The sequence below is a fragment of the Micromonospora sp. CA-240977 genome, from assembly GCF_050942285.1.
Classification (GTDB): Bacteria; Actinomycetota; Actinomycetes; order Mycobacteriales; family Micromonosporaceae; genus Micromonospora.
This window is the reverse complement of sequence record NZ_CP192055.1, coordinates 6,937,816-7,160,795: the sequence shown is the minus strand read 5'-3', so window position 1 is coordinate 7,160,795 and position 222,980 is coordinate 6,937,816. Positions and strand designations below refer to the sequence as shown.

The 222,980-nt window shown below is 72.4% G+C and carries 221 protein-coding genes, 1 tRNA gene, 2 pseudogenes and 2 riboswitches (2 of these 226 only partly in view); of the genes and pseudogenes, 139 read left to right on the top strand and 85 right to left on the bottom strand.

Annotated elements, in window-relative coordinates:
- From ACQPWW_RS32650 to ACQPWW_RS32640, 3 genes are all read right to left on the bottom strand, one after another.
- A protein-coding gene (locus ACQPWW_RS32650; RefSeq protein ID WP_433127649.1) for an ATP-binding protein crosses the window boundary here: on the bottom strand, window positions 1-248 show its start. 3,178 nt of this gene lie to the left of the window's left edge; 248 of the gene's 3,426 nt are visible here — the first part of the coding sequence; the start codon lies at window positions 246-248; the stop codon falls past the left edge of the window.
- A gap of 70 nt (window positions 249-318) precedes the next feature.
- Window positions 319-681 carry a hypothetical protein gene (locus ACQPWW_RS32645; protein WP_151488070.1) on the bottom strand — a complete coding sequence of 121 codons (363 nt, stop codon included), beginning with the start codon at window positions 679-681 and terminating at the stop codon, window positions 319-321.
- A gap of 13 nt (window positions 682-694) precedes the next feature.
- Window positions 695-1,009, bottom strand: coding sequence for a hypothetical protein (locus ACQPWW_RS32640; protein ID WP_074315118.1), 315 nt, complete (start codon window positions 1,007-1,009; stop codon window positions 695-697).
- Window positions 1,010-1,364: 355 nt separating this feature from the next.
- Here ACQPWW_RS32640 and folP point away from each other — a divergent pair, with 355 nt between their 5' ends.
- From folP to ACQPWW_RS32605, 7 genes are all read left to right on the top strand, one after another.
- Complete coding sequence (gene folP / locus ACQPWW_RS32635) at window positions 1,365-2,261, top strand: dihydropteroate synthase (RefSeq protein ID WP_433127648.1); 897 nt, start codon at window positions 1,365-1,367, stop codon at window positions 2,259-2,261.
- The gene (folB, locus tag ACQPWW_RS32630; RefSeq protein WP_433127647.1) at window positions 2,258-2,626 is read left to right on the top strand and encodes a dihydroneopterin aldolase; all 369 of its coding nucleotides are present in this window, start codon (window positions 2,258-2,260) and stop codon (window positions 2,624-2,626) included. The genes folP and folB overlap by 4 nt, the downstream gene beginning before the upstream one ends.
- Window positions 2,623-3,150, top strand: a complete 528-nt coding sequence (folK, locus tag ACQPWW_RS32625; RefSeq protein WP_433127646.1) for a 2-amino-4-hydroxy-6-hydroxymethyldihydropteridine diphosphokinase — start codon at window positions 2,623-2,625, stop codon at window positions 3,148-3,150. Before folB ends, folK begins: the two co-directional genes overlap by 4 nt.
- A 19-nt stretch (window positions 3,151-3,169) precedes the next feature.
- The gene (locus tag ACQPWW_RS32620) at window positions 3,170-3,709 is read left to right on the top strand and encodes a DUF3180 domain-containing protein (protein ID WP_433127645.1); all 540 of its coding nucleotides are present in this window, start codon (window positions 3,170-3,172) and stop codon (window positions 3,707-3,709) included.
- Window positions 3,710-3,828: 119 nt separating this feature from the next.
- Entirely contained in the window at window positions 3,829-5,061 is a 1,233-nt protein-coding gene (locus ACQPWW_RS32615) for an ABC transporter permease (protein ID WP_433134716.1), read from the top strand.
- Window positions 5,062-5,114: 53 nt separating this feature from the next.
- Entirely contained in the window at window positions 5,115-5,423 is a 309-nt protein-coding gene (locus ACQPWW_RS32610; RefSeq protein ID WP_433127644.1) for a hypothetical protein, read from the top strand.
- Window positions 5,424-5,488: 65 nt separating this feature from the next.
- Window positions 5,489-5,980 carry a hypothetical protein gene (locus tag ACQPWW_RS32605; protein ID WP_433127643.1) on the top strand — a complete coding sequence of 164 codons (492 nt, stop codon included), beginning with the start codon at window positions 5,489-5,491 and terminating at the stop codon, window positions 5,978-5,980.
- Between the two features lie 72 nt (window positions 5,981-6,052).
- Here ACQPWW_RS32605 and ACQPWW_RS32600 read toward each other — a convergent pair whose 3' ends face one another.
- Window positions 6,053-7,057 carry an ABC transporter ATP-binding protein gene (locus ACQPWW_RS32600; protein ID WP_433127642.1) on the bottom strand — a complete coding sequence of 335 codons (1,005 nt, stop codon included), beginning with the start codon at window positions 7,055-7,057 and terminating at the stop codon, window positions 6,053-6,055.
- Between the two features lie 2 nt (window positions 7,058-7,059).
- On the opposite strand from ACQPWW_RS32600, the gene ACQPWW_RS32595 reads away from it, so the two are divergent.
- The 4 genes from ACQPWW_RS32595 (at window position 7,060) to ACQPWW_RS32580 (ending at window position 11,636) form a co-directional block, all read left to right on the top strand.
- Entirely contained in the window at window positions 7,060-7,746 is a 687-nt protein-coding gene (locus tag ACQPWW_RS32595) for an ABC transporter permease (RefSeq protein WP_433127641.1), read from the top strand.
- Entirely contained in the window at window positions 7,743-8,483 is a 741-nt protein-coding gene (locus ACQPWW_RS32590) for an ABC transporter permease (RefSeq protein ID WP_433127640.1), read from the top strand. Before ACQPWW_RS32595 ends, ACQPWW_RS32590 begins: the two co-directional genes overlap by 4 nt.
- Before the next feature lie 201 nt (window positions 8,484-8,684).
- Window positions 8,685-9,689: a glycine betaine ABC transporter substrate-binding protein gene (locus ACQPWW_RS32585; RefSeq protein ID WP_433127639.1), complete on the top strand. Its 1,005-nt coding sequence runs from the start codon at window positions 8,685-8,687 to the stop codon at window positions 9,687-9,689.
- Window positions 9,690-9,797: 108 nt separating this feature from the next.
- The gene (locus ACQPWW_RS32580; protein WP_433127638.1) at window positions 9,798-11,636 is read left to right on the top strand and encodes a hypothetical protein; all 1,839 of its coding nucleotides are present in this window, start codon (window positions 9,798-9,800) and stop codon (window positions 11,634-11,636) included.
- A gap of 18 nt (window positions 11,637-11,654) precedes the next feature.
- Here ACQPWW_RS32580 and ACQPWW_RS32575 read toward each other — a convergent pair whose 3' ends face one another.
- From ACQPWW_RS32575 to ACQPWW_RS32565, 3 genes are all read right to left on the bottom strand, one after another.
- Window positions 11,655-12,842 carry an NADH-quinone oxidoreductase subunit D gene (locus ACQPWW_RS32575; RefSeq protein ID WP_433127637.1) on the bottom strand — a complete coding sequence of 396 codons (1,188 nt, stop codon included), beginning with the start codon at window positions 12,840-12,842 and terminating at the stop codon, window positions 11,655-11,657.
- Window positions 12,839-13,954: an SAM-dependent methyltransferase gene (locus tag ACQPWW_RS32570; RefSeq protein WP_433127636.1), complete on the bottom strand. Its 1,116-nt coding sequence runs from the start codon at window positions 13,952-13,954 to the stop codon at window positions 12,839-12,841. The genes ACQPWW_RS32575 and ACQPWW_RS32570 overlap by 4 nt, the downstream gene beginning before the upstream one ends.
- Window positions 13,955-14,027: 73 nt before the next feature.
- Window positions 14,028-14,939, bottom strand: coding sequence for an SDR family oxidoreductase (locus tag ACQPWW_RS32565; protein ID WP_433127635.1), 912 nt, complete (start codon window positions 14,937-14,939; stop codon window positions 14,028-14,030).
- 119 nt (window positions 14,940-15,058) lie between these two features.
- On the opposite strand from ACQPWW_RS32565, the gene ACQPWW_RS32560 reads away from it, so the two are divergent.
- The 7 genes from ACQPWW_RS32560 (at window position 15,059) to nadC (ending at window position 21,789) form a co-directional block, all read left to right on the top strand.
- Complete coding sequence (locus ACQPWW_RS32560) at window positions 15,059-15,634, top strand: TetR family transcriptional regulator (protein WP_433127634.1); 576 nt, start codon at window positions 15,059-15,061, stop codon at window positions 15,632-15,634.
- Between the two features lie 200 nt (window positions 15,635-15,834).
- Window positions 15,835-16,791 (top strand): Rossmann-like and DUF2520 domain-containing protein, encoded by a 957-nt coding sequence (locus tag ACQPWW_RS32555; protein ID WP_433127633.1) that lies wholly within the window; start codon window positions 15,835-15,837, stop codon window positions 16,789-16,791.
- Window positions 16,788-17,636 (top strand): pantoate--beta-alanine ligase, encoded by an 849-nt coding sequence (gene panC, locus ACQPWW_RS32550; protein ID WP_433127632.1) that lies wholly within the window; start codon window positions 16,788-16,790, stop codon window positions 17,634-17,636. The genes ACQPWW_RS32555 and panC overlap by 4 nt, the downstream gene beginning before the upstream one ends.
- A gap of 45 nt (window positions 17,637-17,681) precedes the next feature.
- Window positions 17,682-18,110, top strand: a complete 429-nt coding sequence (panD, locus tag ACQPWW_RS32545; protein WP_433127631.1) for an aspartate 1-decarboxylase — start codon at window positions 17,682-17,684, stop codon at window positions 18,108-18,110.
- A gap of 96 nt (window positions 18,111-18,206) precedes the next feature.
- Entirely contained in the window at window positions 18,207-19,103 is an 897-nt protein-coding gene (locus tag ACQPWW_RS32540; RefSeq protein WP_433127630.1) for a septum formation family protein, read from the top strand.
- 98 nt (window positions 19,104-19,201) lie between these two features.
- Complete coding sequence (locus tag ACQPWW_RS32535; protein WP_433127629.1) at window positions 19,202-20,896, top strand: L-aspartate oxidase; 1,695 nt, start codon at window positions 19,202-19,204, stop codon at window positions 20,894-20,896.
- Window positions 20,893-21,789, top strand: a complete 897-nt coding sequence (gene nadC / locus ACQPWW_RS32530; protein WP_433127628.1) for a carboxylating nicotinate-nucleotide diphosphorylase — start codon at window positions 20,893-20,895, stop codon at window positions 21,787-21,789. Before ACQPWW_RS32535 ends, nadC begins: the two co-directional genes overlap by 4 nt.
- 56 nt (window positions 21,790-21,845) lie before the next feature.
- Here nadC and ACQPWW_RS32525 read toward each other — a convergent pair whose 3' ends face one another.
- On the bottom strand, window positions 21,846-22,898 hold the full coding sequence (locus tag ACQPWW_RS32525; protein ID WP_433127627.1) for a hypothetical protein: 1,053 nt from the start codon (window positions 22,896-22,898) through the stop codon (window positions 21,846-21,848).
- Window positions 22,899-23,016: 118 nt separating this feature from the next.
- Between ACQPWW_RS32525 and ACQPWW_RS32520 the strand changes: the two genes are divergently transcribed.
- On the top strand, window positions 23,017-23,775 hold the full coding sequence (locus ACQPWW_RS32520) for a type III pantothenate kinase (RefSeq protein WP_355032644.1): 759 nt from the start codon (window positions 23,017-23,019) through the stop codon (window positions 23,773-23,775).
- A 41-nt stretch (window positions 23,776-23,816) separates the two neighbouring features.
- On the opposite strand, the gene ACQPWW_RS32515 is transcribed toward ACQPWW_RS32520, so the two are convergent.
- Window positions 23,817-24,557, bottom strand: a complete 741-nt coding sequence (locus ACQPWW_RS32515) for a class I SAM-dependent methyltransferase (protein WP_433127626.1) — start codon at window positions 24,555-24,557, stop codon at window positions 23,817-23,819.
- Between the two features lie 89 nt (window positions 24,558-24,646).
- Between ACQPWW_RS32515 and lysS the strand changes: the two genes are divergently transcribed.
- From lysS to ACQPWW_RS32500, 3 genes are all read left to right on the top strand, one after another.
- The gene (lysS, locus tag ACQPWW_RS32510) at window positions 24,647-26,155 is read left to right on the top strand and encodes a lysine--tRNA ligase (RefSeq protein WP_433127625.1); all 1,509 of its coding nucleotides are present in this window, start codon (window positions 24,647-24,649) and stop codon (window positions 26,153-26,155) included.
- Between the two features lie 111 nt (window positions 26,156-26,266).
- Complete coding sequence (locus ACQPWW_RS32505) at window positions 26,267-26,611, top strand: histone-like nucleoid-structuring protein Lsr2 (protein WP_110563841.1); 345 nt, start codon at window positions 26,267-26,269, stop codon at window positions 26,609-26,611.
- 509 nt (window positions 26,612-27,120) lie between these two features.
- On the top strand, window positions 27,121-29,664 hold the full coding sequence (locus tag ACQPWW_RS32500; protein ID WP_433127624.1) for an ATP-dependent Clp protease ATP-binding subunit: 2,544 nt from the start codon (window positions 27,121-27,123) through the stop codon (window positions 29,662-29,664).
- Window positions 29,665-30,376: 712 nt separating this feature from the next.
- Here ACQPWW_RS32500 and ACQPWW_RS32495 read toward each other — a convergent pair.
- The gene (locus tag ACQPWW_RS32495) at window positions 30,377-31,288 is read right to left on the bottom strand and encodes an A/G-specific adenine glycosylase (RefSeq protein WP_433127623.1); all 912 of its coding nucleotides are present in this window, start codon (window positions 31,286-31,288) and stop codon (window positions 30,377-30,379) included.
- Between the two features lie 96 nt (window positions 31,289-31,384).
- Between ACQPWW_RS32495 and ACQPWW_RS32490 the strand changes: the two genes are divergently transcribed.
- The 3 genes from ACQPWW_RS32490 to ACQPWW_RS32480 all read left to right on the top strand — a co-directional run bounded on the left by ACQPWW_RS32490 (window position 31,385) and on the right by ACQPWW_RS32480 (window position 33,322).
- Complete coding sequence (locus tag ACQPWW_RS32490; RefSeq protein WP_433127622.1) at window positions 31,385-31,900, top strand: glycine cleavage system protein R; 516 nt, start codon at window positions 31,385-31,387, stop codon at window positions 31,898-31,900.
- Window positions 31,897-32,481, top strand: coding sequence for a peptide deformylase (locus tag ACQPWW_RS32485; protein ID WP_433127621.1), 585 nt, complete (start codon window positions 31,897-31,899; stop codon window positions 32,479-32,481). The genes ACQPWW_RS32490 and ACQPWW_RS32485 overlap by 4 nt, the downstream gene beginning before the upstream one ends.
- 118 nt (window positions 32,482-32,599) lie before the next feature.
- Complete coding sequence (locus tag ACQPWW_RS32480) at window positions 32,600-33,322, top strand: hypothetical protein (RefSeq protein WP_433127620.1); 723 nt, start codon at window positions 32,600-32,602, stop codon at window positions 33,320-33,322.
- 6 nt (window positions 33,323-33,328) lie between these two features.
- Here ACQPWW_RS32480 and disA read toward each other — a convergent pair whose 3' ends face one another.
- From disA to ACQPWW_RS32460, 4 genes are all read right to left on the bottom strand, one after another.
- The gene (disA, locus tag ACQPWW_RS32475) at window positions 33,329-34,513 is read right to left on the bottom strand and encodes a DNA integrity scanning diadenylate cyclase DisA (RefSeq protein WP_433127619.1); all 1,185 of its coding nucleotides are present in this window, start codon (window positions 34,511-34,513) and stop codon (window positions 33,329-33,331) included.
- 132 nt (window positions 34,514-34,645) lie between these two features.
- Window positions 34,646-36,103 carry a DNA repair protein RadA gene (radA, locus tag ACQPWW_RS32470; RefSeq protein WP_433127618.1) on the bottom strand — a complete coding sequence of 486 codons (1,458 nt, stop codon included), beginning with the start codon at window positions 36,101-36,103 and terminating at the stop codon, window positions 34,646-34,648.
- A gap of 85 nt (window positions 36,104-36,188) precedes the next feature.
- On the bottom strand, window positions 36,189-37,004 hold the full coding sequence (locus tag ACQPWW_RS32465; protein WP_433127617.1) for a hypothetical protein: 816 nt from the start codon (window positions 37,002-37,004) through the stop codon (window positions 36,189-36,191).
- A 140-nt stretch (window positions 37,005-37,144) separates the two neighbouring features.
- Window positions 37,145-37,984, bottom strand: coding sequence for a UbiA family prenyltransferase (locus ACQPWW_RS32460; protein ID WP_433127616.1), 840 nt, complete (start codon window positions 37,982-37,984; stop codon window positions 37,145-37,147).
- Between the two features lie 46 nt (window positions 37,985-38,030).
- Between ACQPWW_RS32460 and ACQPWW_RS32455 the strand changes: the two genes are divergently transcribed.
- From ACQPWW_RS32455 to ACQPWW_RS32440, 4 genes are all read left to right on the top strand, one after another.
- A complete protein-coding gene (locus tag ACQPWW_RS32455; RefSeq protein ID WP_433127615.1) occupies window positions 38,031-38,801 on the top strand; it encodes a methyltransferase domain-containing protein in 771 nt (256 codons plus the stop codon).
- A 43-nt stretch (window positions 38,802-38,844) separates the two neighbouring features.
- Window positions 38,845-40,011, top strand: a complete 1,167-nt coding sequence (locus ACQPWW_RS32450; protein WP_433127614.1) for an acyl-CoA dehydrogenase family protein — start codon at window positions 38,845-38,847, stop codon at window positions 40,009-40,011.
- Window positions 40,012-40,105: 94 nt separating this feature from the next.
- Window positions 40,106-41,155 (top strand): type III polyketide synthase, encoded by a 1,050-nt coding sequence (locus ACQPWW_RS32445; protein WP_433127613.1) that lies wholly within the window; start codon window positions 40,106-40,108, stop codon window positions 41,153-41,155.
- 32 nt (window positions 41,156-41,187) lie between these two features.
- Complete coding sequence (locus ACQPWW_RS32440) at window positions 41,188-41,829, top strand: hypothetical protein (protein WP_433127612.1); 642 nt, start codon at window positions 41,188-41,190, stop codon at window positions 41,827-41,829.
- Between the two features lie 25 nt (window positions 41,830-41,854).
- Here the strand turns inward: ACQPWW_RS32440 and ACQPWW_RS32435 are convergent, their stop codons facing one another.
- Window positions 41,855-42,541: a hypothetical protein gene (locus ACQPWW_RS32435; protein WP_433127611.1), complete on the bottom strand. Its 687-nt coding sequence runs from the start codon at window positions 42,539-42,541 to the stop codon at window positions 41,855-41,857.
- 328 nt (window positions 42,542-42,869) lie between these two features.
- On the opposite strand from ACQPWW_RS32435, the gene ACQPWW_RS32430 reads away from it, so the two are divergent.
- The 4 genes from ACQPWW_RS32430 to ACQPWW_RS32415 are packed head-to-tail and all read left to right on the top strand — an operon-like array spanning window position 42,870 to window position 45,644.
- Window positions 42,870-43,355: a CarD family transcriptional regulator gene (locus tag ACQPWW_RS32430; protein ID WP_007073334.1), complete on the top strand. Its 486-nt coding sequence runs from the start codon at window positions 42,870-42,872 to the stop codon at window positions 43,353-43,355.
- A 55-nt stretch (window positions 43,356-43,410) separates the two neighbouring features.
- Entirely contained in the window at window positions 43,411-44,106 is a 696-nt protein-coding gene (gene ispD, locus ACQPWW_RS32425) for a 2-C-methyl-D-erythritol 4-phosphate cytidylyltransferase (RefSeq protein ID WP_433127610.1), read from the top strand.
- 13 nt (window positions 44,107-44,119) lie between these two features.
- Window positions 44,120-44,605: a 2-C-methyl-D-erythritol 2,4-cyclodiphosphate synthase gene (gene ispF, locus ACQPWW_RS32420; RefSeq protein ID WP_210780926.1), complete on the top strand. Its 486-nt coding sequence runs from the start codon at window positions 44,120-44,122 to the stop codon at window positions 44,603-44,605.
- A gap of 10 nt (window positions 44,606-44,615) precedes the next feature.
- Complete coding sequence (locus tag ACQPWW_RS32415; RefSeq protein WP_433127609.1) at window positions 44,616-45,644, top strand: tetratricopeptide repeat protein; 1,029 nt, start codon at window positions 44,616-44,618, stop codon at window positions 45,642-45,644.
- 15 nt (window positions 45,645-45,659) lie between these two features.
- On the opposite strand, the gene ACQPWW_RS32410 is transcribed toward ACQPWW_RS32415, so the two are convergent.
- The gene (locus ACQPWW_RS32410; protein ID WP_433127608.1) at window positions 45,660-46,826 is read right to left on the bottom strand and encodes a homogentisate 1,2-dioxygenase; all 1,167 of its coding nucleotides are present in this window, start codon (window positions 46,824-46,826) and stop codon (window positions 45,660-45,662) included.
- Between the two features lie 94 nt (window positions 46,827-46,920).
- On the opposite strand from ACQPWW_RS32410, the gene ACQPWW_RS32405 reads away from it, so the two are divergent.
- The 6 genes from ACQPWW_RS32405 (at window position 46,921) to ACQPWW_RS32380 (ending at window position 51,820) form a co-directional block, all read left to right on the top strand.
- Window positions 46,921-47,790 carry a hypothetical protein gene (locus ACQPWW_RS32405; RefSeq protein ID WP_433127607.1) on the top strand — a complete coding sequence of 290 codons (870 nt, stop codon included), beginning with the start codon at window positions 46,921-46,923 and terminating at the stop codon, window positions 47,788-47,790.
- A complete protein-coding gene (gene fahA, locus ACQPWW_RS32400) occupies window positions 47,787-48,983 on the top strand; it encodes a fumarylacetoacetase (RefSeq protein ID WP_433127606.1) in 1,197 nt (398 codons plus the stop codon). Before ACQPWW_RS32405 ends, fahA begins: the two co-directional genes overlap by 4 nt.
- 175 nt (window positions 48,984-49,158) lie before the next feature.
- Window positions 49,159-49,368 carry a DUF397 domain-containing protein gene (locus ACQPWW_RS32395; protein WP_433127605.1) on the top strand — a complete coding sequence of 70 codons (210 nt, stop codon included), beginning with the start codon at window positions 49,159-49,161 and terminating at the stop codon, window positions 49,366-49,368.
- A 143-nt stretch (window positions 49,369-49,511) separates the two neighbouring features.
- Window positions 49,512-49,991 (top strand): SRPBCC family protein, encoded by a 480-nt coding sequence (locus ACQPWW_RS32390; protein ID WP_433127604.1) that lies wholly within the window; start codon window positions 49,512-49,514, stop codon window positions 49,989-49,991.
- A 96-nt stretch (window positions 49,992-50,087) separates the two neighbouring features.
- On the top strand, window positions 50,088-51,344 hold the full coding sequence (locus ACQPWW_RS32385; RefSeq protein ID WP_433127603.1) for a PQQ-binding-like beta-propeller repeat protein: 1,257 nt from the start codon (window positions 50,088-50,090) through the stop codon (window positions 51,342-51,344).
- Window positions 51,345-51,445: 101 nt separating this feature from the next.
- Entirely contained in the window at window positions 51,446-51,820 is a 375-nt protein-coding gene (locus tag ACQPWW_RS32380) for an LPXTG cell wall anchor domain-containing protein (RefSeq protein ID WP_433127602.1), read from the top strand.
- A 31-nt stretch (window positions 51,821-51,851) separates the two neighbouring features.
- On the opposite strand, the gene ACQPWW_RS32375 is transcribed toward ACQPWW_RS32380, so the two are convergent.
- From ACQPWW_RS32375 to hppD, 6 genes are all read right to left on the bottom strand, one after another.
- The gene (locus ACQPWW_RS32375; RefSeq protein ID WP_433127601.1) at window positions 51,852-52,874 is read right to left on the bottom strand and encodes a hypothetical protein; all 1,023 of its coding nucleotides are present in this window, start codon (window positions 52,872-52,874) and stop codon (window positions 51,852-51,854) included.
- Between the two features lie 19 nt (window positions 52,875-52,893).
- A complete protein-coding gene (locus ACQPWW_RS32370; RefSeq protein WP_433127600.1) occupies window positions 52,894-53,448 on the bottom strand; it encodes a hypothetical protein in 555 nt (184 codons plus the stop codon).
- A 122-nt stretch (window positions 53,449-53,570) separates the two neighbouring features.
- Complete coding sequence (hisC, locus tag ACQPWW_RS32365) at window positions 53,571-54,674, bottom strand: histidinol-phosphate transaminase (RefSeq protein ID WP_433127599.1); 1,104 nt, start codon at window positions 54,672-54,674, stop codon at window positions 53,571-53,573.
- Window positions 54,671-55,663, bottom strand: a complete 993-nt coding sequence (locus tag ACQPWW_RS32360) for an RDD family protein (RefSeq protein ID WP_433127598.1) — start codon at window positions 55,661-55,663, stop codon at window positions 54,671-54,673. Before ACQPWW_RS32360 ends, hisC begins: the two co-directional genes overlap by 4 nt.
- Window positions 55,664-55,739: 76 nt before the next feature.
- A complete protein-coding gene (locus ACQPWW_RS32355; protein WP_433127597.1) occupies window positions 55,740-56,507 on the bottom strand; it encodes an RDD family protein in 768 nt (255 codons plus the stop codon).
- 11 nt (window positions 56,508-56,518) lie between these two features.
- Window positions 56,519-57,724 (bottom strand): 4-hydroxyphenylpyruvate dioxygenase, encoded by a 1,206-nt coding sequence (gene hppD, locus ACQPWW_RS32350; protein ID WP_433127596.1) that lies wholly within the window; start codon window positions 57,722-57,724, stop codon window positions 56,519-56,521.
- Between the two features lie 139 nt (window positions 57,725-57,863).
- Here hppD and ACQPWW_RS32345 point away from each other — a divergent pair, with 139 nt between their 5' ends.
- From ACQPWW_RS32345 to ACQPWW_RS32320, 6 genes are all read left to right on the top strand, one after another.
- The gene (locus ACQPWW_RS32345; RefSeq protein WP_433127595.1) at window positions 57,864-58,370 is read left to right on the top strand and encodes an Lrp/AsnC family transcriptional regulator; all 507 of its coding nucleotides are present in this window, start codon (window positions 57,864-57,866) and stop codon (window positions 58,368-58,370) included.
- Between the two features lie 105 nt (window positions 58,371-58,475).
- Window positions 58,476-59,885 (top strand): PQQ-binding-like beta-propeller repeat protein, encoded by a 1,410-nt coding sequence (locus ACQPWW_RS32340; RefSeq protein WP_433134714.1) that lies wholly within the window; start codon window positions 58,476-58,478, stop codon window positions 59,883-59,885.
- A gap of 114 nt (window positions 59,886-59,999) precedes the next feature.
- Window positions 60,000-61,667, top strand: coding sequence for a fumarate hydratase (locus ACQPWW_RS32335; protein WP_433127594.1), 1,668 nt, complete (start codon window positions 60,000-60,002; stop codon window positions 61,665-61,667).
- 264 nt (window positions 61,668-61,931) lie between these two features.
- The gene (locus ACQPWW_RS32330) at window positions 61,932-64,910 is read left to right on the top strand and encodes a BTAD domain-containing putative transcriptional regulator (RefSeq protein WP_433127593.1); all 2,979 of its coding nucleotides are present in this window, start codon (window positions 61,932-61,934) and stop codon (window positions 64,908-64,910) included.
- Between the two features lie 35 nt (window positions 64,911-64,945).
- Complete coding sequence (locus ACQPWW_RS32325; protein WP_433127592.1) at window positions 64,946-66,355, top strand: class II fumarate hydratase; 1,410 nt, start codon at window positions 64,946-64,948, stop codon at window positions 66,353-66,355.
- A gap of 444 nt (window positions 66,356-66,799) precedes the next feature.
- The gene (locus ACQPWW_RS32320) at window positions 66,800-67,384 is read left to right on the top strand and encodes a GNAT family N-acetyltransferase (protein WP_433127591.1); all 585 of its coding nucleotides are present in this window, start codon (window positions 66,800-66,802) and stop codon (window positions 67,382-67,384) included.
- Here ACQPWW_RS32320 and ACQPWW_RS32315 read toward each other — a convergent pair.
- A complete protein-coding gene (locus ACQPWW_RS32315; RefSeq protein ID WP_433127590.1) occupies window positions 67,351-67,896 on the bottom strand; it encodes a CGNR zinc finger domain-containing protein in 546 nt (181 codons plus the stop codon). The genes ACQPWW_RS32320 and ACQPWW_RS32315 overlap by 34 nt on opposite strands.
- 86 nt (window positions 67,897-67,982) lie before the next feature.
- On the opposite strand from ACQPWW_RS32315, the gene ACQPWW_RS32310 reads away from it, so the two are divergent.
- The gene (locus ACQPWW_RS32310) at window positions 67,983-68,948 is read left to right on the top strand and encodes an EamA family transporter (RefSeq protein WP_433127589.1); all 966 of its coding nucleotides are present in this window, start codon (window positions 67,983-67,985) and stop codon (window positions 68,946-68,948) included.
- Window positions 68,949-68,961: 13 nt separating this feature from the next.
- A complete protein-coding gene (locus ACQPWW_RS32305; protein ID WP_433134712.1) occupies window positions 68,962-69,675 on the top strand; it encodes an HAD family hydrolase in 714 nt (237 codons plus the stop codon).
- A 178-nt stretch (window positions 69,676-69,853) separates the two neighbouring features.
- Here ACQPWW_RS32305 and ACQPWW_RS32300 read toward each other — a convergent pair whose 3' ends face one another.
- Entirely contained in the window at window positions 69,854-70,456 is a 603-nt protein-coding gene (locus ACQPWW_RS32300; RefSeq protein ID WP_433127588.1) for an endonuclease domain-containing protein, read from the bottom strand.
- Between the two features lie 1,180 nt (window positions 70,457-71,636).
- A complete protein-coding gene (locus ACQPWW_RS32295; protein WP_433127587.1) occupies window positions 71,637-72,383 on the bottom strand; it encodes an IclR family transcriptional regulator in 747 nt (248 codons plus the stop codon).
- 63 nt (window positions 72,384-72,446) lie between these two features.
- On the opposite strand from ACQPWW_RS32295, the gene cysS reads away from it, so the two are divergent.
- Window positions 72,447-73,862: a cysteine--tRNA ligase gene (gene cysS / locus ACQPWW_RS32290; RefSeq protein WP_433127586.1), complete on the top strand. Its 1,416-nt coding sequence runs from the start codon at window positions 72,447-72,449 to the stop codon at window positions 73,860-73,862.
- Complete coding sequence (gene rlmB / locus ACQPWW_RS32285; RefSeq protein WP_433127585.1) at window positions 73,862-74,998, top strand: 23S rRNA (guanosine(2251)-2'-O)-methyltransferase RlmB; 1,137 nt, start codon at window positions 73,862-73,864, stop codon at window positions 74,996-74,998. Before cysS ends, rlmB begins: the two co-directional genes overlap by 1 nt.
- A 50-nt stretch (window positions 74,999-75,048) precedes the next feature.
- Here the strand turns inward: rlmB and ACQPWW_RS32280 are convergent, their stop codons facing one another.
- Together ACQPWW_RS32280 and ACQPWW_RS32275 are read right to left on the bottom strand one after the other, a co-directional pair.
- Window positions 75,049-75,630: a hypothetical protein gene (locus tag ACQPWW_RS32280; RefSeq protein WP_433127584.1), complete on the bottom strand. Its 582-nt coding sequence runs from the start codon at window positions 75,628-75,630 to the stop codon at window positions 75,049-75,051.
- A 168-nt stretch (window positions 75,631-75,798) separates the two neighbouring features.
- Window positions 75,799-76,890 (bottom strand): ABC transporter ATP-binding protein, encoded by a 1,092-nt coding sequence (locus tag ACQPWW_RS32275; protein WP_433127583.1) that lies wholly within the window; start codon window positions 76,888-76,890, stop codon window positions 75,799-75,801.
- 340 nt (window positions 76,891-77,230) lie between these two features.
- Between ACQPWW_RS32275 and ACQPWW_RS32270 the strand changes: the two genes are divergently transcribed.
- From ACQPWW_RS32270 to ACQPWW_RS32255, 4 genes are all read left to right on the top strand, one after another.
- Window positions 77,231-77,307, top strand: a tRNA-Thr gene (locus tag ACQPWW_RS32270).
- A 406-nt stretch (window positions 77,308-77,713) separates the two neighbouring features.
- Window positions 77,714-78,115: a helix-turn-helix domain-containing protein gene (locus ACQPWW_RS32265; protein WP_433127582.1), complete on the top strand. Its 402-nt coding sequence runs from the start codon at window positions 77,714-77,716 to the stop codon at window positions 78,113-78,115.
- A 35-nt stretch (window positions 78,116-78,150) separates the two neighbouring features.
- Entirely contained in the window at window positions 78,151-78,570 is a 420-nt protein-coding gene (locus ACQPWW_RS32260) for a VOC family protein (RefSeq protein WP_433127581.1), read from the top strand.
- Between the two features lie 51 nt (window positions 78,571-78,621).
- On the top strand, window positions 78,622-79,266 hold the full coding sequence (locus ACQPWW_RS32255; RefSeq protein WP_433127580.1) for a histidine phosphatase family protein: 645 nt from the start codon (window positions 78,622-78,624) through the stop codon (window positions 79,264-79,266).
- Here ACQPWW_RS32255 and ACQPWW_RS32250 read toward each other — a convergent pair.
- Window positions 79,254-79,799 (bottom strand): hypothetical protein, encoded by a 546-nt coding sequence (locus ACQPWW_RS32250; RefSeq protein ID WP_433127579.1) that lies wholly within the window; start codon window positions 79,797-79,799, stop codon window positions 79,254-79,256. The genes ACQPWW_RS32255 and ACQPWW_RS32250 overlap by 13 nt on opposite strands.
- A 505-nt stretch (window positions 79,800-80,304) precedes the next feature.
- On the opposite strand from ACQPWW_RS32250, the gene ACQPWW_RS32245 reads away from it, so the two are divergent.
- Together ACQPWW_RS32245 and ACQPWW_RS32240 are read left to right on the top strand one after the other, a co-directional pair.
- The gene (locus tag ACQPWW_RS32245; RefSeq protein ID WP_433127578.1) at window positions 80,305-81,069 is read left to right on the top strand and encodes an enoyl-CoA hydratase/isomerase family protein; all 765 of its coding nucleotides are present in this window, start codon (window positions 80,305-80,307) and stop codon (window positions 81,067-81,069) included.
- A 112-nt stretch (window positions 81,070-81,181) separates the two neighbouring features.
- On the top strand, window positions 81,182-82,732 hold the full coding sequence (locus tag ACQPWW_RS32240) for a protein kinase domain-containing protein (protein ID WP_433127577.1): 1,551 nt from the start codon (window positions 81,182-81,184) through the stop codon (window positions 82,730-82,732).
- A gap of 58 nt (window positions 82,733-82,790) precedes the next feature.
- On the opposite strand, the gene ACQPWW_RS32235 is transcribed toward ACQPWW_RS32240, so the two are convergent.
- The 4 genes from ACQPWW_RS32235 to ACQPWW_RS32220 form a co-directional block, all read right to left on the bottom strand.
- Window positions 82,791-83,234 carry an HNH endonuclease gene (locus ACQPWW_RS32235; protein WP_433127576.1) on the bottom strand — a complete coding sequence of 148 codons (444 nt, stop codon included), beginning with the start codon at window positions 83,232-83,234 and terminating at the stop codon, window positions 82,791-82,793.
- Window positions 83,235-83,447: 213 nt separating this feature from the next.
- Window positions 83,448-84,659, bottom strand: coding sequence for a hypothetical protein (locus tag ACQPWW_RS32230; RefSeq protein WP_433127575.1), 1,212 nt, complete (start codon window positions 84,657-84,659; stop codon window positions 83,448-83,450).
- A 67-nt stretch (window positions 84,660-84,726) separates the two neighbouring features.
- The gene (locus tag ACQPWW_RS32225; protein ID WP_433127574.1) at window positions 84,727-86,280 is read right to left on the bottom strand and encodes an FAD-dependent oxidoreductase; all 1,554 of its coding nucleotides are present in this window, start codon (window positions 86,278-86,280) and stop codon (window positions 84,727-84,729) included.
- Between the two features lie 30 nt (window positions 86,281-86,310).
- Window positions 86,311-86,793, bottom strand: coding sequence for an MSMEG_6728 family protein (locus tag ACQPWW_RS32220; RefSeq protein ID WP_433127573.1), 483 nt, complete (start codon window positions 86,791-86,793; stop codon window positions 86,311-86,313).
- Window positions 86,794-86,888: 95 nt separating this feature from the next.
- Between ACQPWW_RS32220 and ACQPWW_RS32215 the strand changes: the two genes are divergently transcribed.
- The 4 genes from ACQPWW_RS32215 to ACQPWW_RS32200 all read left to right on the top strand — a co-directional run bounded on the left by ACQPWW_RS32215 (window position 86,889) and on the right by ACQPWW_RS32200 (window position 93,711).
- Window positions 86,889-88,859 (top strand): NAD-binding protein, encoded by a 1,971-nt coding sequence (locus ACQPWW_RS32215; RefSeq protein WP_433127572.1) that lies wholly within the window; start codon window positions 86,889-86,891, stop codon window positions 88,857-88,859.
- Between the two features lie 113 nt (window positions 88,860-88,972).
- Entirely contained in the window at window positions 88,973-91,909 is a 2,937-nt protein-coding gene (locus ACQPWW_RS32210; protein WP_433127571.1) for a BTAD domain-containing putative transcriptional regulator, read from the top strand.
- Window positions 91,910-91,939: 30 nt separating this feature from the next.
- Window positions 91,940-92,929, top strand: coding sequence for an ATP-binding cassette domain-containing protein (locus ACQPWW_RS32205; protein ID WP_433127570.1), 990 nt, complete (start codon window positions 91,940-91,942; stop codon window positions 92,927-92,929).
- Window positions 92,926-93,711 carry an ABC transporter permease gene (locus ACQPWW_RS32200; protein ID WP_433127569.1) on the top strand — a complete coding sequence of 262 codons (786 nt, stop codon included), beginning with the start codon at window positions 92,926-92,928 and terminating at the stop codon, window positions 93,709-93,711. Before ACQPWW_RS32205 ends, ACQPWW_RS32200 begins: the two co-directional genes overlap by 4 nt.
- Before the next feature lie 27 nt (window positions 93,712-93,738).
- Here the strand turns inward: ACQPWW_RS32200 and ACQPWW_RS32195 are convergent, their stop codons facing one another.
- Window positions 93,739-94,977: an APC family permease gene (locus tag ACQPWW_RS32195; RefSeq protein WP_433127568.1), complete on the bottom strand. Its 1,239-nt coding sequence runs from the start codon at window positions 94,975-94,977 to the stop codon at window positions 93,739-93,741.
- A gap of 11 nt (window positions 94,978-94,988) precedes the next feature.
- Window positions 94,989-95,726, bottom strand: a complete 738-nt coding sequence (locus tag ACQPWW_RS32190; RefSeq protein WP_433134710.1) for a phosphatase PAP2 family protein — start codon at window positions 95,724-95,726, stop codon at window positions 94,989-94,991.
- A gap of 120 nt (window positions 95,727-95,846) precedes the next feature.
- On the opposite strand from ACQPWW_RS32190, the gene ACQPWW_RS32185 reads away from it, so the two are divergent.
- Complete coding sequence (locus ACQPWW_RS32185; protein WP_433127567.1) at window positions 95,847-97,070, top strand: DUF4032 domain-containing protein; 1,224 nt, start codon at window positions 95,847-95,849, stop codon at window positions 97,068-97,070.
- A 341-nt stretch (window positions 97,071-97,411) separates the two neighbouring features.
- On the opposite strand, the gene nagA is transcribed toward ACQPWW_RS32185, so the two are convergent.
- The 3 genes from nagA to ACQPWW_RS32170 all read right to left on the bottom strand — a co-directional run bounded on the left by nagA (window position 97,412) and on the right by ACQPWW_RS32170 (window position 100,463).
- Window positions 97,412-98,521, bottom strand: a complete 1,110-nt coding sequence (gene nagA, locus ACQPWW_RS32180; RefSeq protein ID WP_433127566.1) for an N-acetylglucosamine-6-phosphate deacetylase — start codon at window positions 98,519-98,521, stop codon at window positions 97,412-97,414.
- Window positions 98,518-99,471: an ROK family protein gene (locus tag ACQPWW_RS32175; protein WP_433134708.1), complete on the bottom strand. Its 954-nt coding sequence runs from the start codon at window positions 99,469-99,471 to the stop codon at window positions 98,518-98,520. The genes nagA and ACQPWW_RS32175 overlap by 4 nt, the downstream gene beginning before the upstream one ends.
- Before the next feature lie 62 nt (window positions 99,472-99,533).
- On the bottom strand, window positions 99,534-100,463 hold the full coding sequence (locus ACQPWW_RS32170; RefSeq protein WP_355027529.1) for an SIS domain-containing protein: 930 nt from the start codon (window positions 100,461-100,463) through the stop codon (window positions 99,534-99,536).
- A 200-nt stretch (window positions 100,464-100,663) separates the two neighbouring features.
- On the opposite strand from ACQPWW_RS32170, the gene ACQPWW_RS32165 reads away from it, so the two are divergent.
- From ACQPWW_RS32165 to ACQPWW_RS32075, 19 genes are all read left to right on the top strand, one after another.
- Entirely contained in the window at window positions 100,664-101,449 is a 786-nt protein-coding gene (locus ACQPWW_RS32165) for a DeoR/GlpR family DNA-binding transcription regulator (RefSeq protein WP_433127565.1), read from the top strand.
- 208 nt (window positions 101,450-101,657) lie between these two features.
- Entirely contained in the window at window positions 101,658-102,581 is a 924-nt protein-coding gene (locus ACQPWW_RS32160) for an ATP-binding cassette domain-containing protein (RefSeq protein ID WP_433134706.1), read from the top strand.
- Window positions 102,578-103,594 (top strand): ABC transporter permease subunit, encoded by a 1,017-nt coding sequence (locus ACQPWW_RS32155; RefSeq protein ID WP_433127564.1) that lies wholly within the window; start codon window positions 102,578-102,580, stop codon window positions 103,592-103,594. The genes ACQPWW_RS32160 and ACQPWW_RS32155 overlap by 4 nt, the downstream gene beginning before the upstream one ends.
- Window positions 103,595-103,706: 112 nt before the next feature.
- Entirely contained in the window at window positions 103,707-104,111 is a 405-nt protein-coding gene (locus ACQPWW_RS32150; protein WP_433127563.1) for a DUF3263 domain-containing protein, read from the top strand.
- A 180-nt stretch (window positions 104,112-104,291) separates the two neighbouring features.
- The gene (locus tag ACQPWW_RS32145) at window positions 104,292-104,939 is read left to right on the top strand and encodes a hypothetical protein (protein ID WP_433127562.1); all 648 of its coding nucleotides are present in this window, start codon (window positions 104,292-104,294) and stop codon (window positions 104,937-104,939) included.
- Complete coding sequence (locus ACQPWW_RS32140) at window positions 104,936-105,331, top strand: phage holin family protein (protein ID WP_433127561.1); 396 nt, start codon at window positions 104,936-104,938, stop codon at window positions 105,329-105,331. Before ACQPWW_RS32145 ends, ACQPWW_RS32140 begins: the two co-directional genes overlap by 4 nt.
- A 22-nt stretch (window positions 105,332-105,353) precedes the next feature.
- Window positions 105,354-105,953: a DUF3618 domain-containing protein gene (locus tag ACQPWW_RS32135; protein ID WP_433127560.1), complete on the top strand. Its 600-nt coding sequence runs from the start codon at window positions 105,354-105,356 to the stop codon at window positions 105,951-105,953.
- On the top strand, window positions 105,922-106,821 hold the full coding sequence (locus ACQPWW_RS32130; protein WP_433127559.1) for a hypothetical protein: 900 nt from the start codon (window positions 105,922-105,924) through the stop codon (window positions 106,819-106,821). The genes ACQPWW_RS32135 and ACQPWW_RS32130 overlap by 32 nt, the downstream gene beginning before the upstream one ends.
- A 140-nt stretch (window positions 106,822-106,961) precedes the next feature.
- A complete protein-coding gene (locus ACQPWW_RS32125) occupies window positions 106,962-107,471 on the top strand; it encodes a GNAT family N-acetyltransferase (protein ID WP_433127558.1) in 510 nt (169 codons plus the stop codon).
- 278 nt (window positions 107,472-107,749) lie between these two features.
- Window positions 107,750-108,163, top strand: a complete 414-nt coding sequence (locus ACQPWW_RS32120; protein ID WP_433127557.1) for a hypothetical protein — start codon at window positions 107,750-107,752, stop codon at window positions 108,161-108,163.
- Window positions 108,164-108,165: 2 nt separating this feature from the next.
- The gene (locus ACQPWW_RS32115; RefSeq protein WP_433127556.1) at window positions 108,166-109,368 is read left to right on the top strand and encodes an SRPBCC family protein; all 1,203 of its coding nucleotides are present in this window, start codon (window positions 108,166-108,168) and stop codon (window positions 109,366-109,368) included.
- Window positions 109,365-109,715 carry a gas vesicle protein GvpJ gene (gvpJ, locus tag ACQPWW_RS32110; protein ID WP_433127555.1) on the top strand — a complete coding sequence of 117 codons (351 nt, stop codon included), beginning with the start codon at window positions 109,365-109,367 and terminating at the stop codon, window positions 109,713-109,715. Before ACQPWW_RS32115 ends, gvpJ begins: the two co-directional genes overlap by 4 nt.
- A 1-nt stretch (window position 109,716) precedes the next feature.
- Complete coding sequence (locus ACQPWW_RS32105) at window positions 109,717-110,472, top strand: GvpL/GvpF family gas vesicle protein (protein ID WP_433127554.1); 756 nt, start codon at window positions 109,717-109,719, stop codon at window positions 110,470-110,472.
- Window positions 110,473-110,475: 3 nt separating this feature from the next.
- Window positions 110,476-110,793: a gas vesicle protein GvpG gene (locus ACQPWW_RS32100; RefSeq protein WP_433127553.1), complete on the top strand. Its 318-nt coding sequence runs from the start codon at window positions 110,476-110,478 to the stop codon at window positions 110,791-110,793.
- Complete coding sequence (locus tag ACQPWW_RS32095) at window positions 110,765-111,091, top strand: gas vesicle protein (protein ID WP_433127552.1); 327 nt, start codon at window positions 110,765-110,767, stop codon at window positions 111,089-111,091. The genes ACQPWW_RS32100 and ACQPWW_RS32095 overlap by 29 nt, the downstream gene beginning before the upstream one ends.
- Window position 111,092: 1 nt before the next feature.
- On the top strand, window positions 111,093-111,464 hold the full coding sequence (locus tag ACQPWW_RS32090) for a gas vesicle protein (RefSeq protein WP_433127551.1): 372 nt from the start codon (window positions 111,093-111,095) through the stop codon (window positions 111,462-111,464).
- The gene (locus ACQPWW_RS32085; protein ID WP_433127550.1) at window positions 111,448-112,275 is read left to right on the top strand and encodes a GvpL/GvpF family gas vesicle protein; all 828 of its coding nucleotides are present in this window, start codon (window positions 111,448-111,450) and stop codon (window positions 112,273-112,275) included. Before ACQPWW_RS32090 ends, ACQPWW_RS32085 begins: the two co-directional genes overlap by 17 nt.
- Window positions 112,272-112,484, top strand: a complete 213-nt coding sequence (locus ACQPWW_RS32080; protein ID WP_433127549.1) for a gas vesicle protein — start codon at window positions 112,272-112,274, stop codon at window positions 112,482-112,484. Before ACQPWW_RS32085 ends, ACQPWW_RS32080 begins: the two co-directional genes overlap by 4 nt.
- Entirely contained in the window at window positions 112,481-112,834 is a 354-nt protein-coding gene (locus ACQPWW_RS32075; RefSeq protein WP_433127548.1) for a gas vesicle protein K, read from the top strand. Before ACQPWW_RS32080 ends, ACQPWW_RS32075 begins: the two co-directional genes overlap by 4 nt.
- 59 nt (window positions 112,835-112,893) lie before the next feature.
- Here ACQPWW_RS32075 and ACQPWW_RS32070 read toward each other — a convergent pair whose 3' ends face one another.
- The 8 genes from ACQPWW_RS32070 to ACQPWW_RS32035 all read right to left on the bottom strand — a co-directional run bounded on the left by ACQPWW_RS32070 (window position 112,894) and on the right by ACQPWW_RS32035 (window position 122,109).
- Window positions 112,894-113,826 carry an SMP-30/gluconolactonase/LRE family protein gene (locus ACQPWW_RS32070; RefSeq protein WP_433127547.1) on the bottom strand — a complete coding sequence of 311 codons (933 nt, stop codon included), beginning with the start codon at window positions 113,824-113,826 and terminating at the stop codon, window positions 112,894-112,896.
- Between the two features lie 92 nt (window positions 113,827-113,918).
- Complete coding sequence (locus tag ACQPWW_RS32065; RefSeq protein WP_433127546.1) at window positions 113,919-116,144, bottom strand: AAA family ATPase; 2,226 nt, start codon at window positions 116,142-116,144, stop codon at window positions 113,919-113,921.
- Window positions 116,145-116,180: 36 nt separating this feature from the next.
- A complete protein-coding gene (locus tag ACQPWW_RS32060) occupies window positions 116,181-116,696 on the bottom strand; it encodes a hypothetical protein (protein WP_433127545.1) in 516 nt (171 codons plus the stop codon).
- A gap of 37 nt (window positions 116,697-116,733) precedes the next feature.
- Window positions 116,734-117,480, bottom strand: a complete 747-nt coding sequence (locus ACQPWW_RS32055; RefSeq protein ID WP_433127544.1) for a GTP-binding protein — start codon at window positions 117,478-117,480, stop codon at window positions 116,734-116,736.
- Window positions 117,458-117,946 carry a DUF742 domain-containing protein gene (locus ACQPWW_RS32050; protein WP_433127543.1) on the bottom strand — a complete coding sequence of 163 codons (489 nt, stop codon included), beginning with the start codon at window positions 117,944-117,946 and terminating at the stop codon, window positions 117,458-117,460. The genes ACQPWW_RS32055 and ACQPWW_RS32050 overlap by 23 nt, the downstream gene beginning before the upstream one ends.
- Window positions 117,943-118,416 (bottom strand): roadblock/LC7 domain-containing protein, encoded by a 474-nt coding sequence (locus ACQPWW_RS32045; RefSeq protein ID WP_355027544.1) that lies wholly within the window; start codon window positions 118,414-118,416, stop codon window positions 117,943-117,945. Before ACQPWW_RS32045 ends, ACQPWW_RS32050 begins: the two co-directional genes overlap by 4 nt.
- Window positions 118,413-120,944 (bottom strand): sensor histidine kinase, encoded by a 2,532-nt coding sequence (locus ACQPWW_RS32040; protein ID WP_433127542.1) that lies wholly within the window; start codon window positions 120,942-120,944, stop codon window positions 118,413-118,415. The genes ACQPWW_RS32045 and ACQPWW_RS32040 overlap by 4 nt, the downstream gene beginning before the upstream one ends.
- Window positions 120,931-122,109, bottom strand: coding sequence for a hypothetical protein (locus tag ACQPWW_RS32035; RefSeq protein WP_433127541.1), 1,179 nt, complete (start codon window positions 122,107-122,109; stop codon window positions 120,931-120,933). The genes ACQPWW_RS32040 and ACQPWW_RS32035 overlap by 14 nt, the downstream gene beginning before the upstream one ends.
- 374 nt (window positions 122,110-122,483) lie before the next feature.
- Between ACQPWW_RS32035 and ACQPWW_RS32030 the strand changes: the two genes are divergently transcribed.
- Both ACQPWW_RS32030 and ACQPWW_RS32025 read left to right on the top strand, forming a co-directional pair.
- Entirely contained in the window at window positions 122,484-125,348 is a 2,865-nt protein-coding gene (locus tag ACQPWW_RS32030; protein ID WP_433127540.1) for an alpha/beta fold hydrolase, read from the top strand.
- Window positions 125,348-126,214, top strand: a complete 867-nt coding sequence (locus ACQPWW_RS32025; RefSeq protein WP_433127539.1) for an ABC transporter permease — start codon at window positions 125,348-125,350, stop codon at window positions 126,212-126,214. The genes ACQPWW_RS32030 and ACQPWW_RS32025 overlap by 1 nt, the downstream gene beginning before the upstream one ends.
- A gap of 9 nt (window positions 126,215-126,223) precedes the next feature.
- Here ACQPWW_RS32025 and ACQPWW_RS32020 read toward each other — a convergent pair whose 3' ends face one another.
- Window positions 126,224-126,913, bottom strand: a complete 690-nt coding sequence (locus ACQPWW_RS32020; protein WP_433127538.1) for a DUF4232 domain-containing protein — start codon at window positions 126,911-126,913, stop codon at window positions 126,224-126,226.
- A gap of 514 nt (window positions 126,914-127,427) precedes the next feature.
- Here ACQPWW_RS32020 and ACQPWW_RS32015 point away from each other — a divergent pair.
- Window positions 127,428-127,883 (top strand): DoxX family protein, encoded by a 456-nt coding sequence (locus ACQPWW_RS32015; RefSeq protein ID WP_433127537.1) that lies wholly within the window; start codon window positions 127,428-127,430, stop codon window positions 127,881-127,883.
- Window positions 127,884-127,944: 61 nt separating this feature from the next.
- Here ACQPWW_RS32015 and ACQPWW_RS32010 read toward each other — a convergent pair whose 3' ends face one another.
- A complete protein-coding gene (locus ACQPWW_RS32010; protein WP_433127536.1) occupies window positions 127,945-128,247 on the bottom strand; it encodes an ArsR/SmtB family transcription factor in 303 nt (100 codons plus the stop codon).
- Window positions 128,248-128,338: 91 nt separating this feature from the next.
- Between ACQPWW_RS32010 and ACQPWW_RS32005 the strand changes: the two genes are divergently transcribed.
- From ACQPWW_RS32005 to ACQPWW_RS31995, 3 genes are all read left to right on the top strand, one after another.
- On the top strand, window positions 128,339-129,307 hold the full coding sequence (locus ACQPWW_RS32005; RefSeq protein WP_433127535.1) for a DMT family transporter: 969 nt from the start codon (window positions 128,339-128,341) through the stop codon (window positions 129,305-129,307).
- 67 nt (window positions 129,308-129,374) lie between these two features.
- Window positions 129,375-129,510: riboswitch (SAM riboswitch) on the top strand.
- 10 nt (window positions 129,511-129,520) lie between these two features.
- Window positions 129,521-130,807: a threonine synthase gene (thrC, locus tag ACQPWW_RS32000; RefSeq protein ID WP_433127534.1), complete on the top strand. Its 1,287-nt coding sequence runs from the start codon at window positions 129,521-129,523 to the stop codon at window positions 130,805-130,807.
- A 325-nt stretch (window positions 130,808-131,132) separates the two neighbouring features.
- A complete protein-coding gene (locus tag ACQPWW_RS31995) occupies window positions 131,133-132,152 on the top strand; it encodes a GNAT family N-acetyltransferase (protein ID WP_433127533.1) in 1,020 nt (339 codons plus the stop codon).
- Between the two features lie 9 nt (window positions 132,153-132,161).
- On the opposite strand, the gene ACQPWW_RS31990 is transcribed toward ACQPWW_RS31995, so the two are convergent.
- Entirely contained in the window at window positions 132,162-134,354 is a 2,193-nt protein-coding gene (locus ACQPWW_RS31990) for a hypothetical protein (protein ID WP_433127532.1), read from the bottom strand.
- 178 nt (window positions 134,355-134,532) lie between these two features.
- Here ACQPWW_RS31990 and paaN point away from each other — a divergent pair, with 178 nt between their 5' ends.
- Window positions 134,533-136,206, top strand: coding sequence for a phenylacetic acid degradation protein PaaN (gene paaN, locus ACQPWW_RS31985; RefSeq protein WP_433127531.1), 1,674 nt, complete (start codon window positions 134,533-134,535; stop codon window positions 136,204-136,206).
- Between the two features lie 172 nt (window positions 136,207-136,378).
- On the opposite strand, the gene ACQPWW_RS31980 is transcribed toward paaN, so the two are convergent.
- On the bottom strand, window positions 136,379-136,909 hold the full coding sequence (locus ACQPWW_RS31980; RefSeq protein WP_433127530.1) for an N-acetyltransferase family protein: 531 nt from the start codon (window positions 136,907-136,909) through the stop codon (window positions 136,379-136,381).
- Between the two features lie 314 nt (window positions 136,910-137,223).
- Here ACQPWW_RS31980 and ACQPWW_RS31975 point away from each other — a divergent pair, with 314 nt between their 5' ends.
- The 3 genes from ACQPWW_RS31975 (at window position 137,224) to groL (ending at window position 140,587) form a co-directional block, all read left to right on the top strand.
- Window positions 137,224-137,427, top strand: coding sequence for a cold-shock protein (locus ACQPWW_RS31975; RefSeq protein ID WP_107161326.1), 204 nt, complete (start codon window positions 137,224-137,226; stop codon window positions 137,425-137,427).
- Window positions 137,428-137,522: 95 nt separating this feature from the next.
- Entirely contained in the window at window positions 137,523-138,692 is a 1,170-nt protein-coding gene (locus ACQPWW_RS31970; protein ID WP_433127529.1) for a hypothetical protein, read from the top strand.
- A 272-nt stretch (window positions 138,693-138,964) separates the two neighbouring features.
- On the top strand, window positions 138,965-140,587 hold the full coding sequence (gene groL / locus ACQPWW_RS31965) for a chaperonin GroEL (protein WP_030490078.1): 1,623 nt from the start codon (window positions 138,965-138,967) through the stop codon (window positions 140,585-140,587).
- A 55-nt stretch (window positions 140,588-140,642) separates the two neighbouring features.
- Here groL and ACQPWW_RS31960 read toward each other — a convergent pair whose 3' ends face one another.
- The 3 genes from ACQPWW_RS31960 to ACQPWW_RS31950 all read right to left on the bottom strand — a co-directional run bounded on the left by ACQPWW_RS31960 (window position 140,643) and on the right by ACQPWW_RS31950 (window position 144,542).
- Window positions 140,643-140,891, bottom strand: a complete 249-nt coding sequence (locus tag ACQPWW_RS31960) for a hypothetical protein (protein ID WP_433127528.1) — start codon at window positions 140,889-140,891, stop codon at window positions 140,643-140,645.
- A gap of 77 nt (window positions 140,892-140,968) precedes the next feature.
- A complete protein-coding gene (locus ACQPWW_RS31955; RefSeq protein WP_433127527.1) occupies window positions 140,969-141,907 on the bottom strand; it encodes a GNAT family N-acetyltransferase in 939 nt (312 codons plus the stop codon).
- 40 nt (window positions 141,908-141,947) lie between these two features.
- Entirely contained in the window at window positions 141,948-144,542 is a 2,595-nt protein-coding gene (locus ACQPWW_RS31950; RefSeq protein WP_433127526.1) for a S8 family serine peptidase, read from the bottom strand.
- 228 nt (window positions 144,543-144,770) lie between these two features.
- Here ACQPWW_RS31950 and ACQPWW_RS31945 point away from each other — a divergent pair, with 228 nt between their 5' ends.
- Both ACQPWW_RS31945 and ACQPWW_RS31940 read left to right on the top strand, forming a co-directional pair.
- Window positions 144,771-146,588: a glycerol-3-phosphate dehydrogenase/oxidase gene (locus tag ACQPWW_RS31945; protein WP_433134704.1), complete on the top strand. Its 1,818-nt coding sequence runs from the start codon at window positions 144,771-144,773 to the stop codon at window positions 146,586-146,588.
- Window positions 146,589-146,676: 88 nt separating this feature from the next.
- Window positions 146,677-147,210, top strand: a complete 534-nt coding sequence (locus tag ACQPWW_RS31940; RefSeq protein WP_433127525.1) for a hypothetical protein — start codon at window positions 146,677-146,679, stop codon at window positions 147,208-147,210.
- A gap of 12 nt (window positions 147,211-147,222) precedes the next feature.
- Here ACQPWW_RS31940 and ACQPWW_RS31935 read toward each other — a convergent pair whose 3' ends face one another.
- Complete coding sequence (locus ACQPWW_RS31935; RefSeq protein ID WP_433127524.1) at window positions 147,223-148,623, bottom strand: FAD-binding oxidoreductase; 1,401 nt, start codon at window positions 148,621-148,623, stop codon at window positions 147,223-147,225.
- Window positions 148,624-148,691: 68 nt separating this feature from the next.
- Between ACQPWW_RS31935 and ACQPWW_RS31930 the strand changes: the two genes are divergently transcribed.
- Window positions 148,692-148,982, top strand: coding sequence for a DUF4031 domain-containing protein (locus ACQPWW_RS31930; protein ID WP_433127523.1), 291 nt, complete (start codon window positions 148,692-148,694; stop codon window positions 148,980-148,982).
- On the opposite strand, the gene ACQPWW_RS31925 is transcribed toward ACQPWW_RS31930, so the two are convergent.
- A complete protein-coding gene (locus ACQPWW_RS31925; protein WP_433127522.1) occupies window positions 148,948-149,610 on the bottom strand; it encodes an HD domain-containing protein in 663 nt (220 codons plus the stop codon). The genes ACQPWW_RS31930 and ACQPWW_RS31925 overlap by 35 nt on opposite strands.
- A 106-nt stretch (window positions 149,611-149,716) precedes the next feature.
- Here ACQPWW_RS31925 and ACQPWW_RS31920 point away from each other — a divergent pair, with 106 nt between their 5' ends.
- On the top strand, window positions 149,717-150,952 hold the full coding sequence (locus ACQPWW_RS31920; protein WP_433127521.1) for an FUSC family protein: 1,236 nt from the start codon (window positions 149,717-149,719) through the stop codon (window positions 150,950-150,952).
- Between the two features lie 15 nt (window positions 150,953-150,967).
- Here the strand turns inward: ACQPWW_RS31920 and ACQPWW_RS31915 are convergent, their stop codons facing one another.
- Window positions 150,968-152,236, bottom strand: coding sequence for an aminotransferase class V-fold PLP-dependent enzyme (locus ACQPWW_RS31915; protein ID WP_433127520.1), 1,269 nt, complete (start codon window positions 152,234-152,236; stop codon window positions 150,968-150,970).
- A 46-nt stretch (window positions 152,237-152,282) separates the two neighbouring features.
- Window positions 152,283-152,403: riboswitch (SAM riboswitch) on the bottom strand.
- 23 nt (window positions 152,404-152,426) lie between these two features.
- On the opposite strand from ACQPWW_RS31915, the gene ACQPWW_RS31910 reads away from it, so the two are divergent.
- Window positions 152,427-153,908: a PrsW family intramembrane metalloprotease gene (locus tag ACQPWW_RS31910; RefSeq protein WP_433127519.1), complete on the top strand. Its 1,482-nt coding sequence runs from the start codon at window positions 152,427-152,429 to the stop codon at window positions 153,906-153,908.
- Window positions 153,909-153,931: 23 nt separating this feature from the next.
- Here ACQPWW_RS31910 and ACQPWW_RS31905 read toward each other — a convergent pair whose 3' ends face one another.
- On the bottom strand, window positions 153,932-154,099 hold the full coding sequence (locus ACQPWW_RS31905) for a hypothetical protein (protein WP_433127518.1): 168 nt from the start codon (window positions 154,097-154,099) through the stop codon (window positions 153,932-153,934).
- A gap of 93 nt (window positions 154,100-154,192) precedes the next feature.
- Window positions 154,193-154,531, bottom strand: a complete 339-nt coding sequence (locus tag ACQPWW_RS31900) for a GroES family chaperonin (RefSeq protein ID WP_357808065.1) — start codon at window positions 154,529-154,531, stop codon at window positions 154,193-154,195.
- 106 nt (window positions 154,532-154,637) lie between these two features.
- Between ACQPWW_RS31900 and ACQPWW_RS31895 the strand changes: the two genes are divergently transcribed.
- The gene (locus ACQPWW_RS31895) at window positions 154,638-156,002 is read left to right on the top strand and encodes an AI-2E family transporter (protein WP_433127517.1); all 1,365 of its coding nucleotides are present in this window, start codon (window positions 154,638-154,640) and stop codon (window positions 156,000-156,002) included.
- 16 nt (window positions 156,003-156,018) lie between these two features.
- On the opposite strand, the pseudogene ACQPWW_RS31890 reads toward ACQPWW_RS31895, so the two are convergent.
- Window positions 156,019-158,220 (bottom strand): annotated as a pseudogene (locus ACQPWW_RS31890) (ATP-dependent DNA helicase); the annotation flags it as partial.
- 104 nt (window positions 158,221-158,324) lie between these two features.
- On the opposite strand from ACQPWW_RS31890, the gene ACQPWW_RS31885 reads away from it, so the two are divergent.
- On the top strand, window positions 158,325-158,831 hold the full coding sequence (locus ACQPWW_RS31885; RefSeq protein WP_357808056.1) for a DUF402 domain-containing protein: 507 nt from the start codon (window positions 158,325-158,327) through the stop codon (window positions 158,829-158,831).
- 14 nt (window positions 158,832-158,845) lie between these two features.
- Here ACQPWW_RS31885 and sigJ read toward each other — a convergent pair whose 3' ends face one another.
- Window positions 158,846-159,811 carry an RNA polymerase sigma factor SigJ gene (gene sigJ, locus ACQPWW_RS31880; RefSeq protein ID WP_433127516.1) on the bottom strand — a complete coding sequence of 322 codons (966 nt, stop codon included), beginning with the start codon at window positions 159,809-159,811 and terminating at the stop codon, window positions 158,846-158,848.
- 169 nt (window positions 159,812-159,980) lie between these two features.
- Here sigJ and ACQPWW_RS31875 point away from each other — a divergent pair, with 169 nt between their 5' ends.
- From ACQPWW_RS31875 to ACQPWW_RS31865, 3 genes are all read left to right on the top strand, one after another.
- Window positions 159,981-160,922: a PPK2 family polyphosphate kinase gene (locus ACQPWW_RS31875; RefSeq protein WP_433127515.1), complete on the top strand. Its 942-nt coding sequence runs from the start codon at window positions 159,981-159,983 to the stop codon at window positions 160,920-160,922.
- Window positions 160,923-161,051: 129 nt separating this feature from the next.
- Window positions 161,052-161,678, top strand: a complete 627-nt coding sequence (locus tag ACQPWW_RS31870; protein WP_053655020.1) for a DUF47 domain-containing protein — start codon at window positions 161,052-161,054, stop codon at window positions 161,676-161,678.
- 4 nt (window positions 161,679-161,682) lie between these two features.
- Window positions 161,683-162,690: an anion permease gene (locus ACQPWW_RS31865; RefSeq protein ID WP_433127514.1), complete on the top strand. Its 1,008-nt coding sequence runs from the start codon at window positions 161,683-161,685 to the stop codon at window positions 162,688-162,690.
- A gap of 51 nt (window positions 162,691-162,741) precedes the next feature.
- Here ACQPWW_RS31865 and ACQPWW_RS31860 read toward each other — a convergent pair whose 3' ends face one another.
- Window positions 162,742-163,710, bottom strand: coding sequence for a Gfo/Idh/MocA family protein (locus tag ACQPWW_RS31860; RefSeq protein ID WP_433127513.1), 969 nt, complete (start codon window positions 163,708-163,710; stop codon window positions 162,742-162,744).
- A gap of 107 nt (window positions 163,711-163,817) precedes the next feature.
- Here ACQPWW_RS31860 and ACQPWW_RS31855 point away from each other — a divergent pair, with 107 nt between their 5' ends.
- Entirely contained in the window at window positions 163,818-164,651 is an 834-nt protein-coding gene (locus ACQPWW_RS31855; RefSeq protein ID WP_433127512.1) for an NUDIX hydrolase, read from the top strand.
- Between the two features lie 91 nt (window positions 164,652-164,742).
- Here ACQPWW_RS31855 and pstB read toward each other — a convergent pair whose 3' ends face one another.
- The 7 genes from pstB to ACQPWW_RS31820 all read right to left on the bottom strand — a co-directional run bounded on the left by pstB (window position 164,743) and on the right by ACQPWW_RS31820 (window position 171,891).
- Window positions 164,743-165,519 (bottom strand): phosphate ABC transporter ATP-binding protein PstB, encoded by a 777-nt coding sequence (pstB, locus tag ACQPWW_RS31850; protein WP_099848932.1) that lies wholly within the window; start codon window positions 165,517-165,519, stop codon window positions 164,743-164,745.
- A gap of 17 nt (window positions 165,520-165,536) precedes the next feature.
- Complete coding sequence (pstA, locus tag ACQPWW_RS31845; RefSeq protein ID WP_433127511.1) at window positions 165,537-166,625, bottom strand: phosphate ABC transporter permease PstA; 1,089 nt, start codon at window positions 166,623-166,625, stop codon at window positions 165,537-165,539.
- A complete protein-coding gene (gene pstC, locus ACQPWW_RS31840; protein WP_433127510.1) occupies window positions 166,622-167,713 on the bottom strand; it encodes a phosphate ABC transporter permease subunit PstC in 1,092 nt (363 codons plus the stop codon). The genes pstA and pstC overlap by 4 nt, the downstream gene beginning before the upstream one ends.
- Window positions 167,714-167,751: 38 nt before the next feature.
- Window positions 167,752-168,858: a phosphate ABC transporter substrate-binding protein PstS gene (gene pstS, locus ACQPWW_RS31835; RefSeq protein ID WP_433127509.1), complete on the bottom strand. Its 1,107-nt coding sequence runs from the start codon at window positions 168,856-168,858 to the stop codon at window positions 167,752-167,754.
- Window positions 168,859-169,150: 292 nt separating this feature from the next.
- Window positions 169,151-170,077, bottom strand: a complete 927-nt coding sequence (gene mshD / locus ACQPWW_RS31830; RefSeq protein WP_433127508.1) for a mycothiol synthase — start codon at window positions 170,075-170,077, stop codon at window positions 169,151-169,153.
- A 61-nt stretch (window positions 170,078-170,138) separates the two neighbouring features.
- On the bottom strand, window positions 170,139-171,017 hold the full coding sequence (locus ACQPWW_RS31825) for a polysaccharide deacetylase family protein (protein ID WP_433127507.1): 879 nt from the start codon (window positions 171,015-171,017) through the stop codon (window positions 170,139-170,141).
- Window positions 171,018-171,171: 154 nt separating this feature from the next.
- Window positions 171,172-171,891: a winged helix-turn-helix transcriptional regulator gene (locus ACQPWW_RS31820; protein WP_181518701.1), complete on the bottom strand. Its 720-nt coding sequence runs from the start codon at window positions 171,889-171,891 to the stop codon at window positions 171,172-171,174.
- Between the two features lie 242 nt (window positions 171,892-172,133).
- On the opposite strand from ACQPWW_RS31820, the gene ACQPWW_RS31815 reads away from it, so the two are divergent.
- The 7 genes from ACQPWW_RS31815 (at window position 172,134) to ACQPWW_RS31785 (ending at window position 177,232) form a co-directional block, all read left to right on the top strand.
- The gene (locus ACQPWW_RS31815) at window positions 172,134-173,192 is read left to right on the top strand and encodes a hypothetical protein (protein ID WP_433127506.1); all 1,059 of its coding nucleotides are present in this window, start codon (window positions 172,134-172,136) and stop codon (window positions 173,190-173,192) included.
- Window positions 173,193-173,297: 105 nt separating this feature from the next.
- Window positions 173,298-174,086 carry an LmeA family phospholipid-binding protein gene (locus tag ACQPWW_RS31810; RefSeq protein ID WP_433127505.1) on the top strand — a complete coding sequence of 263 codons (789 nt, stop codon included), beginning with the start codon at window positions 173,298-173,300 and terminating at the stop codon, window positions 174,084-174,086.
- 93 nt (window positions 174,087-174,179) lie between these two features.
- Entirely contained in the window at window positions 174,180-174,257 is a 78-nt protein-coding gene (locus tag ACQPWW_RS31805) for an Ms5788A family Cys-rich leader peptide (protein WP_310503780.1), read from the top strand.
- A 206-nt stretch (window positions 174,258-174,463) separates the two neighbouring features.
- Window positions 174,464-175,312, top strand: a complete 849-nt coding sequence (locus tag ACQPWW_RS31800; RefSeq protein ID WP_357808000.1) for a sulfurtransferase — start codon at window positions 174,464-174,466, stop codon at window positions 175,310-175,312.
- A gap of 2 nt (window positions 175,313-175,314) precedes the next feature.
- On the top strand, window positions 175,315-175,635 hold the full coding sequence (locus ACQPWW_RS31795) for a DUF1416 domain-containing protein (protein ID WP_355027592.1): 321 nt from the start codon (window positions 175,315-175,317) through the stop codon (window positions 175,633-175,635).
- A gap of 197 nt (window positions 175,636-175,832) precedes the next feature.
- Window positions 175,833-176,309 carry a winged helix-turn-helix domain-containing protein gene (locus ACQPWW_RS31790; protein WP_433134702.1) on the top strand — a complete coding sequence of 159 codons (477 nt, stop codon included), beginning with the start codon at window positions 175,833-175,835 and terminating at the stop codon, window positions 176,307-176,309.
- A 59-nt stretch (window positions 176,310-176,368) separates the two neighbouring features.
- The gene (locus ACQPWW_RS31785) at window positions 176,369-177,232 is read left to right on the top strand and encodes a hypothetical protein (RefSeq protein WP_433127504.1); all 864 of its coding nucleotides are present in this window, start codon (window positions 176,369-176,371) and stop codon (window positions 177,230-177,232) included.
- Between the two features lie 72 nt (window positions 177,233-177,304).
- Here ACQPWW_RS31785 and ACQPWW_RS31780 read toward each other — a convergent pair whose 3' ends face one another.
- The 3 genes from ACQPWW_RS31780 to ACQPWW_RS31770 all read right to left on the bottom strand — a co-directional run bounded on the left by ACQPWW_RS31780 (window position 177,305) and on the right by ACQPWW_RS31770 (window position 180,189).
- On the bottom strand, window positions 177,305-179,359 hold the full coding sequence (locus ACQPWW_RS31780; RefSeq protein ID WP_433127503.1) for an amylo-alpha-1,6-glucosidase: 2,055 nt from the start codon (window positions 179,357-179,359) through the stop codon (window positions 177,305-177,307).
- Complete coding sequence (locus tag ACQPWW_RS31775; RefSeq protein ID WP_433127502.1) at window positions 179,356-179,736, bottom strand: SCP2 sterol-binding domain-containing protein; 381 nt, start codon at window positions 179,734-179,736, stop codon at window positions 179,356-179,358. The genes ACQPWW_RS31780 and ACQPWW_RS31775 overlap by 4 nt, the downstream gene beginning before the upstream one ends.
- 78 nt (window positions 179,737-179,814) lie before the next feature.
- Window positions 179,815-180,189, bottom strand: a complete 375-nt coding sequence (locus tag ACQPWW_RS31770; RefSeq protein WP_030490116.1) for a DsrE family protein — start codon at window positions 180,187-180,189, stop codon at window positions 179,815-179,817.
- 12 nt (window positions 180,190-180,201) lie between these two features.
- On the opposite strand from ACQPWW_RS31770, the gene mtfM reads away from it, so the two are divergent.
- Together mtfM and ACQPWW_RS31760 are read left to right on the top strand one after the other, a co-directional pair.
- On the top strand, window positions 180,202-180,306 hold the full coding sequence (gene mtfM / locus ACQPWW_RS31765) for a small membrane protein MtfM (RefSeq protein WP_030327764.1): 105 nt from the start codon (window positions 180,202-180,204) through the stop codon (window positions 180,304-180,306).
- Window positions 180,300-180,890 carry an FABP family protein gene (locus ACQPWW_RS31760; RefSeq protein ID WP_433127501.1) on the top strand — a complete coding sequence of 197 codons (591 nt, stop codon included), beginning with the start codon at window positions 180,300-180,302 and terminating at the stop codon, window positions 180,888-180,890. The genes mtfM and ACQPWW_RS31760 overlap by 7 nt, the downstream gene beginning before the upstream one ends.
- A 1-nt stretch (window position 180,891) precedes the next feature.
- Here ACQPWW_RS31760 and ACQPWW_RS31755 read toward each other — a convergent pair whose 3' ends face one another.
- Window positions 180,892-181,770 (bottom strand): aminotransferase class IV, encoded by an 879-nt coding sequence (locus ACQPWW_RS31755; protein ID WP_433127500.1) that lies wholly within the window; start codon window positions 181,768-181,770, stop codon window positions 180,892-180,894.
- Between the two features lie 66 nt (window positions 181,771-181,836).
- Between ACQPWW_RS31755 and ACQPWW_RS31750 the strand changes: the two genes are divergently transcribed.
- The 4 genes from ACQPWW_RS31750 to ACQPWW_RS31735 all read left to right on the top strand — a co-directional run bounded on the left by ACQPWW_RS31750 (window position 181,837) and on the right by ACQPWW_RS31735 (window position 185,282).
- Window positions 181,837-182,268, top strand: coding sequence for a Fur family transcriptional regulator (locus tag ACQPWW_RS31750; RefSeq protein WP_433127499.1), 432 nt, complete (start codon window positions 181,837-181,839; stop codon window positions 182,266-182,268).
- Window positions 182,265-183,377 (top strand): YgfZ/GcvT domain-containing protein, encoded by a 1,113-nt coding sequence (locus ACQPWW_RS31745; protein WP_433127498.1) that lies wholly within the window; start codon window positions 182,265-182,267, stop codon window positions 183,375-183,377. The genes ACQPWW_RS31750 and ACQPWW_RS31745 overlap by 4 nt, the downstream gene beginning before the upstream one ends.
- Before the next feature lie 23 nt (window positions 183,378-183,400).
- Complete coding sequence (locus ACQPWW_RS31740) at window positions 183,401-184,228, top strand: 3-keto-5-aminohexanoate cleavage protein (RefSeq protein ID WP_433127497.1); 828 nt, start codon at window positions 183,401-183,403, stop codon at window positions 184,226-184,228.
- A gap of 94 nt (window positions 184,229-184,322) precedes the next feature.
- Window positions 184,323-185,282 carry an asparaginase gene (locus ACQPWW_RS31735; protein ID WP_433127496.1) on the top strand — a complete coding sequence of 320 codons (960 nt, stop codon included), beginning with the start codon at window positions 184,323-184,325 and terminating at the stop codon, window positions 185,280-185,282.
- 217 nt (window positions 185,283-185,499) lie between these two features.
- Here ACQPWW_RS31735 and ACQPWW_RS31730 read toward each other — a convergent pair whose 3' ends face one another.
- Window positions 185,500-186,297 (bottom strand): alpha/beta fold hydrolase, encoded by a 798-nt coding sequence (locus tag ACQPWW_RS31730; RefSeq protein ID WP_433127495.1) that lies wholly within the window; start codon window positions 186,295-186,297, stop codon window positions 185,500-185,502.
- A gap of 112 nt (window positions 186,298-186,409) precedes the next feature.
- Here ACQPWW_RS31730 and ACQPWW_RS31725 point away from each other — a divergent pair, with 112 nt between their 5' ends.
- From ACQPWW_RS31725 to ACQPWW_RS31700, 6 genes are all read left to right on the top strand, one after another.
- The gene (locus ACQPWW_RS31725; RefSeq protein WP_433127494.1) at window positions 186,410-187,024 is read left to right on the top strand and encodes a helix-turn-helix domain-containing protein; all 615 of its coding nucleotides are present in this window, start codon (window positions 186,410-186,412) and stop codon (window positions 187,022-187,024) included.
- Window positions 187,021-187,719, top strand: a complete 699-nt coding sequence (locus ACQPWW_RS31720) for a hypothetical protein (RefSeq protein ID WP_433127493.1) — start codon at window positions 187,021-187,023, stop codon at window positions 187,717-187,719. Before ACQPWW_RS31725 ends, ACQPWW_RS31720 begins: the two co-directional genes overlap by 4 nt.
- Window positions 187,720-187,790: 71 nt before the next feature.
- Window positions 187,791-188,105 (top strand): DUF2516 family protein, encoded by a 315-nt coding sequence (locus tag ACQPWW_RS31715; protein WP_088950380.1) that lies wholly within the window; start codon window positions 187,791-187,793, stop codon window positions 188,103-188,105.
- Window positions 188,102-188,989: an alpha/beta fold hydrolase gene (locus ACQPWW_RS31710; RefSeq protein WP_433127492.1), complete on the top strand. Its 888-nt coding sequence runs from the start codon at window positions 188,102-188,104 to the stop codon at window positions 188,987-188,989. The genes ACQPWW_RS31715 and ACQPWW_RS31710 overlap by 4 nt, the downstream gene beginning before the upstream one ends.
- A gap of 11 nt (window positions 188,990-189,000) precedes the next feature.
- Entirely contained in the window at window positions 189,001-189,738 is a 738-nt protein-coding gene (locus ACQPWW_RS31705) for an alanyl-tRNA editing protein (protein WP_433127491.1), read from the top strand.
- 56 nt (window positions 189,739-189,794) lie between these two features.
- Window positions 189,795-190,709, top strand: a complete 915-nt coding sequence (locus ACQPWW_RS31700; RefSeq protein ID WP_433127490.1) for an SDR family oxidoreductase — start codon at window positions 189,795-189,797, stop codon at window positions 190,707-190,709.
- Here ACQPWW_RS31700 and ACQPWW_RS31695 read toward each other — a convergent pair.
- Window positions 190,700-191,668: a helix-turn-helix transcriptional regulator gene (locus ACQPWW_RS31695; RefSeq protein ID WP_433127489.1), complete on the bottom strand. Its 969-nt coding sequence runs from the start codon at window positions 191,666-191,668 to the stop codon at window positions 190,700-190,702. The two genes, ACQPWW_RS31700 and ACQPWW_RS31695, sit on opposite strands and share 10 nt — an antisense overlap.
- Window positions 191,669-191,731: 63 nt before the next feature.
- On the opposite strand from ACQPWW_RS31695, the gene ACQPWW_RS31690 reads away from it, so the two are divergent.
- The gene (locus ACQPWW_RS31690) at window positions 191,732-192,523 is read left to right on the top strand and encodes an EI24 domain-containing protein (RefSeq protein WP_433127488.1); all 792 of its coding nucleotides are present in this window, start codon (window positions 191,732-191,734) and stop codon (window positions 192,521-192,523) included.
- Between the two features lies 1 nt (window position 192,524).
- Window positions 192,525-193,040, top strand: coding sequence for an O-acetyl-ADP-ribose deacetylase (locus ACQPWW_RS31685; protein WP_433127487.1), 516 nt, complete (start codon window positions 192,525-192,527; stop codon window positions 193,038-193,040).
- 122 nt (window positions 193,041-193,162) lie between these two features.
- Here the strand turns inward: ACQPWW_RS31685 and ACQPWW_RS31680 are convergent, their stop codons facing one another.
- Both ACQPWW_RS31680 and ACQPWW_RS31675 read right to left on the bottom strand, forming a co-directional pair.
- Complete coding sequence (locus ACQPWW_RS31680; protein ID WP_433127486.1) at window positions 193,163-194,059, bottom strand: GNAT family N-acetyltransferase; 897 nt, start codon at window positions 194,057-194,059, stop codon at window positions 193,163-193,165.
- Between the two features lie 22 nt (window positions 194,060-194,081).
- Window positions 194,082-194,222, bottom strand: a pseudogene (locus tag ACQPWW_RS31675) (RidA family protein); the annotation flags it as partial.
- 167 nt (window positions 194,223-194,389) lie between these two features.
- Between ACQPWW_RS31675 and ACQPWW_RS31670 the strand changes: the two are divergent.
- Window positions 194,390-195,091 (top strand): hypothetical protein, encoded by a 702-nt coding sequence (locus ACQPWW_RS31670; RefSeq protein WP_433127485.1) that lies wholly within the window; start codon window positions 194,390-194,392, stop codon window positions 195,089-195,091.
- A gap of 74 nt (window positions 195,092-195,165) precedes the next feature.
- Here the strand turns inward: ACQPWW_RS31670 and ACQPWW_RS31665 are convergent, their stop codons facing one another.
- Together ACQPWW_RS31665 and ACQPWW_RS31660 are read right to left on the bottom strand one after the other, a co-directional pair.
- Window positions 195,166-196,173, bottom strand: a complete 1,008-nt coding sequence (locus ACQPWW_RS31665) for a LacI family DNA-binding transcriptional regulator (protein WP_433127484.1) — start codon at window positions 196,171-196,173, stop codon at window positions 195,166-195,168.
- A 334-nt stretch (window positions 196,174-196,507) separates the two neighbouring features.
- Window positions 196,508-197,266, bottom strand: a complete 759-nt coding sequence (locus tag ACQPWW_RS31660; protein ID WP_433127483.1) for a maleylpyruvate isomerase family mycothiol-dependent enzyme — start codon at window positions 197,264-197,266, stop codon at window positions 196,508-196,510.
- 150 nt (window positions 197,267-197,416) lie between these two features.
- On the opposite strand from ACQPWW_RS31660, the gene ACQPWW_RS31655 reads away from it, so the two are divergent.
- Entirely contained in the window at window positions 197,417-198,418 is a 1,002-nt protein-coding gene (locus ACQPWW_RS31655; protein ID WP_433127482.1) for a UDP-N-acetylmuramate dehydrogenase, read from the top strand.
- Here ACQPWW_RS31655 and ACQPWW_RS31650 read toward each other — a convergent pair.
- Together ACQPWW_RS31650 and ACQPWW_RS31645 are read right to left on the bottom strand one after the other, a co-directional pair.
- Complete coding sequence (locus ACQPWW_RS31650) at window positions 198,402-199,208, bottom strand: class I SAM-dependent methyltransferase (protein WP_433127481.1); 807 nt, start codon at window positions 199,206-199,208, stop codon at window positions 198,402-198,404. The genes ACQPWW_RS31655 and ACQPWW_RS31650 overlap by 17 nt on opposite strands.
- Before the next feature lie 21 nt (window positions 199,209-199,229).
- Window positions 199,230-199,997: an SDR family oxidoreductase gene (locus ACQPWW_RS31645; protein ID WP_433127480.1), complete on the bottom strand. Its 768-nt coding sequence runs from the start codon at window positions 199,995-199,997 to the stop codon at window positions 199,230-199,232.
- Window positions 199,998-200,202: 205 nt separating this feature from the next.
- Here ACQPWW_RS31645 and mshA point away from each other — a divergent pair, with 205 nt between their 5' ends.
- The 3 genes from mshA to ACQPWW_RS31630 all read left to right on the top strand — a co-directional run bounded on the left by mshA (window position 200,203) and on the right by ACQPWW_RS31630 (window position 203,579).
- Entirely contained in the window at window positions 200,203-201,567 is a 1,365-nt protein-coding gene (gene mshA / locus ACQPWW_RS31640; RefSeq protein ID WP_433127479.1) for a D-inositol-3-phosphate glycosyltransferase, read from the top strand.
- A gap of 57 nt (window positions 201,568-201,624) precedes the next feature.
- On the top strand, window positions 201,625-202,140 hold the full coding sequence (locus tag ACQPWW_RS31635) for a YbjN domain-containing protein (RefSeq protein WP_433127478.1): 516 nt from the start codon (window positions 201,625-201,627) through the stop codon (window positions 202,138-202,140).
- 740 nt (window positions 202,141-202,880) lie between these two features.
- Window positions 202,881-203,579, top strand: a complete 699-nt coding sequence (locus tag ACQPWW_RS31630; protein WP_433134700.1) for a hypothetical protein — start codon at window positions 202,881-202,883, stop codon at window positions 203,577-203,579.
- Window positions 203,580-203,951: 372 nt separating this feature from the next.
- On the opposite strand, the gene ACQPWW_RS31625 is transcribed toward ACQPWW_RS31630, so the two are convergent.
- Complete coding sequence (locus ACQPWW_RS31625) at window positions 203,952-205,226, bottom strand: MFS transporter (RefSeq protein WP_433127477.1); 1,275 nt, start codon at window positions 205,224-205,226, stop codon at window positions 203,952-203,954.
- Window positions 205,227-205,300: 74 nt separating this feature from the next.
- Window positions 205,301-206,578, bottom strand: a complete 1,278-nt coding sequence (locus tag ACQPWW_RS31620; protein ID WP_433127476.1) for an MDR family MFS transporter — start codon at window positions 206,576-206,578, stop codon at window positions 205,301-205,303.
- 152 nt (window positions 206,579-206,730) lie between these two features.
- On the opposite strand from ACQPWW_RS31620, the gene ACQPWW_RS31615 reads away from it, so the two are divergent.
- Window positions 206,731-207,498 carry a phosphoglyceromutase gene (locus tag ACQPWW_RS31615; protein WP_433127475.1) on the top strand — a complete coding sequence of 256 codons (768 nt, stop codon included), beginning with the start codon at window positions 206,731-206,733 and terminating at the stop codon, window positions 207,496-207,498.
- A gap of 49 nt (window positions 207,499-207,547) precedes the next feature.
- On the opposite strand, the gene phoU is transcribed toward ACQPWW_RS31615, so the two are convergent.
- The gene (gene phoU / locus ACQPWW_RS31610; protein WP_433127474.1) at window positions 207,548-208,201 is read right to left on the bottom strand and encodes a phosphate signaling complex protein PhoU; all 654 of its coding nucleotides are present in this window, start codon (window positions 208,199-208,201) and stop codon (window positions 207,548-207,550) included.
- 204 nt (window positions 208,202-208,405) lie between these two features.
- Between phoU and ACQPWW_RS31605 the strand changes: the two genes are divergently transcribed.
- On the top strand, window positions 208,406-209,689 hold the full coding sequence (locus tag ACQPWW_RS31605; RefSeq protein WP_433127473.1) for a sensor histidine kinase: 1,284 nt from the start codon (window positions 208,406-208,408) through the stop codon (window positions 209,687-209,689).
- A gap of 22 nt (window positions 209,690-209,711) precedes the next feature.
- Window positions 209,712-210,395 carry a response regulator transcription factor gene (locus ACQPWW_RS31600; protein ID WP_039906992.1) on the top strand — a complete coding sequence of 228 codons (684 nt, stop codon included), beginning with the start codon at window positions 209,712-209,714 and terminating at the stop codon, window positions 210,393-210,395.
- A gap of 61 nt (window positions 210,396-210,456) precedes the next feature.
- Here the strand turns inward: ACQPWW_RS31600 and ACQPWW_RS31595 are convergent, their stop codons facing one another.
- Entirely contained in the window at window positions 210,457-211,110 is a 654-nt protein-coding gene (locus tag ACQPWW_RS31595; RefSeq protein WP_433127472.1) for an NADPH-dependent F420 reductase, read from the bottom strand.
- Between the two features lie 895 nt (window positions 211,111-212,005).
- Here ACQPWW_RS31595 and ACQPWW_RS31590 point away from each other — a divergent pair.
- Window positions 212,006-212,584, top strand: coding sequence for a TetR/AcrR family transcriptional regulator (locus tag ACQPWW_RS31590; protein ID WP_433127471.1), 579 nt, complete (start codon window positions 212,006-212,008; stop codon window positions 212,582-212,584).
- Window positions 212,585-212,665: 81 nt separating this feature from the next.
- Here the strand turns inward: ACQPWW_RS31590 and ACQPWW_RS31585 are convergent, their stop codons facing one another.
- Window positions 212,666-213,463: a hypothetical protein gene (locus tag ACQPWW_RS31585; RefSeq protein WP_433134698.1), complete on the bottom strand. Its 798-nt coding sequence runs from the start codon at window positions 213,461-213,463 to the stop codon at window positions 212,666-212,668.
- 80 nt (window positions 213,464-213,543) lie between these two features.
- Here ACQPWW_RS31585 and ACQPWW_RS31580 point away from each other — a divergent pair, with 80 nt between their 5' ends.
- Window positions 213,544-214,488: a Ppx/GppA phosphatase family protein gene (locus ACQPWW_RS31580; RefSeq protein WP_433127470.1), complete on the top strand. Its 945-nt coding sequence runs from the start codon at window positions 213,544-213,546 to the stop codon at window positions 214,486-214,488.
- 75 nt (window positions 214,489-214,563) lie between these two features.
- Entirely contained in the window at window positions 214,564-215,370 is an 807-nt protein-coding gene (locus tag ACQPWW_RS31575; RefSeq protein ID WP_433127469.1) for a sugar phosphate isomerase/epimerase family protein, read from the top strand.
- A 31-nt stretch (window positions 215,371-215,401) separates the two neighbouring features.
- On the opposite strand, the gene ACQPWW_RS31570 is transcribed toward ACQPWW_RS31575, so the two are convergent.
- Window positions 215,402-215,989, bottom strand: coding sequence for a CGNR zinc finger domain-containing protein (locus ACQPWW_RS31570; RefSeq protein WP_355027638.1), 588 nt, complete (start codon window positions 215,987-215,989; stop codon window positions 215,402-215,404).
- A 138-nt stretch (window positions 215,990-216,127) separates the two neighbouring features.
- Here ACQPWW_RS31570 and ACQPWW_RS31565 point away from each other — a divergent pair, with 138 nt between their 5' ends.
- From ACQPWW_RS31565 to ACQPWW_RS31535, 7 genes are all read left to right on the top strand, one after another.
- A complete protein-coding gene (locus tag ACQPWW_RS31565) occupies window positions 216,128-217,048 on the top strand; it encodes a proline dehydrogenase family protein (protein WP_433127468.1) in 921 nt (306 codons plus the stop codon).
- A gap of 106 nt (window positions 217,049-217,154) precedes the next feature.
- Window positions 217,155-217,955, top strand: a complete 801-nt coding sequence (locus tag ACQPWW_RS31560; RefSeq protein WP_433127467.1) for an alpha/beta fold hydrolase — start codon at window positions 217,155-217,157, stop codon at window positions 217,953-217,955.
- On the top strand, window positions 217,948-218,523 hold the full coding sequence (locus ACQPWW_RS31555) for a TetR/AcrR family transcriptional regulator (RefSeq protein ID WP_433127466.1): 576 nt from the start codon (window positions 217,948-217,950) through the stop codon (window positions 218,521-218,523). The genes ACQPWW_RS31560 and ACQPWW_RS31555 overlap by 8 nt, the downstream gene beginning before the upstream one ends.
- Window positions 218,524-218,592: 69 nt before the next feature.
- Window positions 218,593-219,882 (top strand): hypothetical protein, encoded by a 1,290-nt coding sequence (locus ACQPWW_RS31550; RefSeq protein ID WP_433127465.1) that lies wholly within the window; start codon window positions 218,593-218,595, stop codon window positions 219,880-219,882.
- A 42-nt stretch (window positions 219,883-219,924) separates the two neighbouring features.
- Complete coding sequence (locus ACQPWW_RS31545; RefSeq protein ID WP_433127464.1) at window positions 219,925-221,316, top strand: efflux RND transporter periplasmic adaptor subunit; 1,392 nt, start codon at window positions 219,925-219,927, stop codon at window positions 221,314-221,316.
- Entirely contained in the window at window positions 221,313-222,209 is an 897-nt protein-coding gene (locus ACQPWW_RS31540; protein WP_433127463.1) for an ABC transporter ATP-binding protein, read from the top strand. Before ACQPWW_RS31545 ends, ACQPWW_RS31540 begins: the two co-directional genes overlap by 4 nt.
- Window positions 222,206-222,980, top strand: the 5' portion of a protein-coding gene (locus ACQPWW_RS31535) for an ABC transporter permease (RefSeq protein WP_433127462.1). Its footprint extends 410 nt past the window's final position; 775 of the gene's 1,185 nt are visible here — the first part of the coding sequence; its start codon is at window positions 222,206-222,208; the stop codon falls past the right edge of the window. The genes ACQPWW_RS31540 and ACQPWW_RS31535 overlap by 4 nt, the downstream gene beginning before the upstream one ends.

Here is a 222,980-nt window from a genome sequence, read left to right as displayed (position 1 = left end):
AGGAAGGGGGAGTCGATGTCGGCGTTCTCGCCGGCCGACACCGCGCTGGGCTCGGCGGGTGGTGTCCGGCGGGGGATCGGCCGGGGTGCCTGGAACACGCCCACCGCGCCATGGCCGGGCGACGTCACAAGCGCAGGATCGAGCGCCACCTCGTCCTCGTCGTCGCCGTAGTCGAACGATTGCGCACGGTGACCGGCCGGCACGGCCGGGTGGCCGGCCGGGGAGCCCGGCGTGGACGAGCGACTCATGCGACCGCCTTCGGGAATGGCGGCAGGCTCTCACCCGCGTCGTGTGACGAACCGATCGGCGTACGCCCGGTCATGCCAGCTCCTCCCGGATCCTGATCCGGCTGCCGACCAGGCGCGGATCGCGCTGCTCGACCGCCGGCTCCCGGGTGCGTCGCCAGTCGGTAAGCGCGGTGCGGATGACCACCCGCGCCGGCCGATCGGGGTCGACGTGCCGGAAGATGAACGACGTGGTCACGATGGCGAGCGCGATCTCCCAGGCCGGGAACAGCTCGACCGTGAACGTGAACAGCCAGTGGATGAACATGTAGAGGGGGACCAGCAGTATGAAGAGCCCGTACTGGGCGTAGGGCAGATGGACCGGAAGGGTGTAACCGGGCGGCCCGAGGTAGACCAGGCGGGCCCGGTAGATGTCGTCGTCGGTGCGTAGCCGCATCTGGTGAACGCGCCTATTCGAAGATCAGGTCGATCAGGTAATCGCCGACGAAGAAGAGTGTTGCCGCGCCGGCGATGAAGGCGAGCCCGACGATCGCGATCGCGGAGCTGGTCAGCACCTTGGAGATCTCGCCCCGGCTGGCTCGGCCGATGAAGATGACGCCCAGGACGGCGAGCAGGATCGGCGCGATCTTGCTGGCGAAGAAGGTGACCACACTGTTTGTGTCGATCCCCTTCGGTGCCGGCTCCGCGAGCGGAGTCGACGCCAGGGTGGAGAGCGCGTGGGCGACGCCGGACGACGCCGTCTCCATGAGCTCGAAGGCGATCACTGGAACCTCCCCATAGCGCGGCCGGCGGTGCCGCGGCGGTGCGATAGGCAAGCCTGGCGGGAAATCTGCTCCACAGGGCATGGCGTTCTTGACCCTGTGTTCGTTACTCACCACGGAGGGTGGCGAGGTTTGGGCGGATTTTCCCCGCTTCGGCCCTCCCTCCAAGCTTCGCCATCTCGATGCTGGCCAATTCCAAAGCGTACGGGCCGCCCCGGATTGCGACAAGCCGCGAAGGGACTGCCCGATGCTGCCCGGATGACCGATCGTACACCTGTTCTAACTAGCACGTCAGGGGTGGTCGGTTGAGCCGACCCGGGTCGGTTGGCGCCGCCGCCGTGACCGGTACCGTCTAGTCGTGACCGATCTGGTGCGGGCCTCGGGCCCGGTGGTGATGGGCGTCCTCAACGTCACACCGGACTCCTTCTCCGACGGCGGACGGTACGCCGACCTCGACTCGGCCGTCGGACACGGCGTCCGTCTGCGCGACGCCGGCGCACACCTGATCGACATCGGCGGTGAGTCGACCCGTCCCGGCGCCGAACGGATCGACGCCGCGACCGAGGTCGCCCGGGTGTTGCCGGTCATCCGCGAGCTGACGGCCGCCGGCGTGGCGGTCAGCATCGACACCAGTCGCGCCCGGGTGGCGGAGGCCGCCCTCTCCGCCGGGGCGGCGGTGGTCAACGACGTCTCCGGCGGGCTGGCCGACCCGGACATGTCCCGGGTGGTTCGCGACGCGCGCTGCCCCTGGGTGTTGATGCACTGGCGAGGCCACTCCCGCGGGATGCGCGAGCTGGCCAGCTACGGCGACGTGGTGGCTGACGTCCGGGCCGAGCTGGCCCAACGGATCGACGCGGCGCTGGCCGCCGGGGTGGACGCCGACCGCCTCATCGTCGACCCGGGACTCGGTTTCGCGAAGACCGCCGCGCACAACTGGGAACTCAGCGCCCGTCTGCCGGAGCTGTTGGACCTCGGCTGTCCGCTGCTCTTCGGGGCCAGCCGCAAGTCGTACCTCGGCGGCTTGCTCGCCGACCCGGACGGCACCCCGCGACCGACCGCCCAGCGGGAGGCGGCCACTGTCGCCACCAGCCTGCTGGCGGTCGCCGCGGGCGCCTGGGGCGTACGCGTCCACGACGTGCGGGCCACCGTCGACGCGCTGGCCGTCTGGGCCGCGACCGGCCGTCCGCGCCTGGTCGTGCCGTCGCACGCCCGGAAACAGACGCAACAGGATCACGAGCAGGAGGCGCGGCGATGACGTCAGACCGGATCCGGCTGACCGGCCTGCGGGCCCACGGCCGACACGGGGTGTACGACTTCGAACGCGAACAGGGGCAGGACTTCGTTGTCGACGCCGTCCTCGAGATGGACCTGGCGCCGGCGGCGGCCAGCGACGACGTCACCGACACCGTCCACTACGGCGAGTTGGCCGAACGGCTGGTCGCGGTGGTGACCGGCGAGCCGGTGAACCTGATCGAGACCCTCGCCGATCGACTCGTCGGGGTCTGCCTGGCCGACGAGCGGGTGCGCACCGCCACGATCACCGTGCACAAGCCGGAGGCCCCGGTGCCGCACACCTTCACCGACGTGGCCGTGACCATGACCCGGACGCGGGACCGGTGACCAGGGCGGTGCTGTCGCTCGGCAGCAACCTGGGCGACCGGCTGGGCCACCTGCGCACGGCCGTCGCGACGTTCGGCGACGCCGTACTGGTGCTCTCCGGGGTGTACGAGACTCCACCGTGGGGCGACGCCGACCAGCCCGCGTACCTGAACGCGGTGTTGCTCGCCCAGGACGCGACCGCCACCCCCCGCGACTGGCTGGAGCGGGCTCGCGACGCGGAGCGGGCGGCCGGCCGGGTCCGTGACCCGCGGCGGCGGTTCGGGCCGCGCACCCTCGACGTGGACGTGATCGCGGTCTGGGGCGACGACGACCAGCCGGTGCTCAGCGACGACGAGGAGCTGACCCTGCCGCACCCCCGGGCGCACCTGCGGGCCTTCGTGCTGCGGCCGTGGATCGACATCCAGCCGTACGGTCGGCTGCCCGGCCACGGCTGGCTGACCGACCTGCTCACCAGCGGGCCGGCGGCGGACGACGCGCTTCAACTGCGTCCCCGGCCGGAGTTGGCGTTAGAGTCGACGGCATGACCGAGCGGAGCCGGCCGGCATGACGCAGGCGAAGTCCCCAAAACCGGGCGGGTCGGGCCCGGATCGGTCCCGGATGGGTCCCACCCGGATTTCGACACTGGTCGTGGCCGCGCTGGCCGCGGCGGCGGTGGCCTGGCTGCTGATCAGCAGCCTCTACTACAGCGGCGTCCCCCGGCTGCCCTGGCTGCCGGTGGTGACGCTGGCCGGGCTCGCCGTGCTCGAGGGGTACGCCGCGATCAACACCCGGGGCCGGATCGAGCGCAAGCCCGGCCGGGACCCGGTCGACCCACTGCTTGTCGCCCGGCTCGTGGTGCTGGCCAAGGCGTCGGCGCTGGCCGCGGCCATCTTCGCCGGCTTCTACGCGGGGCTCACCGGCTGGCTCTTCATGGAGACCACCCGCGCGGCCCTCGACGATCGACCGGCCGCGGGCGGGGGTCTGCTCGCCTCGCTGGCTCTGGTCGGTGCCGCGCTGTGGCTGGAGCGCTCGTGCCGGGTGCCGGAACGACCTGACGACGAACGAGAGCAGGACCCACGGGAGAGCCGTCCCGGCCAGCGCTGAGCAGGGGGTTACGCCCGGCTCCGAGCGCGGGTACGGTGCCTGCGATCGGGGAGCAAGGGCCGCCCACGGTCCGTCCGCGCGCCGGACCGGGGACGGCTGGCCACTGGGGAGGCGGCGTGGTGGGTTACGAAGAAGCGGGCCGGGACCGCTCGGTCGAGCCCTCGTCCGGGCTGCCCGCCGCCGTTCTGGAGAACGTCTTCGACGACCCCACGCACGGTGAGCCCGGCCGGGACCGGATCGGCGTGCAGTTGGGCTGGGAGCTTGTGCTGCTGGCCGGGGTGGCGGCGGTGGGCTGGCTGCTCTGGCAGGAGGATCAGTCCGCCCTGCGCGCCGACAACCTGCGCACGTTGCTCGTCGACGCTGTCGGGTTGGGGTTGCTCGCCATGGCCGCCGGGTTGAGCCTGCGTACGGCGGCGCCGAACCTGGCCGTCGGGCCGGTCGCGGTCGCCGCCGCCCTGCACTACGCCGAGCAGGGTGATCGGGGCCTGCCGGCGTCGGTCGGCCCGGCCGTGGCGGTCGCCGCGCTGGGCGGGCTCGCGTTGGCGGTGACGGTGGTGGTGCTGCACGTGCCGGGCTGGGCTGCGAGCCTGGCCGGCGCGGCCGGTGTGGTGGTGTTCATCGAACGCCGCTCGGCGCCCGTGCTGGTGCAGGGCGACTACGACCCGGGGCGCAGCGCCGGCTACCTGTTCGCCGGCTTCGCGGCGGTGGCCGTCCTCGGTGGGCTGTTCGGCGCGATCCGGGCGATCCGCCGACTGGTCGGCCGGTACCGGCCGATCGCCGACCCGGCTCGGCGGCGGGGCGCGGTGGCCGCCGTGGTCACCGCTGTCGCGCTGGTCTGCTCCACCGTGTTTGCCGCCCTGGCCGGTGTCCTCATCGCCGCCAACGACTCCGGGTCGGGCACTGATCCCGGGTCGGTCGCGCCCACCTCGGGGCTGGACTGGACGGTCCTGGCGATCGGGGTGGCAATGCTCGCCGGCACCAGCGCGTACGGCCGTCGCGGCGGTGTGTTCGGCACGCTGCTGGCGGTCAGCCTGGTCACCGTCTTCCAGACGTACGCGCCGGAGCGTGGTTGGACGCTGAGCACCTGGGCGGTGGGTGGCGCCGTGCTCGGCGTCGGGTTGCTAGTCACCCGGCTGGTCGAGACGTTCGGTCGGCCCCGAGCGGGCAGCACCGACAAGCCCGAACCGGTCACCGACGGCACGATCAGCACGGGTTGGACCATGCCGCAGTCGCAGTCGGTGGACAACTGGCCGCCGACGCTGCCGACGCCGGCCGCGCCGCAACCGGTCGACCCGTGGCGGGATCCGCGTTGGGAGGACAGCCCGCGCCGGTGGGACGCCGACGAGCGGTGATCAGGGTGGCGTCCGCCGAGCCGGAGCTGATCTCGACCGTTAGGCTCGGCGACATGACCGACACACCTGCCGCCACCCCCGGCGGAACCTCGTTCGCCGAGCTTGACGCGTTGTCCACCGAGGAGCTGCGGGAGCGGGCGTTCGCCGTGGCCCGGGAGCGTCGCGACGTCAAGTTCTACTGGTCGGTGCTGCGGCACCTGCCGAACGCGGACGAGGCGACGGTGCTGGACGGCGCGCCGAACTCGATCGGCCCGACGATCGACGAGGCCAACGCGCTGTGGCGGGAGCTGACCGGGCACGGTTACGAGGAGGCGGCGCCGCTGCTGCGGGCCGCCTTCATCGACTACCTGCTGAAGCACTGAACCGCTCGGGGCAGCCCAGGTCCGCCCGAACGACAGGTTCGGGGCCTGGGCGGATGGCGTCGCTCATGCACCGTTCCGGTCGGGTCAGCCGCTACGGCACGGCCGCCGGCACCGGCGCGCTCGCCGTGTTGTTGCTTGTCGGGATCTGTGGCAGTCCGGCGTACACCGGTTGGGCCGCCGCCCAGACCGACCCGGAGTCGGCCGGTGCCTTCTACCTGCGCCTGCTCGCGTGGCCGGCCTGGCGGATCGACGCGGACGGGCAGCCCGGTGGCTTGTTCGCCGCCGACCTGCGGGCCGTGCTGCTTGTGGTCCTCGCGGTCGCGCTGCTCTACCTGTTGCCGGCCGCGCAGGTGGCCCGGGTGCCCGGCTCGGTCAGCCAGTTCCTCTCCGGCTGGGCCGCGTACGTGCTCGCCGGCGGGCTCGCCGCCGTGCTCGCGGCGCTGCTCAGCCCGGACCCGTCGATGCTGGGCGCCCTCCAGGACGCCAGCACCGGTGCCGGCTACGGCTTCCTCACCGGGTGGATCATCGGCACCGCCAGCCTCGGCGGTCGCGCCTGAGCCGGTCCGGCGCGGTCGCCCGGAGGCGGCCGGGACCGGGCCGCCGACTGCGGCAGCCCGGTCGCCGTCAGCTCAGTTCGCCGGTCGGCCCAGGTCGAGCAGGCGGTGTCGGCTGAGCGTGCCCACCGGTCGGCCGCCGTCGGTCACCACGAGCTGGTCCCGTCCCGAGGTGAGCAGCGCCGCCAGCGCGTCGTACGCGGTGCCGTCCAGCGCCACGGTGGGCAGGTCCGCGGCGGCGTCGCCGGGTACGGGCTCCAGTGACTCCCGGTCGAGTGGGGTCACCGCCAGCCGGCGGATGCCCCGGTCGGCTCCGACGAACTCGCGGACGAACGGGGTGGCGGGTGCGCCGAGCAGTGCGGCCGGGGTGTCGTACTGCTCCAGGTGCCCGCCCTCGGAGAGGACCGCGATCCGGTCGCCGAGCCGGACCGCCTCGTCCAGGTCGTGGGTGACAAGGACCGTCGTCTTGCGGACCTCGGCCTGAAGACGGAGGAACTCCTCCTGCAGGCGGGTCCGGACGATCGGGTCGACGGCCGAGAACGGCTCGTCCATCAGCAGCACCACCGGGTCGGCAGCGAGCGCGCGGGCCACCCCGACCCGTTGCCGCTGGCCACCGGAGAGCTCGTGCGGGTAGCGGGCGCCGAACTGGGCCGGGTCCAGACCGACCAGGTCGAGCAACTCGTCGACCCGGGCCCTGGTCTGGCGCTTGGGCCACCGGAGCAGGCCCGGCACGGTGGCCACGTTGGCCCGGACCGTCTGGTGTGGAAAGAGGCCGACGTTCTGGATCACGTACCCGATTCGGCGGCGCAGCCGCACCGGGTCGACGTCGGTGACGTCCTCGTCGCCGAGCGTGATCCGGCCGGAGGTCGGCTCGATCAGACGGTTGATCATGCGCAGTACCGTCGACTTACCGCAGCCGGACGGGCCGATCAGCACCACCAGCTCGCCGGCCCGGACGTCCAGGCTGAGTTCCCGGACGGCCTCGGTGCCGTTCGGGTAACGCTTATGGATGCCCTGTAGGGAGATCGACGCCGCGCGAGGGGATCGGGCCGCGCCGGCAGCCTCCGGGGTAACGTCCACGTATGTCCTTCCGCCTGAGCTACCGGGCCGACCCGGGTAACCCCTGGTTCTCCTGGCAGTACGTGCGGGACAACTCTGACACGATCCTCGCCGCCGTGCGCGAACACGCCTCCCTCACCGGGCGGGCGGTGCTGCTGGCGGTGTTGATCGCGCTTCCGTTGTCCGTGCTGGCGTACTGGTTCCGGCCGCTCGCCGGTCCGATCCTGGCCGTCAGCGGGGTCGTCTACACCATCCCGTCGTTGGCGCTCTTCGCGTTCATCGCGCCGTACCTGGGCACCGGGAGCACGACAGTGCTGGTCGGGCTGGTCCTCTACGCGCTGCTGTTGATAGTGCGCAACGTGGTGGCCGGTCTCAACCAGGTGCCTCCGGAGGTCGGCGAGGCCGCCGAGGGGATGGGGTACGGCCGGTGGGGACGGCTGTTCCGGATCGACCTGCCGCTGGCGCTTCCGGGCATCGTGACCGGCGTGCGGCTGGCGACCGTCTCGACTGTGGCGTTGGTCACCGTCGGTGTGCTGGTCGGGCATGGTGGCCTCGGGCAGTTGATCTTCGCGGGCTTCCAGAACAACCTCTACAAGGCCGAGATCATGACCGCCGCGCTGCTCTGCGTGGCGCTCGCGGTAGTGCTCGACCTCCTGCTCGTCCTGGTCGCCCGGCTGGTGACCCCCTGGTCCGCCCGGAGGGCACGGTGACCGTCGCGGCAAATCCGATCGGCCAGGCGATCACCTGGATCAACGACCCGCTGAACTGGACCAACCCGGGCGGCATGCTGGACCGGCTCGGTGAGCACCTGACCATCTCGGCCCTGGCGGTGGCGCTCGGCTGCCTGGTGGCCTGGCCGCTGGGGCTCTGGCTGGGGCACCTCGGCCGAGGCGGCGGCCTCGTGGTGGTGATCTCCAACGCCACCCTGGCCATCCCCACCCTGGCGCTGCTCACCATCCTGCCGGTGGTCTTCGCCAGCGGCTTCGGGCGGACGCCGGTCGTTGTGGCGCTGGCCGTCTTCGCCGTGCCGCCGCTGCTGGCCAACGCGTACACCGGGGTGCGACAGGTCGACCCGGAGGCCCGCGACGCGGCCCGGGGGATGGGCCTGTCCGGCGGGCAGTTGCTGCGCCGCGTCGAGCTGCCGCTCGCGGTGCCCTACCTGGCCGCCGGTTTCCGGACCGCCGCAGTCCAGGTGATCGCGACCGCCGCACTTGCCTCGTTCGTCAACGGCGGCGGCCTCGGTCAGATCATCCGAACCGGCTTCGGCATCGGTATCGCGGCCGGTGGTGGGCAGATCGTCGCCGGCGGCGTGCTGGTGGCCGGGCTCGCCCTGCTGGCCGAGGTGGTTCTCGGCGGAGTCGAGCGCCTGGTCACCCCCCGTCCGCTGCGGCGCGGACGGCAACGGACGGGTCGGCCCCGGCCCGCGGACGCCACCGGGAGCGCCTGACTCGTCCGGGTGAGCCCCGGGTCAAGCCGGCCACCGACGCCCTTCCGATCGGTGACGATGAGGTGACGAAGTCCATCCCAAGTTGTCGGTCGGTCGCGGAGCATGTTGGGTGGACATTCGCGGGCGGCCGACAGTCAGGATCGCCCGTCGGACACGCGGCCGGCCCGGGACGGGCCGCGCCGGGACACGGAAGGCGGGCACATGCGCGCACGTACACGGCTGGCGATCGGCGTAATCGGCGCCGTCGCCGGGGCAGCGCTCCTCACCGGCTGCGGTAAGGAGGGCTCGTCCGGCACCGACGCGCCGCAGCAGAGCGCCTCCGGCGCCGGATGCGCCCCGGTCGCCGGCCAGCAGCTCATCGCTCTGCAGGACGACAAGAAGCTCCAGAACTCCGACAACGTCATCCCCGCGGTGAACAGCAAGGCGGCCAACCCGCAGCTGATCGCGGCCTTGGACAAGGTCTCCGCGGCACTCGACACGCCGAAGTTGATCCAGCTCAACAAGGCCGTCAACGACGAGCGCAAGACCCCGAAGGTGGCGGCCGAGGAGTTCGCCTCGGCCAACAACCTCACCGCGGGCATCGCCAAGGGTCCGGGCGGCGACATCACGGTGGGCGCCGGCAACTTCGCCGAGAGCCAGATTCTGGGCGAGCTGTACCGGATCGCGCTCACCGCCGCCGGCTACCAGGTCAAGGTGCAGCAGATCGGCAACCGTGAGCTGTACGAGCCGGCGCTGCAGAAGGGCGAGATCCAGGTCGTCCCGGAGTACGCGGCGACAATGGCCGAGTTCCTCAACACCAAGGACAAGGGTGGCACTCCTCCGCCGGTCTCCTCGCCCGACATCAACGCCACGGTGACCGCGCTCAAGGCCCAGGGCGACAAGGTGGGCATCACCTTCGGCGCCCCGGCCGCCGCCCAGGACCAGAACGCGTTCGCCGTCACCCAGGCGTTCGCCGACAAGTACGGCGTGCGGACCCTCTCCGAGTTGGCCGCGAAGTGCTCCGGCAGCGCGACGGTGCTGGGTGGCCCGCCGGAGTGCGAGCAGCGTCCGTTCTGCAAGCCGGGTCTGGAGAAGACGTACGGGCTGTCGGTGGGCAAGTTCTCCTCGCTGGACCAGGGCGGGCCGCTGACCAAGAGCGGTCTGCGCGACGGCTCGATCAGCGTGGGCCTGATCTTCTCCTCGGACGGCGCGTTCGCCACCAGCTGAGCCCTCTCCGGGCGTGCTGAGGACGCCCCCGCCCCGACCGGGCGGGGGCGTCCGCGCGTCCCGGGACCCCGTTCCCTCCGGCGAACCTCGTCGGTAGGCTGCACATCCATGCCAGCCCCGGCCACCTCTGACGTCCGGCGTCAACCACCGCTGCTGACCGTGCTCTTCTGGGCGGGGGTCGCTCTCGCGCCGGTGGCGGCGCTGATCCTGCTGGTCGCCGACGGTAACGGCCCGCTGCGCTTCGCCGCGGTGCTGGCCATCGTCGCGGTGGTGCTGATCGGCCTCTCCATCGCGCTGCGGCCCGACGGCGAGGGTGCGCGTGCCGACGAACTGCTGGATGAGATCGAGGAGCTGCGCCGGGAGTTGCGTACCGAGATCGCGACCGCCACCCAGCGCGGCAGCCAGGCCCTCGACCAGGCGCACCGGGCACAGGAGGGGATCGCGGCGGTCCGTCGGCGGCTGGACGCCACCGGTGCCGCTCTCGCCGGCGCCGCTCCCGTCGGTGCCGCACCGGTCGCGGAGCCGCCGGGCCCCGGCCGGGCGCGGGTGCCGAGCGTCGAGCCGCCGGCGGAGTCCGCGCCGGTGGCCCGCAGCCGCGTCTCGGCGCCGGGTGACGCACCGCCGGGCCGGGCCCGAGTGGCCGGTCCGGAGGACGCGTCCCGGCGGGGCCGTTCCCCGCACCCGGACGACGACGAGCCGGCCTACCCGCGGGAGGCCGCCGAGCCGCGGGCGACCGCGAGAACGTACGGCGCGGCGCGGCCGGCCGACAACGCGTACGGCTCGGCCCGTCCCCGGGAGCACGACCGCCCCGAGCCGGCGCACCGGCCGGTCGGGGTGGTCCGGCACACCGAAACCGTGCACGTCACCACCCGGCACACAGTGGTGGACGGCGGGCCGGCCGAGCCGACCGGACGCTACGACGGCGAGTATCCGAGCCGGTGGACCGCGCCGGCGCAGGAGTGGACCCGGGGTGGCGGCGCGGACGAGCGTGCCCGCTCGGCTACCCGGCCGAGGGGCGAGCCGGGGGAGCGCCCCCGAGCCGGCTACGGCGACGACCGGCGCCCCGGCGACGACCGGGCCCGCCCCGGCGACGACCGCGCGTGGGGGGCGCAGCCCCCGACCGCTGCGGAGCCCGAGTGGAGCGGCGGCCGGGAGGCGTCGGGTTGGGGTGCCGACCGGAACGGGCCCGACGTTGACGGACCCGAGCCGGGCTGGACAGGTCGCCGCGACGAGCCGGAGTGGACCGATCCGCGCGACGCGTACGCCCAGCCCGACGAGCCTGGCCCGGCCGACAGGTCCCACCACGCGCCGGAGCGGTCGACCTCGGGTTCCTGGGACGGCCCGGACGATCGCGGTTGGTCGGACCAGCGCGATCGGGCGGGTGCTGTCGCTCCGCAGCCCGGTCCGGCGCTGCGGGCCGACGACACCGGCGAGTACTGGTCGCAGCTGCGGGCCGGGGACCGGTGGGCCGCCGTCCGCGACGACGAGAACGGTCGTGAGCTGCGGGTCGGTGAACGCCGGGCCGAGGTGCGCGCCGACGCCAGCGGCACCGAGTACCGGGTGGCCGACCGCTGGGCCGAGGTCCGCCATGAGGAACCCCGCCAGCACGAGCAACCGCGCCGCTACGAGGAGCCGCCGCCCCAGCAGGACGAGCCGCGCCGCTACGGGGAGCCGCGCCAGCAGGACGAGCCGGGCCGCTACGGGGAGCCGCGTCGGGGTGCGGAGCGCGAGTCGTACCGCCGGGCCGAGCCGGCGGACCGGCCGGCGCTGCCGGCGGGCGGCGTCCCGGTGCCCGACGAGTGGCGTCCGCCGCGCCCGCGCGGTCACCAGGCCGAACCCGCGCCGGAGCGGCCCGGTCGGCGCCGGGTCGACGAGCGCTACGGCTACCCGCCGCAGGACGACGCGCCGCGCGCCGGTGGCGCCCCGCCCGGCGACCGCTGGCGCTGACCGCTCAGCCGGCTCGCGTCACTTGTCGATGTCGCCGACCACGAAGAACATCGAACCGAGGATCGCGATCAGGTCCGGCACCAGGCAGCCGGGCAGCAGGGTGGCGAGCGCCTGCACGTTCGCGTACGAGGCGGTGCGCAGCTTCAACCGCCACGGCGTCTTCTCACCCCGGGACACCAGGTAGTAGCCGTTGATGCCGAGCGGGTTCTCCGTCCAGGCGTACGTGTGCCCCTCCGGCGCCTTGAGCACCTTCGGCAGTCGGGTGTTGATCGGCCCGGTCAGCTGGTCCACCCGGTCCAGGCACTGCTCGGCAAGGTCCAGCGACGCGTACACCTGGTCGAGCAGCACCTCGAAACGGGCGTGGCAGTCGCCGGCGGTCTTGGTGACCACCGGCACGTCCAACTCGTCGTAGGCCAGGTAGGGGTCGTCGCGGCGCAGGTCCAGGTCGAGCCCGGAGGCGCGGGCCACCGGACCGGACGCGCCGAACGCGGCGGCGTCGGCGGCGGAGAGCACCCCCACGCCCACGGTGCGGGCCAGGAAGATCTCGTTGCGCCGGATCAGGTGGTCCAGGTCGGGCAGCCGCCGGCGCACCTCGCCGATCGCCGCGCGGGCCCGACCGGTCCACCCGTACGGCACCTCTTCCTTGAGGCCGCCCACCCGGTTGAACATGTAGTGGATCCGGCCGCCGGAGACCTCCTCCATCACCGCCTGGATGGTCTCCCGTTCCCGGAAGGCGTAGAAGATCGGCGTGATCGCCCCGATCTCCAGCGGGTAGGAGCCGAGGAACATCAGGTGGTTGAGCACCCGGTTCAGCTCGGCGAGGGCCATCCGCAGCCAGGTGGCCCGCTCCGGCACCTCCATGCCCATCAGGCGTTCCACAGCGAGCACCACACCCAGCTCGTTGGAGAACGCCGAGAGCCAGTCGTGCCGGTTGGCCAGCACGATGATCTGCCGGTAGTCGCGCACCTCGAAGAGCTTCTCCGCGCCCCGGTGCATGTAGCCGACGATCGGTTCGCAGGAGACCACCCGCTCACCGTCGAGCACCAGCTTGAGCCGCAGCACACCGTGCGTCGAGGGGTGCTGCGGGCCGATGTTCAGCACCATGTCGGTGCCGAGCTGCTGGTCGCCGGTGCCGGCGACCAGGCCGGCCCCGGTGCCGACGGTCAGTTCACGGAGGTCCCCGGCGTCGGTGGTCATGCCCGTCATCGTGCCACGGCCGGGCCGAGCGGGATGCCGACCGGTTGGCGCAGCCACAGGTGCCCGCCGAGCCCGGCCGGGTCGGTCAGCTCGGCCACCGCCGACGCGGCGGCCAGCGCCCGCACGTACCCCGCCGGGTCGGTGCCGGCCATGCTCAGCGGCGGTCGGCCGCCGTCGGCCCCGAGCGCCCGCAGCGCCTCCCGCTGCGAGACCAGGGAGTACGCACACCGGGCGACCGCCGCGCCGGCGGAGGCGACCGAGTCCATGGCGACGTGGGCGGTGATGTCACTCGACCCGTCCGGCACCGGGGGCACCTGCCGCCCGGCCCGGTACCCGGTCAACGTCCCGTCGACGGGCCGGTCCGCCCTCAGGTGCCCGTAGTCGACAGCCACGGCCAGCCCTCGGTCGATCTTCCGGATCGCGGTGGCCCACGCCGCGTCCCTGGTCCGGCCGATCTCGGCCCGCTGGTGGCCGCTGCGCCGAGCCCCGCCGCCCGCCGCGGTGGAGGTCGGACCCGGGACACCGTCGGTGGCCGGCGAGCTGGGCGGCCACCACCTCGTGAGCCAGTCCCGATCAGCAGGGCTGACCTGCTCACCGATCGTCTCCGCGCCGGTCCCGGGGTCGACAAGCACGTACCGCCAGCCGTCGGTGGTGTGCACCCCCACGTCCAGTGGCACGTTGTCCAGCCACTCGGTGGCGATCAACAGTCCAGCGAGGTGCCCGGGGATCTCGGACACCCAGTTGATCTCTTCGGTCAGGTTTTCCGGGCGGGCGGCGTACTCGACGGCTGTGCAGCGCAGGCGTTTGGCGAGCGACGGATGGACCGCTGTCGACGACGGGTCGCCGCCCACCGCGGGCCCGGCGGTGTCCCCGGCCGCCACCAGGCGGAGCAGCGTGCGGAGCAACTCACCTCGACCAGCGCCCACGTCGACCACGTCGAGTCGGTCGGGGTGGCCGAGGGCCGCGTCGACCTGCGCGAGCAGGCGCAGCAGCGCGCCGGTGAACGCCGGGGAGGCGTGGACGCTGGTCCGGAAGTGGTCGGCCGGTCCGGTGCCGGCGACGAAGAAGCCGTCCGGCCCGTAGAGGGCCTGGCTCATCGCGTCGCGCCACAGGATCGACATCAGTGCGGCGCGGGTTCGGAAGGCGTCACCCGGCCGACAGTACGGCCACGCCGTGGCCAGCCGACCCGTGACGTCAGACCTGGAAGTAGTGCCCGTCGTCCAGGTCGGCGATCAGGCCGGGGTGCGTGGGGGTCCAGCCCAGCAGTTCGCGCGTGATCGCCGATGACGTCGGGTTGTCCAGCTGCGCGAACTGCCCGAGGAAGCCGAAGTAGTCGCTCGCCTCGGCGGAGCTGATGCTGCGGACCGGCAGGCCGAGGTTGCGGCCGATGGCGGTGGCGATCTGCCGGAAGGGGACTCCTTCGTCGGCGGCGCCGTGCAGGCGCGCACCGGCCGGGGCCTTTTCCAGGGCGAGCCGGAAGAGCTGGGCCGCGTCGAGCGTGTGCACGGCCGGCCACCGGTTGGCGCCCTCGCCGACGTACGCGGCGTAGCCGTTGCGCCGGGCCGCCGCCACGAGGACGGTGATGAAGCCGTTGCTGTCGAGTGAGCTGTGCACTGTGGGCGCGAGCCGGACGACGGAGCCGCGCACCCCGCGGGCGTCGAGGCCGGCCACGAAGTTCTCCGCGTCGATCCGGTAGCCGCCGCTGTCGAAGGTGTCGCGTTCGGTGCCGTGCCGGCCGACGATGCCGCCCATCACCAGCATGGCGGTGCCGCCCGTGCCGACCAGGGGCTTGCCGGAGCCGGCCAGGCCGTCGGCGAGTGCGGTGAGGGCGCCCAGGTCAGCCGAGGCGGCGCCGGCCAGGTCGCCGCTGATCATGAGGTCGTGCCGGAACGCCAGATGGATCACCCCGTCGGCGGCGGCCGCCGCGGCCCGGAGCACGTCGAGGTCGGTCAGGTCGCCGCGGTGTGCCTGAGCGCCGAGCTTTTCGATGGCGGCGGCGGACGTGTCGGAGCGGGCCAGGCCGACGACGTCGTGTCCGGCGGCGAGCAGTGCCGGTACGACGGCGGAGCCGACGTGGCCGGAGGCGCCGGTGACGAATACGCGCATTGTGGTTCCTTCCGAGGAAGCGATGTCATCTTGCGACATGACCGTAGCTCGTCATGTCGCAAGATGACATGGCTCGGCCGGAAATAATGTCGCCATGTGACATCAGATACCATCGGCGGATGGCCCGCTGGCAACCGGACGCGCGCGGCCGCCTGGCGGCGGCCGCCTTCGAGCTGTTCCGGGAGCGCGGCTTCGAACAGACCACTGTCGCCGACATCGCCGCCCGGGCCGGCCTGGACAAGCGCACCTTCTACCGACTCTTCGGCGACAAGCGGGAAGCGCTCTTCAGCGGCAGCGGGGAGCTGGAGGAGATCCTGGTCAAGGCGGTGGCCGAGACGGACGCGGCCCCCTTCGAGGCGGTCGTGGCCGGCTTCCGTCAGGTGGCTGTGGAAATCTTCGCCGACCGCCGCGAACTGGTCCGGATGCGCCAGTCCATCATCGAGAGCAGCCCCGAGTTGCAGGAGCGCGAGCTGCGCAAGACGGGCTCGCTGGTGGCCGCGGTCACCGCCGCCCTGCGGGCCAGAGGGCTCGGCGAGAGCACTGCCACGCTGGCCACCGAGTCCGGCGTCACGGTCTTCCGCGTCGCGTACGCGCGCTGGGTCGCAGCCGACGGCGACGCCTCGCTGGCCGACCTGATCGCCGAGGTGGCCGCCGAACTCCGCGCGATCACGTCGGCCCCGGGGGCCACGCCCTGACCCCCTTCGGCGCCGCACACCCGCGTCCCACACCGCCGCCGCCACGTGCTCGTCTGTAACGGCCCCGGGACGACCGGAGGCGGGCGTAGGGAACCCTTCCTTCGGTGGTGAACGTTTTCACACATGCTTGTCCTGGTTCGACGGGCCGGGCGCATACTTGCGATCGACCGGTACCCCTGCTCGAGGACTGGATCGTTGTCATGAGCGCACCGCTGCGCCCGCGTCCGGCCGACCTGACCGGGTCCGCCGCTCCCGGCATCCCCGCCACCTCCCGCCTGCTCACCGTCGGCGTTGTTGGCGCCGGTCGGGTCGGAGCCGTCCTGGGCGCCGCACTCGTCGCCGCCGGGCACCGCGTGGTCGCCGTCACCGGCGACTCCGGGGCGAGCCGGGCCCGCCTCGCCCTGCTGCTGCCCGAGGTGCCCCGCCGCCCGGCCGCCGCTGTCGCCCACGCCGCCGCCGACCTGCTGCTGATCGCGGTGCCGGACGACGCGTTGGCCGGCGTGGTGACCGACCTCGCCGACCGGGGTGCGCTGCGTCCCGGCCAGGTGGTCGCGCACACCTCCGGCGCACACGGCCTGACCGTGCTGACGCCGGCCGCCGCGGTCGGTGCCCGGCCGCTCGCCCTGCACCCCGCGATGACCTTCACCGGTACGCCGGACGACCTGGCCCGCCTGGCCGGCATCTCGTACGGGGTGACCGCCCCGGCGGAGCTGCGCCCGCTGGCTGCCCGGCTGGTCGCCGACCTGGGTGGCGTGCCCGAGTGGGTGGCCGAGTCGGACCGCCCGCTCTACCACGCCGCGCTGGCCCACGGTGCCAACCACCTGGTGACCCTCGTGAACGAGGCGACCGACCGTCTGCGCGACGCCGGCGTGGCCCGGCCGGAGAAGGTGCTCGCCCCGCTGCTGCGCGCCGCCCTGGAAAACGCGCTGCGGCTCGGTGACGACGCGTTGACCGGCCCGGTGTCCCGGGGCGACGCGGGCACCGTCCAGCGGCACCTGGCCCGGTTGGCCGCCACCGCGCCGGAATCCGTCCCCGCCTATCTCGCGTTGGCCCGGCGTACCGCCGACCGGGCGATCGCCGCCGGCCGGCTACGGCCGGTGGACGCGCAGTCGCTGCTCGGTGTGCTCGCCGACACCGCCCGGGAGGTGGCCGCATGACCCAGCTCGTACACTCGCGCGCCGAGCTGGCCGAGGCCCGGGCCGGGCTGAAGGGCACTGTCGGCGTGGTGATGACGATGGGCGCGCTGCACTCCGGGCACGAGACGTTGCTGCGGGCGGCCCGGAAACAGGCCGACCACGTGCTGGTGACGATCTTCGTGAACCCGTTGCAGTTCGGGCCGAACGAGGACTTCGACCGCTATCCGCGCACCCTCGACGCCGATCTGGAGGTGTGCCGGCGGGCTGGCGCGGATCTCGTCTTCGCCCCGTCGGTGGCGGACATGTACCCGGACGGCCAGCCCCGCGTACGCCTCGACCCGGGCCCGCTCGGCGCGGAGTTGGAGGGCGCGAGCCGCCCCGGCTTCTTCCACGGGGTGCTCACCGTGGTGCTGAAGCTGCTCCAGCTCACCCGGCCGGACCTGGCGTTCTTCGGCGAGAAGGACTACCAGCAGCTCACCCTGGTCCGGCGGATGACCCGGGACCTGGACGTGCCCGTCGAGGTGGTCGGCGTGCCGACCGTTCGGGAGCCGGACGGGTTGGCGCTGTCCAGCCGCAACCGCTACCTGAGCGAGTCGGAGCGGGCCGCGGCGCTGAGTCTGTCCGCCGCGTTGCGGGCCGGCGCGCGGGCCGCCGAGGACGGCCGGGACGCGGGCGCGGTGCTGACCGCCGCGCACGTCGCGTTCGGCGCCGGTACGCCGGGCGCCCGCCTCGACTACCTGGTGCTCACCGACCCCGAGTTGGAGCCGGGGCCGGTCGCCGGGCCGGCGCGGCTGGTGATCGCCGCGTGGGTGGGCGCCACCCGCCTGATCGACAACGCGGCGATCCACCTCGCCCCCCGCCCCTGACCGGACCGCACCACCCTTCACCACCTTCGTTGAAAGGCCACCCCGATGCTGCGGACCATGCTCAAGTCGAAGATCCACCGGGCCACGGTGACCCAGGCCGACCTGCACTACGTCGGTTCGGTGACGGTGGACGAGGACCTGCTCGACGCCGCCGACCTGCTCCCCGGCGAGCAGGTGGCGATCGTGGACATCACCAATGGCGCACGGCTGGAGACGTACGTTATTCCCGGCGTGCGGGGCAGCGGAGTGATCGGCATCAACGGTGCCGCCGCGCACCTGGTGCACCCCGGTGACCTGGTCATCCTGATCTCGTACGGCCAGATGGACGATGCCGAGGCCCGGTCGTACCGGCCGCGGGTGGTGCACGTGGACGCCGACAACCGGGTGATCGAGTTGGGTGCCGACCCGGCCGCTGTGGCACCCGGCACGGCCGGTCACCCGGTGCCCAGCCCGCTGGCCGTGTCCGGAGTCTGATCCCGCGCGAGGCGATTCCGGTCTGTCACCGGAAGGTCATTTCCGGTTACCCTTGGCGCGCTGGCGAAAGCCGGTCGGTGGCTGGGGGAGGCCGCTATGCGCAGTGCCAGGACGACCGTGTTCGCCGCTGCCGTGACGGCGGTGCTGCTGGTGGGCTGCGCCGGGTCCGGTGACCTGGACGGTGACCTGACCGACGACTGGGCGGCGCTGCCGACGCCGTCGGCGTTCACCCCGGCCGCCGGTGTCTGCCAGGCCGCCGACTTCACCGATGTGGTGACCCTGGCCGCCTACGAGCCGGTGGACTGCGCCGGCCCACATCGGCTGGAAACGGTGCATGTGGGGGCGTTTCCCGTCGAACGGGCGAGCGCGCCGGCGGGTGGCTCGGCGGAGTTGCGGGGCGCGTTCACCGAGTGCGACACCCGGGCGACCGGGTACGTGGGCGACGACTGGCGGGCCGGCCGGCTGCGGCTCTCGGTGGCGTTGCCCTCCGGGCCGGGCTGGGCGGCCGGTTCCCGGTGGTTCCGGTGCGATCTCACCGAGCTGACGACTGTCGAGGCCGCGGCCACCGTGGTGGTCCGGTCGGGCAGCCTGCGGGACGCGTTGAAGGGGCCGGCCGGGCTGCGGCTCGGTTGCCAGCAGACCCGCACCGCGGCCGGCGCGGGGGTGCAGACGCTGACCCCGGTGGCGTGCGCGCAACAGCACGACGCCGAGTTCGTCGGGGTGTGGCGCGCGCCGGACATGGCGTACCCGACCCGGGACGCCGACTGGGCGCCGCTGTACAACGGGTGCCGTGGCGTCCTGGGCCGGTACGTGGGCGTGCCGGACGACGTCCACCTGCGCTTTCGCAGCGGGTTGGTGGTCCGGCCCCCGGGTGCGGGGCGCTGGCGGGTCGGTGACCGGGGCGTCCGCTGCTACCTGTGGCTCAGCGACCGTACGGTGACCGCCTCGCTGAAGGGCGCGGGCCCGGCCGGCCTTCCGGTCCGGACGAAGTGACGACGGGCTGACGGCCGGCGCGGCGCGGACGGGGTAGCCCAAAACACTCGTCCCGCCCCCGCCGCCCCGAGCGAGGACGGTTCGGGTTGACTGGGGGGATGGACGTTCCGACAGTCGACCTGCCGGCCCTGCCCGCGTTGCTGGCCGCGCCCGCGCCCGGCTGGGTGGAGACCACCGACGTGATCGTTGTGGGTTCCGGGGTGGCCGGGTTGACCGCGGCGCTGCACCTGCGTGAGGCGGGCCTGCACGTCACGGTGGTCACCAAGGTCAACATCGACGACGGCTCGACGCGGTGGGCGCAGGGCGGCATCGCCGCCGTGCTCGACCCGACGGACACCCCGGCGGCGCACGCCCGCGACACCGAGATCGCCGGGGTCGGGCTCTGCGACCCGGCGGCGGTCCGGGTGCTCGTCGAGGAGGGCCCGACCCGGCTGCGGGAGCTGATGCGCATCGGCGCCGAGTTCGATCGCCACCCGGACGGCTCGTTGATGCTGACCCGCGAGGGCGGGCACCGGGCGGACCGGATCGTGCACGCCGGCGGTGACGCCACCGGCGCGGAGGTGCAGCGCGCGCTGCACGCCGCGGTGCAGCGCGACCCGTGGATCCGACTTGTCGAACACGCCCTGGTCCTGGACCTGCTGCGCGCGCCGGGCGACGGCCCGGACGGGCTCGGCCCGGCCTGCGGAATCACCCTGCACGTGTTGGGCGAGGGCAGCGAGGACGGCGTCGGCGCGCTGCTGGCCCGGGCGGTGGTGCTCGCCACCGGTGGCATGGGGCAGATCTTCGCGGCCACCACCAATCCGGCGGTCTCCACCGGCGACGGGGTGGCGCTGGCGATGCGGGCCGGCGCCGCGGTGACCGACGTGGAGTTCGTCCAGTTCCACCCGACCGCCCTGCTCGCCCCGCCCGGCGCGGGGGTGCCCGGTGCCGGGCACGCGCAGCAGCCGCTGGTCTCCGAGGCGCTGCGCGGCGAGGGCGCGTACCTGGTGGACGCCGACGGCAAGCGGTTCATGGTGGGCCAGCACGAGTTGGCCGAGCTGGCACCCCGGGACGTGGTGGCCAAGGGCATCCACCGGGTGTTGCTGGCCACCGGCGCGGACCACGTCTTCCTCGACGCTCGGCACCTGGGTGGGGACTTCCTGGCCGGCCGGTTCCCCACCATCGTGGCGTCCTGCCTGGCGATCGGGGTGGACCCGGCGACGGACCTGATCCCGGTGTCGCCGGCCGCCCACTACGCCTCCGGCGGTGTCCGCACCGACCTGCGCGGTCGCACCTCGATCCCCGGCCTGTACGCCTGCGGCGAGGTGGCCTGCACGGGGGTGCACGGCGCGAACCGGCTGGCCAGCAACTCGCTGCTGGAAGGTCTGGTCTTCTCCCGGCGGATCGCCGAGGACATCGCGGCCGGCCTGCCCGAGCAGGTTCAGCCGGCGGACACCGGCGCCTGGCGTGGCGGCGCGGGCTGGGTGCTGCCCGCGGCGGCGACGCCGACCCTGCAACGGGCGATGACCCGGGGTGCCGGGGTGCTCCGATCCGCGGCGACGCTTGCCGAGACGGCCGGGACGCTGCGGGAGGTGGGCGTCGCCCGGGGCCGACCCCGGACCGCCGACTGGGAGGCCACCAACCTGCTCACCGTGGCGTCGACGCTGGTTGCCGCCGCGTACGCACGTGGTGAGACCCGGGGTTGCCACTGGCGGGAGGACTTCCCGACGGCCGACGAGCGGTGGCTGGGTCACCTGGTCGGGTCGGTCGGGGCGGAGGGCCGGGTGGGCCAACAGTGGGAGGGGAACTCATGACGGGGTCGACAGAGGCGGCGTTGCGGGCGGCCGGGCTGGATCCGGCGCAGGTGCGGCAGGTGATCGAAGCCGCGCTGGTCGAGGATCTGGGCCCCGACTACCTGGACGTCACGAGCGTGGCCACCATTCCGGCGGAGCAGACCGACACCGCCGACCTGGTGGCCCGCGCGGATGGTGTGCTGGCCGGGATGGCCGTGGCTGCCACCGTGTTCGAGCTGGTGGGCGAGGTGACCGGCTTCGGTCGTACCGTCGAGGTGTCGGTGCTGGCCCGCGACGGCGAGCGGGTGGCCCGCGGTGCGGTGCTGGCGACGGTGACCGGGCCGACCCGGCTGCTGCTGACGGCCGAGCGGACGGCGCTGAACCTGCTCTGCCGGATGTCCGGGGTGGCCACCCACACCCGTGCCTGGGCGGACGCCCTGGCCGGCACGAAGGCGATGGTGCTGGACACCCGCAAGACGACGCCGGGCCTGCGGGCGCTGGAGAAGTACGCGGTGCGCGCCGGCGGGGGCACCAACAAGCGGATGGGCCTCTACGACGTGGCCATGATCAAGGACAACCACAAGCTGGCGGCCGGCGGCATCACGGCGGCGTACCGGCGGGTCCGGGAGGCGTTCCCGGAGGTGCCGGTGCAGGTCGAGGTGACCACCGTCGACGAGGCGGTGGAGGCGGTGGAGGCCGGGGCGGACTTCCTGCTCTGCGACAACATGACGCCGGAGGTGTTGGCCGAGGCGGTGGCCGCCGTGGGTGACCGGGCCGAGCTGGAGGCGACCGGCGGGTTGACCCTGGAGGTGGCGGGCCGGTACGCGGCCACCGGCGTCGACTTCCTCTCGGTGGGGGCGTTGACCCACTCGTCGCCGATCCTGGACATCGCCCTGGACCTGCGGACCGGGTAGCGGGCTCGGGTCGGCGTCTCAGACGGTGGTGAGCGAGCTGGCGGCCAGGTTGAAGATCACCCGGTTCTCGGTGTCCTGCCGGCCATCCAGACCGTATTTGGCGCGGAACAGCTCCAGCACCCGGTTGTAGATCTCCGGCGGCAGCTCGTCGGCCTCACCGATGGCGAAGATCTCGCCGGCCGCCTCGGGCCGGTCCAGCACGGCGGTGAGCCCGGCCAGGCCGTGCCGGGCCCGTTGCGCACCAGGTCGGTGCCGGCGATGTACCAGTCGCCGTCGGAGCGTACGTAGAGCGCGTCGCAGGTTTCCAGATCCCGACCGGCCTGGCGCAGGCAGAGGCGCAGCGTGAGGCAGGCCGCCAGGTCCTCCAGCGGAGCGGTGTCCCAGAGTTCGGCGAACCGGTCGTCGACGAACTCGCCGAGCGGGGTCGAGACGAACGCCTCGATCTGCTGGGTGTCGAAGGTGCTGCCCTGCACCGGGAAGAACGAGATGAAGGCCTTCCCGTCCCAGCGGTACATCTGGACGGAGGGGGCGGCGCTGTAGACCCGGACCTGGAGCCGGGCGCGGGCCGACTCGGGCAACTCCTCGCTGAGCCGCGCGAGGTGCCACAGGTTGTTGAGGATGGCGACCGAGGCGTCCCGCCGGCGCAGCTCCTCGCCGCGCAGCCGGACCGCCGGCGAGTCCGGGTCGAGCAGCAACACCTTGACCACGGCGCCGTTGGCGAGCGCGGAGCGCAACGCGGCGACGAACCGGGCCGCGTACGGACCTTCCAGCATGCTGGTCCAGGTCTCCAGGATGGCCACGATCTCCCGGGACTGGGCGACCCGTTCGATGAGGGCGTCCCGGTCCAGTCGGGGGTGCTCGATGATGCTTACCGTCTGGAGTTCGCGGAAGAGCGGGTTGAGCACCACGTACGTCAGCAGCGTCATGATCAGAGCGGCGCCGATGTTGAGGTAGAGGTCGCCGGCGAAGCTGCCGCTCTCCCGAACGGACGCCCGCCAGGCCTGCACGATCATCCAGATGGCGCCGCCGGCCAACGCCACGAGCACCAGCACGTGTCGCCGACGCCGGCGCAGGGTGTTACGGCCCCGCATCCACCACGTCCCCGACATGTCCGCTCCCCGTCCGGTCGCGCCGTGGATTGATCCATGCTCATGTCGCGATACGACAAGGATACGGTCCGTCGCCCGGTCCGCACCCGCCCGTACGGTCGTTGTCTAGGCTGCGTGCGTGCTGCTCTGCATCGACATCGGAAACACCAACACCGTGCTGGCGACCTTCGACGGCGACAAGCTGGTGCACTCCTGGCGGATCAAGACCGATGCCCGCTCGACGGCGGACGAGTTGGGCCTCATGTTCCGGGGCCTGCTCGCCGGGGACAACGTCGAGATCACCGGTGTGGCCGCCTGCTCGACAGTGCCGGCCGCGCTGCGCTCGCTGCGCACCATGCTCGGTCGCTACTACGCCGACCTGCCGAGCGTGATCGTCGAACCGGGCGTGCGGACCGGGGTGCAGTTGGCGATCGACAATCCGAAGGAGGTGGGCGCCGACCGGGTGGTGAACACCCTGGCCGCGTACGCCCTGTACGGCGGGCCGTCGATCGTTGTGGACTTCGGCACCACCACCAACTTCGACGTGATCAGCGGTCGGGGTGAGTTCCTCGGCGGGGCGTTCGCCCCGGGCATCGAGATCTCCTTCGACGCCCTTGCCGCCCGCGCGGCCCAGCTGCGCAAGGTCGAGGCCACCAAGCCCCGTTCGGTGATCGGCAAGAACACCGTGGAGTGCCTCCAGGCCGGCCTCTACTTCGGGTTCGCCGGGCAGGTGGACCGCATCGTCGAGCGGATGACCGAGGAGTTGGGCGAGGTGAAGGCGGTGATCGCCACCGGCGGCCTGGCGTCCCTGGTGATCAACGAGTGCCGCACCATCACCCACCACGAGCCGATGATCACGTTGATCGGCCTCCGGATGGTCTACGACCGCAACCTGTGAGCCCCGGCCGCCCGCCCGGGGGATGGCCGCCAGGCAGGGCCTCAGTGCCGCCGAGCGCGCAGCACGATCGTGCGGTACGGCAGCTCCACTGTCGCGCGCCCGGCCAGGTCGGGGTGGGTGGCGAAAAGCTCCCGAAGCTGCCTGTCGATCGTCTCCCGCCGCTCGGCCGAGGCGGTGAGCCAGTACGAGCGGGTGTGCAGCATCGCGATCAGCTCGTCCGACGTGAGCGCTGTGTGGTGGGTGAACTCGCCCAGCTCGATCGACCCGAACGCGGGGCCGAAGTCGGTGTACCTCTCGACCACGTTGCCGGCGTTGTCCCCCAGGTGGGCGATCCGGCCCAGTTCGGCGACCCAGCCCACCCGATCGTCCCGAAGGTTCCAGATGGGGGCGAACGTCCCGCCCGGCCGGAGCACCCGCGCGATCTCGGCGTGCGCCAGCTCCCTGTCGAACCAGTGGTACGCCTGCCCCACCACCACGGCGTCCGCGACGCCGTCCGGCAGCGGTAGCGACTCGGCGCCGCCGGCCAGCGAGCGGGTGCCGGGGGTGGCGGCGTCCAGTTGGGCGCGCATCCCGGGGTCCGGCTCCACCGGGGTCACCTGGTGGCCGAGGGCGAGCACCCCCCGGGTGAGGATGCCGGTGCCCGCTCCCAGGTCGACGACCCAGGCGGAGCCGCCCAACCCGTCGAGCGCCCACCGCACGGCCTCGACCGGATAGCGGGGCCGAAACCGGTCGTATTCGGCAGCGGCCGCGCCGAACGAGAGCGCCTGAGTGTGATCCACCATGGCGGGCAGGTTATCCGATAACGACCACCTGAGCGCTTGAGTACGCTCGGCCCTGACCCCCCGTAATCTTCGTGACGAGGAAGCGTGCCGTGAGCGAGCAGAACGCCGTGCCAGTGGACCCCGCCGACGACCTTCCCGAGCAGATGAAGGTCCGCCGGGAGAAGCGGGACCGGATGCTCGCCGAGGGCGTCGAGCCCTACCCTGTCGGCTTTGCCCGGACCACCACCCTGGCGCAGGTCCGGACCCGCTACGCCGACCTGCCGACCGACACCGCGACCGGCGACCAGGTCGCGGTCACCGGTCGCGTGATCTTCGTACGCAACACGGGCAAGCTGTGCTTCGCGACCCTGCGCGACGGCGACGGCACCGAGTTGCAGGCGATGCTCTCCCTGGACCGGGTGGGGCCGGAGCGGCTGGAGGCGTGGAAGCGCCTTGTCGACCTCGGCGACCACGTCGGCGTCACCGGTGAGGTGATCACCAGCCGCCGGGGCGAGTTGTCGGTGCTGGCACAGCAGTGGGAGATGACGGCCAAGGCGCTGCGACCGTTGCCGGTGGCGCACAAGCCGCTCTCCGAGGAGGCCCGTGTCCGGCAGCGTTACGTCGACCTGATCGTCCGGCCGCAGGCGCGCGAGATGGTCCGTACCCGAGCCGCCGCGGTGCGCAGTCTGCGCGATTCACTGCATGGGCAGGGCTTCATCGAGGTGGAAACGCCGATGCTGCAACTGCTGCATGGTGGTGCGGCGGCCCGGCCGTTCGTGACCCACAGCAATGCGTTGAACACCGATCTGTATCTGCGAATCGCGCCGGAACTGTTTCTCAAGCGTGCCGTGGTTGGTGGCGTCGACAGCGTCTTCGAGATCAACCGCAACTTCCGTAATGAGGGTGTCGACTCTTCGCACTCACCCGAGTTCGCGATGCTGGAGACGTACCAGGCGTACGGCGACTACGACACCATGGCTGAGCTGACCCGTAATCTCGTGCAACAGGCGGCGATCGCGGTCAGCGGTTCGATGGTGGTGACCCACGCCGACGGGCGGGAGTTCGACCTGGGTGGCGAGTGGCGCTCGGTGACACTCTTCGGCGTGCTTTCCGAAGCGCTCGGCGAGGAGGTCACGGTCCGCACCGACCGATCCCGCCTGGTCGAGTACGCGGACAAGGTGGGATTGGCGGTAGACCCGAAGTGGGGGCCGGGCAAGCTGGCCGAGGAACTGTTCGAGGAACTGGTCGTCCCCGGCCTGGTGGCGCCCACCTTCGTGCGGGACTACCCGGAGGAAACCAGCCCGCTCACCAGGGCCCACCGCAGTGAGCCCGGGCTGGCCGAGAAGTGGGACCTCTACGTGCTCGGCTTCGAGCTGGGCACCGCGTACTCCGAGCTGGTCGACCCGGTCGTGCAGCGCGAGCGGCTGGTGGCCCAGGCGCAGCTCGCGGCCCGTGGCGACGACGAGGCGATGCGTCTCGACGAGGACTTTCTCCGGGCCATGGAGTACGGAATGCCGCCGGCCGGTGGTATGGGAATGGGAATCGACCGGCTGTTGATGGCCCTGACCGGCCTGGGAATTCGGGAAACGATCCTCTTCCCGTTGGTCCGCCCCGAGTAGTCTCGCCCGGGCTCGCCCACGCCGTAACGGCATCCTATTGACGCGGCAAGCAGTGCGGGGGTTATTGTGCTCTCGTTAGCAGGAGTGCCCTGCTCGAAAGGAATGTGGGACGTGGCCAAGCAGATCATTCACAAGCTGGTCGATGACCTGGACGGCGGGGACGCGGACGAGACCGTCAAGTTCGCCCTCGACGGCGTTCAGTACGAGATCGACCTGTCGAGTGCCAACGCCGCTAAATTGCGCGACGCTTTTGCCTCGTACGTGGGCGCCGGCACCAAGGTCGGCCGGGGCGGCGTGGTGATCGGTGGGCGTGCTGCCCGCGGTCGGGGCGGCGCGACCGCCGATCGGGAACAGAACAAGGCGATCCGGGAGTGGGCCAAGAAGGCCGGCAAGGACATCTCGGACCGGGGTCGTATCCCGCAGGAGATCGTTGACGAGTACCACGCGAAGCGCTGATCCTTCAGCGGTTGGTGGCCAGCCGCCACCGCAGGCGACACCGACGCCGGGCCGGAGTAGTTCTCCGGGCCGGCGTCGCCGTCTCCGGGGTCCGGGCGGAAGCTCAGGGGCCGGGAAGCATTGCGCGCCCGCCGACGTTGTCCACAACCAGTGGAGCAACTATCCACAACCTGTGGACAACCTTCCCCAGGGTCGGAGCGCGGCGGTCGAAGCGACCCCGGTTACCCCTCCGAGGGCTTCCGGAGCGCTTCCGAGGCCCGGATCGGGCTCTGGTGGTGCCAGTCGGATTTCGCTCTGCGCGTAGCGACAGGACTACCGGAACACCTCCTGAGCGCGGACGGTTGTCCAAAACGACGTGGAACCGACCCAGACCAGAGACACACGACCTCAGCTGAGTCGGTCAGCGACGATAGAGTAAGGAGGCACGGACGCCCGTCCCGGACGTTCGTGCACCGGCCCCGCCAAGATCTTGACCATCAAGGCGCACGGCACGTGAGGAGCACGAGGGCATGTTCGAGCGGTTCACCGACCGAGCGCGACGGGTTGTCGTCCTGGCCCAAGAAGAGGCCCGGATGCTCAACCACAACTACATCGGTACGGAACACATCCTGCTGGGCCTGATCCACGAAGGTGAAGGCGTCGCGGCGAAGGCCCTGGAGAGCCTCGGCATCTCCCTGGAGGGCGTCCGCCAGCAGGTCGAGGAGATCATCGGCCAGGGTCAGCAGGCGCCGAGCGGGCACATCCCGTTCACGCCGCGGGCCAAGAAGGTGCTGGAGCTGTCGCTGCGCGAGGCGCTGCAGCTCGGCCACAACTACATCGGCACCGAGCACATCCTGCTCGGGCTGATCCGCGAGGGCGAGGGCGTTGCCGCCCAGGTGCTGGTCAAGCTCGGCGCCGACCTCAACCGGGTCCGCCAGCAGGTGATCCAGCTGCTCTCCGGCTACCAGGGCAAGGAGCCTGCCGCGGCGGGCGCCGCGCCGGGTGAGGCCGCGCCGTCGACCAGCCTGGTGCTGGACCAGTTCGGTCGCAACCTGACTCAGGCCGCCCGCGAGGGCAAGCTCGACCCGGTCATCGGGCGCGAGAAGGAAATCGAGCGGGTCATGCAGGTGCTCTCCCGCCGTACCAAGAACAACCCGGTCCTGATCGGTGAGCCCGGCGTCGGTAAGACCGCCGTGGTGGAGGGGCTTTCCCAGAAGATCATCAAGGGCGAGGTGCCCGAGACTCTCAAGGACAAGCAGCTATACACGCTCGACCTCGGCGCGCTCGTCGCCGGTTCCCGCTACCGCGGTGACTTCGAGGAGCGCCTCAAGAAGGTGCTCAAGGAGATCCGCACCCGCGGCGACATCATCCTGTTCATCGACGAGATCCACACCCTGGTGGGTGCGGGTGCCGCCGAGGGCGCGATCGACGCCGCGAGCATCCTGAAGCCGATGCTGGCCCGTGGTGAGCTGCAGACCATCGGCGCCACCACGCTCGACGAGTACCGCAAGCACCTGGAGAAGGACGCCGCTCTCGAGCGCCGGTTCCAGCCGATCCAGGTGGGTGAGCCGTCGCTGGCGCACACCATCGAGATCCTCAAGGGCCTGCGCGACCGGTACGAGGCGCACCACCGGGTCTCGATCACCGATGCCGCCCTGGTGGCGGCCGCGACGCTTGCCGACCGGTACATCTCCGACCGCTTCCTGCCGGACAAGGCGATCGACCTGATCGACGAGGCCGGTGCCCGGATGCGAATCCGCCGGATGACCGCGCCGCCAGACCTGCGTGACTTCGACGAGCGCATCGCCCAGGTGCGTCGCGACAAGGAGTCCGCGATCGACGCGCAGGACTTCGAGCGCGCCGCCCAGCTGCGCGACAAGGAGAAGCAGCTGCTCGGCCAGAAGGCCCAGCGGGAGAAGGAGTGGAAGGCCGGTGACCTGGACGTCGTCAGCGAGGTTGACGACGAGCAGATCGCCGAGGTGCTCGGCAACTGGACCGGCATCCCGGTCTACAAGCTGACCGAGGAGGAGACCTCGCGCCTGCTGCGCATGGAGGACGAGCTGCACAAGCGCGTCATCGGCCAGGAGGACGCGGTCAAGGCGGTCTCGAAGGCGATCCGGCGTACCCGGGCCGGCCTGAAGGACCCGAAGCGCCCGTCGGGCTCGTTCATCTTCGCCGGTCCGTCCGGTGTCGGTAAGACCGAGCTGTCCAAGGCGCTCGCCGAGTTCCTCTTCGGCAGCGAGGATGCCCTCATCCAGCTGGACATGTCCGAGTTCCACGACCGCTACACGGTCTCCCGGCTCGTGGGTGCCCCTCCCGGCTACGTCGGTTACGACGAGGGCGGGCAGCTGACCGAGAAGGTACGGCGTCGGCCGTTCTCGGTGGTCCTCTTCGACGAGATCGAGAAGGCCCACCCGGACGTCTTCAACACGCTGCTCCAGATCCTCGAGGACGGTCGGCTCACCGACGGTCAGGGTCGGATCGTGGACTTCAAGAACACGGTCATCATCCTGACCACCAACCTGGGCACCCGTGACGTCGCCAAGGCGGTGTCGCTGGGCTTCCAGCAGTCGGAGGACTCCGAGTCCAACTACGACCGGATGAAGCAGAAGGTCAACGACGAGCTCAAGCAGCACTTCCGGCCTGAGTTCCTCAACCGGATCGACGACACCATCGTCTTCCACCAGCTGCGCCAGAGCGAGATCCTCTCGATCGTGGACATCATGATCCAGCGGATCGAGGGCCAGCTGCGCAACAAGGACATGGGTCTGGAGCTGACCGACAACGCCAAGAAGTACCTGGCGGCGAAGGGCTTCGACCCGGTGCTCGGTGCCCGTCCGCTTCGTCGCACGATCCAGCGCGACATCGAGGACAACCTCTCCGAGCGGATCCTGTTCAACGAGCTGACCCCCGGTCAGATCGTTGTGGTGGACTGCGAGGGCGACCCGAACGACATCGACAAGTCCAAGCTCGTCTTCCGAGGCGCGGACAAGCCGGTCGAAGTTCCGGACGCCGTGCCGGCCGACCTGGGTGGCACTGCCGCTGGCACCGCCGCAGCGACCACGGACGAGTAGCACAACCAGCAGCAAGAGGCGGGGCCTCGGTGGCGTGAGCCATCGGGGCCCCGCCTCGTTGCGCTGTCCCATTGGCACGCCACCGCACCCGCCGTGCCGTGCCGTGCCCGCCTTGCACGCGCCCTGTCGTGCCCGCCTCGCACCCGCCGTGCCGGCCGCTCGCACTCGCCGTGGCGTGCCCGCCGCCCGCGCCCTGCCCCTGCCCGCCGTGCCTGCCCTGCTGCGCCCGCACCCGCCCGTGCCCGCATCCGCCCGTGCCTGCACCCGCCCGTGCCCGCATCCGCCCGTGCCTGCCGGTGCCGTACCCACACTCGCCCATGCCCCGTGCCCACCCGTGCGGTGCCCGGCAAGATCCACGCAACATCAGGGAAAGTGCTGCCTCCGGATGGGCTGAGGCAGCACTTTCCCTGATGTTGCGGGCGGGATCGAGGGGCGGGGTGGAGTGAGGGCCGAGGCGAAGCGGCGGGAGTGCGGGGCGGAGTGTCGAGGCCGGGGGGAGGGCTCTGGGGTCGGAGCCGGGCGTCCAGCCCCCAAGATCGCGCAGTATCCAGGATGTAGGGGCATCCGCCGAGCGTGGACACCACTAAATCCAGGATCGAGCACGATCTTGGGGTGCGCGTGGAGGGACCCTGCGCCAGATGCGCGCGATTGGCCGGCGGGGCTGGACGGGACCCGGTGGGGCGAGGGCCCGGTGGGGCGAGGGCCTGGTGGGTCAGATGGTGAGGTCGGCGGTAGGGCGGGACGGGCCGTCGCCGGCGAGGCGGAAGGAGTCGGTGCCGGCCGGTTCGACAAGTCCGTCCTGCACCAGGCCGGCCAGGGCACGGGCGCGCTGCACGTCATCGGTCCAGACCTGGTCCAGCCGTTCGTGTGGCACCGGGCCGGTGGCCTCCCGGAGCGCCGCGAGCAGCAGGCCGCGTACCTGTCGGTCGGTGCCCGCGTACCGCTGGGGTCGGCGGGTTGGTCCGGTTGGCGCCTCCTTGCCGGAGGCCCGCCACGCGCAGATCGACTCGACCGGGCAGGCCGCGCAGCGCGGTGACCGGGCGGTGCAGATGACCGCGCCCAGCTCCATGAACGCGGCGCTGGCCAGCGCCGCCGCGGCCGGTTCCGTCGGGAGTAGCTCTTCGGTGGCGACCAGGTCGGCCGGCCGGGTGACCGGCCCGGCGTCCGGCTCGCCGGCTACCGCCCGGCAGACGACCCGCCGCACGTTGGTGTCGACCACCGGGTGCCGCTGCCCGTACGCGAATGCGGCCACCGCCCGTGCCGTGTAGGTGCCGACTCCCGGCAGGGCCAGCAGCTGCTCCAGGCGGTCCGGCACCCGGCCGCCGTGCCGGTCGACGATCGCGACAGCGCATTCGCGCAGCCGGACCGCCCGGCGGGGGTAACCGAGGCGTCCCCACATCCGGATCGCCTCGGCGGGGGTGTCCGCCGCCAGCGCTGCCGGCTCCGGCCAGCGGGCCAGCCACGCCTGCCAGGCCGGCACCACCCGGACCACTGGTGTCTGTTGGAGCATGACCTCGCTGACCAGGATGGCCCACGGGCTGGTGCCCGGCGCACGCCAGGGGAGGTCACGGGCGTGTTGCTGGAACCATCGGCTGACCTGGGTGGCGAAATCGGGTTGAGTCATGGCGTCGTCGATGATGTCACGCGCCACGGTCCCGCTGGGTGGGCGGCTCGGGCGGGGTGTCGCGGCGGTGCCCGCCGGGTCAGAGAGAATGCGCGGATGAACGAGCTCGCGATCACTGTCATCGGCCGGGACCGGCCGGGCATCGTGGCCGACGTCGCCGAGGTGCTGGCTCGACTGGGCGCGAACCTCACCGACAGCACGATGACGCGGCTGCGGGGTCATTTCGCGATGACCCTGATCTGCACCGGGCCGGCGGCCCCCGCCGAGGTTGAGGCCGCGCTGGCGCCGCTGGCCGCCGAGGGTCAACTGCTGGCGACGGTACGCGCGGTCACGCCCGACAGCGAGGTTCCCGTGGCGGGTGAGCCGTACGTGCTGGCGGTGCACGGTTCGGACCGGATGGGCATCGTCGCGGCGATGACCCGGGTGCTCGTCGACGCGGGCGGGAATGTCACAGACCTGAGCACCCGATTGGCGGGTTCGCTCTACGTGGTGCTGGCCGAGGTCGAGTTGCCGGCCGGCGTGGCTGACGAGCTGGTGGACCGGCTGCATCGGACGGCTGCCGAGCTGGGTGTGGAGGTCACGCTCCGACCGGCCGACCCGGATCTGTTGTGAGCGGCGCGGAGAGCGTGCCGGACGCCGAGACGTACGCCGGTCTGGGCGGCTGGACACCGGAGGCGCTGGCCGTGTCGGGTGCGGTGCGGGCGGTGCTGTCCGCCCCGCACCAGGTGCTGAGTCGGGCCGCCGGAGAGGTCGATCCGACGGCGGACGAGACGGTCCAGCTCGCGGCCGATTTGGTCGCGACGATGCGGGTTTCGCCGGGCTGTGTGGGGTTGGCCGCGCCGCAGGTCGGGGTGGGTGCCCAGGTCTTTGCCGTGGACGTGACGGGGCACCCGAAGGCGGTGACGGTGCACGGGACCTTCGTGTTGTGCAATGCCCGGGTGGTGGAGGCGACCCGGTGGAAACCGGGCCGGGAGGGTTGCATGTCGGTGCCGGACCTGACCGGTGACGTGAAGCGGGCCAGCCGGCTGGTGGTGGAGGGCGACCTGCCGGGCACCGGCGGGCCGGTCCGGTTGGTGACCGACGGTTTCGAGGCGCGGGCGTTGCAGCACGAGATCGACCACTGTTCGGGGCTGCTGTTTCTGGATCGGGTGGCCGGTGCGCACGCCGTCTATCAGCGCAAGGTCTACCTCTGAGCGGGTGCCGGACGAGCGGGGTGTCCGTCCTGAGTGGAGGTTCGGGTCCGCGTCCCGACGGGGCACCGGCGCGTCGCGCCGCACCGGCGGGGGCAGCGCGGCTACGGTGGGGGGCATCATGCGTCTGACGGTCGGCCCCCTGCCACCCGCCGTGTACTGGCGGCGTCGCGTCGTCGTACTCGGAGCGGGGTTTCTCTTCCTGATTGTCCTGCTCTACTCCTGCACCGGCTCGGGTCGCTCCGACGACCCGAAGGCGGCGGGGTCGCCGACGGCCACACCCACCGGGGCCACCGGTCCGGGCGGGCCGGTGCTGACGCCACAGACCGGGACCCCGGCGCCCTCCGCGTCCGCCGACGCGGGTGCGACGGGCGCGACGAACCCGAGTCCCGCGATCACCAGCAACGAACCGCCGCCGGGCGCGGTGGGCGGTTCGGTGGACGACGGCACCTGCACCGACGCGGAGATCCGCGTGGTCTCGATGGCGAGTCCGGCCTCGGTCCAGCGGGGGGCGGTGGTCGACCTGCAACTCAAGATCAAGAACACGTCGGACCGGACGTGCAGCCGCAACGTCGGCGCCGACCTGCAGGAGATCTTCATCAAGTCCGGTGCCGAGAAGATCTGGTCCTCGGACACCTGCGGCAAGGTCCAGGGCTCGGACGTGCAGTCCTTCACCCCGAACTTCGAGCGCTCCTACGAGGTGGCGTGGAACGGGCGGGACACCAGCCGGTGCGACGGCAGCGGGCTGGCCGCCGGGCCGTTCCCACCGCTCGGCGCGTACGAGGTGTTCGCGCGGGTCGGCACGAAGCTCAGCGCGCCGGTGAAGCTCACCGTCACCGGCTGAGCCGGATCAGACGTACCGCTCCAGGATCGACGCCTCGGCGAGCCGGGACAGCCCTTCCCGGACGCCGCGCGCCCTGGCGTCGCCGACCCCCTCGACGGCCTGCAGATCCTCCACCGTCGCGCCGAGCAGTCGTTGCAGGCTGCCGAAGTGCACCACCAGGCGGTCGACCACCGCCACCGGCAGCCGCGGCACCTTGGCCAGCAGTCGGAAGCCGCGAGGGCTGACCGCCGCGTCCAGCGCGTCGGACGCGGCCGGGTAGCCGATCGCCTTGGCCACCGACACCAGGTCGATCAGCTCGGTGGCGCCGAGCAGGTCCAGCTCGACAAGTGCCTCGTCCAGGGTGCGCGACTTGCGGCCGACCGGGAGGTAGTCCCGGATGACGAGCGTCCGGTCGGCGTCCACGCCGGCCATCAGCTCGTCGAGTTGGAGGGCCAGCAGGCGGCCGTCGGTGCCCAGCTCGACGACGTAACCGGCGATCTCGTCGGCGATCCGGCGCACCATCTCCAGGCGCTGCACCACGGCCACCGCGTCCCGCACGGTGACCAGATCCTCGATCTCCAGTGCGGAGAGCGTGCCGGAGACCTCGTCGAGCCGGAGCTTGTAGCGCTCCAGGGTCGCGAGCGCCTGGTTGGCGCGGGAGAGGATCGCCGCCGAGTCGTCGAGCACGTGCCGTTGGCCGTTGACGTACAGGCTGATGATCCGCATGGACTGGCTGACCGAAATGACCGGGTAGCCGGTCTGCCGGGCCACCCGCTCGGCGGTGCGGTGCCGGGTGCCGGACTCTTCGGTCGGGATGGACGGGTCGGGCATCAGGTGCACGGCCGCCCGGACGATCCGGGTGCCGTCGCTGGAGAGCACGACGGCGCCGTCCATCTTGCACAGCTCCCGGACCCGCGTCGCGGAGAACTCCACGTCCAGCGGGAAACCGCCGGTGCACAGGCCCTCCACGACCTTGTCGTAGCCGAGCACGATGAGCGCGCCCGTGCGGCCACGCAGGATGCGCTCCAGACCGTCGCGCAGGGCGGTGCCAGGGGCCATCAGGGCGAGGTTGGCGCGCAGTGGGTCCCCGGCGCCCCCGGCGGCTCCCGCCGTCACGCTCACGCTGATCGGGCGGGCGGGCGAGCCCACGGCGCCGGTGCGGGCCTGGGGCGGCGCGCCGGCTGGCTTGGTGGTATCGCGGTCGATCGGCACGGACACAGTCTACGGACTGCCGTGCGGTGGGTGCTGTCGTGGTTACTGTGATGTGTCACGATGCGGCCCTTCCAACCCGTTTCCCGCTTGCGACGTGCTGTCCGGTTTTGCCGTCTCCGTCGGCACGGTGGGTCACTCGGCGGACGCGCGGGCCGCATGGTGCAGTGCCGAACGGACGTCCGTGACCTCGGTCACCCGCATCTGCTCGGGACCGGCGCCGGTGCTGGCCGGGCCGCAACCGGGCGGCACCAGGGCCATTTTGAACCCCAGTCGGGCCGCCTCGGCCAGCCGGCGCGGCACCGCCCCGACCCGGCGCACCTCGCCGGTCAGACCCACCTCGCCGATCGCCACCAGGTGCGGCGCGATGGCCAGGTTGAGCCCGCCGGAGGCGACCGCCAACGCGACCGCCAGGTCCGCGGCCGGCTCCACCACCCGGATGCCGCCGACAGTGGCCGCGAAGACCTCCCGGTCGTGCAGGGTCAGCCGCTCGGTGCGCCGTTGCAGCACCGCGAGCACCATCGCCAGGCGCGCCGAGTCGAGGCCGGAGACGGTGCGCCGGGGAGAACCGGCCACCGTCGCGCCGATCAGCGCCTGCACCTCGGTGACCAGGGCCCGCCGCCCCTCCATGGCCACCGTGACGCAGGTGCCCGGGACCGGCTCGGAGTATCGGGTCAGGAACAGCCCGGACGGATCGGCCAGGCTGCTGATGCCGCCCTCGTGCATCTCGAAGCAGCCGACCTCGTCGGCCGCGCCGAACCGGTTCTTCACACCGCGCACCAGGCGCAGCGAGGAGTGCTTGTCACCCTCGAAGTGCAGCACCACGTCGACCAGGTGCTCCAGCACCCGAGGCCCGGCCACCTGGCCGTCCTTGGTGACGTGCCCGACCAGCACTGTGGCGATGCCCCGCTCCTTGGCCACCGAGACCAGCGCGGCGGTGACCGCGCGCACCTGGGTCACCCCACCGGGCACCCCCTCGGTGCCGGTGGTGGAGATGGTCTGCACCGAGTCGAGCACCAGCAGGCCCGGCTTGACCGCGTCGAGGTGACCGAGCACCGCCGCCAGGTCGCTCTCCGCCGCGAGGTAGAGCTGGTCGTGCAGGGTGCCCATGCGTTCGGCACGCAACCGCACCTGACTGACCGACTCTTCCCCACTGACCACCAGCGAAGGGCTGCCGGAGCCGACCGCCCACTGCTGGGCCACGTCCAGCAGCAGGGTCGACTTGCCCACCCCGGGCTCGCCGGCGAGCAGCACCACGGCACCGGGCACCAGGCCGCCGCCGAGCACCCGGTCGAGCTCACTCACCCCGGTGGGGCGGGCGCGGGCTGGGGCGGCGCTGATGGTGGCGATCGGCCGGGCCGGCTCGGCCGGCATCCGGGAGCTGACCACCCGACCGGAGACGGTCGGGCCGGTCACCGTGCTCTCGACCACCGCGCCCCACTCGCCGCACTCCGGGCAGCGCCCCACCCACTTGGGCGGCTGGTGCCCGCAGGCGTCGCACTCGTAGGCGGGGCGCGGCTCGCGGGCGGCGGACCGGCCACGGGCGGCGCCGGCCGTGCCGCCGCGCGAAGGGGTCGATCGGGAGGTGGTCACATCAGGACGCTAGCCCTCTCGTACGACGAAAACACCCCGGCGTGGTGGTCACCACGCCGGGGCGTCTGTCGATGCGGAGGTCGTGTCACTCGTGGGTGGTGCCGCCCTCGTTGCCCTCGTAGCCGCCCTCGCGCTCGATGATCGGCGAGGGGGGCGCCGCCGGGGTGAGCGGCACCGCGATCGGCGCCTGGCCGGTCACCGTGTTGCCGTTGCCGAAGTCGAAGGTCACCGAGACGTTCTGACCGGAGCGCAGCGCCTCGGTCAGGCCGATCAGCCGGAGCTGCGAGGTGGCCGAGGAGTTGAGCTGGAGGTAGCTCAGCGGAGCCAGCTCGATCCGGGCCAGCTGGCCGGGGGCGGCGGGGCTGGCCGAGCCCGAAGCCCGCGCCGACTCCGGGGCGGACGGCGTGGCCGAGGACGACCCGGTCTCGGACGGGGTCGCCGACGGGCTGGCCGAGCGCGAGGCGGGGGTCGACGGGCGCTGCGAGCCGGACGGCGACGCGCTGCCGGACGGCGACGCGCTGCCGGACGGCGACGCGCTGGCCGAGGCGGACTCCGAGGCGGACGGCAACGGGCTCGCCGAGCCGCCGCTGATCCGCACCTCGCGAGCGCTCTCGGTGGTGACGGTGACGGTGACCGTCTGCTTGGAGTCGTTGTAGATCACGGCGTTCAGCGGAGCGTCCTGGCCGGCCTTGTAGCCCTCGGTGCCCGGAAAGTCCACAAGCAGACCGCGCACGGAGAAGGAACCGTTGTCGGTCGTGAGGTTGACGCCCTGGACCGACGGCTCCTTCAACGCGGTCTCGGCGATCTGACCGGTGCCGCATCCGGACGCCAGCAGGCCGGTTGCCGCAATCCCGGACAGCAACAGGGCCGCCCGCCGGGATCCCCTGATCGAGCGCGTCACGTCGGTCCTCCTCGTCACAATCCCCACCCGGACCGCACGCCGGGCACGGTGGCCATACCCGCGCAGACCGCGCTCCAGGGTAGTTGGGGCTGATCGAGGGCCGCACGCGGACCCGGCAATGCCACCTGGCGGGGTGCCGCTCACACCACCCGACCGCTCGCCACCAGCAGGACCACGTCGATCAGGGCCACCAGCATGACCGCCCGGAAGGCTGCCACCGGCCGCCGGCCGGCCCGGACCGCCGAGCGTCCGGCGTACCAGGCCAGGGCCGGCACCACGGCGGCCGTGCCGACCGCGGCCAGCCCGATGGCCGACGGCGGCCCGGGTGGTCCGAGGGCCAGGCTCGCGGTCGCCGCGAGGAGCAGGACGGCCGCCGCCGCGCGGCTCCCGGCGGACCCCAGCCGATGGGGCAGGCCGCGCACCCCGGTCCGGGCGTCGTCGGCCAGGTCGGGCAGCACGTTGGCGAAGTGCGCGCCGGCCCCCAGGCAGGCCGCCGCCACCAACAGCCAGGCGGGTGGGGTCGGCCGGCCGGGCAGCGCGAGCACCACGAAGGCGGGCAGCGCGCCGAAGGAGACGGCATACGGCACCACCGAGAGGGCGGTGGCCTTGAGCGGCCAGTCGTAGAGCAGCGCCGAGACCAGGGCGACTGTCAACCAGAACGCCGCCGTCGGGTTCGTGGTCAGCGCCAGCAGCGGACAGGCCACCGCGGCCGCCGCCGCGGCCCAGGCCGTGGTGCGCCGGGCGACCGCGCCGGCGGCGACCGGTTTGTCGGTACGCCCCACCGTGGCGTCCCGCTCGGCGTCCAGCGCGTCGTTGGTCCAACCGACGGCGAGCTGGCTGGCCAGCACGGCGAGCACCACCGAGACGATTCCGGACGGTCGGTGGCCCACTCCCCACGCCAGCAGACCGGCGACCGTGGTCACCGCCGCGGCCGGTTCCGGATGGCTCGCCCTGACCAGCCCTAACACCCTCGGCGACATAAGGGAAGTCTGGTCGTTACCGAGCAGTCGTGCCACTCTCGGTGCCATGCGAGACGTGGCTGCGTCCGCGGCGTCCACCGGCTCCCGGGTGCTGCCGCGAAACGACCCGCGCCAGTACGACGACCTGGCCGGTGAGTGGTGGCGGCCGGATGGCGCGTTCGCGATGCTGCACTGGCTGGCGGCGGCCCGCGCGGCGCTGGTGCCACCGGCGACCCGCCCCGACGAGCTGCTTGTGGATCTGGGTTGCGGCGCCGGTCTGCTCGCGCCGCACCTGACCGGCAAGGGCTACCGGCACGTCGGCGTGGATCTGACCCGCTCGGCGTTGCTCCAGGCAGCCGAGCACGGGGTCCGCGCGGTCCAGGGCGACGCGACAGCGGTCCCGCTCCCGGACGGTTGCGCCGACGTGGTCTCCGCGGGCGAGTTGCTGGAGCATGTGCCGGCGTGGCCACGGGTGGTCGCCGAGGCGTGCCGGCTGCTGCGTCCGGGCGGCCTGTTGGTGCTGGACACCCTGAACGACACGGCGCTGGCCCGGCTCGTCGCGGTACGCATCGCCGAGCGGCTGCCGACGGTGCCGCGCGGCATCCACGATCCACGGTTGTTCGTGGATGCTCGGAGGTTGGTCGCCGAGTGCGCCCGGCACGGCGTCGACCTGCGGGTGCGCGGCATCCGTCCGCAGGTGGGCGGCCTGGCCGTCTGGTTGCTGCGGCGAGCCCGCGCGGGCCGGACGGGCGCGACGCCGGCCGACCGCAGCCCGCGCATCGTGCCGACCCGGTCCACCGCCGTGCTCTACCAGGGGTGGGGGGTCCGAAACGGATAGTCCGGGCCGTGGCGGGGTACGGCACTGGTAAGAGGGAGGCGACATGACGGTGCACGCGCTTGAGGCGGCCCGCCGGTTGGCGCCGCGGTTCGCCGCGCGGGCCGCGGAGCACGACCGGGACGGTTCCTTTCCGGTGGACGACTTCCGTGATCTGCGGGAGGCCGGCCTGTTCGGGTTGCTGGTGCCCCGCGCGTTGGGGGGCCTGGGAGCGACCTTCGCCGAGTACACCGCAGTGGCCAGTGAGCTTGCCCGGGGCAACGGGGCAACTGCCCTGGTGTTCAACATGCACGCCTCGGTGACCGGCGCGCTGGGCGCGGTGACCGAGGAGTTGGCCGAGGCGCTGGGCGTCCCGGACGAGGCGCTGGCCGCCCGGGACCGCCTGCTCACCGCCGCCGCCGAGGGCTCCTGGTACGCGGTCGCGATGAGCGAGCGTGGAGCCGGCGCCCGGCTGTCCCAACTGAGCACTGTCTACGAGGCGACCGACGAGGGCTGGCATCTCAAGGGCAGCAAGACCTTCTGTTCCGGCGCCGGGCACGCCGACGGCTACCTGGTGGCGGCGCGCAGCGCGGCCGACCAGTCGGTGGTCTCGCAGTTCCTGGTGCCGGCCGGCGACGGTCTGACCGTGGAGCCGACCTGGGACTCGCTCGGCATGCGCGCCACCTCCTCACATGATCTGCACCTGGATGTCACGGTGCCCACGGACCGGCTGCTCGGCGGGGTCGAGGGTCTGGCGTTGGTGGTCGCCCAGTTGATGCCGCACTGGCTGGTGGCCAGTTACGCGGCCGTCTACGTGGGGGTGGCCCGGGCGGCGATCGACGCGGCCGCCGAGCATCTCAACGAGCGCAGGTTGGCCGGTCTGCCGGCGGTGCGGGCCCGGCTGGGGCGCGCGGACGCGGCGACGGCCGCCGCGCAGTTGGTGGTCGCCGAGGCGGCCCGTCGGGTGGACGAGGCGCCGGGCGACGCGGAGACCAACCGCTGGGTGTGGCGGGCGAAGCTGCTGGCCGGCACCACGGCCGCCGAGGTGGCGGCGTCGGTGCTGGAGGCGGCGGGCACCTCGGCGACCCGCCGTGGTCACCCGTTGGAGCGGCTCTACCGGGATGCCCGCTGCGGCTCACTGCACCCGGCCACGTCGGACGTCTGCGCCGACTGGCTCGGCATCGCCGCGCTGGGCGGCGACCCGGATCGTGACGGATCGGCACCGCGTTGGTGAGCCGGCCGTACGGGGCCAGCAGGGAAGATGGACCAGCCGAGGTGGCTGGTGGGACGGCCAGGGGGAGGACAGCATCTGACGAGAGGTGGGGATCGTGTCCGTACCAGTGATCGCGGGGCTCGGGACTGCGCAGCCGCCGTCCGCTTCGCAGGACGAGTTGTGGGAGGGATTCTTCTCCCGGCACTTCTCCGGCACCACCCGGTCGTTGGCCCAACGGATCTTCGCGAATTCCGGGGTGACCCGGCGGCAGGCCGCGGTCAATCCTCTGCTGGAGGACGTCTCGGACTGGCCGACCGAACGCCGGATGCGCCGCTACCAGGTGGAGGCGCTGCCGTTGGGCAAGGAGGCGGTGGGCCGCGCGTTGACCGCCGCCGGGTTGGGCGCCGGCGACATCGGGCTGTTCATCGTCTGCTCCTGCACCGGCTACGCCACCCCGGGGCTGGACATCCTGCTCGCCCGGGACCTCGGTATGGCGGCGGACACCCAGCGGATGTTCATCGGCCACATGGGCTGTTACGCGGCGCTGCCGGGGCTCGGCGCGGCGAGTGACTTCGTCACCGCGCGGGGGCGGCCGGCGCTGCTGCTCTGCGCGGAGCTGACCAGCCTGCACATCCAGCCGTCCAGCGCCCGGGTGGACACCCAGCAGATCGTCTCGCACGCGCTCTTCTCGGACGCCGCGGTCGCCGCCGTGGTCGTGCCGGGCGGCCCGGGGTACGCGTTACGCGAGGTCACCTCGGTCACCGACACCTCGACCGCCGACCATATGACCTGGGACGTCACCGATGCCGGCTTCCGGATGGGGTTGTCGCCGAAGGTGCCGCAGGTGCTGTCGAGGCACGTACGCGGGCTGGTCGACGAGCTGTTGGCCCGGCACGGCGTCACGAGTTCCGAGGTGGACGGTTGGGCGGTGCACCCGGGCGGGCCGCGGATCCTCAACGTGGTGGAGCGGGAGTTGGCGCTGCCCCCGGAGGGGCTTGCAGCGTCCCGGGTGACGCTCGACGAGCACGGCAACTGCTCGTCGCCGACAGTGTTGCTGATCCTGGACCGGTTGGGCCGCTCGACGCCGGCGGCTCGACGCGTCGTCATGCTGGCGTTCGGCCCCGGTCTCACCCTCTACGCCGCCCTGCTGGATCGACAGGAGTAAATTTCCGCCGGTTCGGCCGGTACGCTCGATGGATGGATGCGACGGCGGACGAGCGGCTGCGCTCGGCGGTGCTGTTCGGCGTGACGGTGGCCGTTCTGGTCGCCGGTGGCTGGTGGTGGCACGCTGCCGCGCCCTCCCCGGTGGCCCGGCCGCCCGGTGCGGTGGCGACACCTTCCGCGGGGCCCAGCGTCAGCACCCCGTTGGACCGCGCCCTGGCCCTGGGTGATTCGGATGCGGTGAGCGTGCGGGTCGATGCCGAGACGGGAGCGGTCGTCCGGGCGCTGGAGGCCCCGCGGGCGGTGATCGACCCGTCCAGCGGCGAGATCACCGACATCGAGGGGGATCCGAGCTGGCTCTTCTTCCAGGGTGAGCTGCCCGCGTTCCGCGACACGATCTGGCGGGAGCGGACGGTGCTCGTGCCGGGGCAGCGCATCGTCCGGCAGGCGGGGGGCGGCGATGCCCGTCAGTTGTTGCAGTACCGGTGCACCAGGCCGGGCACGCTGATGGTGACACTCTTCGACGCCGAGCTGGCCGGGCCGTCCGAGATCGACTGCGACGGCACGACCACCAGCGCCCAGGTGCTCTCGCACGGCAACCCGTTCCGGGTGTCGCTGTCGACTGTCGGGTTGCGCGAGATCGACGTCGAGGCGCAACTCGTCTTCCTGCCCCGGTAGCGCTGGTCGTGCCTCCGCGCGGCGGTCAGCCGGCGAGGGCGTTCAGGTCGCTCCGGTAGGAGTCGACGGTCCCCAGGTCGGGCAGCGTCCGGGTCACTGTGCCGGCGCGGTCGACAAGCAGCGCGGTAAGGGTGCCGGGGCGGGCCGGTTGGCCCAGGAACGAACGCAGGCCGCCGGCGGGGTCGGCGAGTGCCCGGACGCCCCTGCCGGCCGGTGGGGCCGTCGCGACCGCCCGGCCTCCGGCGACGGTGACCACCGCGACTCCGGGCGGCGCCGCCGACACGGCCTCGTCGATCCGCTCGGGACAGGGGCAGCCGTCCACCAGAATGATCATGGCGGGCAGCAGGCCGCGCAGTGGCACCGGGGCCTGGCCGGCGTCGACCAGGTCCAACGCGGGCAGCGCCCGGCCGGCGACGGTCGCGGGAGGCGCGTACGGGGCCGGGGTCGGGCGGTCGGTGCCCCGGCCGGCGCGGGGCCAGGCGACGGCGAGCAGGCCGCCGATCGTGGTGAGCAGCGCGACCATCAGCACCAGCAGGGGCAGGGCCAGGCGGCCGGAGTGGCCGCCGGCGGCGCGGCGCAGCTCGCGACGAAGCTGGGCGGCCTCGTCGGCGAGCGCCGAGGCGTCGTCCGGGACCACGACGCGGCCCCACTCGGGTGGTAGGCCGGGCAGGCCGTCGGCTGGCCCGTGACCCTCGGCATCCGGCTTGCCCATCGGACCTCCTGGAAGGGGCTCGAGAGCGGTGTGCGGCTCGGTCTCCAGGGTCCCGCACCAGGGGCACCTCCCGCTACACCTGGGCGCATTCCCGCCGGCCGGGATACCATGGGAGGAGCGCATAGCCCTTGATCTCGACGTTCTGTTCACCCGTGCCGGGCAGTCATCCGCACGTTACGGAGCGTGTTCGAACCATTGGTTTGACCGCCTGTCAAGCTGAAGCAAGACCTCTCACAGGGCCCCTGAGCTGCGCCAACGGTCAGGACATCGGTGAGACATCGGTGCCTGAGCGTGTTACCCTAGACACAGCGAAAGGGGTTTCGAACCTATGGTTTTCAGTGTCGGCGAGACCGTTGTTTACCCCCACCACGGGGCCGCACTCATCGAGGCAATCGAGACTCGGGTCATCAAGGGCGAGCCTAAGCAATACCTCGTCCTGAGGGTCGCGCAGGGTGACCTGACGGTCCGGGTGCCGGCCGAGAACGCCGAGATCGTGGGCGTACGTGAGGTGGTCGGCGAAGAGGGCCTCGGTAAGGTCTTCGACGTTCTGCGGGCTCCGCACACCGAGGAGCCGACCAACTGGTCGCGGCGTTACAAGGCCAACTTGGAAAAGCTGGCCTCCGGCAACCCGCTGAAGGTCGCCGAGGTCGTGCGTGACCTGTGGCGCCGGGAGCGGGAGCGGGGCCTCTCTGCGGGCGAGAAGCGGATGCTTGCGAAGGCCCGCGACATTCTCGTCGGTGAGGTCGCGCTGGCCGAGAAGAGCACCAAGGATGAGGCGGAGACGCTGCTCGACAAGGTCCTCACCGAGGCCTAGTCCGCAGAGCATCGTCGTCCCACTAAGTAGCGAAGAAACCACCGAGGACCGCGACGTGACCGCGCAGCTCAACCCGCGCGGTGACGTCGCGGTCCTCGTGCCTGCGGCGGGTGCCGGTGTACGGCTCGGCCCCGGCCGACCCAAGGCGCTGCGCCTGCTCGCTGGCGAGCCGCTGCTTGTGCATGCCGTGCGTCGGCTGGCCGCCGCGCCGTCGGTGCACACGATCGTGGTGGCCGCGCCGGTCGCCGACGTGCAGGCCGTCCGCGAGCTGCTGGCCCCGGTCGCACCGGTGATCGTGGTGGCTGGCGGTGCGGAACGGCAGGCGTCGGTGGCCGCGGCGCTGGCCGCGGTGCCCGCCGGCCCGACGATCGTCCTGGTGCATGACGCCGCCCGTGCGCTCACCCCACCCGCGCTCGTCGAAGCTGTCGCCGCGGCGGTCCGCGACGGGCGGGACGCGGTGATCCCCGTACTGCCGGTCGTCGACACCATCAAGGAGGTCGGTGCCGGCGAGGTGGTGCTCGGCACCGTCGACCGTTCCGCCCTGCGCGCGGTGCAGACCCCGCAGGGTTTCCGGCGGGCCGTGCTCAGCGCCGCGCACGCCGCGGCCGGCGACCCGCTCACCGACGACGCCGGGCTGGTCGAGAAGCAGGGCGTCGCGGTGAGCTGCGTGCCGGGCTCGGAGTACGCGCTGAAAATCACCAGGCCGTTCGATCTGGCGCTGGCCGAGCACCTGCTTGCGGCCTCCGGTTGACGCGTACCCTCTGATCATGATCGTTCCCCGGGTGGCCATCGGCACCGACGTGCACGCGTTCGAGCCCGGCCGGCCCTGCTGGGTCGCGGGCCTGCTCTGGCCCGACCAGGACGGCCTCGCCGGGCACTCGGACGCCGACGTGGCCGCGCACGCCGCCTGCAACGCGCTGCTCTCCGCCGCCGGCCTCGGTGATCTCGGCTCCGCCTTCGGGGTGGGCCAGCCGGAGTGGGCCGGCGCGTCCGGGGTGGCGCTGCTGACCGAGACGGCCCGCCGGGTGCGCGCGAGCGGCCTGGAGATCGGCAATGTGTCGGTGCAGGTCATCGGCAACCGACCCAAGATCGGCCGCCGCCGGGCAGAGGCCCAGGAGGTGCTGTCCGCTGCCGTCGGCGCCCCGGTCACCGTCTCCGCCGCGACCACCGACGGGCTCGGCTTCGCCGGCCGCGAGGAAGGGCTTGCGGGCGTCGCGGTGGCCCTGGTGTACGACGCGCCGGCCGCCTAGGCTCGCCGCGATGTCCAGCGACCCAGCCCCCGACCGATCCGCTGCCGACGGCTACCTCCAGCGGGCCCAACTTCTCGCCGAGCTCGGCCGCCACGACGAGGCGGCCGGCGAGCTGACCTACGGGTTGGCCCTGCGCCCGGATGACGTGGACGCCCTCACCACGCTGGCCCGGGTGCACCTGGCCGCCGGCCGCCCGGGCGAGGCGCTCGCCGCCGCGGACACCGCCGTGGCGGCCGCACCGGAGGCCCTCCCGCCGCTGGTCGTCAGGGGCATGGCGTTGGCCGACCTGGAAAGGTATTCCGAGTCGGCGGCCACCGCCGACCGGATCCTCGCCCTCGGCCCGGCCGACGCGTACGCGCAGTGGAGCGCGGCGGGGCTCCTGGCCGACGCCCGCAACGGACAGCCGGCGCTGAACGCGGCCTGGCGTGGCGTCGAGCTGGCACCGGAGGAGCCGCAGGCGCACCTGGTGCTCAGCCTGGTCGCCGCCCGGCTGAACCTGTTCGACCTGGCCGAGCGGGCCTACCGGGAGGCGTTGCGGCTCGACCCGCGCGTCGCCGAGGCCGGGCACGACGTGGGTGTCCTGCGGTTGGAGCAGCGCCGCTGGTCGGACGGGCTGGCGCGGATCGCCGAGACCGTGGCGATCACCCCGAGCCGCGTCGACTCGCCGCGGACGCTCGCGCACGGCCTGCACCGCCTTGTGCTCTACGGCGCGGGTTGGTCGCTGCTGGTGGCGGTGCTGGTGGCCTTCGCGGCCTCGGCGAGCGACGGGTCCTCCCGCCTCCTGGCGGTGCTCGGCGCGCTCACCGGGGGGATCGTCGTCTGGAACCTCGCGGCCCGGTTGCCGGGGCTGACCCGGACCGTCCTGCCGGCCCTGCTGCACTCGGACCGGGCGATCGCGTTGGCGATCTACGCCGTGGCCGCCGCGCCGCTGCTGCTGCTGGTGTACGCGGTGGTCGGCTCGCCGTGGCCGCTGGTGCTGGCCATCGCCGTCACCGCCGTGGCCGAGTTCGCCATCTTCACCAGAACCGCGTTCCGCTGACCCACCTCCCGGCGACTAACCCCGACGCGCCCAGGTCCAGGCGTATCCCTCGTCCTCGCAGCCGCTGGCGGCGTCGCAGAGATCAAGCGGGCGGAAGGTGTCGACCATGACGGCCAGCTCGTCGAAGTAGTCGGCGCCGATGGAACGCTCGGCGGCACCCGGCTGGGGGCCGTGGGTGAAACCGGACGGGTGCAGTGAGATCGAGCCCTGCTCGATGCCGGAGCCGCGGCGGGCCTCGTAGTTGCCGCCGGTGTAGAAGAGCATCTCGTCGGAGTCGACGTTGTGGTGGTTGTACGGCACCGGGATCGAGTCCGGGTGGTAGTCGACCTTGCGCGGCACGAACGAGCAGATGACGAAGTTGGGGCCCTGGAAGGTCTGGTGCACCGGCGGGGGCTGGTGGATGCGGCCGGTGATCGGCTCGAAGTCGTGGATGGAGAACGCCCACGGGTAGAGGTGGCCGTCCCAGCCGACCACGTCGAACGGGTGGTTGGCGTAGACGTAGCGGGTCCAGCCACGTCGGTGGCGGACCAGCACCTCGGCCTCTTCGCTGTCGACGAGCAGCGGGGCGTCGGGGCCGCGGACGTCGCGCTCGCAGTACGGCGAGTGCTCCAGGAACTGGCCGCGTACGGAGAGGTAGCGCTTGGGTGGGCCGATGTGGCCGGAGGCCTCGACGGTGAGTAACCGGACCGGCTGGTCGCCGGTGGGCACCAGCCGGTGGATGGTCGAGGTGGGGATGACGACGTAGTCGCCGGCCACCGCGTCCAGCACCCCGAACGGGGACTCGACCCGCAGGGCGCCGGACTCGACGTAGAGGCAGTGGTCGCCGGTGGCGTCGCGGAAGAGCGGCGAGGGCCGGTCGGCGAGCACGTACCCGATCCGGACGTCGTCGTTGGCGAGCAGGTACTGCCGGCCGAGGATGGGGTCGGCGTCGCCGGTGTCCAGCTTGTGGGTGCGCAGGTGGCGGGGCTTGAGGGGCAGGTTCGGCGCCCGGGTGAACGCGGGTGGGGTGAACTCGTCGGCGGCCAGGATCGCGGTGGGCGCGTGCCGGTGGTAGAGCAGGGACGAGTCGGAGGAGAAGCCCTCCTGGCCCATCAGCTCCTCGGCGTAGAGGCTGCCGTCGGGCTGACGGAACTGGGTGTGGCGCTTGCGCGGCACGTCGCCGACGCTGCGGTAGTACGGCATTTCGCCTCCCGATTTGTCCCGTCCACCGGCCAGGTGCGTCCGATAATCGGACGTTGTTGTCCGTTCCTTGTAGCGTCCCGTACATTCTTGTTCCGTGTCAACGCAGCTGCCCGCACTCCTCGACGGCCTGGTGGACGACGCCGCCGTCTTCCCTCCGGGCAGCGCCGAGCTGCGCGACGCCCTGGCCGCCCACCGCCAGCACCGCGCCGCCTGGTACGCCGACCTGGTCGGCCCGCTGCTGGTCCCCGCCTCGAACGTGGCCGCCGGTGAGCTGAGCGGTCTCGTCGACCCGGGCGAGGGTCTGGTGGTCGGCGTGATCGGCGACACCGGGATCGGCAACCTCCCGTTCGCGCTGTCGTTTCTCGCCCCGGACGGCGTCACCGCCCGCCAGGTCGAGGTGGCGGTCGCCAAGCGCGGCGAGGACCCGCTGCCCGGCATCGCCGAGCTGCTGCGACTGACCGACGCCCTGCCGGGCGTCGAGGCCGTGTACGCCGAGCTTCCGTTGAGCTTCGGGCTGATGGGCGCGCTGGACGCGATCGCCGCCGCCCGCGCCGACGGCGTCCCGATCGCCGCCAAGTTCCGCACCGGTGGCCTGGCCGCCGAACTGTTCCCCACCCCGTCCGAGCTGGCCGCCGTGATCTGCGCCTGCCGGGACCGGGACCTGCCGTTCAAGCTCACCGCCGGGCTGCACCAGGCGGTCCGGCACCTCGACCCGGAGACCGGCTTCACCCACCACGGGTACGCCAACGTGCTGGCCGCGACGCTGGCCGCCGCCGACGGCGAGAGCGCGGGCCGGGTCGCCGAGCTGTTGACCGCGCTCGACCCGCGCCCCCTGGTGGAGCGCGCGACGGCACGGCTGCACGAACCCCGCCCACTCTGGGTCGGCTTCGGGTCGTGCAGCATCCTGGAACCACTTACCGATCTGATCCGGCTGGGGCTGGTGAACGGGGGTTACGACGCATGACCTGGGTGACCGGCGCTGACGGTTCGCCGTACGGGGTGACGAACCTGCCGTACGGGGTCTTCCGGCGCGACGGGGGCCGGCCGCGGATCGGCGTACGGATCGGGTCGTGGGTGTTCGACCTGGCCGCGGCCGAGGCCGCCGAGCTGGTGCTGGCCGCCGGCGCGTTGTGCCGACCCACCCTCAACGAGTTCATGGCGCTGGGCCGTCCGCAGTGGATCGCGGTGCGGCAGCGGATCACCGAGCTGTTGACCGACCCGACGCACCGGGCCGACGTGGAGCCGATGCTGGTGCCCCTCGACGACGTGGAGCTGTTGCTCCCGATCGAGGTGGCCGACTACGTGGACTTCTACTCCTCCGAGCACCATGCGTCGAACGTCGGGCAGATCTTCCGCCCCGGTCAGCCGCCGTTGCTGCCGAACTGGAAGCACCTGCCGATCGGCTACCACGGACGGGCCGGCACGGTCGTCGTCTCCGGCACGCCGGTGATCCGGCCGACCGGCCAGCGGGCCTCCGCCGAGGGCCCGGTCACCGGCCCGTCGGTACGCCTCGACATCGAGGCCGAGGTCGGCTTCGTGGTGGGGGTGCCCAGCCGGTTGGGTGATCCGGTGCCGGTCGACGACTTCGCCGACCACGTCTTCGGGGTGGTGCTCGTCAACGACTGGTCGGCCCGGGACATCCAGGCCTGGGAGTACCAGCCGCTCGGCCCGTTCCTCGGCAAGTCGTTCGCCACCTCGATCTCGGCCTGGGTGACGCCGCTGGACGCGCTCGGCGACGCGTTCGTGCCGGCCCCCGACCAGGACCCGCCGGTGGTCGACTACCTGCGCGACGTGCCGCACCTGGGCCTGGACCTCCGGCTGGCGGTGGAGTGGAACGGCGCGCTGGTCAGCGAGCCGCCGTTCGCCACCATGTACTGGACGCCGGCACAGCAGTTGGCCCACCTCACCGTCAACGGCGCGGCCCTGCGCACCGGCGACCTGTACGCCTCCGGTACCGTCTCCGGCCCCGACCGCGCGCAGGTCGGCTCGTTCCTGGAGCTGACCTGGGGTGGGGCGGAGCCGGCCACGGTGGGTGACGAGAGCCGCACCTTCCTCGCCGACGGTGACACGGTGACCATCACCGCCACCGCTCCCGGCCCGGACGGCACCACCATCGCCCTGGGCGAGGTCAGCGGCACCATTCGTCCGGCCAACTGAGCTGTCGCATTCCATCCGTCTCGTGCACGGGACCGGTTATCGCACAGCCGGTGCGATAACCGGCCCTGGTTGCCCCGTTGATCGTCCGGATCCCGTTGCCTCGCCGCGCGATCCGAGTCGGGCTCAACCCCGGCTGCCAGCGGTGGGGCGTCCAGCGCACACGGAGGTAACGACGATGCACGATCTTGCGGGCGCGATCTGGCGTACCAGCAGCCGTTCCAACGACCAGGGGCTCTGCGTGGAAGTGGCGGACAACCTGGTCGACGTCCATGGTCTGGTCGCGATCCGCGACTCCAAGGACCAGGCCGGCCCCACACTCGCGGTCAGCCCGCCGGGGTGGACAGCCTTCATCGGAGCCATCCAGGCCGGTCGCTTCGAACACTGACCGGAGCATCGGCGCCGGACGACGACGTCCGGTGCCGAGCCACGGTCCAATCGGACAGCGTGGCCTCCGGGAGGTGGAAAATCCGTCCCGGGGGCCACGGCCGGCCCTCACTCCGCGTACCGTCGGGGACACGGGAGGCTGGCATGTCGACGGTGGCGGTTACCAGGTTCATCGAGGCGCACGCTGTCGATGTCTGGTGTCTGCTGACCGACCTGCCCGGCCGCGCGGCCCGGCTGACCGCCGCCGGCCCGATCGAGGTGCTCACCCCGGGTCCGTTCGGGCCGGGCACCGCCTGGCGTGAGGAGCGTGCCCAGCCCGGCGGCGGCACGGTGACCGAGGAGTTCCTGGTGGTGGAGGCGTTCGCCCCGCACCGGTTGGTGCTCTGCTCCTCGGGTGCTGGCGTGGACTACCGGATCACCTGGAGTCTGCGACCGGTCCGACGTCGCCGTCGAGGTTGCACGGCGGTCACCGTCACCCACGAGTCCGTGCCGACCGCTCCGTACGGGCGGGTGGTGGCGCTGCTGCTCGGCGGCCTCGCCGCGCGGGCGGTCGAGGTGGCGCTCGGGCGCGACCTCGCCGACCTGGCCGTCGCGGCCGGCGCCGGCTCCGTCGAAGCCGCCTGAGCGCCGGCTGGTCACGTCCGCCTCCGCGCGTGGTCGTCGTGACCTGCGCGGGGTTCGGCCGGTTCCGCTGGGTAGGGTGCCGGGCGGAGGTGCGGCATGGGGATCCCGAGGGGCCGACGACGGCTCGTGATGGCGGTCGCGGCGCTGCTCGCGACGGCGGCTGTCGCGGTCATCGTCCACCGGGTGCTCGCGCCGGCCGAGGTGAGCACCGTGGCCCGAGCCGACTATCCGCCGGCGGCCCAACCGCCCGCCGGTGTGGTCGGTCGACTGCCGGTCGCCCCGTTGATCGTGGACGGGAGACTGCGGGTGTACGCCGCGCACCGGCAGGTCTACGCCGACCGGCCGGTCGACGGTAAGCACCGGACCACCCCGTACTGGTCGTACCGCCGCTGGCCGGCGGCGTTGACCGGGGTGGTGGCCAGCGGCGGCACGGTGGTCAGCCGTTGGTCCGACGGGCAACTGGTCGCGCTCGACGCGCCGACCGGTCGGGTGCTCTGGAGGGCCGACGGCCCGGAGCCCACCGAGAGTGAGGCGGTGGTACGGCGTACCGGTGCGGCGACCGTCTGGGACCCGCGCGGGCTTCACCTCACCGACCTCCCGGACGGTCGCACGGTGGTGGTGGCCAGCGGAGACGCCGAGGCGCGCGGGGTCGAGGTGCGCGGCGGCCGGCAGTTGTGGCGGGTCGACCTGCCCGGTAGGTGTCGCGGCGACGTCGGCACCACCGCTACCGGTCAGCTGATCGGTCTGGACCGGTGTGCCGGGCCCGCGACCGTCGAGTTCCGGGACGCGTCGACCGGCGCGGTGCGCGAACGGTGGCGACCGCCGGGTGGGTCGGACGAGTTGGCGGTCACTCCGCTCGGTTGTCGTACCGGCCGGTCGGACTGCCCGGCCCTGCGCACCGCGGGACCCGGCGACGCGGCCGGCCGGGGGTGGCTGGTGGGCGCCGGCGAGCCGGTCGCTGCCCCCGCGCTCGATCCGGCCGGTGCCACAGTGGTGGGTGACAAGGCCGTCGTGGTGCTCGACGGGGTGGCGGTGGGTCGGTCGGCGCGTACGGGCGTCGAGCTGTGGCGGTCCGCCGACCTCGGTGCGGCACGGATCCTCGCCGCGCAGCCTGGCCGGGTGCATCTCCTTACCGAAGCCAACGAGCTGGTGACGCTGGACCCGGTGACCGGTTCGCAACTGTCCCGTTTCTCGCTCAACGTCGGACGGGACGGGACGGGCTGGGTGCCCGGGGCGGTGGGGGCCGGGGGCGGCTACGTCGCTGTGGAACGACTCCGCAGGCCTGTCGACAGTGCCGGCGACGACAGGCGTTACTACCTGACGGCGGAGGCGGTGATCCTGGCCGCCACCTGATCGTGGCGTCTCCGGCCCCGGAGAACCGAACCGTCCATACCCTTTGTCGGAAAAAGGTATGTTCCTCACGGTTCACGTTTTCCTCGGGAAGGGGTCGGCGCATGGGCAGGACGGCAGCCAACTACCTCGTGGGCGGGGCACTGGCCGCCGCGGCGAGCCTCACACTGGCGGTTCCGCCGGTGCTCGACGCCGCTTCCGCGTCGGCGCGCGGGTTCGGTGCCGTCGGGGCCGCGCCGTCGGCGGACGGCGGCGTCACCTTCGAGATCCTGCCGGCGTCGCCGACACCCACTCCGACACAACCCCCGCCGCCCACGCCCACACCCACGCAACCCACCCCGGCGCCACCCCAGCCCACGCCCAGCCACGGTGGTCGATTGCCGGTCACCGGTTCCGGCGGGTCGACGTTGCTGCTCACCGGCCTGGGCGTGACCCTGCTGATCGTCGGTGGGTTCGCCGCCCGTCGCCGGCGGGTCTGACGTGCGTCTGCCGTCGGCGGCCGGTGCGGGGTCAGAGTTCGGCCGGGACTCGCTCCTGTGGCCTGCCGCTGGGGGGCTGCGGGGACCGGCGGGATCGACGGGCCAGCACCGCGATGCCGGCGAGGAGCAGGAGGCCCGCGACGGCCGCCGCCACGGTCCAGCCGGACGTCATCCGGGAGATGACGCTGCCCCGTTTGCCGACCTGACCCGCCTCGGGGAACCGGATCTGCGCGGTGACGCTGCGCTTCACCAGCCCGCTCTCCAGCTTCACCTCGATCTTCCAGGGCCCGTTCGGCAACTCGGCCGGTAGCCGGGCGATGACCTGCCCGGAGCCACCCGGCGGCAGCGTGACGCCCTGCCCGACCGGGAATGGGCCGGCTCGGCTGCCGGCCGGTCCGTCGGTGAGGGCGACCGAGCCGGTCAGGTCGATGGCACGGCCGCCGGTATTGGTGACCTGGGCGGTTACCGAGGGTTCGCCCGCCGGGCTACGGGCCGGGCGAAGCTCTCCGATGGAGAAGTCGGAGACCGGTTCGCCGCCGGGTCCGACGTCGAGGTACATCCGGACGCCGACCCGGTGGACCTGGACGACCTCTCCGTCGGAGCGGGGCGCGGAGGTGGCGGACGCCCAGATCACCCCGTACCGCTCGCCCCGCGAGGCGGCCGGCGGCACCGTGATTGTCGCCCGGACCCGGGCCTCGCCCCACGGTTGCACCTTCACGACAGAGTCGTCGAGGGTGACCCAGGAGGTCAGTTCGTTGGCCGCGCGGCCCTCGCCGAACCTGAACTCCGAACCCTCCACCGTCGAGGCCGCCGGATACACGTCGATGCGGCGGACCTGGTCGGTGCGATTGCTGATCAGCAGTTGTCGCTTGATGGTGGTGCCCGGCCGCAGGTGGTCAACGATGTAGCGCAACGCCCGGGGGTCGTCGCGGCGATTGCTCGGCGCCTCCAGCAGCCGGATTCCGAGGCGGTCGTCGGCGTCCGGCTCGGCCGCGCCGGCCCGGGTCGACAGACCCGGACCGGCGAGGCAGAGCAGCGCCAGTGCGACAGCCACGGTCGACCGGCCCCGGCGGCTAGGCCACCGAATGCGTCACCGTCCCGGTGTAGACGCCCGCGATGCTGTCCAGCGGCACGTTGACGATCAGGGTGGGGTTCCAGGTCGCCGTGTTGCCACCCGTGCCGCCCGCGTGGGTGAATGCCGTGAGCGGGGTGACGCTGCTCAGCGGCGCGGCGGCGCCGGCGGTGGCCTGGCCGGGCGTGAAGGTGCCGGTGCCGGTGGTCGCCGTCGCCGTGCCGGACCAGTAGTCGATCTCCTCCGGGAGGACCGTTTCGGGAGGACTGCCGCCGCCGGTCTGGAAGACGCTGGCGGTCACCGAGGCCACCCAGGATGCGTCCGCCGCACCCCGGGAGTCGGTGACAGTGACCGGGCCGAGCGGGCCGGTGATGGTGCCACCGGGCGCGCCGGTGCCCAGGTCGGCGGTGGCCGGCGCGTCGATGTCGAGGGTGCCGGCGAGCACCTCGAAGGTGACGGTGGTGGTGTCGGTCGGTGCGGCGGTGGCCGGTGCGGCGAGAAAGCCCACCATCGCGGTCGCGGCCGCCGCGGTGAGGCAGATCTTGGCAGTACGCACTGTTTGTTACCCCGTTTTCTCGAAGTGAGCCGGCGTGATTTCTCCAAGCAACCGGCTACTTCGGGAGATAGGGCACTTAACGGGGCAGAAGTGGACAAATAGGTCTTATGACCCGATCTGGCTCAGGCCAGCGCCGACTCCGCGGCGGCGAGGAACGCGTCGTTCTCGGCGGGGGTGCCGATGGTGACCCGGACCCCGTCCCCGGCGAACGGTCGCACGATCACCCCGCGTGCCTCGCACGCCTTGCCGAACGCCACGGCCCGCTCGCCCAGCGGCAGCCAGACGAAGTTGGCCTGGCTCGTCGGCACCTCGGGCACGAACTTGCGCAGCGCCTCACCGACCCGGTCCCGCTCGGCGACGACCAGGGCGCAGCGGCGCTCCATCTCCGTCGCCTGGGTCAGCGCGGCGAGCGCCCCGGCCTGGGCCGCCGTGCTGCTGGAGAACGGGGTCGTCACCTTACGGATGGCCCCGGCCACCACCGGCTGGGCAACCAGCCAGCCCATCCGCAGCCCGGCCAGACCCCACGCCTTCGACAGGGTGCGCAACACCGCCACGTTCGGCCGGTCCAGGTAGTCGAGACCGTCCGGCACCTCCGGGTCGGTGACGAACTCCCGGTACGCCTCGTCGATCACCACAAGCACGTCGTCCGGCACCGCGTCGAGGAACCGGTCCAGCTCGGCCCGGCGCACCGCCGTACCGGTGGGGTTGTTCGGGTTGCAGACGAAGATCACCCGCGTCCGGTCCGTCACCGCCGCGGCCATCGCCGTCAGGTCGTGCCCGTGCCCGGCGTCGTTGGGCACCCGCACGCTTGTCGCGCCGCTGGTCGCCACGATGATCGGGTACGCCTCGAAGGACCGCCACGAGTAGAGCACCTCGTCGCCGGGCAGGCAGGTGGCCCGGACCAGGTGCTCGGCGAGCGCCACCGACCCGCAGCCGGTGGCGATGCGGTCGGCGTCCACCCCGTACCGCTCGGCCAACGCGTCCCGCAGCGCGACCACGCCCATGTCCGGGTAGCGGTGCGAGGTGGTGATCGCCTCGGTGACCGCCTCCACCACCCCCGGCAGCGGCCCGTACGGCACCTCGTTGCTGGCCAGCTTGATGGCCTCCGGCAGGCCCAACTCCCGAGCCAGGTCGGCGGGACTGCGACCCGGCACGTAGTTGGGCAGCGCGTCCAGGTCGACGCGGGTCAGCCGCAGCGCCGGCTGGTGACGTCCGGAGTCGTTCATGGGGTGTCTCCCGAGTGCTGGTTGCGGTCGTTCGAGGGGGCGGAACCGGTGGGGTGCGGAACTTCGACGACGACTGTCTGCGCGCGCTTGTCGTGCAGCGCCTGACGCAGCGGGTGGTCGAAGAGCGGGGAGAGGGCGTCGACCAGTTGCAGCACCAGACCGATCCCGGCGCAGTACCAGAGCAGAGTCGGCAGACCGAGCGTGCTCCACCGGCTCAACGACCGACCCATGCCCAGCGGCTGGTCGGCGGCGAGCGGCACCGCCCGGATCCGCATCAGCCGCTTGCCGACGGTCTGCCCGTTGGCGGCCATGGCCGGCACCTCGTACGCCAGCCAGAGCGCGCTGGCGATCAGCAGGATCACCAGCAGGAGCAGATCGGCCTGCTCACTGGGCAACGGCAGGCCCTCGGCGGAGGTTTCGCCCCGCGCCGCCCGCCGGAAGACCTCCCGCCAGTACGGGGCCCATTCTTGTGCCAAACGCCAGACGAACCAGCCGTTGGCCACGATGTTCAGGGCGAGGACGAGACCGAAGTCGATCAGCCGAGCGACCAACCGGCGGCCGTAGCCGGCCAGCACGAGGCCGTGCGGTCGCGGCTCGGGCGGTCGGGTCGACCAACCGGGGTGGCCGGGTGGGGGCGCCCAGCCAGGTTGGCCACCCGGAGGCGCCCAGCCCGGCGGATTGCCCTGCGGACCCCAACCAGGCGGGCTGGCGGCCGGTCCCCAGCCCGGACCGTGGCCCGGCTGTGGGCCGTACCCCGGTGGTGGGCCCTGCTGCGGTGGCCCGCCGACACCGACGGTCGCCGGGCCCGAGGTGCCCGCCGTGGCGGGCGCGGCCGGGGTGACCGGCGCGGGCGGCGGCTCGACCGGTGGAGGGCCGTCCGGCGGGGTGGCGTCAACGGGGATGGGCGCGCCGAGCCAACCCTCGCCGTCCCAGTATCGCCGGGTATCGGTGTCGGCCGGGTCCACGTACCAACCGGGTTGAACGCTCACGCCGTCGCTCCGCTTCGCTGCGCGACGGCGCGAGGCGCCACGCTACTGGGCCTGCTGGTTCGCTCGCTGCGCTCGCTCACGTGGACACCTTAACGACGACCGTTTCGGCGAACTTGTCGTGGAGGCACTGCTGCCACGGCTTGTCCCAGAGCTGCCACAACCCGTCGACGTAGACGCCGGCCGGGACCAACGAGCCCCCCAGGTACTGCACGAGCCAGCGGCGGCCGGCCATCCGCCGGTCCAGCGAACGGGTCGGGTCGATCGGCACCACGCGCAGCTTCAACGCCTTCTTGCCGACCGTCTGACCGCCGCGCTTGAGGTATTCGACGTGGTAGAGCCAGTAGAACGCGAGCATCACGACGAGGAGCGCGAACTGCAGCAGCATGATCGGCAGGAAGAACTCGAGGAAGACGGTGACGAATTCGGGTTCCACCAGCGAGCCGTCCGGGTTGGTCCGGGTCGTCATGGTGGCCATCCGCCACCAGAGGATGAGGAAGAACGGCACGAACAGCACCATCGACACGGCGGTGGCCAGCGCCGTGTCGATCAGCCAGGCCAGCAGCCGGTCGGCGAAGCTCGCCAGCGGCTGACCACCCGGGCTCAGCGGCGGCGGCAGCGGGCCGGGCGGCCCGGCGTGCCACGCCGGCGGCACGTAACCGGGCTGGGCGTACTGCGGCGGCACGTAACCGGGCTGGGGGTACGGCGCCGGGGCGTAACCGGGCGGGGCGTACTGCGGCGGCGCAGCGTACCCGTGGGGGTGTGGTCCGGGCGGCGGCGCGACGCCGCCGGCGGCGGGCTGGGGCCCACCGGCCGGCGGTGTCGGGTACGACGGAGGCTGCGTCACGCTCGCAAGTGTTACAGGTTGCCGCGGGCTTCCTGCTCCCGCTCGATGGCCTGGAAGAGCGCCTTGAAGTTGCCCTTGCCGAAGCCCAGCGAGCCGTGCCGCTCGATCAGCTCGAAGAAGACGGTGGGGCGGTCCTGCACCGGCTTGGTGAAGATCTGGAGCAGGTAGCCGTCCTCGTCCCGGTCAACAAGGATCTTGCGGGCCTTCAGCTCCTCGATCGGCACCCGCACCTTGCCGATGCGGGCGCGCAGCTCGGGGTCCTCGTAGTACGAGTCCGGGGTGTCCAGGAACTCCACCCCGGCGGCCCGCATCGCGTCGACGCTGGCCACGATGTCGTTGGTGGCGACGGCGATGTGCTGCGCCCCGGGGCCCTGGTAGAACTCCAGGTACTCGTCGATCTGGGACTTCTTGCGGGCGATCGCCGGCTCGTTGAGCGGGAACTTCACCTTGCGGGTGCCGTTCGCGACGACCTTGCTCATCAGCGCCGAGTAGTCGGTGGCGATGTCGTCGCCGACGAACTCCGCCATGTTGGAGAAGCCCATCACCCGCTTGTAGAACTCGACCCACTCGTCCATCCGGCCCAGCTCCACGTTGCCGACCACGTGGTCGACGGCCTGGAAGAAGCGCTTCGGCTGGATGCCGGCGTCGATCATCGGCTGCCGGTCCACGATCGGGCCGCGAGCGGCGAAGCCGGGCAGGAACGGGCCGGTGTAGCGGGACCGGTCGACAAGGGTGTGCCGGGTGTCGCCGTACGCGGCGATGGCGGCCATCCGGACGGTGCCGTGCTCGTCGGTCACCTCGTGCGGCTCGACGACGCTGGCGGCGCCCTGCGCGATGGCGTGCGCGTAGGCGGCGTCGACGTCCGGCACCTCCAGCGCGATGTCGCTGATCCCGTCGCTGTGCTTCGCCACGTGCTCGGCGCCGTCGGCGTCCGGGCGCACCGCGCCGGTCAGCACGAACCGGGCCGAGCCGCTGGTGAGCACGTACTGGGCGTGGTCACGGTAACCCTGCTCGGGGCCGCGGTACGCCACGCAGGTCATGCCGAAGGCGGTGGAGTAGTAGTGCGCCGCCTGCTTGGCGTTGCCGACCAGGAAGTGCACGTGGTCGAGGCCCCGGACCGGGAACGGGTCGTGGCTGATGTCGTGGTCGACAGCGCCGACGAGCCGGTCGACGTCGACGTCCTCGGTCGACTGGGGTCGGTCGATCGCCTGGGTCATGGTGGGCTCCCTCGCGTACCGGCCGGCCTCGTGGGCCGCCGTGGTCGGTTCTTTCAGGGAGGATCGCTGTCCCGGCACCGGGTGGGCAACTGTGGGCAGAAAAGCTGGTCAGGTTGCGCATTCGGTATGGTATTGGGTCATGAATGGTGAGCAGAATGTACAGCTCGATGTGCTCGATGTGCGCTTGATCGATCTGCTCGCCGAGGAGCCGCGGATCGGGGTGCTGGAGTGCTCCCGCCGGCTCGGGGTAGCCCGCGGCACCGTGCAGGCCCGGCTGGACAAGCTTGTCGACCGGGGCGTCATCGGTGGCTTCGGCCCGGAGATCGCACCGGCCGCTATCGGGTTCGGGGTGACCAGCTTCGTCACCCTGGAGATCAGCCAGCGGCACGGGCACGACCCGGTCACCGCCCACCTCGCCGCCATCCCCGAGGTGCTGGAGGCGCACACCATCACCGGCTCCAGCGACCTGCTCTGCCGGATCGTGGCTCGCTCCAACACCGATCTGCAGCGGGTCATCGACCAGATCGTCTCCTCCGCCGGCATCACCCGGGCCTCGACGATCATCGCGCTGGCCGAGCAGATCCCGTACCGCACGCTTCCCCTCGTCCGCAGCGCCGTGCGCGGGGAAGGACGAACACCCTCGTAACACCTTCGGGCGTAGAAAGCGCGGCGACACGGCGGCGCGGGCGTACGGAAGATCCGGGATCGTGGCTACGGTGTGCGGGTGGCGAAGGGGAGCGTGCGGGTCGGGCTGCTGCTCGGCCTCGCCGTGGTCGTCGCGCTCGCCGCGACCGGCGTGTGGAACCCCTTCCCCGGCCTGTGGGACTGGGTGGACCGCAGCGAACCCATCTCCGAGCCCGACGTGGTCTGGCAGCAACGGATCGGCGGCACCCCGCGCAGCGTGACAATCGCCGGCGACGCCGTCGTGGTCGAGCAGCGCACCCGGGTGGAAGCCCGCAGCCTGGCCACCGGCGGTCAGCTCTGGGAGCGCAAGGCGGACTGGGCGGCGGTCGCGGGCGGCGACCGGGACCCGGTCGTCGCCGTGGGCAAGCTCCTGGTCAAGGGGTACGAGCTGCTCGATCCGGCCACCGGGGTGACCCGGCGACGCGACGACGACGCGGTGGCCGTCTGGACGTACCGCAACCTGCTCCTGGACGCCCGCTGCACGGACGCCACCGACTGCACCCTGAGCGCCTGGGATCCGCGTGGCACCGCGCCAATCTGGACGGCCTTCCTGCCGGGCGTGCACAGTGGTCTGCTCGCCGACAACCCGGGCCTGCGCGGCACCCGCCGGCTCGCCGCCACCCGGATCGACGACGGGGTGGCCGGGGCGGAAGCAGCGCCACCGCTGCTCGGCTTCCCGGTGGACGGCCGGGTGCACGTCGTCGACACCGCCACCGGTCGCGTGTTGCAGAACGTCGAACCCGGGCGGGACGAGCGGCTGTCCGTGGTGGGCGGCCGGATGCTGCGGATCTCCGCCCGTTCCCAGGACGGCACCTGTTACTTCGCCATCTCGGCCCGGGACCCGGCGACCGGGCAGGAGGCCTGGCAGCGGGCCGGGGTCAACCTGCGGACCGCCGACAGCGCCGGCTGCGTGCAGCGCGAAGACCCACAGGGCGCGCGCAACGTGCTGATCGGTGTCGGCCCGGACGGCCGCGAGGCGGTGGTCGACGGGTACGACGGGCGGCTGCTCTGGGTCGGCGAACCGGGCACCAAGCTGATCGCTGTCGACGACCGCTACGCGGTGTTCCGTGCCGCCGACAAACGTTCGGTGGTGGCCCGGCAGCTCGGCACCGACCGGGTGCTGTGGACGCGGCCCGCCAGCGGCAAGGCCGGCGCCGCGCTGACCCCGTACGCGGCGGTGGTCGCTGACGAGAAACCGTCCCGGTTGGTCGCGGTGGACCCGCGCAACGGCCGGGAACTGGCCGTGCTGCGTACCTCGGCGAACGCCCTCGCGGTCGGGTCACAGGGCATGATCATCGGCGAGGGGCGCGAGATCGGGTACGTCCGCTTCGGCGCCGCCGGGGGCTCACCCGCCCGGCCACCCGGCGACGGCGGGACCCCCGGGCCGGGAGGCGCCGGCCCCGGCGGGCCGAACAACGGCGACTGCGGGCCGAAGGGTGAGCTGTGCTCCGACCCGGACGGCGGCAAGGACGGCTGAGAGCCTGGTCACCCGATGGCTGAGCGGGCCGCGGGCCCGCGGGATGAGAGCGGCGTCCCAGGACCCGCCCGGCGGGTGGGAGTGATCGACCGGTCTGCCCTAGGCTTGCCGCTCATGAGCAGTGCCGCCGCATTCTCGTACGCCCCCCTGCTGCCAACCGGCCCCGACCAGACGGACTATCGCCTGGTCACCGACGAGGGCGTCGACGTCGTACACGGCCCCGGAGGCCGCCGGTTCCTCACCGTGGAGCCGGCCGCGCTCACCGCGCTGACCGCCGAGGCGATGCACGACATCGCGCACTTCCTCCGCCCCGCGCACCTGGCCCAGCTCCGGGCGATCATCGACGACCCGGCCGCCTCGCCGAACGATCGGTTCGTCGCGCTGGACCTGCTGCGCAACGCCAACATCGCCGCCGGCGGGGTGTTGCCGATGTGCCAGGACACCGGCACCGCGATCGTGATGGGCAAGCGCGGCCGGCACGTGCTCACCGACGGCGCGGACGCCGAGGCCATCTCCCGGGGCGTCTACCAGGCCTACACCAAGCTCAACCTGCGGTACTCCCAACTCGCCCCGCTGACCATGTGGGACGAGCGGAACACCGGCAGCAACCTGCCGGCCCAGGTGGACCTGTACGCCGAGGACCCGGACGGGCACCCCGACGCGTACAAGTTCCTGTTCATGGCCAAGGGTGGTGGCTCGGCCAACAAGTCGTACCTCTACCAGGAGACCAAGGCGCTGCTCAATCCGACGCGGATGATGCAGTTCCTGGAGGAGAAGTTGCGGCTGATCGGCACCGCCGCCTGCCCGCCGTACCACCTGGCCATCGTCATCGGCGGCACCTCCGCCGAGTACGCCCTGAAGACCGCGAAGTACGCCAGCGCGAAGTATCTCGACGCGCTGCCCACCTCCGGCTCGATGAGCGCGCACGGCTTCCGCGACCTGGAGTTGGAGGCCGAGGTGCTGGAGCTGACCCGCAACTTCGGCATCGGGGCGCAGTTCGGTGGCCGGTACTTCTGCCACGACGTACGGGTGGTCCGGCTGCCCCGGCACGGCGCGTCCTGCCCGGTGGCGATCGCCGTCTCCTGTTCGGCCGACCGGCAGGCGGTTGCCAAGATCACCCCGTCGGGTGTGTGGCTGGAGCGACTGGAAACCGACCCGGCGCGCTTCCTTCCCGACGTCACCGACGACGCGCTCGACGCCGAGCTGGTGGTCCGGGTCGACCTGAACCGGCCGATGGACGAGATCCGCGCCGAGCTGTCCAAGTACCCGGTGAAGACCCGGCTGTCGCTGTCCGGTCCGCTCGTGGTGGCGCGGGACATCGCGCACGCGAAGATCGCCGAGCGGCTGGACGCCGGTGAGCCGATGCCGCAGTACCTACGCGACCACGCTGTCTACTACGCCGGCCCGGCGAAGACCCCCGAGGGCTACGCCTCCGGCTCCTTCGGCCCGACCACCGCCGGCCGGATGGACGCCTACGTGGAGAAGTTCCAGGCCGCGGGTGGCTCGCAGGTGATGCTCGCCAAGGGCAACCGGTCCGGTCAGGTGACCCGCTCCTGCCAGCGGCACGGCGGCTTCTACCTCGGCTCGATCGGCGGCCCCGCGGCCCGCCTCGCCCAGGACTGCATCAAGCACGTCGAGGTGCTCGAGTACGCCGAGCTGGGCATGGAGGCGGTCTGGAAGATCGAGGTGGAGGACTTCCCCGCCTTCATCGTTGTCGATGACAAGGGCAACGACTTCTTCGCCGAGGTCACCAAGCCGGTGCTCACCGTCGGCCGCCGCTGACCCGACCGAAATGGGAAGGGGCGCCGAGCGAATCCGCTCGACGCCCCTCCTGTCGTCCGTGCTGAACCGACATCGGTGCGCCCGCCCTTGCTGGGGGGTTAGGAACGTGCGCACCGCCCCCGTCGGATGCCGTCACCGACAACCCGCAGTGAGTCTCCGATGGACCGCTGCCGATCCGCTCTCACATCGCTATCGCCTGACTGCGCCGATCTGTTACCGCCGGACTACGCTGCTGAAAGTCGGGCCAGAGAGGCGGGGGAGCAGATGCGGTTCGGGATTCTGGGGCCCCTGCGGGTCGGCGGTGGCGAGGCCACCGTCACCGCTGGTCGCGACAGGGTCGTGCTCGCCATGCTGCTGCTGCGCGCCGGCCGGCTCGTGCCGGTGGAAGAGCTCGTCGACGCGGTGTGGGAGGAACGCCCCCCGGCCACCGCCCGGGCCCAGTTGCAGACCTGTGTGTCGCGGTTACGCCGCCGGTTCGCCGAGCTTGGGCTGGCACCGGAGGCCATCGTCACCGATCCGGTGGGGTACGGCGTCCGCACCCGGCCGGACGACCTGGACGTCGAGGTCTTCGCCCGAGGTGTGGAGGTGGCCCGCGCCGCCGCCGAGGCCGGTCGGCTGGACGACGCGCGGACGGCATACCGCGTCGTCCTGGCGCTCTGGCGAGGGCCGGCGCTCTGCGGTATCCAGAGCCGGAGCATCCGCCGCCGCGCGCAGGCACTCGACGAGCAGCGTCTGACCGCGTTGGAGGAGTGCGTCGACGTCGAGCTGCGTCTCGGCCGAGGCGCCGAGCTGATCGACGAACTCGCCGAGAGCGTCGACCAGCATCCGCTGCGGGAGCGGCTGCGCGGCCAACTGATGCTCGCCCTCTCCGCTGTCGGTCGACAGGCCGACGCGCTCGCGGTCTACCGGGAGGGTCGGCGGTTCTACGCCGACGAGCTGGGCATCGAGCCGGGCGCCGAGCTGCAGAAGCTGCATCAGCGCGTACTCGCCGGCGATCTTGTCCTGGCCGGTCGGGCGTCGTCGCCGATCCACCCGGTCCGCTCGCTGCCCCGGGCGATCGGCGACTTCACCGGCCGGCAGCAGACGCTGGCGCGTCTGGTAAAGGACGTGGAGGCCGGCGCGCGAATCCAACTCATCGACGGAATGGCCGGCAGCGGTAAGACCACCCTCGCGGTGCACGTCGCCACCGCCTTGGCCAACGACTACCCGGACGCCCAGCTCTACATCGACCTGCACGGGCACAGTGAGCGCACCCCGCTGACACCGTCCGCGGCGGTGGCCACGCTGCTGCGGCAGCTCGGTCTGCCCGCCGACCGGGTGCCGACCAACCAGGACGACCGGTTGGCCCTCTGGCGTACCGAGCTGGCCGGCCGGCGGGCCCTGCTGGTGCTTGACAACGCGGCCACCGCCGACCAGGTGACACCCCTGCTACCCAACGGCTCGCGCTGCCTGGTCCTGATCACCAGCCGTCGCCGGTTGGTCGGCGTGGACGAGGGGCGACCGTCGTCACTGTCCGTGTTCGACACGGACGAGGCGATCGAGTTGCTCGGCCACGTGGTCGGCATCGACCGGGTGGCGGCCGAGCCGGAGGCGGCCAAAGAGGTCGTCCGCCGTTGCGGCCACCTGCCACTCGCCATCCGGCTGGCCGGCGCCCGACTGGCACACCGGCCCCGCTGGCGCATCGCCGACCTGGCCGAGCGGCTGACGAGCCGACCCGATCCGTTGGCGGAGTTCGAAGCGGGCGACCGGTCCGTCGGTAGGGCCTTCGCCCTGTCGTACGCCCAGGTGCCACCGGCCGCGCAGCGCGCGTTCCGGCTGCTCGGCCTGCACCCGGGGGTACGGTTCGACAACTCGGTCGCCGCCGTCCTCGCCGAGCTGCCCCTGCCCGACGCGCAGGACCTGCTGGACGAGTTGGTCGACGCGAACCTGGTGGAGGAGGCCGAGCCGGGCCGGTACCGGTTGCACGACCTGGTCCGGGAGTACGCGCGGACCCTGGTGTCCGAGCCTGAGCGGGCAGCCGAACGGCGGGACGGCATCGAACGTCTGCTTGACCACCACCTGCACGTCGCCACGGCGATCGCCCGAGCGATGGAACTCTCCTCGGGGCACTCGCTGATCGTGGTGGCGGAGCCCCTGCGCCCTGACCTGGTCACGCTCGTCGCCGAGCAGGGCCAGGCCTGGCTCGACGAGAACCTGGCGGTGTGGACCGCACTGGTCCGGTTGGCGGAGACCGAGGCTTTCCCCCAGTACTGCTGGCAGATGGCGAGGGCCTGCTGGTACGCCCAGTTCGAGAGCGGTCGCCTGGATGAGTTGATCGAGACACACACCATCGGCCTGCGCGCCGCCGAGGAGTTGGGCGACGACAGGGCGGTGGCGACGATGCTCAACTATCTGGCCTCGGCCCACTACCGGCTGGGCGATTTCCCAGAGTCGATCCGGGTGATGGAGAGGTCGCTCGAAATCTTCCGCCGGCTCGGTCTGCGCCCCGAGTTTCGCAACACGCTCGGCAACCTGGGCACCTCGTACGCCGCCAACTTCCAGTTCCGCCGTGCTCAGGAGTGCTACGACGTCGCCCGGGCGCTCGCGACGCGGATGCGCGACCTGGACGGGCTGGCGAACGAGCTCAACAACCTGTCGATGACCCTGCTGCTGTGGGGCCGACTCGACGAGGCGCTGCGCACCACTCGACGGCACCTGGGGATCGCCCGCGAGGTCGGCGACCCGCGTCGGATCGGCAACGCCCTCGGGCACCTCGGGATGATCCGGCATCGGATGGGTGACGTGGGACCGGCCGCCCGGTTGCTGCGGGTGGCGCTGCGGGTCAAGCGACAGGTCGGCGCCCGGTACGGCGAGGGTGAGGTGCTCAACGAGATCGGGATGATGGAACGGGAGGCTGGCCGCCCGGAACGCGCCGCCGACCTGCACCGTGCGGCGCTCGTCGCGATGACCGAAGTGGGCGACCGGACCGCCCAGTGCGCCTCGCGCAACCTGCTGGCCCGCGCCATCCTCGATCAGGGCGACGTGACGAGCGCGCTCGACCTGCATCGTCGGGTGCTCGTCGACGCCGCCGGGCTGGGTGCCCGACACGAGGAGGCCCGGGCGCTGGAGGGCATCGCCCGCTGCCTCCTGCCGACCGATCAGGTGGCGGCCCGTGCGCACCTGACCAGGGCGTTTCTCCTGTATCGCCAGATCGAGTTGCCGAATCAGCACGAGGTGGCACGCCTGCTCGCCGAGTTGGGCTGACGGATCATCTGCGAGTCGGTCACCGGCGCGGCAGGATGGTACGCGTGACGACTCCAGAGGCGACCGGTTACCGGATCGAACGCGACTCGATGGGCGAGGTGGAGGTGCCCGCCGAGGCGCTGTGGCGGGCACAGACCCAGCGTGCGGTGCAGAATTTCCCGATTTCCGGCCGGGGCATCGAACCGGCCCAGATCAAGGCCCTCGCCCAGATCAAGGGCGCGGCGGCCGAGGTCAACGGAGAGTTGGGCGTGATCGAGGCCAACGTGGCCGCCGCCATCGCCGCCGCCGCGGCGCACGTGGCCGACGGAGGCTACGACGACCAGTTCCCGGTGGATGTGTTCCAGACCGGTTCGGGCACCTCGTCGAACATGAACGCCAACGAGGTGATCGCCACCCTGGCAAGCCGGGAACTGGGCTCACCCGTGCACCCGAACGACCACGTCAACGCCTCCCAGTCCAGCAACGACGTCTTCCCGTCCTCGATCCACCTGGCCGCCACCCAGTTCATCGTGGAGGACCTGCTGCCGTCGCTGGGCCACCTGGCGGCGGCGCTGGAGGCCAAGGCGGCGGAGTTCGAGACGGTGGTCAAGGCCGGACGCACCCACCTGATGGACGCCACCCCGGTCACCCTGGGCCAGGAGTTCGGTGGGTACGCCGCCCAGGTTCGCTACGGCATGGACCGGCTGGAAGGCGCGTTGCCCCGGCTGGCCGAGCTGCCGCTGGGTGGCACCGCCGTCGGCACCGGCATCAACACTCCGCTCGGCTTCGCCGCTGCCGTGATCGGCAAGCTACGCGAGTCGACCGGGCTGCCGCTGTCCGAGGCGCGCAACCACTTCGAGGCGCAGGGCGCCCGGGACGCCCTGGTGGAGACGTCGGGGCAGCTGCGTACCGTGGCGGTCGGCCTCTACAAGATCGCCAACGACATCCGGTGGATGGGTTCCGGCCCGCGTGCCGGCCTCCGTGAGCTGCGCATCCCCGACCTCCAGCCCGGCTCGTCGATCATGCCGGGCAAGGTCAACCCGGTGGTTGCCGAGGCGATGCGGCAGGTCTGCGCACAGGTGATCGGCAACGACGCGACAGTCGGCTTCGCCGGCTCCCAGGGCGACTTCGAGCTGAACGTGATGCTCCCCGTGATGGGCCGCAACCTGCTGGAATCGATCCGGCTGCTCTCCGCGGCGAGCCGGTTGTTCGCCGACCGGCTGGTGGTCGGCCTGGTCGCGGACGCCGAGGTCTGCCTGGCGTACGCCGAAGGCTCACCGTCGATCGTCACCCCACTCAACCGTTACCTCGGGTACGACGAGGCCGCCTCGATCGCCAAGGAGGCGCTGGCCAAGCAGACCTCCATCCGTGAGGTGGTGATCTCCCGAGGCCACGTCGATTCCGGCAAGCTCACCGAGACCCAGCTCGACGAGACGCTGGACCTGCTCCGGATGACCCACCCCTGACCCGGGGCGTCGCTCAGCTCACCCGGGCCGGGCTGTGCGCCGCGGGCTGCGCGCCCCACCCCGACCTGCCCGCGCCAAGATCGCGCTCGATCCAGGATGTAGTGGTTTCGGCACGCCAGGACCCCACTCCGTCCACGATCGAGCGCGATCTTGCGTGAGCAGTCGGGATGGGAGGCGTGGTTGGGAGCGCGACAGTAGGGACTCGAACGGTCTCGTGGCGGTTGTCGACGCGTACTCCTGGCGGCTTTTGGTGGTCGCGCTCCTGCACTGACGCGACGGCCTCGCCCGCGACGGTGGTCGCGGGGTTCTTGCCGGCACCTTCACCGACGTTGCTGCCTCGTCGCGACCTGAGACAGCAACGTCGGTGACGTTGGGCGGATCTTGCGTGTGGACGGCGCGGGTAAACGGCTCGACGGCGGGGTGGGGCGGCGGGATGATCCCGTTATGAGTGACCTGCCGTGGACCGGGCGGTTGCGGTTGCGGCGGCTGACCGTGGCCGACGTGGACGCGCTCGTCGAGCTGGACAGCGATCCCGAGGTGATGCGGTTCCTGACCGGTGGCGTCGCCACCCCGCGCGCCACCGTCCGCGACGAGCAGTTGCCGAGGCTCCTCGACCAGTATGAGCGGTATCCCGGGTTGGGCCGTTGGGCGGCGCTCGACCGGGTGAGCGGCGACTTCCTGGGTTGGTTCGCGCTCGACCCGTCGGCGGACGGCGGTGAGGCCGAGTTGGGCTACCGGCTGCGCCGCTCGACGTGGGGGCGGGGGCTGGCCACCGAGGGGTCGCGGGCGCTGGTCCGGCACGCCTTCGACACCGTTGGGGTGCGTCGGGTCTGGGCCGAGACGATGGCGGTCAACGAACGTTCGCGGCGGGTGATGGCCAAGGCGGGTCTGCGCTACGTGCGGACCTTCCACCTCCAGTGGGACGACCCGATTCCGGGGACGGAGCAGGGCGAGGTGGAGTACGAGTTGCGGGCCGAGGAGTGGGCAGCCGCTGCTCAGGATCGGCCGGCGGCTCGCCGGGCGCGGTAGGCCGTCACCGCGGCGCGGTTGCCGCAGCCGGCCTCGCAGAACCGCCGTGACCGGTTGCGGGACAGGTCGACGACCACGTTGTCGCAGTCCGGGTACTCGCAGATCCGCAGTCGGCTCAGCTCGCCCATCCGGACCAGGTCGGCGGTCGCCATCGCCGCCTCCACCGCCATCCGGGTGGCCAGCGGCGCGTCGCGGGGCACGGCGTGCAGGTGGTACGGCTCGTCGTCGTGCTCGATGAGCTGGGGCAGCGCCCGGTGTTCCAGTAGCAGACCGTTGACGATGGCGACGATCTCGGGCGGCTCGGCGTACCAGATGCGGCGCAGTGGGGGCCGCAACTGCTGGACGGCGCGTAGCTCGGCGTCGGTGTGCTCGTGCCGTCCGCTGTAGGAGTAGCGGACGAAGAACGCGTCCAGCGCGGCAACGTCGGACAGCAACTCGCCGTCCCGACCTGCCGTGTTGACAAGTGCGGCGGCAGCGATCAGGGAACACTCCGTGTCATGAGCAAAAAGCATCTTGACTCCTGTCATGGCTTCCGCCTAGCGTCATCAGCACAAGGATAGTTTGCTCATGACACGGTGCCGACCCAGAGGAGCGCGACATGCACTCACGACCTGCCGCCGGCGCCGCGTTGGCGTTGCTCTCCGCCGTCACCTTCGCCACCTCCGGCACCTTCGCGCGATCACTCATCGAGGCCGGCTGGTCCGCCGAGTCGGCGGTGATCGCCCGGGTCGGCATCGCCGCCCTGGTGCTGGCGATCCCCGCCCTGCTGTCGCTGCGGGGCAGGTGGGCCGTGTTGCGGAGCAACGCCACTGCCATCGGGCTCTTCGGGCTCCTCGGGGTGGCGCTGGCCCAGGTCTGCTTCTTCAACGCCGTGCGCTACCTGCCGGTCGGTGTCGCGCTGCTGCTCGAATACCTGGGCATCATCCTCGTCGTGGGGTGGATGTGGCTGCGGCACGGGCAGCGACCCCGCCGGCTCACCGTGGCCGGGTCGGTAGCCGCCCTGGCCGGGCTGGCCTTCGTGCTCGACCTCGCCGGCACCGCCGACTTCCACCCGGTGGGTGTGCTCTGGGGTCTGGGTGCGGCATTCGGCCTGGCCGGGTACTTCGTGCTCGCCGGGCGGGTCGACCCCCGGCTGCCCTCAGTCGCCCTGGCCAGCGGCGGAATGGCCGTCGGCGCCATCGTGCTGCTCCTCATCGGACTGACCGGTCTGCTGCCGCTGCATGCCACTTTCGGCGAGGTCACCTTCGCCGGGCAGCCCACCAGTTGGCTGTTGCCCATCGCCGGGCTCTCGCTGGTGGCCGCCGTCATCGCGTACCTGGCCGGTATCGCGGGCACCCGGATCCTCGGCCCCCGGCTGTCGTCGTTCGTCGGGCTGACCGAGGTGCTCTTCGCTGTGCTGATCGCCTGGCTGTTCCTGGACGAGTTGCCCACGGGTTGGCAGCTCCTCGGAGGCGCGTTGATCGTCGCCGGGGTCGCGCTGGTCCGGCTCGACGAGCTGCGCGGAACTCCGTCGGCGTCCGCGCCCGTCTCGCCCGAGCCCGCGCTCGCGCTCGACGGTCGATGAGATCGTGGGCAGTGTGCTGACCACAGTGGTGTTCGATGCCGACGAAACCCTGCTCGACCTGCGCCCCGCGGTGACCGGCGGGCTGGTGGTAGTCCTCGACGAGATGCGCCGACGCACCCCGGCAGCGGCCGAGGTGACCCTCGCCGAGCTGGAGTCGGACTGGGAGGCGGTCTTCGGGGAGCTGGCGGCTGCCCCGGTGATGGAGATCCGCCGCGCCGCGCTGGCCCGGTCGCTGGCCCGCGCCGGTCTGGACGACCACGTGGGCGAGATCGCCGACCTCTTCTTCGCCCGCCGATTCGCCCTCACCAGACCCTTCCCGGACGTGACAGCGGCGCTGGCCACGCTGCGCTCCGCGTACACCCTGGGTTTCGCCACCAACGGCAACAGCCGCGCCGAGCGCTGCGGGCTCACCGGCGAGTTCGCCTTCGAGGTGTACGCCCACGAGAACGGCCTGCCCAAGAAACCGGCCCCGGACTTCTACGCGGCGGTGGTTGCCGCAGCCGGGGTGCCAGCCGGGCAGATCGTGTACGTCGGGGACTCGTGGGAGCACGACGTGGTGGCACCTCGGCGGGCGGGCTTGCGATCGGTGTGGTTGAACCGGCGCGGGCTTCCTCGTCCGCACGGTCACACGCCCGACGCCGAAGTGTCCAGCCTGGCCGACCTGCCAGCCGCGCTCGCCAACCTGCCGGCGGTGCGCCCGGATGTGCGAGCCGGTTCGGGGACGTGATCGACCGCCGGACGCTGCGAGCCGGTTGAGGCTTGGTCGTGCTCGCCCGTCGTGCTTCGCCGGTCGCGCGGGCCGGTCTGCGGGCTTGATCCACTCGGTTTTCTTAAGGGCGGGGTGTCGAGGTCCGGTGGAAGGCGCGGTTTCTTGGAACCTGAGTTGGTCATGGCCAGCTGGAGGGTCACCGTCGCCACCCGCGGGAGACCAGCGCGGCGCGGACCTCCCGCAGCACCGCCGGGAACTCGCCGTGCAGGCGTCGACTTGTCACGTGCAGGACCAACCAACCCGCGCCGACCAGCAGGTTCAGCCGACGACGGTCACGATGCAGTTGATCTGCGTCAGAGTGCCACTGCCCGTCGTACTCGACCGCTACCCGAAACTCGGGCCACGCCAGGTCAGGACGCAGGACAAGGCCTTCGGGCAGGCGTACCGGATGTTGAACGACTGGGCGGGGCAGCCCACCGAGCACCAGTCGCACGCGTAGGTGCGACTCCGGTGGGGACTGGGCTGCGCCGTCAGCCAGGTCGAAGAGCCACCGCGCTCGTCGCCCACCGGGCCGGTCCGCGTTCCGGATCGCCAGATCGGCGAGCGTGTCGCGGTCGGTCAGCCCCTGCCCGATCAGGGAGTCGACAACGCCGACGGCACGGACCGGGTCGAGCCAGACGGCGGTCTCCCAGGCGGCCCGCGCCGGGTCGGACCGGGGAATCGAGCCGCCCTGCTCTGCGATGGGCCCGGGTGCGACGAGCGCACTCCATCGCCCGCCGCCCGGCCTGGCCGTCGCCACCCTGCCCGCGCTGGCCGCTACGGCGTCTGACCTGGGCAGTTGCCGCACCGGGGGTGGTGGCACTCCGACAGCGGACGGGTGGCCTGTTCCCGTGGGTCGTACCGCGTCCGGTGACCTGCCTGGGGATGGGCGTCCCGGGTCCGCCGCTCGGCCTGGGCCGGCGGGCCGTCCGGTGTCTGTTGCTCGGCCGGGGTTTGGTGGGCGTCGCGTGTCTGGTGCGCGGCGTGGGGCGGTGGGCCGTCCTGCTTCCGCTGCTCGGTCCTCTCCCGATGCGTGGCATGAGGCTGGCGCGTCCCCGGCCCGCTCGGGCGTCTCGACTGTCGACAGCGGGATGATGTCGTTGACGTGCACGCGGAGGCCGCGCTGTGGGCCGATCCGCAGCGGTCGGGGCACGAGGACATGAACGTCGTCGGTGAAGGCGGCGGCGTGTTCGACGCCGTGCAGGTAGGCGGCCGACGGACCCGCGACCACCACCCCTGGCGGTAGCCGGAGGAGAGCCGCGCGGCAGGCCAAGGCGTGGTCCCGGTCGAGCCTCGAGTCGGCGTAGATGTCGTGGCGCAGCCGCACCCAGGCGGCGCTGCGTAGCTGATGCTCGGTGAGCAGACCATCCCGGACAGCGTCGGAGCCGCGAAAGATCTGCCAGGTCAGGGCTTCGGGGCGATGCGGACGTGGTGGCATGCGAGCAGCCTGCCGGCCGCCGATCGACCGCCGAAACCCCTGTGGACAACCTGACCCACGCACACCGTCCGCCCTGTGGACAACCACGAGTCGGCCTGCCGATCCATGGTATGGAGCGCTCGGGTGCGGCCGCCTGACCAGGTCCGGGCCGTTCGTGGCCGGTGGTCCGGGCCGTTCGTGGCCGGTGGTCCGGGCCGTTCGTGGCCGGTGGTCCGGGCCGTTCGCGGTGGTAGGTGGTGGTCCGGGCCGTTCGTGGTGGTGGTCAGGGCCGTCGTGGGTGGTGGTCCGGGCCGTTCGTGGGGGCGGCCCGGGCCGTCGCGGGGCGGTGATCCGGGCCGTCGTGGGTGGTGATCGACTCGCCTTCTTGGAAGTCGGGCCTTGGGAGGCGCCGGGATACCGCGACATCCGTAAACCCGAGTTGATCAAGCGGCCCAAGTCGCGCTGGGCCGCGCCAAGCCGTGTCGGGCTGCCCCGGAACGGGGCGCCGTGGGCGGTTCGCGGGCTAGCTGAGGGCGGTGGTGATGGCTGTGGCGGCGGCTCGCACCTGGGGGCCGATCGAGTCGACGTCCAGCGGGGCAAGCGCGACAACGCCGACGCTGGCCTCCAGGCCGGGCACGCCGAGCACTGGCGCGGCCACCCCGTACGCCCCGGCCTGCAACTCCCCGCTGCTGCTCACCGGCGAGGCCTCCCCGGCTCGACCGGCGAGGATGGCTCGGCCCGCCGCCCCTCGGTCCAGTGGGTGTCGTGCCCCGGCCCGGTACGCGACGTGGAACGACGTCCAGGTTGGCTCCACCACGGCCAGGGCGACGCCCTCGCCACCCTCGACGACGGTCAGATGTGCTGTCGCGCCGGCCTGCTCGGCGAGGCGGCGTAGCGCGGGCAGGGCACCTTCGGCGAGCAACGGCTGGGCGCGTCGGGCCAGGTGCAGCAGTCCGGCGCCGAGGCGTAGCCGGCCGTCGCCGTCGCGGCGCAGCATGCCGTGCCCGGTCAGTGGACCCACCAGCCGGTAGACGGCGGCCCGGCCGATGCCGAGTCGGTTGGCGGCCTCGGTGACGGTCAGGCCGCCCGAGGCGTCGGCAACGAGGTGTAGCAGCCGTAACCCACGGTCGAGGGTCTGCGATGTCTCCCCGGCACGTCCCGCGACGGCATCGACAGGCCCGACCGCGCCGGCCTGTGCGACCGCGCCAGCCTGTCCCGGCGCAGCGTCGGGGTGGGCTGGAGTCTCTCCGGAGCGTGCTGTCGCATCCACGCCTGGCAGCGTACGACCCGGCACCGGCAGATCCGGACAGGCACGGACAGCTACCCTTGTACGGTGACGCTACGCCTGTATGACACTGCCACCCGATCGGTGCGGGACTTCGTCCCGCGGGAAGCCGGCAAGGTGGGGGTCTACCTGTGTGGTCTCACCCTCCAGGCCCCGCCGCACATCGGTCACCTTCGCTCCGGCGTCAACTATGACGTGCTGCGCCGTTGGCTGCTGGCCGCCGGCTACGAGGTCACCTTCATCCGCAACCTGACCGACATCGACGACAAGCTCCTGGTCAAGGCGGGCGAGCAGGGCCGGCCGTTCTGGTCGATCGCGTACGCGAACGAGTTGCTCCTCGCCGAGGCGTACCGGGCGTTGAACGTGCTGCCGCCGACCTACGAGCCGCGCGCCACCGGGCACATCCCGGAGATGCACGAGCTGATCACCAAGTTGGTCGCCGACGGGCACGCGTACGCGGCCACCGACGGCTCCGGTGACGTCTACTTCGACGTGGCGTCGTGGCCGGCGTACGGGTCGCTGTCGGGTCAGTCTCCGGACGCGATGCAGTCGGCCGGGGACGCCCCGGACCGGGGCAAGCGGGACCCCCGCGACTTCGCGCTGTGGAAGGGTGCCAAACCGAACGAGCCGGCGGACGCCTACTGGCCGTCGCCGTGGGGGCTGGGCCGTCCGGGTTGGCACATCGAGTGCTCGGCGATGTGCTGGCGGTATCTCGGCCCGGAGTTCGACATCCACGGCGGCGGGCTGGACCTGACGTTCCCGCACCACGAGAACGAGATCGCCCAGTCCAAGGCCGCCGGTCTGCCGTTCGCCCGCTACTGGGTGCACCACGGGCTGCTCAGCATCGGTGGGGCCAAGATGGGCAAGTCCGCCGGCAACGCGCTCGACCTGGCGTACGTGGACTCGCTGGGGGTGCGGCCGGTCGAGCTGCGGTACTACTATGCGGCCGCGCACTACCGCTCGGTGATCGACTACTCGGAGGACTCGCTCCGCGACGCGGCGACCGCGTACCGCCGGATCGAGGGTTTCGTGCAGCGGGCGGCCGAGCGGGTTGGCGCCGAGCAGCCCGGTGAGCTGCCCGCCGGCTTCGTCGCGGCGATGGACGACGATCTCAACACGTCCGCCGCCCTGGCCGTGTTGCAACAGCACATTCGGGACGGCAACACCGCGCTGAGCGGCGGCGACGATGTGACCGTCCGCACCACCCTGGCCGCGGTGCGGGCGATGCTGGATATCCTCGGGGTCGACCCCCTCAGCCCGGCCTGGACCGGCGGTGGCCGCACGGACGATCTACGTGCCGTGGTGGACTCCCTGATCGCGTTGGCCCTGGAACAGCGCGCGCAGGCCCGGGGCCGCAAGGACTGGGCTGCCGCCGACACGGTACGTGACCAGCTCAAGCTGGCCGGTGTGGTGGTCGAGGACACCCCCCAGGGCCCCCGTTGGACTATTGGAGAGCAGGACTGATGGCCGGCAACTCGCAGCGCCGTGGCCGGCGACTGACGTCGAAGGCAGGCGCCCCCAAGGGCACCGGCGGCAAGAACAAGGACTCGCTGGCCGGGCGGGGGCGCACCCTGCCCGCCGACGAGCGGCCGTGGCACAAGGGCTACTCGGGCACCGAGAAGCTGCCCCAGCGCACCGCCTGGAAGCAGGACAAGGAGCGCCGCGCGGCGGCCGAGGAGGGGCGCGCCCCCAAGATCGGTCAGCCGGGCAGCAAGGACACCACCTGGGGCAGGGGTGGCGGTCGGGGCGTACCGGTGGGTCGGGGTGCTTCCGGCGGAGGCGGGCGCGGCGGCAAGCCCACCGGGCGGTCCGGTCCCCGGGTCGCGCCGGGGCGCAAGTCCAACCCGAGCAAGGACACGCCGGAGCTGCTCGTCGGGCGCAACCCGGTGCTGGAGGCGCTGCGCGCCCAGGTGCCGGCGACGGCGCTCTACACCGCCCAGGGCATCGACATGGACGACCGGATCAACGAGATCATCCGGACTGCCGCCGACCGGGGCATCGCCAACCTGGAGATCAGCCGGGCCGAGCTGGACCGGATGACCGGTGGTGTGCTGCACCAGGGTGTCGGGTTGCAGGTGCCGCCATTCGCGTACCAGCCGTTCGAGGACATGGTCGCCGCCGCCGTGGAGCAGCAGGCTCCGCTCCTGGTCGCGTTGGACGGGGTCACCGACCCGCGCAACCTGGGCGCGGTGATCCGGTCGGCTGCCGCGTTCGGCGCGCAGGGTGTCTTCGTACCCGAGCGGCGGGCTGCGGGGATCACCGCGACCGCCTGGCGGACCAGCGCCGGCGCGGCCGCGCGGGTGCCCGTGGCGCAGGTGACCAACCTGACCCGGTCGCTGAAGGCGTGCCGGGACGCCGGCTTCATGGTGGTCGGCCTGGACGCCGACGGCGACACCGACCTGTACGACCTGGAGGCCGCCGTCGGCCCGCTGGTGGTCGTTGTCGGTTCCGAGGGGCGCGGGCTGTCCCGGCTGGTCGGGGAGACCTGCGACCTGACCGTCAGCATCCCGATGATCTCCGAGGTGGAGTCGCTCAACGCCAGTGTGGCAGCCGCGGTCGCCCTGGCCGAGGTCGCCCGCCGCCGGTCGGTCGAGCTGTAACGACGTGGTACGAGGCCCCCTCCCGCCGGGTGCGGGAGGGGGCCTCGTCGTCAGATCTGGTGGGTCCAGGCCACGAAGAGCAGCGCACCGGCCAGCGCCATCAGCACTGTGGTCGGGATCAACCAGAGCGGGCCCCGCTCCCCGTCGAGACGTCGGGTCAGCCGCTGGTGCACGGCGGCGATACCGATCAGCGCGGCCAGCCCGGCGGCGGCCAGCGGTAGGCCGACGAGGAAGTGCGCCAGCCACGCGCCGGCCCGGCTCGGACCGCCCCAGGAATTGTCATACGGGCCGCGGTCCACCAAGCCGTACAGCACGCCGCGCAGCACCATCAGCAGTTCGACGCCGAGCGGCAGCAGGGCCACGACGCCGAGGAGCAGGCTGAACAGCGCGTGGCCGAGCACCGCGACGGGGCCGGGTCGCCGGCCGGGCGCGGGCGTCTGGGGTGCTCCGAGCAGTCCGGTACGCAGCGCTCGCCACCGCGCGACTGCGGCGCCGGCCCCACCCCACGGGGTGGTCACGAGCGTGAGCAGGGCGACCGGCACCAGCGTCGCGCAGTAGGCGAGGCTGCGGCCGGCCAGGCGGGCCACCCGGTGCGGCCGGGAACGGTTGATCGGGTGAGCGGTGGCGGACACGGCGTCTCCTCGGGTTGGGCGTGCCGCGACGCTATGGGCGCGGCCTGCCCTGCCGAGTCACCCCGGAGAGCCACATCCGCGCTGGCTCCGCAGGGTGAAAAGCCCCCACCGGTACGACGACAGGGGCGGCCCGCCGAAGCGGACCGCCCCTGTTGGTCTGGCGTTACGTCAGATCCGGCTGCCGGTGGCGGCGTGGAAGACGTGGCTGCGACCGGTACGCGGCTTGACGAACACGGTGTCACCCATGTTCGGCATGCTGCGCCGGTCGGTGCGGACCACGAAGCGCTCCGAGCTGCCACCCAGGGCGGCGTGGCCGTAGACGTTGGCGTCCGAGCCGAGGTCCTCGACGAGCTCGACCACGACCGGCATGCCGCCCTCGGTCGGGCTGACCAGGTCGCAGTCCTCCGGGCGGAAGCCCACCGTCACCTTGCCGTTGCCGCCCTCGGCGCGGGCCGCCGCGACCTGCTCCCGGGTCAGCGGGATGTTCAGCTCGGCGAACTCGGCGCCCTGCTCGTTGAGCGAGACGGTCTTGATGTTCATGGCCGGGGAGCCCATGAAGCCGGCGACGAACACGTTCGACGGGGTGTCGTAGAGCGCGCGGGGGGTGTCCACCTGCTGGAGGACACCGTCGAGCAGCACCGCGACCCGGTGACCCATGGTCATGGCCTCGACCTGGTCGTGCGTGACGTAGACAGTGGTGACGCCCAGCTTGGCCTGCAGGGACGCGATCTGGGTACGGGTCTGCACGCGCAGCTTGGCGTCGAGGTTCGACAGCGGCTCGTCCATGAGGAAGACCTGCGGCTCGCGGACGATCGCCCGGCCCATCGCGACACGCTGACGCTGACCACCGGAGAGCGCCTTCGGCTTGCGGCTGAGGTATTCCTCCAGCTGGAGCAGCCCGGCCGCTTCCTTGACCCGCCGGTCGATCTCCGACTTGGAGGTCTTGCGCAGCTTGAGGGCGAACGCCATGTTCTCGTACACCGTCATGTGCGGGTAGAGGGCGTAGTTCTGGAAGACCATCGCGATGTCCCGGGCCTTCGGGGGAAGGTGGGTGACGTCACGCTGGTCGATGTAGATCGAGCCGGCGTCCACGTCCTCCAGGCCGGCGAGCATCCGCAGGCTGGTGGACTTGCCGCAACCGGAGGGGCCGACCAGGACGAGGAACTCGCCGTCGCCGATCTCGAGGTCCAACTCGTTGACGGCGGGACGCTCTTGGCCCGGGTAGACCCGGGACGCCTTGGAATAGGTGACCGTAGCCATGGTGAAGCGCTTCCTTTCACCGGCAGGAACGTGCCGGACGATCCGAGTGAAGGAGCGACAGGCACGTATCCGTGCCGGTCAGCGGACGGCGGCTCGGGCGCGGGGGCACCGGGCTGTCGTCCGTGTCAGTGAACCGTAAACGGGATTCCCCTTGCTGCCAAGGCGGGACAGCGCCGAACCTGGCCCACGGCCTACGCATTCCGGGCACTCGGGCACGCTCAGACATCAATCGACGCCCCCGCGAACCCGTACGCGTCGGGTTGTTGACGTTTCCAATGCTCGGGAGGCCTCGCGAGCGGGATATCCGGACGTCACTCGCTATGCTGACCTCGACGCACGCGCCCCTGTAGCTCAGCTGGCCAGAGCACTCGCCTTGTAAGCGAGATGTCGCCGGTTCGATCCCGGCCGGGGGCTCCAATTCCATCAGACCTTTCCGACCGGCGCCGCCGCAGACCGACTATGGCGGCGGGGCGGCAGTGAGACACGTCAGCGTTGAACGGGCCAACGACGGCATCGCTTCTTTGGCCAGCGCTGCGTCAAGCGCCTGAAGCCTGCGCGTCTGACGTCCGGCGAGACGGGCGGCAACCGGTGGCGTGAGCTGTACCTCTGGCACAACTGCTGGAAGCACGAAGAAGATCTGACCATCCGCTACCGGGGCGTCCAGAGTCTGACGATCGCGCCCGCTGACCGAGGGCTGGACATCGGCGCTCGATCGCCTGTCTCGCGCGATTCCCCGGGTTGGGCGGCGCGCTACCCGACCGGACGACGCAGTGCCGGGCAGTAGCCTGGGGCCTGGCAGCGAGCGGAGCGGGGACGGGGGCCGATGAGTCGCGCGGTGGAGGAGTCGAACCGGGCGATGCTGCGTGCTCGGGACGCGATGGACCGGGCGTACGCCGAGCCGCTGGACATCCCCGCACTGGCCCGGATCGCGTACGTCTCCGAGGCGCACTTCATCCGTACCTTCCGGGCCACGTTCGGTGAGACCCCACACCGCTATCTGCAACGCCGCCGGGTGGAGCGGGCGATGACGTTGCTTGTGGAGACCGACCGGGACGTCACGGACATCTGCTACGCCGTCGGCTTCAGCAGCCTCGGCACGTTCAGCCGCACGTTCCGCCAGATCGTCGGCGAGTCCCCCTCGGATTTCCGGCGGCACCGCGTCGCGGCGGCCAACGTGCCGTCGTGCTTCACCAAGGCCTGGACCCGACCCAGCAGTTTTGGATAAGCAGCAGGTCACGGCGGACCTCTACCGTTGTCGGCATGACGATGAACGCGATCAGCCGCTCCCAGATCTACGTCCTCGACCAGGACGAGGCGCTCGATTTCTACGTGAACAAGCTCGGCATGGAGGTCAACACCGACCAGGATCTCGGTTTCATGCGGTGGCTGACGGTCAACCTGCCCGGCGACCCGGAGCGGGAGATCCTGCTGGAGAAGCCGGGCGCACCGGCGCTGGACCCGGCCACCGCTGAGCAGGTCCGCGAGCTGCTCACCAAGGGCGCCCTGGGCGGGTACCTCTTCATGACCACCGACGACGCCCACAAGACGCACGAGGACCTCGTGGCGAAGGGCGTCGAGATCACCGACGAGCCGACCGAGCGTCCGTACGGGATCGACTTCGGCATCCGGGACCCGTTCGGCAACAAGATCCGCATCGGCCAGATGTTCCCCCGCGGCTAGGGACGGGACGCGGGGCCGTACCGCCCTACTCGATGTGGTGTGGTGGGCGGCATGGTGACCCGGCTGCTGTACCTGACCCGACACGCCGAGCAGGACCTGACCGAGCTGCGCGAGTCGGATGCCGGGGAACCGGACACCGGCCTGTCCGAGCGCGGCCGGCGGCAGGCCACCCTGCTCGGCGAACGCCTGCGCGGCCGGCGGTTCGCTGCCATCCAGCACGGACCGCTGCGCCGGGCCGCGCAGACCGCCGAGCTGGTCGCCGCGTCGCTGCCCGAGGTGCCGGTGTACGCGACGGAGTTGGCCGGTGACCACCTCCCACACGACACGGATCCGGTGGGACTGCCTGCGGCGTACGCGAAATTCCTGGAGCAGTTCTCGGCGGCCGAACGGGTCGACGGGCCGCGGCTGACGGCGGCGGCGGTACGGCGGTTCACCGGACCGGTCAGCGACGGGCCGTCCGGTGACGAGCCGGTGCGCGAGTTGGTAGTGACGCACAGCTTCTTGATCGCCTGGCTGGTGCGGCATGCCCTCGACGCGCCGGAGCGGCGTTGGCTGGGCTTGAACCTGCACAACGCGGGCCTGACCGTGATCCGGTACGGCCCGGCCGGCCCGCCGAATCTGATCGCCGTCAACGACGTGGCCCACCTGCCGCCGGAGCTGCGCGGCACCGGCCTGCCCCCGGACTACCTGGTCTGAGTGCCGGTGGTCCGCAGCAGCAGCTTGACCAGGGCCTGGGTGGCCGGCGGCGGGGTCCCGTCAGCCGGGCAGGCGGCATAGCCGGTCACGGCGCTGCCCACTGTGAGCTGGTAGCTGATCGCGTCCGAGCAGAGGGTCGAGCTGGTCGGTCGCCGCGCCTCGGCGGCCAGCCGGGGGTCGGCGGCCAGCCCCGTCAGGCGGCCGAGGTCGGCGGGGTCGAGCTTTCCGCTACGCCAGCTGCCGGCCCGGTCCACAGCGGTCCACTGACCGTCCGGCTCGACGGTCACGGCGTCACCACGGCCGGCGAAGCCGCCGGAGGTGCGGAGCACCACCCGGGGCGCCACTCCGGTGGCCCCAGGGCTGGCGGTGGGGGCGGTGGTCGGCAGCGGGGTGCCGGTGGCCGTGTCGGCCGGACGGGGAGCGATGGTGACCGGGGACCCGGTCGGGGCGACGGCTCGGTCGACACTGGTGCAGGCGCTCAGGAGGGTGGCCAGGAGCACGGCCGTGACGGCCGTCGTCGGGGCGGGTCTCATGTCCGTCGGACGCAGAGCCCCAAGCGCCGGTTCCCGGACGCAGAGCCCCAAGCGTCGGTTCCCGGACGCAGAGCCCCAAGCGTCGGTTCCCGGACGCAGAGCCCCAAGCGTCGGTTCCCGGACGCAGAGCCCCAAGCGCCGGTTCCCCGGCGCGGCACCCCAGCCGATCGGTCACCGCCAACGAACCGGAGACGCTTCCGGCAATCTTGGACAGTTTCCGTTACGCGCTAACGGAAACTGTCCAAGATTGCCCCAGCACCCCGCGTGCGGCGGGCCTGGCCGCTCGGTCTCGGGGCGGCACGGTTATGGTCGCCGGACGGGCGCGCGTCGTCGCGGCCGGGTCGGCGGCGCGGGGGCTGCCCGGGTGCGTCGTCGTGGCCAGGTCGGTGGTGCCGGGGCTGCCCGGGTGCGTCGTCGTGGCCGGGTCGGCGGCGCCGGGGCCGCCTGGGCGCGTCGTCGTGGCCAGGTGGGTGGCGTCGCACGAGGTGGCGCGGGAGGGGCGGACGTGTCGGATGCGGAGTTGACCGTCGAGGTGACCGGACCGGTCGCGACGGTGGTGATCCACAACCCGGCCCGGCGTAACGCGATGACCGCCGCCATGTGGCGTCAGCTCCCCGAGTTGCTGGACCGGCTGGAACCCGACCCCGAGGTGCGGGCGTTGGTGCTCACCGGCGCGGGCGACGCGTTCTGCGCCGGTGCGGACCTGGGTGATCTGGCCGAGTTGCTGGACGCCGGTGACGCCAGCATCGCGGTGGCCGCCGAGGAGCGACTCGCCCGCTTCGCCAAGCCGACCGTCGCTGCCATCCGGGGCGCCTGTGTCGGCGGTGGCGCTCAGCTCGCGGTCGCCTGTGACCTGCGGATCGCCGCGCACGATGCCCGTTTCGGCGTACCGCCGGCCCGGCTCGGTCTGGTCTATCCGGCGCCGACGACCCGCCGCCTGGCCCGGCTGGTCGGCCCGTCCGCCGCCAAGCATCTGCTGTTCACCGCCGAGCTGATCGACGCCGAGCGGGCGCTGCGGGTCGGCCTGGTCGACGAGGTGCTGCCGGCCGACGGCCTCGCCGCGCGGGTGGACGAGCTGACGGCGACGATCGCCAAGCGGTCGGCGCTGAGCGTCGCCGCCGCGAAGGAGATCATCGACGACCGGGCCGGGCCGGCCCGGATCGCCTGGTGGCACCGGAAGGTGTCGACCACCGGCGAGGCCCGGGAAGGGGTCGCGGCGATGGCCGAGCGGCGTACGCCCCGCTTCGCCTGGCAGCCGCCGGTCGACTGACCCCGTTTCGGCCGGTATCGGGGGAGAGGACGGCCGAGGTCGTCATATCACCCATCGCGACAGTTCGATCCCGGGTGGCCGGCGACCCGGTCCGTACGGCAGGCTGTCCGTCGTGCAGCGTGATCAGTTGCTTGCGGGCCGCTACCGGCTCCTGGAGCGTCTCGGCAGTGGCGGCATGTCCGCGGTGCACCGGGCGTACGACGAGGTGCTCGAACGGGATGTCGCGGTAAAGATGCTCGTCGCCTCCGACCCCAACGCCCGGCGGCGGATCCGGGCCGAGGCCAAGGCGGCTGCTCGGCTGTCGCACCCGCACGTCACCGGCGTGTACGACTACGGCGAGTCGCCGGTGGACGGTGCCCCGGTCCCGTTCGTGGTGATGGAGTTGCTCGGCGGTCTCACCCTCGAACAACGGCTGGCGGCCGGACCGTTGCCGCCGCGCGCTGGCCTGCGGGTCTGCGCCGAGGTGGCTGCCGCTCTCACGGCCGCACACGCTCAGGGTCTGGTGCACCGCGACATCAAGCCGAGCAACGTGATGCTCACGCCAACCGGCGCCAAGGTGCTCGACTTCGGTATCGCGGCGGTCGCCGGCGCGTCGGAGATCGATTTCGAGGGACGACTGCTGGGCACGCCGGCCTATCTCGCCCCGGAGCGACTGGAAGCCGGCGAGGTGCTGCCGGCCTGCGACGTGTACGCCCTGGGCCTGCTGCTGCACCGGGTGCTCACCGGCCGGCTGCCGTGGCCGGCCGAGGCGCAGACCGGAATGCTCCGCGGGCAGACGCACGTCGAGCCGGACCCGCTACCGGAGATCGACGACGTGCCGCCCGAGATCCACCGGCTCTACCGCTGGTGCCTGGCCCGCGACCCCGCCGACCGACCACCGGCCGCCGAGGCGACCCGCATCCTGCTCACCGCCATGAGCGCAGCCACGTCCGACGTGGCCGTCGCCAGCGAGCCCACCGGCAGCGAGCCCACCGGCGGCGAGCCCACCGGCGGCGAGCCCACCGCCGGCGAACCCACCGGCACCGGGACCGTCGCTCCGGCGGGAGGCGCGGCGGTCACCGGGCGCAGGTCGTGGCGTCGGCGTTGGGCCATCCTGGTGGTCGGCGGCGCGGTGCTCGGCGCGATCACGATCGCCGGGTCGCTCGGCGACGTCAACAATCGTCGACCGGGGCTGGCTGCCCCGTCGACCGGCAAGGATCCGGGCACGACCGCGGTGGGGATGCCGGGCACCGAGGAGCCGGCCGCCGAGGGCGACATCGGAGTGTCCGACGCCCCAACGGCCCGGCAAACCGCGCCCGCTGCCCGGACCGAGCCCCCGACGGTGGCCCCGGGCCCGACCGCCACCGCCCCCGACCCGATGCCGACCGCCACCGCCCCCGACCCGATGCCGACCGCGACCGCGCCGACGCCGACGCCGACGCCGACGCTTCCCGCGGGCGTACCGGTTCGGGCGCGCGGAGGGACGGTCACCGTCGGCTGCGTGGGGAAGTCGATCGAGGTGCTCGCGGTGACGCTCGCTCCCGGCTTTCGGGCGGAGGCGTACGACCCGGGCCCGGCGAAGCAGATCCAGGTCGAGCTGGTCTCCTCCGAGTACCGCAGCGAGATCCGGGTGAACTGCCCCAACGGCCGCCCGAACCCGACGGTGAAGGAGAGCGCGGTCTGACCGGGGCCGGCGGGTGCCGCGCCTGGGACGCGGCCCCCCGATCCCGCCGGCCGGTCCGTCACCGCCCGGCGAGCGCCCCCCAGCCCGGGTTCACCGGCTCCCGGCGCAGCGGCATGCCCGCCTCCGCCGGCGTCCGGTCACCCTTGCGCTGGTTGCAGCCGTAGCAGGCGGCGGTGGTGTTCCGCCAGGTGTTCCGGCCGCCGCGCGAGCGGGGCAGGATGTGGTCAATGGTGGAGGCCGGCCCACCGCAGTACGCGCAGCAGCGGTCGTCGCGGCGCAGCACCCCGGCGCGGGACCAGGTCGGCCCGGCGCTGAACCGCCACCGGGTGACCACGTAGCGGACCAGCCGTACCACCCGGGGCATCGGGAAGACGCCGATCACCTGGTCCGGCTCGGCCTCGTGGATCTCGGCGACCCGGCGGCAGAGCATCCGGACGGCATGTTGAACGGTGACCCGGTGCAGCGGGCCGAGGTCGGCGTTGATGACGAGGACGGCGTCCACCGGGGCTCCTTTCACGATGGTGACGGACAGCGAAAAGCCGCCCGGTCCGGTTGGTGGACGGGGCGGCTGGGCGCGTACGGGGTACGCGTCAGTCGGGCCGACCCGCCCGGGGACCTTCCGCTCGGCAGCCGTCGCCGGGCAGCGTCGACGGCACGGTGCTGACGTGCGACATCGTCATGCTCTGCTCCCGCGGCGGTGGTTGACCTTGCGCGATCACGGTAGGTCGGGGCGGGAGAGACGGGCAACGTATTTCGATCGGCCGCCCGGCTCCTCCGGGCGGCGCGGACGGCGGGTCCGGGGTGCGACGACCGCCGTGCGCCGGGCGGCGGTGAGCGGCCGGTTCAGCCGTAGGGCCATTCGCGCGGTGAGTTCGCTGTCCAGCAGGGGCCGGTTGACCTCGCCGGCGACCGCCAGTGCCGGCCCGGAGACCGACCGCCAGATCGCGGCCAGCCCGGCGCCGAGACCCACCAGGGCGACGGTGGCCCGGGTGGTGGGTGAGCCGGCGGCCGCGGCGGCGCTCACGCCGACCACCGCGAAGAGCACAAGCAGCAGGGGTACGAGCACGGGCCAGAAGATGCCCCGGGCCGCCTGCGCCACCAGCCGTCGGTCCCGGATGATCAGGTTTCGGGCGATCACCGCGTAGTCCTCCTCGTCGAGCAGGTCGCGGGGGTGCAGGCCGCCGGTGAGCACGTCCCGCCAGAGGTCGCCCTGGCCCCGCAGGGCCCGGCTCAGCTCGGCGGGCGCCGGTTCGGCCGGGTCGCCGTGGCCGGCCCGGTCGACAGCTGTCGCCCAGGCGGCCAGCGACCGGCGCACCACCGCGGCCGAGTACGGCGGCAGCACGCTCGCCAACTCGTCGAGCCAGCGGCTGATCTGGATCTGCCGACCGCCGAACTGCCGTAGCAACTGGGTGGCGTCGCCGGCTCGGACGGTGTCGGCCACTGATCGGCCCAGCCGGTAGGCGAGCCCGACCCGGTGGTTGGTGGCCATCGCCCACCGCAGCACCTCGACGTTGAGGTCGTCGAGGGCGAGCAGCAGCGGCACCGGATCCGCCGGGTCGGGCGGGCTCAGGTCGGGTAGCAGGGCTCGGGCGGCCGACGTGTCGGGCACCGGGCCGGTGTGCCTGGTGAGTTCGGCGATCTGGGCCAGCGCGACGTCCGCCCCGTCGAGGTACATGCGCATGCGCCGGTGCGCGGACATCTCGGTGAGGTTGGATAGCTTGGCCGGCGGTACCGGTGGTCGGACCTCGCCGGGGACGCCGAGTTCGGCGTGCTGCCCGTGGTGGTAGGCGTCCGCCATCCACCAGCCCAGGCGCAGCGCGGTGACGATGCAGGCGCGTTCGTCGCGGATCAGTGGGTACGCGTCGTCGCGGCCGATCTCGCCGATTGGTTGTTGGTTCTCCGCGCCGGCGCGGTGCAGTGGTGACATTCGCCGCTGCCCTCCCGCCCGGTCGATCGACGGTTGATCAACCAAGCGTACGGCAGCGTACCGTTGCTTATGTGGCGTTCTGTCGGTTTGGGGTGGCGCGGCCGGCCAGCAGCCCCCGGGGCCGGATCGAGCGCACCGGTTCCGCCGCGCCGCCCTCCGCGCGCAGGATGTGGTTCGCGGCGACGATGCCCGTCGCGGCGGAGCGTTCCATCAACGCGCTCGGGAAGTCCGTGGCGATGCCGTCACCGGCCAGGTAGACGCCGCTCGCGTCGGTGCGTACCCCCGGTCGCCAGGCGTGGCTGCCCGGCGTGAACGCCGGCGCCTGCGCCTCCACCCGGGCCCGCAGCTCACGAACGCGCAGGTCGGCGGCCTCCGGCCAGAGCGCGACAAGCTCGCGGCGCATCCGCTCGGCCAACTCCTCGGCCGGCACCCCCGGCTCGCAGGCATACGCGTGCAGCTCGATGACCGACCCGCCGGTCTGCCGCGCCCAGCGCCGAGGCTCGTCCTCCAGCCGGTGGTAGAGCGTCACCGAATCCAGCGTGGGCTGCCGGGACACCCCGCTGAACACCGCCCGCTCGGCGGCCACGTCCCCGGCACACCAGTACCGCGCCACCGCGTACGGCGGGCCGGGCCGGCCGAAGGCGGGCATCCGGGCGGCCAGCTCCGGCGCCTGCCCGACCAGATCGGGAGAGGCCGCGACAAGCGCGGCGAGCGCCGGCGGGTCGACGGCCAGCACCACGTGGGCCGCCGGGTGACCGCCTCCGTCGGTGGTCGTCACCCGCCAGCCGTCGCCGTCCCGGCGCACCCCGGTCGCGGCGCAGCCGGTGAGCACCCGGCCGCCGTGCTTCTCCACGTGCCGGGTCAGCGGCTCCCAGATCGCCGTGGCGTAGTCCTCGTCCGGACAGTCGAACGCCAGCCCCTCCGGGTTGCCGAGCAGGTAGAAGTGGAACTGGGCGACCATCTCGGCCGCTGACATCTCCGCCTCGTGGTTGAAGAACGAGTGCGAGAAGACCTCGAACAGCATCGCCCGGGCCCGGTCCGGCAGCCGCAGCGACGCCAACAGCTCGTCGGCAGTGGTGTCGTCCAACTCGGCGTAGGTGCGAACCGGGTCGTAGGTGAGCAGCGGCAGCGCGGCGTCCCGGTCCATCAGTCGCAGGTCGCCCAGGCGCAGGCTGGGGCTGCGCAACAGCAGTGCGAGCAGGTTCGCCGGCGGTGCGGGCGGCAGCCTGCCGAACTCCTCGGTCGGCCACTGGGCACTGAGGATCGGGTAACCCGGAATGGGCTTGAGGAAGCCCAGCTCGGGATCGATCCGGCGGAGGATGGACCGCCAGTTGTAGTACTGCCGGAAGAAAGCGTGGAAACCGTGCTCGTTCCGCTGGCTGCCCTCGGCCAGCGCCTCCGGCCAGGCGCCCAGTCGACCGCCGAGCGTCGGTGCCGCCTCCAGCACCGTGACCGCCACCCCCCGCTCGGCCAGCACCACCGCCGCCGACATGCCGGCGATGCCGCCACCCACCACCACCGCCGCGGTCGGTCGCGGCACGCGGTCCGCGCCACCGCCGCCCGGGTCCACCAGATGTTGGCGTACGCCGATGAGCCGACCCACCATTTGCGACAGCGCCATGGGCACCTACCTCTCTCGGCCCAGTCTCCGCTACGGGAGGCAGCGGCGCGCGCGGTCGGAGGCGGGCCAGACGTACTCCAGATCTGTCGGAACGTCGTCACCGAACAGGGGCCGGTAGTGCGCCGGGTCCTTGCGGACCAGCGACGAGCGGTGGCTCAGGTGCAGCTCGTCGCGGCCCAGCCACGGTGGCAGCTCACCAGCCTCGGCCAACTCGCGCTGAGTCCGTACGACGCCGGGCCCGCAGGCGGCCGCGAGGTCAACTGTCATCGTGGTGGCGCAGGTGTCGGCCCGCCCCGGCTCGGTCCACACCGCGCACATGTCCAGCCCGTAGCGGGTGAGCGCCTCCTCGTACCCGGACCACATCTTCACCGCCGGGTGGTTGCGCCAGCCGTAGTCGGGTCGGGTGAGCCCACGCAGCACCTGGATCGCCTCCACCCGCTGCTTGCCCAGCCGCTTCTGGTCCAGCGCGCGGGCGCTGGCCAGGAAGTCCGGGTACGGGAGGAAGGTCTGCATGCCGCTGCTCTACCCGTCGCCGGAGCGGGCATGCCTGGTCCCGGGATGATCCGGACGGGGTCGCCCACCATGGCCGTGCTGATTACGATCCGGGCATGGCGGAGCCGTGGCGGGACCGGGCGCGACGGGCGGTCGAGTGGAACTGGCGACTGCGGTCGGTCGGTGATCCGCGCCCGCACTATGTGGTCTGCGGGAAGGACGCGCTCGCCTACTACGTGGCTCGGGCGCTGCTCGAATCCGAACTGCCGGCGGGCGGGGCCCGGGTGACGGTCGTGGTGCCGGAGCGTTACCGCAGCAACGGCCCGGACGTGGCGGGGTTGCGCGGGGTCCGGGTGGTCCGCTCGGACCGGCTGGACGTGTCCACCTTCGAGGCCGCCGGCCTGGCCGGGGCGACCGGGCTGGCCCTGCTGCATCAGGACGACGTCGGCAACCTGCACGCGGCGCTGTGCGCGCAGGCCGTCGATCAGCAGGTCCGGCAGGTGCTGCGGATGTTCAACGGCACCCTCGCCGACGGTGTCCGCAAGCTGATCAAGGCGCCGGTCGAGGTGCTCTCCGACGCCGAGATGGCAGCGCCGGCCTTCGTGGCCGCCGCGCTGGGCGAGGTCGACCCCAGCTCCTTCCAACACCGCGACAAGACGCTCCGGGTGGCGCGGCGGGCCGACGTCCGCCCACAGGACGTGGTCTGCGCCCTGGCCCACCTCACCGAGGCGCAGGGCGTGGAGTTGCTGCCGGCCGAGCAGGCCGGCGCGGACCTGGTGCTCGCCGAGGCGACCGGGCAGCCGCCGGGCACCGAGGTCGCCGCCCGTCGGCTGGTCCGGGCCCGCCGGCGACGTCGTCCGGTCACTGTGCTGCTGGGAGCGGTACGCGGCTTCGCGACCCGCAAGATCGGCGTCGCGGTGATGCTGGTGCTCGCGGTGATCGCGGTGCTGGGCGCGCTGATCTCCCGCACCGAGGGCGTCTCCCCGCTGGAGGCGCTGTACCTGACCCTGGTCACCACCCTCAGCGGCGCCGACCCGGACACCGCCAAGCCAGCCGGGGCGCAGATCATGCAGGTGGTGCTCAACCTGGCCGGGTTGGCACTGATCCCGTTGATCACCGCCGTCGTGGTGGACGGCATCGTCAACGCCCGGCTGGCCCTGCACACCGGCCGGTTGCAGCCCGCGCGGGCCGGGCACGTCGTGCTGATCGGCCTGGGCAACGTCGGCACCCGGGTGATGGCGCAGCTGCGGGAGTACGACGTCGAGGTGGTGGCGATCGACAAGGATCCGGCGCCGCGCGGCGGCGCCCTGGCGCGTCAGCTGGAGGTGCCGGTGATCGTCGGCGACGCCGCGCTCTCCGAGACGCTGGTCGCCGCGTCGGTGGCCGACTGTCAGGCGCTGGTGGTGGCGTCCACCGACGACGTGGCCAACCTGGAGGCGGCGCTCGCCGCCCGGGACCTCCAACCCGACCTGCGGGTGGTGCTGCGGCTCTTCGACGGTGACTTCGCCGAACGCGTGGAGGAGACCTTCGCCCTCGGGGTGTCCCGGTCGGTCTCCTACCTGGCCGCCCCGGCCTTCATCGGGGCACTCACCGAACGCGCGGTGATCACCACGATCCCGGTCGACAGGCATGCGCTGCCGGTCGCCGAGGTGCCGGTCGCCCCCGGCTCCGAGTTGGACGGTCGACCGTTGGACGTGGTCAACCGGGACGGGCAGGTCCGGTTGATCGCTCGTACCCCGGCCGGCGGCGGCAGGACGATCTGGTGGAAGGACCTCGACCCCCGCCAGGTGATCTTCGCGGGCGACCGGTTGACAGTTGTCGCACGGCGGCGCGGGCTGGACTGGCTGACGAGCCAGTGCGCCCCGCCCGCCCACCCGGGTCCGGTTCCTCGACCGGCCCGGCCGGTCCACGGCGGGCTGCCCACCCCGACGGGGACGCCCTCCTCGGGGCCGGGCCGGACGGACCCGGGGGTCGGCGCGGCACCTCCCGTTCCTGCCGGCGGGGGTGCTCCCTCGACATCCGCCGGCGGCCCAGCCGACGAATTCGAACTGACCCGCCGGCAGGACGGGGCCGCCGAGGTGAGCTGACCGGTTCACCGTCCGCTGCGCGACCTCCGTGAATACGGCCGCCCGCGCGTACCGGGCCATCGGTGTGCGGGCGGTCAGCGGGAACCGGCCGGCACTGGGTGACAATCAGTGCCATGCGTTTCCGCGTCCTGGGGCCGACCCAGGTGCTGCTGGCCGACGGGCGTGAGATCGCCGTGGGCGGTCCACGGCTGCGCGCGCTGCTGGCGCTCCTGCTGCTCGACGCGGGGCGGGTGGTGTCCGCCGAGCGGCTGATCGACGGTCTGTACGGCGAGCACCCGCCGCGGGGCGCCGCCAACGCGCTCCAGTCCCTGGTGTCGCGGCTGCGTCAGGCGCTGCCCGCCGAGCACACCCCTGTCGAGTTCCACCCGGCCGGCTACCGCCTCGCCGTGGATCCCGCGGACGTCGACGCGTACCGGTTCGAGCGGCTCGCCGAGGCCGGGCGTCGCGCGCTCGCCGGTGGTGACTGGCCCCGCGCGGCGGACGTGTTGCGCGAGGCGCTGGAGCTGTGGCGTGGTCCCGCCCTGGCCGACGTCATCGACGTGGCCGGCGTACCCGCGCAGGCGGCCCGGCTGGACGAGCTGCGGCTGGCCGCCACCGAAGATCGGATCGAGGCGGAGCTGGCGCTGGGCGGGCACGCGGAACTGGTCCCGGAGTTGCGGCAACTGGTCGTGGCGCATCCGCTGCGGGAGCGGTCGCGCGGCCACCTCATGCGCGCCCTGTCCGCGCAGGGCAGGCCGGCCGAGGCGCTTGCCGAGTTCGAGGACGCCCGGCGCAGCCTGGCCGAGCAGCTCGGGGTCGACCCGTCGCCGGCGCTGGCCGCGATCCACCTGGCCGTGCTGCGGGGCGACGAGAGTTCCGCCGTATCGCGGGGCGGGGACAGCTCCGCCGTGCGGCGCGGCGGGGACAGCTCCGCCGTGCCCCCGACGAGCGAGAAGGCGCTGCCGAGCCAGCTCACCACCTTCGTCGGGCGGGAGGAGGAACTCACGCGCGTTGGCGCGTTGCTCGGTGAGCGAAGGCTTGTCACCCTCACCGGCCCCGGGGGAGCGGGCAAGACCCGGTTGGCCGTCGAGGCGGCGGGACGCCTCGACGGCGAGGTCCACTTCGTCGAGCTGGCCGGGCTGGCCGACGGGTCGGACGTACCGCAGGCGGTGCTGAGCGCGCTCGGTCTGCGTGACGCGGGGCTGCGGGCCCCGGCCGAGCCGGGCCGACAGTCCACCGACCGACTGGTCGAGGCGCTGGCCGAGCGGCGGCTGCTGCTCGTGCTCGACAACTGCGAGCACGTCATCGCCGACGCGGCCCGGCTCGCCGCACGACTGCTGGGGGCGTGCCCGGCGCTGCGCGTGCTCGCCACGAGTCGTGAGCCGCTCGGGCTGGCCGGCGAGGCGTTGTGCCAGTTGTCCGGGCTCACCCTGCCGCCACCGGACGCGTCGACGAAGGAGGCCGACGACTACGCGGCGGTCAGCCTCTTCGTGCAACGGGCCGCCGACGTCGCACCCGACTTCACCGTCACGCCGGCCAACGTCGACGTGGTGCTGCGGATCTGCCGTACCCTCGACGGCCTGCCGTTGGCGATCGAGCTGGCCGCCGCGCGGCTGCGGGCGTTGCCCGTCGCCGAGGTGGCCGCCCGTCTCGACGACCGGCTCCGGTTGCTGTCCATGGGCAGCCGGGCCGCGTCGCCCCGACACCGCACGCTCCGGGCCGTTGTCGAGTGGAGCTGGGACCTGCTCGACGACGCCGAGCGGAGACTGGCCCGCCGGCTGACCGTCTTCGCGGGCGGCGCGACGCTGGAGGCCGCCGGGCGGGTTTGCGGCCTTCCCAGCGCCGAGTTCGTCGACGCGCTCAGCGGGCTGGCCGACAAGTCCTTCGTGGAGTTCAGCGGTGGCCGGTACCGGATGCTCGAAACGGTGCGCGCCTTCTGCGCCGAACGTCTCGGGGAAGCCGGCGAGGCCGACCAGCTACGTCGTGCGCACACCGCGTACTTCCTGGAGTTCGCCTGGACCGCCAGCGACCACCTTCGGCAGGCCGAACAGTTGCAGTGGTTGCGGCGGCTCGACGCCGAGCGGGACAACCTGCACGCTGCCCTGCGCCGGGCCACCGCGGCCGGTGACGGGCCCGACGCGGCCGGGTTGGTCGCGGCCCTGTCGTTCTACTGGTGGCTGCGGGGCATGCGCGGCGAAGCGGCCCGGCTGGCCGCCGACGTTCTCGACCTGCTGGGAGCCGAAGCGCCGTCCGGGCTGAGCGAGGAGTTCGCGCTCTGCGTCTACAACACGTCGCTCGCCGGTGCCGGTCACCTGCCGTCGCTCGGCACACAGCGCTCCGTGATCCGCAGCCTCGACCGGGCACCTCGTCAACCGTTCCTGCTGTACCTGTCGGGGATCTCGACCGGGCCGCCGTCCGGCGGCGCCGAGCACGTCGAGGAGCTGATGCGGGAGCTGCGGCGGCTGGTCGGTCCGGATACCTGGATCAACGCGCTCGGCGCGATGGGAAGCGGCTCGGCGCTGATGTGGAGTGGCCAGTGGGACCGGGCCAGGACCGCGCTGGCCACCGCGCTCGACGGCTTCCGGAGCACCGGGGACCGGTGGGGCTGCATGATCACGCTCGGCGCGCTCGGCGAACTGGCCGCCTGGCAGGGCGACCCGGAGACGGCGGGCGCCCACATGGATGAGGCAATGGGACTGGTGGAGGCGCTCGGGTCGGCCGTCGACCAGGCCGACATGCTGCGGACCAGGGGCGAGATCCGGCTGCGGGCCGGTGATCTCACCGCGGCCCGGGACGACTTCGCCGGCGCGCTGGTCCTGGCGCAGCGCAGTGGCGCGCCCGAGTTCGTGGCCAGCGCCCGCCTCGGCCTCGCCCAGGTGGCCCGGCTGCGCGGCGATCTGGTCGAGGCGAAACGGTTCTGCGAGGAGGCGTTGGTCGGCGGGCTCACCGGCTGGTACGTCGGCGAGGCCACCCGTTCGGAGATCATCCTCGTGCTCGACGAGATCACCGAGGCGGAGCGAGCCGGAGCCGCGAGCCGGCCCGGTGCGCCGCCGTCAGCGGGCGGTGCGTGACCCGTCAGCGCCCGACGCCACCGTGGGGGCATGACGACATACGAGGTGGTCGCCGAGGGTCTGGGCAAGCGGTACGGCCCCACCCGCGCGCTCGACGGGTTCGACCTGGCGGTACCGACCGGCACTGTGTACGGACTGCTGGGACCGAACGGCGCTGGGAAGACGACTGCGGTTCGGATCCTCACCACGCTGCTGCGCTTCGACGCGGGCCGGGCCAGTGTGGCCGGGTTCGACGTGCGGGGTCAGCCGGACGAGGTGCGCGCCCGGATCGGGTTGACCGGGCAGTACGCCGCGGTCGACGAGATCCTCAGTGGCCGGCAGAACCTGGAGTTGTTCGGTCGGCTGTTCCGGCTGGGCCGACGGGCGGCCCGCCAACGCGCCGACGAACTGCTGGAACGGTTCGGGCTCGACGAGGCGGCGGGTCGGTCGGCCGGTGAGTATTCGGGTGGGATGCGCCGCCGGCTGGACCTCGCGGCCAGCCTGATCCGTACCCCGCGGGTGCTCTTCCTCGACGAGCCGACCACCGGTCTGGACCCGCGGAGCCGCAACCAGGTGTGGGACCTGGTCCGCGGCCTGGTCGCGGACGGGACCACCGTCCTGCTCACCACGCAGTACCTGGAGGAGGCCGATCAGCTCGCCGACCGGATCTCGGTGATCGACGCCGGCCGGGTGGTGGCCGAGGGCTCGCCGGACGAGCTGAAGTCGATGACCGGCGGTGACCGGATCGAGGTGGTGGTACGCGATGCGGCCGACCTGACCCGTGCTGCCCGCATCGTCGCGTCGATCTGTGCCGCGGAGCCGGAGCACGATCCGGAGGTGCGGCGGCTCAGCGTGGCGGTGGTCGACCGGGTCGCCGGGCTGGTCGACGTGGTGCGGGCGTTGGACGACGCCGGGGTCGCGGTGGAGGACGTCGGCCTCCGGCGCGCCACGTTGGACGAGGCGTTTCTGTACCTGACCGGGCACCGGCCGGACGAGGCCCGCGAGCCCGTCGGCGTGGGACGAAAGGCGGACGTGGCATGACGGCGGCGGTGGCTGACGGCTGGACGATGACCCGGCGGAACATGATCCACGTGATCCGCGCACCGGAGGAGCTGATCCTCTACTTCTCGCTGCCGATCATGTTCGTTCTCGTCTTCGGGTACGTGTTCGGCAGCGGCATGCAGGTGGCCGGCGGCGGCAACTACCGCGAGTTCCTGCTGCCCGGCGTCTTCGTGATGACGATGCTGTACGGCCTCGGCGCCACCGCGAGCGGCGTGGCGCTGGATCTCAGCCGGGGTGTCGTCGACCGGTTCCGGTCGATGCCGATGGCCCGGTCCGCCCTGATGACCGGCCGCGGTGCCGCCGACCTGCTCCGGGCCCTGCTGGAGATGTCCACCCTGCTGGTCTGTGGCCTGCTCGTCGGGTGGCAGTGGCGACAGGGTGTCGGCAAGGCGTTGCTCGCCGTCGGGCTCCTCCTGCTGCTCCGGATCGCGATCACCTGGGTCGGGATCTACCTGGCGCTGCTGGTCCGCAACCCGGACACGGTCGGCGTGATCGTCTTCCCGGCCGCCTTCCCGTTCACCGCGATCTCCAACGTCTTCGTGTCGCCCGAGCTGATGCCCTCGGTCATCGGCGCCATCTCGCAGTGGAACCCGCTCTCGGCCACCGTCGCCGCGATCCGTCAACTGTTCGGCAACCCCGGTCTGGGTGGCGACTCCTGGCCGGCGGAGCACGCCATGCTGTTGGCGGTGGTGTGGCCGGTGCTGCTGATCGCGACGTTCGCGCCGCTGGCGGTACGCCGGTACCGGCGGCTGAGTCGCTGACCCCTGACCGCCGGTGGCCTGCTCAGGTCACCGGCGGGCCCGGCGCAGCGCGTACCAGGCGGCGCCGGCGGCCAGCACGCCGAAGCCGGCGAGGACGCTACCGAACGGCAGGTTGACCGCGAGCAGTAGACAGCCGACCAGCCCCAGGCCGGCGAGCACCCGCACCGGCAGCTTCCGCGCCGGTTCGCGGCCCAGCGTCAGCGCCGCCGCGTTGGTGATCGCGTAGTAGACCAGCACTGTGCAGCTGGAGAAGCCGATGGCGTCGCGCACGTCGCCGAGCAGCACCACCACGATCACCACGGCGGCCACCGCCATCTCGGCCCGGTGCGGCACCTGGTACACCGGGTGCACGGCGGCCAGCGCGGCGGGCAGGTCGCGGCGGCGAGCCATCGCCAGGGTGGTCCGACCGACCCCGGCGACCAGGGAGAGCAGCACCCCGACGACCGCGATGGTGGCTCCGGCGCGGACCACCCAGGCCAGGCCGGGCAGCCCGGCGGCGGTCACCACGTCGACAAGGGGCGCTGCGGACCCGGCCAGCCGGTCGACGCCGAGCACGCCGAGTGCGATCACGGCCAGCACCAGGTAGATCGCGAGCACCACCCCGAGCGCCAGCGGCACCGCCCGGGGAATGGTCCGCTGCGGGTCCCGGACCTCCTCGCCGAGCGTGGCGATCCGGGCGTACCCGGCGAACGCGAAGAACAGCAGCCCGGCGGCGGTGAGCACGCCCCGGGCGGAGCCGCCGGGCTCGCCGAGCCGATCCAGGCGCACCGGCCCGGCCACCAGGCCGACGACCGCGACCAGGACCAGCACCGCGAGCACCAGCGCGACAAGCGCCCTGGTCACGGTAGCCGTCTTGCCGATGCCGCGCAGGTTCACCGCGGTCACCGCGAGCACCGCCGCGACAGCGACCAGCCGGGCCTGACCCGGCCACAGGTACGCCCCGATGGTCAACGCCATCGCCGCGCAGCTCGCCGTCTTGCCGACCACAAAGCCCCAGCCGGCCAGGAAACCAGCGAACGGTCCGAGGCGCTCCCGGCCGTAGACGTAGGTGCCGCCGGACTCCGGGTAACGGGCCGCCAGCCGCGCCGAACTTGTCGCGTTGCAGTACGCGATGAAGCCGGCCAGCACCAGCGCGGGCAGCAGGCCGGCGCCGCCGGCCGCCGCGGCGGCCGGACCGAAGACCACGAAGACGCCCGCGCCGAGCATCGAGCCCAAACCGATGACAACCGCATCGGGTACGCCGAGCCGCCGCGCCAGTTGCTCCACGGACCGAAAGCTTAGGGGTACGAGGTGAACGGCCGGTCCCATTCGCGTAGCCGGCCGGGGAGCGGAACGCCGTCCCAGGGCACCCGGTGCAGCAGCCGGTCCAGGAGCAGGCCCAGCAGCAGCCCGGCCACCGAGTCGGTCAGCCAGTGCCAGCCGAGGTAGGTGGTGGTGGTGAGGACGACCAGCGGCGGCACGATGCGGATCACGGTGACGAGCCGGGCCGGTAGGTGCCGGCCGAAGCTGCGGGCCAGCGGGGCGAGCAGCAGTGCGATGACGCCGTACCAGACGATGGCGTTGGCGACGTGCCCCGACGGGTAGGACTGGGCGAATCGGACCGGCAGGTCGTCGTGGAACAGCGGCAGGGTCTGCTCGGGGGGCAGGAAGGGTTCCTTGACGCTGGCGCTCGGTGCCGCCCGCGCGGTCCAGACCTTGAACGGACCGATCGTCAGGTAGGTCAGCACGAAGCCGACCACCGGCGGCAGGATCGGCCGCACCGACCGCAGCCGGACGGCCAGCAGCACACCCAGCCCGGCGGCGATCAGGGTCAGTGGGGTGCCTTGGCCGAGCAGGTTGAACACCCGGGCCACCCAGTAGGCGACCATGGGTCGGTGCCCGTCGGCCCAGTCGGCGACCGCGCGGTCCACCCCGAAGAGCTGGTCGGCGGCGAGCGCCACAGTCAACCCGACCAGGGCGACCAGCAGGAGCGCGTCGAACCACCAGCCGGCCGGGCGGACAGGCCGTAGCCGCAGGTCACGTCGTACCGCCGTGGGTTTGAGCACGCGACCACGCTACCGGCCCGGCGCGAGGCGGGGATGTTCGGCGCTGTGGGCCCAACCACGATCAGGGGCGGATGCGGGGGGCGACCAGTCATGCTTGTGCCCGTGCGGATCACCTCTGCCCTCGTGGACCCGGCGCTTCTCGACCTGCCCTGGTCGACACCGCTGGAGGAGTGGCCTGCCCAACACCTGGTGGCGCTGCCGCAGGGCATCTCCCGACACATCGTCCGGTTCGTCCGGCTTGGTGACTACGTCTACGCGTTCAAGGAGACCCGCGAGCGGATCGCCGAGCGGGAGTACGACCTGCTCCGCGCCCTGGAGCGGATCGACTTCCCGTCGGTCGAGGCGGTGGCGGTCGTCGCCGACCGGCAGACCGAGGACGGGGAACCCCTCGAATCCGTGCTGATCACCCGGCACCTGCAGTTCTCCCTGCCGTACCGGGCGTTGTTCTCGCACACCCTGCGGCCGGAGACGATGAGCCGGCTGCTCGACGCGCTCGCCGCCCTGATCGTGCGGATGCACCTCACCGGGTTCTTCTGGGGTGACTGCTCGCTGTCGAACACGCTGTTCCGGCGGGACGCGGGCGCGTTCGCCGCCTACCTGGTGGACGCGGAGACGGGCGCGTTGCACAACTCGCTCTCCAACGGTCAGCGTGGTGAGGACCTGGAGATCGCCCGGGTGAACATCTTCGGCGAGGCGTTGGATCTCCAGGCCGCCGGCCTGCTGCACGAGTCCATCGATCCCGAGGTGGTCTGCGAGGAGGTCGTGCAGCGCTACGAGCGGCTCTGGCACGAGATCACCTACGAGCAGGCGATCGAGCGGGAGGCCCGGCACGACATCGAGGGCCGGATCCGCCGCCTCAACGAGCTGGGCTTCGACGTGGCCGAGGTGGCCATGTCCTCAATCGACGACGGGCGTTACCTGGTCCGGCCGAAGGTCGTCGACGCCGGCTACCACACCCGGCGGCTGCTGCGGCTGACCGGTCTCGACGCCGAGGAGAACCAGGCGCGCAAGCTGCTCAACGACTTGGACGCCTATCGGGCGGAGAGTGACCTGATCGACGAGCAGCAGGCCGCGCACCGCTGGCTCACCGAGGTCTTCGAGCCGGTGGTCCGGGCCGTCCCCGCGCATCTGCGTCGCAAGCTGGAGCCGCAGGAGCTGTTCGCGCAGATCATCGAGCACAAGTGGCTGCTCTCCGAGCAGGCCGGCCGGGACGTCGGGATGCGCCACGCGGTCCAGTCGTACCTGGCCGACGTGCTGGTGCACCGCCCCGACGAGCAGGCCGTGCTCGGCGTGGAAGTGCCGAGCCTCGGCTGACCTTCCGCCCGCCGAACGGCCCCGCGCCCGCCGAACGGCCCCGCGCCCGCCGCGGGCTCACCGGAGCCGGCGGTTGGTCGTCGGCAGCCTGTAGAGCTGCCCCACGTGCGGGGCAGCCGGTAGAGCCGCCTGTCCCGTGTGCCGTGGTAGCCCTGTGGAGCTGTCTGTCCCACGTGCCGGGGTAGGCCGGTGGAGCGGCCTGTTCCACGCCCCGGGGTCGGCGGGTAGGGCTGCCTGCCCCACGGCTGGGGCAGCTCTACAGGCTGCGCGACAGGTAATGCCGGCAGCGGATGGCAGGGTTCAGCTCCCCCGTGCCAGCACGCGCGCCGAAGGTTCCGACATCACTCCATCCAGGAGCCGCCGCGAAGAACCCGGACCACGTTGAGGTCCTCGTCCAGCACCACCAGGTCGGCGCGGAGGCCAACCTGGATGGCGCCCACCCGGTCACCCAGGCCGATGGCGCGCGCCGGGGTGGTGGCCACCATGCGCGCCGCGTCGGCGATCGGGATGCCGGCGTTCACGGCGTGCCGCAGCGCGGCGTCCATTGTCAGCGTGCTGCCGGCGATCGCACCGTCGCGGGCAAGTCGGGCCACCCCGTCGGTCACTGTGACGTCCTGGCCGCCCAGCTCGTACTCGCCATCGGCCATGCCGGCGGCGGCCATCGCGTCGGTGATCAGCGCCGCCCGGTCCGGGCCCGCGGTCGCGGCGGCGAAGGTCAGCATGCCGTCGTGCAGGTGCACGCCGTCGGCGACCAGTTCGCAGATGACGGTGGGCGCGTCGAGCAGGGCCACCACCGGCCCTGGCTCGCGGTGGTGCACCGGGCGCATGCCGTTGAACAGATGGGTGCCGACACTCGCGCCGGCGGCGACCGCGGCGCGGGTCTGCTCGTACGTCGCGTCGGTGTGACCGACCGCCGCCACCACCCGCTGTGCGGTGAGCAGCTTGATCGCCTCCAACGCGCCGTCGCGTTCCGGGGCGAGGGTGACCATCCGGATCGCGCCCCGGCCCAACTCGATCAGCTCGGTCAACTCGTCGGTCGACGGGTCGCGCAGGTACTCCGGGTTCTGCGCGCCACAACGGGCAGCGGAGAGGTAGGGACCTTCGAAGTGGACCCCGGCCAGCACGCCCTCGTCGACAAGCGGAGCGAACGCCTCGGTGGCCGCGCGCATCAGCGGGTAGGGCGCACTGACCAGGCTGGCCAACAGGGTGGTCGTGCCGTGTGCGAGGTGGAAGTCGGCCGCCGCCCGGGCCTCGTCGGCGTCCCCGGTGGTGAAGGTGTGCCCGCCTCCGCCGTGGGTGTGCATGTCGACGAAACCGGGCAGGATCCAGTTGCCGTCCCGTACCGACGGATATTCGGCGACCGCGGTGATCCGACCCCCGTCCCACTCGACGCAGCCCTGTCGGATGACACCGGTCGGGGTCACCACTCGGCCGTCCACCCGCACGGTCATCGCTTCTCCTGAAGGTCACGGACGCGCACGGCGTCATGGTCACGGACGCGTACCGCGTCATGGTCTTGGACGCGTACCGCGTCCAGGGCGAGCAGGGCGGCACCGAGGCAACCGGCCTCGTCGCCGAGGGCCGCCGCGACCAGTCGCGGCTCCCGGTGGAAGGTCATCCGCTCGTGCAGCGCGGCCCGCAGTGGGGTCAGCAGCCGGTCGCCGGCCTGGGCCAGGCCACCGCCGAGCACGATCGTCGCCACGTCGAACAACGCCTGCCCGGTGGCGAGGCCGTCGGCGAGCGCCTCGACCGCGTCCTGCCAGACCTGGCTGGCGAGCGGTTCCCCGGCCGCGGCCCGCTCGGCGACATCAGCCGCCGTCACGGAAGCGCCAGCCGCCTCGCCGGCCAGTTCGGCGTAGCGGCGGCCGATGGCGGCGGCCGAGGCGATCGTCTCCAGGCAGCCGGGTCGACCGCAACCGCAGCGCGGGCCGTCGGGCCGGACCATGATGTGGCCGATCTCCCCGGCCGCACCGTGCGCGCCGACGGACGCCGAGCCGTCCACCACGTGCGCGGCGGCGATGCCGGTGCCGATCGCCACGAACAGCACGTGCCCGGCGCCGCGCCCGGCACCGAGCCGCGCTTCGGCGAGACCACCGACGCGCACGTCGTGGCCGAGCGCGGTGGGCAGGCCGAGTCGCTTCACCGCCAGGTCCCGCAGGGGTACGTCCCGGAAGCCCACGTTCGCCGACCAGACCGCCACGCCGCGCGCCTCGTCCACCACCCCGGGTACGGCGATGCCGACCGCGATCGGCGTGAGCCCGTCGGCTCGGGCCTTGGCGGCCAGCCCATCGGCCACGTCCAGGATCGTGCCGACCACGGCCGCCGGGCCGCGTGCGGCGCCTGTGGGGTGCCGCTCGATGCGTACCGCGACGCCGTCCGGTCGGACCAGGGCGCACTTCATGCCCGTACCGCCCACATCGAGCGCGACGACGACCTGGTCGGTGGCCCCGGCGTCGCCGCCTGTCACGCCAGCACCACGGACCGGGACAGGTGTCGGGGCGCGTCCGGGTCGAGGCCGCGGCTGGTCGCCAGCGCGACAGCGAATCGTTGCGCCAGGATCAGGTCGGCCATCGGGTCGACCGGGGTACGACCGGCGGACCAACTGCCCAGCACGGTGCGCCAACCGTGCGTGCGGCTGTGCACGAAGGCGGCCCCGGTGGCGGCGACGTCCTCGGGTAGTCCGTCGGGTAGCTCGCCGAACGCCCAGACCAGTCGGCCGGGCGCGGCGACCGAGATGGGACCGTGCCGGTAGTCCATCGCCGGGTACGCCTCGGCCCAGAAGGTGGCCGCCTCCCGGCACTTCAGCGCTGCCTCCTGGGCCAGGCCCACCGTCCACCCTCGACCGAGGAAGGTGGCCTGCCCGATGGTGGCCGGGTCGATCGGCAGCGGGGATCGCACCGCGACTTCGGCGTCGGCGGCGAGCGCGGTCACCGGGTCGCCGAGGTGCGCCCGGAGCAGGGCCAGGGCGGTGGTCGCGAAGCGGGTCTGCACCACCGACCGCTCGTCGGCGAAGGGCATGGTCACCGCGGCGGTGGCCAGCTCGACCGCCGGTGACGCCGGGTCGCCGACGATGACGGTGGTGGGGGTCCGCCCGCGCAACGCGGCGAGCAGCTCCAGCACCTCCGTGGTGGTGCCGGAGCGGGTGATCGCGATCAACCGGTCGTAGCGGCGGCCGGCGGGGAACTCGGACGCCTGGAACGCGTCGGTCTCGCCCTGGCCGGCCTGCTCGCGGCGGCCCGCGTACGCCATCGCCATGAACCACGACGTGCCGCAACCGACGACGGCGACCCGCTCACCCGGGCGGGGCAGGTCACCGTGTACGACGCCGGCCAGTACGGCTGCCTCCCGCCAGCAGTCGGGCTGGCTCGCGATCTCCGCGTCCACGTACGCCATGGGAAACTCCTCGCAGGGGCGACCGGTGCGCAATACGGCTCGTTAGGCACGTATTTCGCGCGTCATTCTGCGCGAACGCCGGTGGCCGTGGCAACTGACCAACCGATCGCGCAGATCAGCCTTTTGCGCCAGCCTAGTTTCGCGCACTAGTGTGCACGCAATCAATCACCGTCCGTGCAGTCACTGGGAGGGCCCCCGCGGTGGACCGGTACGCCAGATGGAACGCCCTGCTCGAGATGCTGACCGACAACGGCCGGGTCAGCGTCGAGGCGGCAGCCGAGCGGCTGGACGTCTCCCAGGCCACCATCCGGCGTGACTTCGACCAGCTCGCCCAGCAGCAGATGATCACCAGGACCCGGGGTGGCGCCGTCGCGAACGGGGTCTCGTACGACCTGCCGCTGCGCTACAAGACAGCCAAGCACTCGGCGGAGAAGCAGCGGATCGGCGCCGCCGCCGCCGCGCTCGTCACGCCGGGCACCGTGGTCGGCCTGAACGGCGGCACCACGAGCACCGAGGTGGCGAGGGCGCTCGCCGTGCGTCCGGACCTGAACACCAGTGCCGAGGGCGCGCAGCTGACAGTTGTGACAAACGCGCTGAACATCGCCAACGAGCTGCTCGTGCGGTCCCGGATGAAGGTGGTGGTGGCCGGCGGGGTGGTCCGACCGAAGTCGTTCGAACTCGTCGGCCCGCTGGGTGGGGCGCTGCTGCGCGAGGTCACCCTGGACGTCGCGCTGCTCGGCGTGGACGCCATCGACCCGCAGCTGGGTGCCGCCGCCCACCACGAGGGGGAGGCCGCGATGAACAATCTGATGGTGGCTCGGGCCAAGCGCGTGGTGATCATTGCGGACTCGTCCAAGCTGGGGGGTCACGCCTTCGCCCGGATCTGTCCGGTCGAGCGGGTCGAGACGCTGGTGACCGACTCCGGTGCCGACCCGGAGTTGGTGGACGCGTTCCGCGCCGCCGGCGTACAGGTCATCTGCGCCTGAGCGGTCACGCTCCGTCGATGAAGTAGCCCTTTCGGCGCGTCGATGCATACCGCGTATTGCGTGCGTCTGCATACCGCGTATGGTGTCGGCTGTCACGCCCACCCATTGGGGGAGGTGCAGCTTGCCAGCTGTCCTGGAGATCGAAGGTCTACGTAAGACGTACAAGAGTCGTCGACGCGGTGCCCGCAACGCGCTCGATGGCTTCGACATGCGGGTCGACGCGGGGCAGGTGCACGGCTTCCTGGGCCCCAACGGGTCCGGCAAGACCACCACGCTCCGTACCCTGCTTGGCCTGATCCGACCCGATGGCGGCCGGATGGTGCTGCTCGGGCACGAGGTCCCCGACGCGCTGCCCACTGTCGCCGGCCAGGTCGGCGCGATCGTGGAGAGCCCGCAGTTCTTCCCGCACTTCACGGCCCGGGACACGCTGTCCCTGCTGGCCGGGGCGGGCGAGGTGCCGGCCGTCCGGGTCGGCGAGGTGCTGGAACTCGTCGGGCTGCGCGACCGGGCCGACGAGCGGGTCAAGACGTACTCGTTGGGCATGAAGCAGCGCCTCGCCGTGGCCTCGGCCCTGCTGAAGAACCCGAAGCTGCTCATCCTCGACGAGCCGGCCAACGGCCTCGACCCGGGCGGCATCCGGGAGATGCGTTCGCTCATGCGCGATCTCGCGGAATCCGGGATGACGGTGCTGCTGTCCAGCCACATCCTCGGCGAGATCCAGTTGATCTGCGACTCGGTCACCATCATCTCGCTGGGCCGGCGGGTCGCGTTCGGCCCGGTCGACGAGGTGCTCGCGCAGCACTCGTCAGGTGCCGTCCGGGTCCGGCTGGAAGCGGTGAGCGACCTGCCGGCGGCCACCGAGGCGCTCACCAAGGCCGGGATCGGAGTCACCGGCCACAGCGACCACCTGATGTTGACAGGTGTCGACAAGCCGGCCTCCGTGACGCGCCTGCTCGCCGAGCACAACCTCTACGTCAGCGAGTTGGCGCCGATCGCCGTCGATCTGGAGAGCGTCTTCCTCGAACTGACGTCCACCGCGCCGGTCCCCGGTCAGCACCGGCAGGTCGACGAGTCCATGAAGGTCGGTGGCGCGGGTCAGCCCGGCACCACCGGGGGAGGGTGGGGCGCGTGAGCCTCTTTCGTACGGAGCTGCGCCGGCTCACCAAGCGGCGGTTCACCAGGTACATGACGCTGCTCGGCCTGCTGGTGCTGGCCGCGGTGGTCATCGGGGTGTTCTTCAGCAACCAGAAGCTCGACGCCGGGCAGTACGCGAAGGCCGAGCAGCAGGCCGAGCAGCAGTACCAGATGCAGGTGCGCGACACGGAGCAGCAGCGGGCCAACTGCGAGCGGGACAAGGCGGCCGGTACGCCGAGCGACGGCCGCTACCCCAGCGACTGCTCGGAGATGATGCCGGTGCCCCGGGAGGAGTTCCAGGCGCAGTGGTACCTGCCCTCGACGTTCGACTTCCGGGACACGTTCGACGAGACGCTGATCCCGTTCGCGGCGATCCTCGCCCTGGTCGGGTTCGTGGTCGGCGCGTCCTTCATCGGTGCCGAGTGGAGCACCGGCGGCATGATGAACCTGCTGCTCTGGCGGCCGAAGCGACTCACCGTACTGCTCACCAAGCTGGCCGCGCTGCTCACCGGCATGCTGGCGGTGACGCTGCCCGCCGCGGTGCTCTGGTTCGCCGGGTTCTGGGCCGTCGCCACATTCCGGGGCAGCACCGAGAAGATGACCTCCGGTGCCTGGCAGTCGTTCGTCCTGACCGGCGTGCGGGGGGTGGTGTTGGTGTTGGTGCTCACCACCATCGGCTTCGCCCTGGCGTCGCTGGGTCGGCACACCGCGATGGCCCTCGGTGGCGTGGTGGCGGTGATGGTGGTCGGCCAGTTCGGCCTGGGCATCCTGCTGGATATGGCGGGCGTGCGCTGGGCCGAGGCGTTCCTGCTGCCCACGTACATGCTGGCCTGGATGACCAAGACGATCACCCTGCAGGACTGGGACTCCTGCAACGCGACCTTCAGCGGATCGTGCGAACCGGAGACCCTGGACATCACCTGGCAGCAGTCCTCGGTGCTGCTCTCGGTCACGGTGGTGGTGATCCTCGGAGCGGCGCTCTGGGTGATGCGTCGCCGCGACATCTCCTGACCCGACCGGTACGACGCGGCGCGGTCGGCCCGGCCGTCGGGATTCCCCGACGGTGCGGGGCCGGCCGCGCCGGCTGGTGCGACCCGGGTCGTCCCTGGCTAGGCTGAGTGCCATGTCCGCCGACGCCACCCCGGCCGCTCCCGAGCCGTCCACCGACGCTCGTCCGGGTGACGCCGCGGGTGCTGGCGCGCCGACGGTCCCGACCCCGCGGCCGGTGCCGCCCATCGAGAGCACCGACGATCCCGAGCCGGACGACGGGGTCGAGGTTGCGCCCAGCGCGCCACCAGCTGGGCTTACCGAACGGGAACGCGCCATCCTCGCCTTCGAGCAGCAGTGGTGGCGGCACGCCGGCGCCAAGGAACAGGCCGTCCGGGACACCTTCGGGGTGTCGTCGACCCGGTACTACCAACTGCTCAACGGGCTGCTCGACAACCCGGCCGCGTTGGTCGCGGACCCCCTGCTGATCGGCCGGCTCCGCCGGCTGCGCTCGTCGCGCGCCCGCAACCGGCGTCGCTGACCGCCCTACCTCCTGCTGCGCCCCGGCGGCCGATTCCGCCGATTCCTCCCGTTGTCGCCTCCGCTGCCGGTCGTCGCACCCCTGGCCGGCCGGCACAACCGCATGCCGGCCGGCCAGGCGGGTAGGCGGGAGGCGTTCCGGGGCCGCCACGCGACCCTGGACTCAGGAAGGGAGCGGGGGATGACGACAACGAACCAGAGCGGATCGTCGAGCGGTAGAGCCCAACAGGCCCGGCAGGAGGCCTCCCGGGTCGGCCAGCAGGCCACCCAGGCCGGCGGTCAGGTCGCCCACGCCGCCGCTGAACAGGGTGGGCAGGTGGCCGCAGAGGCGCGGCGACAGGCCCGGCAGTTGACCGGCGAGGCCGGTGGGCAGCTACGTGACCAGGCGCAGCAGCAGCAGCAGCGGGCCGCCGGGGGTCTTCGCGACCTGGGTCAGAACCTCAGTTCGATGGCCGAGCGGGATGGCGATTCCGGACTGGCCGGTCAGGTGGTACGAAAGGCCGCCGACGCCGCCCAGCAGGCCGCCGGATGGCTCGACGAGCGCGAGCCCGGTGAGGTGCTCGACGAGGTACGCACGTACGCGCGACGCAACCCGGGGACGTTCCTCGCGGGCGCGGCGGTGGCCGGACTGCTTGTCGGGCGGCTCACCCGTGGCCTGACCGGGCAGGCGTCCGGTAACGGCGGAGGTGGGAACGCGTCCGGCGGGTCGTACCAACCGCAGGGCATGCCGGCGGAGCCTGATCAGCCGTACGCGGGTACGGCACGGGCGCGGAACGTCTCGCCGGCCAACCAGCCGTCGACCGACCTGCCAGGTGGGGTGGCCCCGTGAGCGCCCCGGAGAAGGAACGGACCCAGGCCTCGGTCGGCGAGTTGCTGGGCGACGTGACCCGGGACATGTCCACCCTTGTGCGTAAGGAGGTCGAGCTGGCCAAGGCCGAACTCCGCGAGGAGGTCAGCCAGGCCAGCAAGGCTGGCGGCATGTTCGGCGGCGCCGGGCTGGCCGGGTTCCTGGCGGTGCTCTTCGTGTCGTACGCCCTCTGGTGGGGGCTGTCCAACACGATGGACCAGGGGTGGGCGGCGCTGATCGTCGCGGTGATCTGGGCCGCCGTGGCCGGTGGTCTCTTCATCAACGCCCGGACCCAACTGAAGCGGGCACGTGCGGTGCTGCCCCGGACGAAGCAGACCGCCCGGGAGTTGCCCGACGCAATGCGGGGTCGGTGACGCAATCGGGAGGGAACAGATCATGTCCAGTGATCCGGATCAGATCCGGCGGGAGATCGAGACCACCCGCACCGAGTTGAGCAACGACGTCGACGCGCTGACCGACAAGGTCAACCCGCGTCGGATCGCCGGTGACCGTGCCGGGCAGGCCCGGGACACGTTCACCCGAGCGAAGGAGAAGATGATGGGCAGCTCGAGTCACCTGGGGCAGGAGGCCGGCCAGCGGATGACGCACGCGGCCGGCTCGGTCCGCGACGAGACCCGTTCGCTCGGGCAGCAGTCCCGCGAGCAGGCGCAGGGCAACCCGTTGGCCGCCGGTCTGGTCGCCTTCGGCGTCGGTCTGCTGGCCGCCTCGCTCATTCCGCCGAGCGGACGCGAGCGGCAACTCGCCGGACGAGCCCGCAACATGGTCAGTGAGCACTCCGGTCAGCTGCGTGAGCAGGCGAGCCAGATGGGCCACCAGGTGCAGGACAACCTGCGCGAGCCCGCGCAGCAGGCGGCACAGTCGGTGCGGTCCAGTGCCCAGCACGGGATGTCCGCGGTGAGCGACAAGGGCCGCTCGGCCGCCGGTCAGGTGCAGGGAGAGGCGCATGCGGCCGCCGACGACATTCGGCAGCGCTGATCCGGTCGGCGCGGCGGGGCCGGTGCCGGTGATGCGGGTACGCTCCGCGTCCGCACCGGCCCCGGGCCGGCCGGTCAACGAGGACCTGGTCTTCCGGTTCGGCCCGCTGGTCGGCGTGCTGGACGGCGCGACAGTGCCGGAGGGCTTCGACACCGGCTGCGTGCACGGGCCGGAGTGGTACGTCCGGCACCTCGCCGCCCGGATCGGTCTCGCGGAGGCGGTCCGCCCGGCGGCGCGGCTGACCAGCAACCTGGCGGCGGCCATCCTCGCGGTGCGTGCCGACCACGGCGGGCAGTGCGACCTCGACCATCCGGGCACCCCGTCCAGCACTGTCTGCCTGCTGCGGGACTGCGGTGACCAGGTGGACTACCTGGTGCTCTGCGACAGTCCGCTGGTCCTGGACGCGGGGGGTCAGGTCAGCGTGGTCACCGACAACCGGCTGGACGCGGCGATGGTCGAGTTGCGGGAGACGGTGGCCGTTCTGCCGGGCGGAGCGGCGGATCCGGTCACCCGGTTCCGGCACGCAGTGAGCGTCCAGCGGGAGCGGATGAACCGCACCCACGGCTACTGGGTGGCCGCCGCCGACCCGGACGCCGCCTTCCACGCGGTGACCGGGACGATGCCCCGGCGAGGTCCGGCGGCAATCCGCCGGGCGGCACTGCTCAGTGACGGCGCGTCCAGCGCGGTCGAGCAGTTCGCGCTCACCGACTGGGGCGGACTGCTGGACCTGTTGAGCGCCGACGGGCCGGGCGCGTTGCTCGACCGGGTCCGGGCCGCCGAGCGCGACCACCCCGACCGGTTGCGCCGGCACAAGCCCACGGACGACGCATCGGTGGTGTTCTGCGAGTTCGGGCCGCCGGCGGTTTGAGCCCCCTACACCCGGTCGGGTGACAACAGAGCGTGATGTGGAACACCCCGCCCGCCCGACCGGCCGGTACCGTCGTCCGGACCGCCAGTGGATGGCCAATGGGGTGGACTTCGGCCGTTGAGCGCGGCAGACTGCGGCACGTGGCGGGTGCGGTCCGGCTGGAGCCGGTGGACGAGCAGAACCTGGAGCCGTTGCTCTCCGTAGCGGCTGCCGAGGCGGAGCCCAGCGACGTCATGCCTCCGGTCGAGGCCCCCGCCGGCTGGTCGCTCGCCCGCCGGGAGGCCTTTCGGGAGTTCCATCGGGCCAGCTTCGGCGGACTGGACGGCCCGACCCGCTCGCAGATGTACGCGATCCTCGTCGGCGGCGAGGTGCTGGGCATGGTCCGGATGACGCGCTGTGACGAGCCCGGCACTGTGGAGACCGGCATGTGGCTCGGTCGCTCGGCCCGCGGGCAGGGGATCGGCGCTGCCGCCCTGCGGGAGTTGCTGAACGCCGCCGCTCGGGCGGGCATGCGGGCGGTGGTCGCCGAAACGACTCCGGACAACTTCGGCGCGGTCGCCGTATTGCAGAAGTGCGGCGCGAAATTGTACGAGGACGACGGAAAGGTGCGCGCCGAGATCTGTCTCGACTCGACACCGCCCGCCCTCTGAAAGGTGATTTGGGTTTTCGTTCCTTCTGGCATTCTCCCTGCTCATGACCGCACAAAAGTCCGGTCTGGGCCCTCACGCGCCGCATTTCCGGCTCGCCTCCGCGCGGCGGGAACGGGAATTGCCGTAGCGGTTTCGGAGTAACTCCGCCGGGTACTGCCGCCCGGGTCCGCAGATGCGGGACGCCTGATCGAAGGCCAGATTTGCGCTATTCCCCGGTAGCCCCTTCTTGGTTTCCACCGGCAGGCGTCCGGACCCCTCCGGGGAGTGAAGGAGACCTGATGAAGAACGGAACACGAGTCGGGCTGGCGGTGGGCTTCGGCTACCTGCTGGGCCGTCGCCGCAAGCTGCGTACCGCGCTCACTCTGGCCGCGGCGGTTGCGGCCGGCCGGGCCAGCCGGGATCCCGCCGGGCTCCTGAAGCGGGGCAGCGCGGTGCTTCAGTCGTCCCCCCAACTGAGCAACCTGAGCCGGCTCGGCGGGCCGTTGGTCAACGCCGGCCGGGCGGCCGCGACAGCGGCGGCCGGCAGCGGCGTCGACGCGGTCACCGGCCGCCTGCGCGGCTCCGCTGACGCCCTGCGTCGACGCTCCGGCGACCAGAGCGGTGACGACAACGGCAACTCCGCGACGAACGACCGGAGCGCGGCGAACGACGACCAGGACAGCACGGCAGCCGAGCAGCGGCGGGGGAGGTGACCATGGCGGGGAACACCAACCCGGGCGGCCTCGGCGACAAGCTCCGTGGCCAGTTGGCCGACGAGGTGCGCAACCTCGCCGGAGCGATCGGCGATCGTGCGGTGAGCGTGGTGACCGAGCGGATCACCGGCGCGACCGGCCGTCTCAGCGAGTACGCGCGCCAGGGCGGCGGTCCCGGCTTGATCGCCGCCGCCACCGGCGCGCAGAAGCTGGCTGAGGGCGGGTCGCCGGTGAAAGCGATGCTGCACGCCGGGGTGGCCGGCGGTAAGGAGAAGGTGATGTCGGCTCTCGGCCGCACAGGCGGCGGTAAGGGCGGCGGCAAGAAGAAGGTCACCAACATCGTCGAGACGATCGAGGTCGGCGTGCCGGTGCGGGCCGCGTACAACCAGTGGACCCAGTTCGGCGACTTCCCGAGCTTCATGAAAAAGGTCGAGAACGTCGACACCGACACGGACGAGAAGCTGACCTGGAAGGCGCAGGTCTTCTGGTCGCACCGGACGTGGGAGTCGACGATCGTCCGCCAGGTGCCGGACAAACTCATTCATTGGCGGTCAAAGGGCGAGAAGGGGTCGGTCGACGGCACCGTCAGCTTCCACGAGACCACACCGGATCTCACCCGCATCCTCGTGGTGCTGGAGTACCACCCGCAGGGCCTCTTCGAGCACACCGGCAACCTGTGGCGCGCCCAGGGCCGGCGGGTGCGGCTGGAGTTGAAGCACTTCGTCCGGCACGTGATGACCGAGGTCGCGCTCGACCCGGACCAGGTCGAGGGCTGGCGCGGCGAGATCCGCGACTCCCAGGTGGTCAAGGACCACGAGACCGGCCTGCGCGAGGAGCGGGAGCAGCGCGAGCGGGGGCAGGAGCAGCGCGGCGGCGCCCCGGCCGGCCCCGAGGACGACGAGTTCGCCGAGGAGGAGCCGGCCGAGAGGGAGGTGCCCCGCGGGCGACTGCGTCAGCGGCCGCAGCGGCGACCGGCCGAGCCGGAGTACGACGAGGAGTACGAGGCCTACGAGGACGGCTACGACGAGGGGTACGCGGACGAAGCCGACGAGGAGCCTCCGCCGCCGCCCCGACGTCGCGCTCCGGACCGTGCCCGCCGGCCCCAGCCACGAGAGGAGCCGCAGCGGCCCCGTCCGCCCGTCCGGCGTGCACCCGAGCCGCCGCGCCGCCCGGTGGTGCGCCGCCGCCGCGAGGGGGACGAGTGACGCTCGCCGCCGGTGAGCCCGCCGCCGGCGGAGCCCTGGAACGCGTGGGCTCCGCCGGCGGGCTCGCCGACGTGGTGGAGACGGTGCTCGACAAGGGCGTGGTGATCGACGCGCAGGTGACTGTCGGAGTAGTCGGCATCCCGCTCGTGGAGATCAACGCCCGGGTGGTGGTGGCGAGCATCGAGACGTACCTGCGGTTCGCCCAGGCGGTCGACCGGCTCGACCTCGGCCTCGACCCGGGCGAGGGGCTGGGTGGTGTTCTCGGTGACGTCACCGGCGCGGTCCGGGACGTCACCGGCAATGTGCGGGACGTCACCGGCAATGTGCGGGACCTCGGGAGGGGCTGACATGGCAGCGGAGACGGGACTGTTCCTCTACGGGCTGGTACCGGCGGACGTGGCGGCGACCCCGGACGCCGCCGGGGTCGGCGAGCCGCCCGGCGAGGTGACTGTGGTGCGGCACGGCGACCTCGGGGCCCTGGTCAGCGAGGTGCCGCTGGATGCGACGCTGGGCCGGTCGGCCGACCTGCGGGCGTACCAGGAACTGCTGGACGGGACAGCGGCCGTGGCGCCGGTGCTGCCGGTGCGGTTCGGCACCGTGGTCACCGGACCGGACGCGGTGCTCGACCTGCTGCGACCACACCACGACCGGTTCGCCGCCGCGCTCGCCGAGTTTGAGGGCAGGGTCCAGTACGTCGTGCAGGGCCGTTTCGAGGAGACCGAGCTGCTGCGCGCCATCCTCGCCGAGAACCCGGCCGCCGCCCGGCTCGCCGAGCAGGTGCGGGGCCGGGCCGAGGCGGCCAGCCGGGAGCCCCGGATCCGACTCGGGGAGCTGATCAGCCAGGCGGTGGAGCTGCGCCGCGAGGCGGAGAACCGGCGGCTGCTCGACACGACGGCCGAGTACGTCGTCGCCACGCGACTACGCCCACCCGGCCACGAGATGGACGCGGCCCACGTGGCCCTCCTGGTGGACACCGACCGGGAGGGTGCGCTAGTCGACGTGCTAGAGGAGTACGCGCAGGACCGCCGGGGTCTGCTGCGGATGCGGCTGCTCGGGCCGCTCGCCCCCTACGACTTCGTCGACGCGCACCAGTTGGCGGGCTGACCGGTGGACCTGCTCTGGGCGCTGCTGACCCTGCCGTACGCGCCGGTGCGCGGGCTGACCGCGGTGGTCGGCGTGGTGGCCCGGGAAGCGGAGGCGCGACAGCGGAACCCGGTGAACGTTCGGCGCGAGCTGGAGGCGTTGGACGCGGCGGCGGCGGCCGGTGAGCTGAGCGCCGAGGACCGTGACAGGGCCGAGCAACGTGTGCTGGATCGGCTCACCGTGGGCGTGAGCCGCGCCGCCGAGCGGCCACGTCCGCGCCGGCAGGGCCCGATCCGCGAGGAAGGAGTGCGCCGTGACCGACGACGACCGCGCCCCGCGTGACCCGACGGTGGACGGCTACTCCGACGTGGAGTACGTCGAGCCGGTGTCGGCGGCCGAGGCCGCCCGGGCGGGGCTGCGGCAGCTCGTCGAGTTGACCGGTCGCGAGCCCTCGGTCACCACGTCGCTGGAGGCCACCGAGGACGGCTGGCTGGTCGGGGTGGAGGTGGTCGAGGCGCACCGGATCCCCAACTCCATCGACCTGCTCGGCCTGTACGAGGTGGAGCTGGACGTCGAGGGGAACCTGCTCGGCTATCGGCGGGTGCGGCGCTACCAGCGCGGGAAGGGTGAGGTGGACTGAGATGACCGCTGCGCAGCCGCCGTCGGTGGTGCAGAACTCCGGCCAGGTCTTACCCGCCGGCCACGAGCCGGCGAACCTGGGCGACATCCTGGAACGGGTGCTCGACCGGGGCATCGTGATCGCCGGCGACATCCGGGTCAGCCTGCTCGACATCGAGCTGCTGACGTTGAAGCTGCGACTGGTCATCGCGTCGGTCGACACCGCACGCCAGATCGGCATCGACTGGTGGGAGCACGACCCGTGGCTCAGCTCGCGGGCCCGTCCGCCGGTCGAGCTGGGACCTCGTGACCCGGCGCGGGTCGAGGTGGAGCGGCGGTCCCCGGCACGACGTCGCGGCGCCGAACGGGAGGAGTGGGATGAGATCGACGGCTGAGGTGATCGCCGACCGGCCCGCCCCGGCCACCGGGGCCTGGCTGCACGGCGTGGTCCGGGACGTCGAGCCGGCGACGTTGGCGGCGATCGTCGGAATGGACGGCGCCCCGGTCCGTGCGGTGCCCACCGCCGGGCTGACCGCGGTGGTCAGCGCAGCACCGCTGGACGAGTACGGCGAAGAGTCGCTGCGCCGCAACCTGGAGGATCTGGTCTGGTTGGAGCGGGCGGCGCGGGCACACCACGCCGTGGTCGAGATGTTGGCACGCCAGGGGCCGGTGGTACCGGCCCGGCTCGCCACCGTGTACAGCGACGACAACGGGGTGGCCGGGTCTCTCGCCGCCCGGCGCGCCGATCTGGTCGCCGCGCTGGACCGGTTGACCGGCCGCGGCGAGTGGGGCGTCAAGGGTTACCTGGTCCCGGGTGCCGCCAGCGTGCACGCCGAGGCGGCGAGCGCCGGCGGGGTGGGGACGGCCTATCTCCGTCGCAGACGCGCCCAGCTGACCGCCCGGGAGGAACATCAGCAGGTGGCGAGCGCCGCCGCGGACGCGGTGCACGCCGCCCTCTGCGAGGTGGCGGTGCTGGGCTGCCGGCACGCCCCGCAGGACCGGCGGCTTTCGGGCGCGCCCACGCCGATGGTGCTCAACGGGGCGTACCTGGTCGATGTCTCGGCGCTGTCCCGCTTCACCGACCTGGTCGGATCGTTTGGTGACCGGCATCCGGGGATCCGGTTGGAGTTGACCGGCCCGTGGCCGGCGTACTCCTTCGTGGCGGACCGCCCGGATCCCGACGGCGCCGGCCGGGAGTCGCGGTGACCACCACCCTCGCGCCGAACAGCGCTGACGATCCGCTGGCCTACCGGCCGGTCGCCCTCGTCGACCTGCTCGACCGGGTGCTCGCCACCGGGGTGGTGATCAGTGGTGACATCACGCTGTCGATCGCCGAGGTGGACCTGGTCCGGATCTCGCTGCGGGCGTTGGTCGCCTCGGTCGGCGCGCTGGCGTCGCCGGAGGACACCGAATGATCCGGCGGGACGAGGCGGGGGAGCTGGCCGCCGCGCTGGGCGCCCAGTCGTGGCAGCCGCCCCGGGTCACGCCGCTTGATCGTCGGATCGAGGTGGACCGCGACTCGGTTGAGCGGGGCCTGGCCAGCCTGGTGCTCACCGTCGTCGAGTTGCTGCGGGAGCTGATGGAGCGGCAGGCCCTCCGCCGGATCGACCTCGGCGATCTCACCGAGGAGCAGGTCGAGCGCATCGGGGTGACGCTGATGGCGCTGGCGGAGCAGATGACGGGGTTGCGCGAGCACTTCGGCCTGGCCGTGGAGGACCTGAACCTGGATCTCGGCCCGCTCGGTCCGCTTCTCCCCACCGACTGAACCGTGCCCGGCCGGACGGTCGGCGGCAGCCCCGGCGGGGCCACCGCCGACCGGCTGGATCAGGCCGGCACCCGGACGATGTCGTAGTCGGTGGTCGGCGTCGACTCCACGTCGAACCGACCGTTCACCAGGTACAACGACGAGCCGAGCAGGTCACCGGTGGCCGGCGACCGCAGCTGCGGGCCGGTGATCTCCCGCTGCACCGCCCCGGCGGTGTAACCGGCGTTGAGCCGGACCACCGCGATGACGTTCGTCAGGTTCCGGATCACGTACAGGGTGCGACCGCGCAGCACCAGCCCGTCCGCCCGCTCCACCGAGTAGCCGCCGAGGTCGAAGACGCGGCTGCCTCCGGTGCGCGGGTCGACGCGGACGAGTTGGCCGGTCAGCATCTGCGCCACCAGCAGGTCGCCGTCCGGGAGCGCCACGATCCCGTTGTTGAACGCGTCCGGCGTCGCGCCCGGACCGGTGAGCGGCAGCACCCGGAAGGCGGTGGGGGCGGGCAGGCGGCCACCCGCGCCCAGCGGCACCACGTACAGCACCGGTCGGGTGGAGTCGGTGAAGTAGACCGCCCGCTCGGTGACCACCAGGTCGTTGACCAGGCTGTTGGGGTCGGTGGTGAACTGGTAGTGGGCCAGCCGGGCACCGGTGTTCGCGTCGTACACGCTGGCCCCGCCGCCGGCGAAGTCGGCGGTCCAGAGCCGGCCCTGCGGGTCGATCTTGATGCCCGCCTTGGTGGCGCCGGCTGTGCCCGGGATCAGCACCGAGCCGCGCCCGGTGCGGAGGTCACCCCGCCACACCGCACCGTCCAGGACGGACCCGACGTACACAGTGGTGCCCCGACCGATCGTCAACCCTTCCGGGGTGAAACCGTCGGGCAGGGCGATCCGGGCCGGGAACGGCTTCGTCGGATGGGCGGTCGCCGGCGCACCGACAGTGGCCAGGGTCGCCGCCGCGACCAGGGGGACGAGGAGGAGGGACAGCAGCTTGCGCAAGGAACACCGCCTGACGTTCAGGTGGAGGACTCCACAGAGGAATGTGACGCCCTTATAACAGCCTGGAGTCGCCAAAAGGTTGGTTGCGGCGCTCAGTCCCGCCGGGCGGCGTACGCGGCCAGCGCGGCGACCTGGGCCGGGTCCAGCGACGGGCGCACTCGGGCCCGTGCCGTCGCCACGTGGCCGGCGGTGACAGTGGCCGCGGCGAGCGACTCCCGCATCGCGGCAAGCGCCGCCTCCCGGACCAGCGCCGCGCAGTCCGCCGCGGAGAAGCCGGTCAGCTCCTCGCCGAGGGCCGCCAGGTCGACGTCCGGTGCCAGCGGCACCTGCCGGGACGCGGCTCGCAGGATCTCCGCGCGGGCCGGCCCGTTCGGCGGTGGCACGTAGACCAGCCGCTCCAACCGGCCCGGCCGCAGCAGGGCCGGGTCGACCAGGTCGGGCCGGTTTGTCGCACCGACCACCACCACGTTGCGCAACGTCTCCACCCCGTCCAGCTCGGTGAGCAGCGCGGCGACCACCCGGTCCGTGGTGCCCCCGTCGGTGGCCTGGCCGCGTACCGGCGCGAGGGCGTCCACCTCGTCCAGGAAGATCAGGGTGGGGGCCGCCTCCCGGGCCCGCCGGAACAGTTCGCGGACCGCGCGTTCGCTCTCGCCGACCCACTTGGAGAGCAGTTCGGCGCCCTTCACCGACAGCACGTTGGCCCGCCCCGAGCCGGCGAGCGCGGTGACCAGGTAGGTCTTACCGCAGCCCGGTGGGCCGTAGAGCAGCACACCGCGGGGCGGCTGCACCCCGAGCCGGGCGAACGTGTCCGGGTAGGTCAACGGCCACAGCACCGACTCGGTGAGCGTCTGCTTGACCTCGCCCAGGCCGCCGACGTCGTCGAGGGTCACCGAGGCCAGATCCAGGGTCGAGGCCGCCATCGTGGTCGGCCGGACCACCTCCCGGGCGGCGGTGAAGTCCGCCATCGACACCGTCGGTGTCTCGGCGGACTTCTGCCGCAGCGCGGCGCGTACCCCGGCCTCCCGCACCAGCGCCGCCAGGTCCGCCGCGACGAACCCGGGGGTACGCGCGGCCACGTCGTCCAACCGGACGTCGTCGGCCAGTGGCACCTGCCGGGTCAGCACGGTGAGCTGTTCGCGGCGTAACGCCTGGTCGGGAAGCGGAATGCTGATCCGCAGCGACAGCAGGTCGGGTGCGCGCAGCGCCGGGTCGACCGCCTCCGGTCGGCCGGTGGCGCAGACCACCGCGACACCGGCCCGAACGCACTCGGCGAGCATCTGGCGGAACACCGTCGCCACCGGGCCGGGTTGGTCCGCCGGTGCGAGCGCCTCGACGTCGCTGACCAGCAGCACCGCCGGCCCGCCGGCTCGGGCCGCCGTCGCCGCGGCCCGCAACCGGTCGGCGGCGGCCTGGTTGGTCGACGCGGCCACCTCGGGCGCCCACAGCGGGTGTACGCGGGCACCGACCCGGGCCGCGACGGCCCGGACCAGCGCCGACTTTCCGGAGCCGGCCGGGCCGACGAGCAACACCCCCAGCGAGATGGTGGTGCCCAGCCGGCCCAACACCTCCCGGTGGTGGAAGCCGAGGTCGAACAGTTCGGTCAACTCCTCGGCCTGGGTGCGCAGCCCGGGCAGCTCGTCCACGTCCGGTGTGTCGTCGGGCTGGTCCACCGCCGGGGCCGCGTCGGCCGTCCGGGTCGGCGGCGTCCGCCCGGCGTCGACCGGGGCGGGCCCGCCGTGGGTGGCCGGGCCGTGCTCCCACCCGATCACGGTGTCCATCGTGACGAGCGCGCCGGCGGCCGGCTCGACCGAGCGCACGGTGAGCAGGGTGCTGGTCCAGGCGAAACCGACAGTGTTGGCGAGGCTGCGTCGAGCCGCCTCGACCAGGCTGCGCACCGAGGCGTCCGGCAGCACGTCCTGTGGCAGCAGCGACACGTCGTCACCGGCGGTGAGCACCTTGCCCAGCAGGGCCAGCCGGAGCATCTCCGGGCTCACCGCCGCGACCACCTCCACCGGCCCGCTCAGGACGACCCGGTCCGCCGGCGTCAGCGGCACCGGGCTGACCCGCACCTGAGCGCCGTCGCGCACGCCCAGGTTGCCAAGGGTCAGGTCGTCGGCGTACAGCAGGGCGCTGCTCGCGCCCGGCGCGGCGGTCGCCACGATCCCCGCCGTCTCCCGGCGGCCGACAAGCCGGACCGGGTCGCCGGGCCGCAGCCCCAGCGCGGTCAGCGCCTCCGGGTGCAGCCGCACGATGCCCCGTCGGGCGTCCAACGCGGCCGGCCGAAGGCTCGCCGTCAGGGTCAGGTCGGGTTGCGCCACGGCCCGACCGTAGCCGCCGCCGGCCAGCCCCGCCGGTCAGCGGCGCGGATCCAACTCGTCGAGCAACGACGGGTCCCGCCTGATCAGCTCGGCCAGCCGGGCCGCCGGGTCCGGGGTCAACCCGTCCGGGCCGGGCGCCCACTCGGGCACCGTCCGGCCGGACAGCGGCCAGGCCGGCGGGGGTTCCACCGGCGCCGCCGGGGGCACCGGCCCGACCGTGACGTCCGGCCCGGCCCAGGAGATCCGCATGGGGTACGTCCGCCCCTCGTGCTGCACCTGCACTGTCACCGCCAGCCCGGGATGGCCGCCGACGACCTGACGGACCGCCTCGGCCACCTCCTCCACCGGACCCCACCCGGCCACGTCACCCGCTGAGTCCGCCCCCGCGTGCCGGGGATCGTGCCGTCCCGACCCGGCGTCGCGGACGTCGTCCGGGCCGGGCCCGGGACGGCCCGGCGGTGGCACGCTGTCGTCACGGTCGTTGGTCCGCCGGCGCCGCGCCTCCTCGCGCCGGGCCAGTCGGGCCAGCGTCTCGTCCAGGTCGCCCCTCACCAGATCACCTCTTCCCGCACGGCCGGAGCCGGTCGGCTCAGGCTTGCCTGTCCCGGGTCGCACGTTCCAGCGCACGGTCCAGAACGACAAGCAGGGCGTCCCGCACCGACAACCGGTCCCGGGCGTCGAACTGCACCAGGGGTACGTGGTCACCGATGGCCAGTGCCCACCGGATCTCACCGAGTTCCAGGGCCAGCCGCCCGTCGAAGGCGTTGACCCCGACCACGAACGGCAGCCCGGCCCGTTCGAAGAAGTCGATCGCCGGGAAGCAGTCGTCCAGCCGGGCGCTGTCCACCACGACCAGCGCGCCGAGCGCACCCCGGGCCAGGTCGTCCCACATGAAGCCGAACCGGGCCTGCCCCGGCGTGCCGAACAGGTAGAGCTTCAGGCTGCGGTCGATGGTCACGCAGCCGAAGTCCATCGCCACCGTCGTTGTGGTCTTTGTGGAACGGACACCCGGATCGTCCACGCCGATCCCGGCGCTTGTCATCTCGGCCTCGGTGGTCAGGGGAGCGATCTCGGAGATGGCGCCCACGGTGGTGGTCTTGCCCACCCCGAACCCACCGGCCACCAGGATCTTGACCGGGATCGGCGGTGTCGCCGGCTTGCCGACCGGCGGCGGTGACGTCCCCGCGCCGGACGGAGGCTGGTACGGCGGCGGCGGTGTGCCGGCACGTCCGACTGCCGGCCCGCCGCCCGGCACGGCGTAACGGGCTGCGGCGCTGTTTCCGGCGACCCCGCCGAGCGGGGCGACCGGCCATTCAGGAGATCGCACGAAGTCCATCAATCACTCGCAGGATGAGGTCGGGGTCGGCGGCGTCGTTGGTGTCGGAGACGTGCACGTCCAGATGGCCGGCCGCCCGCAGGTCACCGACCAGGACCCGCGTCACGCCGAGGTGCAACCGGGCGCGGGCCGAGATCTCGGCAACCGAGATCGGTTCTGCGCAGAGCGCGATGATCACCTGGGATTCCGGTGCCAGCAGGGCGCCGGGCGGGCCGGTCGACCAGCCGCCGTCCGTCCGGGCGGTCACCTGCGTCTCCAGCCCGATCGCCGGGTCGGCACCCGCCACCCGTCCGGAGGTGAGCACGAACGGACGGGGACCGGCCGGCCGGCCACCGCCCGGCTCGGGCTCCGGCAACGCCGCTGCCACCACCTCGCCGGCGTCGGTCGGGGCGGCCGAGCGCAGGTACGGGCGGATCCGGACCCTGGGTTCCGGGTCCGGGTCCTCACCGCCGACGTCGGAGGTCACTGCTGAACGGCGTTCTTCAACTCGACGATCAGCCGCGGGGTCAGGGCGCCACCGGCCCGCCCGGCGAAGAGCGTCATCTCGTACGCGACGGTGCCCAGGTTGGCTGACCGGTCGGCGACCACCCCGAGGACGGAACCGCTGCTGATCGCGCTGATCAGCAGGTAGCCGTCGGCCATGTCGACGATCACCCGGTTCAAACCACCGAGCGCGTACCAACTGGCCGCCCCGCCGGCGAGACTTGTCATCCCGGAGACCACCGCCGCCAGCCGCTCCGCGTTGGACCGGTCCTTGATCGCCGACATGGCCATCAGCAGGCCGTCCGACGAGACCGCGATCGCCTCCAGGACCCCGGCCGTGCCGGAGGTGAAGGAGTCCAGCAACCAGTTGAACGTACGGGCCTCCGGGCTGAGGTCCCCGCTGGCCCCGGACTGGCTCTGGTCGACGTTGTCGTGCAGGAAGGGACTGGTCACCGTGATGATCCTTCTTCGTTCCGGCGGTCTGGGCCGACTTCGCGGAGAGCGCGGGCGACGCCCTCCTCGAACTCGCTGATGCGCTTGCGGACCTCGGCCGGGTCACCGAGGTGGGTACTGGGTGGCTGACAGGCCGGGACGACTGTGAGGTTCGCCCCCGGCACCCGTCGGCTCAGTCGGGGCCGACCCGGGGTGGCGTCGGACGGGCCGGCGCCACCCGCCACCGTAGGGCCGACGCCTCCCGGTGTGCTCGGCAGGTCGACGGTGTTCAATTCGGCCCGGCGTACGCCGGCCTGAAACGCCTCGACCAGAGCCCGCGCGGCGGCGGGGTCCGCGCCGGTGGCGTCCACCGGCCGGGTTGGGGTGGCGGCGGCGTGCAGGCTGGCGCCGGGCACCCGCTGCCGGACCCGCGGCGTGCTCGGTGCGCCCGACGGTTCCGGCTCCTGGGGGGCGGGGGCGGGGACGGGCTGCGGCGGCTGGCCGGGGCCGAACGCGTTCCAGGACGGGCTGGCCTCCAGGCTGCGGGTGGCCCGGCTGAGCAGGTCCGAGTCGAAGCGGGCCGGCTCGGCGACGGCCGCCGTGATGGACCGCGCGGCGCGCTCGGAGGCGGCCGCCGTACGCCTGTCCCGTTCCGGCACCGCGGCCCGGGCGACGGTGCTCCCGGCCGGGTCGGCGCGGCGCAGCACGAGTGACGTCGACGGGATCTCCAGGTGTGCCGTCACCCCACCGCCGGCGGTGGCGGCAAGGCCCACCTCCCAGCCGTGGCGGCGGGCCAACCGGCCCACCACGAAGAGACCGAGCACCTCGGTCGGCGCCAGGTCGAGCCGTTCCCGGCGGGTGAACCGGGCGTTCTCCTCGGCCAGCCGTTGCTCGCCCATGCCGATGCCGTGGTCCACGACGGTGATCCGCGCGCCGAGGCCGGACGTCTCGGCGGCCACCAGCACCCGGGTGTGCGGCGGGGAGAAGGCGGTGGCGTTCTCCATGAGTTCGGCCAGCGCCAGGATGAGGTCACCGACCACCGCCGGAGCAGCCGAGATGCCCGTCGGCACCCGCACCTCCACCCGGGTGTAGTCCTCGATCTCGCCGAGCGCCAACCGGACCACGTCGGCCAGCGGCACCGGCGCGGTGTGGGCGTCGGCGCCGGCCGAACCGGAGAGCACCACCAGGCTGCCGGCGTTGCGGCGCAACCGGCTGGAAATGTGGTCGAGCCGGTACAGGTGCTCCAGTCGGCCCGGGTCGGCCTCCTGCTGCTCCAGCCGGTCGATCAGCGCGATCTGCCGGCCCACCAGGTTCTGGGTGCGCCGCCCGACGTGGCCGAACATCTGCGCCACGTTGCGTCGGCCGGCTACCTGTCGCTCGACCAGCCGCGCGGCGGTGTTCTGCACCCGGTCGAAGGCCCGCGCCAGGTCGCCGATCTCGTCGTTGGCCCGGATGTCCACCGGCTCCAGCCGGACCGGCTGGGGGCTCTCCCCCTCGTCGTCGGTGACCCGCACCAGCTCCGCCTCGGCGACCCGGGCGACCCGGTCGGCCGAGCGGGTGAGCCGGGTCAGCGGTCGGGCAACCGTCCGCGCCACCACCACGCTGAGCAGCACCACCAGCGTCAGGATCAACACCGCCACGGCACCGACCAGGTACGCGGCCGTCAGCGCGCGCCGCTGCTCGGCGGTCACCTCGGTGAGCACGTCGGCGACCAGCTTCTTCTCGACGAACTGACCGAGCCGGATCATCGTGCGGACGGCTGGGAAGAGCGCCTCGATCGACACGTCGCGGACCGCGGCCGCCGGATCGCGGGCGCTTCTGACCAGGAAGTTGGGGCGGGTACGCGCTTCCACGGCAGCGTCGTTGAGCTGGGCCACCTTGAGCTGTTCGGGCGTGATCAGGCTGCGGTAGCGCGAGTTGTCGACCATGACAGCGGCGATGCACGCCACGTACGCGGCGGTGGTGTCCGAGGTGCCGATCGCCTTGACCAGCAGGCTCAGGGTGGCGCAGGCGGCGAGGCCCTCGTCGGCGCGGAGCAGCCCGTCGAGGGCGAGCACCTGCCGGCCCGCCAACGTGTCGGTGTCCACCCCGACCATCAGCCGCAGTGACTCGATGATCCCCTTGTTGACCGGGTCGAACGCGTCCATCACCTGACCCGGGTTGGCGGTCCTGGCCAGGACGGCCGTGCGCAGGTCGATGAGGCTGGTCACGCCGTCGAGGGCGCCGTCGACCTGGTCGGTCAGCGCGTCGCTCCGCGCCGCCCGCAGGTCGGCCACCCGGTCGTCGACGTCTGCGGACTTGCGGACCACCTCGCTGCGCTCGACCTGGCCGAGCAGGAAACCGACAGAGAGGATGCGTTCCTGCTGGAGGTCCTGGACCAGGCTGCCGACCCGGCTGGCGAGCCGTACCCGCTCGGCGGTGTCGCTGGCCCGCTGCGCCGCGGCCACCCGGTCGAGCATCACGGGCACGGCCAGGCCGACCATGCTGAGCAGTGGGATCACCACGAGCAGCGCGAGCTTGCCGCGGATCCGGAGCCTACCGAGCAGCATCGAAGGCCCCCCACTGCGCGGGCTCCGGATCGCGGGTCGCGCCGGCCGGTTGCAGCCCGCGCGGGTCGCTGGGCACCGGTTGCCACGAGTCCGCCGGCGACGGGGCGTCGGCGCTCTCCGCGTGGGTCGCGGCCAGGGCCGCCCGGCGTCGCGCCCGGCCAGCGGCGGCGATCTGCAGCGCGGCGAGCCAGCTCAGCAGGAGCCCGGCGAGCACGCCCGCTGCGCCGATCAGCCAGCGGTCCCGGTTGAACCCGTCGATGCGCTCGACGAGCAGGGCGTCCAGCTCGGCGAGGATGACCGGTTGAAGTTGGCGGGCGGCGCGCTGCGTGTTGAGCCCGGCGGCGCTCAACTGACCGGGGTCCACCACGCTGGTGGCCTTGGGCGGGGTGGAGTAGGCCGCCAGCGCCTCCACCGAGCGCTGGTAGGTGTCCAGCGGGGTCAGCACGTTGGCGCCGAGATCGGTGCTCTCCGAACCGTCCACGGCGGAGCGCAGGTTGTCGACGAGGTCACTGGCTGGCGCTAGGGCGGCCACCCGCAGACCGGTCAGCTCCATCAGGCCGCGTGGTTGCTCGGCGGCTGGCCGGCGGGAGACCAGTGTGCCCAGATCGGCGAGCCGGCCGGCGGCCACCACCGCCTCGGGCAGTTCCTGGCCGGCGCTGTCCTGGAGGAAGAAGGAGTCAGCGACGGGATCGCGGACCAGCCCGGAACTCTCCCGGACCTTGCGGTGCAGTGCCAGCAGCAGGTCCGAGACCTCGCCGTACGCCGTGAAGGCGGACTCCGGGTCGGCGGGGCTGCGGCCGCGCAGCGCCTCCAGCTTGGCGCGGACCCCGGCCCAGCGTTCCTGGCTGAGGAGCTCGGCGCCGATGCGGGCGTCCACCGCCGCGGCCTCCTCGACCGCCCGGTTCAGCGCATCGCCGGACACGGGTCGATTGCTCACCGCGGCGGACTGGGCCTCCACGAGGGCGTCGGTGACCGAGCCCAGGGCGGTGAGGTACTGCACGCCGAGTCGCTCCCGGACGGCCAGGTCCCGGTCGTCGGTGGTCTGCCGCCAGGCGGACGTGACGAGCAGACCCACCGGTGCCAGTAGTGCCCCGATGAGCACCAGCGGCAGCAGTCGGCCCAGGGTGGACGGACGTCGACGGGCCCGCGGCGCGGGGACTGTCATGGTTGTGTCTCCTCCGGCATGGGGCGCGGATCGGCGCGGCGTCGGGTGACCCGACAAGTCCCGTGCACCGGACCGGAAAACTAACCGACCCCCCTGCTGGTCAGGCCTCAGTCGGCGAGTCAGGTTCGCGTCAGTTCGAGCAATGTCACCATTCGCGCGCGTTCCCGACACGCTCTGTTTCGTCAGTGGGTGTGACATGGAGGGATCGAGACGGATATCTGTGGAAGATCGGAATTCACGGGATCCGAACTCAACTCACTGGGCCGCGTCGGACACGGCGCGCTCGCTGCCCCCCGCGCACCGATCGGGGCAACCGAACGGACGTACGGCGGATCTCAGCCAATGCTCAGGCTGCGGGCCGTACCGTGTGCCGCATGACATCGCCGTCGCCGGCCGCGTGGTTCCGGCGTGCCCTGCCCACCCGCCGTCGCGCGATCGCCGCAGCGGCCGTCGTCGTGCTGCTGGCCGCCGCCGTCACCTGGGCGGTGTGGCCGAAGGGGCCGGGCGTACGCACCGAGAGCGCGATGCTCACCGTCCGCTCCGGACCGTCCGGCGACCAGCCGGTCGATCTGGACACGACCTTCTACCTTCCGGACGACGCGTCGTCCGGGAGGAAGGTCCCGGCGGTGCTGCTGGCCCACGGGTTCGGCGGCACGAAGGAGTCGGTGCGCTCCGACGCGGAGGAGTTCGCCGGGCGCGGCTACGCGGTGCTCACCTGGACCGCCCGGGGTTTCGGCCGCAGCGGCGGGGAGATCCACCTGGACAGCCCGGACTACGAGGTGCGCGACGCTCAGCGGCTGCTGGACTGGTTGGCCGCCCGGCCGGAGGTCCGCACCAACGCCGCCGGCGACCCGCAGGTCGGTGTGGTCGGCGGCTCGTACGGCGGCGGGTTGGCGCTGCTGCTGGCCGCCCAGGACAACCGGGTCGACGCGATCGTCCCCATGATCACCTGGAACGACCTGTCCCGCGCCTTTCTGCCGGAGAGCACCGGCGGAGCCCCGACCGAGGGTGTGTTCAAGAAGGGTTGGGCCGGTCTGTTCTTCGGCGGCGGTGGCAACGTGGGCTCCGGCCCGGCGGGGCTCTCCGGCGGGACCGCAGCCCAGCCGCAGGGCGCACCGGCGTCGGCCGGCCCGCCCAGCCCGGGGCCGGGTGCCGGTCCGGGCACCGGTCCCGATGGTGCCCCGGCCGGTGCGGCCGACCCGTCCTGCGGCCGGTTCGCCGCCGACGTGTGCGCCGCGTACCTGCGGATCGCCACCACCGGCCGGGCCGATCAGGCGGCCGTGGACCTGCTGCGCCGATCCAGCCCGGCGGGCGTACTGAATCGGATCAAGGCACCCACCCTGCTGGTGCAGGGCGAGGCGGACACGCTCTTCCCCCTCGGCGAGGCGGACGCGAACGCGAAGGGCATCGCCGCCGCCGGCACCCCGGTCCGGGTCGCCTGGTTCACCGGCGGTCACGACGGTGGCAGTGGACCCCGCTCGGACGAGGACCGGGTGAAGTTCCTGACCGTCACGTGGCTCGACCACTACGTCAGGGGCGAGGGCGACGCGCCCGGCGACGACTTCACCTGGTCGCGGATCGCCGGGTTCGACGCGCTCGACAGGGGTCTGGTCGCCACCGGCTTCCGCCGCGCGGACTACCCGGGTCTGACCGGCAACAACCGGCGGGAGGTCACTGTCGCCGGGCCGGCCCAGCCGATCGCGAACCCGCCGAACGGCAACCCGGCGGCGATCTCCTCGATCCCGTTCGCCGGTGGGCTCACCTCCCTGCTGGACGGCGTGGCCGGCGACGTGCCCGGCCAGCACGCCCGGTTCGAGTCGACACCGCTGACCGAGGCGGTGGACGTGGCCGGCGCGCCCACCGTCACCCTGCGGGCCGCCTCGCCGACCGGTACGGCGGTGCTCTTCGTCAAGCTCTACGACGTCGACAAGGACGGCGCGGCGACCCTGCCGAACGGGCTGGTCGCCCCGATCCGGCTCACCGGCCTGCCGCAGCAGGTGCAGGACGCCACCCCGGTAACCGTGACGCTGCCCGGGATCGTCCGCCGGGTGGAGGCCGGGCACCGGCTACGCCTCGTCGTGGCCACCTCCGACCAGGCGTACACCACGCCGGCCGAGCCGACCGTCTACACGGTGGCGGCGGACGGCGCGGTCACCCTGCCCACTGTCGACGGCGAGCCGATCCCCACCGCCGCGACGCTCTGGCGCTGGGTGCTCGCCGGCCTGCTCGCCGCCATCGCGATCGGCCTCGTCGTGGTCGTCGCCGTGCTGCGCCGCCGGCATCGCCGCCAGGACCGGTCGGTGCATCCGGAGTACGCGGAGACGCCGCTGGCCGTGCGCGAGCTGCGCAAGGAGTACGCGGACGGCTTCGTGGCGGTGTCGAACGTGGACTTCGAGGTGCACCCCGGTCAGGTGGTGGGTCTGCTCGGGCCCAACGGCGCCGGCAAGACGACCACCCTGCGGGTGCTGATGGGGTTGACCCAGCCGACCGCCGGGGAGATCTACGTCTTCGGTCGCCGGCTGGTGCCCGGCTCGCCGGTGCTGTCCCGGATCGGCGCGCTGGTCGAGGGACCCGGCTTCCTGCCGCACATGTCCGGGCTGGAGAACCTGAAGGCGTACTGGCGGGCCACCGGCCGGCCGTGGGAGGACGCCCAGTTCGACGCGGCCCTGGAGATCGCCGGCCTGGGCGACTCCGTGCACCGGAAGATCAAGAACTACAGCCACGGTATGCGGCAGCGTCTCGCCATCGCCCAGGCCATGCTCGGCCTGCCCGAGCTGCTGGTGCTTGACGAGCCGACCGACGGGCTCGACCCGCCGCAGATCGCCGAGATGCGCCGGGTGCTCCAGCGGTACGCCACGGACGGCCGGGCGGTGCTGGTCTCCAGCCACCTGTTGGCCGAGGTGGAGCAGACGTGCACCCACGCGGTGGTGGTGAACAAGGGCCGGATCGTGGCGTCCGGGCCGGTGGAGGAGATCGTGGGCGAGTCGCCGAGCGTGCTCTTCGACGTCAGTGACCCGGTGGCGGCGCGGGCGGTGCTGGACCGGCTGCACGGGGTGCGGGTGCTGCCCGAGAGCGACGGCCAGTTGGTGGTCGACACGAACGGCACGGCCCGCAGCGAGGTGGTGGCCGAGCTGGTACGCGCCGGCATCGGGGTGGACCGGGTGGTGCCGCGGCGCCGCCTGGAGGACGCGTTCCTCGCCCTGGTGGGCGACAACTCTCGGGGAAGCGGTGACCGGTGATGGCTGTTGTCGACGCGGGCGAGGCCCGGGGCTACCGGCCGTCGGCCACCATGCCGTTCGCGGCGGAGTTCCGTCGGCAGGCGTCCCGGCGGCGGACCCAGCTGGCGCTCGGGTTCATGGTGCTGCTGCCGTTGATCATCCTGATCGCGTTCCAGTTCAACTCCGGTGGCGACGACGACAACGGCAACAACGAGTTCGCCAGTCTGGTGGACCTGGCCACCTCCGGCGGCCTCAACTTCACCCTCTTCTCGATCTTCGTGTCGGCGTCGTTCCTGCTCGTGGTGGTCGTCGCGCTGTTCTGCGGCGACACGGTGGCCAGTGAGGCGAGCTGGGGCAGTCTGCGCTACCTGCTGGCGATCCCGGTGCCCCGGGCCCGGTTGTTGACGGTGAAGCTGGTGGTCGCGCTCGCGTACTCGGGACTGGCTCTCGTGTTGTTGGCTGGCACTGCCCTGCTGGCCGGCACCCTGCGCTACGGCTGGTCGCCGCTGCGCAGCACTGTCGCCGCCGAACTGGAGCCGGGCGAGGGGCTGCTCCGGCTGCTGGCGGTGCTCGGCTACCTGGCGGTCGTCCTGCTGGTGGTGGCCGGCCTGGCGTTCCTGCTGTCGGTGACCACGGACGCCGCGCTGGGCGCGGTGGGTGGTGCGGTTCTGCTCTGGATCCTGTCCAGCATCCTGGACCAGATCACCGCCCTGGGCGCGGTACGCGACTTCCTGCCCACCCACTTCAGCACCGCCTGGCTGGGGCTGCTCTCGACCCCGGTGCAGACCGACGACGTGGTACGCGGCTGCATCTCGGCGATCAGCTACGCGACGCTGTTCTGGGGGTTGGCGTTCTGGCGCTTCACCCGCAAGGACATCACGTCGTAGCGGCGGGGCTCACAGCCGGCTGTCGGGCGGGCTCACCGACGACGGCACCGCGCTCGGCATCGGCGGCGGGGCCGGCCGGGTCGGCGCCGGCGCGGACGACTCGGTCTTCTTCCAGGCGCTGACGCCGATCCGGCCGGTGTTGCCCAGGTCGATCGGCCCGTCCGGGTCCACCTCTTCGCCCGGCTGCCCGGCCGCGGGCGCCACCCTCAGGTACTCGCCGTTGGTGGCCACCACTGTCGAATCGGTGACCAGGTTGCGCCAGAGCACCACGGCCGTGGCCCGTTCGTTCGGGGCGAGGGTGACCTTCCGGGGCGGTTGGTCGAAGCCCGTGGTGATCTCCTTGCCGCCGTTGACCACGCGCAGCATGATCGGCTCGTGCTGCTCGTCGAACACGTGCAGCACCGGGTAACCGTTGAGCTGGTAGGGGCGGTCACCGCAGTTGACAAGCTCCAGGCCGAGGGCGCGTAGGCCCATCGCGGCGTCCCCGCCGGTCGAGCGGATCCGGACGCCGGAGGCCGGGCAGTCGGCCAGCGGGTCGGTGCTCGTGGAGCTCGTGGACGGACTCGGCGCGGTGGGCGGCCGGCTCGGAGGGTCCCCGCCCTGGCCCCGATGGTCGCCGGTGGTGCAGCCGCCGAGCGCGAGAGCCATCGCGACCGCCGCGCTGATACGCCGCCGTGCTGCCGTGTCGCCGGAGACCATTCGACGATCCTCGCCCACGTGGGTGAGCCGCCGCCGCCCGGCCCCGACTGTCTCCCACGCGCCCTGTCGAGCTGCCCCATTTCTGGGGCAGTGTCAGTGTCATCGCCCCCGCCGGATCCCGAGTCACCCGCTCGCCTGCGGGCACTGCCCCTGGAGCGCCTTCGGAGCTGAATCGTCTGCGACATCGCTGGATGGATCACCAATGCCGGCCGGCGTGCCTCGGGCAGGCGATCAAGGGGGTGCGTGCCTGGGTCTGCCCCGTGTGCGGGGCAGCTCGACAGGGCCGTACCCACACTATGGGAGCGCGCCCACGGCGGTTGGCGCGGCTCGGATCTCGTCGTATTCGCAGCTCAGGCGCCACGGCGGCGCACCTGCGGCGCTGCGGGCGCTCGACGCGGGGCTGTGGACACCGGTACATTCCGACCGGGGACTTTCCCACCAGCAAGGAATTTATAAACTTCGATAGTTTCATGCCTCACATTGAAGAGATCAGATTCCTTCGATGGAGGTACCGATGAACGTTCCTCGGCTCGGCGGGCCGACCCTGTCCCTGTTCCGCATCGTGATCGGCCTGCTGTTCACGATGCATGGCCTGACCTCGGTCTTCGGGTTGTTCGGCGGCAACCCCATGACGGGTACGGCGATACCCCCCGGCACCTGGCCGGGCTGGTGGGCCGCGCTGATTCAACTGGTCTGCGGCGGCCTGGTGCTGGCCGGGCTCTTCACCCGACCCGCCGCTCTTCTTGCATCCGGCTCGATGGCGTACGCCTACTTCGTCGTGCACCAGCCGGATGATCTGCTGCCACTGCACAACGGCGGTGAGCTGTCGGCGCTCTTCTGCTGGTCGTTCCTGCTGGTCGCGGCCCTCGGCCCGGGTTCCTGGGCGCTCGACACGCTGCTCTCCCGTCGCCGCGACGTTCGGTCCGCGCCCGCGGCGCCGATGGCCGAGCGCAGTTCGATGGTCGTCTGACCGCACCCGTGCCGCGCGTTCGCCGGGGCCTCGATGAGGCGGCTCCGGCGAACGCGCCCGGTCAGGCCGTGCGCGTGCCGAGGACCGCGTCCAGGAGGCCGGGGTAGCGGCTGTCCAGCTCGTCGCGGCGCAGCCGGACCAGGCGGCTGGTGCCGGCGGCCCGGGTGCGGGTCAGGCCGGCCTCGCGCAGCACCTTGAGGTGGTGGCTGCGGGTCGCCTTGGAGACGCCGAAGTCGAAACTGCCGCAGGTCGCCTCGCCACCCTCGACCAGCGCTCGCACGATCTGCAGTCGTACGTCGTCGGCGAGTGCGGCCAGCACGGTGGTGACCGGTACGTCGCTCAGGTCGGGTTCGTGCGGCTCCATGTGACCAGTGTAACCCTTGTTCGACAACTTTCGAACAACACCCTAGGGTCGGTGTCGTTGGTTCGACGATACTCGAACATTGGAGCTGACGATGCGACCCCGTGCCGCCGCCTACCCGCTGCTCGCCGCGCTCGGTTGGGGCGTGATGTTCCCGGTCCTGGCCAGTGCGCTGTCCCGGGTCGACCCGCTCAACCTGACCACCGCCCGCTACCTCCTGGCCAGCGTCATCCTGGTCGCCATCCTGCTGCTCCGCGAAGGTTCCGGCGCGCTGCGGCACGGCGGCCGGACGGGCGAGATCGTGCTGCTGGGCGTTGTCGGCTTCGCCGGCTTCAACGTGCTCACCAACCTGGCGCTCGAACACGCCGCCCCGCAGCAGATCGCCCTCTTCGTGGCCACCACCCCGCTGATCACCCAGTTGGTCCGCTGGGCCCGTGACGGCGTACGGCCGAAGCCGCTCCTGCTGGCCCTTTCCCTGGTGGCGCTCCTCGGAGTCGGCCTGGTGATCACCCGCGGGAGCCTGGCCGGGCTCGGCCAGTTCGGTCTCGGTGGGCTGATGATGATCGGCGCGGTGCTCGGCTGGGGCATCTACACGCACGGCGCCAGCCGGTTCGGCGACTGGTCACCGCTGCGCTTCACGACCCTGACCGCGGTCGCCGGCACGGCGGCCATGCTGGCCGCGAGCATCGGCGCGGACGCCGTCGGCTGGCAGCACGCGCCGGCCGCCGCCGACCTCGCGGCGGTCACCCCACAACTGGCGTACGCCGTGGTCGTCGGCGCGGTGATCGCGGTGCTGGCCTGGAACACCGGGGTGCAGCGGCTCGGTGCCGCAAACGCCGCGCTGTTCATGAACCTGGTCCCGGTCACCACCTTCGCGGTGCAGATCGCCCGCGGCTACCGCCCGGAGCCCATCGAGCTGGTCGGGGCCGCCATCACGATCGGCGCGCTGGTCGCCGCGAACCTCGCCACCAGGGCGCGGACCCGGCCGTCGTCGCCGTCGCAGCCGACCGCGGTCACGGATCAGATCGCGGTGGTCGACCCTGTCGCGGTGAACGCCCGCTGACCCACCCACTGGGATCCGCGGTGGAGGCGGCGGACTTAGTTGCCTAGACTCGACGGCACAACTGCATACCTCATCCAGAGGGGCTGAGGGATACGGCCCGACGACGCCCCGGCAACCACCCCGCGCGCTCACCGCTGAGCGACCCGCGGGGCAGGTGCCAATTCCGTCCCCGCCGCACCGTGCGATGTGGGGAAAGATGAGAGGACTCTCGACATGACGTCGACGCTCGCCGCCTCCGGCATCGACACCTCCGCCAGCCCCGCCCGCGCCCTGGTCTGTCGTGCCTGCTCAGCCCGCTACCCGCTCGTCGCCCAGCACGCCTGCTACGAGTGTTTCGGCCCGCTGGAGGTCGACTACGACACCGCCGCCCTGGCCACCGTCACCCGCGAGCAGATCGAGGCCGGCCCGGAGAACATCTGGCGCTACGCCGCACTGCTGCCCGCCGGTCAGGACCCGGCCAGTCGGGTCACCCTCGACCCGGGGCTGACCCCGCTGGTGGCGGCCCCGCACCTCGCCGCCGAGCTGGGCATCACCGCGCCGCTGTGGGTCAAGGACGACAGCGCCAACCCGACCCACTCGTTCAAGGACCGGGTCGTCTCGGTGGCGCTCACCGCCGCGAAGGCGCTCGGCTTCACCCGGTTCGCCTGCGCGTCGACAGGCAACCTGGCCAACTCGGTGGCCGCGCACGCCGCCCGCACCGGGGCGCCCTCGGTGGTCTTCATCCCCAGTGACCTGGAGCAGGGCAAGGTCATCACCACCGCCGTGTACGGCGGGGAGTTGGTCGCCATCGACGGCTCGTACGACGATGTCAACCGGCTCTGTGGCGAGCTGGTGGAGACCGACGAATTCGAGGACACCGCTTTCGTCAACGTGAACGTCCGGCCGTACTACGCGGAGGGCTCCAAGACCCTCGGCTACGAGGTGGCCGAGCAACTCGGCTGGCGCATCCCGGCGCAGGTGGTCATCCCGATGGCCAGCGGCGAGCTGCTCACCAAGATTGACAAGGCGTTCTCCGAGCTGGTGGAGATCGGCCTGGTCGAGGCGCCGGCCGGCGGTTGGAAGGTCTTCGGCGCCCAGTCCGCCGGCTGCAACCCGATCGCCGTCGCGCTGCACTCCGACAGCGACACCATCATCCCGGTCAAGCCCACCGGCATCGCCAAGTCGCTCAACATCGGCGACCCGGCCGCCGGCCTCTACGCCCTGGAGGCGGTCCGCCGCACCGGCGGCTGGATGGAGTACGCAGACGACGACGAGATCCGCGCCGGCATCCGCGATCTGGCCCGCACCACCGGTGTGTTCGCGGAAACCGCAGGCGGGGTGACAGTGGCGGTGCTCCGCAAGCTTGTCGAATCCGGTCGGCTCGACCCGACCGCGGAGACCGTCGTGTTCAACACCGGCGAAGGTCTGAAGACCGTCGACGCGGTGGCCGGTCAGGTCGGACCGACCCACCACATCAAGCCCTCGCTGCGCGCCGCCCGCGACGCCGGTCTCCTCGGCTGACCCACCCCGCCCGTTTGGTCCACTCGCGTTCCTGAAGACTGCGGTGTCCGGCCGGCCCGGTCACCCCGTTCTCAGGGAACCCGAGTGGATCAGCTGGGTAACTGGGGTTTCGCTGTGAGTATGGAAAACCCGCCGCTGCGGACTTGACGGCAGGAACCGGACGGCGCAAGATGCTCCGTGCGGGAGGGCATTTCGCCGAAGACTTTTGAAGTTCTTGCGACCCAACGCCGGAGGCGTTGTGCGAGTGTCCCTCCCGACCACGTTCGATCGGGCCAGCGAATAATTCGCTGGCCCGATCGCTTTCCCGGGGCGCACGCTCCTCGGCATGAGCATCACGATCGCGACGTTCGACGCAGCCGACCGAGCCGCCGTCGACGAGGCGTACCTGATCGGCGCGGCGGCCAACGACGCCGACCTGCCGGATTTTCCGCCCTTCTGTCGGCGGCGCTTCGACGCGTGGTTGCACACGCCGATGCCCGGCACCGAGTCGCTCTGGGCGCTGGCCCGGCTCGACGGCGTGCCGGCCGGCTACCTCCAGCTGGACCTGCCGTACCTCGACAACACCGACAACGCCACCGTCGGGTTGACTGTGCATCCCGAGCTGCGGCGGCGGGGCGTCGGCCGGGCGCTGCACGAGCACGCGGTGCGCCTGCTGCGCGAGCACGGCCGCAAGCGGGTGATCGGAATGGCCGTCTCCGCCCTGCCCGACGGGCCAGCCCGAAGCGGGGCGGGCGACGCGTTCGCCGCCGCCACCGGCGCCCAACCGGCCCTCGTCGAGGTGCGTCGTCGCCTCGAGGTCGACGCGATCGACCGGATCGCGCTGCGGGCGGCGCTGGCCGAGGCCCGGCCGCGAGCCGAGGGCTACCGGTCGGTTTCCTGGCAGGGTGCCACCCCACAGGAGTACGTGGCGGACATCGCCTACCTGGACGGCCGGTTGATGACTGACGCGCCAATGGGCGACGTGCAGTGGGACCCGGAGCAGGTGGACGCCGAGCGTGTCCGTGGCAACGAGCGGGCGTTGGAGGCCCGGGGCCGGCGGTGCTACCACCTCGGAATGCGCCACGAGGCGTCCGGTCGACTGGTCGCCTGGACCATGCTGGACGTGGGCGCCTCCGCCGACTGGCACGCGTTCCAGCAGATCACCATCGTCGACCCGGATCACCGAGGGCACCGGCTCGGTCTCATCGCCAAGGCCGAGAACCTGCACCACCTGCTCACCCACGAGCCGGCGATCCGCGTGATCGACACCTTCAACGCGGCAAGCAACAGCTACATGGTGGCGATCAACGAGCAGCTCGGCTTCCGCCCGATGGACTCCTGGACCGACTGGCAACTCACCCTCTGACCCCGCCGGTCACTCGTTCGGCCGTTCCCAGCGCTCGACCAGCTCGCGGATCGCGGCCTGGAAGTCGTCGTCCGGCGTGAACCGATGACCCTGCACCGGAGGGGGCACGGTGTCGGTCGGTGGGATGAGCAGCCCCTTCGGATCCCGTACCCGACGGTCGACCCGGGCGGCCGGGTCGTCGGGTCCGTCGACGAGCGGGACGAACACCGGTCCGCCCACCGCGTCGGTGTACCGCCACAGGTTGATCCACCGCCAGGCCAACCGGCTGCCGACCTCGCGCAACATCTCGTCGCTGACGTACGCCGGGAAGATCCGCCGGTACCGGTTTCCGAGCGGGGCGCCGTAGGTGAGCAGGGCCACCCGCCGGCGGCAGTGGTCGGGGAGTTGGAGGACCGTCGCCGCCGCGAGCACGCTGCCGTGACTCTGCCCGGACAGCACCACCCCGTTCCCGTTGGCGGTGAGCTGACCGACCCGGCGGGCCAGCTCCGGGACCGCCCGCTCGACGTAGCACGGCGGGGCGAGCGGGTGTGCGGCACGCGGCCAGAAGGTTGCCAGCTCCCAGAGCACCCCGACCAGCCGGATCGCGCCGGATCGGTAGGCGACAAGTCCCATCGCCGCGAGGACCATGGCGAACAGCCCGATCAGCAGGGCGCCCAGGTCGGTAACGAAGATCACCGGACGGGCCAGCGGCTCGCCGCCGAGTCGCAGAGCGAGCGCACCCGGGCCGGGACCGATCACCGAGAGCCCGGCCGCCGCCAGGGTGAGCAGTGCCAACACCACGTACACGGCGGCCAGCAGTGGCCCCAGCCGATCCGTCAGCACGGCACGCGCGATCGCGTCGCGGACGGCCCGGACCCGTTCGGGGGCCGCCCGGGAGGCTTCCGGGTAGTCCCGCCGGACCAGTTCCTCGGCCTCCCGACGCCGACGATTCCGGCCGAACCGAAGTATGAGCACTGCCGTCACGAGCACCAGGAGCGTGGCGAGGGAGAAGCCGAGGGTGGCCCAGCGGAAGGCGATCGGCGGCGACAGCGGTGGCGCACCAGGCGGCAGCGGCCTTGCCGGCGTCGGGCTGGAACCACGGTCCAGATACTCGGCGAGCCCGTAGGTAAGGCCCGCGTCGTAGGCGACGCCCAGCCCGATCGCGACGGTTGTCAGCAATGGCGCGCCTAGCCCGGCCAGCAGGAAGAGGGGCCGGGGCAGGGCGCGGCGCTGCACCACGACCACCAGGCCCAGCATCGCGAGCAGCGCCACCTGCCCGGCGAACAGTCCAGCGGCCAGCACCCCGTACCCGGGCAATATCCCCTCGGCCTGCCAGGGCGGCCGGGGCAGCAACGCGTACCCCAGGGTCAGGGCGGTGAGCGCGACGGCCACCCAGCGGATCGCCCGCGAACTCCGCTGGTCCTGCTCTCCACGCCGCTCGATCGCCGGCCGGCAGAGCAGCACCGCCGCGCCGGCGAGCAGCGCCACATCCGCGGCCAGCAGCAGCCAGCCGGGCACTGTGGCGTCGTGCGGCGCCAGAGCCAGCAGCAGGGACAGGTCGAGAGTGCCCAGCGCCACCGCGACGTGCACCGAGCGCAGTCGACGCAGCAGCGTGCGGGCGTCCCAGAAGGCGGGCGCGTCGAGCCGGTCCGCACCCACCCCGGGCGGGTGGTTGCCGTCCTCGGGGAGCTGCCAGGTCCGGGCACCGAGTCGCCAGATCAGGACGATCGCGATGATCGGCGGTACGGCCAGCAGCGCGAGCCGCTGCCCCGGCGGCACGCCGCCCAGCCAGGAGATCTCCCGCCGCCCCTCCAGGCACCTCGGGTAGGCAGCGCACTGCCACGCGATCAGGTCGAGGGACACCCCGACGGTGGAGAGCACGTACATCGCGGTCATCGTCGCGGCCAGCAGCCGGCACAGCGCCCGACCGGCATGGCCACCGCGACCGCTGACCGGCAGCATCCAGACCGCGATGTTGCTGAGCATGAACGGCAGGAGCAGGACCAGGGAGAACGTTCGAGTGGCGGTGCCGCCGGTCAACCGGCTCCAGCGGTACGCCTCAAGCGTCACCCCGTCGCGATCCGCGGGGGTACCGAAGCCGGGCCGCGGCCGGTAGAAGCCGGCGTTGTCGTCCCCCGCGACCCGCGCGACGATCGGTCGGTCGAGGATCGACTCGGGCCCCTTGTCGGCGACCCCGTGCACCCGGATCTCGGTGACCCTCACCCGTCGCCCTCCCGTGGCCGGCTGTCCTGGCCGGAGGCAGCGGTTACCCGCTGCCGACCCGGGCAATCCCGGTGCCGTCGGTCATCGGCGCTACTGCTCGCGGACCGGACTCAGGCATGAGCCGCTGTCGGGCATTCGCGCTACTGCTCGCGGACCGGACTCAGGCATGATGGCGGGCATGACGGAGACCCCGCATCCCCTGTACGACAGGCACGCCGACACCCTCAACCGTGCGCTGACCGCGATCACGGAGCGGGGCTACTGGTCCGCCTATCCCGAATCCCCCAGCCCCCGGGTGTACGGCGAGACGGCCGCCGCCGACGGTAAGGCCGCCTTCGAGGCGTACCTCGGTGGTGATTTCCCGCTCGACCAGCCGGGCGCCGGTGCGCGGGTCGCCACCGAGGCGAGCCCGTTCGGGGTGGAGTTGGCGGTGCGTTACCCGCATGCCGGCCCCGGCGAGCTGATCGACGCCGCCTCCGCCGCGCTGCCGGCCTGGCGCGACGCCGGCCCGCAGGTCCGCGTGGGGGTCTGCCTGGAGATTCTCGACCGGCTGCACAAGCACATCTTCGAGCTGGCCAACGCGGTGCAGTTCACCAGCGGGCAGGCGTTCGTGATGGCCTTCCAGGCCGGCGGCGCGCACGCGCTGGACCGGGCGCTGGAGGCGCTGGCGTACGCGTACGCCGAGATGACCCGGCACCCGGGCACGGCCGGCTGGGAGAAGTCCGCCGGTAAGGGCGACCCGCTGCGGATGACAAAGACGTTCCACGTGGTGCCGCGTGGGGTGGCGCTGGTGATCGGCTGCAACACCTTCCCGACCTGGAACTCCTACCCGGGGCTGTTCGCCTCGCTGGTCACCGGCAACCCGGTGCTCGTCAAGCCGCACCCGCGCGCGGTGCTGCCGCTGGCCATCACCGTGAAGTACGCCCGGGAGGTGCTGGCCGAGGCCGGGTTCGACAGCAACCTGATCATGTTGGCGGCCGAGGCCCCCGGTGAGAAGCTCGCCAGCGACCTGGCCCTGCACCGCGCCGTGAAGATCGTCGACTTCACCGGCTCCACCGAGTACGGCGACTGGCTGGAGACGCACGCCCGGCAGGCGTCGGTCTACACCGAGAAGGCCGGTCTGAACACCGTCGTCATCGACTCCACCGACGACTTCGCCGGCATGTGCCGCAACCTCGGCTTCACGCTGACCCTGTACAGCGGTCAGATGTGCACCACCTCGCAGAACATTCTCATCCCGGCCGGTGGCATCGAGACCGACCAGGGGCACAAGAGCTTCGACGAGGTGGCCGGCGGGATCGCGGCCGCGGTCGGCAAGCTCACCGCCGACCCGGCCCGGGGCGTGGAGCTGACCGGCGCCATCGTCAACGACGGGGTGCTGGAACGGCTGGCCGAGGTCACCAAGGTCGGCGAGCCGGTGCTGGAGTCACGGGCCGTGACCCACCCGTCGTACGCCGACGCGGTGGTGCGTACCCCGACGATCGTGAAGCTGACCGCGGACGACGCGGAGACGTACGGCCGGGAGTGGTTCGGGCCGATCTCGTTCGCCATCGCCACCGACTCCACGGCGCACAGCCTGGAGTTGCTGCGCCGCACGGTCGGCGAGAAGGGCGCGCTGACCGCGGGGGTCTACTCGACCGACGAGGCGGTGCTGGACGCCACCGAGGCGGTGGCGGTCGAGGTCGGGGTGCACCTGTCCTGCAACCTCACCGGCGGGGTCTTCGTGAACCAGTCGGCGGCGTTCTCGGACTTCCACGGCAGTGGCGCCAACGCCGCGGCCAACGCCGCGCTCACCGACGGAGCGTACGTGGCCAACCGCTTCCGGATCGTGCAGTCTCGGCGTCACGTCTGATCTGTGGTTGCGGTTGGGGGTTTCCGGGGCAGCCCGACCCGCTCCGGGCGGTCAGGCTTGATCCCTGCGCGGGTCGGGCTGCCCCGGAAACCCTGACGTGGGCGCGGTTGTCGCTGACGCATCCGGGGCTTGGGGCAGCTTGGGGGTTCTGCCTTGGGATTTGTTCTTGGATTTAGGCGGTTCTGCGCATCTGCAGCTCGGTGAGGGCCGGGATGGTGGGGTGGGGGACGCGTACGCCGGTGTCGGTGAAGCCCAGCCGCTGGTAGGCCCGGTAGGCGCGGTCGTTGCCGACCACCACCTCCAGCAGCAGCTCCGGTCGGCCGCAGGCGCGTGACCACGCGGCCACTCCGTCGATCAGCTCACCGAGCAGCCCGCGCCCCCGCCAGGTCGGCGTGACGTAGACGGCGTAGATCACGGTGAGCCCGGGTTCGTTCGGGGAGACAGTGCCACCGGCGTGTCCGACGAGCCGGCCGCCCGGGTCGGCGATGAACTGCGCGTTACCGGGGCCGGCCGAGGTGTACGCGACCCGGGCGGCGAACTCGGTGTGCGGCCGGGCCGCCGCGTCCGCCAGGGTCTCCAGGAAGGCCAACGGCGCGTCGGCGAGCATCTCCAGGCGCAGTGCCCGCATCCGGGCGGCGTCCTCCGGCCGGACCCGGCGGATCTCCGCCGGCCGCAGGGCGGTCGCGCCCGTATCGGTGGTCATGTCCGCATGCCTACCACAGGGCCGGTTGCCGTCCCCGGCCGTGTGCGGACCGGGCGGCCCGGCGGCCGGGAGTCGCACCGCGCAATCGCCGACATGGATCCGGCGTATCGAAAACCCGACCGACTGACGCCGTCGGACCGGCCCCGGAATACGCCCGATTTGTGGCCGTGCGCGGCGCTCACTCCTCGTGTAGCGTGCGATTTCGGTCACCTTTCTCAATGGTCGCCATCGATCGCTGAGGTGGTGGTCGGTGGGCGTCCGGCCGTGCCGTGCGCCAGGTCAGGCAACACCGCGCAGAGTGAGGGAAGTGCACCGTGGCACAGGGCACCGTGAAGTGGTTCAACTCCGAAAAGGGCTACGGCTTCATCGCCGTCGACGGCGGTCAGGACGTTTTTGTCCACTTCTCCGCGATCGAGATGGACGGTTACAAGGCGCTGGACGACGGCCAGCGGGTGGAGTTCGAGATCGCCCAGGGTCAGAAGGGCCCGCAGGCCGAGCACGTACGCGTCATCGCCTGACCTTTCCTCCTTGATCGGCCCCGCGCGTCGGGGCTGCGACGCGGGCGCACAACCGGGAAGATCGTGGCCGTTCCAGCCGATGCTGAGGAGCGTTCATGACTGACCAGCCGCCCGCGCCCACCCCACCCTCTGGGCCGGGGGAGCCGGGTCCGTCCGATCCGACAGTGCCGTACGGCAGTTCCGGCGCGGCCGGGGACACGCCATCCGACGTGAGGCCGCGCGTACCTCCGGTCGGCCCGCCGCCCGGCTGGGATCCGGCGCAGGGGGGCTGGGATCCGGCACACGGCGGCTGGGATCCGCCGACGCAGGGTTGGGCGTTGCCGCCCACCGGCGGCTACCCGCCCGGGTCGGGTCCCTACGGCGCGCAACCGTGGTATCCGGGGGCGCCGGTCGGCTGGTACCCGCCGGGCTACGGGTTCGACCCGAACGATCCCCTTGTCACTCCGCCCGGCGCCGGTCTGGCCGGCTGGTTCAACAGGTGTGCCGGCGCGCTGCGCCGGGGCTGGCGGCAGTTGGTGCCCATCATGTTGCTCACCCAGGCGTTGCCGGCGGCAGTGCTCTCGGTGATCTCCCTGGGCATCGACCCGTCGGCCGAGTGGGACGTCCAGTCCGGGGCGGATTCCGCTCCCGCGCTGCCGGACAACTTCGCCGTCGATCTGGTGGGCCTCTTCGTGGTCCTGATCGGCGGCAGTCTGTTGGTCGGGCTGGTGCAGGCCGTCGGGTGGGCCGCCGGCAGTTGGGTGATCACGCAGCAGGCGTCCGGTCAGCCGGGCAGCCTGGACTCCGCGCTGCGCTACGGCTTCCGGCGGGCCCTGGGGCTGTGGGGCTGGACCCTGCTGATCGGCGTGATCGCCGGCATCGGCTTCTGCTGCTGCGTGCTGCCGGGCATCTACCTGTCGTTCGCGCTGAGCATGGCCGGCCCGGTCTATCTCTTCGAACGCCGTAACCCGATCGGCCGGTCGTTCCGGATGTTCCACGACCGGCTCGGCCTACTGCTCGGTCGGGTGGCCCTGGTGGCCCTGGCGATCATCGTCGTCAGCGTGATCTCCGCCGCCCTGGAGGGGGCGGGCACCGGCGTCTTCGGCCAGGATCCCCTCGCGTCGCCGGGCACGGCGGCCGGGGCGGTGGCGGTGATCGCGGTCACCGCCGCGCTGGCCCTGCCGGCCCAGCTGGCCCAGTTGATCGGTCTGCTGGTGACGTACGCCGAGCAGCGTGCCCATGAGGCGCCGGTGAACACTGCCGGACTGGCCGCGGAACTCGGCTGAGCGGCCCCATCGTGCTTGCACTCGGCAGGGGAGAGTGCTAAACAAGTCATTGGCACTCGCATACCGTGAGTGCCAATGGTCGGGACGGTGGGGCCAGGTTGCACCGGCGTGGAGACGCCGGGGCGGCACATGGCCGGTCGTCGCGGGCTATCCGGCCCGGCCGAAGGACGTCGTCGTCGCCAGGTGGCGACGTCCCAAGGTGCGTACACCAGGCGGCCCATCCGGGGCACACATCTCGGGTGGCCCGTGAGTGTCCAGGAGGACAACGCCGTATGGCCAAGATGATCGCGTTCGACGAAGAGGCGCGCCGCGGCCTCGAGCGGGGCATGAACCAGCTCGCCGACGCCGTAAAGGTGACCCTCGGCCCCAAGGGCCGCAACGTCGTGCTCGAGAAGAAGTGGGGTGCCCCCACCATCACCAACGATGGTGTGAGCATCGCCAAGGAGATCGAGCTCGAGGACCCGTACGAGAAGATCGGCGCTGAGCTGGTCAAGGAGGTCGCCAAGAAGACCGACGACGTTGCCGGTGACGGCACGACGACGGCGACCGTCCTGGCCCAGGCCCTGGTTCGCGAGGGCCTGCGCAACGTGGCCGCTGGCGCCAACCCGATGGCCCTGAAGCGGGGCATCGAGGCTGCGGTCGCGAGCGTCTCGGAGGAGCTGTCCAAGCTCGCCAAGGACGTCGAGACCAAGGAGCAGATCGCCTCCACCGCCTCCATCTCCGCTGGCGACAGCACCGTCGGCGAGATCATCGCCGAGGCGATGGACAAGGTCGGCAAGGAAGGCGTCATCACCGTCGAGGAGAGCAACACCTTCGGGCTCGAGCTGGAGCTCACCGAGGGTATGCGCTTCGACAAGGGCTACATCTCGGCCTACTTCATGACCGACCCGGAGCGTATGGAGGCCGTCTTCGACGACCCGTACATCCTGATCGCCAACAGCAAGATCTCGTCGGTGAAGGACCTGCTCCCGATCCTGGAGAAGGTCATGCAGTCGGGCAAGCCGCTGCTGATCATCGCCGAGGACCTGGAGGGCGAGGCCCTCGCCACCCTGGTGGTCAACAAGGTCCGTGGCACCTTCAAGTCGGTCGCCGTCAAGGCGCCGGGCTTCGGTGACCGCCGCAAGGCCATGCTGACCGACATCGCCATCCTCGCCGGTGGCCAGGTCATCAGCGAGGAGGTCGGCCTCAAGCTCGACGCCGCCAGCCTCGACATGCTGGGCCGCGCCCGCAAGGTCGTGGTGACCAAGGACGAGACCACCATCGTCGACGGTGCCGGTGACGCCGAGCAGATCCAGGGCCGGGTCAACCAGATCCGGGCCGAGATCGACAAGAGCGACTCCGACTACGACCGGGAGAAGCTGCAGGAGCGGCTGGCCAAGCTGGCCGGCGGCGTTGCGGTCATCAAGGTCGGCGCGGCCACCGAGGTCGAGCTCAAGGAGCGCAAGCACCGCATCGAGGACGCCGTTCGCAACGCGAAGGCCGCCGTCGAGGAGGGCATCGTCCCGGGTGGTGGCGTCGCGCTGGTGCAGGCCGGCAAGACCGCCTTCGACAAGCTCGACCTGGTCGGCGACGAGGCGACCGGTGCGAACATCGTCAAGGTGGCGCTGGACGCCCCGCTGCGGCAGATCGCCGTCAACGCCGGCCTCGAGGGCGGCGTCGTGGTGGAGAAGGTCCGTAACCTCGAAGCGGGTCACGGCCTCAACGCCGCCAACGGCGAGTACGTCGACCTGCTGGCCGCGGGCATCATCGACCCGGCCAAGGTGACGCGCTCGGCGCTGCAGAACGCCGCGTCCATCGCGGCGCTGTTCCTCACCACCGAGGCCGTTGTCGCGGACAAGCCGGAGAAGACCCCGGCTGCCCCGGCTGGCCCGGGTGGCGGGGACATGGACTTCTGAGTCCAGTCCGACACCGGACGGGGCGGGCCGCTGACGCGGTCCGCCCCGTTCGTCGTCAGGTCGGCAGTGGGCGCTGGTTGCGCCGCTTCTGCGCCCGGTTGTACGGCGGAAGCAGTTGGATCGGCGCGTCCACCATCTCCCGTGGCTCCTCGGCGACCGCCGACTCGTCGTCGGTGGTCATCTCGGCCAGTTGCTCGGCGTCGCCGTAGTCGAGCCGGTCGAACGGCAGTTGGCCGGGGAGTTCGCCGACCGGTTTCCAGGTGATCGGCGGGCCGTCCTCGGTCTGGTCGTCATCCGTGGTCATGGCTGCCTCCTCTACCAAGACGGTAGGGGGCGTCGATGGCCGACGCGGGCGAATGGATCAATGCCCTATTTGCCCGGTTATGCCGCAGGTAGGGTCCGCCGGTACAGGAAGAAGACCCGCTCGATCCGGGCGCCCGCGCTGCCGGAATAGAACGGCACCGGGCCCACCCAGCCGATCTCCGCCCGGGTCAGCCCCGCCACCTGCTGGTCCCGCAGGCAGCGCCGCAACAGGACACCACCGATGCCCGACCCCTCGGCGGCCGGCGCGGTGCCCATCGGCCCGAACCAACTCGGCCGGGACGACCCGTACGCGGCGAAGCCGAGCACCTCGCCGTCCCGCTCCGCCAGGTGACAACCGGCGCCGTCACGACCCACCGACCCGGCCAGCTCACCGTCCCAGGTGCCACCGAAGGTGGACCGGGCGAACGCGGTCAACGCCGGCAGATCCGCCGGCTCCGCCCGGCGTACGGTCACCCCCTGGTCGGCCAGCCGCCGCTCGGCCGCCTCGGTGGACCGCAGTGCCGGCGACCCGTCGTGGGACAGGTCCGCTGTCATGTTCCAGGCGGTCCGATCCTGCCGGTAGCCGAGCGCGAGAGCGGCGCAGACCGCCGGGGTGTAGCGGACGTCGATGCCCGGCCACGCGTAGTACGGCGGGTTCCCGGCCAGCAGCACCTCGGTCACCCCGCGCTCGGCCAGCACCCGCTCGGCCCGCCGCAGCAGTGCCCGGCCGACGCCCCGGCGGCGGTGATCCGGCAGGACCGCGACCAGGTCCACGTGCCCGATGCCCGGCTCGGTCGACGACACCGAGCAGAGCAGCACCCCGACCAGGTCTGCCCCCCGGTACGCGCCAAGCCCCACCACCGGCCGGTCGGCGGCGGCGGCCCGGGGCCAGAGAACATCCACGATGGGGGCCGCCTCGGCGGCGTCCTCGGGCAGGTCGAGGGCCTGCTCGCAGAGCCGCGCCACGGTGGGGGCCAGGTCGGGGGTCAGTTCGGTGACGGTGATCTCGGCGTCCATGGTCGCCGACCCTAGATCACCGGGTGCTCCCGCGCGTACCTCACCGCCGGGCGGCTTCGACTGCCGCGTAGGCGTCGACCTGGCCCGAACCGGTGACGTTGGACGGGCCGCCGCAGGCGTCAGCCGGGTTGTCCGAGCGGTAGGTGGGTGTCGCCGCCGTCGCGGTGTCCCGCAGGATCTGCCGGGTACGGTCCACGTCGCCGACCAGCGCCGGGTTCGCCGACCACATCAGTGCGACCACCCCCGCCACCTGCGGTGTCGCCATCGAGGTGCCGTCCAACGCCGCGTACGTGCCGCCCGGCATCGCCGACACCACACCCACGCCCGGGGCCAGGACGTCCGGCTTAGCCGTGCCACCCGACACCGGCCCGCGCGAGGAGAACTCAGCGACCCGGCGTTGCGCGTCCACCGCGCCCACTGTCAACACGTCCGGGTACGGCGCCGGCGGGTCGTCGATCGACGCGCACCACGGCCCGGTGTTGCCGGCGGCGGCGACCACGAAGATCCCGGCGGCGTCCAGCGCGGCGGTGGCCGGCCGCAGCACACCCTTGTCGCAGCCCTCGATCGACGGGCAGCCCCACGAGTTGGTGAGCACCTGCGGGGCGCGCTCCGGACGACCGTCGGTGAACGGGTCGCCGCCGGCCGGGAAGGGCGCCAGCATGAACTGGAGGCAGTCCAGGTAGTGCGCGGGGTTGCCGAGGTTGCGGTCCAGGTTGACGCAGCCCACCCACTGGGCGTCCGGTGCCACCCCGATGCCGTCCCGCCCGACCGCGCTGCCCACCGTGTGGGTGCCGTGCCCGCCCTGGTCGGTCGGGCTCCGGGTGCCGTCCCACGGGTCGTACCAGGAGTCGTCCCCGCCGCGGAACCCGGCTCGCAACGCCGGATGGGTGCCGTCCACGCCCGAGTCCGAGCTGCCGACCACGATGCCGGCGCCGGTCACCCCGAGTTGGGACCACACCCGGTCGGCGCCGATCTGGCGGATGTTCCACTCGGGTCCGGTGGGCGTGGGCGCGGTGCCCCGGTTCTGCCCCGCCGGGGCCGGCAGCGGCCGCAGGCGCTGGCTGACCAGCACCCGGGCCACCTCCGGTCGGCGGGCGAGCCACGCCCGTACCGCCGGGCCGCCGTCCACCTCGACCGCGTTCACCAGGTAGTACGACACCGGGTCGAGTCGCAGTCGACCCAGCCCCCGGAGCAGGTCGGCCTGGCTGCGCTCGGCGGTCGTCACCAACCGCCGGTAGACCTCCGCCGCGCGGGCGTCCCGCCCGGCCCGACCTGGCTGGCTGGCCGGCAGGCCCGTCAGGTCGGCCTGCGCCCGCAGCACCACGAACAGCCGCTCGCCGTACAGGCCCGGTTGACCAGGACCCAGGTCCACCACGCCGAACGTCACGAGCAGCACCACGGCTGCCACCGCCGCGACCCGACGGCTCGGGGTCCGTGCCGCCCGCCGGGCGAGCAGCACCGCGTACCCGATGGCGACCAGGACGGCGACGGCGAGCCCGGCGCCGGCCGCGGCCGCCACCCAGAACGGGACGTCGCGGGTGCCGATCAGCAGCAGAGTGATCTCTTCCGGGTCGGTGAAGGCCAGCGGGCCGAGTGCGGCCAGGCCCACCAGCCAGCCGGTGGCCGTGCGGCCGGCGCGCGCGGCGTCGACCGGGTCGGCGGTGGGCCGCCACGTCGCGGCCCAGAGCGCGGCCAGGGCGAAACCCACCGGCGGCAGGGTCAGCAGCGCGGGCAACTGCGCGCCGGACTGGCCGGTGCCGGCCGCGAGCAGCAGCAGCGCCACCCCGGCGACCAGGCCCCCGACCAGCACCAGCCGAGCTGGCCGGGGTGGCCGGCCGACCGCGAACCGCGACCAGAAGGTGGCATCCAGCAGCGTCGCGGCCAGCACCCCGAGCGCCCCGGCCGCCAGGAGCGCGAGCGCGGTCTCCAGCAGCCCGCCCAGCGCGCCCAGCCAGGCCCACGGCAGCAGCAGCGCCATCCCGGCGGCGACCGCGAGCAGCGGCACCGGGCCGGACCCACGCAACCGCCTCACCAGCTCCGGACCCCCGACGGTCTCGGGTCGTGCGGCGTCGTGGTTCCCGGTGGTTTCGGGCTGCGCGGCGTCGTGGTTTCCGGTGGTTCCGGGCTGTGCGGCGTCGTGGTCCCCGACGGGCCGTCCTGCCTCGTGGTTTCCGGCGGGTGGCGCGCCGCCGGCCGGGCCGGCTGGTCCGGTGTGCGCCCGCCAGCGCGCCGACCAGCGCACGGCGAGCGCGCTGAGCAGCGCCGTGCCGGCCAGCGCGGCGAGGTACGCCTCGTGGTGCACCGGCGGCACGACCCGCAGCGCTGTCAGCACCCCGAGGGCGAGTGTCCCGATCAGCCAGGCCCGCCCGGTGGCCCGGACCGCCGTCGACCGGGGCAGCACGGCAAGCAGCAGGGCGGGCGTGCCCACCAGCACGACGGCGGTCAGCCCGAGCACCGGCCAGAGCCAGCCGACCCGGTCCCGTCCGAAGCCCAGCAGCAGCTGATCGGTCAGCCAGCCACCGGTCTGGGTGGCCACGGTGACCGCGACCGTCCAGCCGCCGACCAGCACGGCCGCGACCACCGGCCAAGGGGAACTGCGGTCGCTGACTCCGGGGTACGCGGGCTCACCGTGCATCCGAGAACCTTACGACCACGCTGAACAGTTTCGAACCGACTGCCTGATCGGAGAACCGTGGAGATCTTGGACAGTTTCCGTCAGCGACTGACGGAAACTGTCCAAGATCTCCCATTGGTCGGCTGAACCTGATGGGGGGATCCGCGCGTGACGTGACAGGGCGGGGGCGAGCGGCGAATGTCGACATGCCGGCGCGACGGTTACGGTGGACGGGTGCGTGACCCCAGCATCTCCCGATCCGTCGCCGGTCAGCTCTCGCCGGTCCGCCGTGCGTCCGACCTGCGTCGGCTGCGCGCCGAGCGCTTCGACGTGCTGGTCATCGGTGGCGGGGTGACCGGTGCGGGCGCCGCCCTGGACGCCGCGTCCCGGGGCCTGAAGGTGGCCCTTGTCGAAGCGCGCGATCTTGCCGCGGGCACCTCCAGCCGGTCCAGCAAGCTGATCCACGGTGGCCTGCGCTACCTGGAGCAGTTGGAGTTCCACCTGGTCCACGAGGCGCTCACCGAGCGTGGCCTGCTGGCCACCCGACTCGCGCCGCACCTGGTGCGCCCGGTGCCGTTCCTGGTGCCGCTGCCGGCCGGGCGGGGCCTGCGGGACCTGCCGGCCCGGATCTTCCGCCGCTCGTACTACGGCGCCGGCGTGGCCGCCTACGACGCCTTCGCCGGGGTCTTCGGCGCCGGCCGGGGCATGCCGCTGCACCGGCACCTGACCCGCGAGGGCGCCCGGAGGATCTTTCCGAGCCTGCGGGCCGACGCGCTGGCCGGGGCGATCCGCTACTACGACGGTCAGGTCGACGACGCCCGGCTGGTCGTCACCCTGGCCCGCACCGCGGCCAGCCTCGGTGCCACTGTGGTGAGCAGCGCGCGTGCCGTGGGGCTGATCCGGCAGGCGCGTGAGGTGACCGGTGTCCGGGTCCGCGACCTGGAGGCTCCGGCGGGCTCCCCGGATGCGGAGTTCGAGGTGCACGCCCGTACCGTCATCGCCGCCACCGGGGTGTGGAGCGACGACATGTCGCGGATGCTCAACGACGTGGGCCTGCGGCCCGGGGTCCGGGTGCGCGCCTCCAAGGGGGTGCACCTGGTGGTGCCCCGCTCGGCGATCACCGGCGAGACGGGGCTCATCCTGCGGACGGCGAAGTCGGTGCTCTTCGTCATCCCGTGGGGCGGGCACTGGATCATCGGCACGACGGACACCGACTGGCGACTGGACCGGTCCCACCCGGCCGCCTCGGCCCGCGACATCGACTACCTCCTGGAGCAGGTCAACACGGTGCTGGACCGGCCGTTGACCACCGCCGACATCGAGGGGGTGTACGCCGGGCTGCGACCACTGCTGGCCGGCGAGGCCGACTCGACCTCCAAACTCTCCCGTGAGCACGCGGTCTTCGAGCCGATGCTCGGGTTGCTGCTGGTGGCCGGTGGCAAGTACACGACGTACCGGGTGATGGCGTCCGACGTGGTCGACCGCGCCGCCCGCCGGCTCGGCGGCACCCGCTCGTCGCGTACTGCCGATCTGCCGTTGCTCGGGGCGGACGGTTACCCGGCGATGTGGCGGGACCGGGCCGACCTGGCCCGCCGGCACGGTGTGCCGGTGGGCGTGGTGGAGCACCTGCTGGAGCGGTACGGCACCCTCACCCTGGACCTGTTGGCGCTCATCGACGCGGATCCGCTGCTCGCGTCCCCGCTGGCCGGCGCCCCGGAGTACCTGACCGCGGAGGTCGCCTACGCGGCGCGGGCCGAGGGTGCGCTGCACCTGGAGGACGTGCTGACCCGGCGGACCCGGATCTCGTTCGAGACCAGCCACCGGGGGTTGGAGTCGGCGGAGCACACCGCCGAGTTGATGGGCGCGGTGCTCGGTTGGGACGCGGCCACCCGGGCCCGGGAGGTCGAGCACTACCGCGCCCGGGTGGAGGCGGAGCGGCAGTCGCAGTTGATGCCGGACGACGCCGCGGCGGACGCGGCCCGGCTCGGCGCTCCGGACGTCCGGGGTTATGCGGCAGATCGGGGTGGCGGCGACGATCAGGCTGAGCTGCGGCCGTCCGCTCGGTGATGAATTGTAACGTTACTGATGGGTAATCATCGATACCGGCCCGGATGGTGGTTTCGGTCGCTACCTACGGTGGGGTAGGTTTCCGCGCGTGCTTCGCCGCGCGCACCCTCGTCTGCTCCTACCGGTCCTCGCCGCCGTCCTCGTCGGTGCCCTGACCGGGTGCTCGCTGTTCAACAGGGAGCCGCGGGGCACTCCGGCGGCACAACCGTCCGCCTCGGCGGGTGTCGGCACGCAACTGGAGATCCCCACCACGGTTGCCGCCGGCCAGGTCAGCCTGCTTCAGCGGCTCGGCGCCGACGGCCCGCTGCGCACCCTGAGCGTCGAACGCGACGGCGCGTGGCAGTGCCTCGACTGCGCCGGTGACGGCGTCACCTCCCGGGGCACCCTCGCCCCGGAGCTGACCCAACGGCTCCAGGTGCTGCTCGCCGACCCGGCGCTGGCCGACGAGACCGATCAGGCCCGGAGATACCGCACCACCTGCATCGACGCGCTCACGTCCAGCCTGCTCACCTCGACCGGGCTGATCACCTCGCAGGACTGCCCCGGTGAGGAGCGCACGCCGGTCGCCGGGGAGATCCTGCTGCTGCTCACCCAGGCGACCCCGGCCGAGGTCAAGGGCTGACCCCGAGCCGGCTCAGAGCACCTTGCCCGGGTTGAGCAGACCCTCCGGGTCCAGCGCCGACTTGATCGCCTGGTGCACCCGGACGCCGACCGGCCCGATCTCTCGGGCCAGCCACTCCCGCTTGAGCAGCCCCACCCCGTGCTCGCCGGTGCAGGTGCCGCCCAGGTCCAGACCGAGCCGCATGATCTCGTCGAAGGCCCGTCGGCCGCGCCGCACGCTGGCCGGGTCGGCCCGGTCGACAACGATGTTCGGGTGCATGTTGCCGTCCCCGGCGTGCCCCACCACGCCGATCGGCACCTCGCACTCCACGGCGATCCGGGCCACCCCGTCCAGCAGCGCGGCGAGCGAGCCGCGCGGCACCGCCACGTCGTCGATCACCAGGCCGCCGTTGCCACCCGGGTAGGCGTCGGCGGCGAACTTCTCCATCGCCGGGTGGGCCAGCCGGCGGGCCTGCAACAGCGCCGCTGCCTCCACCGCGTCGGTGGCCGCGTAGACCTCGTCGGCGCCGGCCGCCGTGCACACCTCGGCCAGGCCGGCCAGGTCGTCGGCGGCCCGGTCGCCGGTGTCCGCGGCGGCCAGCAGCAGGGCCTGCGCGTCGGTCCGCAGCCCCATCGGCTGGTACGCCTCGATCGCCCGCAGGTGGGTCTGGTCGAGCAGCTCCAGCAGGCTGGGGGTGAGCCCACGGGCCGCGATCTCGGCCACCGCCGCGCCGGCCGCCGCGGTGGACCCGAAGACCGCCACCAGGGTCAGCGACTCGGCCGGCGCGGGCCGCAACGCCACTGTCACCTCGGTGATCACCCCGAGGGTGCCCTCCGAGCCCACGAAGAGCCGGGTCAGGTCGTAGCCGGCCACCCCCTTGGCCGTCCGCCGCCCGGTGCGCAGCACCTCACCGGAGGCGAGCACCACCTCCAGACCGAGCACGTACTCGGTGGTCACCCCGTACTTCACGCAGCACATGCCGCCGGCGTTGGTGGCCACGTTGCCGCCGATCGTGGACGACTCCCAGGAGCCGGGGTCCGGCGGGTACCAGAGCCCCTGCTTGGCCACCGCGCCGGCCAGCGCCGCGTTGACCACCCCCGGTTGGACCACAGCGATCCGGCTCACCGGGTCGATCTCCCGGATCTCGTCCATCGCGACGGTGCTGAGCACCACCGCGCCGTCCACCGCGTTCGCCGCGCCGGCCAGCCCGGTCCGCGCGCCCTGCGGCACCACTGGTACGCCGTGTCGCGCCGCCGCCCGGACCACCGCGACCACCTGTTCGGTGCTGCGGGGACGGGTCACCACGAGCGGGGTGCCGGCCGCGCACAGGTCGGCCTCGTCCCGCTGGTGCACGCGCAGCAGATCCGGGTCGGTGAGCACGGCGTCGGCGCCGAGCGCGGCGCGGAGGTCGTCCAGGAGCGTGGTGGGGGCCATGCAGCCGAGGCTAGGTCGCCGGCCGGCGATCATCAACATGATCAACTACGCGGGATAGTTTGGACGTCATGCTCTATCTGGACCGGCCGGCCTGGCCGTGGCGCGGTCGGCTCTGGTCACACCTGATCAGCGACGTCTCGTACGCCGAGCTACACGCCTTCGCCGAGGCACTCGGCGCGCCCCGGCGCGGCTTCGACCGGGACCACTACGACATCCCCGCCGACCGGTTCGCGGCGGCGGTCTGGCTCGGCGCCCAGGTGGTGCCGAGCCGGGAGCTGGTCCGGTTGCTCCGCGCCGCCGGTCTGCGCCGCCCGAAGCACCTGGTCAGCCCGCGCCCGACGGCGGCAGCGCGGCGGTGAGGGTGGCCAGCTCGCGACGCACGTTGCTCCGGGCGGGCTCCTCCCAACGGGCCGCCAGCGGCGGCAGCCGGAACAGCGCGGGCAGCGCCAGCAGGCCGCCCAGCACCGCCGCCCGCCCGCCCCGGAAGGCCGGCTCCGGCACGTGCGCGTACTCCCGGCGGATCGCCGTCGCGTACCTGTCGTACGCCGCCGGGGGCGCGGCCAGCACGGCGAGGTCCGCGTCGCAGAGCAGGGCGCCGTCCCGGTCGTCCGGACCCACCGCGTGCCCGGCGGTGAGCAGCACGAGTCGGCGTACCTCCGCCGCCGCGGGCACCGGCACCCCGAGCCCGCGGAGCACGCGCTCGGCCAGCGCGGCGCTGTCCTGTTCGTTGGCGTCGCCGGCGGCCCGCGGGTCGTAGACCGCGTCGTGCCACCAGGCCGCCAGCCGGACCAGGTCGGCCCGGTCGGCCAGCCCGGCGTGCTCGTCCACCACGTCGAGCACCGCCGTCAGGTGGGCCACCGTGTGATAGTGCCGGTGCGGCTCCCGCCACCGGTCGAGCAACCGCTCGCCGGCCCGGGTCCACCCCGCGCCCGGCTGCGCACCAGCACCCTGGGCTGCCGCCCGCCACCGCTCCAGCAGATCGACCACCGGCCGAGTCTGCCGCATCCGGCCACGGCGCGCGACGCGGAAGGATTCAGCCCGCCCGTCCCGGGTAGTCGCGCCCATGGCCGTGGCCCGGGACAAGCGACCACCAATGGTGCGACGTACCGCGCTGCGCGATGGGCTGGTGGACGTCGACGGCGCACGCATCGCCGAGGCCACCGAGCAACTGCGCCATCGCGGCCGGGCCACCCTGCACGACCGGCTGCACCGGGTGCGGATGGCCGGCGGCCTGGCCTTGCAGGCGGGGCTGGCCGCCGGGCTGGCGTACCTGATCTCGCACAAGGTGCTCGGCAACCCGCAACCGGTCTTCGCGCCGATCTCCGCGGTCGGCACCCTCGCCGCGTCGGTCGGTCAGCGGTTCCGGCGCACCGTGGAGCTGATCGTCGGGGTCGGGATCGGGGTGGCCATCGGCGACTTCCTGATCTACCTGCTCGGCACCGGGGCCTGGCAGCTCGGCCTGGTGGTCACCGTCGCGATCCTGTTCACGATCTTCGCCGGGGCGAGCGTCGCCATCGTCATCCAGGCCGCGGCCACGGCGGTGCTGATCGTGACGCTGAGCCCGTCCACCCAGAATCTGGAGATCCCACGCTTCGTCGACGCCTTCCTCGGCGGCGGCATCGCGCTCCTGGTGACCGCCGTGCTGCTGCCGCTCAACCCGCTCCGGGTGATCAACCGGGCCGCCCGGCCGGCGCTGGACCTGCTCGCCGCCCAGCTCGACGTCACCGCCGACGGGTTGCGCAGCCGAGACCGCGCCAGCGTCCAGCGCGCCCTGGACCGACTGCGCAACAACAAGGAGGAACTGGCCACGTTGTCCGAGGCGATCGAGGGGGCGAAGGAGACCGCCACCCTCTCCCCGGCCCGCTGGCACCGCCGCAGCGAGCTGATCCACTACGCCGAGGCGGCCGACCCGATCGACCGGGCGATGCGCAACTCCGGCACGTTGATCCGCCGGTCCGTCACCTTGATCGAGGACGAGGAGCCGGTGCCGGATCCGATGCCGGACGCGATCGGCCACCTCGCCGAGTCGGTCCGGCTGCTCAAGCACGAGTTCGCCGTTGGCGAGGAACCGGAGAAGGCCCGGGAGCGGTCACTGCGGGCGGTCAGCGAGGCCGGTCGGGCGTACGGGGCCGGCGTCGGTTTCTCCGGCAGCGTGGTCGTCGCCCAGATCCGGACCACCGCCAGTGACCTGCTGGTGGCGTCCGGGATCGACCAGGAGGAGGCGAACCGGTGGATCCGCACCGCCTTCGGGGAGCAGGAGCGGCCGATGGGTGAGCCGGCCGAGCCGGGCGAGCCGCCGAAACCGCCGACCGCCCCGCCCGTCGGCTGACCGCTGCCGCGCGCCTCAGCCCAGCTCGGCGAGCGCCGTGAGGAGCCGGTCCACCTGGTCGACGGTGCTGCCCAGGCCGATGCTGGCGCGCAACGCGGTGGGCGGCAGGTCCCGTCGGCCGGTCCGCCCCGCCGCCTCGGCGAGCAGCCGCCGGGCCAGCGGGTGGGCACAGAACAACCCGTCGCGTACGCCGATCCGGTGCCCGGTGGCCAGCCGCGCGGCCACGTCGGCGGAGTCCCAGCCGGCGACCACGAACGAGACGATGCCGACCCGGGGCGCGTCCGGGCCGAAGGTGCGCAGCTCCACGACGTGCGGCAGCGCCTCGATGCCGGCCCGCAGTCGCGCCAGCAGCGCCTGCTCGCGGGCGGCCAGCGCGACCCGGTCGGCCGCGCCCAGCGCCCCGCACACGGCCGCCAGCGCGACAGCGCCGAGCAGGTTCGGGGTGCCACCCTCGTGCCGGGCCGGACCGGTCGCCCAGGTCACGTCGTGGGTGGCCGGGCCGACGTGGCTGGTGGCGCCCCCACCGGCCAGGTACGGCGGGGCGGCGTCCAGCCAGTCCGCCCGGCCGATCAGCACACCCGCGCCGAACGGCGCGTACAGCTTGTGGCCGGACACGGCCAAGTAGTCGACGTCGAGCGCGAGCAGGTCGACCGGGGCGTGCGGGGCGAGCTGCGCGGCATCGAGCACGATCCGGGCACCGTGCCGGTGCGCCACCCGGGCCAGTTCGGCGACCGGCCACCGCTCACCTGTCACGTTGCTCGCACCGGTCACCGCGACCAGCACCGGCAGCGCCGGGCTGCTGCCCCGGCGCAGCTCGGTGAGGGCGGCGGCGAGGTCGCGTACCGCCCCGGCGGGATCGGCGGGCACCGGCAGTCGCACCGAGCCGCGCGGCCAGGGCAGCAGGTTGGCGTGGTGCTCGCCCGCGAAGGTGACCACTGTCGTGCCGGCCGGCAGCGACCGCGCCAGCAGGTTGAGCGCGTCGGTGGTGTTGCGGGTGAAGATCACGTGATCGTCGGCGCGGACGCCGAAGAAGTCACCGACCGTCTGCCGGGCCTGCTCGTAGGCGAGGGTGCAGCGCCGCGACAGCGCGCCCGCGCCGCGGTGCACGCTGGCGTACCAGGGCAGTAGCTCGGCCACCGCGTCGGCGGCGGCCCGTGCGCACGGTGCGCTCGCCGCGTAGTCGAGGTTGATCTCACCCGGCACGCCGAGGACGTCCAGCGGCGCCGACGGCGCGGGCGCGACAGTGGGCAGGGCGGGCAGCGAGGGAACGAGGGTGACGGGCATGCCGGAACCTCCGGGGTCAGGGACCCCGGGTGCGGCATCGGGACGGGGTCCGCGCTTGCCCAGCACACCGATCGGGCTGGGCCCGGTCATCACCCGGGGCACCCCACCGCGAACTCGACGAGGGTTGCCGGCCAGCAAGCCGGGGCTTGACGCTGGCGCTCGTGACCTGCCGGCAGCATAGCGGCAACCGATGCGACCGGACCAGCCGGCGGCGGATGGCTACGCTGACCGCATGGCCGACACCCCGCCCGGTACGCCCCTGCCGTCGTCGCCCGCGCCCGTGGCCCCGTCCGTCGGCGGGGCGCCCGGGATGCCGCAGCGCCGGCTGGGCTGGCGGCGTTTCGTCGCGTTGGCCGGGGTGGTGCTGCTCATCGCCGCCTGCGCGGTGTTCATGGTCTTCACGCTCGGCCAGACGCTCGGCGTGCAGGCCCTCCTGATCGGGGTGGCCGCCGCCGTCCTGCCGGTGCCGGTGCTCGTCGCCTGCTTCCTCTGGCTGGACCGGTACGAACCGGAGCCATTGCAGTATCTGATCTTCTGCTTCGCCTGGGGAGCGTTCGTCTCCACCGCCGCCTCACTCAAGGTCAACGACTTCGCCGCCAACCAGTTCGCCGACTGGGGGCTGCCCGACGCGCTCACCGGCGTGCTGGTGGCGCCGTTCATCGAGGAGTTGACAAAGGCGCTGGGCCCGATCCTGCTGCTGGTGTTCCGTCGGCGTGAGTGGTCCGGGATCACCGACGGCCTGGTCTACTGCGGCCTGTCCGCTGTCGGGTTCGCCATGGTGGAGAACATCCTCTACCTGGGCGGGCTGGGCTACGCGTCCGGAGCCGACAGGTACGGTCCGGTGACCGGCATCAACCAGGTCATCGCGATCTTCATCCTGCGGATCCTGCTGTTCGGGTTCGCCCATCCGCTCTTCACCTCGATGACCGGTGTGGGGCTGGGCATCGCGGCGCGGACGGCCGACCGGCGGGTCCGGGTGCTCGCCCCGATCGCCGGCCTGCTGCTGGCGATGATGTTGCACGGCACGTGGAACCTGCTGCCCACGCTGACCCAGGCCACCGGCCAAGCGTTGATCATGCTGTACGGCTTCCTGGGCCTGATGGTGCCTGTCTTCTTCGGCACCGTGGGTTTCGCGGTGTGGCTGCGCGCCTGGGAGGGGCGGCTCACCGAGCGGACCCTGCCGGACTACGTCCGCGCCGGCTGGCTGAGCCCACCCGAGGTGGCCGCGTTGAGCAGCCTCGGCCGGCGGCACGCGGCCCGCAGTTGGGCGCGGCGGGTGGCCGGCGACGCCGGGGTGCGGGCGATGCGCGGCTACCAGTCCGCCGCCACCCGACTGGCCCTGCTGCGCGACGGCTCGCTGCGCGGCCTGGACCGCAAGCCCGCCGACCAGGAACGGACCGCACGGGAGGAGCGGGAGTTGCTGGACGCTCTCGTCGCGTACCGGTCGTTCTTCGTCGGTCGGGACCCGCAGGCCCCGACGGGGGTCTGGGACGGCAGCCGCTACCACCTGCGCTTCCCGGACGGTACGCAGCGCGTGGTGGACGCGCCGGACGAGCCGGTGGTGCCGATCCCGGTGGTGCTGACCCCCGCGCCAGCGCCTCCGGTGGGCTACGCCCCGCCCGGCTGGCCCGGGATGCGCTCGGCGGCGCCGTGGCCGCCGGGTCACCCCTGACGGCCGGCGCCCCGGCCGCGGCCTCAGGTCATCAGGGAGGTGAGGAAGTCACCGAAGCCCTGGAACATGGCGATCAGCGCACCCCCGACGGCCCTGAACATCTGCGCGGCGCCGTCCGGCCGGAAGGCCATGAAGTAGATCAGGAACGCGACACTGCCCCAGGTCAACAGCTTCTTCACGAATACCGGCATCGTCCCTCCCCAGGGCCACGGTCGCCGGATGGCTTCCCGTCGTGCGGCCGGGCAAACGATGCGCGGCGCGGCCCGCTGGCCGGGGGAGGTGCGTCAGAGGTAGAGGCCGGTGGGGTCGTTCTCGATCCGCTCGGCGGCCACCGCGTGCACGTCGCGTTCCCGCAGCAGCACGTATCCGCGGCCGTGCAGCTCGACCTCGGAGCGGTCGTCCGGGTCGAAGAGCACCCGGTCGCCGGAGACGATGGCGCGCACGTTCGGCCCCACCCCGACCGCGGTCGCCCAGGCGAGGCGCTTGCCGACCTGGGCGGTCGCCGGGATGACGATGCCGGCGGTGGAGCGGCGCTCGCCCTCGCCGCCCTCCATCCGAACCAGCACGCGGTCGTGCAGCAGACGGATCGGCAGGCCGGCGTCCAGATCATTGTCGGCGGTCACGCCGCAGACGCTACCGTGTGGCCGACGGCAGGTCCGCCGGTGGTTACGCCGGTGGTGATCGGGGCATTGTGTGGCGGAACTGCCCTACGGTGTCGGGAACGGACGTATGCTGTCCGACCTGTCGCCGTGGGTGGGCCGGTTTCACTGCCAGGAGGTGCGCTTGAGCCGCTTCGAGCGGGTACGCGGGCGGCTGCGCCGCGCCTACCAGGCGCGACAGGAGCCTGCGCGTGCCGACGAGGGCGTGTCGGGTGAGGCGCTGAGCGACGCGGCGGAGGCGACCCGGGTGGCGTCGCCGGCCGTGCCCGGTCCGGTCGCGCCACCGACGGCCACTGTCGTCGGCGCGGAACCTCCGCTGGACCTGCACAGCTCGACCTCCAGCCGGGACGACGCCGACGTCCCGCACGGGCTGCGGATCGCGGCCGCCTGGTGCTGGCGGCTGATCGTGATCGGTGTGGTCGCCTGGGCCCTGCTCAGGATCGTCAGCACCGTCAAAATCGTGATCATTCCGCTGGCCGTCGCGCTGCTGCTCTCCGCGCTGCTCGCGCCGGCGGTGGGCTGGCTGCTGCGGGCGCGACTGCCCCGGTCGCTGGCGACGGCGGTGGTGCTTGTCGGCGGTCTCGCCGCGGTGATCGGCACGCTGACGCTCGTGGTGAACGAGTTCATCCGGGGTGTGCCGGAGCTGAGCGAGAAGTCCTCGCAGGGTGTCCGGCAGATCCAGAACTGGCTGAAGACAGGTCCGCTGCACCTCTCCGACACCCAGCTCGACCGCTACATCGACGAGGCGCAGGCCTGGATCAACGACAACACGTCGAGGTTCACCAGCGGCGCACTGAGCACCGCCGCGACGCTGGCGGAGGTGCTGACCGGCACGCTGCTGGTGCTGTTCGCGACGTTCTTCTTCCTGCGCGACGGCAACCGGATCTGGCGTTTCCTGGTCCGGCTGTTGCCGGTGGCGGCCCGGTGGAAGGTCGACGACGCCGGCCGGGCCTCCTGGCACACGCTCGGCGCCTACGTCCGAGCGACGGTGCTGGTCGCCTTCATCGACGCGGTCGGCATCGGCATCTTCCTTGTCGTCTTCGACATCCCGTTCGCCTTCCCCCTCGCCGCGCTGGTCTTCCTCGGCGCGTTCATCCCGATCGTCGGCGCGGCGCTCTCCGGTGGCGTGGCGGTGCTTGTGGCACTCGTCGACAGCGGCCCGGTCACCGCGTTGATCATCCTGGGCGTGGTGATCGGTGTGCAGCAGGTGGAGGGGCACGTGCTCCAACCGCTGATCATGGGACGGGCGGTCGCCCTCCACCCGCTCGCGGTGATCATCGGCATCGCCGCCGGTGTCGTCCTGGCCGGCATCACCGGTGCGCTGGTCTCCGTGCCGCTCATCGCGGTGCTGAACACTGCCGTCCGCCGGCTCGCCGCCCGGAGGGTCCCGGACACCCCGCCGGACGCCGTGGTCGTCGCCGCACAGGCACCCTGACCCGCGCCGCCGCCGGTCAGGACTTGGCGAGGCGTTGCAGGGCGCCGCGGGCCACCTCGGGGCGGGTCGTGTACCAGAAAGGCGGCAGCGAGCGGCGCAGGAACGGCCCGTAGCCCCGGGCCGTCTCCAGCCGGGAGTCGAGCACCGCGACCACGCCCCGGTCGCCGGTCGCCCGGATCAGCCGACCCACGCCCTGAGCCAGTCGCACCGCCGCGATCGGCACGCTGACCGCGGAGAAGCCGGAACCACCGCCCGCGTCCACGGCCGCGGCACGGGCTGCCGCCAACGGCTCGTCCGGGCGCGGAAAGGGCAGCCGGTCGATGACGACGAGCTGGCAGGCGTCACCCGGCACGTCCACCCCCTGCCAGAGCGACATCACGCCGAACAGGCAGCTCGCGCGCTCCTCCCGGAAACGGCGGACCAGCAGCGGCAGCGCCTCCTCGCCCTGCAACAGCACCGGCAGGTCGGTCCGCGCGCGCACCAGCTCGGCCGCCTGCTGCGCGGCCCGCCGAGAGGAGAAGAGCCCGAGAGTACGACCACCGAGCGCCTCGACCAGCCCGAGCAGCTCCTCCCCGGCAGCGTCGGGCAGCCCGGAGACGCTGGGGCGGGGCAGGTGCGCGGCGACGTACAGGATGCCCTGCCGGGCGTAGTCGAACGGCGAACCAACGTCGAGTGACCGCCAGCCGGGGCCCTCGGTCGCCGGTACGACGGCGGTCGGGGCGGCGTCGCCGGCGAGCCGACGGCCCGGCGCCTCGGCGGTCGGGCGACCCGGGCCGGTGCGGGCCGCCAGTGCGGCCGCGGCGGGGGTCGGCGGGGCGGGCGGCGGCGCGTCCAACCCGAGGGCGCGGGCCACCGTGTCGAACCGGCCACCCAGCGCCAGGGTCGCCGAGGTGGCGACGACGGTGCGCTCGTCGTACAGGTGGGTGGCGAGGGTGCCGGCCACCGACAGCGGCGCGACCACAAGTGCCCGGCGGCTGCCGCTGTCGTTCTTCTCCACCCAGGCCACGTCGTGGTCGGCCTCCTCCAGCAGCCGCTGGGCGGTGGTGGACAGCTCGTCCAGCGCGGCCTTGGCCTGCTGCTTGCGGACCGGGTCGGGGTCGTCGGACTTGATGTCGCCGATCGCGTCCAGGGCGGCGCGGGTCGCCGCGTCGAGCAGCGTGCACGCCTCCCGCAGGGGCGTCGGCAGCCCGGCGGTGATGCGCCCGGCCGGCGCCTCGGCCAGCCCGACCGCGAGGGCGTCGCCGGCGGCGGTGAGCGCCTCGGCGGTCTCCGGCCGCAGCAGCGTGCGGGCCCGGCGGGCGGTCCGGTCGATCAGCTCCGGCACCAGCTCCGCCTGGGCGGCGGAGGAGACCCGGTCGGCCAGCTCGTGCGCCTCGTCGACGATGAGCAGCTTGTGCGGCGGCACGATGTGCCGGTCGGCGAGCATGTCGACAGCGAGCAGGCTGTGGTTGGTCACCACGATGTCGGCCTCCCGGGCGCGGGCCCGCGACGCCTCGGCGAAGCACTCCTGCCCGAACGGGCAGCGGGTCGCCCCGACGCACTCCCGGGCCGGCATCGACACCAGCCGCCAGGCCTGGTCGTCGACGCCTGGGTCCAGCTCGTCCCGGTCGCCGGTGGCGGTCCGCTCGGCCCAGGCGCGCAGCCGCTCGACCTGCTTGCCCAACCGGCCCGCCTCTCCGAGCCACTTCGTCCCACCCCCGGGGCGGGCCGCCGGGGCGTCGAAGAGGGTGTCCTCCGGCTCCTCCTCGGTGGAGTTGTCGAGTCGGGCGAGGCAGAGGTAGTGGTGGCGGCCCTTGAGCACCGCGAAGGTGGGCCGACGGCCGAGCAGCGGCTCCACCGCGTCGGCCAGTCGGGGCAGGTCGTGGTCGACAAGCTGCGACTGCAACGCCAGGGTGGCCGTGGAGACCACCACCGGGCCGTCCACGGTGAGCGCCGGCGCGAGGTAGGCAAGCGACTTGCCGGTGCCGGTGCCCGCCTGCACGAGCAGGTGCTCGCCGCCGGCCACGCACTCCTCGATCGCCGTGGTCATCTGCTGCTGGCCGGGGCGTTCCGCGCCGTCGGGCACTGCGCCGACCGCCGCCGCCAGCAACTCCGTGCCACTGGGTCGGGCACCCCGCCGCCGGCCCTTGGCGCGGGCCGACGGGGTACCGGAACCGGTGGCGGTGCGGGGCGGAGTCACCGTGCGACGGTACCCGCCGCCGCCGACACCGGCCGCGCCCATCCGCCGCGTGGCGCGCGGCCGGCCAGGCTGGCCCCCGCGGTCGCGTCGCCCGGTTACCGCCGCGCTACGACGGGTGGGCAGTATCGGTTAGGGTGCGAATCATGCCGAGCGACATGGTCCGAGTGATCTACCGCAAGTACGACGGCAGCGCCCACCGCGACTACCCGGCCCGCCGGCTCACCGAGGACGACCTCGGCATCTGGCTCGGCGTGCCCCAGGGCACCGAGTCGGTCTACCATGGCCGGCCGTCGGTGGAGAAGATCCCGTTCGTTCTGCTGGTGCCACACCGCGCCTGGTGGACGGCCATGTTCAACCCCCCGCCCCGCACCAGCGAGGTCTACTGCGACATCACCACCCCGGCCCACTGGGAGTCCGACGACACCGTCCACCTGATCGACCTGGACCTGGACGTCGTCCGGCGTCGCGCCACCGGCCTGGTGGAGCTGCTCGACGAGGACGAGTTCGCCGAGCACCGGGCCCGGTTCGGCTATCCGGACGACGTGGTGGCCGAGGCCGAGGCCGCGGCCCAGCGACTCTTCGGCGCGCTCGGCGACGGCACCGAGCCGTTCGCCACCTCGTACCGCAAGTGGTTGGCCCTGGTGGTCTGACGCCCACGGCCAGCTCACCAGCGCGGTGGCCAGCCGTCGTCGTCGCCGAGCGGGGGCAGGTCGGCCAGCTTCTCCGGGTTGATCTGGTTGTAGATGGCGGTGATCCGGCCCTGGTCCACGGCGAACACGGTGACCAGGCGGATCGGCCGCCCGTCACTGTGCACGGTCTCCATCTGCAGGCCGAGCGCGCCATCGACGAGCACGGGCCGGGCCAGCACCCGACCGGCGTAGCGGCCGGCCCGGCCGAACAGGCCGAGCGTGAAGCGACCCACGGCGTCCGCGCCGACGACCGGCTGGCGGGCCGAGGGGTAGTGCCCGCCCGAGTCACCGACGAAGATCACGTCCGGCGCGAGCACCTGGAGTAGCTGGTCCAGGTCGCCGGACTCGGTGGCAGCGACGAACGCTTCGAGCACCCGGCGCTGCTCGGCCAGGTCCGCTGTGTGCCGGGGCACGTCCGGCGCGGTGACCGCCCGGCGTGCCCGGTGGGCGAGCTGTCGGGCGGCCACCTCGGTGGTGCCCAGCACGTCGGCGACCCCGGCGAACGGCACCGCGAACACGTCGTGCAGCACGAGCGCGACCCGCTGCTCTGGCGCGAGCCGCTCCAGCACGACGAGCAGCGCCGTGCCGAGCTGATCGGTGCGGACCGCCCGCTCGGCCGGGTCGGGCGCGTACCCGTCCGTCGGCGTCGCGGCGCCCAGCGGGCTCACCACCGGCTCCGGCAGCCACTGCCCGGGGTACGCCTCCCGGCGGACCCGCGCCGAGCGGAGCACGTCCAGGCAGATCCGGGCGCAGGTGGTGGTCAGCCACGCGGACAGGTCGCGGATCTCGGCGCGGGCGCCCGGGTCGGCGAGGGCCCCGGCGTAGCGCAGCCAGGTCTCCTGCACCGCGTCCTCCGCCTCACTGCGGCTCCCCAGCATCCGGCGGGCCACCGAGAGCAGCCGCCCCCGCTCGGCCTCGAACTCCGTCGCCAGATCCCGCACGACCCACCACCCTCCCCGTCGGCGCCGGTCTGGCGTCCATCCTCCCGCCGACCGGGCGCGCCGGCAGCCCCGCACCCGACGCCGGTCCGCACCGCGGGCCGCGCCGACCGGGGGTGGGGTGGGTGGGCCTCGGCGGGCGGATCGCCTGCGAGTGGGCGATGATCCGTGGATGAGCGCACCCCAGCAAGGGCAGATCGTGGCACCGGACGGCGGTTCCGTGCGGGAGTTGTTGCGGGTCACCGCACCTGTGGATCTGGGCGCGGTCGACCCGCGGTCCACGCCCGGCGTGCCGAGCGCGGCGGGGCGCGGTGAGCACCGCAAGGCCTGGGCGCGGGAGCAGGTGGAGCTTGTCGGCGGCGAGCTGGGCCGGCAGCAGGAGATGCTGTACGCGACGGCCAAGACCGGGTCGGAGCGGCCGGCCCGCCGGGTGTTGCTTGTGCTCCAGGCGATGGACTGCGGTGGCAAGGACGGCACGATCAAACGGGTGGCCGGCGCGATGAACCCGCTGGGCCTGCACATCCGCTCGTTCGGGCCGCCGACCAGCCAGGAGTTGCGGCACGACTTCCTGTGGCGGATCCGTCGGCAGTTGCCGCCGCCGGGGTACGTGGGGGTGTTCAACCGTTCGCACTACGAGGACGTGTTGATCGCCCGGGTCGGCTCGCTGGTGCCGGAGGCGACCTGGCGGGCCCGCTATGACGAGATCAACTCGTTCGAGCGGGAGCTGACCGAGGGGCGGACGACGGTGCTCAAGGTGATGCTGCACATCTCGTACGCCGAGCAGGGCAAGCGCCTGCTGGAACGGCTCAGCGACCCGCACAAGCACTGGAAGTACAACCCCTCCGACGTCGACTCCCGGGCGCACTGGGACGACTACCAGGCCGCGTACGCCGAGGCGCTCAGCCGGTGCGGCACGGACGCCGCGCCCTGGTTCGTGGTGCCGGCGGACCGCAAGTGGTACCGGGACTGGGCGGTGGCGCATCTGCTGCGTGAGACGTTCGACACCCTCGACCTGGGGTATCCGGCTGCGGATTTCGATGTCGAACGGGAGCGGGAGCGGTTGGTCGCTGGGGGAGTGGGTGCGCGTGGGACGGTCGAGATGAACAGCAGATGAACGACCGGTGAATGACGCCTGACCAGGGGTGGGCCGTCGAATTCGCGGTTCTGTCGTTTCCTAGCATTCACCGAGCGGGTGCCCGACGGGGCGCCGCCACCCTTCCACCGACGCGACGAGGTCTGTGCTGTGAAGTTTTCCTTCCGCCCCACCGAGGGCGCCTTCTACGAGCTCTTCACCAGGGCCGCGCAGAACCTGGTCCGGGGTACCGCGCTGCTCAACGAGCTGGCCCTGCCCGGCGTGGACGTGCAGTCCGTCAGCGAGCGGCTGACCGAGGTCGAGCACGACAGCGACCAGATCACCCACGACCTGTACAAGAAGATCAACTCGACCTTCATCACGCCGTTCGACAGGGAGGACATCTACCGGCTCGGCTCGCTGCTCGACGACGTCATGGACCACCTGGAAGCGGTCGGCGACCTGCTCTACCTGTACGGGCTGACCGAGCTGCCGGCGCTGCCCCGCGAGTTGCACGAGATGGTCAACGTACTCGACCAGCAGGCCAAGCTGACCGCCGACGCGATGCCGCGGCTGAAGTCGATGAAGGATCTCGAGGACTACTGGATCGAGTGCAACCGGTTGGAGAACGAGGGCGACCGGATCAACAGGCAGCTGCTCGTCCGCCTCTTCTCGGGTGAGTACGACGCGTTGACGGTGCTGAAGATGAAGGAGGTGGCCGACGAGTTGGAGGCCGCCTGCGACGCCTTCGAGCACGTCGCCAACACTGTCGAGACCATCGCGGTCAAGGAGTCCTGAACCGGTGACTCCCGAACTCATCGCCGTCCTGGCGGTGATCGCGGTGGCCCTGGCGTTCGACTACACCAACGGCTTCCACGACGCCGCAAACGCGATCGCGACAAGCGTCTCCACCCGCGCGCTGACCCCCCGGATCGCCCTGGGCCTCGCCGCGGTCGGCAACTTCATCGGCGCACACTTCGGCGCCGGGGTCGCCAAGACCGTCGGCGACGGCCTGGTCACCCTCCCCACCGGCGTGAACAGCCTCGGCGTGGTCTTCGCCGGGGTGCTCGGCGCGATCGCCTGGAACCTGATCACCTGGTACTTCGGTCTGCCCTCGTCGTCCTCGCACGCGCTCTTCGGTGGCCTGGTCGGCGCGACCCTGCTGTCCACCGGCGGCGTCGTGCAGTGGGGCAACATCGGCGAGAAGGTGCTGTTGCCGATGGTGCTCTCGCCGATCGTCGGCCTGACCCTCGGCTACCTGCTGATGCTGGCCATCCTCTGGCTGTTCCGGAAGGGCCAGCCGGGCAAGCTCAACCGGGGCTTCCGCCACGCGCAGACCGTTTCGGCGGCGGCCATGTCGGTCGGCCACGGCATGCAGGACGCCGCCAAGACCATGGGCATCGTGGTGCTGGCGCTCTACACCGGTGGTTTCCAGGAGAGCAAGACGCACATCCCGGGCTGGGTGTTCTGGACCTCGGCGACGATGCTGGCGCTGGGCACGTACGCCGGCGGTTGGCGCATCATCCGCACCCTCGGTCGTAAGATCATCGACCTGGGGCCGCCGGAGGGCTTCGCCGCCGAGACGGTCGCCAGCGCGGTGCTCTACTTCAACGCCCTGGTGCTGAAGGCTCCGATCTCCACCACCCACACCATCACCTCGGCGATCATGGGGGTGGGCGCGACCAAGCGGCTCTCCGCGGTCCGCTGGAACGTGGCCGGCAACATCGTGCTCGCCTGGATCATCACGTTCCCGGCCGCAGCGCTCATCGCCTGCGTCACCTACCTGCTGGTCCGGCCGCTCTTCGGCTGACCGGACCCGGCACCTGGACGGCCCCGGTCACCGCGACCGGGGCCGTTCGTCTCACTCGTACCGCACGCCGATCTGCTCCCGCACCGAGTCCAGCAGCGCCATCACCTCGAGGGTGACCGCGTGCGGCACGATCGGGCTCTCGGTCAGCCCGGCCGCCAGGCAGCGCTGCACCTCGATCGCCTCGTACTGGTAGCCGTTGCCCGCCTCGTCGGCGACGATCGTCTCCGGCTCCGCGCCGGCCCGGTGCACCGTGAACGAACCCGGCCGGAAGAACGGCTCCGGCAGGTCGATCCGGCCCGTGCTGCCGGTGATCGAGGCGGTCTGCCCGCTCAACCCGACAATGCCGCAGCTCAGGGTCGCCAGCGCTCCGGTGTCGTAGCCGAACAGCATGCCGGTGTTCTCGTCCGTCCCCTCCGGGCCGAGCTGTGCCCAGGACCGGATGTGCTGCGGCACGCCGAGCAGCAGGTGGGCCAGGCTGATCGGGTAGATCCCCAGGTCCAGCAGGGCGCCCCCGCCCAGCGCCGCGTCGCGCATCCGGTGGTCCGGCGGGAACGGCCCGGCCACCCCGAAGTCCGCTCGGACGCCGCTCACCGTGCCGATCGCCCCCTCCGAGATCAGCTCGACCACCCGCAGGATCATCGGATTCAGCCGCATCCACATGGCCTCCATCAGGAAGACCCCGGCGGCGCGTGCGGTGTCCACCAGTTCGGTGCTGGTGGCCAGGTCGAGGGTGAACGGCTTCTCCAGCAGCACCGCGCGCCCGGCGGTCAGGCAGGTCATCGCCGCCTCGTAGTGCGCGGAGTGCGGCGTCGCCACGTAGATCGCGTCGATCTCCGGGTCGGCGGCCAGCTCGACCCAGGAGCCGTACGCGCGCTTCGCGCCGTGGGTGTCGGCGAAGCGCCGCGCGCTCTCGACGGCGCGGGAGCCGACCGCGACCAGCTCGGCGTCCGGCACCAGCCGGAGGTCTTCGGCGAAACGGCTGGCGATGTGGCCAGTGGCGAGGATGCCCCAACGAGTCATGCCGGAACGCTAGCCGAGCCAGGTGAACCCTCCGCCGCCCGCCCAGCTCGGCTGCCCGACTGGCCGGGCAGCCGGCGAGCGCGATGTCGGGAACTAGGCTCGCGGGCATGACGATCGACAGTGCCGGCTTCGCCGCACCGGCCGCCCTGGTCGAGCACGCCCGCCGGTTCCAGGCCGAGGGTGGCATCCCGGCCACGCCGCGGGTCGCGGCCACCGTGTTGCTGCTGCGTCCGACCGACACCGACTTCGAGGTGTACGTCATCCGCCGGGTCGCCGCTATGACCTTCGGCGGGATGTACGCCTTCCCCGGCGGCGGGGTGGACCGCTCCGACTCGGAGGCACACCTGGACTGGGCGGGGCCGGCCCCGACGGAGTGGGCGGGCCGGCTCGGGGTCGCCCCGGAGGCCGCCCAGGCGGTGGTCTGCGCCGCCGCGCGGGAGGTCTTCGAGGAGGCCGGGGTGCTGCTCGCCGGCCCGAACCGGGAGACCGTTGTCGGCGACGTCAGCGGCGACGACTGGGAGGCCGCCCGGCAGGACCTGGAGGGGCGTCGGCTGGGCTTCGCGGCCCTGCTCGCCGACCGTCGGCTCACCCTGCGGTCGGACCTGCTGCTGCCGTGGAGCCGGTGGATCACCCCGGAGTTCGAGCCGCGCCGCTTCGACACGTACTTCTTCGTCGCCCTGCTGCCGGCGGGGCAGCGGACCCGCGACGTCTCCGGCGAGGCCGACCACACGCTGTGGATCCGGCCGGCGGACGCACTGACCCGGGCCCAGGCGGGCGAGCTGACCATGCTGCCGCCGACCCTTGTCACGCTGGCCCAGGTGGCGGCGGCCGGCGACCTGGCCGGCGTGGCCCGCGCGGCGGCTCATCGGGACGCCGCCACCCCCATCACTCCGCGCCTGGACCTCCCGGCCGACGGCGAGCCCCGCTTCGTGCTCGGCTGAGCCACCCGCCGCGACCGGGGCGGACGAACCCGGAAACGGCACCGGCGCCCACGCCGGGAGGGCGGGGCGCCGGTGACCGGGCGGGGTCGGCTCAGCCGAAGCGGCCGGTGATGTAGTCCTCGGTCTTCTTCACGCTCGGGTTGCTGAAGATCTTCTGGGTGTTGTCGTACTCGATCAGCCGGCCCGGGTCGCCGGTCTTCTCGATCGAGAAGAAGGCGGTCCGGTCCGACACCCGCGCGGCCTGCTGCATGTTGTGCGTCACGATGATGATCGTGAACTTGTCCTTGAGCTGGAACATCAGGTCCTCGATCGCCAGCGTGGAGATCGGGTCCAGGGCCGAGCACGGCTCGTCCATCAGGACGACCTGCGGCTCGACCGCGATGGTCCGGGCGATGCAGAGCCGCTGCTGCTGACCGCCGGAGAGGCCCGCGCCGGGCTTGCCCAGCCGGTCCTTCACCTCGTCCCACAGGTTCGCCGAGCGCAGCGCCTTCTCGGCCGCGTCCTCCAGGATCGACTTCTTCCGGACGCCGTTGAGCTTCAGCCCGGCCACGACGTTCTCGAAGATGCTCATCGTGGGGAACGGGTTCGGCCGCTGGAAGACCATGCCGATGGTGCGCCGGACCGCTGTGACGTCCACGTCCCGGTCGTAGATGTCCTGGTCGTCGATGGTCAGGCTGCCCTCGACCCGAGCCCCCGGCAGCACCTCGTGCATCCGGTTGATCGACCGCAGGAACGTCGACTTGCCGCAACCGGACGGCCCGATCAGGGCGGTGACCGTCTTCGGCTCGACAGTCAGGTTGATGTTCTCGATCGCCTTGAAGCCGCCGTAGTACGCGGTGACGTTCGAGGCGGAGACGCGCTTGGCCATGGTGGTACCTCCGGGGTTCATCGGCTGAGCCTGTTGCGACGGGCCAGCAACTTCGCCGCGATCGTCAGGATGAGCACGAGGGCGACCAGGGTGAGTGCCGCGGTCCACGCCCGTGCCGGTGCGTACTTCGACGCGTCACCGGCCTGCTGGTAGACGAAGAGGGACAGCGACGACTGGTTGTTCTCGAAGGGGTTGGTGTTGATCGCGGCGCCGCCGCCGGCGACAAGCAGCACCGGCGCGGTCTCGCCGGCCGCCCGGGCGATGGCGAGCATGACGCCGGTGACGATGCCGGGCAGCGCCGTCGGCAGGACCACCCGCAGGATGGTCTTCCACTTGGGTACGCCGAGCGCGTAGGCGCCCTCGCGCAGTGGCGCCGGGACGAGGCGGAGCATCTCCTCGGTGGACCGGACGATGGTGGGCAGCATGAGCACGCTCAGCGCGAGCGCGGCGGCGAAGCCGGAGAAGCTGGGCCGGCCGTCGTTGAACCACGGCGACACGATCAGCACCCAGAACGCCAGCACGAAGAGGCCGGAGACGATCGACGGGATGCCGGTCATCACGTCCACGAAGAACCGGATCGCGAAGGCGAACTTGCCCCGGCCGTACTCGACGATGTAGATCGCGCAGAGGATGCCGAGCGGCACGGTGATCAGGGTGGCGATGCCGACCTGCTCCAGCGTGCCGACGATCGCGTGGTACGCGCCGCCGTTGGCGTCCCGGGCCCCGATGTTGTTCATCGAGGTCTGGAAGAAGTTGCCGTCCAGCCGCTCGCTGCCCTTGCTGACAAGCGTCCAGACCACCGAGATGAGCGGCAGCACCGCCAGCACGAAGGCGGAGTGGATCAGTGCGCTCCAGGTGCGGTTGCGGGCCGACCGACGCCCCTCGACGACGTTGGCGGCGACGAAGAGCCCGGTCAGGTAGAGCACCCCGCCGAGGACGACCACGAGGACCGGGCCGCCGATGTCGGTGCCGTAGACGAGCGCGGCCGAGAGCGCCAGGGCCGCCACGGCGATGGCCGGGGCGGCGTACCAGGGCAACCGTCGGGCCCGCAGCGAGGTGGGCTGCGCCGGCGGGCGGGTGCGGTGGGAGGTGACGGTTGTGGTCATGCGGCCGACTCCGTGAACTCCCGGCGGCGGTAGATGATCGCCCGCGCCGTGATGTTGACGATCAGCGTGATGGTGAACAGCACCAGGCCGGAGGCGATCAGCGCGCCCCGGCCGGTCTCGTTCGCCTCGCCGAACGCGTTGGCGATGTTGGCGGCGATGGTGTTGCCGCCGTTCTGGATCAGGTTGAACGAGATGCCGAACGTGATGCCGAGGGTGAGCGCCAGGGCGATGGTCTCGCCGAGGGCCCGGCCGAGGCCGAGCATCATCGCGGCGATGATGCCGGGGCGGCCGTACGGGAGCACCGCGGTGCGGAGCATCTCCCAGCGGGTGGCGCCCAGGGCGAGGGCGGCCTCCTCGTTCGCGGTGGGCGTCTGGAGGAACACCTCGCGGGAGAGCGAGGTGATGATCGGCAACACCATGATCGCGAGCACCAGGGCGCCCAGCATGACGGACGCCCCGAAGGGGCCGTCGCCACCGAAGAGCGGGATCCAGCCGAAGTGCTGGTTCAGCCAGACGGAGAAGTCCCGGACCGGGCTGCTGAAGACGTCCCGCCCCCACAGCCCGAAGACCACGCTCGGCACGGCGGCCAGCAGGTCGACAAGGAAGCCGAGCGCGGTGCCCAGCCGGCGCGGCGCGTAGTGCGACAGGTAGAGCGCGATGCCGAGTGCCACCGGCACCGCGATGAGCAGCGCGAGCGCCGAGCTGAGCACGGTGCCGAAGGCGAGCGCGCCGATGCCGAACTTCGGCTGTGTCTCGTTGGGGGACCAGCCCTCGTAGGACCAGAAGTTCTCGGTGTTGGCGCGTAGGGCCGGCACCGCCTTGGCGACCAGGAAGATCGCGATGGCGGCGATGATGACCAGAACGGCGGTGCCGGCGGCCAGAGTGAGACCGCGGAAGGCCCGCTCGGCGCCGAACTTGCGGCTGCGCGGCAGCGCGCCGCCGCCGCCCAGCCCGGTGCCGCCCGGGGAACGGGTGCTGACTGGTGCCTCGGCCACACGCGCCGAGGCACCGGCGGGCCACTCGTGACTCTGGGTCACGCGCGTCCCGCCGGTGCCGGCGTCGGCCGAGCGGTGAGGGGTTTCACCCATCTGCTCGCTCGATTCGGTTGCGGAGGTGTGGAATCGGGTCAGGAGAGGTTCTTGACCGCGGTCTCGACCTTGGTGCGGACCGTCTCCGGCAGCGGGGCGTAGCCCAGCTCCGTCATGGCAGCCTGGCCCTCGGCGCTGGCGGCGTAGCCCAGCAGGCCCTTGACCAGCGGCAGCTTGTCGGCCGGGAGACCCTTGCTGCAGACGATCTCGTACGTCGCCAGGACGATCGGGTACGCCCCGGCCTCCTTGGTGTTGTAGTCGATCTTCAGCTTGAGGTCGTCGCCCTGACCCTCGATGGCAGCGCCGGCGATGGTCTTGCCAGCCGCCTCGGCGGTCAGCGCGGCGAACTCGCCGCTGCCGTTGCCGATCTTCGACATCTTCAGACCGGCGTTCTCGGCGAACGACCACTCCATGTAGCCGATGGAGCCGTCAGCGCCCTTGACCCGGCTGGCCACGCCGTCCGAGCCCTTGGCGCCGGTGCCGCCCGGGGCCTTCCACGCCTTGGCGTTGCCCAGGGTCCAGTCGCTCTCGGCGGTCTTCGAGAGGTACTTGGTGAAGTTGTCGGTGGTGCCCGACTCGTCCGAGCGGTGGACGGTCTGGATCGTGGTCGCCGGGAGCTTGGCCTCCGGGTTGTCGGCCTTGATCGTGGCGTCGTCCCACTTGGTGACCTTGCCGGCGAAGATCTTCGCCAGGGTGGCCGGCTTGAGCTGGAGGTTGTCCACGCCGCTGACGTTGTAGGCGACGGCGACCGGGCCGATCACCATCGGCAGGTGGATGGCCTTGCCACCGACGCACTTGGCGTCGGCCTGCGGCTGCTCCTCCGGCTTGAGCGCGGAGTCGGAGCCGGCGAAGTCGGCGGTCCCGGCGATGAACGCCTGGATGCCGGCGCCCGAGCCGGAAGCCTCGTAGTTGATCGTGGTGCCCTGGCACTTCTGCTGGTACGCCTTGATCCACTCGGCCATGGCGTTCTTCTGTGCCGACGAGCCCTGGGCGTTCAGCGTGCCGGTAGCGCAGTCGACCGCGGCGGCCGAGCCCGGAGCGCTTGCGCCGGAGGCGGGCTCGTTGTTGTCCGAGCCGCATGCACTGAGGCCGAGCGTCGCGGCAAGAGCGAGGCAGGCAATAGTGCCGTACCGCTGGAGCTTCACCTGAGGGGTTTCCCTTCGCGTCTGACTTGGCGCCCCGATCCCGGGGCCCGAGGACCGGCACTGACCGGCTGACACGAAAGTTAGAAGTGCCAGGTAGCCGGTTCGCCGGTCGCAAATGAACGCGAGGTGAACACGTACGGCCGTCGAGGTGACCGCTTGCTGAGGGTGAGTTGTCCGCTAAGTGAACCCGGATGCACCTGTCGGAAGTATGGGGATATTTCCGGTTCGCTGTTATGCCGCCGACGCCCGGCCGTTATCCACCGGTGACCCGGCCGGAGCGACGGCCGGCGGGTCAGCCCAGGTGGTAGTTGATGTGCGCGGACCAGCGGGCGAAGCCCAGCCGCTCATAGAGCGCGACGGCGCCGGCGTTCGACTCGTCCACGTAGAGCATCACCCGGTCCAGGCCCCGCCGGTCCCGCAGGTACGCCAGCCCGGCCGTGGTCAGGGCCCGGCCGAGCCCGCCGCCGTGCGCGGTCGGCTCCACGCCCAGCACGTACACCTCGCCGATCCGGGCCGACCCCGGGCGCTCGTGCACCTTGGTCCAGTGGAAGCCGAGCAGTCGACCGGTTGCGGTCTCCTCGGCGAGCAGGAAACCGGCCGGGTCGAACCATGGCTCGGCGAGGCGGACGCGCAGGTCGTCCGAGGTCCACCGCCCCTGCTCGGGGTGCTCGGCGAAGGCGCGTGAGTTGAGGGTCAGCCAGGCCGAGTCGTCCGCCCCGGGCCGGAACGCGCGCAGCGCCACCCCGTCGGGCAGGCGCGGCTCGCCCAGCGGGGCGGCCAGGGGCCGGCGCAACTGCCAGAGCACCCGCGCCCGGGTGAACCCGAGATCGACGCCGAGCGCCGCGGCCGACGGGTGGTCGCCGTGCGCCCACGCCCGCAGCGGCCCGGTGGCCGAGGCGAGCACGCCCCGGGCCAGCGCGCGACCGGTGCCCCGCCGCCGGTACGCGGGGTGCACCACCAGCTCGACCCCGATCCCGCCGACCGGGTCGGTGGTGTCCAGGTGCGCGTACCCGGTGAGGGTGCCGTCGTCGGCGCGGGCGATCAGGTGCAGCGCCGGGGCGTCCGGGTCGCGGAGGCGGAGCAGGACGTGCTCGTCCAGCGGATCCGCGCCGTCGGTGTCGCCCGCGAGGCTGGCGAGGGCCAGTATCTCGCCGATCTCCGCCGGTGCCAGTCGGTCGGTCCGGGTCACCTGGTCGCTGGTCGGCTCCGCGCTGCTCATTCCGTCACCGTATCCGCTGCGTGTCGCGACGCCCGGACCGTCGCCGAGTAAAAGCCAGGCCTCAGGTCGGGTCGGTGGGCAGTGCCTCCAGCTCGAACCGCGAGGTCAGGTCGGGCAGGATCCGGCGCAGCGCGTCCACCGTGCCCTGCCGGTTCCCGCCGGCGTCGTGCAGCAGCACCACCGAGCCCGGTTGGGCCTGCGTCAACACGGTCGCGGTGATCTTTCCGGCGCCGGGCAGTTCCCAGTCCGACGGGTCCACCGACCAGTGCAACGGGGTCATGCCGAGTTGCCGGGCCACCGACACCACGGGGTACGTCCAGGCGCCGCCCGGCTGGCGGTACCAGACGATCGGCGCGTTCGGCACCGCCGCCCGGATCGCCTCGTTGGTGCGCAGGAGGTCGGAGCGGATCGCGTCGGCCGATCGGGTGCCCAGGCCGACGTCGTGGTGCCACGAGTGGTTGCACAGGGTGTGCCCCTCGTTGACGATCGCCTGGATCAGGTCGGGGTGGTTCTGCGCGTTCTCGCCCACCACGCAGAACGTGGCGTGCACGTTGTACTCGCGCAGCAGGGCGAGGACCTGTGGGGTGTAGCGCGGGTCGGGCCCGTCGTCGAAGGTGAGCGCGAGTCGTGCGGAGCCCGAGGTGGCGTGCGCGCCGAACAGGTTGTCGGTGCCCGCGTCCGGTTCGGAACCCTCCTGACCGGTCTCGGCGGGGCCACTGCCGGGGCTGGGGGTGCCGGCGCTCGGGGTGCCGCTGGGCTCGCCGCCGCTAGGCTGGTCGGCGTAGTGCGGCCCGTCGACGCTTGTCGTGGCCCCGGTGGAGTGCCCCGGAACCTGGTCGGGGACGAGACTGCGGCCCAGCGCGTACGCCGAGCCGAGCAGTGCCGCCAGCACCACCGTCACGATCCCGGCCGCCCTCGCGGTCGAGTTGCCCGGCGTCATGGCGTCTGCCCGGCTGGCCGGTCAGTCCGGCCCGTCGCCCCCGTGGTCACTGCGCGCACAGCCGCCCCCTTCTCCGACAAACCCGGCAGTCAGAATAGGACTGCCAAGCCGCGCAAAAAGGGCATATGGGAAATCGCTCGGGGCGACCCCCCGATCAGACAGGCAGCGGCGCGTGCTCCGCCTCGGGCAGCGATCGCGACGGCGGAACGACGAACTTGTAGCCGACCTGGCGAACGGTGCCGATCATCGACTCGTACTCCGAGCCGAGCTTGGCGCGCAGCCGCCGGACGTGCACGTCCACAGTGCGGGTGCCGCCGAAGTAGTCGTAGCCCCAGACCTCGCGCAGGAGCTGGTCCCGGGTGAACACCCGACCCGGGTGCTGGGCCAGGAACTTCAACAGCTCGAACTCCTTGTAGGTGAGGTCGAGCGGGCGACCCTTGAGCTTGGCCGCGTACGTGTCCGGGTCGATCGTCAACTCGCCCGCCCGGATCGAGCCGCCGGCGCCGGCGGTCGCGTTGCTCAGCCGGCCCACCGCCAGCCGCAACCGTGCCTCGACCTCGGCGGGGCCGGCCGAGGCGAGGATGACGTCGTCGACGCCCCAGTCCGCGTTCAGCGCGATCAGGCCGGCCTCGGTCACCACCGCGACGAGCGGCACGCCGAGCCCGGTGGCGTGCAGCATGCGGCAGGTCGCGCGGGCCTCGCTCAGCTCCGATCGGGCGTCCACCATCACCGCGTCCGGGCTGGGGCCCGCGACCAGTGTGCGAACGTCACGCGGCGCGGTGCGGACCGAGTGCGGCAGCAGGTCGAGCGCCGGCAGCACAGCCGACGGTTCGCCTGCGCGCGCGGTCACCAGCAACAGGATCTCCACGATCACCTCCGTCCCGGCGGCTCTCGGCCGCACGCGACCAGACACACTCACGAGGGAGCGCGCTGAGAAATTGCGTGGTCCCGGCGTCGCTGACGGGCGGGGTAACGGGTTGAGCGTAACCGATCGCCTCGGCCGCGCCGTCAGGCCATTTCCCGTTTGTCTACCTTGCCCCTGATCGTGGCCCAGGTTTTAACGTTGTTGAAACCCGTGACCACCGCCTCGGGCCGTTGGTCTGGCACGATCGGGTCGTGTTTTCCTCCACGTCGCCCGAGGCCGGCCGCGAATCGTGGCCCGCCGGACCCCACCCGGGTCCGGCCGCCACACCGACCCGCGGCCAACCGCCCGCGCCGCGTACCGGCCCGGCCACCACCGACGGCGATCGCCGCGGACGGGGTGGGCCCCGTCGGGCCCGCCGCGCCGGTGAGCCGGCCCGCCGATCCGAGGACGAGGTCGACGAGCCGGAGGAGGAGGTCGTACCCCCGGTCGAGGTGCGTCGCCAGTTGGCGGTGGCCATCGCCGGCTTCGCCGCGCTGCTCGGTGTCGGCCTGGTGCTCGGCGCGCAGACGTCGGGACCCGGTCACCGCCTGCCGTTCGCCTTCATCATCTTCGGCGTCCAGTTGCTGTTCGTGCTGGCCTGGACCATGGCCATGCGACCGCCCGCGCTGCTGGTGGTCGCCGGGGTCAGCGCCACCGTCGCGGCGCTCGTCGACATCGCCGCGGTGCAGACCGACGTCGCCGGCCTGGCGCCGCTGGGCTACCTGGCCGCCGGCGGGTTCCTCGCCGCGGTGCTCGGCCAGTTGGTCCGTCGGGTCGACCGGGTCCGGGTCACCGACTCACTCGGCGCCACGCTGCTCATCGTGGTCGGGGTGGTGGCCTTCGCCACCCTGATCGTGCTCAGCCGGATTCCGGCCGGCACCCAGGCGATCACCGTCTGCCTGTCCGCGAGCGGCGTCGCGCTGACCGTCGCCCGGTTGACCGACGCCGTGCTGCCCTGGCCCCGGCTGGCTCCGCAGGTGCCACGGGGCGCCGCCGGTGTGGTGGCCGGCGCGATGGTCGGCACGCTCACCAGCGCACTCCTGGGCAGCTACCTGGTGGCTCCCTTCACGCCGACCCGGGCCGCCGTGATCGGCCTGGTCGCGGCCGTCACCGCCGTCCTCTCCGATCTCGCCGTGGGGTATGCGGAGGCGGGCCGGCTGATGGCCGGCGAGACACCCACGATGTGGGTGGCCCGGCACATGCAGGGTCCGCTCGGCGGCTTCGCCCTCGCGGCGCCGGCCGCGTACGCCATGTGCATGCTCTTGCTCTGAGTCACGGTTGAGCCCGGAGTCGGTCGGGTACCTATGGGTGCGCCGCGCTGCGGCACCGGCACGGACGACCCGTCACATCGCGACGGGCCCAAGACAGGAGGCGGCGTGGCGCAGGAGCATCCGGCGAGTGAGGTCCGTCCCCGGCGACGTGGTCGCAAGGTGCTCATCACCCTGGCCGTCCTGCTGGTGCTGCTGGCGGGGCTGCTGGTGGTGGCGGACCGGGTGGCGGTCGGGGTGGCCGAGCGGCTCATCGCCGACCGTGTCCAGCAGGAGATCACCAAGCAGGGCGCGCAGTCCACCGAGCCGGACGTGGAGGTCGCCGGAGTTCCGTTCCTCACCCAGGTGCTCGACGGCCGCTATCAGCGGATCTCGATCAAGCTGCGGGACGTGCAGGCCCCCGTCGAGGGCGACGCCGTGCGGTTGCCGGTGTTGAACGTGGACGCTCGCAACGTGCGCGCCTCGCTGGACACGCTGCGCAGCGGCCAGGGGGACGTCGTCGCGGACACCGTCAACGGCACCGGCACGATCAGCTACGAGAGCCTCGCCGCGCTGCTGAAGCGCCCGGGGCTCACCCTCGGCGAGCAGAACGGCAAGCTCGCCGTCACCGGCCCGGCCGACATCCTCGGTCAGAAGATCACGATCAGCGGCACCGCCGACGTCACAGTCGCCGACAACGGCGCGGTCGCCCTGCGGTTCAACGACCTGGACGCGGCGGGTCTGCCGAACCTGCCGCTGGCCCGCACCTTCCTGAACAACTTCGCGAAGAGCATCTCCATCGACGTGCCCCTGCCGGACCTGCCGTTCCAGCTCGCCGTCCGGGAGGTCCGTCCACTGCCGGAGGGGCTGGCGGTCACCGCCGACGCGAAGAACGTACCGATCAATTCCGCCAGCTGAGTGGGGGACCCGGGTCGCCCGGCGGCCCGGGTCGTTCCCGGATGGTGGTCGGCTCAGTGGCAGCACGGTCACCGGCTGGTAGGCTCCCTGCTCATGGGGACCCACCTCACCAAACGGCGCGCGGTCGACCTGTGTCGCGTGGCCACCTGCCTGTGTCGCCCCGTCATCTGACGGCGGGGCTGTCTCCGGCCGCCTGACGGCGGCCACCGGCACAGGGTTCTCGCACCCTCCGGTAATCCCACCGAACGCCCGGCAGCGGCGCCGTCGCACGAACCCGTGATCCCGTCCTTCCGCTGGGTCCCGCGCGTGGTGCGACAGTTACACCCATCGATACTCACGCGTTGGCTCACCATCCATCCTCACCAGGGAGTGATTCGATGAGTCGCGACACCGCACTCGTTTCGGCCGAGTGGGCCGAGAAGAACCTCGACGCCCCGGGCGTCGTCTTCGTCGAGGTCGACGAGGACACCTCGGCCTACGACACCGGCCACATCGCCGGCGCCATCAAGATCGACTGGAAGACCGACCTCCAGGACCAGGTCCGCCGGGACTTCGTCAACAAGACCCAGTTCGAGGCGCTGCTCTCCGAGCGGGGCATCAGCAACGACGACACCGTCATCCTCTACGGCGGCAACAACAACTGGTTCGCCGCGTACGCCTACTGGTACTTCAAGCTCTACGGCCACCGCGACGTGAAGCTGCTCGACGGCGGTCGCAAGAAGTGGGAGCTGGACGCCCGCCCGCTTGTCACCGACACGGTGGCCCGCCCGGCGACGCAGTACGTCGCGCAGGAGCCGGACACCTCCATCCGGGCGTTCCGCGACGAGGTCGTCGCCGCGATCGGCACCAAGAACCTTGTCGACGTGCGCAGCCCCGACGAGTTCGCCGGCCGGCTGCTCGCACCCGCCCACCTGCCCCAGGAGCAGGCGCAGCGGGCCGGCCACATCCCCACCGCGATCAGCGTCCCGTGGTCCAAGGCGGCAAACGAGGACGGCACCTTCCGCTCCGACGACGAGCTGCGCCGGATCTACGGCGACGCGGGCCTCGACGACGGCAAGGAGACCATCGCCTACTGCCGCATCGGTGAGCGCTCCTCGCACACCTGGTTCGTGCTCCAGGAGCTGCTGGGCCACCGCAACGTCAAGAACTACGACGGCTCCTGGACCGAGTACGGCTCGCTGGTCGGCGTGCCGGTCGCGCTCGGCGACGAACCCGGGGAGGCCTGATCATGACCCTTCCCACCGCCGCTGGTTGCGCCGCGCCCGACCAGGCCGCGCCGCTGCCGGCCAGCCTGGACCTGGAGAAGGAAACCGTCATCACCGGCATCGTCCGCTCCGCTGAGGACGAGCCGGTGCCGGGCGCGTACGTCCGGCTGCTCGACTCGACTGGCGAGTTCACCGCCGAGGTGGTGACCTCGGCCGCCGGCCAGTTCCGGTTCTTCGCCGCGCCGGGTTCCTGGACGCTGCGGGCCCTGTCCCGGCACGGCAACGGCGACACCGCCGTCACCGCCGGTCGGGGTGTCAACGAGGTCGCCGTCACTGTCGCCTGACCCACTGCTCTGATCGACCGGGGCCGGCCACCCACCGGGGTGGCCGGCCCCGGTCGTCGCACCACGTCCGGGCGGCTCCGCTGCTGCCCGCGGCGATGCCGGTGCGGACCGCGAAATCCATCGGTGTGCGTCACTATCTATAGGTGAAAATCACTGTTGGTACGGATGACGGTGGCGCATCCGGTGCGGAGGTTCCGATCGTCGTCTGCGTCAGCGCGGATGCCTCGGTGCTCCCTCGGGTGCTGCGCCGGCTCGATGGGGTCGGCTCGGTGGTGAACTGCGCCGACCTGGACCAGCTGCGGGCGCTGCTGTCCCCGTCCCCGGTCGGCTCGACGCCGGTCGTCACCCCACTGGCGGCGCCGCAGGGACCGGTCCGCTGGGGTGAGCTGGTCGTCGACCCGGCCGGGCACCTGGTGACCTGGCGTGGCGACCCGCTGCCGCTCTCCCGCACCGAACGGGAGCTGTTGACCCGGCTCATCGGCCCGCCACTGGTCGTCTGGAGCTACGAACAGCTCTGCGCGTCAGTGCCGGGCGACCCGGACACCGCGCTCCTGCACTCCACCGTCAAACGGCTCCGGCGCAGGCTGCGGGGCCTGCCGGGCGCTCCGCAGGTGCACACCGTGCGCGGGGTCGGCTATCGACTCGACCCACCACCGCTGCTGAACGAGCACTGACCGCACCGCCGACCGCCTCCGCCGCCGCGTCGGCGGCGGACGCGTGACACCATGGCCGGGTGAGCGGTGCTGTCCAGACGGGTTGGGTCCCTTCGGCCGGTCCCGCCGTGCCGGCGCCCGCCCGGCGACGGCGGCGTTGGCTGCTCGCCGCGACAGTGGCCTGGACCGTGCTGCTGGCCGCGCTCGCCTGGACGTCGGTCCGCACCGACCCACCGACCGTTCGCGAGCAGCGTTCTCTCGACCAGGCCGGCCCGGTGGTCGACCGGGCGATCGGCGAGCTGGCCCGGGCGGCCGGCGCCGCCGGCCTGCTGGAGCTGAGCCCGCCGCGGATCGCGGAGGGCTGCCGGGTCACCCCGTTCGCCGAGGGGGCGAGGCTGCGACGTGAGATCGGCGTGCTCGCGCCCGCCGACACCGAGCAGGCCGTGTTGGCGGGCATCGCCGATCGGCTGCCGGCGGGGTGGCGGGCCGGCGTCGGCTCCGGGCTGGACGGCCCCGAACTGCACGCCGACGCCGGTGAGTTCGTGGCCGTCGAGGGACGGCCGACAGTGGACGGCCGGGTGCTGTTGCTCGTCGACACCGGTTGCCGACCGGTCGGCTCCGGCTACCGGCAAGCCCCGTCGACCGTCGCCGGTCCGGAAGCCGCCGCCCTGACCGCCGCGCTGGTGGCGCTCGGGCGGCCCGGCGACGTCGCGCCGGAGCCGGTCACCGCGCCCTGCCCGGGCGGCGGGTCGGCCCGCACCGTGCGGTCCGCGGGTGGTCCCGGCCCGGCCGCGTCGACGGACGCCCTCGCCCCGCTGGCCGACAACACCCCACTGCTGGACAAGCCTCCGGTGTACGCGTACCGGACCGGCCCGGTCACGGTGTTCGCCGAACTCGCCCCGGACGACACCCGGCTGGCCGCCACCGTCGGCTGCCCGAGCTGAACCGGGCCGGTCCTCCGGTCAGCCGTCGGGGCCGGGCCGGTCTCCAGGCCAGCCCTCTGGGCCGGGCCGGTCTCAGCCGTCGCCCAGCCCATCCGTCGGTTCCCGGCTGCGCCCCAACGCGTCGACCATGCCCCACCGGCCGGGGATGTCCAGCAGCTCGACCCGGCCCATCCCCGGTGGCACGGCCGGGTCGATGATCAGGTGCTCGCCCTGCGGCTCCAACCCCAGCATCACCCGCAGCAGCAGCAGTGGGGTGCCGGTCGACCAGGCCTGCGGGCTGCACGCCGTCGGGTACTCCACCGGGTAGTCGGTGAGACTCCGGTCGTAGCCGGCGAACGCCTCCGGCAGCCGCCCCTCGAAGTATCGGGACGCCGCCAGCAACGTGTCGCAGAGCCTCCCCGCCTCGTTCCGGAAGCCGTACCGCCACAACCCCCAGGCGATGATCGAGTTGTCGAACGGCCAGACCGTGCCCACGTGGTAGCCGATCGGGTTGTACCGTCCCTCGTCCGCGGCGAGCGTGCGCACCCCCCAGCCGGAGAACAGTCGCGGCCCGAGCAGGTGCTCGACCACCTTGCCGGCCCGGGACTCGTCCACGATGCCGCTCCACAGCAGGTGCCCGATGTTCGAGGTCAGCGCGTCCACCTGCCGCCCGTCGGCGTCCAGCGCGACCGCGTAGTACTCGCGGTCGGCGATCCAGAAGTCGCGGTCGAACCGCCGCTTGAGGTCGGCGGCCTCCCGCTCCAGTCGGTCGGCGTACGCCGGGTCGTTCCAGAAGGTCCGGGCCAGCCGGGCAGCCCGCAGCTTCGCGTCGTACGCGTACCCCTGCAGTTCGCAGGTCGCCCGGGGGAAGCCGGGAAACTGGCCGTCGGCGTACGAGATGGCGTCCCAGGAGTCCTTCCAACACTGGTTCTGCAGGCCCGTCTCCGGGTTGCGGGTCTGGTACCAGAGGTAGCCGGTGCCGAGCAGGTCGCCGTACGTGTCGATCCAGTCCAACGCCGCGCGGACCTGCGGCTCCAGCCGACGGACCAGCGCGGAGTCTCCCGTCCACCGCTCGTACTCGTCGATCAGGATGATGAACAGCGGTGTCGAGTCGGCCGACCCGTAGTACGGCGAGTGCGGCTGCTCCTCGAAGCCGGCGGTCTCCCCGTACCGCAGCTCGTGCAGGATCTTGCCGGGTTCCTCGTCCCGGAAGTCGTCCACCCGGTGCCCCTGGAGTCCGGCCAGCATCAGGATGGTCGGTGGGACCAGCTCCGGCAGGAACGGCAGCACCTGCAGTGAGGTGATGATGCTGTCCCGGCCGAACAGGGTCATGAACCAGGGCAGCCCGGCGGCGATCAGCCGCACGCCCAGGGCGATCGACTCGTAGCGCAGGGCGGCCAGGTCGTTGAGGCTGCGCCGGTACGCCCCGGCCAGTGGCTCGCAGTCGCACCCGAGCTTCGGCGCCCGGTCGATCAGCTCCTGCTGCTCGGCCCGGATGACGTCCGCGCTGCGGCTGCCCCCGTACGGCAGGGTGGCCCGGATGTCCTCGCCACGGGCCCCGTAGACGACGCTTGACACGTGCAGCCGGGTGGACCACTGGCTGTTCCGGGCGACCCGGATCCGGAAGGTCATCCCGGTGGTGTCGACCTGCGCCGGCGCGGTGGTCCGCACCACCATCTCCCGGTGGAACGCCTCCCGCCGGTAGGTCAGCCGCAGCTCGTTCTCGGCGACCGCGACGGTGGTCTGGCCGCGCTTCCGCCGCGAATCCTTGATCTCGAACAGGTCGGCGAAGTCGGCCCCGATCTCGATCCGGACGGTGCACTCGACCTCCGCGCCGAGGTGGTTCAGCACTGTCAGCTCCTCCTCGAAGCTGCCCACTATCGCCCGGCTGCGGATCACCGATGCCTTCGCGTCCAGGTAGTGCGTGGGTTCCCCGGGGGCGAGGAAGAACTTGGTGCGGTACGACTCGGCGTCGTCGACGGAGAGGGCGTGCAGTCGTTCGCCGTCCAGGGTGAGCACCCACGTGGACAGGAATCGGGTGTCGAAGGAGAACAGCCCGGTGGGGAAGTCGTAGGACGGTTCGATGTCCCCCCGCCGGTCGCTGACCAGGAAGGTGTTGCCGTCCAGGATGCTGACGAGTTCCTTCACGCCGGTCGTCCGGCGGTTCGGCGCGCCGTTTCCCGGGGGTCGCGGGTGCCGGGCGGGTTCGGGAAGAATCGGCGGAAGGCGAGGAAGAGCACCACGTTGCCGCTGAACGTGCTCTCGTTGCGCAGCACCGCCGCGACCCCCTGGGCCTCGCCGGCGATCAGTCGGTCGAAGAGGGCCGCGCTGCTGTACCAGATGGCGTCGGCCGGCCCGCGCCCTCGGCTGATCTGCACCGATCCGGGCCGCATCCGGACCAGCCAGTGCTCGGTCCGGTGGCCGTCGCCAAGGTCGATCTGAAGGGTTCCGTCGGCCAGGCCGCCCAGGATGTTGGGGGCGCGGGACGGCAGCGCTTCGAAGAACCTCTCCGTCGCCTCGGTCACATCCGAATCGTAGGCAGCCGTCCGGGATGTCGGGTCGGTATCGGCACTCCGCCCGAATCGACCGAGCGCGTCGGGTGGTCAGTAGACGAGCGCCTGCGCGCCCTCGGCCATGGCCTCCTCGACGAAGACGGCGGCGCCCGCGATCCGGACCCCGGGCAGGACGTCGTCCGGGCCGATCTCGCGTCGGGCCGCGCACTGGGTGCAGGCGGTCACCCGACCACTGGTCAGGATGACGTGCAGCAACTCGGCAAGCGGCGCGGAGTGCGGCAGCTCGAACTGTTGGGCGCGACCGGGCAGGGCGAACCAGGTCGACTCACCGGTCAGCCAGAGTGACACGTCCACTCCGGCCGCGACAGCCGTCGCGGCGACAGTGAATGCCTGCGCGCACCGCTCCGGGGCGTCCGCCCCAGCGGTGGCCTTGACGACGAGAGTGCGGGCCATGTGGCCCAGCATAGGATGGTCGGGATGGTTACCGAGATCGGGTTTGTCAGCCTGTTGGTCGCTGGCCTGGGCGGGCTCGCCGGTGGCCTGGTCTACCTTGCGGTACGCATTTCGAGAGGACGTTGGTGAGCGAGAACCCGCTACAGCCGCCGTGGCTGAACGCGCCGCCGGTCGAGGAGTACCCGTTCGAGGAGAGTCACGACCTGCGGGTCGGGCCGAAGCTGCACCCGGCGCTGGACGGCCTGCTGCCCTACGTCGGCCTCTGGCGGGGCCGGGGCAAGGGTGGTTTCCCCACCATCGACGACTTCGACTACGCGCAGGAGATCCGGATCAGCCACGACGGCCGGCCGTTCCTGCACTACGAGTCCCGCGCCTGGATCCTCGACGAGCAGAGCAAGCCGGTCCGTCCGGCCGGTCGCGAGGTCGGCTGGTGGCGGCCGGTGCTGGTGGACGGACGGGCGACCGATGAGCTGGAGGTGCTGCTCACCACGCCGACGGGGGTGATGGAGCTGCACCTGGGCAAGCGCACCGGCACCCAGGTGGAGTTCGCCACCGACGCGGTGGTGCGGACGCCGACCGCCAAGGAGGTCACCGGCGGGAAGCGGCTCTTCGGCATCGTCGAGGGCGCGCTGCTCTACGCCCAGGAGATGGCCGCGGTGGGGCAGGGGCTCAGCCCGCACCTCTCCGCCCGTCTCGTCCGGGTCGGCGGTTGACCTAGCCGGGGAAACCCAGCAGGGCCCGCAGGGCGGGGGTGCGCGGGCAGGGGGCCCGGCGCACCCCGTCCAGCGTGTGGACCTCGACGGCCCCGCGTACCGACGAGGTGAACCACACGCCGTCCGCCGCGTGCAGCTCGGCCGTGGTGACCATCCGCTCGGCGGCACGCAGGCCCAGCTCGGCGGCGTGGGCGAGCAGCCAGGCCACTGTCGTGCCGGCCAGGATGCCGGTGGTGGCGGCCGGCACCGTGCAGAGCGTGTCGTCGGTGAGCCACACCACGTTGGCCCAGGGGCCCTCCAGGGCGTAGCCGTCGGAGGAGATCCAGAGCACGTCGTCCACCCCGGTCCGGTCGGCCCAGCGGCGGGCGGCGCTGTTTACCGCGTACGACGTCGATTTGATCCCGGCCGGCAGCCAGCTCAGCCCGTTGCGGGCGTCGGCGGGCACCCCCAGCGGCAGGGTGGCCACACTGATCCCGTTCCGCCGGGCCGCCCGGGAGGCCGCCGGCACCGCGGCCAGCGTGGCGTAGACAGTCGGCGGGCCGCCGCTCTCCGGGCCCCGCGTGCAGACCAGCCGGAGCGCGCCCTCCACCGACGCCGGCCAGCCCGCGCACACCTCGTCGAGCAGGTCGATGAGCGCCGCGGTGGGCGGCACGGCCAGTTCGACGGCGTCGGCAGCGGCAACCAGGCGGGCCAGGTGTTCGTCGCGCAGCCACGGCCGGCCATGCCGCAGGTGCATGGTCTCGAAGAGGCCGTCGCCCCGGAGGACGCCGAGGTCGTCACCGCGGAGCACGGGGTCGCCGGCCGGCACCGGGCCGCGCCCGAGGACGACGATCCGTGCGGTCGGATCGGCCCCGACCTTCCCGGCGGGCGACATCACCATGACCGTCGAGCGTAGCGGCGGTCGATCGCGGTGCGAGGACCGGCATGGTGGCCGAACTATGATCGGATGGTGTCCGAATCCTCCCTCGCGGAAATGCTGCGGGCCCGTGGGCTGCGGCTGACGCCCCAGCGACAGCTCGTCCTCCAGGCCGTGCTCGATCTGGGGCACGCCAGCCCGGAGCAGGTGCACACCGCCGTCCGGGAGGTCGCCGCCGGCGTCAACATCACCACCATCTATCGCACGCTTGAGCTGCTGGAACGGCTCGGCCTGGTCACCCACACGCACCTGTCGCACGGCTCGCCGACCTATCACGCGGCAGGTGAGCACCAACACGTCCACCTGGTCTGCCGGGAGTGCGGGGCGATCGACGAGATCGATCCGGGGCTGCTCCGGCCGCTCGCCGACGAGTTGGCCGCGCAGCGCGGGTTCCGGGTGGATATCGGGCACGTGTCACTCTTCGGCGTCTGCGTACGCTGCGAGAACGGGGACGACAAATGATCGACATCGCGGGTGCGGTGGCCGTCGAGAGCATCGACGAGGCCAGCCGCGACCAGCCGGACCCGGCGCACGTCGCGGCCGGGGTGCGGGGGGTCGCCGCGCACTACGGGGACCCGCTGCGGGAGCAGCGCACCCTCGACACCGAGGTCGGCCTGGTCGACCGGTCGCATCGGGGGATCATCGCGGTGCCCGGGGAGGAGCGCGCCAGCTGGTTGCACACGATCACCTCCCAGCACCTGACGACGCTTGCCGCCGGTGAGGGCACCGAGCTGCTTGTGCTCTCCCCGCACGGGCACGTCGAGCAGCACGCGCTGGTCGCGGAGGACGGCGAGACCGCCTGGCTGGACACCGACCCGGGTGCGACCGAGGGCCTGCTCGGTTACCTGGAGAAGATGCGGTTCTTCAGCCGGGTCGACCCGCGCGACGCGACCGCCGAACGGGCGTTGCTGTCGCTTGTCGGACCGGCGGCGACCGAGGCGCTGACCACGCTCGGCGTGACCGGGCTTGCCGCACCGGACCTGGTCGCGGTGCCCGGTCCGAAGTTCGCCGCCGGGGCCGTGCCACCGCGAGCGAGTGTTCGGTACGACGTCAAACCGCTGCCGATCGGCGGCTGGGCGCGGCGTGGCCTGCTCGGGGTGGACCTGCTGGTGCCCCGCTCGGCGATGGATCAGGTGGTGGCGGAGCTACGCGGCGCGGGTGTGCCGGTCGCCGGCCTGTGGGCGTACGAGGCGATCCGGGTGGCCGCCCGGCAGCCCCGGGTCGGGGTGGACACCGATCACCGGACCATTCCGGCGGAGGTGGATCTGATCGGCCCGGCGGTGCATCTCGACAAGGGTTGTTACCGGGGGCAGGAGACGGTGGCCCGGGTGCACAACATGGGCCGGCCGCCGCGTCGCCTCGTACTGCTGCACCTGGACGGGGTGACCACCGACCAACCGCCGACGGCCGGTACGCCGGTGACCCTCGACGGCCGGGCGGTGGGTTTCGTCGGCACCGCAGTGCTGCACCACGAGCTGGGGCAGGTCGCCCTCGCGGTGCTGAAGCGGAACGTCCCGGACGACGCCGCGCTGCTGATCGGGGAGACGGCGGCGGCGATCGACCCGTCCTGAGCGGGCCGTCTAGGATCGCCGGCATGACGACAGGGACGTTGATCACGGTGGCTCCGACCGGCGCGGAGTCGGCGAAGGCGGAGGTGCCGGCACTGCCGGTGACGCTCGACGAGTTGCTGCTCACCGCCAAGGAGTGCGAGGCGCTCGGCGCCTCCGTGATCCACGTCCACATCCGCGACGAGGAGGCCCGGCCGACCCTCGACCCGGTGCGGCTGGCCGACACGGTGGCGGCCCTGCGGGACAGCACCGACCTGATCGTGCAGCTCTCCTCCGGCGGCGCGGTGACCGACCCGGAGGCGGCCCGACTCGCCGTGCTCGACGCCCGGCCGGACATGGCCTCCTGCACCATGGGCACTGTCAACTTCGGCGACGACGTCTTCCTCAACCGCTGGGAGTTCATCGTCGACCTGCACACCCGGATGCAGGAGCGCGGGATCGTTCCGGAGTACGAGATCTTCGACCTCGGCCACCTGTCCGCGTTGCAGCGACTGCTCGGCAAGTACGGGCTGCCGGCCGGCGGGCACGTGCACGTCGACTTCGTGATGGGCGTGCCGGGCGGCATGCCGGGCACCACCGAGACGCTGGTGGCCGCCCACCGGATGCTGCGCGACCTGCCCGAGGGCACCACGTTCTCGGCCACCGGCGTCGGCCGCAGCACCCTCCCGGTGCTGTTGGCCGCGCTGTCGACAGGCGGGCACCTGCGGGTCGGCATGGAGGACACCGTGACGTACGCGAAGGGCCGGCCGGTGGAGTCCAACATGCAACTGGTCGCCCGCGCGGTGGGTTTCGCCCAGCTCGCGCAGCGCCCGCCGCTGACCACCACCGAGGCGCGCGAGCTGCTCGGGGTGTAAGGCCGGGCCGGTCCCGCGCTCCTGTCACCCGGGCGGAGGACCTCCTGGTCACCCCGCCGACGGGCACCCCGGGGCCGTCGGTACCGTCCAGCGCGTGACGAAGACGTACGAGGGCGGCGCGCCGCTCGCCGAGGTGGTCCGGTCCGGGTTCGTGGAGGGTTCGCACCGCGGCTCGGTGGTGGTGTTGGACGCCGCCGGCGCGCCGGTGGCCGCCGCCGGGGACGTGACGTCGCCGATCTTTCCCCGGTCGGCCAGCAAGCCGATGCAGGCGATCGGGATGCTCCGGGCCGGCCTGACCCTGACCGACCCGGCCGACCTGGCCCTGGTGTCGGCGAGCCACGCGGGTGAGGACTTCCACCTGGCCCGGGTCGGTGCGCTGCTGGAGCGCGCCGGGCTGGACGCAGAAGCGTTGCACTGCCCGCCCGACCTGCCGGTGGGCGCGGCGGCCCGGGAGGCTGTGCTGCGCGCCGGTGGCGGGCCGAGCAGGGTGCAGATGAACTGCTCCGGCAAGCACAGCGGAATGCTGCTGACCTGCGAGGCCGCCGGGTGGCCGCGGGATGGCTACTGGCGGCCGGAGCACCCGTTGCAGCAGCGGTTGCGGGCGGCCATCGAGGAGTTCACCGGCGAGCGGGCGGCGGCGGTGGGCGTGGACGGCTGCGGCGCGCCGGTGCTCGCCGTGTCGTTGACCGGCCTCGCCGGGGCGTTCCTCCGGCTGGTCGACGCCGAGCCCGGCTCGGCCCCACGGGCCGTGGCCGACGCCATGCGTGGGTACCCGGAGATCGTCGGTGGCACCCAGGCCGACGATACCCGGCTCATGCGTGGTGTTCCGGGGCTGCTGGCGAAGGTCGGTGCCGAGGGTGTGATCGCGGTGGCCCTGCCGGGTGTCGGCGCCGTCGCCCTGAAGATCGACGACGGCGCCGACCGCGCCCGGATGCCGGTGCTGGTCTCCGCGCTGCGCCGGCTCGGCGTGGACGCCCCGGTGCTTACCGAGTACGCGGAGGTGCCGCTCTTCGGCGGCGGCGTCCCGGTCGGCGCGGTCCGCCCGCTCTGGTGACACCACCGGTCCACCGCTCGGCGCTCCGGCGGCCCGACCCGGTGGCCAACGCCTGATCGAGCGCTATACCTCACAGGCATAGATATGACTCTGAGGTATAGCGCTCGTCGCGGCGTCAGCCCCGTCGTTGGCGGCGGGTCTGCTGGCGGCGGTGGCGCGGGCCTGCCCCGTGGCGTCGCTGGCCGAGGCGCGGTCACTGCCGCACCGCGTCGCGCGGTCAGCTCAGGAAGTCCAGCAGGGCGGCGTTGACCGGCTCGGGGCGCTCCAGCGGCAGCAGGTGTGCGGCGTCCGGCACGTCGGGCAGTCGTACCGCGCCGGGGACCTCGGCGGCGATCCGGTCGGCGAGCCGCCTGATGTCCGGCACGTCCGCGGCTCCGGCGGTGACAAGCACCGGCACCGTCAGCTCGCCGAGGCGACCGATCGCCGGTGGCGTCAGTTCGCCCACCTCTACCGCGCCGAGCGCCAGCTCGGCGGCGAGGGCACGCTGGTCCATCTCCTGTGCGAACGCGATCAGCTCGGGGTCGACGTCCTCCGGCTGGCGGGCCGGGCCGACCACCCAGAACCGCACCTCGCCGGCCGCGCCGGCGACGAAGTCGTCGGGGTCGACCTCGCCGACCAGGTTGTCCCAGAGGTCGTTCGCCTCCTCGGACCACTCGTTGCCGGAGACCGCGGTGTCGAACAGTGCGAGCGCGCTCACCCGGTCGGGGTGGGCCAGCGCGGTGTCGATGGCGACCGACCCACCGAAGGAGCAGCCGACCAGGGCGGCCCGGGGCAGGTCGAGCGCGTCCAGCAGCCCGGCCACGTCGTCGTGGTGCGTGAACGGGGCCGGGGGCAGTTCCGAGTCTCCGTAGCCGCGCAGGTCCGGAACGATCACCCGGTGCCGGGTGGCGAGCGCGGACAACTGTCCCCGCCACATCCGTCGGTCGGCGATGCCGGCGTGCAGCAGCACGACCGGCGAACCGGTGCCGGCCTCGTCGTACGCGATGCTTGCTCCATTGACTGTGATCTTGTGCACGAACGGACCGTACGGACCCGCGAAGCGGCGCGCAAATAGGACGTTGAGACGTTGCTAACTATGGCTAGCATTTTGCTTGCAAGAGCTAGCGCGGCCGGTTAGCGTCGCTGTCATGGCCACACCCAAAGACCTTCCCGACGTCGGCGGGTTCATCCGCGATCTGCGGCGCAACGCCAAGATCTCGCTGCGGCAGCTCGCCGAGCAGGCGGGGGTCAGCAACCCGTACCTCAGCCAGATCGAACGCGGCCTGCGCAAGCCGAGCGCCGAGGTGCTTCAGCAACTGGCGAGCGCGCTGCGGGTCTCCACCCCGGCGATGTACCTGCGCGCCGGTCTGCTCGACGACAAGGAGGGCCACGGCGTGCTGGCCGCCATCGCGGTGGACACCGACCTGACGATGGCCCAGAAGCAGTCGCTCAGCCAGATCTACGAGACGTTCCGCCGGGAGAACACCCGGCTGGCCGAGGCCCAGGCCACCGCCGAGAGCGCCGGCGCGACCGGAGCGACCACCCCGACCGACGTCGCCGACGAGCCCGCCGACGTGGCCAACCTGGCCGCCACCGGCCCCACCACCGCGGGCGGCACCCCGACCGAGGCCGTACTCGAGTCGGTCGCCGTCACCGAGGCGGGCACCGCACCCGCCCCGGGCAGCACCAGCACCCCCGAGAAGAAGGCCGCCGGTCCGGCGGCCCGCGAGGCCGCCCCGGCGGCCGAGGAGGAGACCCCATGAGCGAGCCGAAGACCAACCGCATCCCCGCCCCGCTCTACGCCGCCGCCGGCGCCGGTGAGCTGGCCATCGAGCACCTGCGCAAGCTGCCGGCCGTGGTCGGCGTCCTCGGCACCCGGGTCGTCGCCGACCTGGGCGGTCGGGCCGTGCTGACCGGCTTCGAGTTGCGGCAGAAGGCCACCGAGACGCTGCGTACCGCCAACGAGACCGCCGGGACGCTGCGCGAGCGGGCGCAGGCCGAACTGGACCTGGCCAAGCTCCGCGAGTCGGCCGACCTGACCAAGCTGCGGGAGGCCGCCGACCTCGACAAGCTGCGGGCCGCCGCCACCCGCAACGCCATCCTGGTCTTCGCGGGCGCGCAGGCCGCCCAGGAGCGGGCCTACGCCGCGTACGGCGCGCTCGTCGCCCGCGGTGAGCGGGTCGTCGGCACCGGCGTGCTGGAGGCCGCCGAGACGGTGAACGCCGACATCGAGGCGACCCAGGCCGCGACGCCCGGCACCGCCGCCCCGGCCGACGTGACCCCCGCCGACGTGACCCCGGCCGAGGTGCCGACCCCGGCCGACGTGGCCGAGATCGTCGAGGCCAAGCCGGCCGCCGCCAAGAAGGCCACCCGGGCGCCGAAGGCTGCCAAGCCCGTCGCGACCCCGTCGGCGAAGCTTCCCGGGGCCACCAAGCGGACCCGCCCGGCGGCCGAGTAGTTCGTTCCGTCGACGACCCCGGCGGCGTCCTTGTCGGACGTAGCCGGGGTCCTCGACATAAGCTTGCCGGCATGGCCAACGCCGCGCCGATCTTCGCGTTCGAAGTCCGCTACGTGATCGAGCTGATCCTGCTCGTCTTCGCGCTGATCGTTCAGGGTGTCGCCCTGGTGCACGCGATCACCCAGCGCTCCGACGCCTTCCCCGCCATTGGCACCCTCCCGAAGGGCGGCTGGATCGCCATCCTCGCCGTCTGCCTCGTGCTCACCCTGCTCGGCTTCGGCCCGATCAGCCTCTTCGGCCTGATCGGCATCGCCGCCGGCCTGATCTACCTCCTCGACGTTCGGGTCGGTCTGCGCGACCTGAGCGACGGCAAAGGGTTCTGGTGAGAGGTTTTCGCTGGCCACCCCCACCCGACAGTGGCCCCCGCACCTGGGGTCCCGGGCCGGGTGGGCCGCGTACCGGCCGACCGGCGCTGCCGGAGCCGGAGACCGAGCTGGTCACCACCCCGCACGGCGTACGGCTGGAACGGCTGGTCACCGGCACCGGTGATCCGGTCACCGTCTTCGCGCACGGGCTGGGCAACGGCATCGCCACCACCCGCCCGTTCGGCAGTGGGGTGACCGGCCGCAAGGTGTTCTTCCAGTTCCGCGGGCACGGCCGGTCCGATGCCCCGGACGGGCCGTGGACCTACCTGGACCTGGCCCGGGATCTACGCGCGATCGCGGACCTCGGCGGGGCCAGCCGGGCCTTCGGCGCGAGCCTCGGTGCCGGTGCTCTCTGCCGCCTGCTCGCGGAGAGCCCGGAGCGTTTCGAGAAGCTTGTCTTCTTCCTGCCGGCGGTGCTCGACGAGCCGCGCGGGCCGGTCGCCCACGACCGGATCACGGATCTGCTGGAGGCGGTGCAGAGCGGGGAGGCCTCGGCGGTCGCCGACGTCGTCGCGCTGGAGCTGCCCGCGGCGGTGCGCAACACCCCGGCCGGCTGGGCGTACCTGCGGCAGCGGCTCGACCAGCTGCTGCGCGACGGTCTGGCCGAAGGCCTGGCGACCCTGGCGGAGCAGACGTCGCTGCGCCAGATCGGTGACCTGGCGGCGGTCACCGCGCCGGCGCTTGTCATCGGCTGCGCGGGCGACGACCTGCATCCGGTCGAGGTCGCCGAGCGGCTCGCCGCCGCGCTGCCCCAGGCCACCCTGCACGTGTACGACAGGCCCGGCGTCCTCTGGACGGAACGCGCCGACCTGCGGGACCGCATCTCCGGCTTCCTCAACGAGTAATCTGCGCTGTCATGGGCGTCACACGACATGGCCGCACGCACCGCCTCGACCTCGCCGACCCGACTCTGCGCGAGTGGACCTGCACGGTCCTGCACGCCGACCCCGAGCAGGGCATCGTCCTGGACCGCTCCGCGTTCTACCCGGGTGGCGGCGGCCAACCTCCGGACCACGGGGTGCTGCTGTGGCAGGGCGTGCAGACCCGGATCGTCGGCACCCGCAAGGGCGACGACCCCTACCTGATCCCCGCCGAGGGTGACCCGCTGCCGCCGGTCGGCGCCGAGGTCGTCGGCGCGGTGGAGGACGAGCGCCGCAGCCGACTGATGCGTACCCACTCGGGGCTGCACGTGCTCTGCGGTGTGGTGTTCCGCGACTTCGGCGCGCTGGTCACCGGCGGCAACATGGAACCGGGCGAGGCCCGGATGGACTTCAACCTCCCCGAGGTGCCACCGGACTTCAAGAGCCGGATCGAGGAGCTGGTCAACGCCGAGGTGGCCGCCGACCGGTCGGTCGCCGTGCGGGTGCTGCCGCGCACCGAGGCACTGGCCCTGCCGGACATCATCCGTACCCAGTCCAACCTCATCCCGCCGGACGAGCAGGAGGTCCGGATCGTCGACATCGTCGGGCTGGACGTGCAGGCCGACGGCGGGACCCACGTCGCCTCCACCGCGCAGATCGGCAAGGTGCAGGTGGTCAAGGTGGAGAGCAAGGGCCGGGCCAACCGCCGCGTCCGCGTCCGGCTGGCGGACTAGATCCGAGAAACGAATTCGGACGCCGGTTGTCAGGTATCGCTGACAACCTCGCAGGTATGACACAACCGCTGACAGGGAAGATCGCGCTCGTCGCCGGCGCCACCCGGGGCGCCGGTCGACAGATCGCGATCCAGCTCGGTGCCGCTGGCGCCACCGTCTACGCCACCGGCCGCAGCAGCAGTGCCGGCCGCTCGGAGATGGACCGGCCGGAGACCATCGAGGAGACCGCCGAGCTGGTCACCGCCGCCGGCGGCACGGGCATCGCCGTTCGGGTCGATCACCTCGTGCCGGAGCAGGTCCGCGACCTGGTCGCCCGGATCGACGCCGAGCAGGGTCGACTTGACGTGCTGGTCAACGACATCTGGGGTGGCGACCCGCTTGTCACCTGGCACAAGCCGGTCTGGGAGCAGCCTCTGGACGCCGGCTTCCGCACCCTGCGACTGGCCATCGACACGCACATCATCACCAGCCACTTCGCCCTGCCGCTGCTGGTCCGCAAGCCCGGCGGTCTGGTGGTGGAGATGGGGGACGGCACCAAGGCGTACAACGACGAGAACTACCGGCTGTCGGTCTTCTACGACCTGGCCAAGGTCTCGGTGAACCGGCTCGCCTTCGCCCAGGCACACGAGCTGAAGCCACACGGCTGCACGGCGGTGGCGCTCACCCCGGGGTGGATCCGTTCGGAGGCGATGCTTGAGCACTTCGGCGTGACCGAGGAGAACTGGCGCGACGGCGCCGCCACCGACCCGAACTTCCTCATCTCGGAGACGCCGGCCTTCGTCGGCCGCGCGGTGGCCGCGCTCGCGGCGGACGAGGAGAGGGCCCGCTGGAACGGCCAGTCCGTCGACGCCGGCACCCTGTCCAAGGTGTACGGCTTCACCGACCTCGACGGCAGCCAGCCGGAAGGCTTCCGCTACATCACCGAGGTGGTCGACGCGGGCAAGCCGGCGGACGTCACGGGCTACCGGTAGAGCGCGCCGAGGCGGCCGGCCGCCTCGGCGAACAACTGCCGCAGCTCGGGTGGATCGAGCACCTCCACCTCGGGGCCGAGCCCCAGCAGTTGGTGGTACGCCACCTGGACCGACTCGACGGGCAGCCGCGCCACCACCCAGCCCTGCCCGTCGGGTGGGCCGGCGGCGGCGACCACCTCGTCGTACACGAAGGGGGCATCGACCAGGTGCCGGAGCTGGCGCAGGCCGGCGGGGCTCAGCCGGACGGCGACCTCGGCCCGCAGCATGGTCCGCAGGAACGACCCGGCCTGCTCGCGCCAGTGCCCGGCCAGGTCGAAGTCCTCGTCGCGGTCGAAGCGCTCCGCACCCACCTCGACGCCGGTGACCCGGTCCACCCGGTAGGTGCGCGCGTCGTCGCCGACCCGGCCGACCAGATACCAGACCCCGCTCTTGAGGACCAGCCCGTACGGCTGGACCCGGCGGCTCACCTCCCGGTCGCCGCGTCGGTAGCGCAACTCCACCACCCGGTCTCCCCAGGCCGCCCGGGCCAGCTCGGGAAGCCACAGCGGTGGCGCGGTCTCCCGGAACCAGCCCGGTACGTCCAGGTGGAACCGCTGCCCGGCGCGGGCCGGGGCGTCGCGCAGGGCGGGTGGCAGCGCGGCGAGCACCTTCAGCTCGGCGGAGGCGACCGCGTCGGCGAGCCCCATGTCGCCGGCCGGTCCGGGTAGCCCGGTGAGGAAGAGCGCCTCCGCCTCGTCCCGGGTCAGCCCGGTCAGTCGGGTGCGGTAGCCGCCGAGCAACCGGTAACCGCCGGCCCGACCCCGGTCGGCGTAGACCGGCACCCCGGCGGCGGAGAGGGCCAGCACGTCCCGGTAGACGGTCCGCTCGGAGACCTCCAACTCCCGCGCCAGCTCGCCCGCGGTCATCGACCCGCGCGACTGCAACAGCAACAGCAACGAGATCAGTCGGGACGCGCGCACCCGCCCATCCTGCCCCGCCCACCGTCAGGCGCATTCGACCACCGCTCGCTAGGCTGCTCGATCGTGGACGCCAGCAGAATCGCCAGCCCGGTGACCGGGGTCGTCGGACGCTTCCTCGCCGGGGCGGGGCTGCTCCTGCGCGGGCTCGGTCTCTACGTCCGCAGCCCGGGGCTGATGCTGCTCGGCATCGTCCCGGCGCTGATCTCCGGCGCGCTGTTCCTGGCCGCGCTCGCCGCCCTTGTGTACTTCGTGGACGACCTCGCCGCGTTTGTCACTCCGTTCGCCGACGACTGGTCGAAGACCACCCGCAGCCTGGTCCGCGTGATCGCCGGGCTGGCCTTCCTGGGCGTTGGCGGTCTGCTCGGAGTGCTCACCTTCACCGCGGTGACCCTGGTCATCGGCGACCCGTTCTACGAGAAGATCTCCGAGCGGGTCGAGCAGCGGTACGGCGGCACGCCCGGCGCGGTGGACGTGCCCTTCTGGTCGTCGCTGCGCCGCAGCTTCGCCGACTCGGTACGGCTTGTGGCGCTCACGGCGCTTGTCGGGATTCCGCTGTTCCTGGCCGGCTTCATCCCGGTGGTCGGTCAGACGGTCGTCCCGGTCATCGGGGCGGCGGTGGGCGGGTGGTTCCTCGCCGTGGAGCTGGTCGGTGCGCCGTTCTACCGGCGCGGAATGCGGCTGCCGCAGCGCCGGACGATCCTGAAGGCCGACCGGGCCACCTCGCTCGGCTTCGGCGTGGCGGTCTTCCTGTGCTTCCTCATCCCACTCGGCGCGGTGCTGATCATGCCGGCGGCGGTCGCCGGCGCCACCCTGCTGGCCCGCCGATCGCTCGGCCAGCCGATCGAGAGGGCCTGACATGGAGATCAACCTGGTCGAGGGGGACATCACCACCCAGCGGGTGGACGCCATCGTGAACGCGGCCAATTCGTCCCTGCTCGGCGGCGGCGGCGTCGACGGTGCCATCCACCGGCGCGGCGGGCCGGCCATCCTCGCCGAGTGCCGGGCGCTGCGGGCGTCCCACTACGGCAGGGGCCTACCCACCGGGCAGGCGGTGGCGACCACCGCCGGGGATCTGCCGGCCCGCTGGGTGATCCACACGGTCGGGCCGGTCTGGTCGGCAGGCGAGGACCGGTCGGCGCTGCTGCGCGACTGTTACGCCAACAGCCTGCGGGTGGCCGACGAGCTGGGCGCTTCCACAGTGGCGTTCCCGCTGATCTCCGCCGGCATCTACGGCTGGCCGATCGACGACGCGGTGCGGCAGGCGCTGTCGGTGCTGCGCGCGGCCACCCCGGCCACCGTCACCGAGGCCCGCCTGGTCCTCTTCGGCGCCGGCACCCACACCACCGCCCGTCAGGTCTTCGACGCGGGCTGAGCCTTCCCGCGGCACCCAGATCTTGGACAGTTACCGTTCTCGCCGAACGGAAACTGTCCAAGATCTCGTCGGGCGCAGGCGCGGGGGCAGGTGCGGGCGCCGGCTTTGGTGGACGGCGCCGATCAGGTCAGCTCCGCCAGGCAGGACCACTGGGATCCGATCGGCCGGTAGCCGAGCCGGGCGTTGATCGCGAGCATCGGCGCGTTGGCCTCGTCGTTCGAGGTGTACGCGATCCGTACGCCGTTGGCGGCGGCCCGGTGTAGCGCCGCCGTCTTGGCCAGCCGGGCCAGCCCATGCCCCCGGTACGCGGGGACGGAGCCCGTGTAGTCCGACCACATCCGGTCCCCGTCCCGCTTCACGAGGCTGAAGGCGACAACGGCGCCGTCGATCTCGACGGCGGTGCTGGACGCCTTGTCCAGCCCGAGGTTGTCCCACACGTCGTACTGCCAGCTCTCGTAGCTCTTCGCGTCGACCGGTACATCGCCCGGTTCGTCCGCCGCCGAGGCCACGTCCGCCGCGTACAGCAGGCGCGGGTCCAGGTCGGCGATCGGGCGCAGCCGTACACCCGGGGGTGGCTCGGGCAGGGCCGGTGCCGACGTCAGGTCGAGCGCCGAGTAGCGCACCTCCCGACTGGGCTCGTAACCGTGTCGGCGGGCGAACGGCAGTGCCTCCGGCTGCGCCATGGCCCGCACCCGGCGGATTCCCAGCGGGCGGAGGTAGTCGGTCGCGGCGGTCAGCAGGGCCGTGCCAACGCCGCGTCGGCGGTGTTCCGGGTGGACGTGCAGCAGGTTGATGCCGCCCATGTTCGCCATCGATGTCGTCCCGATCTGCTCGGCGGACACCCAGCCGACCACCCGGTTGTCGACCTCGGCCACGAAGGCGGTCCAGGCTTCCTCGGGTGGGGGCTCGGCGATCATCTTCCGGGTCGACTCGACCCCGCGCACCAGGTACGGGAAGACCAGCGCCCGCAGGGCCACCACGTCCGGGGCGTCGTCCGGCTGCGCCACCCGGATCCGCATGTCAGGCCACCTTCCGTACGGCTGCAACGGTGCGTCCCTCGGTGCTCAGCGGACACGCGCCGGCGGTGAACACCAAGCGAGCGGGCGGCTCGACGGTGGCCGCGTACGCGTACTCGGCGACATCAGAGAGGGCGGGGGGCAGCAGCGCGACCGGATCCGGCATGTCGGTGAGGCTAGCGACGATCGGGATCTCCGGACGACGGGTTTACGGCTGCACACGCGCCCTCGAGGGTGCGAAAGCAACGAAACGGCCCGCGATAGGGATAAGCAAGATTATCCTCTCATATCGACTGAAATGCCCACAAACCACGCAGAGATCATGGGGGAACCGTGAGAGCACTACTCGTCAAAGCCGTCGCGATCGGTGCCGCAGCCGGTGCGTTCCTGGTCGGGGCGGGAGGCGCGGCGCTCGCCCAGCCGACCGATCCGACCCAGCCGCCGCCGCAAGTCAGCAACATCGACATCAACCCGGGCAACGTTCCCACGACCGCTGCCGCATTCACTCAGGGCTGCGACCCGAACCTCGGCGGTGGGCCGTTCCCGGACCAGGACGTGTGGGTGTTCAACCTGCCAGGCGATCCGCAGACCTCCGGTCAGTTCGTCACGGTCACCGGCACCTGGAGCATCCCGAACGACGGCACCGTGACCCGGACGATCCCCACCGACGGTGGGGCGATCGTCAACGACATGGGCACCAGCAAGGCGTGGATCCGGCTGCCCGCCGGCTGGACACTGATCGACGCCACCGCGGTGATCACCGGTACGGCCGAGTTCTTCGTGCTGACCAGCACCTGTGCCGCCAGCGGTCAGCCGACCACGCCGCCGCCCACGACTGCGCCGCCCACGACTGCGCCGCCCACCACCCAGCCGCCCACGACTGCGCCGCCCACTGCCACCCCGACGAAGAGCCACCTGCCGATCACCGGCACGTCGGCGGGCAGTTTGCTCCCGATGACCATCCTCGGCATCGGTGCGGTGGCGCTCGGCGCCACGCTGATCGCCGTGCGCCGTCGTCGAGACGCGGAGAGCTGATCGGCCGGTACGGGCATCGCATCCGGAACTGCTAGCGGGTCCCGGGGGCTCTCCTCGTCGAGGAGAGCCCCCGGCTACGCCGAGTCGCGCAGGATCAACTCGGTGGGGAGCATGACCGACTGCTCGATGGTTTCCCCGGCGGCCAGCCGGAGCAGTTGCCGGGTCATCCGCCGGCCGAGTTCCACGATCGGCTGCCGGACGGTGGTCAGCGGCGGCTCGGTGTAGGCGGCCGTCTCGATGTCGTCGAAGCCGACCACCGCCACGTCCTCCGGCACCCGCCGACCGGCCTCGCGCAGCGTACGCAGGGCGGCGTGTGCCATCAGGTCGGAGGCGGCGAAGACGCCGTCCAGGTCGGGGTGCTCGGTGAGCAGCCGGCGCATCGCCGCCGACCCGGACTCCCGGGTGAAGTCGCCGACGGCGATCAGCTCGGGCAGCCCCGCGTCGGCGACCGCGGAGCGGTAACCGTTGAGCCGCTCGATACCGGCGATCATGTCCTGCGGGCCGGCGATGGTGGCGATCCGCCGACGACCGCTGTCGATCAGGTGTCGGATGGCTGCGGTCACGCCGCCCACGTGGTCGACGTCGACGTACGGCACTGGCACGTCGCCGAGCGGCCGGCCGCTGACCACCACCGGGATGCCGAGCTGGGCCAGGGTGCCGGGCAGCGGGTCGGCACCGTGCAGCGAGGCGAAGAGCACCCCGTCGACGTGCCGTCCGGTGGTGTACCGCTCGACCCGGTGGTGTCCGGCCGGTGAGCCGGCGAGCATCAGCACCAGTTGCTTGTCGGCGGCCTCCAGTTCCTGGCTGACACCGCGGATGATGCCGGGGAAGACCTGGTCGTCGGAGAAGACCCGGGTGGCCGCTTCCGGCATCACCAGGGCGATCGAGTCGGTGCGCTGGGTGACCAGGCTGCGGGCGGCGAGGTTGGGCACGTAGCCCAGCTCGGCGACCGCCCGGGTGACCGCCTCCCGGATCGGCTCGGCGACGGTGGTGGAGCCGTTGACCACACGGGACACGGTGGCCCGGGACACCCCGGCCCGCGCCGCCACCGCTTCGAGCGTCGGCCGTTGCGCCGTCGTCATCGCGCCTTCCTCCCACCCTGCTACCACCCGGCACTGGCCTTCGGTCTGCGCCGCTGGGGTCAGGTCGTCAAGGTGCTCGATCCCGAACCGCCTGCGGTAACCACTCCAGGATTGACCATACGAGATAACCGTTCGGGTCCATGCCCCGTAGATCGCCTGGCGGAGCGGAACCTCGGAGGTGACCTGCCGCCCGACGGCGGCAATCGAGAGAGCGCTCTCACGCCAGCGTGGCCGTTACCTCCCGAACTGTCAAGAGAGCGCTCTCTCGGATCGGTCCCCGGAGACCGGCGAGGGCGCCACCCGGCGGGGTGACGCCCTCGTCAAGACGGATCGATCACTTGGCGCGCAGGCCATCCAGCAGAGCGCGATCGCCGGCGACGTCCAGCGTCTCGAAACTCACCCGGCCCCAGAGCGCCAGCAGCAGGTCGCTCGCCGTGCCGCTCACCTGCGCCCGCGCGTGGTGATCGTCGTGGTCGAAGATGGTCGCCGTGTCGAGCAGCGCCACCCCCTCGCCGCGCAGCCGCAAATACCACTCCTGAGCGGCGTCGGTCGCGGTGAGCTGCACCACCCCGTGCCAGTCGCCCGGCGTCCGCCGCCGGCCCGCCGGCAGCCAGGTGTCCAGCACCTCACTCACCCCGTCGGCAGCGAGCTTCGCCTCCACCGGCTCGCCGGCCGCGATGGCGAGCTGGGCGTCCCAACGGTGCACGGCCGTCTCGTGCGCCATCCGACGCGGCCAGAAACCGGCCTTCTTCGGCTGCGGAGCCCAGTTCCACGCCGGCGCCTCCGGGTCGAGCCCGTCGAAGACCGTCATCAGCCGCTCGTACCCCTGCTGCCACAGGTCGAGCGGGCGCACGCCCGGGTCCGTTTCGAGCGCTTCCCGGGGGGCCGGCTGGGCGGGCCGGCCGGACCCGGCGAACGACGCAACCCAGTGGTAGATGCCAGCGAGGTGCACTGTGAGGTCGTTGACCGTCCAGCCCGGACAGGACAGAACCGGTGTCTCCGGCGGCGCCTCGGCCACCGCAGCCGCGAACGCGGGGCCCTCCGCTCGGAGCGCCCCGATCCAGAAATCCTTACTGCCCTGCAGTCTGCTCATCGCCATCCTCCCGGGGGTGCCGGGCGACCAGTGGGTGCCACGGCTATCAGTCAGCCTAAGGTGAAGGGCGTGCCAGACGCCTCCGCCCAGCCGACAACCGAAGCCGATCGTGCCATCCCTGGTCCACTGGCCAGCCACACCACTCTACGAATGGGTGGGACCGCCCAGCGGATCGTGGCCGCCGACAGCGCCGACGAGATCGTCCGCGCCGTCCGCGCCGCGGACGAGCCGGTCCTGATCCTGGCCGGTGGCAGCAACGTGGTGATCGGTGACTCCGGCTTCCCCGGCACCGTCGTGCTGATCCGCTCCCGTGGGCTGAGCGTCGTCGACGAGGACGCCGAATCGGTCACCGTACGGGTCGACGCCGGCGAGCCGTGGGACGACCTGGTCGCCGCCACGGTGGCCAACGGCTGGGCCGGTCTGGAGTGCCTCTCCGGTATCCCCGGCTCGACCGGCGCCACCCCGATCCAGAACGTCGGCGCGTACGGCCAGGAGGTCGCCGAGACGATCAGCGGCGTCGAGGTGTACGACCGGTCCGAGGGCACCCGCCACATCATTCCCGCCGCCGACTGCGGGTTCGCCTACCGAGGCAGCATCTTCAAGTACCGGGACCGTTGGGTGGTGCTGTCCGTCGACTTCCGACTCACCCGGTCACCGCTCTCCGGCCCGGTGCGCTACGCCGAGTTGGCGCGTGCGCTCGGCGTCGAGGTGGGCGACCAGGTGCCGCTTGCCGACGCCCGCGCGGCGGTGCTGCGGCTGCGCGCCGGCAAGGGCATGGTGCTCGACGCCACCGACCCGGACACTCGCTCGGTCGGCTCCTTCTTCACCAACCCGGTGTTGGATCAGGCGACGTACGAGCTGCTCCGGAAGCGCGCCGCCGAGCTGGGCGACCCGCCCGCCTGGCCGGGAGCCGACGGCATGGTCAAGGTGAGCGCGGCCTGGCTGATCGACAAGGCCGGTTTCACCAAGGGCCACCCCGGGCCGGGTGGCGTGGCCATCTCCGGCAAGCACACTCTCGCCCTCACCAACCGCAGCGGCACCGCCCACACCGGCGACCTGCTGAGCCTCGCCCGGGACATCCGCGACACGGTGCACTACCGCTTCGGCGTCACCCTCCACCCCGAACCCGTACTCATCAACTGCGCCCTCTGACCCCCACGGTCGGCCACGGGAGGGTCAGTTCTCCCTGCCGCCAGCGGTTCGGACCGCCGAGGACGGGCCAGCCGGTCTCGCGGAGACGGGTCACCGCTCTCAGCCAGCGTTGGCGGGGGCCGAAGGTGGCGTACGGGGCGGCGGCCTGCCAGGCGTCGTCCAGGGCGCGGATCAGATCGTGTACCGGCTCACCGGGAACGTTGCGGTGGATCAGGGCCTTCGGCAGCCGCTCGGCCAGTTCGGCGGGGCTGCCCAGCGTGGTGAGCTTCGCGGCCAGGGTCAGCGTGCGCGGGCCGTCGGCGTCGACCACCAGCCAACTGGCCAGCCGACCCAACTCGTCGCACGTGCCCTCCACGAGCACCCCACCCGGGGCGAGCGCGGCGGTCATCGTCCGCCAGGCGTCCGGGACCTCGCTCTCGTCGTACTGTCGCAGCACGTTGAACGCGCGGACCAGCACCGGCCGGAGCCCGGCCAGCTCGAAGCCGCCGCGGGCGAACGTCAGGCCCGGCGGGTCGGCGGCCGGGGCCGCGGCGGCCACCCGGGCCGGGTCGATCTCCAACCCCACAAGCCGTACGTCGGGGCGAACCCCCGCCGCCAGCCGGGCGCGCAGTTCCACAGCGGTCACCGGAGTGGCGCCGTAGCCGAGGTCGACCACCAGGGGATCGGCCGCCGCCATGAGCCGGTCGGCGCAGGTGGCGACGATCCAGTTGTCCACCCGACGGAGCCGGTTCGGGTTGGTCGTGCCCCGGGTGACCACACCGAGCGGACGGCGCCGTGCCCCGCCGCTCATCCCGACGTCACCGCCCGCGCCTCACTGACCGACCCGGTACACCTTGTGCTGGGCGGCCTGGGCCCGTGGCCGGACCACCAGCCGGTCGATGTTGACGTGCTCCGGGCGGGTGGCGCACCAGGCGATGCAGTCGGCGACGTCCTCGGCGACCAGCGGCCCCGGCACGCCGGCGTAGACGGCGGCCGCCCGTTGCGCGTCACCCTCGAAGCGGACCAACCCGAACTCGTCGGTCTTCACCATGCCCGGGTCGATCTCGATCACCCGCAGCGGTCGGCCGCACAACTCCAGGCGGAGCGTGCCGGCGATGGCGGTCTGCGCGTGCTTTGCGGCGGTGTAGCCGCCCCCGCCCTCGTAGACGGTCAGGCCGGCGGTCGAGGAGACCACCACGATGGTGCCGGAGCCGGACGCCTCCAGCGCAGGCAGCAGCGCCTGGGTGACCCGCAGCGTGCCGAGCACGTTGACGTCGTACATCCACTGCCAGTCGGCGACCGAGCCGGACTCCACCGGGTCCAGCCCCCGCGCTCCGCCGGCGTTGTTGACAAGCACTGTGACCGGCCCGGGTGCCTGGGCCGCGGCCTCGGCCAGCCCGGCCACCGACTCGTCCGAGGTGATGTCGCAGGTCACCGCGGTGGCCTGCCCGCCGGCGGCGGTGATCTCGGCGACCAGGTCGGCGAGCCGCTCGGCACGGCGGGCGGCGGCGAGCACGTGGAAGCCCTCGGCGGCGAGTCGGCGGGCGGTGGCCGCGCCGATCCCGCTGGACGCTCCGGTGACGATGGCGACAGGGGTCATTCCGACATTGTCACCCCGACCGTGGCACCCGTTCCGACCGGGGAAGGGGCGGCCATCGACGGGGGTGCGGTGATGAGGTCCGTCACCCCCGGGGGCCGCGCTGGGGAATTTCCGATGCCCGATGGGGAAGATGACATCCGGCGTACAGGTTGACCGAGAGGCGCCGGTCGTGCGAGACGGCATCTACCGTGACGAAGGAGCGGATGTGGCGGAAATGCACACCGGTGTCGGGCGTCAGCGAGGTGCCCGACCGTGGCCTCGGCCGCGCCGCATCGCCACCCTGTCGGTGCACACCTCCCCCCTGCACCAGCCCGGCACGGGCGACGCCGGCGGGATGAACGTCTACATCCTCGAGGTCGCGCGGCGGCTCGCCGAAGCCAACGTCGAGGTGGAGATCTTCACCCGGGCCACCTCCGGCGACCTGCCCCCGGTCGTCGAGATGGCACCCGGCGTGCAGGTCCGGCACATCACCTCGGGCCCCCTGGAGGGCCTCACCAAGGAAGAGCTGCCCGGCCAGCTCTGCGCCTTCACGGCCGGGGTGCTGCGCGCCGAGGCGTCCCGCCCGCCCGGGCACTACGACCTGATCCACTCCCACTACTGGCTCTCCGGTCAGGTCGGCTGGCTGGCCAAGGAGCGTTGGGGGGTGCCGCTGGTACACACCGCGCACACCCTGGCGAAGGTCAAGAACGCCCAACTCGCGGCCGGCGACCGGCCAGAGCCAAAGGCTCGGGTGATCGGCGAGGAACAGGTGGTCGCCGAGGCGGACCGGCTGGTCGCCAACACCCGGGTCGAGGCCAGCGACCTCCTCACCCGCTACGACGCCGACCCCGCCCGGGTCTCCGTGGTGCAGCCGGGTGTCGACCTGGACCGGTTCCGGCCCGCGCCGGGCGACCGGTCCGCGACCACCCGCGAGGCTCGCCGCCGGCTGGGGCTGCCGACCGACGGGTACGTCGTCGCCTTCGTCGGCCGGATCCAGCCGCTCAAAGCCCCCGACGTGCTGATCCGCGCGATCGCCGCGCTGCGCGAACGCGACCCGGCGCTGGCCGACCAGGTGACAGTGGTGATCTGCGGCGGACCCAGCGGCAGCGGGCTGGACCGGCCGACCGCGCTGATCGAGCTGGCCGCCACGCTCGGGGTCAGCGACGGGGTGCGGTTCCTGCCACCGCTCACCGGCGACGACCTGCCGGCCCTGTACCGGGCGGCCGATCTGGTCGCGGTGCCGTCCCACAACGAATCGTTCGGGCTGGTCGCCCTGGAGGCACAGGCCTGCGGTACGCCGGTGCTGGCCGCCGCCGTCGGAGGGCTGGTCACCGCCGTCCGTGATCAGGTCAGTGGCGTCCTGATCGACGGTCACGACCCGGTCGACTGGGCCACGGCGCTGGGCCGTCTGCTGCCGGACCGAGCCCTCCGGGCGGCGCTCGGCCGGGGAGCCGAGCAGCATGCCCGGCACTTCTCCTGGGACCGTACGGTCGCCGGTCTGCTCGGCGTCTACGGCGAGGCGATCGCCGCACACCGCACCCGGCTCGCAGCCGACCTGGCGGCCAACCCGGCGCTCTCCTGCTCCTGGTGACCGAGGGGCGCCGCTCTCAACAGGTGCGCCGGGCGGGTCGGTCGTAGAGTGGGTCCGGTGAGCCCGAAGAGCGATCTTGCGACCCTGATCGAGTCGGTCTGCGCGGAACGGGAGCTGGCCTGGGAGTCGACCGGCGCCGACTCGTACGCCGTCACCCTGCCGGGCACGCACAAACTCAAGACGGTCTGCAACCTCATCATCGGCGAGCACGCGCTGCGGGTCGAGGCGTTCGTGATGCGCCAACCGGACGAGCGTCGCGAGGAGCTGTGGGCCTGGCTGTTGCAGCGCAACGCCCGGATGTACGGCGTCTCCTTCTCCACCGACGCCGTCGGCGACGTGTACCTGACCGGGCGGGTCAACCCGGCCGGCGTGGACGCCGACGAGTTGGACCGGCTGCTCGGCTCCGTGCTCACGTACGCCGACGAGTCGTTCGACACGATGCTGGAGATCGGCTTCGGCAGTTCGATCCGCCGCGAGTACGAGTGGCGGGTCAAGCGTGGCGAGTCGACCGCCAACCTGGCCGCGTTCGCCCATCTCTTCGAGCCCTCCGGCACCGGCCCCGACCAGTCCTGACCGCGCGCCGGCGCGGAGCGCCTGCGCGCCCCGGACCGCGCCCCGCGCCCCGCGCCCCGCGCCCCGCGCCCCGCGCCCCGCGCCCCGCGCCCCGCGCCCCGCGCCCCGCGCCCCGCGCCCCGCGCCAAGATCGTGCTTGATCCGGGAAGTAGTGGCCTCGCTTCGCGTCCGATGCCACTCGATCCTGGATCGTGCGCGATCACGGCTGGTTGTCCGTGGTTCGGACTGCTCCTGACGGGTATGCCGCTCCGCGCGGTGCGGCGAGGGACCCCCGCGCGCCGAGGACGGAGTGTCAAGGAGCGGAGCGTCCCATGGCTCAGCGGAACAGCTCAGGTCGCGGCGCGACTGCGACCAGGACGAAGCGACAGGCCGGCAACCAGACGCCGGGTACCCCAGGAGTCTCCGAGTCGGAGATCTCCCGGATGCGGGTGGACGACATCCGCGGGCAACTGCGCAAACGCGGGGTCTCCGGGATCTCCGCGCTGCGCAAGCCCGACCTGGTGAAACAGTTGGTGCGCTCGATGCGGGCCGGCGCGGGTCGGAGCAGCACCGGCCCGACCGGCCGGGCCACCGGCACCAGGGCATCGGCCGGTCGGGCCGCCGCCACGAAGAAGTCGGCGTCGAGGGCGGCACCGGGTCGCGCGAAGGCCGCACCGGCGAACAAGAGCGCCCCCGCGAAGCGGGCCGCCGCCGCGAAGAAGACGACGGCCGCGAAGAAGACAACAGCCGCGAAGAGAACGATCGCCGCGAAGAAGACGACGGCTGCGAAGAAGACGACGGCCGCGAAGAAGACGACCGCTGCGCGGAAGTCGACGGGGGCGCGTAAGGCGGCTCCCGCGAAGAAGACCACAGCGGCGGCCACGTCGACCGCCGCGCGCAGGACGTCGGCGGCGAGCAGGTCGACGACCGCGCGTTCGACGGCCCGTACCGCACCCGCGCGCAAGGCGCCGGCGAAGAAGGCCCCGGCGCGGCCGGCGGCGAAGCGGGCCGCGTCTTCCGCCGCGAAGCGGGCGGCGCCCGCCAAGCGCACGGCGTCCCGGTCGGTCAGCAGCGGCACGTCGGCCGGTGGGATCCGGACCGGACGGGGCACCGGACGGTCGGTCCGCAGCTCGCAGGTGATCTCGTCGCTCACGGACCGGCCGGAGCGGCCGGGGCGGAGTCTGATCACCGCGAATCACGAGGTGATCCAGCGTTGGGCCCGGGAGCGGGGGGCCAGACCGGCAACCATCGCGGGCACCGAACGGGACGGTCGTGCGGGTGTTCTGACCTTCAACATCCCCGGTTACCGGGAAAGTAGCCGAATTCGCGAGATCACCTGGGATGAGTGGTTCTATACCTTTGACCTGCGCCGGCTGAACCTGATTTATCAGGAACAGTTGCGCAACGGCCGGCAGAGCAGCTTTTTCCGGACCGAGTCGCCCGATCGGGAGGACGGTTGAGGTGTTTGCGGGAATGGTTGAGGGGTACCCGGCTGTTGCCAGAGATCGAGGCCCGAGCAGCGGATACTCGTCAGTTGTGACGGGCGAGACAGGCGTTCTGGGTTGAATCCAGAATCCGGGCGAACTAGCTTTATTGCACCGCGTCACGCTTGGAAACGTTCGGGGGAGCGGCGGATCGAAAAGATCCGCGCACCAGGCGAGACGCGAGGGGACGGGTGGATTTACCGTTGGGGGACGGTGCCCACCTGTTTGGACCGGCGGCTGAGCGGGCGACGCTTACGGGGGTGAGTGTTTGCCCGCCGCCGCCGGCCCCACCGGCGGGCGCCCACTACGACCTCAGGGCCGTGGTGGGCGCTTTGCCGTGTCGAGGGGTCAGGCGGTCGGCACCCGGTCAGCGGCTGGTGTCTGCTTCCGGAGCAGCGCGGCGACGTGCCGCTCCCGGGGCGGTCCGGCGACCAGATGCCCGACCGCCGCCGCCACGCCCAGGGCGCCCACCAGCAGCCAGTGCCGGTCGCCGAGGTGTTGCAGGCTCACCCCGCCGAGGGTGGGAGCGACGAACGCCGCAGCCGGGAACGTCAGGTAGAAGACCGCCTGATACCGGGCGCGTAGCTGCGGCGGCGCCAGGTCGGCGTTGATCTGCGCGTTGGGCGGGGCGGCGAGCATCGAGCCGACCGTCCAGACCACCGCGGCACCCAGGTAGATGGCCAGGTGGTCGGCGACGGCGAGCACTCCGAAGCCGAGCGCGAGCAGCGCGGTGGAGGCGGCCAGGACGACGTCCTTACGGTGCCGGTCGATCAGCCGGGGCACGAACAGTTGCCCGATCACGATCAGCGCGCCACCGAGCGCCACCACCAACCCGTACGCCGATGGGCCCAGGCCGTCCGCACGCATGGCCAGCGGCATGATCGTCGACGTCTGCATGGTGAGTACGGCCAGCACGAAGGTGAGCCCGACGAAGACCAGGAAGGTGCGGTCGGTGAGGGCGGTGTGCAGTCCCTGCCGACGGGGCCGGGCCGACGCGCGGGTGGCCGGCGGTGGGTCGGCGGGTGGGGCGGCCAGCCGGAGGGTCTCCGGTACCTTCCAGCCGATCACGGCAGCCGCCGTCAGGGTGGCGCCGGCGTCGACAAGGAACAGCGCGGTGAAGCTCGCCTCGGCCAGCACCCCGGCGAGCAGCGAGGCGACCGCCATGCCCAGGTTGAACGCCCAGAACTGAAGGTTGAACGCGCGTGAGCGGCGCTCGGCGGGCACCACGTCGACGATCGCCGCGACGAACGCCGGACCGGGCATCGAGTGGACCACGCCGACAAGCGCGGAGAGCACCGCGATCAGGAGCAGGGGTTGACTGAAGGCGAGCGCCACCATCAGGACGACAGTGCTCAGGTGCGCGGCGAGCAGGGTCGCCCGGCGGCCCCACCGGTCGGCGAGGACACCACCGAGCAGCACGCCGGCCGCTCCGCCGGCCCCGTACGCGCCGACCACGGTGCCGGCCAGCCCGATGCTCGCTCCGCGTACGTCGGTGAGGTAGAGCGACAGGAACAGCATGGCGAACGCGCCGGCCCGGTTGATCAGCAGGCCGGCCCAGAGGTACCAGAAGGTGGCGGGTAATCCGCCTGCGGTGTCGTGCCACCAGCGCCGCGCGGCGTGCACCCGACCTCCCGACAGTTCGGATTGTTAACTGTTCCAACCGCACAGTAGGGAGTCCGACACCGCCACGCCACTCATTACGCCTCGGCGGGCTGCGGCGTTCGGGGGGCGGTGAACGGCGCCAGCACCTCACCGGAGTGCCGCAGCGCGGCGGCCCGCCGCTCCCGGGCCGGCCCCGACACGAGGTGGGCCACGGCGGTCAGCGCGCCGAGCGCGGCGCAGCCGTACCAGAGCGTGTCGTTGCCGGCGTGCTCGCGGACCAGGCCGCCGAGGATGGGCGCGCTGGCCCCGGCGATCTGCCAGGACAGGGAGAAGACGCCCTGGTAGCGACCCCGCAGCTCGGCCGGGGAGAGTTCGGCGATCAGCGTGGAGTTGGACGGCGAGTTGAGCATCTCGCCCACCGTCCAGATCAGCACGGTCAGCCCGTAGAACCAGGCGGTGCCGGCGAACGCGGTAAGCCCGAACCCGACGCCCATCACCACGGACGCCAGCGCGAGCACGTGGGAGCGGCTCCGACCCCGGATCAGACGGGGTACGAACAGCTGGCCGACCACGATGAGGACCCCGTTGAGCGCGATCACCGAGCCGTAGGTGGCCGGGCTCAGGCCGTCGTCGCCCATGGCGATCGGCAGCATCGAGATGTGCTGGAGGAAGACCAGCGCGGCGAACAGGTTGAGAGCCACGAAGCCGAGGTAGACGCGGTCGGTGAGGATCGTGCGCAGGGCGCCGCGCGGGGCGGCCGCCGCAGCGGTGGTGGCACCACCGGACTGCCGTGTCTCCGGCACCCGGGTGAAGATGATCAGCGCGGTGATCAGCATGGTGCCGGCGTCGACAACGAACAGCAGCAGGTAGTCGGCCTGAGCGGCGAGGCCGGCGAGAACGGCGGCGCAGGCGAAGCCCAGGTTGATGGCCCAGTAGTTGAGCGAGAAGGCGCGCAGCCGGTCCTTCGCCGGCACCACGTCGATCATCATCGCCCCGAACGCGGGCCGGGCCGCCTCGGCGAACATGCCGAGCAGCAGGGCGCCCAGCGCCACCGCCCAGAGGTCCCGGGCCAGCCCGAGCGCGAGCATCATGGCGGCCGCGCCCACGTGCGCGGTGAGCAACGTCGGCCGGCGACCCCACCGGTCCGCGAGGGTGCCGCCGACGGTGGTGCCGAACGCGCCGCCGACGCCCCACAGTCCGATCACCAGCCCGGCCTGGGAGGCCGAGAAGCCGCGTTCCTGGGTGAGGTAGATGGCGAGGAAGACGAGGACGAACGAGCCGAGCCGATTGATCAGGGTGCCCGACCACAGGTACCAGAAGGTGGTGGGCAGGCCGCCGGTGGTGTCCCGGAACCAACTCCGCATCGTCCGCATATGGCGCCCCGCTTGCAAGTAATGACCGATCTGACTGGCGTGCCTTACAACCCTAGTGGCGGGCGCAGCCCCTGGTCATCCGTATTTTCACGTGGTGGTCGTCACGACGGCTGCCCGCGTGTCCCCTCGGCGGTTGAGGCAGGATGATCCGCATGACTGCGAGCGAAGGGCCCACCGTCGGGACGCTGGTCCTGCTGCGCCACGGTGAGAGCGACTGGAATGCCAAGAACCTCTTCACCGGCTGGGTGGACGTCGACCTGACCGAGAAGGGCGAGGGCGAGGCGCGGCGCGGCGGCGAGCTGATGCGCGAGCACAGCCTCCTGCCGGACGTCGTGCACACCAGCGTGCTGCGCCGGGCGATCCGCACCGCCGAGCTGGCGCTCAACGCCGCCGACCGGCACTGGATCGCGGTGCGCCGGTCGTGGCGGCTCAACGAGCGCCACTACGGCGCCCTGCAGGGCAAGAACAAGAAGCAGACCCTTGACGAGTACGGCGAGGAGCAGTTCATGCTTTGGCGTCGGTCGTACGACACGCCGCCGCCGCCGATCGACGACAACGACGAGTGGTCGCAGGTCGGCGACCCCCGATACGCGCTGCTGCCGACCGAGCTGATGCCGCGTACCGAGTGCCTCAAGGACGTCGTCGAGCGGATGCTGCCCTACTGGTACGACTCGATCGTGCCGGACATCCTGGCCGGCCGGACGGTGCTGGTGGCCGCGCACGGCAACTCGCTGCGCGCCCTGGTCAAGCACCTCGACCAGATCTCCGACGAGGCGATCGCCAAGCTGAACATCCCGACCGGCATCCCGCTGCGCTACGACCTCGACCCGCAGCTGCGCCCACTCACCCTGGGCGGCACGTACCTCGACCCGACGGCAGCCAAGGAAGCCGCCGCCGCGGTCGCCAACCAGGGCCGCTGAGCCGACGACGAAGGCCCCCGGGATTCCGGGGGCCTTCGTGCTGCCCGGTTCAGCTCGCGGAGGGCGTGTTCTGCCCGGTGATCAGGTAGATCACGTGCTCGCCGGCGTTCACCGCGTGGTCGGCGAAGCGCTCGTAGAAGCGACCCAGCAGGGTGGCGTCGATGGCGGTCTCCACCCCGTACGGCCAGTCGTCGCCGAGCAGCATCGCGAACAGGTTCTTGTGCAGCTCGTCCATGGCGTCGTCGTCGCCGTCCAGCTCGCTGGCCAGGTCGGCGTCGGGCTTCGCCAGCACCGAGCCGATCTTCACGGCCATCCGGTCGGCGATCTCGGACATCTCGGTGAAGACAGTCCGCAGCTCGGCCGGGACGGCGGGAGAGGGGTGCCGGCGCAGCGCGGTCTTCGCCACGTGCTCGGCGAGGTCGCCCATCCGCTCCAGATCAGCGGCCACGTGCAGCGCGGTGATCATCGCCCGGAGGTCGGAGGCGACCGGCGCCTGTCGGGCGAGCAGGTCACAGACCCGCTCCTCGACGTGTCGGTAGAGGTCGTCAATCTCGCCGTCCCGCTCGATGACCGTCTCGGCGGCCTGCCGGTCGGCGGTGAGCAGGGCCCGGGTGGCCTGGCGCATGGCGGCGCGGACGCCCTCCGCCATGTCCACCAGCAGTTGGCTGACGATCTGGAGGTCGGCCCGAAACTCGTCGCGCATCATCACGTCCTGTGGTCGGTCGCCGCCGGCGGATGCCGGCGCAGGGGGTTGAGCAGGTGCGACGCCAACGGTATGGGGCGCGGGGGGACCTCGGATGAACCACGGTGAACGACGCCAGACGCGGGGGTGAACAATTCTGGAAGTGCGGGTGGTTCGTCCCGTTCTGTGTGGTAGCCAGGTTAACAATGACCCTACGATCGCCGGGTGGAGTGGACGGTGGCGGTCGTGGTGGCCGTGGCGTTGGTGGCCGGGTTGGCCGCCGGTCTCCTGCTGCCCCGGTTCCTGCCCGCGCGGGACGGTCGCTCCACGTCGACGGGGAGCGTCAGCTCCCGCTGGAGCAGGGGGAGGCCCGCGATAGTCGACGAGCAGCAGGCCGGGCTCGGCCGCCGGACGATCGACTCGCTCCGGGCCGGTGTCGTGGTACTGGACAACGACGACGTCCCCGTGTTGATCAACCCGGCCGCCCGCGCGATGGGGCTGTTGCGTACCGGCAGCACTCCCGGCTCGATCGCCGCGCACCCGCTGATCCGTACCCTCGCCGGGCAGGTGCGACGCACCGGGGTGCGGCGCGAGATCGAGCTGGACCTGCCCCGAGGTCGCGACAGCGCGGGGGAGAACCCGCTCGGGGTGCACCTACGGGCGATGGGTCTCGGTAACGGCTTCATCGCTGTGGAAGCGGTCGACGTGACCGAGTCGCACCGGCTGACCCGCGTACGACGCGACTTCGTGGCCAATGTGAGTCACGAGTTGAAGACCCCGATCGGGGCGCTGCAACTGCTCGCCGAGGCGTTGCTCGACGCCACCGAACCGGCCGACGCGGCGGTGCCCGACCTCTCCGAGGACCTGGTGGCCGCGCGCCGGTTCGCCGAGCGGATCCAGCACGAGTCGACCCGGCTGGGTCGGCTGGTGCAGGAGTTGCTGGAGTTGACCCGGTTGCAGGGCGCCGAACCGCAACCGCCGCCCGAGCCGGTCGCGCTGGACTGGGTGATCGCCGAGGTGGTCGACCGCACCCGCACCACGGCTTCCGCCCGGGGTGTCGAGGTGACAGTGGATGGTCAGCGTGGCCTCACCGCGTACGGCAGCGACTCCCAACTCGCCACGGCGGTTGCGAATCTGGTGGAGAACGCCATCAACTACTCGGGTGAGGACACCACGGTGCGGGTCACCCTCCGCGGCGACGACGAGCACGTCGAGGTCGCCGTCGCTGACCAGGGCATCGGCATAGCCCCCACCGACGTGGACCGGATCTTCGAGCGGTTCTACCGGGCCGACCAGGCCCGTTCGCGTGCCACCGGAGGCACCGGGCTCGGCCTGGCGATCGTGAAACACATCGCGAGCAACCATGGCGGACGGGTCGAGGTGTCGAGCACTCTTGGTGGTGGATCGACGTTCACCCTCCGGCTGCCCGCCAGCCCACCGGACGACCTGCTGGCGACACTGCCGCCGGTTGGGATCGAGTCCGGTCCGGCTGGGCTACGGCAGGTCTGACAGCAATGAAAGGAAATTCCCGTTGAGCCGCGTTCTGGTGGTCGAGGACGAGGAGTCGTTCTCCGACGCCTTGTCGTACATGCTCCGTAAGGAGGGCTTCGAGGTTTCGGTCGCTGCGACCGGCACCGACGCCCTCACCGAGTTCGACCGGACCGGCGCCGACATCGTGTTGCTCGACCTGATGTTGCCCGAGATGTCGGGCACCGAGGTCTGCCGACAACTGCGGCAGCGGTCGGCCGTGCCGATCATCATGGTCACCGCACGGGACAGCGAGATCGACAAGGTGGTCGGGCTGGAGATCGGAGCCGACGACTACGTCACCAAGCCGTACTCGCCGCGGGAACTGGTTGCCCGGATCCGGGCGGTGCTGCGCCGGCAGAGCCCGGAGGTGGCCGAGGCGGGGGCGCCGACGCTGGCGGCCGGCCCGGTGCGGATGGACATCGAACGGCACGTGGTGACCGTCGAGGGCGGAGCCGTGCAGCTGCCGCTCAAGGAATTCGAGTTGCTGGAGCTGCTGCTGCGCAACGCGGGTCGGGTGCTCACCCGCGGCCAGCTCATCGACCGGGTCTGGGGCGCCGACTATGTCGGTGACACCAAGACGCTGGACGTGCACGTGAAGCGGCTGCGTTCCAAGATCGAGCCGGAGCCGTCCGCGCCGCGTTTCATCGTCACCGTCCGGGGCCTGGGCTACAAGTTCGAGCCGTGATCGGCGTACCCGAAGGGGGTCTGCCCTCGGCGCAGGCCCCCTTCGGGCTGTTAAGGCGTGGTCAGCGGACGACCTTGATGTTGAAGATGGCGGTGTCGAGTCGGCCGTAGAGCCGCAACCAGAGTGGCAGCAGCATCTCGGTGCCCCGGGCGGTGGAGAGGTCACCGAGGTCGATCACGTCGGTGTGCCCGAAGCTGACGAGTAGTCCGGTCACGATCCGCTTGGCCTCCGCGTCGTCACCGGAGACGAAGACGCTGTGCTCACCGCCGGCGAGCTGACGTGGGTGCACCATCAGCTCGGCGGTGAGCGTGTTGAGTGACTTGACCACCTTGGTCTGCGGAAACTCGCGCTGGATGCGTTCGGCGAGGGAGTCGGTGTTGTGCACCGACAGGGTGGGCGGAAAGCCCGCACCGAAGTCGAGCGGGTTGGCGATGTCGAGCAGAACCTTGCCGGCCAGGTTCGGCGCGCCGGCCGCGGCCAGCGCGGAGAGCGAGCCGTTGCCGTTTGTGGCGTTCACCACCAGCTCGGCGGCGCCGGCGGCGTCGGCCAGGGTTGCCAGGCCGACCTCCGGGTGTTGCGCCGCCCAGTGGGCGTGTTCGCCGGCCCGGACGGCCGCGACATCGCGGGTGCCGATTGTCACCTGGTGACCCAACTCCGCCGCGCGGGCGGCGATGGCTCGACCGACCGAGCCGGTGCCGAGAACTGCGATATGCATGTCGATCCATCCTCCGTCGGGGCATCGATCGGGCTCGTGCCGATTGCAGCAGACTAACAGACAGGTCTGTCTATCGGCGCCCTGAAGAGGTCCCGTGCGCGCCGATGTCACCTGCTGGGGCGCTCGGCCGGGCGGGTAGGGATGGGGTCCTTCTGTGCCTGTAGAGCTGCCCCAGATATGGGGCGACCCCGCCGGCGCGGTCCTCGAAAGTGGCTGGTGCTGGTGCTGGTGCTGGTGCTGGTGCTGGTGCGGTCGGTCGGCCGGGGGGGGCGGGTTGGGATGGGTCCTGCTGTGCCTGTAGAGCTGCCCCAGATATGGGGCAACCCCACCGGCTGGCCCTCGAAAGTGGCTGGTGCCCGTGCCACCTGCTGTGGGTGGGTGCCGCCTGCTCGGACGCCTGACCTCTTGCCCGGGCGCCCGCCTGGCTTCTTGCCCGGACGGGCGTCTCGCTTCGTCCGGAGGGCCGCCTGACTTCTTGCCCGGACGGGCGTCTCGCTTCGTCCGGAGGGCCGCCTGACTTCTTGCCCGGACGGGCGTCTCGCTTCGTCCGGAGGGCCGCCTGGCTTCTTGCCCGGACGGGCGCTTCGCTTCGTCCGGGGGTCCGCCTGGCTTCTTGCCCGGACGGGCGCTTCGCTTCGTCCGGAGGTCCGCCTGACTTCTTGCCCGGACGGGCGTCTCGCTTCGTCCGGGGGTCCGCGTGGCTTCTTGCCCGGACGGGCGCTTCGCTTCGTCCGGAGGGCCGCCTGGCTTCTTGCCCGGACGCGCCTCGCTTCGTCCGAGGTCTGCCCCATATCCGGGGCAGGTCTACAGGGGCTGACCAGAGTGGGTCGGTGGCCGTGGCCAGACGGAGCTGTCTATAGGATCGGGCCGTCAGCAGCAGATCGAGGGAGTACCGATGCCCGCGCCCCGCACTCCGGCCGGCTCGGCCCGGGACCGGATCCTGGACACCGCGTTCCGGCTCTTCTACGCGCACGGGCCGCGCGGCGTGGGGGTGGACACGGTGATCGCCGAGTCGGGCGTGGCCAAGGCGACGCTCTACAAGCACTTCCCGCGCAAGGACGATCTCGTGCTGGCGTACCTCGATCGGGTCGACCAGGCGTGGTTCGGCGCGTTGCGGTCGGCGGCCCGGGATGCCGGCGACGAGCCGCGTGACCAGCTGATCGGAATGTTCGACGCGCTGGCGGGCGCCTGTCGCCGGGAGGGTTACCACGGCTGCGCGTTCATCAACACCGCTGCCGAGTCGTCCGCCGGTGGCCCGGTGCACGCGCGGACGGTCGAGCACAAGACCGTCGTCCGAGCCTGGGTGACCGAGCTGGCCCGGCAGGCCGGGGCGGCCGACCCGGAACTGCTCGCCCGGCAGCTCACCCTGCTGCTGGACGGTGGGCTTGCCGCCGGTGTGCTGGACGGCGACCCGCTGATCGCCGACGCGGCTCGGCGCAGCGCTCGCACGCTCGTCGACGACGCGCTGCGCTGAGCGACGAGCGCGGGGCGCGGCTCCGAAACAGCGCGGGGCGCGACTCGGAACAGCGCGGGGCGCGACTCGGAACAGCTTGCGTCAGGACTCGTCGGCGGGGTGCGGGGCGACCATGCCCTGCCTGGTCCGGGCCGCGCACAGCTCGGCCAGCCGCTCGTAGGCCGCGGCGCCGATCAGTGCGGTCAGCTCCGGGGCGTACGACAGGTACATCGGCTCGGTGCCGACGTGCGCGTCCGTCGAGGAGGTGCACCACCAGTCCAGGTCGTGCCCACCGGCGCCCCAACCGCGCCGATCGAACTCGGAGAGGGTGGAGACCAGCACCTTGGAGTTGTCCGGGCGCTTGACCCAGTCCTGATCCCGGCGGATCGGTAGCTGCCAGCAGACGTCCGGCTTGTATTCCAACGGGTGCACCCCGTCGCGCAACGCCTGGCCGTGCAGGGCGCAGCCACCCCCGCCGACGAAGTCGGCGTCGTTGAGGAAGACGCACGGGCCGTCGGGGCCCTGGGTGGCGGTGCGGCGAGCCGGGTTCTTGCCGTCGATGGTGTCCTCGTCGGTCCAGTTCTTGAACCCACGCTGGAAGTGCTGCCAGGTCGCCGGGGTGAGCCGCTTGACGGCGTTGCGGACCCGCTTCTCGTCGTCCGAGTCGGTGAAGAACGCCCCGTGCGAGCAGCAGCCGTCGGCGGCCCGACCGGCGATGATGCCGTGGCAGCCCTTGCCGAAGATGCAGGTCCAGCGGGAGAGCAGCCAGGTCAGGTCGGCGCGGATCAGGTGCGTCTCGTCAGCCGGGTCGGTGAACTCGATCCACTCCCGCGGGAAGTCCAGTGGCACCTCGCGGCTGCGCGGGTCGCCTGGGTCGTCCACCAGCACACGGAGCTCCATCGTCACCCGGCCCAGCGTACGCGCGGTGACGTCCGCAGGCCGGCGAGCCGCGCAAACGTGTTGCACCTAGGGTCTTCACCATGCGACTGGGTGTCCTCGACGTCGGATCCAACACGGTGCACCTCCTGGTGGTGGACGCGCACCACGGCGCGCACCCGTGGCCGGCGCACTCCGAGAAGGTGGTGCTCCGGCTGGCCGAGCAGATCGGCCCCGACGGCGCGCTGACCGAGGCGGGCGCCGACGGGCTGGTCAAGGCCGTGGGCATGGCCAAGGCGGCGGCCGCCGGCCTGGCTGCCGACGACCTGATCGCCTTCGCGACGTCCGCGGTGCGCGACGCCACGAACGCGGCCGAGGTGCTGGCCCGGGTCCGCGAGGAGACCGGGGTACGGCTGGCGGTGCTCTCCGGGGCGGACGAGGCGCGGTCGACGTTCCTGGCCGTACGGCGGTGGTTCGGTTGGTCGGCGGGGCGGCTGCTGGTGCTGGACATCGGTGGCGGCTCGCTGGAGATCGCCGCCGGCATCGACGAGGACCCGGACGTGGCGGTCTCACTGCCGCTCGGGGCCGGCCGGCTGACCCGGGAACGGCTGCGGGTCGATCCGGCCAGCGCGGCCCCGCCGTCGGCGGAGACCGTCGAGAAGCTCCGGGAGTACGTGGACGGGCGGCTGGACAAGATCGTCGATCAGATGACCGAGGTGGGCTGGGACCGGGCGGTCGCCACCTCGAAGACGTTCCGGACCCTGGCCCGACTGGCCGGGGCCGCGCCCTCCGGCGCCGGCCTCTGGGCGCGGCGCAGCCTGACCCGGGCGGGCCTGCGGCAGGTCATCGGGTTCATCCGGCACATCCCACCGGCCCAGTTGATGGAGCTGGAGGGGGTCAGCACGGGTCGGGCGCACCAACTACTGGCGGGTGCCGTGGTCGCCGAGGCGGTGATGCGCCGCCTGGATCTGGACTCGCTGGACATCTGCCCGTGGGCGCTGCGCGAGGGCGTCATCCTCCGTCGACTCGATCAACTCGAACCGATCTGATCCGGTGGCCGGTTTCGGCTGGTTTGCCGGCGCTCGTCGCAATGACGGCAGCGCTGCCGGGCTACGCTGGCTGATGTGACTTCCCGCGTTCCCGTGCTTCTGTCCAGCTCGTCGGTCTTTCCCGAACCGACCGCGGCGGCGTTCCAACTGGCCGCGGCACTCGGCTACGACGGGGTCGAGGTGATGGTCTGGACCGACGTGGTCAGCCAGGACGCGGGCGCGCTGCGTGGCCTCTCCACGCACTACGACATCCCGTTGCTCTCGGTGCACGCGCCCTGCCTGCTGGTCACCCAGCGGGTGTGGAGCCCGGACCCGTGGGAGCGGCTGCGCAGGGCCGCCGAGCTGGCCGAGACGCTGGAGGCGCCGACCGTCGTGGTGCACCCGCCGTTCACCTGGCAACGTGACTACGCGCGCAACTTCGCCGAGGGGTTGGCCACTGTCGCGGACCGGTTCAGCGGGCTGCGGTTCGCGGTGGAGAACATGTACCCGGTGCGGATGGCGGGTCGGCAGTTCGTCCCGTACGCGCCGGGGTGGGATCCCACCGACACCGGCTACCCGTCGTACACCCTGGATCTGTCGCACTGCGCTGCCTCGCACAGCGACCCGCTGGAGATGGCCGACCGGATGGGCGCCGGGCTGGCGCACGTGCACCTGGGTGACGGCACCGGCGAGGGCCGCGACGAGCACCTGGTGCCCGGGCGCGGCACCCAGCCCTGCGGTGAGCTGCTCTCCTCGCTGGCCGGGCGTGGCTTCACCGGGTCGGTGGCGGTGGAGGTCGCCACCCGGGGCGCGAAGAGCCGCGCGGTACGCGAGGCGGACCTGCGTGCCGCGCTGGAGTTCGCCCGTCAGCACCTGACCGCGTCGTCCCCGGTCGACGCCTGACCACGTCCGCCCGCGACGGGCGGCGGCGGTGTCAGCTGACCGGTGAGAGCGAGTCCACGGCGCTCGTCGGCTGCGCGGCGACCGTCACCTGCTCACCGACCGCAGCCCGCTTGCGGGCCCGGTGGGCCGCCACGTGCGAGCGGGTTGCGCACCGCTCGGAGCAGAACCGCCGGCAGCAGTTGGACGACGTGTCCAGGTAGACGTTGCCGCACCGCTCGTCGGCACACACCCCGAATCGGGCACTGCCGTACTCGCAGAGCCAGACCGACAGCCCCCAGACCGCGCCGGCCAGGTACTCGGCGCTGACCGAGGCGCCCCGGCTGGTGACGTGCATGTGCCAGTCGCTGGAGTCGTGCCCGGAGATGCGCGGCTGCACCGGGAACGCCTCGAGCAGCCCGTTCAGCTCGGTGACCGCCTGGGCGTCCCGCCCCGAGGTGCCGTACTCGAAGACGTCGCGCAACCGTTTCTGGGCCCGGCGGAAGATCGCGACGTCCCGGTCCGCGACCTCGTCGCTCATCCAGGCGTGGTCGTCGGCGAAGAGGGCTCGCAGGTCGTCGAGGTCGTCCAGGCGGGCGTTGACCAGGTCAACGCCGGTCCGGGCGTACGCGTCGAAGTTCACGCCCCCAACGGTAGACGACTGACGCGGCGCGCGGCGCGTCGATGTAGCGCGGCAGGAACCGCGCGTAGTCGTCGGCGATCGGACTGCCGCTCTCCCGCCCCTCGGCGGGGGTCCTGGCAGGGGCGATACGCTCGGCTCATGCTCCGTTCCGTCATCCTCGCCGCCTCCCGGTCATCCCAGGTCGAGCGGCTCGTCGCGACCGCCCCGTACACCCGGGACGTCGTTCGCCGGTTCGTCGCCGGCGCCACCACCGACGACGCGTTGCGCGCGACCCGCGGGCTCGTCGACGACGGCCTCGCGGTCACCCTCGATCACCTCGGTGAGGACACCGTCACCCCCGAGCAGGCCATCGCCACCCGTGACGAATACCTGACGTTGCTGAAGATGCTCGGCGGCGCCGGGCTCACCCCGGCCGCCGAGGTCAGCGTGAAGCTCTCCGCCCTCGGTCAGATGTTCGACGAGCAGTTGGCGTACGACAACGCGCGGGCGATCTGCGCGGCGGCGGACGCGGCGGGCACCACCGTCACCCTGGACATGGAGGACCACACCACCACCGACTCGACGTTGGAGGTGCTGAGCCGGCTGCGCAAGGACTTCCCGTCGACCGGCGCCGTGCTCCAGGCGTACCTGCGCCGGACCGAGTCGGACTGCCGGGAGCTGTCTTCGGCCGGCTCGCGGGTGCGGTTGTGCAAGGGCGCGTACAAGGAGCCGGAGTCGGTGGCGTACCAGTCGGCCCGGGAGGTCGACAAGTCCTACGTCCGTTGCCTGAACATCCTGATGTCCGGCGACGGCTACCCGATGCTGGCGACCCACGACCCTCGGATGATCGCGATCGGCGAGGACCGGGCCCGCTGGTTCGACAGGGGGCCGGAGCGCTTCGAGTTCCAGATGCTCTACGGCATCCGTCCGGAGGAGCAGTCCCGCCTGGCCGGCGAGGGTTACACGGTGCGCACCTACGTCCCGTACGGCGACGAGTGGTACGGCTACCTGATGCGCCGGCTCGCCGAGCGCCCCGCCAACCTGGTCTTCTTCGGCCGCGCCCTGATCTCCAAGAAGTAGCTCCTCCGGTTCGGCCGACGGGCCGGCGGGGACCCCTCGGGTCACCGGCGGCCCGTTTCGCGTATCCGGCTTGCCAATGTTGGCTAAGTGTATTAGCTTTACGGCTATGACGATTAGCCAGGTGCGCCGGGACGGCGGACACATCGCGTACGAGGTGCACGGCGAGGGGCCGCTTGTCGTTCTCGCCCACGGCATGGGCGAGAACCGGGCGAGCTACCGGCACCTCTCGCCACTGCTTGTGGCAGCCGGTCACCGGGTCGCCTCGGTCGACGTCCGGGGGCACGGGGAATCCAGCACCGGCTGGCCCACGTACGCCCCGGCCGAGGTCGGCGCCGACCTGCTGGCCGTGGTCCGCGACATCGATGCCGGCCCGGCCGTTCTGGTCGGCAGCTCGTCCGCCGCCGCGGCGGTGGTCTTCGCCGCCACCGACGCCCCCGAGCTGGTCACCGGCATCGTGCAGATCGGCGCGTTCGTCGGCCAGCCCAAGCTCAACCCGCTGCTGCGGATGGCGATGTGGTCGGTGCTGCGCAGCCCTCGACTGTTCGGGATGTTCCACAACACGCTGTTCCCGGTGCACCGGCCCGCCGACGACGCCGCGTACCGCCGGTCGATGGTGGCCAACCTGCGCGAACCCGGCCGGATGGCCGCGATGCGCGGGGTGATCGTGCCGGTCGAGCCGCACTGGACGGCCCGCGCCCCCCAGGTGCGGCAACCCGTGCTGGTGCTGATGGGTTCGAAGGACCCGGACTTCCCCGACCCGGGAGCCGAGGCGCGGGCCGCCCGCCGGCTCTTCCGCACCGCCGAGGCTCGCATGATCGAGGAGTCCGGCCACTACCCGCACGCCGACCAGCCGCAGCGCGCCGCCGAGGAGCTGCGCGGCTTCCTGGCGGTGTGCGCCGGTGCCTAGGGTCGGCCTCAACCAGCAGACCGTCGTACGGGAGGCGGCCCGGCTGGCCGACGAGGTCGGCCACCAGCAGCTCACCCTCGCCGCGCTCGCCGCCCGGCTGGGCGTCGCGTTGCCCAGCCTCTACAAGCACGTGCGGGGGGCGGACGAGCTGGCCCAGAAGCTCTCCGCCCTGGTCACCGCCGAGTTGGCCACCGAGCTGACCGCCGCCGCCGTCGGCCGCTCCGGTGGCGACGCGCTCCGGGCGATCGCCGACGCCTACCGCGACTACGCCCACCGTCATCCCGGCCGCTACCCGGCGACGCAGCGGGTGCCCGACCCGGCCGACCCGCAGCACGTCGAGGCGGGTGAGCGCGCGGTCGGCGCGATCTTCGCGGTGCTGCGCGGCTACGGGCTCACCGGTGACGACGCGGTGGACGCGACCCGCGCGCTGCGCAGTGCCCTGCACGGGTTCGTCAGCCTGGAGGCCGCGGGCGGCTTCGGCCTGCCCCGCGAGGTGGACCGCTCGTACCACCAGTTGGTCGCCAGCATGGACCTCTCGTTCCGCTCCTGGCCGGTCGCCGCGACGTGAGTCGGCAGGTCGGACCGACCGGCCGGGGCGGCTTCGCCCCGGCCAGCGAATGGTCGTACCCTTCGGCGGGTGACTGACGGGGTGCAGCAGCCCGCACCACGGCGGCTCTGGCCGCTGTGGACGGTGCTCGTGGTGGTCGTCCTGCTGCTGGGCTGCGGCCTGCCGGCGTTGCTTGTCGCCGGAGTGATCCGGGAGAGTGGCGCCCGGTCCACGATCAGTCGGGCCGGCGCCTCGACGACCGACGATCCGGCCACCGCGGCCGCCCGACAGCTGACCGACCGGATGACCGCCCAGCTCGACCGGCAGTCCACGGCGCTGCTCGGCGGCGACCGCGCCGGTTTCCTCGCGATCGCCGAACCCGCCGTGCACACCGAGCTGCGCCGACGCTTCGCCGCACTACGCGAGCTGAAGGTGACAGTCTGGCGGGCCGAACCCAGCGGCCTGCCCGCGCCGATCATCGGCAAGCCGGGGGAGTGGCGGCTGCTGGTGCGCTTCCAGTACTGCTTCGTCGCACCGAACTGCCGGCCCAGCCCCGTGCTGATCGGCACCCGCTGGCGGGAGAACGGCGACCAGCCCCGGTTGATCGCCATCGAGGAGTCCAAGTCGGTGGAGACCGGCACCCGACCGTGGGAGATCAGCGAGCTGGCCGTGGCGATCGGCGAGCGGACCATCGTCGCCACCACCCCGGCGCTGCGCGGCAAGCTGCCCGGTCTGCTCGCCCAGGCCGAGGCGGCGGCCAAGGTCGCCGACGGGTACGTGGTCGCCGGCTCGCCGCCGGACCGCTACCGGATCTTCTACGCCGGCCGGGCCGAGTGGAAGCGCTGGTACGGCGGCGACCGGCCGGAGTGGACCGGCGGGTACGCGGTCACCGTGGGCGGCGGCCACCACGAGGTGGTGCTCAACGCCGACGGGCTCTCCAGCAGTGGCACCGACGACCTGCTCCGGCACGAGCTGACCCACGCGGCCTCACTGCCGGAACGCGGCTACCCGGGCAAGACCACCTGGTGGCTGGTGGAGGGGCTGGCCGAGTTCGCCGGCACCGGCGGCCAGGCGGTCGACAGGTACGAAGGGCTCGCCGAGGTGCGCAAACTGGTCCGGGCCAGGTGGGACGGCAAGTTGTCGGGTGTCAACCCCGCCGACGACGCCTCCGCCGAGCAGGTCGCCGGCAGCTACGGCGTCGGCTACCTGGCCGTCCGGCACCTCGTCGACAGGTACGGGCCACAGCGGCTGCTCACCTTCTTCAAGGCGGTGGTGCACGAGCGCAAGACCCTCGAGGTGGCCGCCGAGGAGGCGTTCGGCGAGCAGTGGTCGACGCTGCACGACGAGTGCGTCGCGTATGTCCGCGCCGCCACCGCCTGACGTGCTCGCCGGCGGCGGGACCCTGCGCCGTACCATCGACTGGTGTTCCGCCCTCAGTCACCTCGGCCGGGCAGCACCCTCCGGCCCCGCCTGCTCGTCGCCCTGACCGCCGTCGCCGTCCTCACCTCCACCACCGCCGCTTCGTGCGGCGACGACGACCCCGACCTCGCGCTGGCGTCGGCGGCCCGCAACCCGGTCAGCGAGCTGATCGACGCCCCGGCGACAGTCACCGCCCGCGCCGCCGCGACCCTCACCGCCCCCGCCGACGGCAGCCTGGCGAGCCTGCGTGTCCAGCCCGGACAGCGGGTCCGGGCCGGTCAGGTCCTCGCCGTTGTCGACTCGCCCTCGGCCCGGCAGCGGCTGCGTCAGGCGAAGGAGGCGCTGGACGCGGCGAAGCGCGCCGGTCGGGGTGTGTCCACTGGCGACCTGACAAGCAGTCGACGCGGCACCGACAAGGCCGCCGACGAGGCGTTCGACGCCGCCCGCAAGGCCGCCGAGAAGATCGCCGAACCGCAGCTCCGGGACGCCCTGCTGACCCAGGTGACGTCCGCGCAGCGGCAGTACACCGCCGCCGCGCGCAGCGCCGACCAGGCCGTCCGCGCGGTGCAGCGGGGAATCAACGGGCTGAGTTCGGCAGTCGGCGCGCTCTCCGCGGCGCAACGGCTACAGGCCCAGCAGGCGTACGACCTGGCGAAGGCCACCGTCGACGCGCTGACCCTGCGCGCCCCGATCGCCGGCATCGTCCAGCCGGGCGGCACCCGGGCCGGCGGTGGCGCGACCGGTGGCCTCGCGGGGCTGTTGGAGCAGGCCGGTGGCGCCCAGGCGGCCGGCATCGACCCGTCCGCGCTGACGCCCGGCCAGGGCGGGCCGCCCGCCGGGGTGGACGACGCGGTCGCCGTCGGCGGGCAGGTCACCGCCGGCACACCGGTGCTGACAGTGGTGGACACCGGGCAGTTGGGCCTGCTCGCCGAGGTCGACGAGACCGACGTGCTGCTTGTCAAGGCCGGTGTGACCGCCACCGTCGAGTTGGACGCCGTCACCGGTGCCACCTACGACGCGACGGTCCGCTCGGTGGACGTGCTGCCCACCAACTCCGCCCAGGGCGGGGTGACCTACCGGGTGCGCCTCGCCCTCGGCGCCGGGAAGCTGGCCGAGGACGAGCCGGCCCCCAGCCCTCGTCCCGGCATGAACGCGATAGTGCGTCTGCGGGTACGCGAGGCCGCCGACGCGGTGACCGTTCCCGCCTCCGCGGTGTTCTCCGCCGACGGCCGGGACGCGGTCTGGGTGGTCCGCGACGGCAGGGCCGGCCGGGCGCCGGTCACAGTGGGCGTCCAGGGGTCGGATCTGGTGCAGATCCTCAACGGGGTGCAGCCCGGCGACCGGATCGTGGTGCGCGGCACCGACCAGGTGCGCGACGGCCAGGAGGTGCGGTGACCGGCGTCCCGCCGGCGATCGAGGCGGTGGAGGTGTCCCGGACGTACCACCTGGACGGGGTGTCCGTCGAGGCGTTGCGCGGGGTGTCGCTCGTCGTGCAACCGGGTGACTACGTGGCGCTCGTCGGTCCGTCCGGCTCGGGCAAGTCCACCCTCATGCACCTCCTCGGTGGGCTGGACCGGCCGACCGGCGGCCGGTTGGTGATCGGCGGTCGGGACGTCAACGCCCTCGCACCGCCGGAGATGGCCGCCCTGCGCAACGAGACGATCGGTTTCGTCTTCCAGGCGTTCCACCTGCTGCCGCGTACCTCGGCGGTGGAGAACGTGGCCCTGCCGCTTGTCTACCGGGGCGTGCCGGCGCGGCAGCGTCGGGCGCGGGCCGCGGCGATGCTCGGCCGGGTCGGCCTCGGGCACCGGCTGGACCACCGGCCCAACCAGATGTCCGGCGGGGAGCAGCAACGGGTGGCGATCGCCCGCGCGCTGGTCACCGAGCCCACGGTGCTGCTGGCCGACGAACCAACAGGCAACCTGGACAGCGTCACCGGCGCGGCGGTACTGGAACTGTTGGAACAGTTGAACGTGGAGTCCGGGGTGGCGCTGGTGATGGTCACCCACGACCAGGAGGTGGCGGCCCGGGCCCGGCGCCGGATCACGATGCGCGACGGGGTGGTCGTGGCGGACAGCGACACCACTCATGATCGACCGCTGTCCGTTGATCCCGGTCGACCTGCGACACTGGACCCCGCTCCCAGCGCGGAGCCCCGGTCCGCGTCCGGAAGCGGCCCGGGGCACCCGTCCGGTGGCTCCGGTGGCGCCGCCGGAGCCACCGGGCGCCTTCCGCTCGCTGTGGACCCGGGCCGGCCCGAGGTCGAGCGGCCGGAGGGCGCGGCGTGAGGGTCGCCGAGGCGTGGCGGGTGGCGTTGGACGCCCTGCGGGCCAACCGGTTGCGCAGCGCGCTGACAATGCTCGGGGTGATCATCGGGGTCGCCTCGGTGGTCCTGCTGGTGGCCATCGGCACCGGCACCAAACAGAAGGTCGAGCAACAGGTCGAGGGCCTGGGCTCCAACCTGCTGCTTGTTGTCCCCGGCCGGATCGAGGTGGGCAACGCGCCGGTGGTCTCGCCGCTGACCCTGAAGGACGTCGACGCCGTCAGCCGGGTGGTCGGCGACCCCGATCGGGTGGCTGTCACCATCGCCTCCGGGGCGACCGCGCGGGCCGGAGCCCGTTCCGACTTCACCACCGTCCAGGGGGTACTGGAGACCACCCCGACGGTGTTCACCAGGTCGCTGGCCCGGGGCCGCTATCTCACCGGCACCGACGTGGACACCAGCCGGCGGGTGGCGGTGCTCGGCGACTCGGTGGCCCGCACGCTCTTCCCCGACCGGGACCCGCTCGGCCAGCAGGTGACGCTGGCCGGGGTGCGGTTCCGGGTGATCGGCGTCTTCGCGCCACTCGGGCAGAGCCTCGGCGTCGACCGGGACGACGAGGTGCACGTGCCGGTGACCGCCGCGCAGCGGCTCTGGGGCACCCAGCGGGTGGACGGCATCGCCGTGAAGGCCCCGGACCGGGAACGGATCGACGAGCTGGGTGAACGGATCGTCGCCGAGCTGAACCGCCGGCACCCGGACACCGAGTTCAGCGCTGTCACCCAGCAGCAGATCCTCG

Coding starts and splice junctions, on each gene's coding strand:
- phoU (WP_433127474.1), bottom strand. CDS start 208,201: ATGCGCGACGAGTTTCGGGCCGACCTCCAGATCGTCAGCCAACTGCTG.
- ACQPWW_RS31615 (WP_433127475.1), top strand. CDS start 206,731: ATGACTGCGAGCGAAGGGCCCACCGTCGGGACGCTGGTCCTGCTGCGC.
- ACQPWW_RS31720 (WP_433127493.1), top strand. CDS start 187,021: ATGAGCGAGCCGAAGACCAACCGCATCCCCGCCCCGCTCTACGCCGCC.
- ACQPWW_RS32075 (WP_433127548.1), top strand. CDS start 112,481: ATGATCCGGCGGGACGAGGCGGGGGAGCTGGCCGCCGCGCTGGGCGCC.
- ACQPWW_RS31855 (WP_433127512.1), top strand. CDS start 163,818: ATGACGATCGACAGTGCCGGCTTCGCCGCACCGGCCGCCCTGGTCGAG.
- ACQPWW_RS31980 (WP_433127530.1), bottom strand. CDS start 136,909: ATGACCACCGATACGGGCGCGACCGCCCTGCGGCCGGCGGAGATCCGC.
- hppD (WP_433127596.1), bottom strand. CDS start 57,724: ATGACCCAGGCGATCGACCGACCCCAGTCGACCGAGGACGTCGACGTC.
- ACQPWW_RS32335 (WP_433127594.1), top strand. CDS start 60,000: ATGAGCAGTGCCGCCGCATTCTCGTACGCCCCCCTGCTGCCAACCGGC.
- ACQPWW_RS32535 (WP_433127629.1), top strand. CDS start 19,202: ATGGACGTTCCGACAGTCGACCTGCCGGCCCTGCCCGCGTTGCTGGCC.
- ACQPWW_RS32450 (WP_433127614.1), top strand. CDS start 38,845: ATGACGGTGCACGCGCTTGAGGCGGCCCGCCGGTTGGCGCCGCGGTTC.
- ACQPWW_RS32005 (WP_433127535.1), top strand. CDS start 128,339: ATGCGACCCCGTGCCGCCGCCTACCCGCTGCTCGCCGCGCTCGGTTGG.
- ACQPWW_RS31885 (WP_357808056.1), top strand. CDS start 158,325: ATGCCGAGCGACATGGTCCGAGTGATCTACCGCAAGTACGACGGCAGC.
- ACQPWW_RS32030 (WP_433127540.1), top strand. CDS start 122,484: ATGACATCGCCGTCGCCGGCCGCGTGGTTCCGGCGTGCCCTGCCCACC.
- ACQPWW_RS32515 (WP_433127626.1), bottom strand. CDS start 24,557: ATGGTGGATCACACTCAGGCGCTCTCGTTCGGCGCGGCCGCTGCCGAA.
- ACQPWW_RS32390 (WP_433127604.1), top strand. CDS start 49,512: ATGTCGACGGTGGCGGTTACCAGGTTCATCGAGGCGCACGCTGTCGAT.
- ACQPWW_RS32435 (WP_433127611.1), bottom strand. CDS start 42,541: ATGGGCAAGCCGGATGCCGAGGGTCACGGGCCAGCCGACGGCCTGCCC.
- ACQPWW_RS32580 (WP_433127638.1), top strand. CDS start 9,798: ATGCCAGCCCCGGCCACCTCTGACGTCCGGCGTCAACCACCGCTGCTG.
- ACQPWW_RS32255 (WP_433127580.1), top strand. CDS start 78,622: ATGGTGACCCGGCTGCTGTACCTGACCCGACACGCCGAGCAGGACCTG.
- ACQPWW_RS32385 (WP_433127603.1), top strand. CDS start 50,088: ATGGGGATCCCGAGGGGCCGACGACGGCTCGTGATGGCGGTCGCGGCG.
- ACQPWW_RS31930 (WP_433127523.1), top strand. CDS start 148,692: ATGCTCTATCTGGACCGGCCGGCCTGGCCGTGGCGCGGTCGGCTCTGG.
- ACQPWW_RS31905 (WP_433127518.1), bottom strand. CDS start 154,099: ATGCCGGTATTCGTGAAGAAGCTGTTGACCTGGGGCAGTGTCGCGTTC.
- ACQPWW_RS31860 (WP_433127513.1), bottom strand. CDS start 163,710: ATGACTCGTTGGGGCATCCTCGCCACTGGCCACATCGCCAGCCGTTTC.
- ACQPWW_RS32345 (WP_433127595.1), top strand. CDS start 57,864: ATGAATGGTGAGCAGAATGTACAGCTCGATGTGCTCGATGTGCGCTTG.
- ACQPWW_RS32310 (WP_433127589.1), top strand. CDS start 67,983: ATGCACTCACGACCTGCCGCCGGCGCCGCGTTGGCGTTGCTCTCCGCC.
- ACQPWW_RS32230 (WP_433127575.1), bottom strand. CDS start 84,659: ATGTCACCACTGCACCGCGCCGGCGCGGAGAACCAACAACCAATCGGC.
- ACQPWW_RS32455 (WP_433127615.1), top strand. CDS start 38,031: ATGCGAGACGTGGCTGCGTCCGCGGCGTCCACCGGCTCCCGGGTGCTG.
- ACQPWW_RS32415 (WP_433127609.1), top strand. CDS start 44,616: ATGTCCAGCGACCCAGCCCCCGACCGATCCGCTGCCGACGGCTACCTC.
- ACQPWW_RS32380 (WP_433127602.1), top strand. CDS start 51,446: ATGGGCAGGACGGCAGCCAACTACCTCGTGGGCGGGGCACTGGCCGCC.
- ACQPWW_RS32040 (WP_433127542.1), bottom strand. CDS start 120,944: ATGCTGCTCGGTAGGCTCCGGATCCGCGGCAAGCTCGCGCTGCTCGTG.
- ACQPWW_RS32055 (WP_433127544.1), bottom strand. CDS start 117,480: ATGGACTTCGTGCGATCTCCTGAATGGCCGGTCGCCCCGCTCGGCGGG.
- pstC (WP_433127510.1), bottom strand. CDS start 167,713: ATGGGTGAAACCCCTCACCGCTCGGCCGACGCCGGCACCGGCGGGACG.
- ACQPWW_RS31725 (WP_433127494.1), top strand. CDS start 186,410: ATGGCCACACCCAAAGACCTTCCCGACGTCGGCGGGTTCATCCGCGAT.
- ACQPWW_RS32220 (WP_433127573.1), bottom strand. CDS start 86,793: ATGCAGACCTTCCTCCCGTACCCGGACTTCCTGGCCAGCGCCCGCGCG.
- ACQPWW_RS32175 (WP_433134708.1), bottom strand. CDS start 99,471: ATGAAGTGCGCCCTGGTCCGACCGGACGGCGTCGCGGTACGCATCGAG.
- ACQPWW_RS32035 (WP_433127541.1), bottom strand. CDS start 122,109: ATGACAGTCCCCGCGCCGCGGGCCCGTCGACGTCCGTCCACCCTGGGC.
- ACQPWW_RS31915 (WP_433127520.1), bottom strand. CDS start 152,236: ATGCCCGTCACCCTCGTTCCCTCGCTGCCCGCCCTGCCCACTGTCGCG.
- ACQPWW_RS31655 (WP_433127482.1), top strand. CDS start 197,417: ATGGGTGGGACCGCCCAGCGGATCGTGGCCGCCGACAGCGCCGACGAG.
- ACQPWW_RS31665 (WP_433127484.1), bottom strand. CDS start 196,173: ATGACGACGGCGCAACGGCCGACGCTCGAAGCGGTGGCGGCGCGGGCC.
- ACQPWW_RS32605 (WP_433127643.1), top strand. CDS start 5,489: ATGCACCGTTCCGGTCGGGTCAGCCGCTACGGCACGGCCGCCGGCACC.
- ACQPWW_RS32115 (WP_433127556.1), top strand. CDS start 108,166: ATGGCGGGGAACACCAACCCGGGCGGCCTCGGCGACAAGCTCCGTGGC.
- ACQPWW_RS31825 (WP_433127507.1), bottom strand. CDS start 171,017: ATGACGCCGGGCAACTCGACCGCGAGGGCGGCCGGGATCGTGACGGTG.
- ACQPWW_RS32170 (WP_355027529.1), bottom strand. CDS start 100,463: ATGGCGTACGTGGACGCGGAGATCGCGAGCCAGCCCGACTGCTGGCGG.
- ACQPWW_RS32645 (WP_151488070.1), bottom strand. CDS start 681: ATGCGGCTACGCACCGACGACGACATCTACCGGGCCCGCCTGGTCTAC.
- ACQPWW_RS32265 (WP_433127582.1), top strand. CDS start 77,714: ATGAGTCGCGCGGTGGAGGAGTCGAACCGGGCGATGCTGCGTGCTCGG.
- ACQPWW_RS31680 (WP_433127486.1), bottom strand. CDS start 194,059: ATGCGGATCCGGGTGGCGCAGCCGGACGACGCCCCGGACGTGGTGGCC.
- ACQPWW_RS32500 (WP_433127624.1), top strand. CDS start 27,121: ATGTTCGAGCGGTTCACCGACCGAGCGCGACGGGTTGTCGTCCTGGCC.
- ACQPWW_RS32260 (WP_433127581.1), top strand. CDS start 78,151: ATGACGATGAACGCGATCAGCCGCTCCCAGATCTACGTCCTCGACCAG.
- ACQPWW_RS31910 (WP_433127519.1), top strand. CDS start 152,427: ATGCGACCGGACCAGCCGGCGGCGGATGGCTACGCTGACCGCATGGCC.
- ACQPWW_RS32275 (WP_433127583.1), bottom strand. CDS start 76,890: ATGGCTACGGTCACCTATTCCAAGGCGTCCCGGGTCTACCCGGGCCAA.
- ACQPWW_RS31620 (WP_433127476.1), bottom strand. CDS start 206,578: ATGCGGACGATGCGGAGTTGGTTCCGGGACACCACCGGCGGCCTGCCC.
- ACQPWW_RS31650 (WP_433127481.1), bottom strand. CDS start 199,208: ATGAGCGGCGGGGCACGGCGCCGTCCGCTCGGTGTGGTCACCCGGGGC.
- ACQPWW_RS31895 (WP_433127517.1), top strand. CDS start 154,638: ATGCTGTCCGACCTGTCGCCGTGGGTGGGCCGGTTTCACTGCCAGGAG.
- ACQPWW_RS32025 (WP_433127539.1), top strand. CDS start 125,348: ATGGCTGTTGTCGACGCGGGCGAGGCCCGGGGCTACCGGCCGTCGGCC.
- ACQPWW_RS32105 (WP_433127554.1), top strand. CDS start 109,717: ATGGCAGCGGAGACGGGACTGTTCCTCTACGGGCTGGTACCGGCGGAC.
- thrC (WP_433127534.1), top strand. CDS start 129,521: ATGACGTCGACGCTCGCCGCCTCCGGCATCGACACCTCCGCCAGCCCC.
- ACQPWW_RS32015 (WP_433127537.1), top strand. CDS start 127,428: ATGAACGTTCCTCGGCTCGGCGGGCCGACCCTGTCCCTGTTCCGCATC.
- pstA (WP_433127511.1), bottom strand. CDS start 166,625: ATGACCACAACCGTCACCTCCCACCGCACCCGCCCGCCGGCGCAGCCC.
- ACQPWW_RS32020 (WP_433127538.1), bottom strand. CDS start 126,913: ATGGTCTCCGGCGACACGGCAGCACGGCGGCGTATCAGCGCGGCGGTC.
- ACQPWW_RS31565 (WP_433127468.1), top strand. CDS start 216,128: ATGCTCCGTTCCGTCATCCTCGCCGCCTCCCGGTCATCCCAGGTCGAG.
- ACQPWW_RS32150 (WP_433127563.1), top strand. CDS start 103,707: ATGTCCGCCGACGCCACCCCGGCCGCTCCCGAGCCGTCCACCGACGCT.
- ACQPWW_RS32145 (WP_433127562.1), top strand. CDS start 104,292: ATGACGACAACGAACCAGAGCGGATCGTCGAGCGGTAGAGCCCAACAG.
- ACQPWW_RS32440 (WP_433127612.1), top strand. CDS start 41,188: ATGGATGCGACGGCGGACGAGCGGCTGCGCTCGGCGGTGCTGTTCGGC.
- ACQPWW_RS32205 (WP_433127570.1), top strand. CDS start 91,940: ATGACGACATACGAGGTGGTCGCCGAGGGTCTGGGCAAGCGGTACGGC.
- ACQPWW_RS32200 (WP_433127569.1), top strand. CDS start 92,926: ATGACGGCGGCGGTGGCTGACGGCTGGACGATGACCCGGCGGAACATG.
- ACQPWW_RS32490 (WP_433127622.1), top strand. CDS start 31,385: ATGAACGAGCTCGCGATCACTGTCATCGGCCGGGACCGGCCGGGCATC.
- ACQPWW_RS31960 (WP_433127528.1), bottom strand. CDS start 140,891: ATGACCACGGATGACGACCAGACCGAGGACGGCCCGCCGATCACCTGG.
- ACQPWW_RS32135 (WP_433127560.1), top strand. CDS start 105,354: ATGTCCAGTGATCCGGATCAGATCCGGCGGGAGATCGAGACCACCCGC.
- ACQPWW_RS31755 (WP_433127500.1), bottom strand. CDS start 181,770: ATGGTGATGTCGCCCGCCGGGAAGGTCGGGGCCGATCCGACCGCACGG.
- ACQPWW_RS31935 (WP_433127524.1), bottom strand. CDS start 148,623: ATGGCCCCCACCACGCTCCTGGACGACCTCCGCGCCGCGCTCGGCGCC.
- ACQPWW_RS32010 (WP_433127536.1), bottom strand. CDS start 128,247: ATGGAGCCGCACGAACCCGACCTGAGCGACGTACCGGTCACCACCGTG.
- panD (WP_433127631.1), top strand. CDS start 17,682: ATGCTGCGGACCATGCTCAAGTCGAAGATCCACCGGGCCACGGTGACC.
- ACQPWW_RS32460 (WP_433127616.1), bottom strand. CDS start 37,984: ATGTCGCCGAGGGTGTTAGGGCTGGTCAGGGCGAGCCATCCGGAACCG.
- ACQPWW_RS31705 (WP_433127491.1), top strand. CDS start 189,001: ATGGGCGTCACACGACATGGCCGCACGCACCGCCTCGACCTCGCCGAC.
- ACQPWW_RS32120 (WP_433127557.1), top strand. CDS start 107,750: ATGAAGAACGGAACACGAGTCGGGCTGGCGGTGGGCTTCGGCTACCTG.
- ACQPWW_RS32570 (WP_433127636.1), bottom strand. CDS start 13,954: ATGTCGATCCTGTGGCGCGACGCGATGAGCCAGGCCCTCTACGGGCCG.
- ACQPWW_RS32620 (WP_433127645.1), top strand. CDS start 3,170: ATGACGCAGGCGAAGTCCCCAAAACCGGGCGGGTCGGGCCCGGATCGG.
- fahA (WP_433127606.1), top strand. CDS start 47,787: ATGACCTGGGTGACCGGCGCTGACGGTTCGCCGTACGGGGTGACGAAC.
- ACQPWW_RS31875 (WP_433127515.1), top strand. CDS start 159,981: ATGAGCGCACCCCAGCAAGGGCAGATCGTGGCACCGGACGGCGGTTCC.
- ACQPWW_RS32585 (WP_433127639.1), top strand. CDS start 8,685: ATGCGCGCACGTACACGGCTGGCGATCGGCGTAATCGGCGCCGTCGCC.
- ACQPWW_RS31995 (WP_433127533.1), top strand. CDS start 131,133: ATGAGCATCACGATCGCGACGTTCGACGCAGCCGACCGAGCCGCCGTC.
- groL (WP_030490078.1), top strand. CDS start 138,965: ATGGCCAAGATGATCGCGTTCGACGAAGAGGCGCGCCGCGGCCTCGAG.
- ACQPWW_RS31645 (WP_433127480.1), bottom strand. CDS start 199,997: ATGACCCCTGTCGCCATCGTCACCGGAGCGTCCAGCGGGATCGGCGCG.
- ACQPWW_RS32090 (WP_433127551.1), top strand. CDS start 111,093: ATGACCGCTGCGCAGCCGCCGTCGGTGGTGCAGAACTCCGGCCAGGTC.
- ACQPWW_RS31950 (WP_433127526.1), bottom strand. CDS start 144,542: ATGCACGGTGAGCCCGCGTACCCCGGAGTCAGCGACCGCAGTTCCCCT.
- ACQPWW_RS32410 (WP_433127608.1), bottom strand. CDS start 46,826: ATGCCGTACTACCGCAGCGTCGGCGACGTGCCGCGCAAGCGCCACACC.
- ACQPWW_RS31795 (WP_355027592.1), top strand. CDS start 175,315: ATGACCCTTCCCACCGCCGCTGGTTGCGCCGCGCCCGACCAGGCCGCG.
- nadC (WP_433127628.1), top strand. CDS start 20,893: ATGACGGGGTCGACAGAGGCGGCGTTGCGGGCGGCCGGGCTGGATCCG.
- panC (WP_433127632.1), top strand. CDS start 16,788: ATGACCCAGCTCGTACACTCGCGCGCCGAGCTGGCCGAGGCCCGGGCC.
- ACQPWW_RS32540 (WP_433127630.1), top strand. CDS start 18,207: ATGCGCAGTGCCAGGACGACCGTGTTCGCCGCTGCCGTGACGGCGGTG.
- ACQPWW_RS32160 (WP_433134706.1), top strand. CDS start 101,658: ATGCGGGTCGACGCGGGGCAGGTGCACGGCTTCCTGGGCCCCAACGGG.
- rlmB (WP_433127585.1), top strand. CDS start 73,862: ATGGCCGGCAACTCGCAGCGCCGTGGCCGGCGACTGACGTCGAAGGCA.
- ACQPWW_RS31585 (WP_433134698.1), bottom strand. CDS start 213,463: ATGGAGCTCCGTGTGCTGGTGGACGACCCAGGCGACCCGCGCAGCCGC.
- folB (WP_433127647.1), top strand. CDS start 2,258: ATGACGTCAGACCGGATCCGGCTGACCGGCCTGCGGGCCCACGGCCGA.
- paaN (WP_433127531.1), top strand. CDS start 134,533: ATGACGGAGACCCCGCATCCCCTGTACGACAGGCACGCCGACACCCTC.
- ACQPWW_RS32555 (WP_433127633.1), top strand. CDS start 15,835: ATGAGCGCACCGCTGCGCCCGCGTCCGGCCGACCTGACCGGGTCCGCC.
- ACQPWW_RS32560 (WP_433127634.1), top strand. CDS start 15,059: ATGGCCCGCTGGCAACCGGACGCGCGCGGCCGCCTGGCGGCGGCCGCC.
- ACQPWW_RS31970 (WP_433127529.1), top strand. CDS start 137,523: ATGACTGACCAGCCGCCCGCGCCCACCCCACCCTCTGGGCCGGGGGAG.
- ACQPWW_RS32330 (WP_433127593.1), top strand. CDS start 61,932: ATGCGGTTCGGGATTCTGGGGCCCCTGCGGGTCGGCGGTGGCGAGGCC.
- ACQPWW_RS32325 (WP_433127592.1), top strand. CDS start 64,946: ATGGTACGCGTGACGACTCCAGAGGCGACCGGTTACCGGATCGAACGC.
- ACQPWW_RS31560 (WP_433127467.1), top strand. CDS start 217,155: ATGACGATTAGCCAGGTGCGCCGGGACGGCGGACACATCGCGTACGAG.
- ACQPWW_RS32430 (WP_007073334.1), top strand. CDS start 42,870: ATGGTTTTCAGTGTCGGCGAGACCGTTGTTTACCCCCACCACGGGGCC.
- ACQPWW_RS31955 (WP_433127527.1), bottom strand. CDS start 141,907: ATGGACGCCGAGATCACCGTCACCGAACTGACCCCCGACCTGGCCCCC.
- ACQPWW_RS32565 (WP_433127635.1), bottom strand. CDS start 14,939: ATGCGCGTATTCGTCACCGGCGCCTCCGGCCACGTCGGCTCCGCCGTC.
- ACQPWW_RS31770 (WP_030490116.1), bottom strand. CDS start 180,189: ATGCTGGGCCACATGGCCCGCACTCTCGTCGTCAAGGCCACCGCTGGG.
- hisC (WP_433127599.1), bottom strand. CDS start 54,674: ATGAACGACTCCGGACGTCACCAGCCGGCGCTGCGGCTGACCCGCGTC.
- ACQPWW_RS32495 (WP_433127623.1), bottom strand. CDS start 31,288: ATGACTCAACCCGATTTCGCCACCCAGGTCAGCCGATGGTTCCAGCAA.
- ACQPWW_RS32215 (WP_433127572.1), top strand. CDS start 86,889: ATGGCGGAGCCGTGGCGGGACCGGGCGCGACGGGCGGTCGAGTGGAAC.
- ACQPWW_RS31740 (WP_433127497.1), top strand. CDS start 183,401: ATGACGACAGGGACGTTGATCACGGTGGCTCCGACCGGCGCGGAGTCG.
- ACQPWW_RS32480 (WP_433127620.1), top strand. CDS start 32,600: ATGCGTCTGACGGTCGGCCCCCTGCCACCCGCCGTGTACTGGCGGCGT.
- nagA (WP_433127566.1), bottom strand. CDS start 98,521: ATGACCGTGCGGGTGGACGGCCGAGTGGTGACCCCGACCGGTGTCATC.
- ACQPWW_RS32210 (WP_433127571.1), top strand. CDS start 88,973: ATGCGTTTCCGCGTCCTGGGGCCGACCCAGGTGCTGCTGGCCGACGGG.
- ACQPWW_RS31715 (WP_088950380.1), top strand. CDS start 187,791: ATGGCCAACGCCGCGCCGATCTTCGCGTTCGAAGTCCGCTACGTGATC.
- ACQPWW_RS31800 (WP_357808000.1), top strand. CDS start 174,464: ATGAGTCGCGACACCGCACTCGTTTCGGCCGAGTGGGCCGAGAAGAAC.
- ACQPWW_RS31660 (WP_433127483.1), bottom strand. CDS start 197,266: ATGAGCAGACTGCAGGGCAGTAAGGATTTCTGGATCGGGGCGCTCCGA.
- ACQPWW_RS31745 (WP_433127498.1), top strand. CDS start 182,265: ATGATCGACATCGCGGGTGCGGTGGCCGTCGAGAGCATCGACGAGGCC.
- mshD (WP_433127508.1), bottom strand. CDS start 170,077: ATGAGCAGCGCGGAGCCGACCAGCGACCAGGTGACCCGGACCGACCGA.
- ACQPWW_RS32225 (WP_433127574.1), bottom strand. CDS start 86,280: ATGGCGCTGTCGCAAATGGTGGGTCGGCTCATCGGCGTACGCCAACAT.
- mtfM (WP_030327764.1), top strand. CDS start 180,202: ATGGTTACCGAGATCGGGTTTGTCAGCCTGTTGGTCGCTGGCCTGGGC.
- ACQPWW_RS31920 (WP_433127521.1), top strand. CDS start 149,717: ATGGTGCGACGTACCGCGCTGCGCGATGGGCTGGTGGACGTCGACGGC.
- ACQPWW_RS31805 (WP_310503780.1), top strand. CDS start 174,180: ATGGGGACCCACCTCACCAAACGGCGCGCGGTCGACCTGTGTCGCGTG.
- ACQPWW_RS32185 (WP_433127567.1), top strand. CDS start 95,847: ATGCTTGTGCCCGTGCGGATCACCTCTGCCCTCGTGGACCCGGCGCTT.
- ACQPWW_RS32250 (WP_433127579.1), bottom strand. CDS start 79,799: ATGAGACCCGCCCCGACGACGGCCGTCACGGCCGTGCTCCTGGCCACC.
- ACQPWW_RS31700 (WP_433127490.1), top strand. CDS start 189,795: ATGACACAACCGCTGACAGGGAAGATCGCGCTCGTCGCCGGCGCCACC.
- ACQPWW_RS32315 (WP_433127590.1), bottom strand. CDS start 67,896: ATGCTTTTTGCTCATGACACGGAGTGTTCCCTGATCGCTGCCGCCGCA.
- ACQPWW_RS32130 (WP_433127559.1), top strand. CDS start 105,922: ATGCGGCCGCCGACGACATTCGGCAGCGCTGATCCGGTCGGCGCGGCG.
- ACQPWW_RS32525 (WP_433127627.1), bottom strand. CDS start 22,898: ATGTCGGGGACGTGGTGGATGCGGGGCCGTAACACCCTGCGCCGGCGT.
- ACQPWW_RS31750 (WP_433127499.1), top strand. CDS start 181,837: ATGGTGTCCGAATCCTCCCTCGCGGAAATGCTGCGGGCCCGTGGGCTG.
- ACQPWW_RS31580 (WP_433127470.1), top strand. CDS start 213,544: ATGCGACTGGGTGTCCTCGACGTCGGATCCAACACGGTGCACCTCCTG.
- ACQPWW_RS32085 (WP_433127550.1), top strand. CDS start 111,448: ATGAGATCGACGGCTGAGGTGATCGCCGACCGGCCCGCCCCGGCCACC.
- ACQPWW_RS32320 (WP_433127591.1), top strand. CDS start 66,800: ATGAGTGACCTGCCGTGGACCGGGCGGTTGCGGTTGCGGCGGCTGACC.
- ACQPWW_RS31685 (WP_433127487.1), top strand. CDS start 192,525: ATGGAGATCAACCTGGTCGAGGGGGACATCACCACCCAGCGGGTGGAC.
- ACQPWW_RS31590 (WP_433127471.1), top strand. CDS start 212,006: ATGCCCGCGCCCCGCACTCCGGCCGGCTCGGCCCGGGACCGGATCCTG.
- ACQPWW_RS32610 (WP_433127644.1), top strand. CDS start 5,115: ATGACCGACACACCTGCCGCCACCCCCGGCGGAACCTCGTTCGCCGAG.
- ACQPWW_RS32395 (WP_433127605.1), top strand. CDS start 49,159: ATGCACGATCTTGCGGGCGCGATCTGGCGTACCAGCAGCCGTTCCAAC.
- pstB (WP_099848932.1), bottom strand. CDS start 165,519: ATGGCCAAGCGCGTCTCCGCCTCGAACGTCACCGCGTACTACGGCGGC.
- ACQPWW_RS32595 (WP_433127641.1), top strand. CDS start 7,060: ATGTCCTTCCGCCTGAGCTACCGGGCCGACCCGGGTAACCCCTGGTTC.
- ACQPWW_RS32575 (WP_433127637.1), bottom strand. CDS start 12,842: ATGACGGGCATGACCACCGACGCCGGGGACCTCCGTGAACTGACCGTC.
- ACQPWW_RS31595 (WP_433127472.1), bottom strand. CDS start 211,110: ATGCATATCGCAGTTCTCGGCACCGGCTCGGTCGGTCGAGCCATCGCC.